Genomic DNA, 230,686 nt, shown 5'->3' with positions numbered 1-230,686 from the left:
AAAAAGACTTGGTGGTGGTGGGCGTGGTGCATGACCTCAATTTAGCAGCCCAGTTTGGGGATGTTATTCATTTAATTCAGGATGGAAAACTCATTGCCAGCGGCACCAAACACGAAGTACTGAACGCAAAAAACATTAAAAGAGCATTTCACCTAGAGCCCGTTATCTACAATAACAAGGAAAAGGGATCGCTTCATCTGTTTTTTGAGTAGAACCAAAACATGAACGTTCACGAACGTTTGACTGAACTATTTCGAGCACTAACTAAAGGACATGATTCGTAACTAATTGATTTTAAAAAACTTAACTTCTTGGCACTACCCTTGTTAAAATATAAGCGGATAGAAAACATTTGTTCATTAACGTACATAGATTATGGGAGCTATAGCCATTAACATTCCTCAAATCACTGGGGAACAAGACATTGAAGTAGAAGTAAGAATCAACGGTGAGAAAAAATCCTACAATTACAGAGTCGAAGTATTCCACTGGGCCGACTGCGAAAACCCTAGTGAAGATCGAGTAGACTGCATTCGTCAAATATTAGGCAAATACGACCCCGACTGGGAGCTTTACCAAATTGGAATGCCGACTGACGAAGTTGTTCCGATTACCTTTAGGAAGAAGAGAAAATAAATTACCAAGCCTTTATAATTCATTACCTTTGCGCATTAATACAATAAGGAATGAAAACGAAGGGACTGAAGAAGGACAAGGTGAACATTGTAACACTAGGTTGCTCAAAAAACTTAGTGGACTCAGAAGTAATGCTTACTCAATTGAGAGGCAACGGAATCAAAACAACTCACGAGTCTAAAAAAGACAATGCTAATATTGTTATCGTAAACACTTGCGGCTTTATCGATAATGCCAAGCAAGAGTCCATCGATACCATTTTACGTTATGCTGACGCCAAAGACGATGGCGAAATTGATAAGCTTTACGTAACAGGCTGCCTTTCTCAACGCTACAAAGATGATCTAGAAACTGAAATTCCTCAAGTAGACGCCTTCTTCGGCACCATGGAGCTTCCTGCGCTTCTTAAGAAGTTCAAAGCAGATTATAAGCACGAATTGATAGGCGAGCGTATTATCACCACCTCTAACCATTACGCTTATTTAAAAATATCAGAAGGCTGCGACAGACCCTGCTCCTTTTGCGCCATTCCTTTGATGCGTGGTGGTCATAAGTCACGACCTATCGAAGAACTGGTTTTAGAAGCAAAAAACTTGGCCAGAAATGGCACCAAGGAATTGCTCCTCATTGCTCAAGACTCTACTTACTACGGATTAGATATTTACAAAAAACGAAACCTTGCAGAATTGCTTGAACGTCTTTCTGATGTGGAAGGCATTGAATGGATTCGTTTACACTACGCCTTCCCTACTGGCTTTCCAATAGATGCTTTAAAAGTAATGGCAGAGCGTGACAACATTTGCAGTTACATAGATATTCCTCTTCAGCACGGTTCTACCAAAATGCTGAAATTGATGCGAAGAGGCACTACCCGTGAAAAAACTGAAGCGCTGATCGAAGAAATCAGGGCTAAAGTTCCAGGCATTGCCATTCGAACTACTTTGATTGCGGGTCACCCGGGCGAAACGGAAGAAGATTTCAATGACATGGTCGATTTCGTGAAGAAAATGCGTTTCGATAGATTGGGAATTTTCAACTATTCGCATGAAGAAAACACGCACGCCTATTCTTATGTTGACGATGTGCCAGATGAGGTGAAACAAGAAAGGGCGAATATCGTAATGGGCATACAGGAAGAAATTTCGAACGAAATTAACCAAGAGAAAATTGGCAAGACTTTCAAAACGCTAATTGATAGAAAGGAAAGCGGAAACTACTACGGAAGAACAGAACACGATTCGCCAGAAGTAGATAACGAAGTAATCATCGATGCTAAAAAACATCACTTAAGAATTGGCGATTTCGCAAATATTAAAATCACAGATGCTACAGAATTCGATCTTTATGGTGAACCAGTTTAAGCACTTTTCATGTTTATGCTGCATTAGATTGAATTGCTGTCGAGGCTGATCTAACAATCAAAACCCTTTGTAACAAACGACTATGGCTGTTTCGGAACTATCGCAAGTACTATTGAGCAAAATACCTTTCAATAAAACGAACAGCTTTTCAAGGTCTTTTTTGGATTACATTGAAGGAAAGGATGCCCTAACCGGCTTCTACAATCGTTTACCCAGCATTGAAAACTTCAAGCTTCAGGTTGAAGAAAAACACTTCAACAAAGAAAACCGAGCGGTTCTATCGGAAGTGCTGCAAAAGCAGTATGATGGTTTTGAGTTAAGCGAAGCTACAGCACAGAACATTAAATTTCTAAAAGCAGGAACCACTTTTACTGTCACTACTGGTCATCAGCTGAATATTTTCACCGGCCCACTTTATTTCATTTATAAAATAGTGACCGTAATCAACGCCTGTAAAGCCCTAAAGAAGCAATATCCAGCTTACGATTTTGTACCTGTCTATTGGATGGCTTCTGAAGATCATGACTTTGAAGAAATTAGCTACTTCCGTTTTAATGGCAACAAATTCAGTTGGAAAACTGATCAAGCAGGAGCCGTTGGACGCTTTGACCCAAAATCGCTCAAGCCAATTTTTGACGAGATCATTAGTCTCCCTGATATTTTCAAGGAAGCTTATTTGAAGAGAAACACCCTAGCCGAAGCTGGAAGACATTATGTAAATGCACTTTTTGGTAGTGAGGGTTTGGTTGTGGTAGACGCAGACAATGCTGAGCTTAAAACTATACTCAAGCCTGTAATGTTTGATGATATCTTCAAGCATTCTGCCAATGACTGCGTTACCGAAACTTCAGCCCAACTGGATAAAGCAGGTTATAAAACGCAGGTATTCCCGAGAGAGATCAACTTCTTCTATTTAAAAGAAAACATACGCTCGCGCATAGTAAAAGAAGGTGGAGAATTTCATGTACTTGATACAGAGATTCGGTTTACAGAAAATGAATTAAGAGCAGAGATAGAAAAGCACCCAGATCGTTTCAGTCCAAATGTGGTTTTAAGGCCGCTATATCAGGAAATGATTTTGCCGAATTTAGCTTATGTCGGTGGCCCTTCTGAATTAGTCTATTGGCTTCAATTGAAAGAGGTTTTCACGCATTTCAAAACACCTCTCCCGATGCTAATGCCGCGGAATTTTGTTGGAGTTGTCACTCCTAACATTCAGCGCAAAATTGAGAAATCGAAACTGAGTTTTGAAGATATTTTCAAACCAGAAGAAGTCTTGATTCAAGAAAAAGTAAAGGAGAATACCACGAATCAACTGAGTCTAAATCAAGAGTTGGAGCAACTGAAATCTATTTTTGCAGAGGTTTTAAGTGTTGCCAAACCCATTGACGTCACGCTCGAAAAGTTAGTAGCCGCTGAGCAGAAAAGGGCAGAGAATTCCATTGAAAAGATTGAGAAGAAATTACTGAAAGCCGAAAAACGAAATCAGGAAGTTTTGGTGAACCGTATTTCGGCCATCAAGGAAAGCTTATTCCCTGGCGGAAGCCCACAAGAACGAAAAGACAACTTCTTAAACTTCTACCTTAGCGACCCTGCATTTATTCAGAACTGTTTAGACAGCCTAGATGCCTTCGATTACCAGTTTCACTTGATGGCTGCTCATGACTAAACAAGTGCTCAGAGAAATGTTCTTAGCCAAGCGTAAAACACTTACGCAAGAAGAACACGTACTCCGATCGGCATTGGTTTGTGAACAAGCATTGAAACTCATTTCAGAACACCAGCTCAAAAACATCCACCTTTTCCTTCCGCTTATAAAACAGCGTGAAGTCAACACCTTTCCACTTTTTGAGAAACTCATTGACCAGCCTGAGTTTCAAGTTGTACTACCAAGGGTAAATGCAAAAACCAAGCAATTAGAGCACCTTGCATTCACCACCTCCACCACACTGCTTAAAGGGAGTTTTGGGGTTACTGAACCTGATGGCGAAAATTACTTCGATATAACTGACCTTGATGTAGTATTCGTACCCTTAATTAGCTTTGACCGAAAGGGCTTTAGAATTGGCTATGGCGGTGGTTTTTATGATAAGTTCTTTGCGCAAGCGAGTGATAATATGATCAAAGTCGGCTTGGCAATCAGCCCTCCTTTGGATCATATTCCTTATTCAGAACTGCATGACATTCCACTAGATTATTGCATTTCACATCACAGGGTTTATTCGTTCTAAATCAAACAAAAAACGGCTGCAATTTTTAAATCACAGCCGTTTCAGTATTCTCTTTAGATTTCCTTAATTCGTTTGTTTCAATAGTTTAATTACATCTCTGCGTTTGTCATTATTCACATTTAAGATGTACAAACCATCAGGCATTGAGCTCAAGTTTACTTGGAACCTCTCTTCTGTATTATAGAATTCCTTCTTGCCTGTCACTACTTGATTGCCATTACTGTTCACTATAGAGTAGTCAAAACCAATAGCGTAAGCTGCATCTAAATTCACGTTAAACATACCGTTTGATGGGTTTGGACTTACCTGAGCACTCGCTTTAATTGGATCATCATCAATACCAGCTACTACGTCAAAGTCAAAAGACACTTCATTTGTAAAGGCAACTGGTCCTAATTGATCTGTGACTTGACATTTGTATGTTCCAGAAGTGGTAACAATAAGGTCACTACCTATTTGTCCAGTTATCTCTGCATTATCTTTAAACCATTTAAATGCAAAGCTTTGACCTGTATTATACGATTGATTAGCTCGTATAACTGCTCTACTCTCTCCCATTATAGAATAATTAATTTCTGGATTAAAGTCAGTATCATAATAGCCCACGAACACTCCATTACCATGAGTTGCCGCTACTACCTTACCATCAACTGGTCTAACTTTCACCATATTCACTACGCTGTTACCTATGATATTCGGAGCCTGTTGTGTCCAAACAGTGTTCGTCCCGTTTAAACTATTGGTCATGTATAAACCAGTAGAAGTACCCACAAATACCTTTTCTCCAGAAGCTCCATTTGGCAAGATTTCAATTGACCGAACAGATGGTCCATTTCCACTTCCATTGGCATTCTCTTCCAGATTACCAGCTATGGAAGACCAAGTTTCACCTCCGTTTTCTGACATCCAAATGCTTACAATTCCATAGTTTCCATATGTTAGAAATACTCTATCTGCATTTCTTGGATCAACCGCTAAGCTGGTAACTGAAGCGCCCTGAGGTAGGTTGTTCCTCAATATGTTAGACACAGAGGTTATCTTCTTTGTATTCGATATCTTCTGAAGTCCTCCATCTGTTGTCCCAAAATAAAGTACTCCTTCAGGTTGAATTGAAGTAGCTAATGCTGAAACATAGTGGCCTGAAATACCTATACCATTAATCTCTTCCCACTCTCCATTCCCTGGGTTCTCTCTAACATCATAGGTATAGTATATTTTTCCTCTTGCAGCTACATACATACGATCTTGATTAACCCTATCTACAATAAAAGGATTGATAAAAAGGAATTCCTCATTATCATCACTTGGGGCAATGTCCTTTGGTGCCTGATAACTATTATTTAGCAGTTCGAACCTCCCCATCCGCCCCTCGTGAGCAGAAGCGTACAGCGCATTATAGGTAATTGCAGCAAAAGCTCCGTCACCACTGTAAGCTTGAACCCAAGCAGCTGTTGGATCGTTCGGAAAAAGCACCCATGTGCCATTGTCTTGCATGCCACCTATAATTTGATCGTCTCCTCTGTCGGTGCGAAAAAGATCAACGGTATAAAACTGGGAAGTAACGTACCCGTTGTTTAGAGAACTCCAAACCACAGTACCAGCTGTATTGTCATTGGTTAAGTGAACTCCACCATCAGAACCTGAAAACATTTTTTTAGAGTCGGAAGGTAAAAAAGCAAGCGTATGAATGTCTGGGTGATGATTTGTATAAACCTTAGCCGTTCCGTCACCTAGATACCCTCCAATTTGCACTCTATTGGTTTCAGTAGTAAACCCATTGGGTGATCTTAAAAGGTTTGTTCCACCAATAAATACAGCTGATTGATTTTCAGGGTGAACCTCAATTGCTAAATTATAACCTCCTTGACCATCAAAACCTTCTACAGACTCGCTATTTACATTAATGTTACTTGTAAGGGCAGTCCAAGTGGAAGTACTTCTGTTGTATTTATAAAAGAAGGTTTCGCCAAGTGCATAAAAGAAGTTATTGTCATGTGGATCGAATGCCAATTCTACTCTTCTGAAAGTGGATGGCCATCCAGCGGGCAAGGCTATTGATGTCCAACTAATACCGTCAGGAGAAATAAAAATACCTTCTTCAGGACTTGTTCCATTACTAGACCTGTTTGGGATGCTAGCGATGATAGTTCCATCACTTGCTATAGCAATATCTGATGAATTACCAGCTCCAGTATTAGGAAGCCCCAAAACTGTTGTTACACTCTGAAAATCGTTAACTGTCCTATAAATTTTACTCAGGCCAGCTACATAAATTTCGGTATTATTCTGATTTGAATAATCTATGGCAATTTTATTTACTAAGCTAAACTTTCCTAAATTTGAGACTGAGTTGATCGCTGTTCCTTCAAGCAAATCCCATGAAATCCCACCGTTGGTAGACTTATAGATACCATCGCCCAAGTAGAAAGTTCCTGTTGCCACGTTAACAGAATTCCCTATATTCTCCCCTGTAGCATAATACCAATTTGAGGTCTTTCCTACTCTTTTATCTTGAACAATAGTTGTTACCGATGGTATTTGATCAAAGTTTGTGGTACGAGTCCAAGAGGTGCCTTGATCTGTGCTTCTCCAAACTCCTCCAGAAACTCCTCCAGCCAAAAGAATATTTTCATCGGTTATATCGATTGCCAGCGCCCTAGTTCTTCCTCCAATATTAAATGGCCCAAAATTCACAAATGGCAATGCTGCACTAGTTTGAGAAACACCAGCAGCGGACGACCTAATATTATTTCTATCTATTCGGTTTATTTCACGAACAAATGAAAGCTCTTTATGACGAATGTCGAAAGGGATTCTACCCGTACTTGGGTCTTTCAACATATTCATTTCGTAGTCAATTCTTTTTTGAGGATTCTCTGATTCTGCCTCCTCCTTTTCATTTAAACCTTCACCTTGAGCAATCATAAACTGCGGTTCAGATTTCACCTTGAACTTCCTTAATGATTGATACTCGAAGTACATTAAAAACAGCACTACAAATGCTCCAATAACTCCCAAGTTTCGCAATCTAATCTTATTCATATAAGTGTAGTTTAAGGTATTTCTGTTTTGATCTACGTTTTTATACCTACTAGTGGATTATCACCTTTTCAAATAGTAAGAATTACTAAAAACGGTTTTTCTGACGAATATTAAAGATATATTTTATTGCTGTTGTTTCAACAGTTTTGTTTGAATAAAACCATACTGAGTCTCCACTCTTAACACGTATATGCCGTTTGACACAGTGCTCAAGTCGATAGTTATCGCCTCATCCATAAAGTAACTCGTCTCGGTTCCACCCTTAATCTGAGTTCCTTGACTATTAGTAACTATATAATTTAAGCCCAATGGTATATCCGCATTCAACTTAATTCTAAAGACACCTGAAGAGGGATTTCCCTCTACCGTGATCTTTAAATTACCGACCTGAGGATCATCTATTCCAGTAATGATATTCTCGATAGTGTATGTTTCATCTAGTGTAACTGTACCATTGAAGCGATTACCTTCTATATTCTCAATGTCATGAGTCGGCTTAATGTCCAAATCAATCAAGCCGTCAGATTCAATTTGTTCAATTGTTACTAGATAATTTGTATTAGATGAACTTGAGAAAGCTCCTTGAATTACAGCATTTACTGAGCTTGAAGAAAGTTCGAAGTCGCTTAAATCAACATTGGTCACTCCCTCGGAGAAAATCACTTCAAAAGTTACTTCGGTGAGGTTAGTAGTTTCTAGTAAAGGGGATTGCCTAGTAATACTGACACTTGGCCCAACAGAAAAATCAACTGTATACGTTTCTTCTTCCGAAAGACCTCCAACAAAAACATTACCTTCATTACTCTCAATTCCGGTGGTATTACTAAAATCAAGGTCAATCAAACCTTCCGTTGAAAATCCATTTACCTTAATCAAGTATTCTCTTGGTGAATCCTCCGTAATTTCTGCTATTGTGCCTTGAATACTTTCTGAACTCAAAGTAAAATCAGAAATATCAACATTGGTTACATCTTCAGAAAATTGAACCACAAACACTACATCTGGACGATTGATTGTTTCAACCGTTGGAGCACTACGTTTAATAGTGGCAGTTGGAGCCAAAGCTGAATTGATCGTATAGCTTTCTTCAGAAATGAGATTCACATCAAATGCATTTCCCGACTCATCTTGAATATCAGTATTCGTCTTAAAGTCTAAGTTCACCAATCCATCATCTGAATAACCAGTAACAAATACTAAATAGTTAGTAGATGAACTTGCGGTAATACGATCAACATTGGCAGAAATAGATGCTGAAGATAATTCAAAGTCTTCAACTCCAACGTTCACAACAGGTTCATTGAAAACGACTGCAAACACCACTTCAGTTCGGTTTGTCTCTTCTGCAGTTGGCTGCGATCTTGATATACTGGCTTTCGGCTCTGTTAAGTCTACAATATTGTATGTTTCTTCACTCAATATTGAGCCTGCAAAAGCATTCTGAAATAAGTCGGTAATTCCAGATTGAGATTTAACGTTTAAGTCTAGCAAGCCTATTCCGTTAATACTTCCTACCTGGATATTAAACACAGTTGTTGAAATTGACGTTACCGAAGCCACCGTTCCTGATGCTGCTCCTACCACTTCAAAAGAAGAAGTAGTTAATCCTTGAACAGGCTCATCAAACGTAACTTGAAAGTTCACCTCTGTTGCTTCCACCTGCTCTTCTGTTGGATTCAGCCTTACAATAGAGTTAATAACAGGAGCTGTTTTATCTAAACTTATATTGATTGTATTGGAAATTGCCACAGGCCCTAATTGATCTGTAACTCTTAGCTTATAAGCCCCCGGCTCAGTAACAAGCAACTCTGAACTAGTTGCTCCAGAAATGTTCTGGTCATCTTTAACCCATTGATAAGTAAAAGCTTCGCCAGTAGTATAAGAAACTGGCCCTCTTAAAGTAACTTCTTGCAAAGTGTAGTTAATTGAGTAGTTAATGTTTGGCGCAAAAGCGACATCGTAACTTGTTTGAAAAACGCCATTACCATGTGTAGCAGCTACTACTTGCCCTTCCACTGGTCTCACCTTAATCATACTTACAATTGAGTTTCCGATAACATCAGGTGCTTCTTGTGTCCATACAGTGTTATCGCCATCCAAAACAGATGTTTTATAAAGCCCTAGCGAGGTGCCCACAAAATAAATTGGAGAGTTACCATTTGGTAACATTTCAATATAGCGCACGGAAGGCCCACTACCAGATCCATTAGCGTTTTCTTCTAAATTTCCAGAAATAGAGTTCCAATTTTGGCCACCATCTTCACTCATCCAAACACTAATAACTCCGTAGTTTCCAAAAGTTGCGAATACTCGACTGGCATTAGACGGATCTACAGAAAGACTGGTGATGGTTCCGTTTGGCATGTTACTGCCCGTAATCTCCACAGCTGTAAAATCAACATTTACGTCAGCAACTTTTAACACTTTTCCATTACGTGTTCCAAGGTAAAGTACGCCTTCAGGCTCAATTGAAGCTGCTAAGGCTGAAACAAAATCATTTGCTCTGGCAGCTCCCAAAGAGACTTCAAACCAATCTCCTGCGCCAGGATTTTTGCGAATATCATTGGTATAATAAACTTTACCCCTTGCCCCCACATACATTCTATCTTGATTTACTGGATCATAAATAAATGGATTGATGAACAAAAATTCGGCATCATCTGCACTTGGCGAGACATCCCCTTTAAATTCATAGATACTATTTTCGGTATTGAACTCAAATCTCCGCATCTGTCCTTCTTGTGCCGAAACGTATAGTGAATTATAAGTGATAGCACTAAAAGAACCATCCCCTCCAAAAAGCTCAACCCATGTAGTATTAGATGTGCTTTCATTAGCTCCCCAAGTTCCGTTGTCTTGCATTCCTGCTATGAGTAAAGGATCTCCCCTATCAAACCTGTAATAGTCAATACTATACATCTGTGTAGTGAGATAACCATTATTCAACGATTGCCAAACTACAGGACTGCTTGTTCCTGTTGCTCTGTTGTTTAAGGTCAAATGAACTCCGCCATCAGAACCAGAAAGCATTTTATTAGGGTCTGAAGGGTAGAAAGCCAAAGCATGAATATCTGGGTGATGATTGTTGTATTTCGGGAAACTGTTTGAATTGTTATCCTCCCGATATCCTCCAATGTTCACTCTGCTAGAGCTAGTAGTGAAGCCTGAAGCACTTCGTAAAAGGTTTGTGCCTCCTATAAAAACAGTATCAGAACTTGAAGGGTGAACCTTCATTACCAAATTGTAGCCTCCTTGGGTATTGTGCCCTTGCCCTGAGTCAGAAGACACTCCAAGGTTACCTGTTAGGCTTACCCATTCGCCCGTGCTGAGTGTGTGCCTCAATAAAAAGTTTGAGCCAACGGCATAAAAAACATCTTCATTCTGAGGGTCAAACGCTACTTCAATCCTTTCATAAGAACTTGGCAAGCCCGAAGGTGGGTTAATATTAATCCACGTCAAACCATCATCAGACTTATAAATCCCCTCTTGGGCATTCTGCCCATTGTTTACATTGTTAGCAATTGTAGCTATCAGAACTCCAGTACTAGAAATAGTGATATCACTATATGAAAAGCCAGTATTATTAGCCCCCAACACGATGGAATAGGTAGTAAAATCATCTGTGGTTCTTATAATATTACCCAGTCGCGCGGCATACATTTCACGAACTGTGGTATTAGAGTTATCTATTATTATTTCTCCTACCAAACCGAAATCACCGAGGTCAGTGTTGTCGTTTTGAGTGGTGGAAGGAATTACCGCCCAAGACAATCCTCCGTCTGTAGATTTAAAAATACCATCGCCTAGATAAAAAGCCCCTGTGGCCGAAGCTGAATTACCAAAAAACTCACCCGCTGAATAAAACCAAGTGTTGGTATTACCTGTTCGCTGATCTTGCACCAAAGCAGAAACGGCAGGTAGTTGCATCACGGACGAAGTTCTAGTCCAAGTTTGCCCTGCATCTGCCGATCGCCAAACACCTCCAGAAACACCTCCTGCTAAAATCACATCTTCATTCGAGATATCTATACCAAGTGCACGGGTTCTTCCTCCAATATTAAAAGGGCCTCTACTCACAAAAGAAGAAGCATTGCTTTGACTCGTACTGCTTGCTTGCATTCGAATATTTAAATCAGAAGCACGATTCTGTGATTTAGCAAAACCGAGTTCTTTCTCCCTGATTCCGACAGGAATTCTCCCCGTGGTTGGGTTCGCCAACATCTCATATTCATACTGAAGTCGCTTGATTGGGTTTTCAAATTCAGCCCCCTCCTCATCTTCAACTTTTAACGAATCCGGAAGCGATTGAAATGCGATGGAACGATCATACTTTTCTGTTTTCCATTCATCAGTATGACGATTAAAAGCAAAGATGATTAACGCGAAAAAGACGACCGAAAAAAGTCCTGCTTTCCAGAATGTTTTCATGGTTTTTAGTTTTGAACCATTGTAACACTAAGCATGTCGTTTGTTTTGCTAATAGGCGTCAGCACATCAATTAGCACTTTATCTCCTTTAGCAAACTGCACATCGGCTGGGGTTTCGAGACTTATTTTTTCACCTACTTTGGGAGCTATAGTAGCGAAAGTTGCTCCATACTTTACAATTTCCTCTACAATGAAAACATAAGTATTTCCACGATCGGAAGTACCTTTAACTGACTCAATCTCACCTTTTAGCCTTATAGCATCTTTGATCATATTAGAAGGTGCTACTTCTTTCACCCCTTCGGTATTTAGAGAAAATTCACGAGCGTTTTTCACAGTAAACTCGGGTGTATTTTTCTTTTCGGCTGATTTGCAACTTGCTAAGAAAAATAGAATAACAAAAAGATTATAACTGAGTAGTTTGTATTGGTTTGCTTTCATCATCAAGAATTAAAAACTGCTTCAATATACGATTTATCAAAATGCAATAGGAACTTGGCTGCAAATTTAAAGCCACTTCAGCCTTAGCACTTTACTCCTCTTACCATTTCCTTTTTACCCGGAGGGCCAGGAAGGGTTTCAACGGTTAGCCCTACTGCCTTTAAATCTCTTTTCAGCTGACCCTTTGCACAATAGGTAACAAAAACACCATTTGAGTCGAGCAATGAAGCCGTTTTTTCGATCACCTCTAAATCCCACATTTCGGATTGTTTGCTTGGCGCGAAGGCATCGAAAAAGACGATATCGAAAAGTGAATCGCTTTTAAAGTCTTGTAGTTTGGCTTCCGTTTTAAGTAGGGTGAAAAATTTATTTTGCAGAAATTCCTGTTCCCAAGCGGCCTTATGAAGCTCTAAAAACCGCTCCTTCACGGTTTTATCCTCAAAAAATTCGTGGTAGTTCAGTGCTTCAAACACGTCACTTTTTAAGGGGAAAGGCTCTAAAGTAGTATACTCAATCTTCACCTGATTAGCCACCGCCCATTCTGAAGTAAGTATGGCATTTAAGCCTGTACCGAAGCCAACTTCAAGCACCCAGATTTTATCCAAATCAAAACTAGAAAGAAGAAAATCGAGTCCTTCTTTCAGAAACACATAACGCGACTCTTGCACCGCTCCGTGAAAAGAATGATAAGTTTCGTTCAGTTCGGCATGGTACAGCGAATGAGAACCATCTTCGGTGACTATAATTTTAACTTCAGCCATTTACTTTTGAATCAGCACTGTAGCATAAGCGGCCACACCTTCAGCCTTACCTACAAAACCAAGTTTTTCAGTGGTGGTGGCTTTGATGGAAATATCTTCTTCGTCCATTCCCATAACGCCTGCAAGGCATTTTTTCATTTCAGGAATATGCGGATTCACTTTTGGTAACTCTAAACAAATGGTGCTATCAATATTTCCAATGGAAAAGCCTTTGGCCTCCACAAGCGCTACCACTTCCTTCAATAAAATTTTGCTATCGATTCCTTTAAACTTTGGATCTTTATCCGAAAAATGAAAGCCGATATCACGCAGGTTTGCCGCCCCTAAAAGCGCATCGCAAATCACATGAATAAGTACATCAGCATCTGAATGACCAACTGCTCCATGAGTATGAGGCACCTTAATTCCACCCAACCAAAAGTCTTTCCCTTCTTCTAAACGATGTACATCGTATCCAAAACCTACTCTGATTTTCATATTTCGTTTTTTGCTATATACCTTAATACCGAAGCGTTTGTTTTTACTAATATTTTTTTGGCCTGCTCCTTAATACCTTCTACCGTAACCGCCTGAATTTTCTCGCCCTCATGATTTACCATGTCGGGATCGCCCAAAGTCCAAGCATGCGCCAAATTCATCGCGCGGTTCAGTAACTCCACTTCGCCAAAAACTATGGTCGACTCCGCTTTGTTTTTCACCTTCTGCAAAGTAGTGGCTTCAATCGTTGCAGTTTTAAAATCTTCAATCAAATCCCACACTGCTTTTTCTGCCTCAGCCAGCAAAACACCAGCACTCAATTGCCCATTAATAACGAGTAAGCCAGGGTCACTAGAACCCATTACATAAGCTCCAATCGAACTGAACAGTCTTTGTTTTTCTACCAATTGATCGTGCAATAATGACGACTTACCGCGCCCTAAAATATCGCTCAACAAATCGGTAGCGTAATATTTTTCATCCGCTCTACCTTCCATATGAAAAGCCATATACAGTGAGTCTGCTGGCACAGGCGCTTCTACTTCTAACTCTCTATATTCAGTTTGAACAGGCTCTTGAGGTAGATTTCGCACATTGGTTTCTCCTTTAGGAATTTCCCCAAACCACTTTTCGCTCAGTCGTTTTACTTCATCCAAAGTAGTATTTCCAGCGACCACTAAAACTGCATTATTGGGTTTGTAAAAGCGATGGAAAAAATCCTTCACATCTTCCATTGTCGCCTTTTCAATGTGCTCAATCTCCTTCCCAATAGTGGCCCATTTGTAAGGATGTTCTTTATACACCAACGGTCTCAATTTCAACCAAGCATCACCATAAGGTTGATTCAAGTACCGTTGCTTAAATTCTTCGATCACCACTGAGCGCTGTACTTCCAATACTTTTGGGTCGAAAGAAAGGCTAAGCATTCTGTCCGATTCCAACCAAAATGCGGTCTCCATATTTTCGGCCGGAAGCGTGATATAATAGTTTGTAATGTCTGGACTTGTAAACGCATTGTTCTCTCCCCCAACCTTCTGCAAAGGCTCGTCATAATTGGGCACATTGAGCGAGCCGCCAAACATTAAATGCTCAAAAAGATGAGCAAATCCGGTGCGCTGCTCTTCTTCATCTCGCGACCCTACATTGTAAAGCACATTTACCACCACCATAGGCGAAGTAAGGTCTTGGTGAAAAATGACCTGAAGGCCGTTTTTTAGTTCAAATTGTTCAAATTGGATCATATACAATTGGGTAGGCTGGCAAAAATAAAAATAATGCACATTAATTTCGGCAATTGAGGGTTTACTTTAATTTTGCTTCGCACTGCACGCAAGACAACTATGATTTTTAAACGAGAAGGTTACTCCAAACAAGAACTTTTAAACCTCTACGAGCAAATTCTTAGACCACGAATGATCGAAGAAAAAATGCTCATTCTCCTCCGTCAGGGAAGAATCACCAAGTGGTTCTCTGGAATTGGACAAGAAGCGGTTTCTGTTGGAGCAGTGAATGCCATCGACCAAGAAGAATACATCTTGCCTATGCACCGAAATTTAGGTGTTTTTACAGGCAGAAACATTCCCTACAGTCGCCTTTTCGCGCAGTTTCAAGGTAAATTAAGTGGCTTTACAAAAGGTAGAGATCGCTCCTTCCATTTCGGAACGAAGGAATTTAACATTGTGGGAATGATCTCACATTTAGGTCCGCAAATGGCCTTGGCTGATGGAATTGCCTTGGCTGACAAACTTAAAGAAAGCAAAAAAGCTACTTTAGTCTTTACAGGAGACGGTGCAAGTTCGGAAGGTGATTTCCACGAAGCACTTAACGTAGCAGCAGTTTGGGACTTGCCAGTAATTTTCGTTATTGAAAACAACGGTTATGGCCTTTCAACCCCTAGCGAACAGCAGTTCAGGTTCAAAAATTTTATAGACAAAGGCCCAGGCTACGGCATTAAAGCAGTAAAAGTAGATGGCAATAATTTGCTTGAAGTACATTCTACCATAAAGCAATTAGCAGAGGAGGTTAGAAAAGAACCTAAGCCAGTGATTGTAGAATGCATGACATTCAGGATGCGCGGCCACGAAGAAGCCAGCGGTACTAAATACGTTCCGAAAGCTTTGATGGAAGAATGGGCGAAGAAAGACCCAGTTGAAAATTATGAGTCCTTTTTAAAGAAGGAAAAAATACTAACCGCTAAAGCAGAAAAAGAAATTAGAGCCAAAATCAAAGCCGACATTGAAGAAGGTTTAGAGTTGGCTTATGCAGAAGAACTACCTCCTGCCACTCAAATGGAAATTGACGACATGCATGCGCCATTTGTTCAGGAAGTGATTGAACCAAAAAGCGATACAACCTCAGAAAAACGTTTTGTTGATGCGATTTCGGATGGCTTAAAGCAAAGCATGGAACGTTTCGACAACCTCGTATTGATGGGGCAAGACATTGCTGAGTATGGTGGGGTTTTCAAAATTACTGACGGCTTTTTAGAGAAATTCGGAAGCGGAAGGGTGCGTAACACGCCTTTGTGCGAATCGGCCATTATTGGTACGGGACTTGGCCTTTGTATCAATGGTTATAAGGCTATGGTCGAAATGCAGTTTGCTGATTTTGTTACCTGCGGTTTCAACCAAATTGTAAACAACTTGGCAAAAAGTCACTACCGTTGGGGGCAAAATGCGGATGTTGTAGTGCGGATGCCAACAGGCGCTGGCGTGGGTGCTGGGCCATTTCACTCACAATCAAATGAGGCTTGGTTCTTCCACACGCCTGGTTTAAAAATCGTTTACCCTTCTAACCCAAGAGACGCGAAAGGACTTTTGGCAGCTGCCATTGAGGATCCAAATCCTTATTTATTCTTCGAACATAAAGCCATGTACCGATCAGTTGTAGAGAATATTCCGGACGATTATTACACGGTTGAAGTAGGGAAAGCAAGCATTGCCAAAGAAGGTGATGATATCTCCATAATTACTTACGGCATGGGGGTACACTGGGCGAAAGAATTGGCTGCTACTTCGGAGGCTTCAATTGAAATTCTAGACTTAAGAACTTTACTACCATGGGATAAGGAAGCCGTTGAGGCCACAGTAAAGAAAACCAATAAGGTAATTGTATTGCACGAAGACACGCTTACTGGCGGTATTGGTGCCGAAATAGCGGCCTGGATTGGCGAGAACTGTTTCCAATACTTAGACGCTCCTGTAGCAAGAGTCGGTAGCTTGGATACCGCTGTTCCTTTCGGAAAACACTTAGAAGAGAACTTTTTACCAAAACAAAGACTTGTAGAGAAGTTGAATGACTTGCTAAATTACTAAGTTTTATGTTTTGGAATAAAAAGAAGGAAGACACTGTTGAAGTGCCATGGAATAGATTGGAGCGTTTAGATCAGCTTTCTGAAATCATTGAAGAGAGCAAAAACCAAACGGTTGTGATTTATAAACATAGTACCCGATGCAGCATCAGCAGCATGGCGCTGAACCGTTTGGAACGTAACTGGACAGCAGAAGGTAACCAATTGAAAATCTATTATTTAAATCTAATTCAGTTTAGAGAAGTTTCTAATGCTGTGGCCGAACAATTTGGTGTGCAACATGAATCCCCACAAGCCATTGTAATTAAAAACGGTAAGGCTGTTCACCATAGTTCGCATATGTCGATTGACTATGATGCGATGTTGAAGTTGATTTAGGATCATACTATCCGTTTGAAATTTAATCATAGCATTTGAAAACCAAAATAGCTAGATTTAGATTGATACGATAACTTAATTGTTACCTGAACACCTTAAACAACCTCTACCCCCTAACTTATTTAGATGTCTAGAAGTATTTCATATAGCCAAAATCAACTTCGGGATTATTCGACCTTATTTTCGCCAACTGAAGCCAAGTCATGGTTAGCAAATGACTTCTCTAATATTAACTATAAGATTGATAGATATGACAAGAGTTGGAGGGGTATTAATAAAAATACGTATCTGGGTTACCTCAAGTACATCTACAATATCTTAGAGGCTAATTACCAAAACGAATATGTTTTTAAAAATAACCTATTGACCGAATGGTTATTTTCCGAAATAGATCAAAAAGATGTTAAAGTCTTCAATGAGTTTAGAGTAGGTAATGCCATAGCAGATCTTGTAGTGTTTAATGGGATTTCCAAGGCATATGAAGTAAAGACTGAATACGACTCCGATAATCGCTTAACTGGGCAACTTCATAATTACAAAAAAGCCTTTAATCAAATCTTTTTAATCATACCTGAGTCGAAACTATCTATATATGAAAAGTATGGTGAGGAAATCGGTTTGATAACCTTCAATGCTAATGGGAGTCAGAAGTTTACTCTATATCGCGATGCAACAACAAACTATGAAGTAGATTCAACAACCATCATGAATATTCTTCACACAAAAGAGTACAAAAAAATTACCGAATTGCACTATGGTAAATTACCAGAAATCACTAGCTTTAATCAATTTGATAGATGTAAGGAGCTTATCGATAAAATTCAAAACGATCAATTAAATAAATACTTCATCGATCAAATGAAAAAAAGAGGCCTAGAAAACGCAATTTCAAGCCGCTATTATAGGGAGTTCAATCAACTAAGCCTAGCTCTCAAATTGAATAATACAGAACGAAAGAACATGATAGAAAAGCTCAAATCACAACTAAATTAACTCTTTATGTACTACCCATTTTTAAGGGCTAGACAGTTTGAATTGATTGCCCTGAGAGAACTGGCCAACGAGGGAATCACCCAAGGCTATACAACTCCAATATTAGAACCTATAAAAGAAGGGTTCAACAACCTAAACCTAGCTTATAGGGTATTTCAAGAGCATGATCAACAGGCTTACCTAATTGTTAACCCCTTAAATGGAGAACAGAAAGGTGACACCCAATACTATTCAGAATACCTCTTTAAATTAAACCGTAAAACATTCAAACCGGCTTTTCATTTCCGCAATAATACACAATATATCCTTGACATTATAACAGAGTTCAATCAGAATGACTGCATGATAATTTGTCAAAACGACATAGATTCAGATGATCCAAGTTTTAAAAAGTTAGTAACCTCACCTAATATATCCATAATAACTATTGAAGATCCAGGGAAAAATCGAACGCTTGATAGATACATTAAAGGTCTCAATAAGACATATGTTCGATTTGATGATTTATTTGAGAAACAAGTTAGAAATAGTGACTTCTTAGGAATTCAAGAACACAGGTTTTCAGAAGAGCATCTATATTTCAAAGATGATGGCTATAGTGGTTTTTCAGACTACACTGTACTCCCTAGCGAATATAGTGATGGCGGAAGTACCCCGAGGGCGGTTGTTATTCATTTAACATATATAAATGAACAACATCAGGTTTGGATTAGGCACTTTACTTCTGACAGCAATGATTCCATAGCCAATGTTCAAGGTAAATTTGCTGAAGCAGCAGAAAAGGCTGTGAATTATTGCAGGGCAAATAAATTAACCAACTCCGCAATAAAAGAACTCGAGGATTATTATGATCTGCAACATTACCCTGGCTTAGGCACTGTAAAGAAGTTATCTTTAAAAAATCACCTTATAATTATCAGTGAATATTTAAAGACTAAATAGAAATATGTACGTCTGCTCAAACTGCTTCGCTGACAATGAGGTGAAAGGCCTTATTTTATCATCTCAAACTATAGGCGAATGTCATATTTGTAACTCAAAAAAAGTCCCATTGTTAGACATCGCTGAATTGCAGGACTTTTTTCAAGAGTTAATTGACAACTTTAAACCAAGTAATGACGGTAGACTCCTTAAATCAATTATCCAAGCTGACTGGCATTTTTTTTCGTCTTATGATGTAGCAACCAAGATTCTAAACGAAATGCTCCCCATTATCTCTACGGATATACCGAGTTCTACAAGTTTGGTTAATTATACTGATGAAATTCTTGAAAACATCAATTACTGGGAAGAGTTGAAGGAAGAATTAAAGTTATCGAGAAGATTTCTTTCTAATATTGAAAAATTAGAAGAGTTAGGGTGGGACGGTTTTTTCAATGCTCAATTTGAATTAGAAATGGAATATAAGCTCTACAGAGCAAGAGTACATCATGAAAGCGGCCTCCCTGCTTATACCTTTGATAAAATGAAATGCCCCAAACCATCAATTGCTCGAGGAGGAAGAGCAAATCCAATTGGAATACCATACCTATATCTTAGTGATAACCCTAATACAGTAATATATGAAGTAAGAGCATCTTATTTAGATGAAATTAGTATTGCGACCTTTCAATTGAAAAGTAATAACACGTCTGTTAAAATTGTTGACTTCACAGGGCATTCTTCTCTTTTTCGACCCACATTAGTTAACAATACAATTAAAGCAAAGCTGCTAAGAGAAAAAATAAGTCGTGACCTTTCGAAACCAATGAGAAGGTATGATACTGAGGTGGAGTATATACCAACTCAATTCATATGTGAGTATGTTAAGGTGATAACGGGAGCAAATGGCATCAGATTTAATAGTTCTTTACATCCCGAAGGAAAGAACATAGTAATATTTGATCAAGAGTTGGTTGAGTGTAAAGAGGTTGTTTTGAAAAAAATAGATAGCCTTAAAATGACAACCATAGATATTTAACATACTAATCAACCAATGACTACCTCATTGTAACTACAGTAATCCCTGCGCCTCCACGGTCTACATGTTCGTCTTTCATTTGAGCAATTTCTTTGTAAGACGAGAGGTGAGTTCGTACGATTTGCCTTAAAACACCATTACCTTTTCCATGTAAAATATGAAGTTCGTTAAAGCCGAGCAGAATGGCTTCGTCCATATATTGTTCAAGCTTGGGAATCACTTCTTCGGCACGATAACCACGGATATCTAGCTTCTGAGAGAAATTGGCCATTTTATCGTTGAGGGAAACACCACCTTTAACTGAAAGTGAATTGGCTTTTTCACGGGTTTCTTTGCGGGTAATTTTCTCTAAACGATTCAGTTTTACCATGGAAGTTAATGCCCCAATGCTCAATTCTACATCCTTGCCTTTGATCGAAATTACTTTCCCTGTAGTTTCTTGCCCCTTAATACGGACATAACTACCGACTTCAATGGCACCAGACTCGATTTGAACTACTTCTTTTTCTTGCGAAGTGATTTTAGTTTTCTTCTTGGCTGCCTCTAAACTTTCGCGGGCTTGCTTTACCCTTTCTTTATCTGCTTGGGCTTCTTTGATTTCGCGAATCACACGCTCCACTTCCTTATTAGCGCTATCTAATAGCACTTTGGCTTCGCGCTTCGCATTGTTTAGAATTTTCTTCTCTTGGTTCTCAAGGTGAGATTTTAGTTCGGCATATTGGTTGGTCAATTCATCCAATTCTTTCTCCTTGGCCTTTACTCTTTTCTCAGCCTTTTCAACTTCGTATTGTTGACTTTCTAGCTGGCCTAGAAGCTGATCTACAGAAACCTGCTTCACCCCTACTTTTGATTTCGCGTATTCTATGGTCTGATTTGAAAGACCAATTTTTCGAGCAATCTCTAAGGCGAAAGAACTCCCAGGCTTCCCAATTTCTAGTTGATAAATAGGTTGAAGGTTCTTTAAATCATACTTCATCGCTCCGTTTACCAAGCCCTGTTGCTTGTCGGCATATTCCTTTAGGTTGCCATAGTGAGTAGTAATTACGCCCATGCCTTTTGAGCTGCGGAGTTCATCTAAAATGGCTTCGGCAATAGCACCACCAAACTGTGGTTCGGTACCTGTTCCAAATTCATCAATCAAAAACAAGCTGCCTTTATTTACATGCCCCAAAAGGTTCTTCATGTTCACCAAGTGCGAACTGTATGTACTCAAGTCGTTTTCAATAGACTGTTCATCACCAATATCAATAAAGAGGTCTTTGTAAATGGTAAAGCGTGAGGTTTCATTTACCGAAACTAGTAAACCACATTGGAACATATACTGCAATAAACCAACGGTTTTCAGGCAAACACTCTTCCCTCCTGCATTTGGGCCAGAAATGACCAAAATTCGTTTTTCAGCATCGAGCGAAATATTGAGCGGCACTACTTTCTTTCCCAGTTTTTTAAAAGAAAGATAAAGCGAAGGATGCCGAGCTTCATTCCATTCAAAGCCTTTGTTCTCGTTCCAAATAGGCTTTATGGCATCAATATCAATCCCAAAACGAGCTTTAGCTCGAATAAAATCGATGATACCCAAGAACTTCATGATTCCTGAAAGGTTCTCTAACTCAGGACGCACCTCATCGGTGAGTGCTGTTAAAATTCGAATGACTTCGCGCTTTTCTGCGTATTGCAATTCCCGTACTTCATTGTTGATTTCGAGCACTTCGCTAGGCTCTAAATAAACCGTTTGTCCCGTGGCAGATTCGCCATGCACAAAACCACGCACTCTTCTTTTGTATTCCGCCAAAACTGGAATTACCATTCGGCCTTCTCGTATGGTAATGGACACATCATCTGGTGTGAAACCATCTTTTTGCGCTCGTCTTAAAATGCCATCAAGTACTTTTCTAAGCCTTTGCTGTTCGGTATAAATTCCTTTTCTAATCTCTCCCAATAAAGCAGAAGCATTATCCTTTAGCTTTCCGCGTTCGTCAAATTTTCTATCGATGGACCAAAGCAATTCATCATTCCAAAGCAGGGGGTGTGTAAGCTGAGTCAGTTCAGGGTAATCATCTCGTTTTTGGCTAAAAAAGTCTAAGCATTGGTCGGCAGTTTTAAAAACCAGCAACAAATCGAAAAACTCTTCTTCAGAAAGGAATGAGTTTTCTATATGTACCTTTTTTAGGTGCGAAGAAACATCGATATAGTTTGCGTTAGGGAAAAGCTCGCCACTTTGGATAATTCTAGTAAACTCATGAGTTTGTTCTAACCACTTATCTATAGAATTGCGATCTGTTGAATATTTTATTTTTGAAACGAACTGGGCACCTAAGTTGCTCTCACATTTTTCAAGCAACATTGTCCTGATCTTATCAAAACCTAGTTTTTCTTCTAAATTCGGGGGGTAAAGCATTCAGTAATGGGGTATTGTTCTTATCTGTCGTTGGTAACTCTTTCTTTCATAATATTGAGGCTATCAAGAACGGTAGAGAATACTTCACCCCCTAATTCTGGATTAAGCAAATAGTATTGATAGCTACTTTTATAAGCAACAGTATCTATTGAATGTTTCTCGAAAATCCTCTTTTCCAGCACCTTAAATACTTTCTCAGCAGAATCTTGAGGAAGCAACAAGTGGGTGACTTGTCCTTCTGCAACTCTGATATCAATCATCACTTTGACCATCTCTTCTTTGGTCAATAATCCTTCGGGTACCTCTTCGTTACTACCGCAGGTAAAAAACAAGCAGCTAACCGCCAACAAAAAAAGCTTTTTCACACTCAATCCTCAATTTTATTTTCAACTTCGGTTTTCAAACGATTTTAACAAAGGTAACGTATTCTGAACTGTACCAGAGTACCCGTTAACCAAATTTAAGATTGTTGACGCTGAATAAAACCGATTTAATTCTATTTTTGGCCTTTTAGATATGGAGCACATAATTTCCAAGCTTAGGAAGTACGAAATACAAATTAGAAAAGCCATCAACTCTCGGATGCAAGGGGATTTCCATTCCATTTTCAAGGGTTCGGGAATGGAGTTTGACGGAGTGCGCGAATACCACTATGGCGATGATGTAAGGAATATAGACTGGAACAGTTCGGCCAAAGGGCATGGCACTTTTGTAAAAACCTTTAAAGAAGAGAAAGAACAAACCGTTTTCTTCTTGCTCGATGTTAGTGGTTCTCAGGAAATAGGAAACCCAGGTGCTCAAAAAGTAGACATTGGGAAAGAGATTGCAGCGGTCTTGACACTTTCGGCTGTGAAAGAGCAAAACCGCGTAGGCTTAATTTGTTTTTCAGATCAAAAAGAAAAGTTTGTTAAGTCTGGAAAAGGCGCAAAACATGGTTATGCCATTATACATGAGCTCTATTCTTTAAAGCCGAAATCTGGCAAGACTAACCTGAGCAAGGCAATTGCTTTGGCGCTTGAGGCCATTACCAAAAAAAGTGTAGTGGTTATGATTTCAGACTTTATTGATAACGACTACGAAAAGAACCTTCGGACTATCGCTAATAAGCACGACCTTGTGGTGATTCATTTGAAAGACGATAGAGAAACGAATTTGCCAAACTTGGGCATTGTTCCCGTTTATGACAAAGAGAGCAGACAGACGGTTTGGGTAAACACGTCATCGAAGGATTTCAGAAAAAAACTTGAAAAACGATACTCCACCAACAAAGATGACTTAGAGAAATTTTGCAGAAAACATCAGATCAACTATGTTGAAATCAATACCAAGGATTATTACATTCCTCAGCTCATCAAACTTTTCAAACTGCGAAATAAATCAATGAAACGTGATTAAGATCGTTAAACTTACCATTCTAGCCGCCTTAATTTTTACTGGAAGCCAGGCATTACACGCTCAGGAAACAAAACCCGTTGGTTTTTTTCTTAAAGACAGTGTAAAAATTGGTGAGTCGGTTCCATTCATATTTAGTTACAAAGACAAAAAGAACAGGTCAGTCATTTTCCCTGATTCGCTTTATAATTTTGCTCCGTTTGAACTAGTAAGTAAAGAGTATTTCAATACTCAATCGGACGACACAAACAGTATTGACAGTGCTGTATATTACCTTACTACATTTGAAATTGATACGGTTCAAAGACTTTCCCTACCTGTATTCTTAATTACAGAAAGTGATAGTATCCCAAATTTCAGTTTGATGGATTCCATTATTCTAGATCAGGTAGTTACCCAAATGCCTGATAGTGTAAACATGGAAGAGAACTCTTATTACAGGCCTGTATCTCTTGAGTTCAACTATCCATATTTCATTATCGCGCTAATCGTATTGGGCATTCTAGCCATCATTGTGTTGGTAGTTTGGGGTAAGGACATCAGGAAAAAAATTAGACTGTACAGATTGAAAAAAGGCCTTGAGAAATTCAAAACTGGTTTCGATCAGCAAATTGATGCTTTGGGCAATGACACTACAAAAGCGAATATTGAAAAGACATTAAAGTATTGGAAGAGCTATATGGAAGGTTTAGAGAATCTGCCATTTACTAAGCTAACCACTAAGGAAATTGTGTTGCTAATGCAAAGTTCTAGCTTGGAAGAAACGCTCAAATCCATAGATAAAAACATATACAGTAGGGCCACTGTTTCTGCCTTACAAAACGATTTTGAGTTTTTGAAAGACTATACTCAAGACCGCTATAATCACATTTCAGAAGTAATTAAAAATGCTTGACGAATCGAAATACAGTTGGCTTTCAATAGAGTGGTTTACCCCTGAGGGTTTCAAATCCTTTGATTGGGCGTTTGAGATTTTTCTCTATGCACTGCCGTTAATTCTGATATTATTTCTTTTAAAGTGGCTTATTGGCACTAAAGTAAAGCAAAAGCTAGCCGTAGCCCTTCCTAAACAAGACATTGAAAAAAGTTGGACAAGCTATTTAAGAATCATTCCTAACTTATTAATAGCACTGGCATTGGCCATGTTTATTATTGCTTTAGCAAGGCCGCAGCGCACTAACGAACAAGTAGAGCAATGGACAGAAGGTATTGACATCATGTTAATCATTGATATTTCTGAATCCATGCAGATTGAGGACTTTAAGCCCAACCGACTTGAAGCGGCAAAACAGACTGCTCGTGATTTCATCAATGGTCGCTTTCAAGATAGAATTGGCCTCGTGATTTTTTCTGGCGATGCCTATTCGCTTTCTCCTTTAACTACGGATTACGAACTTCTAGGCAATTTTATTGATACCGAAATAGACTTTGATAAAATTGAAAATAGAGGCACTGCTATTGGTAGTGCAATAGCTACTGGAACCAACAGAATGACTGAATCATCGACAGCTTCTAAGGTGATGATTTTATTGAGTGATGGAGACAACACTGCTGGAAATATAGACCCAATTACGGCTGCTGAATTGGCTGCTGCCTACGGTATAAAAATCTATACTATTGGAATTGGTAAGGATGGAAAAGTACCTTACGGAAAAGACTTCTTTGGAAGACCAAACTATATTGAAAACACACTAGACGAAACTACGCTAAGGAAGATTGCCGAAATTGGCGATGGCCAGTTTTATCGTGCTTCTGATAACGCAGCACTTCAAAATGTTTTTGGCTTAATCGATCAATATGAGAAAGCTGAAATAAAAGAAACCCGCTATAAAAACACTACAGACTTCTATCCTATTTATGCCAAATGGGGTTTGGTTTTCTTTATACTCTTTATGCTTTCAAAAAGCACTTTTGTGAGTAACGTGTTGGAGGATTAATATCCTAAACTTCTTTAGAAAGGAACACTGATCGTTTCTCTATTTAAACTTACAATCCACTGATACAATACTTAACTAGTATTGTATAGTTTATCTGAATGCCTTAGATTATGATGAATATGAAGTGCATTTCACATAAGTATATAATGTTCGTATTGATAGCCATTTTCTTTGTTGCAGAAAAAACTCTTGATGCTCAATCTAGTATTTCAGGAAATTACAGAAGTTATTTCGGAGAAAAATTAGAATTAAGATCTGACTCGACTTTTATATATAATTGGACGTTCGACTTAGCTTCAAGTTGGTCAATAGGTGAATGGTATAAAAGCGATAACTTCATATTCCTAAAAGTCACTCCAGTTTATGACACATTAAGGGTGTCAGATGGAAGATTAAACAGGGAGTTGGATAGTTTTGTACTGTCAGCTGACCAAAGTTCGGGTGTAATTACAATTGAAGATTTTGTTTCAAGTCAATTATCTTCTGGAGGTCAATTGACCGATATCAGGTTTGATAAATTATTCAGGAGAAACAATAAGCTTTTTAAAGTACAAGAAAATGGCCGTTTATCAAGAAAGAGAGTAAGACCTATCTTCGGCCGAAAAAAACGCCCTACATATTTCTTTAGAGTTAAAGACTAAAACCTAAAAGCAAGACTAACCCCGTCAGCATTTACGCTTACTGTTTCCAGTATTTTATTCAAGCTTTCGCTCTTGGATTGTAGCAAGCCATACATTACTACATCAAAAGCTAAGAGAAATCCTCCTTGCAGGATTAAAGACTTACCGTAGCCATTCAACAGGTCTTGTTTGTTCTGTCGTGTTTTGGCCATTTCTTTCATTAAGAAACCACCCGTAATATAGGCTACATCTAGCCCAGCATTGATCAAAAGCACTTTACCCATTTGGTGATAATCGCCAATGGATTCCGCTAAACTGATTGAGCTTGGGTCGGTAATTAGGGAGTTGCGTAAACTAGGAACGGCCAGCGCTAAATTGACTACATTCCAATAGATGTTCATCCTATAAAAATGGCCTTGCTCTTTAGAACTTGGGTTTCTTAGTAAAGCCGCATTCGTGGCAAAATTCCCAACAGCCCAACTTCCCAAAACAATCATCCCCACTTTATTCAATTCCAGCCGGTTGGCATTGAATGCTGTCAGGTCAGATGACTGACCAAGCGCCTGAAAGGTGATGAAAACTAAAAACAAGGTAAGAATGAGTGATTTTTTCATGGCTACGCAAAGAGGTCTATTCCAAAACCTTCGAGCAAGAAATTAAGCAAACGAAGGGCAAAAAAGATCAAAGCTACTCCTACAGTACGGTTCATGATTCTCATAAAACGAGCCGTTACAATTTCTCTAAGCTTAGTAGCGAAATGCGATTTTAGTACATCTACGATAAACACGGTGCCTACTAAAGCAATAAAGAAACCCAGTGCCTGATTTGATGTGTATTCAAAATCAAGGGATACTTTGCTCACTATCCCAATCCAAAAAAACAAGACGAATGGATTTACTCCATTCAGAAAAAAACCTTTTAGCACCTGTTTAAAGCAATCTTTACCTCCATTCACTTTGGTTGGAGCCAACTTTTTTGGTACTGATTTGAATAAATAGAATATTCCAAAAGTGAGCATAATCACTCCGCCTACACCACCCAACCACATTTTAAAGGACTCATTCTCTACGAGTTTTGATACTCCAAAATATGTGATTACAATATAGAATACATCGCTTAAGGCTACTCCAATCGCCATAAAAAAGCCAGACCAAAAACCCTTCTCAATGCTATTTTGGATGAGTGCAAAAAAGACAGGCCCTATAAGCACACAGAGTAAAAGCCCGAATAAAATACCATTTAAAATATGATGCATCAGGACTTTCGGGGTTGATTCGCAATAAATTCAACCCAGCTATGAAGGTGATCTCCTTTAAGCACTCGCGGAAACTTAGACTGACCTCCTTCTTTTCCTTCTGAGCGCATCCAATCATAAAAAACAGATGTTGGAATAACTTCTAAAGTGACATTTTTCAGGGCATGCTTTCGCTCTACCGCATAATCATCATTCACCACTTTAAGGTGCGTATCAATTAGCTTACATAGCTCCTCACTATCCACCTGATCATCCGTACCTACATACCATTTGTGAGAAAACAATGTGCCGTCAGGAGCGCCCGTTACAGTAAACTCTTTTACGCTAATATTCAATTCTTCGGCAGCCAGCTCAATGGCATGATTCATATTATCAACAGAAAGATGTTCGCCACAAAGACTCAAGAAGTGTTTTGTACGACCTGTAATTATAATCTCTGAATTTCTCTTATCAATAAACTTAACGGTATCTCCAATTTGATAGCGCCAAGCACCAGCGCATGTCGAAATTAGCAATGCATACTCCTTCCCTTCCTCTACATCATCAATCATTACCGTTTCTGGGTGATCAACAAGGACACCATCAGGGCTGAAATTCCTATCATTAAAAGGTACAAACTCATAGAAAATACCATTATTGAGCACAAGTCTCATCGATTTTTTCTTTGGCTCAGACTGGAAGGCCAAGAATCCTTCAGAGGCCAAATAAGTTTCTATATAATGAACTGGCTTTCCTAACAATTTTTCGAAACCCTTCTTATAAGGTTCAAAAGACACTCCTCCATGCACAAAAGCCTGAAGGTTTGGCCATATCTCGTGAATATCCTTTACATGGTACCTTTCAATAATTCTTTCTAAAAGAATTTGCATCCATGCTGGAACACCTACAATCATCCCGATATTCCATTTTGGAGCCGACTCCACAATTTCGTCCAGCTTAGCTGCCCAGTCTTTGTTCTTTTTAATCTTCGGGGTTGGGCGCGAAAATCCTTGAACCCAAAGCGGAAGTTGTCCCGTGGTTATCCCACTCAAATCACCATAATAGTAGTTACCAGAGAAATTGAGAGAAGTACTCCCTCCCAACATGAGCATACCAGACTGAAAGAATTTATCGGGCAAATCGTATTTAGAAAGCGTATAAATGTGTCGAGTTCCAGTTCTTCTGATTTGGCGGATCATATCCTTTGTTACTGGAATATATTTTGAGGCTGCGCCCGAAGTACCGGAGCTCAAAGCAAAAAACTTGGTTTTTCCCGGCCAGCAAACATCCTCTTCTCCTTCTCTTATTTTATGCCACCAATCCGCATTTATTTTTTCATAATCGCATACTGGTACATTGGCCTTAAACTTATCCAGAAAATCGTGTCCACCATGATTTCTGAAAGACTCAAGTACACTTACAAAATCATATTCTCTACCAAATTGCGTGTTTCTTGCGCTAATAAGCAGTTTCGACAATTCCTTTTTTTGAAGCTCATAGGGCGATGTATAATCCTGTTCAAGTGTTTCCCTAAGCTTTATTCCTTTTTTAAGTATAGTCCCTAATATGGCCATTCAATTCATTTTCATATGGTCAGTAAGCCTTCTTCCAAGCGAATTTATTCTAACTTTGGCGTCTACTGAGAGTTTCAAATATAAACAAAAGTACTACTGAAAATAAGGCGACTCAAATGAGTGTAGAAAACAACATAAAAAAATACCTCGAGATTTTAAAACCATTCGGTGCTCAATTGATTGCCGTAAGTAAGACTAAGCCCAAGGAAGATTTGTTACAAGCTTATGAAACTGGGCAGCGTGCTTTTGGCGAAAACAAAGTTCAAGAACTTACAGAAAAAGCCGAAGTACTACCGAAAGATATTGAGTGGCACATGATTGGCCACCTCCAAAGAAACAAAGTAAAGTATATTGCTCCTTTTGTTCACCTTATTCATGCAGTGGATAGTGATCGACTTTTAAAAGAAATAGATAAGCAAGCAGAGAAAAATGAGCGCATTATCCCTTGTTTACTGCAAGTGTTTATTGCTAAGGAAGAAAGTAAATTTGGTTTTTCAGAAGAAGAATTACTTGACTTCTTAAACTCTGAAGACTTTAAAGATTTAAAGCACATCAAAGCTGTTGGGCTGATGGGCATGGCCACCAATACAGAGGATATGCAAAGGGTGAAGAATGAATTTACTGGTCTGAAAGCACTTTTCGATCAAATCAAAAACGAAATTCATTCCAGAAATTTAGAAATGAAGGAAGTATCAATGGGTATGACTAATGATTATCAAGTGGCTTGCGAAGCAGGGAGCACCATGGTGAGAATTGGTTCTGCTATTTTTGGAGGAAGAAACTATAATCAATAATGAGCGCAAAAACTGTTTTAATTTTAGCCGGAATATTTGGAATGTTATCCGTAGCCATTGGCGCATTTGGTGCGCATGGCTTGGAAAGCACATTAACCGCCAACAACCGAATGGACACTTTTGAAACTGGAGTGAAATACCAGTTCTACCATACTTTAGCGCTCTTTCTTTTGGGCATGCTCATGATCAACTACCAAAGCAATTTCTTTGGTTATGCTGCCATTTGCTTTGTTGCTGGAATATTCATTTTTAGCGGTTCGCTCTATACCTTATCATTGACCAATGTTACATGGTTGGGCGCCATCACTCCAATTGGAGGTTTGGGCTTTATTATGGGTTGGTTGTTTTTGGTTTTAGGGGTGAAGAATAGCTTATGAGCACATTAAAGTATAGGTCTGCATTTACTAAGGCAATTAAACGAATCAAGAAAGCGAACCCTGACTATCCTATTATTGCCTGGATGGATAAAATGATAAAAAGTGGTAAGTTTTTAGACTACTATGATGCTCAAGACAAGATTGGGTTTGAATTGGGTATTCGATTTGGAGTTGAGCCTTATGATGTTAGAGAAACGGTTGTTTGGAAAGCCTACCTTCTAGATAGTTCTGCGAATCCTTCGGGTGAAATGAAAGAAATTCATTACCATAGAGAGTATAAATCCGAAGCCAAGGCATATGAATATGTCGCTAAGCAGCACCTATATGAACTCAACAATGTTGACAATATTGTTGAGAAATTTAATTCAAGATCAATGCGATAAAAAAGGCCTAAAATTATCCCTGCTCAACCTAGAGATACTACTGTTATAAGTCTCTGTGAATTTTGGAATTGAGCTTATTTTAGCCTTTGGGTTCCACTTTATTTCATAGCCATTAACATCACCGTTAAGCTCTTCAACATAATCTACTTCTTGCTTTTGTTTTGTTCGCCAGAAGTACGAATGCGCTGTAGGCTGAAAGTACCTGTTTAGTTTTATTCTTTCTGTAATTAGAAAATTCTCCCACAAAGCACCAACGTCATTTCGATTATCAAGATTTTTAAAATCACCGATGATCATATTCCGAATTCCATTATCGTAGAAGTACACCTTGCGGTTCATCTTAATCTCATTGCGAAGGTTCTTACTAAAAGAAGGTAAACGATAAATAACAAATCCTTTTTCAAGGACATCCATGTATGAATTCACCGTATTCTTATCAATACCCAAAAGGTTTGCTAATTCATTGTAGCTAAATTCATTGCCAATTTGAAAAGCCAAAGCACGTAATAGGCGTTCCAAAACCTCAGGCTTCTTTATACCGCCAAAAGCAAGAAGATCTCTGTACAAATAACTATTAACAAGCTCTTTAAGCACTTCAACCTCCTCTCCTGAGTTATTAATAACATCAGGATACATGCCATAAATCAGTCTCAATGGTAATTGTTGTTCAGATTTAAGGTAGCCAATATGCCCTTCTAGTTCGCTCCACGAAATTGGGAACAATTCATATTCCCACTTCCTTCCCGTAAGAGGTTCGTGCAGTTCGTTGTTAAGTTCAAATGCGGAAGACCCACTCACAAATAATTGATGTGGTTTAATTTGATCAATTATAATCTTAAGCTTCAAGCCTATTTCTTGAACTCGCTGTGCCTCATCAATGAAAATGAATTTATGCGTGCCAATTAAGCTTTTGAGCTCTTCAGTACCCGCAGTAGAAATAATATTTCTCACAGTTGGATCGTCACAATCCAAGAAAAGAAAGTCTTCACCATTTAAAACCTGGTTAATTAGTGTAGTCTTCCCTACTTGCCTTGGACCAATTAAAACAATGGCTTTTCCTCGTCCTATTTTACCTCTAATTTTCTCCTCTAGTGCACGCTTAATCATAGTAATATCACTGAAGCCAAGTCAAATATAATGACTTTTGGTGAATCAATTCACCAAAAGTCATAACTATCGGTGAATTGATTCACCAAAAAGACTAATAAAGCGTTAAGATTAGGAAAATAATCAGAAGAATTTCTGATGAAAATTAACGAGGAAAAGTTCTTTTGAGGCACGGGTAACGGCTGTATATAGCCAACGCAAATAATCCTGATCGATCATTTCTTCATTTAGATAACCCTGGTCTACGAAAACCGCCTCCCATTGTCCACCTTGTGATTTATGACAAGTAAGCGCATAAGCGAATTTCACTTGTAGGGCATTCAGATAAGGATCTTTTTTAATCAATTTTATCCGCTCCCCTTTCGATTCTACATCCGCATAATCTTCTACCACTTGCTCATAAAGCTTCTTTTGATCTGCACTTGGCAATGAAGCTTCTGGCGTATAGAGGGTGTCTAAAATTACTTTGGCTTCGAAAGGTTCGTGGTCAGGGTAATCGAGTAATCGGAGGTTCAGGGTTGCAAAACGCAATCCGTAAACATCTTCAAACCGAACGATTTTCATCACCTCCACAAAATCTCCATTCGCTAAAAAACCACCAGGCGTATTCTCTGGTAAATAGTGATAGTTGTTCCGAACAATCATCAATATATCGCCCGCCTCCAATTCGTCTTCTCTATATTGAATCGCCCTGCGGATGTATTGATTGTACTGCACCGCATTTTTATTCGACCGACAAACAATTACTGTATTCTCAGTTCCATACTTATCATAGGCATAGCGAAGGCCATCTTCTAGCCTTTCTCCAGTCATTTTAAAAATATCTTTAAACTGACCTGTGGTAAATTTAATATCGAACTTCTCTTTACTGAGTTCCTTTCGAAGTTGCGTAGCATTATAAAGTATACCAGAAGATTCCTCCTGCCGCATGACTTCGGTTAGCTCAATGGAAAAGTTATCCGTTTTGAAATTGTGTTTCAGATAAGAGGCTTCCAACGCTAGGCTTTCAGTACTGCCTACTGGTGGAAGCTGGGCCACATCACCAATCAGCAAAAGCCTATTCCCCTCCTTTTCAAACACGTAGTCCATCAACTCGGTCAATAAACCCTTTGTGCCGTAATCCGATTGATCGGAAAGCATTGAAGCTTCATCGACTATAAAAAGCGTATTGGTGTGGTAATTCTTCTGACGCGAAAAACGGAGACTTCCCCCAGGCTCTTCTGTTTGCTGGAAGATTTTTTTGTGAATCGTAAAAGCCGTGCGTTTGGAATAAGAAGACATCACTTTGGCCGCACGGCCTGTGGGCGCCATCAAAACATACTTCATATTGAAGAAGGGAAGCATATTCACCACCGCTCCAATCACAGTGGTTTTTCCTGTTCCGGCATAACCTCGAATAGTCAGTGTTGGCTTTACTAAATCTTTGTCCAGAAGAAATTCATCGAACATACGGAAAAGCTCCTTTTGACCAGAAGTGGGCTCAAAAGGGAATTTGCTCAATAATATTTCAGAAGGTTTTGCCAATGGTTATTGCTTAGCGCGTGAAATGTCTTCAGGAAAAATAGTGGCCATTGTCGTGGTGGCTTTTGCAATCAATGTTCTTTTCTCTCCATCTAAGCACCAGACTTCCGCCTCGCAAAAGTTCAGTTTTCTACCTTGTTTAATCACTTTGCCAATGGCATGAAGTCTATCTCCCTTTCCTTTAGAGAAATAAGAGATTTTGATCTCCCCTGTCACCACATGATGATCTTCTGGTACAACCGTATATGCAGCAAAGCCCGCAACAATATCTGCCACTGTAGCCGTAACGCCTCCATGTACCAAACCAGTTTGTTGCTGATGCTCTTGCGTCAAAGTCAGCCACCCCTCAGTAGTTCCTGCTTCAATCACATTCAAATCAAAGCCCACAAGCTTCATGAAATATTGCCTTTCGAGGAATTTCTCGATTCTTGATTTAAAGTTGGGATTCAATACCTTTATCATCTTTTCAATTTTGGACAAATATATCGTATCTCCTACTTATGGACTCACTGGAATCCAAAATCAAATCTAATTATGGCGAAAAACTTCGGGTTCGGGTTTGCGGAATATGCATTACCGAAGAAGGCCTGCTGATGGTTCACCATACCGCCTTGGGAAAAGATGGTTCCTTGTGGGCTCCACCGGGCGGAGGTATGGAATATGGTGAAAGTGCCCACGCAGCACTAAAGCGGGAGTTTATGGAAGAAACCCATTTGGAAATTGAAGTGGAGAGATTCCTTTTTGTGCATGAATACCTCGATCCGCCACTACACGGCATTGAATTATTTTTTGAAGTAAAAATAACGGGCGGAAATCTCAAAAAAGGCGCTGATCCGGAAATGGAGGCTGATTTTCAGATTATCACTCAAACCGATTTTAAACCCTTTGAAGAAATAAAACAAATCCCTAACGATCGGTTGCACTATGTTATTCAAAATATTACTAGTTTCGAAAGCCTTTTAAATCAGACTGGCTATTTCAAATTTCATTAGAATTGCATAAAATAGCAGTTCGATTTATTTCAGTTACCTAATAAAATAGTTATTTTCGCAAAAAGATCAACCTTAAAAATGAGCCTAACTAAAATCCTTACTGTAGTCATATTCATTGGAGCCATCGCATTTGGCTATTTCCTTTATGACAGTATTAACTCAACCATTCAGAAAGCAAAAGAAATTGAAAGAGTAGAAAACACGGTGAAAACCAAACTTGAACTCATTCGTGATGCCCAAATTGCTTATCAAGTTACTTACGGTGACTATGCCGATACTTGGGAAAAACTAATTGCCTATGTAGACAGCGGTAAAATCTGGTTGATTCAAAGAACTGAAACGATCACTCCACAAGCCTATGGGGAAGAAATTTCAACCTTTACGTATGATACGCTAGGTTTTAGAACAGTGAGAGATTCACTGTTTAAATCGCCTAATTTCAACCCAATGAATTTACCAAGATTACCTCATGCACAAGACAAATTCTTTTCGCTTTATGCTAAAGATTCAGTTCGTTCTGGTGTTAATGTAGATTATATTGAGGTAGTTGATACTTATCCTTTTGACAGAACCAGAACAGAGGATAACGAAATTAAAAATAGAAGACCTTTACGTTTCGGTTCTAGAACCGAGATTACCACTTCAGGTAACTGGTAGTAAATCATTATAGTGAGTACTGTTAAAAACCAACAACTCATAAAAATTAAAGACGAAAGAATGGACATTGATCATATAGATCAATGTCGTCTTTCGTTTTTTATTGGTGAACACGATTGTCAAATCACGATATTTGACGAACAGAAGCAGAAATTGCTACTATTCGAAAACTACCTGATAGAATCCTCCCCAATTGATTTCTTAAACAAAATTCATGATCAGCATGAGCTAGTACCTGCTGGTTTTTGGCCTACCATACATATTCATATCAGGAACAACCAATTTTGTTTGGTACCAAGCTTTTTGTTTGACGAAGATTCGGCCTACAATTACATCAAGCTAAATACAGATAGTAATCCTGATTTGGATAACTATGCAATACGGCAACATAAATCATTAGCAGCTACTTACGTTTTTGGTTACCCCGCTGCTATTCAAGATTGGTTTTTCTCAAAATATAAAAAGGCCAGCATTCATGTTTTCCATGAAGGCTCTACTTTCTTAAATAGCATTGAGAGTAAGCTGCTTAAAGTTGCAAAGCCTGCCTTGTATCTCAACTGTAATTCTGACACCTTAATGCTAGCTGGCTTTAATGGACAAAAGTTGATGATTTACAACCAGTTCAAAATTGGTGACATAAAACAGTTGCCAAAATTAATTCTGATGTCTATTCAGCAATTTAGCCAAGAAGGTCAGGACACTCCCATTGTACTTTGGGCGGTTCAAGACAAACTAAAAAGCTTGGAACCATTACTGAAAAAGTACTTTAAAAACCTTAGCTTAGGTAAAAGGTCAACTCAATTTAAAATGAGTCATCAGTTTGATGAAATAGAACTTTACGAACATGTAGAAATATTCGGAAGTTTCTTAACCTCTAATTCATAACAAACACCTCATTGCTATGAAGCGCATTGCTATTTTCCCAGGTTCTTTTGATCCTTTCACAAAAGGGCATCAAGACATTGTACTTAGATCTCTTGGCCTTTTTGATGAGGTAGTGATTGCTATTGGTTATAATACCGCCAAACAAAACCGATACTTTGACATCGATTTTATGGTAAAAAAAATCAATGAGACTTTTAAAGATATTCCACGAGTTTCAGTGGTGGTTTACAATGAGCTCACAGCTACTTTGGCAGACAAAATGGGGGCTAAGTACCTTATTCGAGGCTTAAGGAATACAACGGATTTTGAGTATGAAAACAGTATTTCTCAAGTAAATAGACATCTAAACGCTGAATTAGAAACTGTATTTCTAATTACTTCTCCTGCTTTGTCATCTGTTAACTCTACTATTATTAGAGAAGTACATCGATATGGGGGTGATGTGCAAGAATTCTTACCCTACGAGCTTTAAACAGCCTTCTTCCCTCTTTTTTTCTTATACTTTTTGTAAACATGTTGGATTGAACGATAGGTATTGTAAAGCGCTACGTTTACCTCGTTAGAGTTCATCCATTTTACCTCATCAATATCCTCGTCAAGCTGAGGCTTCATCTTAGAATCATCAAGGCTGTCCATCAAAAACCAACTCGTTTTCTTCAGAATATCCTTCCCTCCTCTTACATAAGTGTGCCAAGTAACACAAACCTGATCTTTTACTCGCACCTTAACATTACACTCTTCTTCCACCTCTCTTTTGGCACCTTCCTGAACGCTTTCTTTCCCTTCGATTTTGCCCTTAGGAAAATCCCACATGCCTAAGCGATGAATCATCAGCACTTTATTATCCTTCTCTACTACTCCACCAGCTGCTTTAATAATTTTAAACTTGCCCTTAATCAAATTGACTGTCTCCTCATATTCGGGAGTAATAAGGGTAACCGATTTAAAGCCTTTCAATTTGCTATGGTGTAAAATAAAGAGCAGTGACTTTATCATTCCTTGCGAAGCATTCGTAATCAGCATATTACCTCTGAATGCCTTTTCATTCAGAATAATATCATCAACGTTTATAACAAGGTCGAATTTAGAGTGATCTTTAACTTCCTCCGGGCGCTTGATCCGAAGTGGCTTATCTTTGATGTATATTCTCATCTAATGTGAGCGCTATTTTTTGCTAATATGAAATATTTTTTAAGAACAATACCTGTGTTCGGTTTATAAATTTCAGAAAAAAAATCCCTTAAATTCGTGCCATGGAAAAAACAGGCACCCCTAAAGACACAGCACTAAGAGTTGCTTCCGACTTATTAGAAATAAAAGCAATTCAACTTAATAAATCTCAACCTTTTACATGGAGTTCAGGGTGGAAATCACCAATTTATTGCGACAACCGCATGTCGCTTTCATTTCCTGCTACCAGAACTTACATAAAAAAGGCACTTGCCGAAGCTTGTAAATCACTATATCCAGAAGCCCAATCGATTGCTGGAGTAGCTACTGCTGGTATTCCGCAAGGTGCTTTGCTTGCCGATGAAGTCGACCTTCCATTTATCTATGTGCGTTCTTCGCCAAAAGGACACGGCATGGAAAACCTAATTGAAGGAAAAGTTGCGCCTGGTCAAAAAGTAGTAATTGTTGAAGATTTGATTTCTACTGGAGGAAGTTCGTTAAAAGCCGCAGAAGCACTAAAAGCTGCTGGGTACGAAGTGCTGGGTATGTTGGCCATTTTTACATATGGTTTCCCTTTAGCTGACGATAATTTTGAGAAGGCTGGAATAAAGCTTCACTGCTTAAGTAACTATTCAGTAATGCTTGAAAAAGCCAAGGAACTCGGATACGTTAATCAAGACGATTTAGCTTCCTTAGAAAAGTGGAGACAAGACCCAGCAAACTGGAAAGGCTAATAAGCACAGTGCAATTCTAAAATATGCCGAAAGACAAACTCAGGCTTCTTTTTATTACCTACCAAGGTGGTTTGGCAGGTTCTACTAACTCTATTGCCTATTTAGCAAAAGGGCTGGCAGAAAAGGGGCACGAGGTTTTTGTGGGTTGCAGACAAGACATGCTCATTTGGGATTTGCTGGAAGGCAGCAAAGCGCAGCGAATCCCAATGACCTTCAAAGGAAAGTTCGATATCGAGAACTGGCGGCAGATTCGGGATGCAGTGAAAAGACATCGTATTCAAGTGATTAATGCCCAATCGAGTTACGATCGCTATACTGCCATTTTCTCTAAACTGAGGTATAATCTTAAAGTAGAGATTGTACATACCCGAAGACAAAATCCATTGAGTGCTGGCGGTTGGCTACAGAAATGGTTTTATGTGAGAAACACTGCTGGAATTGTGGTAATCAGTGAGGGCTTGAAAACCATTTTCACAGAAAAGGGCTATCCCAAAAATCATTTAAAAGTAATTCATAACGGTATTCCTGCAGAACGCCTGACACAATGGAATAAGGAAACCGTAGAGAAATTCAGACAACAGCTTAAGATCAAAGCAACAGAAAAAGTAATCGGTTGTGTTTCTCGCTTTAAAGAGCAGCCTCAAATTATTGAAGCCGTTGCCCAACTCAACGACCCAAGTATTAAACTCGTTTTTGCAGGAATTGAACAAAGTCAACTACAGCCTTATATAGACCAATTTGGCATAAAGAATGAAGTGATTTGCTTGGGCGATGTTTCTGGAAAAGAAGTACTCAACCTCTACCGTTTGTTCGATATTAACACTCTTGCTTCCACCATGGACGGCTTCGGTTTGGTGTTGATTGAAGCCATGGCCATGAAATGCCCCGTAATCGCCACCAACTTTGGAGGTATAGCCGATGTAGTTCAAAACGATTACAACGGTTTTCTCTTCGAAAACGGAAACATTACAGAGCTTTCTTCTAAAATAAAGGAGTTACTCACAAATCAAGCTACCAGAGACAAGTTCATAGAAAACGGATTAACCACTGCCTTCGAGACTTTCAGCATGGAGAATACAATTCTAAATTATGAGCAATACTTCTATAGTTTAATAGCCAAAAACTAGAATCAAAGCTTAAATTGCAGGTTGAAAACTGTGCAGAATGGATTACCTCTCTTCCCTTAATGAACCCCAATACGAAGGAGTAGTGAACACGGAAGGCCCTACTATGATTATTGCTGGTGCGGGTTCCGGAAAAACAAGGGTACTTACCTATAGAATCGCTTACCTAATGCAGGACAAAGGTGTTGACCCCTTCAATATTCTTTCCCTCACCTTTACCAATAAGGCAGCAAAAGAAATGCGTGAAAGGATTGAGAGTGTAGTAGGCTCCAATGCCAGAAATCTATGGATGGGGACTTTTCACTCTGTATTTGCCAGAATTTTAAGGGCTGAAGCAGGTAAACTAGGTTACCCAAGTAACTTCACCATTTACGATACTGACGATTCTAAATCGCTCATTAAAAATATTGTTAAAGAATACGGATTAGACGATAAGATATATAAGCCAAATACGGTACTCAGCAGAATTTCTAGTGCCAAAAATAGGCTAATCTCTTGGCAAGAATACACTACCAATCCCATTTACAAGGCTGACGATGATTCGGCTATGAAACCTGAAATGGGAATGCTGTACAAAGCCTATAGTTTGCGCTGTAAAAAGGCAGATGCTATGGACTTCGATGACCTACTTTTCAACACAAATGTGTTGTTTAGAGATCATTTGGACGTATTGAATAAATACCAACATAGATTCAGGTATGTACTTGTAGATGAGTTTCAAGACACTAACGTTTCTCAATATTTGATTACCAAGAAGCTTTCTGCGGTAAATAGAAATATTGCTGTAGTGGGAGACGATGCTCAAAGTATATATGCTTTTCGCGGAGCCGACATTGAAAATATTCTGAATTTCGAAAAGGATTTTCCAGACCTGAAAGTCATCAAATTGGAGCAGAATTACCGTTCTACTCAAAATATTGTAAACGCGGCAAATTCAGTAATTGGAAGAAATAAGAGCCAGCTAAAAAAGACCGTTTGGACAGCCAATAATGATGGTAATCAAATTGAACTAATCAAATCCGTTTCAGACAATGAGGAAGGACGATTTGTAGCCTCAGAAATTTTTGAACAAAAGGCCAATCGCAACTACAAAAACGAGGATTTCGCTATTCTGTACCGAACAAATAGCCAATCGCGCTCCATTGAAGAAGCTTTAAGAAAATCAGGTATTGCCTATCGTATTTATGGTGGGCTCTCTTTCTATCAAAGAAAGGAAATTAAGGATTTGATGGGTTACCTGCGATTTGCCATCAATTCTAATGATGAGCAATCTTTCAGAAGAATCATCAACTTGCCAAAACGAGGCATTGGGCCAACTTCTGTAGAAAAAATTGTGGTGGCGGCCTTCGAGCATGATATTCCACTTTGGGAAGTGCTCACCAATATAAATTCCTTTTTACCCGGCCGAGCTGCCAATGCTATCAACGACTTTGTAACGCTCATTAAGAGCTTCAAAATTTATGTTGAAACAAAAGACGCCTTTGAAACCGCCAGCCATATCGCTAAAAACTCTGGCCTGTTAAAAGAGCTTTATGAAGACAAGACCATAGAGGGCTTGAACCGTTATGAGAACGTTCAAGAGTTATTAAACGCCATTAAAGAATTTGTAGATACACCAGAAGTTGAGGATAAATCACTGAACAACTTTATGCAAGACATTGCCTTGCTAACCGACAGTGACAAAGACAACCAAGAAACAGATGTGGTTACTTTGATGACAATTCACTCAGCCAAAGGGCTTGAATTCAATAATGTGTTCATTGTGGGAATGGAAGAAGACCTTTTCCCTTCTCAAATGATGATGAGCAGTAGAGCAGATTTAGAAGAAGAGAGGCGTCTGTTCTATGTGGCTATCACTAGGGCAAAAGAAAACCTCTATTTTTCCTATGCCTTATCGCGCTACCGTTATGGTCGTTTGCTCAATTGCGAACCCAGCCGATTTATTGAAGAAGTAGATCCAAGCTATATTAAAGTAAATACAAAATACGGAAGCAGAGAACAAAAGCCTTCAAGCTTTAGCCCAAGCAGAAATGCGCCAGAGGTGGGTTCAAACTATGCGCGAAATTTAATCGCAAATAGAAATACAGCGCCTAAAAAGCCTTTGTCGTATCATAAGCCATCTGATAATTTCACCCCTAGTGATATTTCAAACCTTAAGGAGGGAATGAAAGTAGAGCACCCTAAATTTGGTTTTGGCAAGGTGCATAAAATGGATGTGGAAGGCTCGAACAAAAAAGCGAGAGTGATTTTTGAAAGTTTTGGTGAGAAAACCCTGCTATTGAGTTTTGCGAAGCTTAGGATAGTAGAGTAAAAAAGAATTAACTTACTGCCATAACAAGCTAGCGCCATAAGCGTTGAAGTTTTATTAGTCCGAAGGAAGGATCAATTTTATAATTCGGTACTCAAACCGATTCATATCTAGCAGTAAATAGACCTTCTTCTTCCAGAATAATTGTTAATTTCGTAGTGAAAACTGAAAACATGAGTTTAGAATATAATACCCAAAGAGAAGATGTAATCCAGAAGGAGTACGGCAGAAACGTACAGAAACTGGTTGAATATATCAAAACCGTTGAAGACAAAGAAAAGCGTAACCAATATGCGCAAACGCTTACTGACCTAATGCGTCAGATCAACCCCAATTTGCTTCGCGAAAATGTTGAATACGATCAAAAAGTATGGGATGATTTGTACATCATGTCACGCTTTGATTTAGACGTAGAGTCTCCTTTTCCTATGCCTGAAAAAGAGTCGATCGGCAAGAAACCACAGCGCATGGCTTACAAAACCGATGAAATCAAGTTCCGTCATTACGGTAGAAATCTTGAAATGATGGTGAAATTAGCTGTAGAAATGGAAGATGAAGAATCGCGTGAAACCGCCATTATTCACATCGGCCGTCTAATGAAAAGCTTCTTTTCTAACTGGAACAAAGACAATATTGAAGATGAAGTAATTGCTCAGCACATTCACAGAATGTCTAAGGGTCAATTGAAAGTAAATATTGAGAAAATCAAGGAAGAAGGTCTGTTTAACACAAACGTTAGAGAAAGAAGACAGTCTTCTGGGTCGTCTAACCAAAACAGAAAAAAGAATTACACAAAACGTAGACGCGCATAATCAATGGCATCTTTTGTAATTGAAGGCGGTACCAAGCTGAATGGTGAAATCACTCCTCAGGGTGCCAAAAATGAAGCATTACAAATTCTGTGTGCCGTTTTAATCACCCCCGAACCAGTTACACTTCACAAAGTTCCCGACATTCGTGATGTAAACAAACTGATTGAATTACTTGGCGCCATGGGTGTCGAAGTACAATTCTTGGGTGGTGAGAGTTACCGCTTTTGTGCAAAAAATGTAGATATTGATTACCTAGAAACAGAAGAATTCCGAACCAAAGCCTCATCGCTCCGTGGTTCGGTAATGATTTTAGGGCCGCTCTTGGCGCGTTTTGGAAAGGCCAAAATTTCTAAACCAGGAGGAGACAAAATTGGCCGTAGAAGGCTCGACACTCACTTTATTGGTTTTCAAAAGCTAGGCGCTCGTTTTCTTTACGAAGCCGAAACTGGTATGTACCATATTGATGCTTCCCAGCTAAAGGGCACTTACATGCTTTTAGAAGAAGCTTCTGTTACAGGTACAGCCAATATTCTTTTGGCCGCAGCAATGGCGAAAGGAAAAACCACCATTTATAATGCTGCTTGCGAGCCGTATTTACAGCAGCTTTGTGCTATGCTCAATCGAATGGGCGCAAAAATCACTGGCGTTGGCTCCAATCTATTACATGTCGAAGGTGTTGATTCCCTAGGGGGAACGGAACATACTATGCTGCCTGACATGATTGAAATAGGCAGTTTTATTGGTATGGCCGCCATGACACAGTCTGAAATCACCATTAAGGATTGCCGAATCGATCAGCTTGGTTTAATTCCTGAAACTTTCAGAAAAATGGGAGTTCAAATGGAGTTTAGAGGTGACGACATCTTTATACCGGGTCAAGATCATTATGAAATAGAAACTTTTATTGATGGTTCTATCATGACCATTGCCGATGCCATTTGGCCAGGCTTAACGCCCGACCTTCTAAGCATTATTTTGGTAATGGCTACTCAGGCCAAAGGTACCGTATTGGTTCATCAAAAAATGTTTGAAAGCCGCCTCTTCTTTGTCGATAAACTTATTGACATGGGCGCTCAAATCATTCTTTGCGATCCGCATAGGGCTACTGTGATTGGCTTAAACCGCCAACAAAAGCTTAAGGGCATTAGAATGACTTCTCCTGATATTCGTGCAGGGCAGGCTTTATTAATTGCGGCACTTTCTGCCGAAGGTACTAGCGTAATCGACAATGTTGAGCAAATCGACAGAGGGTATCAGCACATCGACAAACGATTGAATGCTTTAGGGGCTAAGATTCAAAGACAATAGGGCTTAGAAAAACCAATCATGTTATATTGAGTGAATTTTCAGGTTCAACCCAATTACTCAAACCAACATGAGCAAGAAACATCACGAAGCCCATTTACACGGTAAAACATCCTTCTTCTCAAAATTTCAAGAGTACATAGGTGAATTTATTTATGGCGGTATTGACGGAAGCGTAACCACCTTTGCTGTAGTGGCAGGGGCTGCTGGTGCTAACCTCGATAGTGCTGTGGTAATTATTCTTGGTTTTGCCAACCTCTTTGCCGATGGTTTTGCCATGTCGGTTGGTAGCTATCTTTCTACCAAATCAGAAAAACAGAATTACGAAAAACATAAAGCAATTGAATACTGGGAGGTGGATCATTTGCCAGAAAAAGAGCGTGAAGAAATTCGTGAAATTTATCAAGCCAAAGGTTTTGAGGGTGAGCTGTTAGAGCAAGTGGTAGATAAAATCACGGAAGACAAAGATCGCTGGGTAGACGTAATGATGAAAGAGGAGCTTGAAATGATGGAAGAAACAAAGTCACCTTTTCAAATGGGCTTAGTCACTTTCATTTCATTTCTACTAATGGGTTTTATCCCACTCATTGTTTATGTGATTGATTACACGCGAGGGTTCGATGCCGACCTATTTCTTTACTCCTCTGTTCTCACCTTTGTGGCTTTTGGCGCTATTGGTTACGCTAAGAGTTATGTAACTTCTACCAGTCGTGTGCGAGGCGTTTTGGAAACCCTTTTCTTGGGCGGATCGGCTGCTGTTTTAGCTTATTACGTAGGAGTAATTCTTGAAAGCATGATTTCATAAGCATCCCAAGACAATTTTCTTTGTCAATTATTAATCAATTGCTTTATATTCAATGTAAAACCACGGAACAGAATGAAATTTGGAACTTCTCGCAGGCTTGCCAAAATCAAAAAAGCCGATGTAATCACTTATACCATAGAAATTTTCATTGTGATTTTTGGAATTACCGTGGCCTATCAGCTCAATGTATTGTATGAAGATTCAAAGGACCTCAAGCTAGAAAAGGGCGCTATTGAAAAGGTACATACAGAGCTTGAATTGAATATGAAAGATTTTGAGTCGTTACTAGACGAGCGTAAAGAACTGCTTGAGAATGAAAACCAATTGGCTCAAATTCTTTATTCTGATGGCTACCTATATACTGAGGGAGATTTAGAAAATGAAGAAATATCTAAGTACCTCTTCGCAATTAATAAAACATATAAGCCAAACATCCAGTTTGAAGGACTGAACTTTTACCTCAACACCAATTATACTTCTGGTAATTCAAGCATCAAGAATGACCTAATCACTCTAAAAAACAAATACATTGCCCTGAAGGAGGTGGCTCTATATCATGCCAGCATGAAGGAGAAGTATTACAACGACTTCCTTATTAAAGATGTGGACTTTGGTTTACAGAAAGTGGTGAGCTACGACCGAATAAAAAGTGTAGAATTCAAAAACCTCATCCTCAACCTGATTGAAAACGAAATCGAATTGAACAGGCTTTTAGAGGAAGTGCACGAGGTTGCCTTAGATATTGACTTTATACTTGAAGCCAAAATGCGCTAGCAACCCCATTACACCTATCTGTGGAAATTTATTTTAGATGAAGCCTAAGCTACAAAGCCGACTCCTACAGTATTATTGGTAAACTCATCAATTAAAATAAAGGCACCATTTCTTCTATTCTGCTTATACGAGTCTGCTAAAACAGGCTTGGAAGATTTAAGGACTACTTCTCCAATATCATTCAATTGAAAACCCGAGATATTTGTTTCCACTAACAAACTCTCCGTATTCACCTTATGATTTAAACCGAGAACTTTCACCCTAGATTCGCTTACACCGTGTTGTAACTTATAAGTCCTTCCTGCCACCAATGGAGCATTGTCCATCCAACAAACATCAGAGGTAATTTCATTACCAAAGTTTAGACTACCTTCTTTCACCAACATATCACCTCTGCTAGCACCTACATCATCTTTCAATAAAATACTCACTGACTCTCCAGCAATGGCCTCTTTCAGCTCTGTTTTATACTTTTGAATAGATTTAATTTCTGACACTGCCCCAGATGGCAAAACCGTTACCTTATCCCCTACTTTTAATGTGCCACTCGCTACTTTGCCTGCATAGCCTCTATAATCATGATGTTCATTTGTTTTGGGTCGAATTACATGCTGAATAGGAAATCTAGTTGGTAAATCCGTTTGATGAGATTTTACTTCAACTGATTCTAGCGCCTCAATCAATGAATCGCCTAAATACCAAGACATGTGCTCACTATCTGTAATAATGTTTTCACCGTAAAGTGAACTGATTGGAAGAAACGAAATATCAAAACCAGTTAATGATGCTTTATCTACCAAGGCTTTCACTTCATTCACTATACTTTCAAAACGTGCTTGGCTGTAATCAACTAAATCCATTTTATTGACACAGACCACTACTTTAGGCACTCGCAAAAGATGAGCAATGTAAAGATGCCTTTTGGTCTGTTCTACTAACCCGTTTCTGGCATCGATAAGAATCAATGATACATCTGCATTACTCGCTCCCGTTACCATGTTGCGTGTGTACTCAATATGCCCTGGGGTATCGGCAATAATGTACTTTCTTGATTTGGTGGCGAAATAAATGTGCGCCACGTCAATCGTAATTCCCTGCTCTCTTTCCGCCACCAAACCATCTGTCAGCAATGAAAGGTCCGTATAATCAAGCCCCTTTCTACGGCTGCTTTCTTCAATTGCCAATAACTTATCAGAAGTAATGGATTTGGTATCGAAAAGCAACCTTCCAATCAGTGTACTTTTGCCATCATCTACACTTCCAGCTGTGGCTATGCGTAAAACTTTTTTGTTAGAAATATCCATACTGCTTTCTCTTTTCCATGGCTGCTTCCGAACGTTTATCATCAATTCTAGCGCCTCGTTCGGAAATTGTGGCACTCAAAATCTCTTCTATCACTCTTTCTATTCGATCTGCATCAGATTCTACTGCGGCAGTACAGGTCATGTCGCCAACAGTTCTAAATCGTACTGTGCGGGTTTCAATTTTTTCGTTTTCATCTTTATTGATAAAAGTAGAGTTTGGCCAAATCATGCCATCTCGCTGAAAAACCTCTCGCTCATGAGCATAATAAATGGAGGGTATTTCAAGTTTTTCTTCTCTGATATAATTCCAGACATCAATCTCTGTCCAATTAGAGATAGGAAATACTCGAACGTTTTCGCCTACATTTATTCTTCCATTGAGCATATCAAAAAGTTCAGGACGTTGTTTCTTGGCATCCCATTGACCGAAATCATCTCGTACCGAAAAAACACGTTCTTTGGCCCTTGCCTTTTCTTCATCTCTTCTGGCCCCACCTATACAGGCATCAAACTTAAACTCTTCAATAGCTGCCAGTAATGTCACTGTTTGAAGTGCATTTCGGCTAGCATATTTTCCTGACTCCTCCACTGCTATTTTCTTGTCAATGGAGTCTTGTACATAGCGCACATGCAATTCGAGCCCAAGCTCTTCTACCAATGCATCGCGAAAAGCAATGGTTTCTGGAAAATTATGCCCTGTATCTACATGCAAAAGTGGAAATGGAATTTTACCAGGGTAAAAAGCCTTTTCGGCCAAACGCACCAAAGTAATAGAGTCCTTTCCTCCTGAAAACAATAACACAGGTTTTTCAAACTGGGCTGCTACTTCCCTCATTATGTAAATGGACTCATCTTCCAACTCACGTGGAAATTGTCCGTCAAAAACATTCATATCTCTATTTATTTCTTGATTGTAACTGCGTGTAAACCACATTCTTTTTGCGAACTCTCCCACCACCAACGGCCTGCTCTTGGAGACTCTTCGGGCGTAATGGCCCTTGTGCAAGGTTGGCAACCAATGCTGACAAAACCTTTATTGTGTAGGGTGTTATAGGGCACTTTATATTCATCCAGATAGGTCAACATGGCCTCATAACTCCAATTTAAAATGGGGTTATATTTTATCACCTGATTGCCTTCATCCCATTCAAACAGTTCTAAATTTTGGCGATTATCCGATTGAGCAGCTCTCAAGCCTGTAATCCAAACTTTGGTATTTCTCAATGCCCGTTTTAAGGGTGCTACCTTTCTTATGTAACAGCATTCTTTTCTATTCTCAACCGATTCGTAAAAGCTGAAAAAACCTTTCTCACTCACTAGTGGCTCAACATCTTCTGACTTTGGGAAGTAGGTTGTTATTTCCTGCTTATAGCGCACCCTTGTCTTTTCCATTAAGTCATAAGTCTCTGGAAACAAACGACCAGTATCCAAAGTAAAAACCTCTACCGCCAACTGCTTACGAAATATGATATCGGTAATGACCTGGTCTTCTTGCCCAAAAGCACTTGAAAATTTAACCTGAGCGGGAAATTCTTGTGTGAGTGAATCAATTACCTCTCCTATTGAAAGGCCAGAAAATCGGCTATTATATTCTTCTATCTTGTCTTTCATCTCGCTACTTTTTCAGTTTAACAGAAGACCAAATACGCTCATGGAAATAGTAAAGCACTATTTTGCTAAATACTTCAACCGATCCAATTGAAAGGGCCAAGCCCACTTCTCCAGTAATGAAATAGGAGATCATTATGGTATCCACCGTACCAACGATTCGCCAGCTGATCGTTTTTAAAATGCTTTTGAGATTGCTATCACGTTGCTCCTCTTTCTCGATTCTTCCTTTTACGACTGAGTCTAAAAACATAGTGGTTCCTTTTTATTGAAACATTGAGGATACAAAAGTATGTATTCCCTACCATTTTAATAGACTAATAAGTAAAATTTTTTTAATGCTCTCGGAGAACGTCTTTTAAAGACTTGTTTTCCAACACTTTAAGCGTATTGTCGCGCACCTCGCTCATCACCACATTCAGCCCACAAATTTCCTCTTGGCAGTTTTCACACTTCTCATAATAGTTTAAACTTACGCATGGGAGCAGTGCAATGGGGCCATCGAGCATACGGATTATCTTTGCCAAACCTATTTCTTCTGGTGGTTTAATAAGGTAGTAACCTCCACCCTTTCCTTTCTTACTGCCTAGAATTCCAGATTTTTTCAACTCCAAAAGAATGTTCTCCAAGAATTTCAATGAAATTTTCCTTTCTTCTGAAATTTCAGAAATAAGCACAGGCCCCTTATCTTGATTTTCGGCCAAGTAGGTTAAAGCATGGAACGCGTATTGGGTTTTTTTAGATAGCACTTTTCAGTTTTAATTGACGAAGTTACCAAAATTTAGGATTGAAAATAAAAAAGGAGCTTAAAGCTCCTTTCATTGTCTTTTGCTCAATGTCAAATTAGTAGTTATTCAACATTACTGGCATTACCAGCATTAGAATATCTTCACTCTCATCTTTGTCACCAGGAATCAAAAGTCCAGCACGATTAGGAGCCGACATTTGAAGTGTAACTTCTTTAGAATGAAGGTTGCTCAACATTTCAACCAAGAATTTAGCGTTGAATCCAATTTCGATATCCTCTCCTTCATGCTCACAAGCTAAAGTTTCTTTTGCTTCATTAGAGAAATCTAAATCTTCAGCAGAAACAGTTAGTTCGCTACCAGTGATTTTCAACCTAATTTGGTGTGTAGTTTTATTGGCGTAAATCGAAATTCTTTTCAACGAACCTAAAAGTTCGCTTTTATTGATTTTCATTTCGATTGGGTTGTCTGAAGGAATTACATTTTCATAATCTGGAAAACGCTCATCGATCAAACGGCATATCATTTTAATTGCGTTGAAGTGGAAGTAGGCATTAGATGCATTGTACTCCACCACCACATTTGAGTTTTCAGAAGGCAAGGTAGACTTGAGCAAGTTTAATGCTTTACGAGGAATAATAATTGACATTCCTGTATCAGAAGCTACATCTACTCTTCTATAACGTACCAAACGATGACCGTCTGTAGCCACAAAAGTGGTATTTGTTTCAGCTAGTTTTACGTACACCCCAGTCATAGCAGGCCTCAACTCATCGTTGCTCGTTGCAAAAATTGTGTTGTTAATAGCACTGCTCAACACCTCTGTAGACATATCTACTTGGTAGGCATCTGTTACCTCTGGTACTTTAGGGAAATCAGTAGCGTTTTCGCCCGCCAACTTATACCTACCATTATCAGAGTTAATTTCAACACTGTAAGTTTCGCTATCAATTGTAAACGTAACAGGCTGCTCTGGCAAGTTCTTAAGGGTATCCATTAGGATACGCGCAGGAACTGCTATACTTCCATTTTCTTTAGCTTCTACATCAATCTCTGTAATCATAGAAGTTTGAAGATCGGAAGCAGTGATGGTCAAAAGCCCATCTTTAATTTCGAATAAAAAGTTTTCAAGGATTGGCACCACCGGATTGGTAGTGATTACTCCATTGATATTGGAAAGGCGTTTTAGCAATTCTGCTGAAGAAACGATAAACTTCATAAAAACCGGGTTTATTACTGTGGGTACTTTAAGCGCATAAAGTTAAAAATAAAATCAATACTCGGTATCAAAACCTAGCTTTTTGGCGCGAAGGATAAATTTACCTCATAGGTTTACTGAAACCAAGTTTTTCAGACATAACTAAGTACTTTTTTTCAAAGATAACTTGAGTTTCTAAGCCTGAATTTCGTTTGGTTTTGGTGGGTGATTTAAGAAGTCTAATATGGTTTGATACACATAGTCCAAATCTCTATCGCTAATTACATAGGGAGGAATCAAGTAAAGCACATTTCCTAATGGGCGTAGCAGAACTCCTTTACTAATAAAATATGGATAGAGATAATGGCGTGCCTCGTTGAAATAGGAAGTATCTTTTTCTGTGTTCATTTCAAAAGCCAAAATTGTACCCAGCACTCTGGCCTTTCTTACCATAGCATGGCCTTCTATTTCCTTCAAAAAGGAAATGTGTTTCTGATTTAGCCGTGCTCTATTCTCTTCACTTTCTTTGGTAAGCAATAAATCCAATGACGCGTTTGCAGCTGCGCAGGTCATTGGGTTTGCGGTAAATGAATGACCATGAAAAAAGGTCTTCATTAAATCATTTGAACGATAGGCTGCTTGAATTTTTTCTGTGCAAGTAGTAACCCCCATGGCCATAGCCCCACCAGTGAGCCCTTTTGATAAACAGAATACATCTGGCTTGTTTGTAAGCCAATAGGAAGCAAAGAGCTTTCCTGTACGTCCAAAGCCAGTCATTACTTCATCTGCAATACACACTACTTCATGATATTGCGCTAAAGCAATCATCCTATCGAGTAAGGTTTTGCTATACACTCTCATGCCTGATGCTCCTTGTATAATTGGCTCGAAGATAAAAGCGGCAACATCACCTTTTTCTACCAAAGTTTTGAATTGCTGATAAACTGCTTCCTCTTTGCCTTCTTCAGGAAAATCTACAAAGCTTACATCGAATAAATAAGGATCGAAAGGCTCGGTAAACGGCCCTCTTTCTCCTACCGACATGGCGCCAAATGTATCACCATGATAAGCTCCATCAATGGCTATAATTTTTCTTTTATTAATTCCTTGGTTATAGAAGTATTGAAAAGCCATTTTTATAGCTACTTCCGTAGCAGTACTTCCATTGTCGGAGTAAAATACTTTGGTTTGATTTTCAGGTAGAATTTTCAATAACCTCTCTGCCAGGGTTATCGCTGGTTCGTGGGTAAATCCAGCGAAAATTACGTGCTCTAAACTTGAAGCTTGGGCAGCAATGGCTTTGGCAATGTAAGGGTGACTATGCCCATGCAAGTTTACCCACCAAGAAGATATAGCATCAATAATTTTTGCACCATCACTCGTATATAAGTATACTCCTTCTGCCCTTTCTACCATCAGTGGGTTTTCCATTCCCCTTAATGGCGTAAACGGATGCCAAATTGCTTCGCTGTCTCTTTTTATCCAATCACTCATACCAATTCAACATCAACTCGTCTGCCCAATACTTCACTATATTTTTGTTGATCATGCTTAGTTTTGGTAGTCTTAGCAAAACTTTGTAACCAGATTTTTGCTCAATAATACTTTCGGATTCGAAGTTTGATTCTCCGTTAAAAACAATTCCCAAGACTGGAATTTCATTTCGCTTTAAGTAATCTATGGTGAGTAAAGTATGGTTAATGCACCCTAAATAAAGGTTCACTACTAGAACTACTGGAGCAGATAACTCTCTAGCAATATCAATCACATAATCATCTTGATTAATTGGCACTAAAACCCCTCCAGCACCTTCGATTACTATATCATTAGTGGTTTCTGGAAGCACAAAGTCATCTAGCTGTATAGCCAAATGTTCGAATTTTGCTGCTGCATGTGGTGAAGCTGGAAGTTTAAAGATGTGAGTTTCAGGATGGAACTTCGTGATTTCATTGCTCACCAACTCTTTAACTGTAGTGGTATCTAATGGTTTTCCTGCTTGTACAGGCTTCCAATAATCCGCTTTCAGTGCCTCTACCAAAATTGCGGAAACCAAAGTTTTTCCACTATCAGTACCAATGGCTGTTACAAAATAATTCATGCCGTAAAGCTATGAACGAAACTCAAGACACAAAAGGAAAGCGCATTTGCCCTACTTCAATAAGTTTACTTCTTAGGGCTTCAAATTTTAGTGGTTTAATCAAGTAATCATCCATGCCACTTTGCTTTGCATTTTCAATGTCTTCATCGAAAGCACTGGCTGAAATACCAATAATATAAGGTGAAGGGTTGAGGTTCAGTGTTCTAATTCTTTTGGTGGCTTCAATGCCATCCATTACAGGCATTTGCACATCCATTAGAATTACATCATACGATTGATCGAGCATTTGAGAAAGGGCCTCTTGACCTGTTTTGGCCAAGGTTGGCACATAGCCCATACGCTCAAGAATAAGGCATATTAGCTTACTATTAATTCCATTATCTTCAGCCAAAAGAATTTTCAAAGGATATTTACCTGAAAGAACATCTCCTAATTTATCTACTTCATAACGACTTAATCCACCAGCCGTTTTCCTTTCTTCTTCGGTCATTTCCCCTACCGGGGTTTTAAGGTAAACATTAAAAGTAAACAGAGAGCCTTTGCCTAATTCACTTTGAACTGAAACCTTACCGTTAAATAGCTTCAATAAATTCTTTACAATTGCTAAACCCAGACCGCTACCACCAAACCTTCTGGAGTTAGACGACTCTACTTGGGTAAACTCCTTAAAGAGATTTTTAATATCCTCTTTAGCTACGCCTATACCTGTATCTTGAATTTTGAATTCTACATTGACTGTGTCTTCTTTAAACTCTATTAAAGAAACTTTAACGGACACAAACCCTCTTTCTGTAAACTTAACAGCATTGGAAAGTAGATTAACCAATATTTGCCCGAGTCTATTCCTGTCGGAATAGAAAAACTCTGGTACATTTTCGTCAATGTACAAGTTCAATCCAACCTTTTTACCCTTGGCTTCATAAGCCACTAGGTTCAGTGATTCTTCCACTACTCTTTTAAGACCAAATACTGAGTCTTCTAAAGTAACCTTACCAGACTCAATTCTGGAATAATCGAGAATGTCGTTGATAATTCGAAGTAATGTTTCTCCACTTACTTTTATGGTTTCTACGTAATCTCGCTGCTCAGCATTTAGCAATGTTTCGTTCAGTAAATTGGTCATGCCAATTACGCCATTCATAGGGGTTCTAATTTTATGACTCATCGTAGCCAAGAAGGTGCTCTTTGCCTGATTTGCATTCTCTGCTGCTTCTTTTGCAAGCTTCAACCCTTCTTCCAATTGCTTTTGAGCAGTAATGTCTCGCATCATCAAAAGGATTCTATCATCAGTGAGTTTAATAAACCTTCCTTCGCAAAAAAGCTCCTTTTTACCTATTTCTAGTTTAAACTCAACAGTCTGTAGCTCATCTGTAACATGCGCACGTTCTAGGCCCGTGGTCATTACTGGTATAATTTCTTCGGGAAAAACGTCTACTATGTTCTCTCCCAATTTCTTTTCAGCAGAAAGCGGATCTGACACCTCGTTTTTAGCATGGTAATTCAGCAGAAAACCTTGTTTATCAAAAGTAAACATGGTATCGGGAATGGCATCTAAAATCAAGATTTGCTCTTTTTCAAACTTCTTGATTTCTAACTCGGCATTATAGATTCCGGTAATATTTTTAGCTATTCCAGTGACCGCTGTTAATTCACCTTTATCGCTATAAATGGGCTTGTGAAATACCTCAAGCATATGTGGAAAGCCCCTGGCATCATTAACCTCAACAAAGTATGGAGGAACCGTGTCATACTTTCCAGCGAGGAATCCGTCAATTCTTTCGCGTGCCTTTAAATTGATGGGGTTGTCTGAATAACTATTGCTATAATGGGCAAGTCTTATGTTTGGATTTCGTCCCATTATTCTCACCACATTCATGGACGAGTAGGTAACTATTCCCTCTGGATTGAATTTGAATAGAAAGTCAGAAGTGTGTTCTAAGAAAAAATCCAAGTGGAATTGATTCTCGTCATACCTCTCTTTTATTTGGTTAAGCTCTGCTTCTAAAAGGGTCTTTTTCTTATGGGTTTGGAATAGAAAGTAAGCTAAAACAAATGCTAGAATTACGGCTAATGAGAATAGAAAATAGATCATGTTACGTTTAGCTAAAGCAATTGCTTGACAACAACAATAGCAAAAATACAGAACTACTTATGCATTTCTACTCAAAAAATTAATCGCCTCCAACCTAAGGCATGGCCTTGCGAAGCGATTTTGCCATGTCGTCAAATCGCTCAATAGCTTCTGTAATAAAAGTTTCGTTTAGTATTTCGTCTAGCTCTTGCTCTAGAACATCGAGCTCACTCACCTTAAAGGTTTGTTCAAAACCACCGTTTTCTAATTTTATGAGAAACTTCCCATTCCATGAAAAAACAGTGATTTTACAATTACTGTTGGGTATTTCCTTAACAACTCTCACTGGTGATACTTAAGCTCGATTAACTATGAATTTATGATCGACTTCAGCATTTAAAGTACCTGCCACAGAACAGTATTTTGTAGCTGCCAAATGACCCATTTTTTCAAACTCTGCCTCTGTAACATCGGGAGAGTTTACTGTAAATGTTAAGACGATATGAGTGAATGCTCTTGGGTGTTCATCTCTGCGGGTTCCATCGGCTACTACTGTAAGACCATTAACTGTTTTCTTACGTTTTTTTAACATTTGAACTAGGTCGACAGAAGCGCAAGCGGCCAAACCAGAAAGTAGCAGTTGAGTGGGCGACATGTGTTTTTTCTCATCTCCAGAATACATATCGATATCCAAAACATTTCCCTGCTCATTCACAGATTGGAATTCATAATCATCCTTGAACGTAGTAGTAACTCTCATATTGCATGGTTTTGTTAAAGTTCAAAATTAAATCAATTATGCTGTTAACCACACAATATTGATATAAGTTTCTTGGTTGAGTGTGAAGTACCAACCTAGAGAAACAATGACGCGAATTCGTATTATAGCAAGCCTAATGGTTGCTTTTTTATTTATGCTCATACAAAGTTGCGGGGGAAACAGTGACACCACTCCTGGACTACAAGTAACGATCGAAAACCAATTCACTAACCTTCCTTCCAATGTATCTGTGTTTTTTAAAGTACAAGATGGCGGGGGAAAAGGAAAGTCTGGTTTGAAAGAAGCTGATTTTAATATTTACGAAAATGGAAGCCTGATTTCAGAGTTTGAAGCTGCGAGAAAGATACAGCCCAATGAACAGGTTTTAGATTACAACATCATGCTGTTGCTCGACTTGAGCGGAAGTATTTTAAGTAGTCAGAATTTAGGCCCACTAAAGTCGGCAGCCAAAAGTTTTATTGATGAAGTAGTACCTTCTGAAGGTGAAGTTTCTGCAGGAGCCGTAAAAGTAGAAATCTGGTGGTTTGATGGCTCTCAAAACATTAAGCAGTTGCAGCCTATTACGTCCAACACTACCACATTAAAAACGGCCATAGACAACATTAACGCCTCTATGAGTTCTGATAATTCTACCAACCTTTATGGCGCGGTTATTCAAAGTGTAGGAATTGCAACTCAAAGACTGGGGCAATCGCAAGAGTTAGATAAGTTTGGGTCGAATTCGGTAGTGATTTTTACTGACGGAACCGACCAAGCCAACCGTTCTACAAAAGGACAGGCTTTAGAAGCAGTTAGAAAAGCTGATCCTTCCATTTCGTTCTACACCATTGGCCTTGGCGGAGAAATTGATGAGCCAGTATTGAAAGAGATAGGGAAAACAAGCTTTGTGTCTGCAGTAAATATTGGTGAGCTACTAGATAAATTCAAAGAGATCGGAGATTTGATTAATAGTAAGGCCAACAGCTACTACCTATTAGAATACTGTTCACCCAAACGTTCTGGCAGTAATCAACTTACCATCGAGGTGGTACAGGGTAATTTAAAAGGCAGCGCCAAAACTATTTTTGACGCCTCAGATTTTAACGGCAGTTGTAATTTACAGTAACCCGTTTTACAATAATCACATCAAGCGTTCTTCGATTTTAGGATTGAGGAACGCTTTTTTATTCTCTCGATTCAGCTAAACAAAATAGTTGAGGCTATAAAGTGTATTTATTTAGAATAGTTGGGAAGCGCTAAATCCAATTCAAAATTTGGCGAGTAAAACTTAAGCCACGAACTTAGCACAAGTTTATATCAGGCACCACCAGTGAAACTAAAGAGAAAACGAAAGCTTGTTACTTATCTAAATATACTGGATCAACCTATTCGGTTTAACCCTTTTGTGTTTAGCCGTACTTTCTTGCTCTGGGCTTTTCTTGGGCTTATTGGAGGTTTGATTGCGGGGCTATATTGGATCACTCTTGAATTTCTTACCCATGAAATCTCGCTTTTTGAAGGTTGGTTGGTAATTCCTGTAATGGCCACTTGTGGCTTATTGGCTGGTTTAGTCATTCATTTTATTGGCGACCCTGGCGAAATTCACCTGATAGTTAACAATATTCGGTTTAATAAAGGAAAGCTAGACCCCAAGAATAACCCTTCCATGATATTGTCTTCACTTTTGTGTGTCGCTTCTGGCGGAAGCCTTGGGCCTGAAGCACCATTAGTGCAAGTAACAGGCTCTACTGGCAGTTGGCTTGGAAAGATATTTCGTTTAAAGGGAGAAGAACTTAGGTCACTCAGTATTGCTGGAATGGCCTCTGGTTTTACAGCCCTTTTTGGTGCACCCTTGGGTGGTAGTTTGTTTTCCTTGGAAATCCTTCATCACAAACATGCTGTTGAATACTACAAAGCCATTATACCTGCCTTGGTCGCCAGCTGTTTTAGTTATGTAGTTTTTGCCTTGGTAATTCAATTAGGACTCGGTAGCACTTGGAATTTATCGGCTTATGAATACTCAGGTGTTTTTGATTTCGCCTATGCGGTACTCTTTGCTGTAGTGGCTACAGCGGTAGGTTGGGGCTTTATCTATTGCACAAAATTCTTTAAATCACTTTTTGAAAAAAGGCGGTTACCTATTTACATCAAAACTTTAATCGGAGGACTTTTACTTGGGGTTATCTCCTTCTATTTACCTCTGACCCGGTATTTTGGGCATCATGAAATCAATTTACTTTTGACGGAAAACCTTTCGCTCAAATTATTAGTAGCCATTTTAGTGTTTAAAATAATAGCTATAGCAGTTACTGTGACTTCAGGTTGGAGAGGCGGATTCATTATTCCTTTATTCTTTGTAGGAGCCACATTGGGTCTCATTATACACCAGTTGTTTCCAGGCCTTAGTCTTACTTTGACGATTATTAGTTGTATGGCTGCCATTAACGCATGCGTTACCCGTACACCAATGAGTACCACCATTCTTTTGGCTACCCTCACGGGTTTTGGCTATTTCATCCCTATTCTTTTTGCCAGCTTAACGGGCTATTTTCTTTCACCCAGAATCCCTTTCATCAGTTCGCAAATGGAAAAAGAACCCGTGCAGACATCTAGTGAAATCTAATTCGAACAAAATTCACCTAAAAGAACTTACAACAGTATGAAAAAGATAGTAGCATTTGCAGGCAGTAATAGTAGCACATCAATCAACAAGCAGTTGGTAGAGTTTGCACTTAAATATTTCGAAGGTTTTGAAATCCAGTTATTGGACCTCAATGATTTCGAAATGCCAATGTTCTCTGTTGATAAAGAAAAAGAAAACGGATACCCAGAAACTGCTTATAAGTTTAGAGAAGAAATAGAAAAGGCCGATGCCATTATTTGTTCTTTAGCGGAACACAACAGAAACTATACAGCAGTATTCAAAAACACCATTGACTGGTGTAGCAGAATTGACATCAATATTTTCGGAGACAAACCTATGTTACTGATGAGTACTTCTCCAGGAGGCTATGGTGCCGGAAATGCTATGAACTCGGGAAAAATCCTTTTACCCCGTTGTGGTGCCGAAATCATCGAAACCTTTTCACTCCCCTCCTTCGATAAAAATTTTTCGGAAGGAAAAATTACAGATGAGGCCTTGAAAACCGAATTAGAAGAGAAGATTCCCACTTTTAAAAATAAACTGTAAACTCTTAACCTCAGAAGCGCTTCAAAGCATTGGTGTAGAATAAATATTAACAATGATTTAATTAGTTAGGATTCCTTACTATATTTGAACCGACAATATTGTCATCCATAAAAATTTATCAAACCATGTCAAAATCAATTTTCTATCACGCTGGCTGTCCTGTATGTATTAGCGCAGAACAAGACATTGTCGATCTTATTGGAAAATCGCAAGTAGAGATTGTCCATTTGGGAGAGTCTAAAAATCGAATCGATGAAGCTGAGAAAGCCGGGGTAAAATCAGTTCCAGCTTTACTTACTCCAAATGGTAATGTTTTGCACCTCAATTTTGGAGCATCTATGGCCGATGTTAAAGGCTAAAATTTGACTTATAAAGTTAGGAGTCCTTATTTTAAAGCACTCCTAGCTTTGTTTAACTCATCAAAAAAATACACAAATGAAAATAGCAGTGTGGGACACCTATGTAAAACGTGCCGATGGAATCATTATGCACTTTGATATTCTTGTAGACAGTACTCTAAAAGACACTGAAAGAGTATTTCAATATGGACAAGCTTATTTAGACACCAAGTCTTTTGACACAGAAAAATTGACTTCTAAGGAGTGTATTTTTTGCCATATAGAGTACCCAACAGATGCGTTAAAACATGAAATAGAAACTGTAGGCTTTTCAATTATAGAAATGGAAAATTGTGATGAGTAGCTTTCTCGACTAATTAGGATGACTAACTTTGTTGGTGTCACGTAAATTACCTTGCCAGTCTTTCTATGAGTAAAGAGTTGAACCACAACATTGTTATTGCCCTTGAAAGGATTTCAGAAGCCTTTAAGACTTTACTTTGGGACAAAGCCAAATTACATGGATTAAGCCCTATCCAAATTCAGGTATTACTTTTTATTGCTCACCACAAACAAGAGCTCTGTAATGTAAGTAATCTGGCCAAAGAGTTTAACCTTACCAAACCGACAATCAGCGATGCCGTAAAAGCCTTAAACAGCAAAGGATACATTGAAAAAGAGGCTTCATCCGTTGATAGCCGAAGCTATACCTTACTTCTTTCGTCTGATGGGCAGGCACTTATTCAAGCCTTGGACAGTTATTCTCAACCGCTAGAAAGAATTCTAAGTGAGCAAGAAGAGCAGAGTCTCAACACGCTTTACACTACGCTGACCAAACTGATATTTCAACTTAATAAAAATGGTATTCTGAGTGTTCAGAGAACCTGTTTTGGCTGCAAATTTTATAGCAAAACGGATGACAGCCATTTTTGCACTTTTCTCCAAAAAGAGCTGATTGACACGGAAATTAGGCTTGATTGCCCTGAATTCGAGTCAGTAAAGAACTAAAACCCTTTTACCCCAGCCTCTACAGCAATGGGTAAATGATTAGGCTCGGGCACCATCGGACATTCATATCTATCGCTGTAGGCACAATAGGGGTTATAAAGTTTATTAAAGTCTATAATCCAGTCCGTTCCTTCAGGAATTCCTTCATAGTGTAAATAACGCCCAGCACCATAAGTACTCTCGCCCGTAGTTGCATCTACTAAAGGCAGAAACACATATACCTTTTGACCAGGAATAGTGAAACGCTGGATCTGCAAATATGCTTCTAGCGTATAAGGTTCTCCTTTTATTTCGAAATGAAGTATACCAATACGCTTATACAAACGGCTTGTTCCCTTGCTGGTATTGAGCGGAAATGGTTTAGAGTCTGGAGTAGGTTCAAACCTAGCTTTTACCCTATAGACCTCATCAATTGCAAAGAAATCATGTCCTTTAAATTCCTTTCTCTCCTTTGCTGTTAGGGGGGATTTATCCGGATTCAAGAATTCCTCATTTTGTTCTTTTCTATATTCTTGAATTTCTTTGAGGTAATCTTGATTTTGGGCGTTTGCTAAATGAAATGAAAGCAAGCCTACCAATAAAAAAGACAGCAATGAAAAGCGCATATTGTTGATATTATATAACCTTGCTGCACACCCAAAATTTGTACCGAAAGCAGCCATGCTAAGGTAATCAAACAATCATAATTGAGCTTAAATTGCAGCCACTTGTTTTCTCTGAAGCATTAAAGCGGAAATTACGCTTATAATAAAACCGATTAAAAATACGGTAACAAACATAAGTATCGTGCCTCCCAATACACTAAACATAAAACCGTTGCTTTCCATCATGGCTGCAAACTTGGTTTCGAATTCTGGGGTTCCAATTTCTAAACCTTCGGCATATGCAAAATACTGTTCATTGAAGTCGGGCATAATGATAGTTACGAAAACCACATTGTAAAGCGCAAAAGCGATTCCCGCCAAAACAGAAATTAATGATCCTATTTTTAGGCCCGTACCAAAGGTGATTATTCCGTTGTTCATCTGATCTCGATACTGACGCATTCCAAAATAAACGGTGGTCATGGCCACTATCATGGAAGTATAACCTACAATTTCGCCCATGGCAAAACTATCTATTCCAAAACCGATGATCAGCCCTGAAAGCAAAGGAACACCTACTACAATTAAACTGGCGATAACTCCGTAACGAACTACAATATTTTTCATGTTCATAATTTTTAGTACGTTCAAATCAAGTTCAAAACAGCAGAAACCTATTCATACTTTAGTACCAAATACACGTTCCGACTTTAGTACTAGGCTATAATGCACCATTCTTTCGCCCGAATAACGGCTTGTGTTCTACGTTTCACATCGAGCTTTACAAAAAGGTTTGATATATGAGTTTTTATAGTGCTCTCAGACACAAAGAGGGTTTCAGCAATTTCGTTATTCGACAGACCTTGAGAGATCAGTTGTAAAACTTCCAGTTCGCGAGGGCTAATTCCTAAAGCTTGAATTCTATTTTCGTCTATATGTGAGGGTGCTTTTTTCTCTGCCCCCTTCTCTTTATTAATTCCTCTGCCCAAGTAAATACCCAGGGCCAGTAGAATAAAAGCCGCGATACCGATTACTGCGTCTGCCGAAATGGACGGAACAAAAAGTGAAGCGTTTGTGAGATGAAACAGTATGAGCAAAGCCAAAATAATCAACCCAAATCGTAACACTGTTTTTAATAGTGGTGACATAGCCTAAACAGATTTAGGGGTTTTCCAATTGAGCAACTTCGCTTCTAAAAACCTCTTTTCAGTTATATTTTGTGCTTGCAAAATGGCGTTTTTCAAATGAATTGTAGCGCTTTCATAATCACCCATTTCGGCATATAGCTCAGCTTTCAAAGCCTGAAAAGATTGTAATTCAGCTGTTTCGTTTTCTATTTCAAGCATAGCCTCTAATGCCTTTTGAGCACCAAGTACTTTGCTCATTACTAATACTCTACTCATTTTCACCACTGGCGAGGGCTTCAGTTTCACCAAACCATCATACAGCTTAAAAATCACTTTCCAATTGGTCTTTTCATAACTGGCCGCCACGGTATAATAACTAGCAATTGCAGCTTCTAATTGATATACAGAAGTGTTTTCTTCCTTACTGGATTCATGCATAAACTTCCAGCCCCATTGAATATAATCATCTCTATATAGGCTTCGGTCTTGATGTTCTAAAGTTACCAAACTACCGTCTTTTCTAATTCTGGCAGGGAAGCGAGCTGCCTTAAAAAGCATCATAGCAATTAATGCGTTTAACTCGCCAGTATGGCAATTTTGCGCATTTGTTAAAATAAAAGCCAATCGAATGGCCTCTTCGCAAAGGTCATGACGAATCAGTTCATCGCCCTCTGTAGCTTTATAGCCTTCATTAAACAAAAGATAAATTACTTGAAGGACTGCCTCAAGTCTCTCATTAATGGCTTCACCTTCTGGAACGGAAAGTTCTCCTACCTCCGTTTTGAACTTTTGTTTGGCTCTGGTTATAGCTTTTTTAGCAGCATCTTCCTTCTTTAAAAGTGCTCTGGCAATTTCTTTAACACTTAATCCGCAAAGCAATTTTAAGCTCAGCATCAATTGTTCTTGAAGTTTCATGGAGGGATGACAACATGCAAAAATCATTCTCAGCTGGTCATCTATTAATCGCCCCTCTTCTACCTCAATTTGTATTGAATCGGAATCTATCTCTTGCTTTTGAGGTTCATAAGCCACCGACTTATTCTGTCTTCTGAGTTGGTCGATCAACTGATTGTTTGCTACTCGATACAACCAAGCTGACGGGTTCTCTGGCATGGGTTGAAAGCTCCATAATTTGGCCGCTTTAAGTAAGGATTCCTGCACGGCATCTTCAATCTGATCAATCAAAGCCGATGAATATCGATTAGTGAAAAGCGACACCATTTTAGCATATTCTTGCCTAAAAAGGTGATCAAGCGTTTGGTTGATTTCGGGCTTTGACATTGATGCAAAATAACGAAAAAAGCCATCCGTCAGGCGACAGATGGCTTCTTGTTCAATTCTATTTGGTATATATGAATTACTTAATCGCGAATTCAGAGTCTTGGATTCCTGAATTCACTTCTACTTTCATATCGGCTTCAATTGTTCCAAGACCTGGAATGGCCAGTTTAATTTTCTTAGGAAATTTAATACCGCCTACTTCCTGATATTCCATTACCTCTTGAGCACCAGCAATAGACTCTTCTTTTACTACCAAGCCTGTTTCCTTGCTAAAGTACTTTTTGCTGGTTGAGCCAGAAGGTGATTTGATAGTCATCACATAGGTTTCTTTACCGTTTACGGTTTCTAACCCAGTCATTTCTAAATTATAGCCCGCCTTGAAATAAAATAATTCAGGGAACATAATTGCGCCTTCCTTCATTCCGTCTAATTGCGGACCAGCAGGTATTTCTTGAGTTTGTCCTTGAACAGTAACCTTTACTTCTCCATTATTCACAATAGATTCCTGAAGGGTCATTCCACTAATTCCGGTAGATTGCTTGCTCATTGTATTACCTTTCTGCATTGTGGTAATGGTTAACGTTTGCCCCTGAACGGTGGTGGTAATTACGGCCTTTACATCTTTAACTGACTCAAGTTTTTCAGCTCCTCCAATGGCTTCTACATACTTATCAATGATAGCCTTCGCATTTACAGATCCAACTGCGGCCTTCTGAGCCTCAGGGTCGACTACATTACCATCAACATCGTAATAGGTAATTGCGCCAAATTGCTTCAATTTTGGAGCAATTTCTTCCGCTTTACCTACTACAACAATATTGGCTTTATCAGGCCTGATGTACTTCATTGCTACTTCTTGAATATCCTTGGCCGTAATGGCATCTAAGCGTTTCAAGTAAGTTGCGTAATAATCTTCTGGTAAATTATTTAGCTCCGTATTCAAAGCAAACTGAGCAACTGTGCTTCTGCTTTCTAAAGACCTAGCAAACGAACCTCTCAATGAGTTTTTAGCTAAATCCAATTCTTCTTGACTTACCAGTTCGGTACGAATACGGTTCATTTCACTAAAGAACTCAACCATTGCACTATCAGTTACTTCATTTCTAACACTTGCATTAGCAGAAAAAGTAGCACTGTATCGGCTTGAGCCAATGCTTGAATAGGCACCGTAAGTATAGCCTTTGTCTTCTCTCAAATTGGTAAACAGACGAGCCGAACCGCCTCCACCAAGAATTTGATTAAGCACGCTCAACTTTGTTACATCTGCAGATCCTGGCTTGTTATCGATTGGGTAGGTAATGTTAATTACCGACTGTACCGCTGAAGTTTTATCGACAATGTTAACATTGGTTTTCTCTACAGGAGCAGGCTGTTCAAAGCGCTCCGGTGTAAAGTCTCCTTTTTCCCAATCAGAAAAATAATTCTTCACAAGCTTCTGAGCGTCCTTTTTAGAGATGTCGCCCACTACTACCAAATAAGCAATATTTGGTTTGAAGAACTTTTTATAATGATTGCGAACATCTTCAATGGTAATGTTTGAAACGGTTTCTTCCGTAGTCATTTCACCATAAGTGTGTTCTTTTCCATAATTTACAATAGAGCTAATTGTACCTGAAATCGAATTAGGATCATCTTTAGAAGAGGCTAAACCTGTAATGGTTTGCTTCTTTACCTTCTCTAGTTCAGACTCAGGAAATGCAGGATTGTAGAGCACATCTGTCATTAACTTAAGCACATCTTCTTTATATTTAGAAAGTGAAAAAGCCGACATTGATGTAGCTCCTGCATTTATGCTTGCTCCCATAAAGTCAATTTCTTCATCTAACACTTCTTTACTTTTTGTGGTAGTTCCAGCCCTCATAATTTGACCATACATTCCAGCCAAACCTGATTTATCTCCTTCGGTAATTGGACCTACATTTAAAGAAAGAGTCCAGGCTACTGTAGGTAGTTTATCATTTTCAACCACAATTACTCTAAGTCCATTCTTAAGCGTAAAGCTTTCGTAGTCTCCTATTTTTATTTCTCTTGCGGCCGCAGGCTCCGGTCTTTTAGACCTATCTACTTGGGCGAATGTGTTGACAGAAACCAACGCAAGCGCCATTATTAATAGCTTCTTCATTCTCTATTCCCTCCTTCCTTTTTGATTTTTGATTCGTCAGGTTTTTCCTGCTCCGACTTTGGTCGGTATGTCAACACTACTTTGTTTTCAGGTACAAAGTATTTCTTTGCTACGCGTTGCAAGTCTTCTCTTGTTACCTTTTTGTAGCGTTCAATTTCAGTGTTAATCAATTCGGTATTTCCGAAGTATACATGGTAATTGGCTAAGCTTTCTGCGATAGATTGTACGGAGCCATAACCAGAAATGAAGTTATTTTCAACTTGGTTTTTCACTTTCTGAAATTCTCTTTCAGGTATCAGCTCATTCTTAGTCTGCTCAATCATGGCATCTACTTCAGCTGCTAAATCTTCAATGGCAACTCCTTGGTTTGGAATGGCAAAATTGATGAATAAGCCTCCGCTTTCAAGCCCTAAAGGAATAGATTGAACAGCCAAAGCCATCCCTTTATTATCTACAATTTCCTTTTGAAACCTTGAACTCTGCCCACCAGAAAGTAAGGTAGTAAGCATTTGAAGCGCATAATAATCTTCTGTTCCTTGTGCTGGCATTCTATAACCCTGCACCAAAGCGGGTACTTGAATATTATCGAACACAGTCTCCTCTACTGTGCCGTCTAATTTTGGAGCTGTAATTTTAGGACGAGGAATTTCTCTTGTTCCCCTCTTAATTTCTCCAAAGTATTTATCGATCAGTTTCTTTGCCTCAGCTTTATCTATATCACCAGCAATTGAAAGTGTAGCGTTATTTGGCACATAGAATGTTTCATAGAAATCTACAAAATCTTGATCGGTAGCGGCATCAATATCTTCAAATGAGCCAATTGGCGCCCATTCATAATTAGTGCCTCCGTAAGCGTTTTTAAGCATTACAGAAATCACCGAACCATAAGGCTGATTATCTACTCGGAGTCTTTTCTCTTCTTTTACTACTTCCTTTTGAGTAGCAATACCTGCTGAATCGATTTTTGCATGGAGCATTCTTTCCGATTCCATATACAGACCAAGGGCGAGTTGGTTTGAGGGTAAGGTTTCGAAGTAATACGTTCTGTCATTTGACGTATTTGCATTCAAACTTCCACCTGCTGCATTAATAATTTTAAAGTATTCTCCTCTTTTTAGGTTTGGCGAGCCTTCAAACATTAAGTGTTCAAAGAAGTGCGCAAAGCCTGTTCTTCCTTCGGGTTCATTTTTAGAACCTACATGATAAAGCACCGACACAGTAACGATGGGGGTAGAATTATCTTGATGAAGAATAACATGGAGTCCATTGTCCATATCATATTCCTCATATTCAATGTTTTGCGCCTGAGCCACAAAAGCGGACATAGCACAGAACACCAAAATAAGACTGATTTTTCTAAGCATAAGTATATAGGGTTTGTTTTGACTTCAAATTAAGCCAAAAATATTTGGCTTTTCTAGGCCAAATGGTCAGCGGAAAGTTATTCCGCTGGATGGGTAGTAAATAGGATGGGCTACTTTAAGTGGCGCAAGATTTCGTGTACCTCTGGTGTTTTTAACCTTGGCCCATATTGGCTCACAATTTTAGAACTGGCCAAACTAGCCAACTTACCCGCAGCTGCATAGGACATTCCATTGGTAATACCGTATAGGAATGCTCCTGCATACATATCTCCTGCACCATTGGTATCAATTGCCTTTACATCGTATGCTTCAATATCAATAAAAGTATCACCATCGAAAATCATAGCTCCGTTCTTACCTTGGGTAATTACAAAACGCTTTGCGTCTTTCTTCATGGCTTCACGCGCTTCTTCTAAATTATCTTTGCCCGTGTAAGTTTTTGCTTCTTCTTCATTACAGAAAATCAGATCTACCGAAGCGCCAATCACTTCTGTAAACTGCGCTTTAAAAAAGTTGGCAATGGCAGGATCTGAAAGTGTAATTGAAGTTTTCACACCATAATCTTCGGCTATCTTCTTGCCTTTCATCATGGCCTCTACCCCATTTGGAGAAGTAGTTAAATAGCCTTCTAAGTATATGTATTGAGAGTCTTTAATTGCATTTTCATCCAACTCCTTCACAGAGAAGTTTGCAGTTGCTCCCAAAAAGGTATTCATGGTTCGATCGGCATCTGGCGTAATCATTACCAAGCATTTGCCTGTAACTCCGTCTTCTCTTTCTTGCTTATCAAGGTTGGTGTCTACACCTGCTTCGCGCATATCTTTCATATAGAAATCGCCAAACTCATCATTGGCAACCTTGCATGAGTAAAAAGATTTTCCACCAAACTGACTGATAGCAATCATAGAATTAGCTGCTGAACCACCTGATTTACGAATAGTATCGGTTTGCATCATAGCGTTAATGAGCCTGAATTGAGTTTCTTCGTCTACCAAGGTCATTAAGCCTTTTTCTACCTTATGTTCTGTTAAAAATTGTTCGTCAATTTTAAACTCAAGGTCAACCAAGGCATTACCAATGCCATATACATCGTATTTCTTTTTCATATGCTAATCTATATAAAGGAAGCTCTTTTGAACTCCTTCGTTTCATCAAATAATTTTCTGTAAGTAATATGGGTTTTGGCAATCTTGCTACCAATTTGCTCGGCCACTCGCATCATTTTAGGGTTGAAGTCTCCGATCCAATTCATTTCAATGTTTTCGTATTGAAAGCCTTTTTTCCATGCTAGTTCCTTTACAAAAGAAACTACCAATCCGCCCTCCACACCTTTTCTTTGATGTGTAGGCACCACACCAAATACAATTCCTAAAGCCTTTTTACATACACCTGTTTTAAGCATATACATAAACTTAATCTTCGACCACAAATTCCATTGGCCATTTAAGTGTTTATAAAGCTGGTTCAATTCAGGGATGGAAATAAAAAAAGCAACTGGCTCTCCTTTGTAAAAAGCAAACCAAACGATTTTAACATCGGCTATTGGCTTAAGTTGTTTGAAGATATTATGCGCTTGGGCTTCAGTCATCGGCTTTACTCCGTTATGACCTGTCCAAGCTTCATTATAAACCTTCAAAAAGTATTTGTGGGCAATTTTAAACTCGTCTTTTCTTATGTGTCTAAATTCGTAATCGGGGTTATCTAAACTACTTTGTGCTTTTACATAAAACCTATCGTCAAGATCTACTTGGCTACCCACCGGACGTTTATAAGTGAATTGCTTGAAATATTCCTTAAATCCGTAGGCTTCAAAAAGGTCTTTATAATAAAGAAAATTATAAGGCATTTGATAATTAGGCTCCGAAAAGCCATCTACTAAAAGCCCCCACCAGTTATTGCGGTCGCCAAAGTTGATTGGGCCGTCCATGGCTTCCATACCGCGTTCTTCAAGCCATTTTTTGCCTGCATCAAAAAGCATAAATGCTGCTGCTTGATCATTAATGCATTCAAAAAAACCAATTCCACCAGTAGGCTGCTCCTGGGCTTCGGCCACTTTCTTGATAATGAAGGCCGCCAATCGTCCGATCACCTCGTCTTTATCATTCTTTAGAATCCAACGAATGGCCTCTCCGTTTCTATAGTTCTTGTTCTTCTGAGGATCGAAAATGGCCTTAATATCCTTATCAAGGGGTCTAATCCAATTTTCTTCATTTCTATAAAGCCTTACGGGCAATTGAATGAATTCTTTTTCGGAATGGCTATCGGTAACTTCAAATATCTGCATGTACGAATTGGGCAGCCCAAAAATAATTAGATATACCCAACATCAAAATGTTATGTGCAGGCTTTTGAAAAGAATGTGATTGAAGGTAAATCTTTTCAACAATGTACTATGTCAGTACTACTTTTTTAAACCTTTTGCCCGATCTGGGTAATCGGTAATAATTCCGTCAACACCATCAACCACCAAACGCTCCATATCTTTGCGATCATTCACTGTCCATGGAATTACCTTCATGCCTTTTTCATGAATCAAATCAATGTCTTCTTTCTTCAGGAGAATGTAATATGGACTGTAAACTTCTGGAACAAACCCCAGTGCTTCCAGATTGGCATCCACTCCTTTTGCGTTTTCGACTAAAGCCACCAAACGCACTTCTGGATTAGATTTATGTAAATGCTTTAGCACATTAAAATCAAATGACTGAATGGTAAATCGGTCATTGGTAAGTCTTCTTTTGATTACTTCTAATACCAATTTTGAGAACTCATCTACCTGCGGTTGGCTATAGTCATATTCATTTTTAACACTCTTGATTTCTATATTGTAACCCACCTTTAGAAGATTGTACTTCTTTAAATGATCTTCAACCATTGAAATCACATCCGCTAGCAATGGTTTGGCTATTGCCGCTTTTTCTTGCTCAGGAAAGCGCACATTGCCTCTTGATCCACAGTCATAACCAACAACCTCGGCATAATCCATCTGATAAATATTTAGCTGCTTCTCCTCTTCCTTAGTCACTGGCTCTCCATTGGGTTTACTACAAATACCTGAGAGCATATATGGGTCATGAGATACTATAACTTGTTTATCATTTGTAATCACCACATCTAGTTCCAAAGTGGTAACTCCTTCTTCTAATGCTTTCATAAATGCTGGAATGGAGTTTTCAGGCATTAAACCTCTGGCACCTCTGTGGCCTTGAATATCCAATGGCTCCTGAGCTTTGGAGCAGCTTAGGGAAAGACAGAAAAGAAGTAGTAAGTGCGTTTTCATAAGTAGAATTTAAAATCAAATTACGCAAAGGAAATTTAAAAAGGGGTTATGCCACTGTTAAGTCTGTATAAATCAACAAATAGAGGCACTTACTTGGATTGCTAAAACTCTATGTTGATTCTGGGTAGGGATTTCTAACAAGGAAACGTCTATCAAAGGTCTCGTTTTGTAAGCTCACAAAATGTATTACCATTCAAATTACAGCTACTTCGCTCCTAATTTACGAGCACAGCATTGCTCAGAGCAGAGCCAAAACGAAAACTAGTTTAAGTGTCTGCTTTTTAGTTAAAAAGGTATTTCAACCAAAAAACAAGCAAATTTTCCATTCGTAAAAGGGCTATAACCTTTTGTTCTCTTAGTGAGTAAAGGAAAGCGGTTACTTTTTAATTGCATTTTGGAAGAGAAAACATTTGAAGTGAAAGCGCAGCCTGCTCATAAAATGGCTGTCCCCTTATTTTTACTCACAGCTCTGTGTTACTTCGTGCCTATTGGATACTTTTATTTTAGCTGTTGCGAAGCAGACAGTACCTTTATTTGGTTTGGTGGGTTCTACTTGGTACTTGGCCTTATATACTTAGCCAGAAAACACTTCCAGAATTATTCCCATTAAAATTCCCATTTCAATAGAATTCAAAACCGCATAAATTATTATTATTGCAGCCAAATCGGGGTGTGGCGCAGCTCGGTAGCGTGCTCGTCTGGGGGGCGAGAGGTCGCAGGTTCAAATCCTGTCACCCCGACATTAAAAGGCCTATGCACAAAGCATAAGCCTTTCTATTTCGAAAAGTTGGTTATTCAAACCTTGATTAAAACGACCTGTTTTCTCAGCGCTAGAATAACATTCTACCTAACTCTTAACAATGGGTACATCCACTAAAATAGATTCTGATTCTTTAGCAGTTTCGGCTTTCTTTTTAGCAAATACCATTTTATTAATGAAGTACATAAGCGCAATGGTTATAAGAATACTTGCTGTAACCACCAACCCTAATAACGGATAACGTAAAAGCTTTCCGTCTTCGCCTTGCACCACAATTACTCCGGCTAAGGCTGCTGCAAAACCTCCAGAGATTTGCATTACTGAAGAGTTGATTCCCATGAAAGCACCTCTGTCTTTAGGTTCTGGAATTGCAGTAAGTAAAGCTTGGGATGAAATCATTCTTAGTGTTATACCCAAAAACAAAACCACATTGATTGCTATCACCATCCAAAGTGGTGTAACATCGAGGTTAGTGTATAATAGGATTAAACCTGCTGCTAGCAAAGAGCCGATGGTAAACATTCTGAACTTACCGTATTTGTCGCTCAATTTGCCTGACAGCGGCCCAGAAACCATTGTAAAAATACCTGTCACTAAATACACCATAGGCAGCATATCTATAGAAATACCGAGGTTATTCACCGCGAAAGCCGCACCAAAAGGCATTAACATAAAACCTCCTGTAGCTAACAAGGTGGTTGCTGAAAAGCCTCTTAAATAGCTCTTGTTACTCAATGTTTTTGCCATGTGCACAAAAGCATTTTGTTTAGTTTGTAGCTTTAAGTGCTCATTTACTGGCTTCATGTAAATCATAATGATAATCCCCACCACTAAACTCAGGCCTACAATTAATAGGAATGGAGAGTGCCATCCCAAATGATTTGCCAAGTATAAGCCAATAGGTATTCCCAGAATTTGACTGGCGGCAAAAGCCATTTGAACAAAGCCCATTACTCTGCCTCTCTTTTCCAGCACAAAAAGATCGGTAATAATGGCGTAGACAATAGACCCTATCACTCCACCGAAAATTCCAGTTATAATTCTTGCAATGAGTAAGAAATGGTAGTTGGGCGCTAAACCGCAAAACAAGGTTCCTAGAATAAACCCAGAGTAAAAGAACAATAGTAATTTCTTTCTATCGAAGCGGTCGGCAAAACCTGCAGCCAATAAACCCGCAGCTCCTGCGCTAAAAGCATAAGCCGAAACCACCATACCAAATTGTTGAGTTGTAATGGAGAGTTCATCCAATAGAATGGCACTTAATGGCGACAACACCATAAAGTCAAGTATTACCGTAAACTGCGAAAAGGCCAGAATGGCAATGATCAGTTTTTGGTAGGAGGTAAATGTTTGAGTTTTCAAGTGCTAAAATAGTTTGATGTTGTTGTTTATTGAATTGTAGGTTTTAAGCCTTTAAGTACAATGGTAAGCGCTAAATCAATACTCTGATCTTCGAGCACAAAAGGACTTCCGCTTATTCCTTTTTTGTTAATATGAAATTTAACCAGCTGATATAATGGAGCGAAAGAGATAGCCCAAAAGACCTCAATGGGAAGTTGAATTAATTCCTTGTTGTCAATCGCTCTATGCACAAATTGTGACATTATATTTGAGAAATTCGACTTGATTCTAACACCAATTTGATGGTGATACGGAGAGTGTTTTAGTTGCTCCATAAAGTGCATTTGATTTGGATTTTCTAAGAAGTAGTGCGCTCTGTTCATCCATTGCACACGCATTCCTTCTTCAAAAGGCATATTGGGATCAAAGCCTTTTAGCGTTGCATCAAACATTTTCAGTTCTTCCTCCATCCCCACTTGTATAATCAAATCATCTCTGTCCTTAAAATAGATATAGATAGTAGCTGGTGACACCCCAGCAGCCTTGGCCAGTTTATGCATGCTTAAGCCATCAAAACCATCCTTTACTATCAGTTCGATTGCTTTCGTCTTAATTATCCTTTCCTTGTCTGCGTCTCTTGGTCTCATCTCGATTAAGTATCAAGTCGCAAATTTAAATGAATGAACATTCACTTACTAATGATGTATCGATTTTTTTATTGAGGCCTAAGCCAACCATTTTACTGTTTATCATTGAGGTTGATTCATTTATAAACAATAATATCCTATCTTTTACCTCATAAAATCAATTAATATGATACTCAAAATAGGAAGCCAAGGACAATCTGTGACCGACTGGCAAAATTTTCTTAACCAAAACAAGTATAACTCGGGTGTGGCAGATGGTATTTTCGGTAATGGAACCGCCAACGCCACAAAGGCATTTCAAACCGATCAGAAACTTACTGTCGATGGCATTGTTGGGGACAACTGTATTGCAGCAGCACAGAAATTAGGTTTTCAGTTTACTGAATCCTCTTTCCCTCCTACTGGCAATCTCAATGTTGTGGTAGATGTATCTCATTTTCAAAGTAACATCGATTTTCCTCTGGTAAAGCAAGCTGGTATTTTGGCTATGATCCATAAAGCTACACAAGGCACAACTTATACGGATCCCAATTACACAAGCAGTAGAGCTGCTGCTAATGGAATTGGATTGCTTTGGGGAGCTTATCACTTTGGTACTGCACAAGATGTTCCTACGCAAGTCAATAACTTTTTACAAGTAGCTGCACCTGACGCCAACACTTTGTTAGTATTGGATTGGGAAGAAAACACCATCGCTTCTCAAGGCACCATGTCTCTAGATCAGGCAAAGCAGTTTGTTCAGTTGGTGAAAACCAAAACTGGGAGGTTTCCTGTGCTCTATGGTGGAAGTTTAATAAAACAGTCTGTCGGCACTAATGGGGATGCTATCTTGATCCAATGTCCTCTGTGGTTAGCACAATACACCTCTACTCCTAGCTTGCCTGGTGGGTGGCCAAAATATACTATGTGGCAATATACTGATGGTATCAATGGCCCTGAACCACATAATCTAAACGGTATCGGCAATTGTGACCGCGATGTGTTTGCAGGAAGTGAAGCCGAACTCCGTAACTTTTGGAAGAGTGGGTTATAAATCAATTCTTATCTGAATTTGATCCAAACATGCTCTTCGTACGCAGAGCATTTATGCTTAACCCATATTCCTTACATTTATATATTTAATTGGCGCAGAGAATTTATTTTCCTTACATTCATATAAATAATATCTCATAACCATGAAAGGTACTTTTTTAGGTGAGTTTGAAGAAGTAGTATTATTGGCTACCTGTGTATTGGACAAGAATGCTTACGCTAATTTGGTAAAGGACGAGGTTGAAAAACACACTGACCGTAACATTAACCTCAGCGCAATTCATTCCTCATTATACAGACTGGAAAAGAAAGGATTTCTATCGTCCGAATTGGGCGAAGCAAGTCAAAAAAGGGGCGGAAAACGCAAACGTATATTCAAACCAACTCCTTATGGACTTCAGGCAGTACAGCAAATCAAGGAAATACGTGAGTCGCTTTGGAACAATATGCCTCAAACTCTTTTTCAAAATTCTTGAGTCATGCAGCAGCCACCAAAATTACCCTTAAAAATCCTTCGTTTCTTTTGTGCCGAACATAGGCTAGAAGAAATTGAAGGTGATTTATTTGAGGAATTCCAAGACCAAGTTCAATCGTATGGCTACAGTAAAGCTCGAAGACTATACTATTGGACTGTCATCCGTTCATTTCGAAGTTACCTTTTCGATTACCAAAATAACTCCACTCACCCTTTAAGCTTTATTACCATGACTCAACATTATTTAAAAACAGCGTTTAGGGGTATGTATAAGCATAAGAGCTTTACTGCCATTAATATTTTGGGCTTGAGTCTTGGTCTCTCCTGCTTTATCCTACTCTCACTATTTCTCACAGATGTAATTCTGAAAGACAATTTCATTCCGAACCGAGCCGAAATTTACAGGTTAGAAGTATTAAACCCACTTGATTTCACGGATAAATATGAAGCCAGAACCCACCCTGATTTTGTAGTCATTTTAAATAGAAACTATCCTCAAGTAGAAAATTACCTTAGAATTAACGCGCTCAATGAAAACATGACTATCACCGTGAAAAACGGTGATAAAAAGGAGTTTTACAAACAACGAGGAATAGAAGCTGACACATCGTTTTTCAGTTTCTTTCCTTTCGAGCTAATTACCGGAAACCAGAAAACAGCTCTCTTAGAAAAACATAGTATCATAGTTAGCGAAAGTATGGCCACCATGTTATTTGGAGATGAGGATCCAATCGGCAAGATGGTTTATTTACCCATTCGGGAAGGAGCCGCTTATACTGTAAGCGGAATATTAAAGGATATAAAACAAAATTCCAGCCTTCAATTTGACTACATAGTCCCTAATTACATTCCATATGATATCGCATCTGGTGCTTACTCGCTTTTCGCTAACTATTTAATGTTTTCACCAGAAACAGACATCAAGCAAATAACAACAGGTTTTAACAACACTATTAAGGACGCTGGAGCAGCAAAACGTTTACAAAACTTAAAATACAGGCTCACTAAATTTGAAGAAGTGAAATTCGACATACAGTCTACTGACAACGTTGTTCAGACGATAAACAAAGGTACTGTAGCGCTCATTGCCATAGTGGCTTTACTTATTCTAATTTTAGCAGTATTTAATTACATCAATCTTACTGCTGCTCGTGCTCTTCAAAAAGGACAGGAAGCTGGAATACGAAAAATAATTGGAGCAGGCAGAGGTAGTTTCGTTTTTCAGTTTTTGACGGAGTCACTCATCTTCTGCGTAATATCAATGTTGATTTCTCTCTTAGTATTAGAAATTTCACTACCGTATTTCGAATCTATCCTTGGCACCTCTCTCCATTACGACTATAAATCCAGCTTCCTATTCTTTCTTATTTACTTTGGATTAATTGTTCTATTGGCTTTGCTTTCAGCACTCTATCCTGCTTTGCTGGTATCGAGATTTAGGTTTAGCGAATTCCTTAAAGGAAAGGCCATGTCATCAACAAAAGGCAACATGCTGAGAAAAGGGCTTGTGGTTTTCCAGTTCAGTATCTCGATAATTTTGACACTAGGGGCGGTTATGGTTCAAAAGCAGCTGAGATATATTCAAAACGAAACCTTAAGCTACAACCCTGAACAAATTCTTATTGTAGAGCGCGCGGTTTCTTCCAATCTAGATGACTTTAAAAAATCATTAAAAGATATACCAGAAGTTTCTATATCGAGCCTAACATCTAGCCCCCCAGGAGGTGAAAATCTCTACGCTTCTGGCTCAATAGCTGAACTGGATATTCGAGGCTATTACCATCAGGTTGATGGAGATTATATTAACATGCTGAAACTTAAAATCACAGAAGGCGCAAACTTCGACAGTAAACTAACATCGGATATTGATCAAGGTGTGATCATCAATGAGACAATGGCCAATATCATTAGATCGAAAAACCCTATGAATCTTGATGACCCACTTTCTGGGAAATATTCATTCCTAGGTATCCCGACTAAAATCCGAGGAGTAGTAAAAGATTTTCATATAGGCTCGTTCCATAATGAAATACAACCTATAGCGCTAATGTATCATAACTTTACAGGCTATTCTGGAGCAAGGGTTATGATTAAAGTGAGTTCAACCAATATATCTGAAACGCTCGCCAAAATCGAAACCAAATGGAATGAGTTTATACCGAACTCTAAGTTTGGAGTTGAGTTTATGGATGCGAAGTTCGATCAGCTTTATACGGCTGAAACCCGATTGGCCAATATTTTCAAGCTCTTCACTGTAATAGCTCTGTTTATTTCCTCCCTAGGTCTCTTAGGACTAATTGGCTTTATTACAGAGTCGAAAATCAAAGAAGTGGGCATTAGAAAGGTAATGGGCGCTTCAGTAGGTCAAATTCTATTTTTGTTCACAGGGCAAGTATACAAACTGATACTAGCGGCTTGTCTTGTGGGCGTTCCAGTGGCATATTGGCTCATCAATCGCTGGCTTGATAATTTCGCTTACAAAACTAGCTTCTCATTCGATATTGTGTTCATAGTAGTATTATTTATGTTTATTTTAACTAGCCTCACGATTATTTTTAAATCAGCAAAAGCTGCTACGCATAATCCAGTGGATGCATTACGGAGTGAATAGGGACTTGCTATACTTTAAAACAAAAAACCAGTCGCTCTTTTAAATGACTGGTTTCATTAGTGGGACATACTGGATTCGAACCAGTGACCTCTGCCCTGTCAAGGCAGCGCTCTAAACCAACTGAGCTAATACCCCAAGAGTTCGCAATATTAACAAATTCTATTTTCTGATAGACTAAATAGCGAACTGAATTCAATAAATAATGACACAAATAGCGAAATCGAACATTTATTACTTTGTACAAAAAAGAGCAAACATTTTGAAATTTCAGGACGATAAAAACATTAGTTATTGATCTGTGTTAAAGGTGAAGATATTAAACTCAAAAGCCTTAAATTCAACACGACAGATTATGAAAAAGATTCTACTAGTTGAAGATAATGCTATAATTCTTGACAACGTCAGTGAGATTTTAGAGTTCGAAGGTTATCAAACAGTTGTTGCCAAAAATGGAGTTGAAGGTCTTGCTCTCGCAAAATCCGAAAAGCCGGATTTAATTCTCAGTGACATCGATATGCCCTTGATGAATGGGTATGAGATGCTTCATGAAATACGAAGCGATTCTGAATTACAAAAAACCCCTGTTGTGTTTCTATCGGTAAAAAATCATGGTCAAGAGCTGGTTCATGGCCTACAGTTTGGAGCAGATGCTTATATATGTAAGCCATTTGATCTTACCGAATTACTTGATACCGTAGAAAAGCACTTGAACAAATAAGTCTAAAGTATTACATACATAGCTTAAAAAAGCAGAAGGCTCATCAAATTGATGAGCCTTCTTAATTCTATATAGGCAACAAGAATTAACCTATAGTAACTCTTTTGAAAGAAGATACAGTTAAACCTTTGTTTACTGAATCAAGGTACTGCTGAACATTCACTTTTGGATCTTTAACAAAAGCTTGGCTCAACAAAGTGTTTTCTTTGAAGAACTTGTTCAATTTACCTTCAGCAATTTTATCAAGCATAGCCTCTGGCTTGCCTTCTTGTCTTGCTACGTCTTTTCCAATCTCAATTTCTTTCTCGATAACAGATGAATCAACACCATCCTTATCAACAGCAACTGGATTCATGGCTGCAATTTGCATCCCAACATCTTTACCAGCTTCAGATACATCGGCACTACCAACTCCAGTTAGAGCAACTAAAACACCTAATTTACCTGTAGAGTGGATGTATGATACCACTTGGTCAGCAGAAAGTTTTTCATAAACAGAAACTTGTAGCTTCTCGCCTATTTTACCCAAAAGCTCAGTTACTTTATCCTGAACAGTTAAGTTACCCAAACTAAGTGCATTCAATGCGGCTAGATCAGCTGGTTTATTAGCCATAGCAGCATCAGCAATCTCATTTCCTAATGCTTGGAAATCAGCATTTTTTGCTACGAAGTCAGTCTCACATGTAAAAGCAATAAGAATAGCCTCAGAGCCATCTTCACTAGATCTTACATAAACAGAACCTTCAGAAGTTTCTCTGTCTGCTCTTTTTTCAGATAATTTTTGACCTTTCTTACGAAGAATCTCAATTGCTTTATCGAAATCTCCTTCAGATTCAACTAATGCCTTTTTACAATCCATCATGCCGGCACCGGTCATTTGTCTTAATTGGTTAACCTCTTTTGCTGTGATAGCCATTTGTATATATTTTAAATATTATTTCTAAAATCAGTTCGAACCTTAAGTCTTGAAGAGTATATTCAGCTCAAGCTTATCGGTTTAAAACAAAAATTGAACACCGAAAAAGCTTCAATGTTCAATTTTTTATATGAGTTAATCTTAATCGATTTAAGCTTCTTCTTTTTTAGACTCTGCTTTATCAGCAGCTTTAGTTTCCGCTTTGTCAGCAGCTATTTTTTCTTGCTCCGCTTTTTCTCTATCTCTCTCCTCTTTCTCAGTTTTGCGCTCTTGCAATCCTTCTTCAATAGCTCTACCAATAGCCTTTGTGATAGTTTCTACAGACTTGTAGGCGTCATCATTACCAGGGATTGGGAAATCTACTTTGTTAGGATCAGAGTTTGTATCTACCAAAGCAAACACAGGAATGTTCAGCTTTTTAGCTTCATTTACTGCAATGTGCTCTCTTTTGATATCAACGATGAACAAGGCAGCAGGAAGTCTAGTAAGGTCGGTAATACCACCCAATACTCTTTCTAACTTTTCCTTTTCACGAGTCTTCATTAACCTTTCTCTTTTTGCAAGGTTTTTATAAGACTCTTCTTTCATCATTTTGTCGATACCCTGAAGTTTCTTCAACGACTTTCTGATCGTTGCGAAGTTGGTCAACATACCACCTAACCATCTTTCAGTTACGTAAGGCATATTCAATCTTGCAGCTTCTTCAGCAACAATCCCTTGGGCTTGTTTCTTAGTAGCTACAAACATTACCTTTCTTCCTGAGCGGACAATGTTCTTAATTGCAGATGATGCTTCTTCGAGGCAATTAAGAGTTTTATTAAGATCGATAATATGGATACCATTCCTCTCCATGAAGATGTATGGCGCCATACGCGGATCCCACTTTCTCGTTAAGTGACCAAAGTGGACACCAGCATCAAGTAAGTCTTTGTACTCTAATTTGTTAGACATATATAAGTTTGTAAAATAATTCTTATTAACGCTTGCTGAACTGGAATGCTCTTCTCGCTTTTCTTCTCCCTGGCTTCTTACGTTCAACCATTCTTGGGTCTCTTGTAAGGAAACCTTCTTTCTTCAAAGGAGGTCTGTTTTCAGCATCAATTTCGCAAAGTGCTCTAGAAATGGCAAGTCTAATGGCTTCAGCCTGACCTTTTGGTCCGCCACCATTAACGTTTACTTTGAAATCGAAATTCCCATTTTGCTCCACGAGCATCAAAGGCTGTTTTACAATAATCTGAAGAACATCAGAAGGGAAATAACTCTCTAATGATTTTCCGTTGATATTGAACTCACCTTTTCCAGACTCCATGTACAATCTTGCAACAGAGGTCTTTCTTCTTCCAATTTTGTTAACTATTTCCATTAACTAGCTTATTGATAATTTAACTTCCTGTGGCTTTTGAGCCTCATGTAAATGCTCAGCACCTTCATACACATAAAGGTTATTAAAAAGTGCTCTTCCTAATCTTGTTTTTGGCAACATACCGCGAACCGCTCTTTCAACCAACAATCTTGAAGACTTGGCTTTGAGTTGTCTTGGAGTAGTTTCTCTCTGACCACCTGGGTAACCAGTATATCGTAGATACACTCTGTCATCCCATTTCTTACCTGTCAACTTTACATTGTCGGCATTGATTACGATTACGTTATCACCGCAATCTACATTAGGGGTATAACCAGGCTTGTGTTTTCCCCTGATCATTTTTGCAACTTCACTTGATAATCTACCCAACGACTTTTGGCTCGCATCCACGATTATCCAATTCTTATCTACAGTAGCTTTATTAGCCGAAACTGTCTTATAACTTAGTGTATCCACTTCGATATATTTAATTGACTTTTAATACTTTACCTCTTCCATAGCTTGAAAAGGGACACAAAGATAGAAGTTTGCTTTTTTAATTCCAACGTTGCCCAGTAAATAAATTACCAGTTTTCAGCCCTAGCTCGTGTTCATCAGCATAGGCAACCTCAATTAGCTGCATTGAATGAACTATTACATAGGTTTCTGTTGAAAGAAAAAAGACCTTATAACACCTCTGATCTAACGGGGTGCAAATTTAATGGAAAAGTCGAGAAATCTTTGAAGTCATTTTTTGAAACATCTTAGCGAAGATTTATATCTTGCAGCGATGGAAAATTTTGTTGTCTCCGCACGTAAGTATAGACCTGTTGGCTTTGAAGAAGTAGTTGGCCAAGGGCACATTACTACTACACTTAAAAATGCGATCGATAATAATCAATTAGCACAAGCTTTACTTTTTTGCGGACCAAGAGGAGTCGGCAAAACTACTTGTGCTAGAATTGTTGCCCGAATGATCAATGATCAAAACATTGACAATCCTTTAGAAGGCAACGATACCTTTAATATATATGAACTTGATGCGGCATCGAATAACTCAGTAGATGATATTCGAAACCTGATCGACCAAGTACGTTACCCTCCTCAACAAGGAAAGTTTAAAGTATATATTATTGATGAGGTTCACATGCTTTCCAATCAAGCGTTTAATGCTTTTTTGAAAACTTTAGAGGAACCACCATCCTATGCTATTTTCATTTTAGCGACTACTGAAAAACATAAGGTAATTCCTACCATCCTTTCTCGTTGTCAAATCTTTGATTTTAATAGAATTGAGGTCAGTGACATTTCTACACAGCTAAAAATGATCGCTGATAAGGAGAAAATTGACACGGAAGATGAAGCTCTGCACCTGATTGCCCAAAAGGCGGATGGCGCTATGCGTGACGCACTTTCTTTGTTCGATCTTATTGTCACCTTTTCGCACGGGCAGAAAGTAACATATCAAAACACAATTTCTAACCTACACATTCTGGATTATGACTATTATTTCAGAATGACAGAATCTCTTTTTAAAGAAGACACATCTAATGTTCTATTAACTTTTGATGAAATTCTGAAAAATGGATTTGACGGCCATCACTTTATTGTAGGATTAGCCAGTCACTTAAGAGATTTAATGGTGTGTAAAGACAATGCCACCATTCAGTTATTACAAGTTTCTGACAATATTAAACAGCGCTATAAAGCACAGGCCGATGCTACACCGCTTTCATTCTTACTCACGGCACTCAACATTGCAAACCAATGTGACTTGAGTTATAAAGGAAGCAAAAACCAGAGGCTTCATGTTGAATTAGCTTTAGTAAAAATGGCGCATTTAACTTCTGCTATTCGCTTGGCACATGTTACTCCGGAAGACACTTCAAAAAAAAAATCCTAACTGAAGAGGTCGCTGAGAAAAAAGAGTCGCAGCCAACAAAAGAGGAAGCTCCCAAAGTAGAACCTATTACAAAAGAAGTACTGGTAGAAAAAGAGGCGGGCAATGCTGCACCTTCAATTGAAACACCAGTTCCTCAAGCAAGCTCAGAACCTAGCCCTGTAACCAAATTACCGCCAAGGGCACCTTCTAAAACGATTAGTATTCCTTCTCTTTCCGATTTAAAGAATCAACTCAATAAAAAGGAAGAAACTACGACAGGTGAAGTAACGGAAGAAGCGGTTTCAAACCGAAATAAAGCTTTTACACTTACGGACTTGGATAAAGTTTGGAATGCTTTTAAGGCAAAAAGAGAAGAAGAAGGCAACCAACTAGAGCTACTTATTCTAAAAGAGCCTTATGAATTAGAGGGCAATACCGTAACCATAAAAATATCTAATGGTGCATCAGAATCTAGTTTTGAGCGGTTCAGAGGAGATTTATTAATGACATTGCGAGATGGCCTTGAGAATGACAGCTTAATTCTAAAATCAGAGGTAGTAGATATTGCCAGAGAGAAGATGCTTTATACTGACAAGGAGAAGTTTGAACACCTGAAAAAGAAGTATCCTGCTTTAAAAGATTTGCAAGAACGATTAGGCTTGGATCCAGAGTTCTAATCAAAAACCTAACGTAATTCCAACGTTTATAACATTCTTAATTTGAACATCGCGCCCCTTGGTGCCATCATTTCGCGTAAGTGTAATGTCGTCATCATAAATTAGCTGAGAGCTAATATTGGAGGAAAGGTAATTGTTTACTTTTAGTTTAAACGAAGCCTCTAAATTGACTACTGTATTTGGGAATTTCTCATAGTTAGAAAAGAGGTTGAAGTTTCCTAGAAACGACACATTTTCAACTACATCTTTTTTATATGTACCCGTTAAACTTATTCCTGCTTCAGGTCTGATTTTATCGCCTGGGTTTATACCAAAAGCGCCCGCATTGGAAAGGGAGTCATTCAATACAAAAGTAAATCGTCCCGTGAAGGGAGCCAAGGTAGCGGTAACAGTTTTTTCATCTCTATATGAAAGTCCTAGAGAAGCCTGAAGATAACCAGGTGCCATAAAATTGGAGATTAGAATTCGTTCAATCTGATCTGTCCCTGCTATCTTTTTATTCTTGTACCCCTCGTCCATTTGGGTTTGAAAGTTAATGGAAGTGGTTAGAAGTACCCTTTCGGTAAATTTTTGGCTATACTTTGAGTTCAATAAAATCTGATCGTCCGTTTTAACAAAACGGTTTTTAGAATCTCCGTTTCGGATTAAACCATAGCTAATTTTAAAACGATTCTGCCAAACTGCCCCCTCTTTCTCATAATTAGCAAAGGTTTCAAACTTGGTTCCTATTGCTATTGAAGACTCCCCCCCTGCTGCCCAGTTGGTGAGTGCTACTTGTTGAAGGTTGAAGTTAAAAGTACCTCCGTTTTTCCAGTATTTAATGGTGTCGGCAGGTGGTGGCTCAGAATCGGGTGGCAATAAAAAGTCAATATCATTTTTCTCGTCTTGCCCATGAACAATCGAAACAGAGGTAAGTAAGATAAATATAACTAGTAGGTAACGATTCATTCTTCTCTTCTTCTCCAAAATCCGCCCAAAACTATTCAATGATTTTGAGTAGTCCTTAGTTGTCTTGCAGAATTTTAAGGCGTTCGCCCAAATCAAGGTTATTGTTTGTTTTATTGTTCCACTTCAAAATATCTTCAATGGTAACGTTGTATTTTCTAGAAATTCCCCAAAGGGTTTCTCCTTTCTGAACTTCATGATAAACCTCTCTTCTACTTGATGTCTTTGTTGCATCTGCTTGTTTAGAAAAATAGGCTTTAGGCACCACTAATCTAAGTTCTTGATTTATCTGAAGGCCATCCATTACATTCAAGCCATTCCAGTCGATGATGTCGTCCAATTCAATGCCATACTTTTGAGAAAGGGCAAAAAACGACTCTTTCGGCTGAACAACATGTGTAATGATAGTATCAGAAGCGGTAGCAATCAAAGCTTTTAACGTTGTGCTTACTTCAACTTCTTCAATTGGATCTTCATCAAAACTCGTTTTGTTTTCAGAAATAATTTGAGTTTGCTTTTTTATTGGTTGCTCAGGCGGACTCACTTCTTTGATCATTTTATCTTCAGGAGTGGGGTTATCCTTTGGTAAAATCACATCTGTATATTCAATAGGTACATTGGCTGGTCTAATAAATCGCAACCACAACACACGCCCAACCTTTAACTGCTGAGTTTCCCTCATTCTATTCTTCTGAAGTAGTTTTTTATACTTTATGCCATAGTCTTGCGAAATGCTCCAAAGGGTTTCTCCGGGCTGAACTATATGGTAATGTACCTTACCTCTATTCTTCTTGTTCTTAGCGTAATAGTATTCTCCACTCCTTATTTTGCCATTATCACCAAGATCGTTGTACTTCCTTATTTTCGACTCGCTTTTACCGACTCTATTGGCCAGCGTTTTTATATTATCACTTGCCCTTGCTCGAATAGCATCAATTCCGTTCATCTCAATTTGGTCAGGCTCATAGGCATTTCTGATATTTCCTGTTACACGCGGAAACACGCCTATATTCCCCTCAACCGGTCTAACACCCGCATAGCTCGTGCGACTATTACTTGATTTCTCGGGCTGTTTTGTTGTTGCTTTTGTATTGCTTGAAGCTTTAGAGTCTTCCTTTTTTGGTGTATCTGTATTTTGAGCAATTGGCTTACTTCCTGACTTCACAGGGTAAATTACTTTATACGATTTTTCATCTGGAATTCTTGAGGCTACTAGCCATTTGTTCAAGTTTTTGAGCTCTTCTGTATCTACATTTACTTCTCTACTTACGTCACGCAAAGTTTTACCTCGACCCTCGTAAGTAGCCAGTTGTAGTTCTGGGTTTCGTTTCCCACTCCCCACATAATCTTGAAAGGCCAATTTATGAGCAATGTATTTTTTCAGGTACCAATGTGTCTTAGCATTAATTTCAACCTTTTTTGCTCCGTAATCCTTCTCTGGAATAGTTCTTTGCGCCCCACCCAAACCTTGTAAATACGACTGCATAGACCACAGCCAGTTATCGAAAACGAAATTGCTTCTTTTAAAATATTTTGTAGCGCCCACGGTTGAAGCAATAATATGCTTTCGCTCATCTACCACTCCATCTACCCTAAGCCCAAGTTCTTGTGCCGAAGCTTTTTTAAACTGCCAAAAGCCTACTGCATTTGATGTAGAAACTGCATCGGAAATAAACTGACCTTCCTGAATGGCCAAAAATTTAAAATCATCTGGAATACCTTCTTTTTTCAGTACTTCTTCCACCATTCCCATATAGAGGTTAGAGCGGTCTACCAATAATTGAAAGTGGTATTGACTTCGCGTTAGCAAATCGAGCGTTTCTTCAATTTCCTTTTTTGCGCTGTTGGTAATTTTGAGTTTGACACCTGCAAACTCCATTTCTGAGGGGACAACCATTGGGGCTTGCGCTAAAGAGCTCAACGAAGCCATCAAAAAGATGATGATTGACACTATGTATTTTACCACGTTTATTTTTTCCTTAAAACCATTAACCCATCTCTGATCGGCAAAAGTACGTTTTCAACACGATCATCTTCATGGGTCAAACGGTTAAAATCTAAGATTGCTTGCGTGTCCTTGTCGATTTTCTTTTCCGTTTGAACAACTTTTCCGCTCCAAAGCACATTATCGGCAATTATGAAGCCTCCAGAGCGAACTTTTTCAAACACTAATTTAAAGTAATTGTAGTAATTAGCTTTATCGGCATCAATAAAAACTAAATCGAATGGCCCATCTATTTCAGGAATCAACTCAATGGCATTTCCTACCCTGAAATCGATAGCATTGGTATATCCAGCTTTTTCGAAATAGCCACGTACCATTTCTTCCAACTCTTCATTTTTATCGAGCGTAATAATCACTCCATCATCAGCCAAACCTTCAGCCATACACAATGCTGAATAGCCGGTATAAGTGCCAATTTCTAAAACCCTAGAGGGCTTAATCATATGGCTGATCATAGACAACGCTCTACCTTGCAAATGCCCCGAAAGCATACGTGGCATCATTATTTTAGCGTGAGTTTCTCGATTTAGCTCCAATAGTAATTCCGACTCTGGGTCGGTGTGGGCTTCTACATAACGCTGAATATCTTCGGGAATAAACTCCATTAGTTCTCTGGTAAAAAGGTTAAATGGCTCAATTGATTTTCATTCAGTTGCTCGTTGGCTACTTCAATTAGATCGGATGAAGATACTGCTCTGATTTTTTCAAAGATAGACTCCAGGCTGTCAATTCTGTTTTTATCCAGAATACTTTTACCCATCATAAGCATTAAACTTGTATTGTTTTCTTCACCCATTGCCAATTGACCAAGCATCTGCTCTTTGGCCATGTGCAATTGCATGGTACCTAAAGGCGTCTCCCTTAGTTTTTGTAATTCCTTTAACACCAACTTCCTTCCCCTTTCCACTTGCCCCATTTCGGTACCGAAAAAAATGGAGAACAAGCCTGTATCTGAAAAAGGATGATAACCAGCATCTATACTATAAACAAAACCATACTTTTCGCGCAGCGCCAAATTAAGTCTCGAATTCATTCCTGGGCCACCCAAAACATTCATTAACATATAAAAAGGAAGTCGCTTGGAATGACCAATCGGGTAAGCAGTACAGCCAATAGCGCACTGAGCTTGAGTAATATTTCTGGTAATAACTTCGCTGCTAGCTACGTAATTATCAAACAATACGCGCTCGCGCTGACCAACATGATGAGGGATTGGTTCAAAATATTTGTTGGCTAATTTCTGAATTTTCTTCAGCGGAATATTCCCTACACAAGAAAAAACGATTCGTTCTGTATTGAGATTAGTTTTCAAGAAAGCCTTGAAATCTTCTCGCTGAAAAGACTTTACGCTGTCGGAAGTCCCTAGAATATTTTTTCCCAGCGGATGATCTCCAAAAACGACACGATCAAATTCATCTTGAATGGCGTCTTCTGGGCTATCGTGGTACAAGGACATTTCTTCCAAAATCACACCGCGTTCCTTTTCAATTTGTTTTTCAGGGAAAATAGAATCAAAAGTAATGTCCTGTAATAGCTCAAAAGCCGATTCCATGTGCTTGTCCAATACAGAGGCATAGAAGCAGATTTTCTCTTTGGTGGTATAGGCATTTAACTCTCCGCCAACAGCATCGAGCTTATTCAGAATGTGATAGGCCTTCCGTTTTTTGGTGCCTTTAAAGGCCATATGTTCCCAAAAATGGGCAATCCCCAATTGGTCTTCGCGCTCATCGCGGCTACCAATATCCAACACAAATCCGCAGTGGACAATCTTGGTATTGCTCACCTCTTTGTGCACTACACGAATGCCATTGGGTAAAGTAAAAACATTATAATCGACCATCGCAGCATCTCCTTAAAACGACAAAGGTATAAGTTTTAAGAGAAAAGAATACCCCAAATTTCATTCTAGGTTTATGGAAGAGACCATCCATACCATTTATTAGTTAGCATCGCTTGAACAGTTAAATAAAATGTAATTAACACCTATGTTTAACTTATGTACATGTACTTAGAAGTACTCTCTTTCATTCTCTTCTCTGTGTAACGATATTTCAGGGCGTGACAATAATTTTGGCATAATCTATTCAACAGTTTATCCAAAATTGGGAGGTAAATAAACTCTCCTTAGAATATAAAAAATGATTCAGTCATACAATGAACAACATATACTGGCACTACAAATTGGCTCAAAACGAGAGTTGGCCTAACTTCACACTTTTTAGTATAGCTTTGCCCCTAGTTGCTTTTTTTTTACAAAAGCGCACGACTATAACCTAGAAATAAATCAGTTGTTTCTTGACAGGGTGATCGATACTGCTGGAGTTGGGGCATTGGTTTTTTTTATTACGGTGAACTTATCTTTGTTCTGAATGAAAGGATAGATTGACTTTCCTGATTTATTATCTGAATATATAGCAATTGTTGCTCCGTATTTTGTGCCATGCGCTGTTTTATACAAAAACTCTTCCCCATAGTCCAAAGGAGTAAACATACAGTATAAGCCCGATTCAGGTACTTTTATATTTAATGTAGAAAGGTCTGCCTCAAACCAACCGCTTTTCTTAGCCTTTAGAATAACCAACTCAGGAAGAATATCCTTGAACTTGGAACGTGGCTGACTTCTGAAAAATTCGAACTCTCCTTCAAATTCAAATATTCTTAATGACAGCGGGGCTTTCGGGAACCCTGTATTACCTATGTATACATGAATTGACTTCAATGTACCCTCTACATCCTTTTTGCCAACTTTGATATAAGCACCCCAGGAAAATCCCGCACTGGCCTCATACCCTTTAGTTAGATTATTCTGTTTAACAATATCAGCTGTTGAATCTCCAATCTCTATTTCTTCAACCGTCTCTGTAGTCACTGTGACATCAGCCAATTCATAAATAACAGGTATTAAAAACAGTTTTTGAGACTCCTTCAATTGACTTATCGTCAAAGTTGTATCCCTATAGCCGAGAGAGCTAATATATATATTGTTATTGCTTGATCCTTTGGGTAAAAGGAGCTTAAATGAACCGTCTTTTTGTGAAGTTGTACCATATTTATTTGAAGTGATATCAATGATGGTTGCATAAGGAATTGGGTTAGACGAATTTTGCTCGTATAGGAAAGCCGAAACAACTATATCCTGGGCAAAGACATGGGTAGAGAAAGCAAAGAGTAAGAATGTTAAGAACCTTTTCATAAGCCTTTTTGTGTTTGTTGAAATGCACTTAAGAAAAACTCAAAATTTTTATTAGTGCTTTTTAGAGCATGGTATGAGGCACGGATAATAAAATTATGATCAATTACCAATAAGCACGGTGTGCCAGAAAGATTACTATTCAGAATGGTAGGAGCATCATCACTTTGATACAATCTATCCCTCCATTCTTTAAACTCCTCTGAGTTATAAAGATATCTAAATGTGTAACCGTTTGCCAAAAGCACTATTTTTTCCCTGCCAACAACCTTAACAAGCTGATTCAAGTTCAAGAGTTCTTTTTTGATGCACGCTTCACACATCCCGTTTTCTAGGTAAAGAATGACCGTTCTTCCACTAAGAAGGTTAAAAAGTTTGTTTTCAACCTTATTCTGATCTGTTACTGTTACGTTATTTAGTGAATCTAAGCCAACCATCCAGTCATATAACTGAATTACCTGATAATCTGACAGTAAATTAGCCTGTCTTTGCATAGACCTATTTGTTTCGGCCAACTGATCAACCTTCTTTTGAAGAGCTATATAAAAGTAGATTGCAATTGCACTGAAACAGACAAGGGCTAATATTAGATGGAGGGATGATTTCTTTGATCCATTCATTTTAAATAAAGAAGAATAGGTAGTTCTGAATTTAAACTGTTTTGGAAAATAGTTCTCATATTTTCAGGAATGTTTTCCGTATCAATGTTTTCAGGCCAAACAAGTGAAACATATTGATCATTGTCAGTACCCAATGGCATAGGTACTTTGAAGGAACTATCTTCAAAAAGAATTTCAGAATATGATTGATATTTTGAAGAGTTTAAATCATAAACAAGCAGGTGATACGTATCAATATCCGAGCCATACATATACCAAAACGTGAGCTTATTATTGAATTTTAGAGGGAATCGTGTCCAAAGCACATATTTATTTCTAGTCAAAGCCTCCTCAAAACGAGTTGCCTCATCCATTTCATAGAGATCTTCAGGGACTTCCCATTCTTCAAAGTCTAAATCAAATTCCTGTTTTAATCCCGATGGGTTCACCGTGCTTATTACCCCCGTAAATGGATGGGCATAGAGTATATTATTATCACTCTGGCCGATCGTACTATGATAGGAAAGCTCGATGACAGCATTTCTCATATCCGAAATCTGATCTTTTTTCACTTCGTATTCCCTACTCCATATTTCTAGCCCATAGAGTAAACTCTTGTTTTTAGAATCATCTCTTGTGACAAGAAAATGATCCTTATCGAGCAACTCAAAGTTCATAAGCAACGCATTTACTTTTTTACTCTTAACAAATTCCAATGATGGTAATTTGTAAGTGAGGAACTCCAGTTTACCACGATCATAGATTATTAGTTCATCTGCAACTTCATCAACAGCAAAAGCATAAGGGGAGGAATATTCGCCAGGGCCTTTCCCAACCCGTTTCAATTGATTGATGAATTTGCCTTCCTTATCTAAAATGGTAAGTGTTTTTGTCTGAAACGGATCCAATAAATACACTCTTTTATTGTCAGATTTTATCTGTTCAATATTACCAAAAAATACACTATCGGGCATTTCAATGTTCAGGGCCCTATAATCTGGAAATACATCTTTTATTAGTATTATATCTGCGGATGCTGGGCTCACAGATATTTTGATGATATTCTCATCAACTTCGGACTTTGGTTGACAACCATTTATCATCAATGAAAAAATCAATAATGAAACCTTAATAATATTTTTATTCTGTATCATAAAAGAGCCAACAATCTTTATATAACTATAAGGGGGGACTGAATACTCATCAGTCCCCGTTATTATGGGTAATTGGTAGAATTTAAATAATTGGTATATCAGGAAGGCCTGGCCCCCCAACAACACAATCGAAGTCAGGTTTGGTTTTACAACCCCTCGCTAGAAAACGATTTTTAGCCTCGTCAACAACACAAACAGTATCTCCGCAGACGATCCCGTCATCAGTTTGAGACTTTGCTTGTGTTTGTTTAGTAACAATAAAAGCGGTTGCTGCAAAAGTCATCAGGCTTAATGCGGCAATGGTTCTTTTGAACTTCTCCATTTCAGAAAATTTAAAATTAAAAATAAGATTATGTACCTATAAGCTTTTGTTAACCGATAGAAGGTAAGCCTGGACCTCCTACAACGCAGTCAAAATCAGGTTTTGTTTTACATCCTCTGGCGAGAAACCTGTTCTTAGCCTCGTCAACTACGCAAACATCCGTTCCACAAACTATACCATCGTCAGTTTGTGACTTTGCATTTGCTTTCTTGTTAATCAAGAAAGCAGTGAATAAAAATAACATCATACTCATGATGGCCACAGATTTTTTCATTTTTCTCATTTCAATGTGGTTTTTAGTTGAAAATTTAATAAAACAGACCATAAATAAACAGCAGTATTAGGTGGAAATATTTTAATTTGACTACAAAAGTTCATTCACATTCGCGACACTGTGAATTAAAATTTGATTCTTTTTGCGATCAAATTAACCTAACAAAAAATATATTTTAATATTTATCTGTTATAAATCTAGATCTATGATGTTTTAATCTTAATTATTTTTTTTTCTTTTAACAAGACGCTTTGATATTATATTAAATAATTAATCTATAAAGCATTTAATTATATTTGAATAACTTATTCTTTTTCACTTATCTACGTAATTTTCCAATTGGAATAACTGGAAAGTTGAACTAACCTCTCGAACAACCTTTAACATAAGAACCTATTCTTAAGCTTATTACCAAACTAATTGAATTAGCCTCTAGTCCAACTCTCCAAGCCACCCGAGGATGAGTGTTTTTGATCGAAAATTTCCAAGAGTATTAAATCAACTTTTAACAAAAAAGAGATTATCTCTATATTCACATTATGTACATGTACCTCGTTTTACTTCCCCTTATGGCTTACGTCTTCAATAAGAGGTATAAGTACTTGATGATAGCTTTCCGCAATAAAAACAAAGAGCAGATAACTATAGAGTCTATTGTTTCACTATTAACAGTGATCATCAGCATTGTTCTTATCTATTTGATAGAAGTTAAGTTGCGCTGATTTTTATTCCAAGCTGGCAGAAACTCTCCACGAGTTTTGAACCCTTGGAGCGTTAAAGCACTATATTTGCCAGCAGTATGACTTACGGAAAGATCCTTATCATTCAAACGGCCTTTATTGGCGATGTAATTCTGGCCACTTCGCTGATCGAAAAGCTGCATCAGTATTACCCAGAAGCCAAAATAGACTTTCTGTTACGCAAGGGCAACGAAGCCTTGTTGAACAACCACCCAAAACTTAGAGAAGTACTGGTTTGGGATAAAAAAGGAGGAAAATACCGTAACCTCTTCAAGCTTCTAGGCAAAATTAGAAAGCAAAAATACGACTTGGTAGTGAACGTTCAGCGTTTTGCCAATTCAGGAATGCTTACCGCTTTTAGTGGCGCGAAGGAAAAAATTGGCTTCGATAAAAACCCTTTTGCTTGGGCTTTCACCAAAAAGGTGACTCATAAAATTGAAGAAGGAACCCATGAAGTGGAACGCAATAATGAGCTGATCAAAGCCATTACCGATGACAAGCTTCAGCGCCCAGTACTTTACCCATCACCTTCCGACTTTGAGAAAGTAGCCACCTATAAAACCCAACCTTTTATCTGCATGGCCCCTGCTTCGGTTTGGTTTACCAAGCAATTCCCAAAAGAGAAATGGATAGAGCTTATTCAATCACTTGAGTTTTCTGGCAATATCTACTTAATTGGTGCACCTAATGATGAGGCGCTTTGCGATGAAATCATTGCGCAAGGCGATAATTCAAAAGCACAGAACCTTTGCGGGAAAATGAATTTACTTCAGTCTGCTGCATTAATGAAAGATGCGGTAATGAATTATGTAAACGACTCTGCCCCCATGCATTTGGCTTCTGCCATGAATGCTAAAACCACCGCCATTTACTGCTCTACTGTTCCTGAATTTGGTTTTGGGCCTTTAGCGGAAAACGCTAGAATTGCTGAAGTTTCAGAAAAGCTAGACTGCCGCCCTTGCGGACTACATGGCTTTAAAGAATGTCCGAAAGGCCATTTTAAATGTGGAAGGGATATTCGGGTAAGCACTCTTCTTTTAGATGCTAAGCCGTAAGGCAGAGCGAAATCTCAAACAATTAAACAGCAGGATTTTAGCCTAGAAAAAAGAAAATGTTTATTCTTGCTGACTATTACGCCTACTAACCAGTGCCTTTTCACAAAGGATCGACCGTATGAAAACTACTGCCTTAATTACCGGAGCTGCCGGTGGAATTGGTTTCGAATTTGCTAAAATAGCCTCCCAAGCTGAATATTCATTGTTTCTTATCGATGTAAATGAAGTAGCATTGGCTGAGAAAAAAGCAGAGCTATCTATAATGTTTCCGCAAACGGACATTCACATAATGGTTTGCAACTTGGCTGAGCAAGGCATTGCTGAAAAAATTCATGCATACATACTTGAGCAACAATTGCTTGTTGAAATTCTTTTCAACAATGCAGGCTTTGGCAATTTCGGGCATTTTATGGAAACCGATTGGGCGAAAGACCAAGCCATGCTCAATGTACACATGGTAACAACCACCCACCTTACCAAACTATTGCTTCCGGGTATGACCCATAGAAAAAGGGGTTATATATTAAACAATGCCTCAGTTGCTGCTTTTGTACCTGGCCCATTGATGTCTACATATCACGCCTCAAAAGCTTATTTACTTTCTTTCACTCAAGCTTTGGCAAATGAGCTAAAGGGCACAGGCGTTTCTGCCACGGTTTTATGCCCCGGCATGACCAAAACTGGTTTTGCAAAGGCAAACGGAAACGATGACCCCAATATAAAATTCAACATAGCATCAGCCGAAGATGTAGCCTACTTTGCTTTTTCTAGCATGATCAAGGGGCAATCTGTGGCAGTTCCTGGAGTATGGAATAAATTAAGTGCTTTTCTGCCAAGACTATTGAGTCGCAATAGAGTGACCAATATGGTAGGTAATATTCAGCGAAAAAATCACGCAAAAAGAGTTGACAATAGGCAATTAGCACCAGAGTTAAAGCTCAAAATTTAGTCGCCAGAGAACTCAGTTGGTTCATAACACAATAGCATATTAGGCTTAATATTTTTTGTTCAATTAATTTCTATCGTTATTTGAACAAAATTGGTTAACCCAATGTTGGCTACCCGTGAATAAAAAGTAGTAAGCACACTTCTTACTCGTTTTTAAATTACCACAAATGAAAATAGCTGTTTATCGTAAAGAGCATTTTAATGCTGCTCATCGGCTTCATAACCCTAAATGGACTGAAGAAAAAAACGATGAGGTTTTCGGAAAGTGCAACAACCCCTCTTTCCATGGGCATAATTATGAGCTAATAGTAAAGGTTGTGGGCGAGCAGGATCCAGAAACGGGTTATGTCTGTGACATGAAAATCCTAAAAGACATTATTAAAGCCAACGTAACAGATAAGTTTGACCACAAAAATTTAAATCTGGATGTAACCGAATTTGAAAATTTGAATCCAACGGCTGAAAATATAGCAGTAGTCATCTACAACCTGCTGCGCCCAAAAATTGACAATAAATTAGAATTGAAAATAAGACTCTATGAAACAGAACGGAACTTTGTCGAGTACCCCGCTTAACGTATATAGTAGTATTGAAGAAATTGGTGATGAGCACGTGGGTACTTCTTATGAAACACCTATGGTTTCAGGTGCTTTTGAAATGGACGATGAGCTAAAGCAAGAGTTGATTGAAAAGAAGTTCAGAGAAATCATGGAAATCATGGGGCTTGACCTTTCTGACGATAGTCTTTCTGGTACACCAAAGCGTGTGGCCAAAATGTATATCAAAGAAATATTCAGTGGCTTAAGCCCAGCCAATAAGCCTAAAGTGACTTTATTCGAAAATAAATACCAGTACAACGAAATGCTGGTAGAAAAAAACATCACATTCTATTCTAATTGCGAACACCATTTTGTTCCGATTATTGGGAAGGCGCATGTAGCTTATATCTCAAGCGGAAAAGTGATAGGACTTTCTAAGATCAACCGTATTGTAGAGTATTATGCAAAACGCCCGCAAGTTCAAGAAAGGCTAACCGTTCAAATTGCAAACGAACTCAAATCTCTACTAGAAACAGAAGATGTAGCCGTAATCATCGATGCAGATCACCTTTGTGTTCAATCAAGGGGTGTTAAAGATGTAAACAGTAGTACTGTAACAGCTCAGTTTCATGGTAAGTTTAAGGAAGAAGCCACTAGAAGAGAGTTTTTGAAATACATAAAGTAGCATATACGACCTGAGCAGAATCGATTAGTTTAATAAGCAGGAGGCCGTCTGACTAGACGGTCTCTTGCTTTAAGCGCAATCTTACAAACCTAATTTTATTCCTTATCATAAAACCTTGGTGCTCAAACACGAGCAATTTTTAAAAGCTTTTTTATAAAAGGCCACTAAGCTTTCAAAAATCACAACCCAGTTCTCTCAGAGTACGTTTATGGCTTCTTTTCTTTAATTGATATAGTTTTTCTTTTTGTAAAGGCATCTACTATCTTTGCACGTCTTTTATAAAACTGATAATTAAAAATGTCAAATCTGATTTATTTAGTCCCAATTCTCGGGCTAGTGGGCTTGTTAGTAATGATCGTTAAATCGAACTGGGTAAACAAGCAAGATGCAGGGGATCAAAAAATGCAAAACCTTGCCAAATACATCCGTGAAGGAGCTTTGGCTTTCCTCAGCGCTGAGTACAGAGTACTCGCTATATTTGTAGTGGTTGCAGGTATTCTTTTAGGAGTTATCTCTACCTTAGTTGAAACCACTCACTATTTTATAATTTTTGCTTTTATCATCGGTGCATTTTTCTCTGCATTAGCCGGAAACATCGGTATGAGAATAGCAACAGCTGCCAACGTAAGAACCACCCAAGCTGCAAGAACTAGCTTAGGTAAAGCCTTAAAAGTTGCCTTTACTGGCGGAACTGTAATGGGGCTTGGAGTTGCTGGTCTAGCTGTATTCGGATTAAGCATGCTATTCATTCTTTTGTTCGCCTTCTTTATGGATAGCGACATGGCGAATGGTGGTGTATATCAGATGACAATCGTATTAGAAGCCCTTGCTGGTTTCTCTTTAGGTGCAGAATCTATCGCCCTTTTTGCTCGTGTAGGTGGTGGTATTTATACTAAAGCTGCTGATGTTGGCGCTGACCTTGTAGGTAAAGTTGAAGCTGGTATTCCTGAGGATGATCCAAGAAACCCTGCTACTATTGCCGATAACGTAGGTGATAACGTAGGTGATGTAGCTGGTATGGGAGCTGACCTTTTCGGTTCTTATGTAGCTACAGTATTGGCCTCTATGGTATTGGGTAACTACATCATTAGAGATATGGGCGGATCGGTTGAAGACCAATTCAGTGGCATTGGCCCAATCTTGCTTCCTTTAGTAATTGCAGGTGCTGGAATCATCTTCTCTTTGATCGGTACTATGTTTATTAAAATTAAAAACGACAACGCTAAGGAAGCTGAAGTTCAAGCTGCGTTAAACCGTGGTAACTGGATTTCTATTGTATTGACAGCAATTGGCTGCTATTTCCTTATCGACCTTCTTTTGCCTCAAACCATGCAAATGAAGTTCTTTGGCGAAGGTATTTTAGAAGTTACTTCTATTCGCGTATTCGGAGCTGTATTGGTAGGCTTAGTAGTAGGCGGTTTAATTTCTTACTTAACTGAATTCTATACTGCCATTGGTAAAAAACCGGTTATGAGCATTATTCAAAACTCTTCAACTGGTGCTGCTACAAACATAATTGCAGGCTTATCTGTAGGCATGAAGTCTACTTTCGGTCCAATTATTCTTTTTGCTGGTGCCATTTGGGGTGCTTACGAATTAGCAGGTTTCTACGGTGTAGGTATTGCCGCTTCTGCAATGATGGCAACTACGGCAATGCAATTGGCCATTGACGCTTTCGGTCCTATTGCGGATAATGCAGGCGGTATTGCCGAAATGAGCGAACTTCCTTCAGAAGTACGTGAAAAAACAGATATTTTAGATTCAGTAGGAAATACAACTGCTGCTATCGGAAAAGGATTTGCAATTGCTTCTGCTGCATTAACAGCTCTAGCACTTTTTGCTGCCTATGTTACTTTTACTGGTATTGATGGTATTAACATCTTTAAAGCCGATGTATTGGCTGCTTTGTTTATTGGAGGTATGATTCCAGTAATTTTCTCTGCTTTAGCCATGGAATCTGTAGGTAAAGCTGCCATGGAAATGGTAAAAGAAGTAAGAAGACAATTCAGAGAAATTCCAGGAATTATGGAAGGAACAGCCACACCAGAATATGGTAAGTGTGTTGAGATTTCTACGAAAGCAGCCATTAGAGAAATGATGTTGCCGGGTGCCATTACAATCATCTTCCCTATTCTTGTAGGATTTATTATGGGACCAGAAGCACTTGGTGCTTATATGGCAGGTGTGGCTGTATCAGGTGTGCTTTGGGCAATCTTCCAAAACAACGCTGGTGGTGCATGGGACAACGCTAAGAAATCTTTCGAAGCGGGTGTAATGATTGATGGAGAAATGACTTACAAAGGTTCTGACGCTCACAAAGCTGCTGTAACTGGAGATACTGTTGGTGATCCATTCAAAGATACTTCTGGTCCATCAATGAACATTTTGATTAAGCTTACTTGTTTGGTTGGTTTGGTAATCGCCCCTCTATTAGGCGCTGGTCATTCAGAGTCTACTGACGACAGCAAAGCTGAAGTAAAAGAAATTATTATTGAAGCCCCTGCTGTAGAAATTTCTGAAGTGGTGACTGAGTTGAACTAAAACTCAACAAAATATAGAATTGAAAGGCTACCCGAAACGGTAGCCTTTTTTATGCCTATTGCTTCTTATGATTACTCATACCTCAACGAGGTAATAGGGTCTTGCTCTGCGGCTCTTTTGGCTGGTGCAATTCCAAAAATAATCCCTACAGTTACGGCCACTCCAAATGAGAGTAAAATAGAAAATGGGCTAACAATGGTAGGTATTTCGGCCAACTCAGCAATACCAAAAGCAGCTACTAAACCCAAAAGCACTCCTATGGCTCCACCTGAAAAGCTAATCATTACAGCTTCTAAAAGAAACTGATAGATAATATCCAGCCTAGTTGCTCCAAGAGACATCCGTAAACCAATCTCTTTAATTCTTTCCATTACAGAGGCCAGCATAATATTCATAATACCAATACCTCCTACGAGCAACGAAATTCCTGCAATCCCACCCAAAACAAAATTGAAAATGTTCTTTGTGCGCTGCTGTTGTTTTAAGAGCAGTTCTGGAATACTGATTTCATAGTCTATCACTTGACTATGCTTTCGCTTAAGCATTTTAGATACTACCTGCGCAATCGAATTCATTTGATCCGTATTCGACACCTTAAGAACTAATCTGTCCAACTGATGATAGTTCACACTCGATTTATCTTGATTACCACTCATTCTCGCTTGTTGAATTAGCGAATTAGTTACCATGGCTCTATTCTCATACCTAATTAGGGCAGTACTCAGAGGTGTATAGATATCCATATTATAATCTCGGATACCAAGATTGGATATGCTTTTATCAGATATTATTCGCTCTTCTAATACACCAATCACCTTAAGCCAGTGCCTTCCTACCTTAATATATTTCCCAATGGGTTCTTCTCTGCTAAAAAATTTCGATTTGATAGACTTACCAATAATACAAACAGGAACTCCTTTTTTTAGGTGCTCAGGATTAAAATATTCACCCTCATCAAGTTGAAAGCCTGAGATTTCAAAATAAGTATTCTCAACCCCTACTAACTTTGCTGAACGTCTAAAGCCCTGTCTGGAAACTTCAGTTTCCAAAACAATCTCTGGGCTTACCATATCAATATCAGGAATTACGTTCTTAATACTTTCGACATCTAGAAAATTAAGTCCTAAGGAGAGATTCTTTTTCCCTTTCTGAGTCCCCACTGCACCAGCAGTTTCATCTACCTCTCCCTCACTCTGCTCTACAATTGGAGTGATAACAATGTTATTGACACCTACTAGCTCAATCTGTTCAAGGATTTCTTGTTGAGCACCAGAGCCAATGGCCATCATGGCAATTACTGCTGCCACACCAAATATAATTCCTAGGGCAGTAAGGACGCTACGGATTTTATTTGACAATACTGCTTCTGAAGCAATTGCCAAATTTGAAATGATTTTCTGAAACATATCAGTCCTTTTTAGCAATGGCCTTCACTTCTTCTGAAAGAAGTTTAATTGGCTTATCATCCATGCCACTCGGATCTGAAAGATAGATGGTCAATCCTTCCGTAATTCCCCCTATCACCACTACTTGATCTGAATTAGATTTACCAAGTTTTACTTCTTGCTTAACCGAGCCCAAGCCATCTTTAGCAATTACATAAGTGATTGAATCACCTTGACTATGTACTGCTTCCACAGGAATAAAAAGCACATCATCCAGTACTTCCGCTATTACTTTATTGCTAGTAGTCATACCTGGCCTTAACGTGGTGTCAGATTCATTAACTACTACCATAATCTCAAATACCTTAGAATCTGAGTTAGGCCTCTGTTGCCCCATATTGGCCACTTCTAAAATTTGCCCTGTAAGCTTCTTATCCGGAAAAGCATCTAATCCTATTTCAACCCGCTGTCCTTTCTTTATATTATTAATATCTACCTCATTTACGTAGGTCTTTGATACCATATGAGTTAAATCAGGTAGTGTTGCAACAACAGGTTCCCAAGCATTTATTTGTGCACCTACTCCCATCTTATTGCCCCTCCAGTCACGCTTATAAATAAGCATTCCCGGTTCTGGCGCCATAATGGTGAACTGTTTTTGTAAATCCAGAAGAGCATCGAGTTTGGCTTTGTCATCCAGCATTTTTGCTTCAGCCCCAGCCATTCTTGCTACCGACTTCTGTCTCTGAAGCTCGTAATTTTCCTTTTCTACCAAGTATTGTTTTTCAGCCCTATCAAGCTCCATTTGCTTCTCTGTTACAACAGCTGGAGGCTCGTACTGAGAATTTCTTAATACTAACTTCTTCCTTTCTATTTCATAAAGCTGATTGTCCATTACATCCCTTGCTTTACGAAGTTCCATGGCAGTGTCTAGCTTGGCTTGAGTAAATTCAGATGAGCTAACTGTAAAATCGCTCCTCCTTTGTTGCAGTCTGGTACCTAATTCCGTTTGATCCAAACGGGCTACATAGTCGCCTGCGTTTACTACCGTACCCTCAGGAATAATATGTTCTAAGGTGGTTTGATAAATGCCTGCGCCCTGCATGCCACCTGGTCCCATAATCTCTACAGAGCTCTTAGCAAACAATTCTCCCGATGCCGTAATTTCAGACCTGAATTGTCCTCGCTGAACCTTAGCAAAAACCTCTGCTGAATCAGTTGACCCTTTATTTACTTTGGTGATAAAAAAAATAAGTACTGCGACAAAAATGCCGATAACGATTATCAGATTACGCTTTTTCATTTTGTTGTTATTTTGACTGACCTTTTGAACTATAAATATAGTCTTAAATATTACTATTCAAATGTTAATTTTCCTTAATACATACTGAAACTATAACCACCAAGTTTCCTTTCTCCTTTTAAAACCCAAGAAGCGCTCTTTCAAAACGCAAATAACCAATGTTCTACCCTAGTTGTTACGATGAATTGATTGGTCAAATTGTTTTGAATGGCATTATGTTTCTCAATTATTACAGAGCGTTTCGATTCCAATGAAAGTTAAAATAGAGAGTTGTTCTACTTTTTATTCTTGATGACGAATTCAAAAGGGTATCGTTACCCATTTCTTTGGTTACTTTTGCGCCACTAAGAATTCCTTTCAAGAATGAACTACCTTTCGTTAGAAAATATTACCAAGACATTTGGTGACAGAAAAATTCTCGATGCCATTTCAATTGGTGTCGACCAAGGCCAAAAAATTGCCCTCGTAGGCGTTAACGGCTCAGGGAAATCTACCCTGCTTAAAATCATCACTGGGGTTGAAAAACAAGATGCCGGAGATGTGGTATTCCGAAACGACATTGTGGTGCGCTCATTGGTACAAAACCCAAAGTTCGAAACCAACCAAACCGTATTGGATGCGGTATTTGATAGCGATGACGAAGCACTTAGGCTTTTAAGTCGTTACCAGAAAGTGATGCTGCAAGCCGAGCGTGGCGATTACGATGACAACGAAATGCAAACCGTGATCGAACGCATTGATGCCTTAAACGCTTGGGATCAAGAAAGTCAGGTAAAGCAGATTTTAGGAAAACTTGGCTTGAAAGACTTAGAGGCCGATGTAAGCAAACTTTCGGGTGGCCAGCAAAAAAGGGTAGCCATGGCCCAAGTACTTATTCAAAAACCAGATTTATTAATTCTGGATGAACCTACCAACCACTTAGACATTGACAGTATTGAATGGCTAGAAGGCTATTTGAGTCAAGCCAATATGGCTTTAATTCTTGTAACTCACGATAGGTATTTCTTAGAAAAAGTAACCAACGAAATTGTAGAATTAGACCACGGAAAGTTATACAGGTATAAAGGTGATTATGGCCATTTCTTAGAAAAGAAAGCCGAACGTCATGAATCTGAAGCCTCCTCAATAGAAAAAGCGCAGAATCTTTACAGAAAAGAACTGGACTGGATTAGAAGGCAACCAAAGGCCCGAGGCACAAAAGCCAAATACAGGGTAGATGCCTTTGAAGAAACCAAGTCAAAAGCATTCTCAGGAGCCAAAACTAGCGGAATGGAGCTGGGAGCCACAGCTTCTCGTCAGGGTAAAAAAGTATTAGAAATTGAAAAAATAAGTCATGGTTTTGGTGACAAGGAATTGATCAAGAATTTCTCTTACGTTTTTCCAAGAAAAGATCGTGTCGGAATTGTTGGAGCAAACGGAAGTGGCAAAACAACTTTCCTTCGTTTACTTGTAGGCGATTTAGAAGCCAACCAAGGCGCTATCGATTTAGGCCAAACCACTAAAATTGGGTATTACCGTCAGCAAGAATTAAGATTTAACGATGCTCAAACAGTAATTGAGTTCGCAAAAGAAATTGCCGAATTTGTAGAATACGGAAAAGGACAAAGCATTCCTGTTTCCCAATTCTTAACCCGATTCTTATTCCCACCAGAAGTACAATACAAACCCATTGGTAAATTAAGTGGTGGTGAAAAACGTAGGCTTCAATTACTCAAAATCTTGATCAAGAGCCCTAATTTCTTGATTCTAGATGAGCCTACCAACGACCTTGATTTGATCACATTAAATACCTTGGAAAATTTTCTTGAAAATTTCGAAGGCTGCTTAGTGCTCGTATCTCACGATAGGTATTTTGTTGACAAGTTGGTAGATCACCTTTTTGTTTTTGATGGCAAAGGCGATATCCGAGATTACAACGGAAACTATACCGATTGGCGCTTAGAAGAGGTAGCGGCTATAAAAGAAGCCCCTAAACATAAACCAACAGAGAAGCCTGTTACTCCACCCCCAATAAAAGAGCAACGCAAAATGTCGTATAAAGAAAAACTTGAGTTTGATACGATAGAGAAAGACATGGCCAAGTTGGAAGCACAAAAAACTGCTCTAAACGACAAAATAACTGGCGGCTCTACTAATCATGAAGAATTAACTGAATGGGCAACGGAACTAGAAAGGATAAATAACGATTTAGAGGAAAAGGAAATGCGCTGGCTTGAGCTTTCCGAACTTATGTAACCTAATTTATGGCTGAACTAATCCTCAATTCAGATAAACTAACAGTAGACTGCGAGCATGGCGAAACAATTTTGGATGCCTCACTCAAAAAAGGCATCAACCATGTACATGCCTGTGGCGGACAAGCCAAATGCTCTACCTGCAGAGTTTATATTGACGAAGGAATAGAAAACGTAAGCCCTAGAAACAAAAAAGAGCAAGAGTTAGCAGACGCACTCCAACTCGGCTCAAAAATAAGGTTGGCATGTCAAACTACAGTATGTGGGCCTGTAAAAGCACGTAGATTAGTGCTCGATGAGATAGACAAAAACATCATTCTAAGCTCAGGCCAATCGAGCACTCCTCGAAGCTTGGGAGAAGTAGTTGATGCCTCAGTACTATTTGTAGACATAGCCGATTATACGGCCTTTAGTGAACGTACTCCCGCTTATGATGTAGTGCATGTACTAAACCGCTACTTCTACATTGCAGGCAATATTATTAAAAAGCATAATGGCCGAATTGTTGACTACTATGGTGACGGTTTCTTGGCCATTTTTGGCCTAGATCACCAGCCTAACCATACTAAAAATGTAATCAGCGCTGGCTTCGAGCTTCAAAAGGCCATAAGTAAATTCGATGAAGAGGTACACGATTTAGTTAACTCCTCATTTAAAATCCGTTTAGGAGCCCACACTGGTAAAGTCATTTGGGGTACAATCGGAATAGAAGGTATGCAAAAAGAAGCTGCCATAGGCGACACCGTAAATTTTGCTTCGCGTATTGAACAAGCCAACAAAACCCTAAACACTGACTTTCTAATTTCAGAGGCACTTTTTAAGAAATTTGAGTCCTGTTGTATAGTAAATGGCGAGTATGAAATCGAAGTAAAAGGCAAGAAAGGAAACCACAAAGTTTACTCGTTAGAGTATGTAAGCCCAGCTATACTGGCATAACTACAATTACCAATAGTTCGTATTTTTGAGTATGAGTACAACTACATGGATTATCGTTTGCACTTTAATATTGGCGGTTTACACCATCAGCTTTCTTCAATTCTTAAAACAGCGATCGGCACGTAAAAGCAACCAATCAAGAGTATTTCAATTGCCCTTGTTTACGGCATTTTTGATTGGCCCACTCCTATTCTTTCTTGTAAACATGAACCAACGCAGAGATAGAAGACGCTTTATGAAGGATATGGATCGATATTCTTAAGACTTTGATTACGCTATACCGCTCCCTTTATTTCTAAGAGCAAAAACTTAGTATCTGGTGTATTATCATTTGTTGATTCTTGAACTAAATTGCACTCCTTTTAACTCTTTTCTTATAAATACGTGAGAAGAAATAGGTTTAATAACATCTCAATTAGCATGAACTCTTTCTAACAGAAATCCATTATTCCATCATGAATCGAGAATTTATCAATAAGCTATATGTTCGCCAACAAGCCTGCCTTAGCTGCCCTTCTCCTGAAACTGTAGCTCATTGGTTCAGCGATCTATTGGCCGTACTATTTCCTGATTTTTCGAAACAAAACTTTAGCTCTCATAGAGAGTTTGAGCTGCACATAGAAAAACTCAAACTTCAATTAGACCAAATACTCTCTAAGAACCCGATAAAATCTGAGGATGATCCAAGTGAACTAACACAATTGATTTTTGATAGTTTACCAGAGGTGCATAATCGATTGGAAGAAGATGTTACCGCCTTGTATGAAGGTGACCCTGCAGCGAAAAGTAGAACTGAAGTAGTAAGAACCTATCCAGGTTTTTTTGCCATTGCGGCACATCGTGTAGCTAACCTACTTTACGAACACAAAGTTAGTTTGATCCCCAGAATCATTTCTGAATATGCCCATAGCAAAACAGGAATTGACATTCATCCTGGTGCCACCATCGGTCATTCATTCTGTATAGATCATGGAACCGGAGTAGTAATTGGTGAGACCACAATCATTGGTGATCGTGTCAAAATCTATCAAGGAGTAACGCTTGGTGCACTTAGTGTAGAAAAGAGAGATGCCAAAACAAAGCGGCATCCTACCATCGGTGATCAAGTAGTGATATATGCTGGAGCTACAATATTAGGAGGAAACACCGAAATAGGGCATAATTCAGTTATAGGAGGCAATGTTTGGTTAACTAGAAGTGTACCAGCATTTTCCAAGATTTACTACAAGGCTCAAATGAGCAATAATGAAGAAAAAGAAACCATTGTTTTCAAAGGTCAAAGCGCATGAAAATTGAAGAACTAATTGGCAATACTCCCCTAGTTGAGTACCAGCATATTCACAATAACCCAAAGGTGAAAATCTATGGAAAACTAGAAGGCAACAACCCTGGAGGAAGTGTGAAAGACAGGGCAGCCTATGGTATGATCAAAGGCGCAATGGACCGTGGAGAGATAAAAACAGGAGATAAACTAATAGAAGCAACTAGCGGAAATACAGGCATAGCCTTGGCCATGATTGCAAGTATTATGGGGGTTGAAATGACACTCATTATGCCCGACAATTCTACTAGGGAACGTGTATTGAGCATGGAAGCCTATGGGGCCAAAGTTATTCTCACTCCTGCTAAAAAAACCATAGAGCACTCTCGTACTTTGGCTGAGGAAATGGCTAAAAATGAAGACTATTTTATGTTGAACCAGTTTGCCAATAGTGACAATTATGGTCAACACTATAAAACCACTGGCCCTGAAATCTGGAGTGATACCGCAGGTCAAATCACACATTTCGTTTCAGCCATGGGCACAACTGGCACAATAATGGGGGTTTCTCGCTATTTAAAAGAGCAAAACCCTAATGTTCAAATTGTAGGCACACAACCTACAGATGGATCAAGTATTCCGGGAATTCGTAGATGGTCTCCAGAATTTCTCCCTAAAATTTTCGAGCCGCATAGAGTAGACCGAGTAATTGATGTAAGTGAAGAAGAGGCGACTATTATGACCCGAAGACTGGCCAAAGAAGAAGGCGTTTTAGCTGGCATGAGCAGTGGTGGCGCTTTACATGCTTCGCTCAAAATTGCTTCAGAGATAGAAGAAGGTATCATTGTTCATATTGTTTGCGATCGCGGTGACAGGTATTTAAGCAGTGATTTGTTTGGGTAAAAACATGACGAGCCTAAGACGAGCCCGACTTACTGACATTCCTGAACTCCAAGCGCTCTATAAAAGCACTATTGAGCACAGTTGTATCAATGATTATTCTCCAGAACAAATCAAAGTTTGGGCAGCTGCTGCTCAAAATAATGAGCGTTGGGAAAAGCGAATTGCTTCGCAGTTTTTTATTGTTGCTGAAAGTAATGGTGTAATTGTAGGCTTTTCTTCTCTAGAAAATGGCAGTTACATCGACATGATGTATGTCCATTTTAAGCACCTTAGGAAAGGTATTGCCAACCAACTTTATAAATGCTTAAACGAAGAAGCCATTCGACTTGGCACCAAAGAGCTTTATTCCAATGTAAGCAAAACCGCTAGACCCTTTTTTGAATTAAATGGCTTTAGTGTAGTTCAAGAAAATTGGATAGAAATTGATGGTGTCCGCATCAATAATTATAAAATGATTAAACAAAGTTTTTAGCAATATGAATCCGCTAGAAAATCTCAGAAACCTTAAGCTTGCACTTCCTGAAGTTTCTACTCCTGGAGGTAATTACACATCAGTAAATATTAGGGCAAATATTGCTTATGTAGCCATTCAGTTTCCTATAGTAGGGAATGAATACCTATATCAAGGAAGGCTAGGAGACAATATGAGCACAGAAGAAGGTTATCGCGCTATGGAACTATGTGCTTTGAATGTGCTGGCTCAAATCAACAGCAAAGTGGGTTTCGATAGGCTAGTAGGCTTAAACCATATAGACATCTACTTTCAGGCTGGTGAAAATTGGGATGAATCGCCTAAAGTTGCCAATGGAGCATCTGATTTATTTGTGAATGTTTTGGAAGAGAAAGGCTTACACAGCAGAGCTATTTTTGGAGTTCAGTCTCTTCCAAGAAACTTTAGTGTAGGCTTAACCGCTAGCTTTACCCTTGCTGGGGCATAAAAAAAGCGGCCATAAGCCGCTTTCACTTCAATATTATCTTCTCATCCTATCTTCTTCTCATCTGCTGATAAGGGAATACCACAGGTGATTCGCTTCCGTTTTTAGCAACAGCCGCTACTCCAAAATAGTAGTTATCAATTACGATTCCCTCAAGGGTAAATTCATTTACCCCAGAAACAAATCTAGAGTTGTCCCAAGTAGGTGAAGTGGTCAATCGCCAATATAGTTTGTAACCAATTACATTAGGGTCATTAGACTCTTTCCACTGCAATGTTGTTGAAGGCTGAACAGCACCACCAATGCGTACATCTTCAGGTGTTTTTGGGCCCCAAGCCAAACCTGCTAAAGAAATAGCGTTTACCGCGGTAAGCTTTGCAGCATACTCAAAATTCACTCCTTCAATCACATCTCCATATTCAATTCCATTTTCGGTTCTTAGATCTTGGTGCTGGCGCACATAGTTTTCGTGTGCTTCCATAATTCGCACTCCTGCAAAACCCAAATCGTTAAAAGGGCGGTGGTGGCCTCCACGACCAAATCTATCCAAACGATAAATCATCATTGGATTCATTTCTGGCATGTAGGTTTGTACTTGTTTATGAATAAAACGAGCCAACTGTCGGGAGTTACCATCTACTTCTCCCCCAACGGTTCTGCGAGCCCGTCTTAGTCCTTCACTTTCATTGGCTGGAGTTGGCTCAGAAAAAATCCTGAAATCGCGATTGCTAATTACGCCATCAACTCCTTCAATATTACCAATCATGTCGTTGTTCAGTATCCCAACAATCTCCCAATTGTTTTCTTGCGCATACTTAGCCAAGCCAGCACCGCCAAATAAACCTTGCTCTTCGCCTGATAGCCCAACAAAAGCAATACTGTGTTTGAATTTATACTTAGAAAGAATACGAGCAGCCTCTATTGTACCCGCCATTCCTGAAGCGTTATCATTTGCACCAGGGGCATCAATCTCAAAATTCATAGTATTAGACGAACGAGAGTCGATATCGCCAGACATCATTGCATAACTATTTGGGTACTCAGTTCCTCTTAAAACCGCAACTACGTTAACAATCCAAGCAGAATGTGGCACACGACTTCCTTCGGTTTTCTCTACAAAATCTTTCTGATAAAAAACTTCTAGGCAACCTCCACATTCTTTTGATATTTTTTCGAACTCTGATTTAATCCATCTTCTAGCAGCTCCAATTCCTCTAGTTTGAGAAACCGTGTCAGAGAAAGTATTTCGTGTACCAAAACTGACGAGCTTTCGAATATCTGCTTCAATTCTTTCAGGAGAAGCCGACTGAACAATATCATAAAATCTAGCATCGGTTTGGGGAGGAGCGGTTTGTTGAGCGGAAAGAGGATTGCAAAAGAAACCAAAACTCAGGAGTGCAAATAAGTAATTTCTAATCTTCATAAGATAACAGGTTGATTATTGAAATATAAAGATCATTTAGCAGGGATAAAAAGCAATACTTGATCAATGGAAAACTAATTTTTAGAGTGTCTCGCGTTAGTCTTAAAAATCTTCGATTAAATTAAAATTTAAATGAATTTGAGGTAAGGGAGAAGACCTTTTTGGGTTGTTAGTAGGTTGTAAACCAAAGGCGATAAAATAATATTCTCCGGGCAGGAACATTATTGGCATAAAGGTTGTCTAAGGATTACAAGTACCCCAAATAAAAGGAAAATGAGAGCTAAAACATTATTATTCACAGCCGCAATTGTTGCCACGGGAATTGGCATCGCGACATTGGCCAGCAAAAAATTTGCTCTGCCAAAGTTGAAGAAAAGCACGAAGTAGAATTCTAAAATGAATTCTAACAGTTCACAAAAACTGTTAAAAGGTATGGCCTCGGTAATTCCGAGGCTTTTTAATGTCTAAACTTTCTTAATTTAGGCGTTTAAATATTCGCTATGAGGCAACTCTTCATTTCTACTATATTTCTTTTCATTGTGGCTCAAAATCTATTTGGGCAAGAAAAAGAAAGCCATCTATTTCAAGATCCAAGAAGGTATATAGATACTGCGGTTACTTATATGAATCAAGAGAAGTATCTGGAAGCCGATAAATACTTTATGGTGGCACTAGATCAAATCAGTGTGCTTTCGGCTGACTTTTGTTACTACTTTGGAAAAAACTCTTTCTACCTCAAATATTATAGTCAAAGTATTGATTGGCTCAGTAAGTACTTAGAACTAAAAGGATCTACTGGTCAATATTCAGATGAAGTAATTGCATTACTGGATAAATCAGAAAATGAGTTTAGGGCAAATAGAAGCACTGGAGAAAATATAGAAACCAACACCAAGTTTTTTTACTTAAACACAATCAGTTGTTCGGAGCATGAAAGTATAGTCTGCCCCGTTTGTAAAGGCGATGACATTATTACTACAAAGGATCGGCTAGGTGAAAACATTTACAGAACTTGCCCCTATTCTACCAATGGAGTATTGTCGTGTGAGCAATTTAACTTGCTACTTCAGGGGAAATTAAAGCCGAAAAAATAACAGAACTGTCAAAGTCTCTCAACCACCCACTGAATTAAGTCGTTAACCGTTTTTTCAGCATTAGGAGAAAATTGTTCGTTTGGTCTATTGGCTATCAGGGCATTAAAGCTGATCATATTATGACCTAACATTTTAGCCATGGCATAATAGCCCGCAGTTTCCATTTCAAAATTGGTAATTCTACCCATTGAAGTGCTCACCTTTGAAAGCCTATCAAGGTAATCAGGGAGAAACGGTTTCAGTCTAATCTCTCTGCCTTGCGGTGCATAAAAACCAGGAGAGGTTACTGTTACTCCACTGTGCATGTTAGGCCCTTGAAACTGGTTCAAAAGCAAATGCGAAGCTTCGGCCAAATAGGGTTTGCTAGGCAGTCCTAATGTTCTTTGTACTTTATTACTTATGACTTGTCCCTCTTCAGATTCTACCCAAGGATAAAACGACATCAGAGAATCCATTCCTAAAGCTGCTTTTGATACCAGAAAAGAGTCTAACGGAATATCTGGCTGCATACAGCCAGATGTGCCTATCCTAATAATACGAAGGGTTTTGAGTTTACTCTTAATCTCACGTTTAGTCAAATCAACATTAACTAGAGCGTCAAGCTCGGTCATGAGAATTTCAACGTTGTCGGTTCCCATTCCAGAACTAATGACTGAAATTCTCTTACCGTTTAACTCTCCTGTATGGGTAACCAATTCTCGGTTACTGACTTGGAAGTCAATTTTATCAAAATGCTTGCTAACCTTAGCAACTCTTGAAGGATCTCCTACAACAATTACCGTATCCGCAACCATTTCAGGGTGAAGCCCTAAATGATAAATTGCACCTTTATCGGTTAGAATCAATTCTGATTCCGGAATTCTCCTTTGCTTCACATTAATTGATTTTGGCTGGCTCTCTTTTTACCCCTTTTAATGGGTTGTAATGGTTGGTATTCTTCTGGTAGTAGCCTGTTCCATCGTAAGGTCTTCTTTCAGGGCTTTGGCGGCACTCATCTGAGCAACATCCATCCATTAGCCAACCAGCTTCTTCCGACATCGGAATGTGCGCATTACAAGTTGGGTTGGCACAATTCACCATTCTATCTGTAAGCGCACCAGTAACATGACATTTTGAAATTATCGAAGGGTTTACGGAGTTAACATCTGCTGTAATTCGATTGTCGAATACGTAGCATTTCCCTTCAAAGTCTTCGCCCCCAGCTTCAATACCATATTTGATAATTCCACCATGAAGTTGATAAACGTTCTCAAAACCCTGTTCTAAAAGATAAGCGCTAGCTTTTTCGCATTTGATTCCTCCTGTGCAATAGGTAATTACTTTCTTGTTTCTCAGCCCTTCTATTTCCTTTACCTTTTCAGGGAAATCTCTAAAGTTTTCAATATCTAAAGTAAGTGCATTTTTGAATCTACCAACGCTATGCTCATAGTCGCTACGAACGTCTAATATCACGGTGTCTTCTGGCTGATTCTTAAGAATTTCTTTGAATTCATTTGGTTCTACATAAGTACCAGTCTTCTGTCGAGGATTAATGTGCCTTAGGCTAGAGTGTACAATTTCAGGCTTAACTCTAACATGTAGTTTGGCAAAGGCCATTTTATCGTGGGCTTCTACCTTAAATTCTGTATCTGCAAAACGGGCGTCTGACTGTACATAGTCCATATACTTTTCGCAGTCTTCTTTCAGTCCAGAAACCGTTCCGTTTAGGCCTTCTGGCGAAATGATAATTCTACCACGTAAGTTATTTTCAACACAAAAGAGGTGGTGTTCTTCTCTGTATGCCTCATAATCTTGGATGTCGGCATAGCAGTAATACAGTAAAATTGAATATTGTTTTTCCATAGCTCGTGCCCTATTTCAAGTAGGGTGAATTATTGTTCTATTGTAGATGTTTGATTTTAGAATTAAGAATCTTACTCAGCTAATTTCGTACATCAAAAATTTAAAAAACTAACTCGTTACACTTCTTTGGCTGGGTTGCCGAATACGGTAGCATTGGCTTTTACTTCTGCTATTACCACAGAGCCTGCTCCAATTCTAGCTCCCTTACCTATTTTAATACCTGAGACAATTGTAACACCTGAACCAATGAATACATTGTCTCCAATTTCAGCCTCGTTTCCAATTACACTTCCTGCTCCTACTTGAACAAGGTCTCCCAAGGTAGCACTGAAGTCAACAGTTGAATTGGTATTGAGTAAGCAGTGATTTCCAATTTTAGCATTAGAGCCTACCACCACTCCATTATTTATAAAGTTGCCATGCCCAATGTGAGCTGAAGTAGCAATTTCAGCATTTCTATGAATTGCGTTTACAGGCATTTTCTTTCTTCGCTCGACCATCAGTTTCACCAAGCCTTTTCTAAGGTCACGGTCGTCTACTGCAATAAAACCTTCGCACTTTTTGCCAATCAACTTCAAAAAGCCATCGTCATCGGTTTTCCCTAAAACAGAAACTCCGCTTAATTCTTGCCCATGCTTCGACTCATCGTCATCCAGAAAGCCGTATACCACAACGCTGTTACTCTCAAATATTTCGAGAGCAGCTTTGCCCATTTCATTCGCACCAAATATGATTACTGGATTTTCCATAGTTTCTCCTTTTTCGGGCGGCAAAGTTAGCTTTTTTTGAGTGAAATTCTAAGCAAGCTAAGCTATAGGGTTACGCACCAGTGATATCCCAATATTGCATTCTATACATTTCTTTGGCATGCAATAGGCATTATGGAGCTGGATCAACCCTTGACTATCGAAGGCAGAAGATACGTTCCAGCCCAAGGTTTTCCATAACTCTGTAATGTGGTTACTTTCCGCTTTCATTGATGAAAGTAAGTTCAACGCTTTATCTAAATAAGCATTGTCGTCTTTGTATTTGGCCAATGCAGCCAAAAAAGGAATAGCGGTATTTACTATAATATTTTCCTTTGATTTCTTTGACAGACCTCCCAAGCGCTTACCCAATTTCTTGTCTATGGCGTAATGCGTACACCAATAATCCGATTGTAGAACGTCCAATTTATCAATCGCCTCCTTTCGGTTTTCGATTCCAGAAAAGAACGCAAAAATGTGTGGGTAGGTAATTACCAGCGCTGCCAATTGAGCAATTCTTATGGTTGGATAGTTGGCTGGCCTTACTTTAGAAAAATGCCATTCGTTATAACCAACTTTTTGTTTTAACTGATATTTCGTTTTCAGAAACCTATATTCCTTTTGAAGCTGGTAGGCGTACTCGTCAGCTACATCAACATCCAAAAAACCAGCCTGGCCAAAAAGCAGTGCTTCAATCTGAAATAGCTGATTTGAATGTTTAGTAAGTACTTTTAAAGGAATACTCTGCGCTAAGCGCAGCATGTTATCAGCATTGGTTTTGAATCCAAAACCTTTGGACAACCAGTGGTAAGCAGATTCTTCCCAGTCTTGCGAATTCTCTTCAAGAATAGTATTAAAGCTTTTTGCTTTCTCTTCTACTCTTTCCACCAAAGCCTTTTCTAACATAGAAAGTCTGGTAATGGATTTAGTGTTATTCAGGTGTCGAGCACAGGGAACAGAATCTCCATTATTGAGTAAAGCTTGATAACGTTCTAAAACCATTGGCTTTACCAAGCCTTTTAGCTCTAGTGTAGGAATAAGGTTACCTTCTCCATTGAGTGTCTGCTTGTCGTTTTCCCAAACTACATGAAGAATCACATTATCATAGTTGAGATCATCTTGATGTTTATGTGCGTACCAATCGGATGACTTGACATGGATTTCGATGGAGCCATGCCATTGAATGCCTTGAATATTTATTTGTGCTTCCTTAAAATCTGGGCCTGCCAAATGATTGAGGTGACCAGTTTTTATTATGTCTAATTGGTCACCAGAAACCAACTTCAGCGCAGAGGTATTGAAGTATTGGAATCGCCAAACGAAATGAAGAAAGGATTCTGGTAACATTAAAAAGCCTTTTAGCTTTTTAAATTACAAAAAATCAGATAAATATTGTTGCATCTCTAACTGTAACTCATGGGCTTTCTCGCCAGCTACTTTAGCAAAATCTTGATTTTGAGAAGCGTAAATTATACCTCTACTCGAATTCACTAAAAGTCCACATTGGCTATTCATGCCATACTGAGCTACATCTTTTAAGCTTCCGCCTTGCGCGCCCACTCCTGGAACAAGAAGAAAGTGATTTGGAACAATCTTACGAATTTTTGTCAATGCTTCTGCGCGAGTTGCACCAACTACATACATAAGTTGATCTTCTGTACCCCATTCTTGACTCTTTCTTAGCACTTCTTCAAAGAGCTCGCCTCCTTGAGTAAGTTCTAAATTCTGAAAGTCTTTACCTCCTGCATTGGAGGTAAGGGCTAACAGAATCACCCATTTATTATCAAACTCTAAGAAAGGCTTTACTGAATCTTCACCCATATAAGGAGCTACAGTAATTGCATCGCAATCCATGTTTTCAAAGAAGGCCTTGGCGTACATTTTAGATGTATTGCCAATGTCTCCTCGCTTGGCATCGGCCAAAATGAAAATATCTTTAGAGATGTAAGCAATTGTCTTTTCTAAGCTTTGCCAGCCTTTAACACCGTAAGCTTCATAAAAAGCAATATTTGGTTTATAAGCCACGGCATACTGAGCCGTAGCGTCTATAATTTGCTTATTGAATTCGAAGATCGGGTCTTCGCTATCTAATAAATGCTTGGGTATTTTATTCAGGTCGGTATCTAAGCCAACACACAAAAAGGATTTCTTTTTCTGAATTTGGCCGAAAAGCTCTGCTCTGGTCATTTAGTTCCTGTAGTCTTCGGTGTGTTGTACCGGGTTTTTCTTTGGGTCGAATTCAAAAAAGCCAGCGGCATAAGTTTGATTTGGCTTAAAATTGGCCACTTCAAAAGAGGTTTTAATTCCATCATAATCAATCAAATCCCAAGCTTTAAGGTAGCTTGTATTTTTATCGATGTACATGATGATATTGGTAAAATCGCTGTCTTCGTCTGTAGAAATCAATTCAATCACATCTACCAAAGTACCTCCCATATTTTCGGAGCGCTTGTAAGTGTATGTAAAACCCTTTTTATAAATATCGTAGATATTGGTGGGGTTAATAAATGTTTCTTCAGGTTCAAAGTTTGTAATGGTCAGCTCTTGTGCTTCAACCAAATACGTCCATAGCACAGGGCCATTGCAGTAAATGTGTTGATCTCTAAACTTGATCATAAACTTCTCTTTTGAAACTGCCGCACTTCCAGAAAACCTATCTAGAACTTCTGACTCATTCATTACTTTCTGTACAAACTCTATTTCAAAGCCAGGCATGGCTTTGTAGGTTGCACTCATTTTGTCTAACACGGCTTTTGGATCTTGCGCCTGCGCCACATTCAGCATACTGCTGATCATCATCACTATCAAAAATCCTAGTATTCTTCTCATTCTATCTTATTCTAAGGAATTAGTTATCGTCCAAACTGTTCAATAACTGTTCCAAACTATATTCGTCTGAAATTAAAACTTCTCTTGCTTTACTGCCTTCAAAAGGGCCAACAATTCCAGCCGCTTCTAATTGGTCAATAATTCGTCCTGCCCTATTGTAGCCCAATTTCAACTTACGCTGAATCAAGGAAGTACTCCCCTGCTGATGCGATACAATTAGTCGAGCCGCTTCATTAAACATCGTATCTCGGTCTGATAAATCGACCGAACTTGTACTACTGTCTCCTTCATCACCAGTAAACTCTGGCAGTACATAAGCAGAAGAGTAACCTTGTTGACCTCCAATGAAGTCACAAATGTCGTCTACTTCTGGCGTATCTACAAATGCACACTGAATTCTGGTAATTTCAGAGCCCATGGAAAGCAGCATATCTCCCTGTCCTATCAACTGATCGGCTCCACCTGTATCGAGAATGGTGCGTGAATCTATTTTTGAGGTTACTCTAAATGAAAGTCGTGCTGGGAAGTTGGCTTTAATTATACCCGTAATTACGTTTACCGATGGCCGTTGTGTAGCTACTACTAAGTGAATTCCGATGGCCCTTGCCAACTGTGCTAAACGCGCAATTGGAGTTTCCACTTCTTTACCAGCCGTCATCATTAAATCGGCCAATTCATCAATAACAAGCACAATATATGGCAAGTAACGATGCCCTTTTTCCGGATTCAGTCTTCTATCTACAAATTTCTGATTGTACTCTTTTATATTTCGGCAAGCAGCATCTTTTAACAAATCATAACGCTGATCCATTTCAATACACAATGAATTCAGTGTATTGATAACCTTCTTGGTGTCGGTAATAATGGCTTCTTCGCCATCTGGCAACATGGCCAAAAAGTGTCTTTCAATTTTATTGTAAATGGTAAGCTCCACCTTCTTAGGGTCTACCAATACAAACTTTAATTGCGAAGGGTGTTTCTTATACAGTAAACTGGTAAGAATGGCATTCAAACCAACAGACTTACCTTGGCCTGTTGCTCCTGCCATAAGCAAGTGAGGCATTTTGGCCAAATCGGTTACGAACACTTCATTCGAAATGGTTTTTCCTAATACAACCGGAAGCGCCTTATCGCTATTCATGAACTTGTCTGTAGCCACTACAGAACGCATAGAAACCATTTCTTTATTCTTATTTGGTACTTCTATACCAATTGTACCCTTGCCTGGAATTGGTGCAATAATACGAATACCCAAGGCGGCCAAACTTAAAGCAATATCGTCTTCAAGGTTTTTGATTTTGGAAATCTTAACCCCTGCTTCTGGAATGATTTCATAAAGCGTAACCGTTGGGCCAATGGTAGCTTTTATACTCGAAATCCCAATTTTAAAATTGGTAAGCGTTTCAACAATCCTATCCTTATTGGCTTGTAGTTCTTCTTTTGTTACCTGAATTTTGGCGGGGCCGTATTCTTTCAATAACTCAATACTCGGGTATTGATATTTAGCCAAGTCTAGGGTTGGATCATAGTTACCTACTTTTTCTACTAAAGCTTCTGAGGACTGATTAATTTCAACTTCAAATGAAGGTTCATCTTTCTTTTCAACTGAAGGAATAGGACGGTTTTCGACAAAAGGCTTTTCAGCAATTGGTTCTTCCTCTTCTTCATCAGCAGAAAGGTCTAACTCAATAGAAGTGTCTTCTTGAGCTTTTTTGCCTTCTTCTTTCAACTCAATCACCCAACTTTCAAGTTCTTCTTCGTTCGACAATCCTGTTTCTTCTTCATCTAAGTCATCTTCCAAACCATCTGCTTTTATGGTTTCTCTGGTTTCAGTAACAGTAGTTTCTTTTTCATCATCAGCTACATTATCCAAATTAGACAAAGTGCTTTTGGTTAAGAAAATCTGTTTGATGTCGAAGAAGAAAATAACAAATACGAGAAAGGTAAACACCAATAACAAGATTGTTCCGAAGCCCATTAAATTGTCGAAAATAACAGCAAGTTCGTAACCTAAACCTCCACTATAGAAACTCCATTCCGACACTCCTGTGCCTCCTTTAATCATAGAGCCCATTAAAAGGCTAATCCATAAAAGAAAGAATACAACGAAAATGAAGGCACGCTGAATATTAACAAGGGCTTTCCCGAATACAATTTTATAACCTCCAACAAATAAGAATGGAGGAATTAAGAAGGCAGCAATACCAAACCATTTGAAAATAAGGTAATGAGAGGCATACGCTCCCCAAAGTTTCATCCAGTTGGCGGCTTCTCTACCAGAGGCAATCATTCCAGTTTCGCCAACTGACTCCACTACGCTCTGGTCGGCCTTGCCTGTAAAAAGGTAGCTTACACAAGCCACAAAAATAAAAATGGAGGTAAGCAATAAAAACAAGCCCACGGTAAGTTGAACCCTTCGGTCCTTTAGGAAGCCCAAGCGCAATTTTCCCTTAAGGCTAAATCCTTTGGATTGCTTCTTTTCTTGTTTGGTGTTTTTAAATGTATTGGACTTGTAGGTGTTTTTGGCCATGAAAAAGTGCTTCCCTTTAATTACGAAAATAAATGAATTTTATGAATCCTTTAGACTGATTGACTAAAACATCTTAAGATCACTTGCCAAACTTCCATTTGAGGATGGCTTTATTGATTTTTTTGATCATTGCAGGGCCTTCATAAATGAATCCCGTATAGACCTGAACCAAAGTTGCTCCAGCTTTTAGTTTCTCAATTGCATCTTCTCCAGTGTTAATTCCTCCAACGCCAATAATAGGAAAAGCGCCATTGGATTTTTGATGAAGGTAACGGATCACTTCAGTAGAACGGTTTCTTACGGACTTTCCGCTTAATCCGCCTGCTCCAATTTTTTCAATCTCGCTCTTTTCTGTCACTAATCCTTCTCTGGAAATGGTAGTGTTTGTAGCGATGATACCATCAATTTTCGTTTCTTCTACTATTTCAACTATATCATCAAGTTGTTCGGGAGTAAGATCTGGAGCAATTTTCAACAAAATAGGTTTTCTTATCTGCTTCAAGCGGTTGGCCGCCTCTAAAGTCATGAGCAGTAATTTGAGTGGCTCCTTTTCTTGTAAGGCTCTTAAATTGGGGGTGTTGGGCGAACTTACATTCACCACAAAATAATCTACATGCGGAAAAAGTGCTTCGAAGCTGAGTATGTAATCATTAACGGCTTCTTCATTGGGGGTTACTTTATTCTTTCCAATGTTACCTCCAATCAACACATTGGTTTTCTTTCTCTTTAAGCGCTCCACTGCCTCCTCAACACCTTGGTTGTTAAAACCCATTCTGTTGATCATACTCTGATCTTGAGGCAACCTAAACAGCCTTGGCTTTGGATTTCCTTCTTGTCCTTTAGGGGTTAATGTACCTATTTCTATAAACCCAAAACCAAAGGCCGAAAGCTCATCGAAGAGTTTGGCATCTTTATCAAAGCCTGCTGCAAGCCCCACTGGGTTTTTGAATTTCAGCCCAAAAGCCTCAACTTCTAATCGCTTGTCTTCAAAGTCGTAAATTGATTTAGCGATTGATGAGACACCAGGCACTTTAAAAAGGCGTTTGATCCAACCAAAAGTAAAATAATGTGCATTTTCTGCTGGTTTAGAAAAAAGGAGGGGACGAATAACTGATTTATACAAGACTGAAAATTTTATCAAAAGTACGGCTTCATTGGGAACGATAAAAAAGAATTAAGATTTTAGACTTATTAAGTTTTCAGAATGACAAAAGACTTGTTTTAGAATCTCCTTTTTAGGAAGATTATGCAAGGTTTAATATTTCGATATTCAAAAATTAAAAACTCATGTACAAGCGAATTCTTGTTCCAATAGATTTTACTGAAAAATCACATAGGGCTTTAGAGGTTGCCTGCCAAATAGCCAAAAAACTCGATAGCGAGGTTTATATGATGCACATTATAAAAGCTGCACTGTCTGTTTATTTAGATGAATTAGGAGAGTACAAGAGCAAAACACCAACAGGTCAGCAGTTTTTAGATGATATTCTCTCTATTAATGAAGACAAGATGAAACGGCTCATCCAAAAATATGAAGACCGCGGAATTACGATTCATTCTAAACTAAAAGTGCATAATACCCCAAATGAAATTGCAAAGCTAGTAGCTGAAGAAGCCTTTGATTTAACTGTGGTTGGTAATTACGAACACGAGCGATTTGATGAAGTGTTTAGAAGAACGCACCCTGAAAAAATTGCTGCTCTGGCCAAAAATCCAGTATTGACAATTAACAATGAGTTGGAAAGTTTCGAAATCAAGAAAATCTTGGTTCCCACCAATTTGACGGATGATTATTCACCCGCTATGCCAGACCTAATGAAGTTTGCTAAATCACTTAATGCGCAGCTCACTTTTGTTTATGTAAATACGCAAGCTCATTTTAAAACTACCCTACAAGCCAACAAACTGAAGGTTGAATTCTTGGAAAAGCATGGATTGGAGAGCCATTCCGTAGAAGTATTTAATGCAAAGTCGATAAATAGAGGTATTTTGTATGCAGCTGATTTCTTTGAATGCGATATGGTTGCCTTCTTTTCTTACCATAGAGGAAATATAAAAACCTTGTTGGTGGGCAACATTACAGAATACCTTATTACGAAATCTGAAATTCCTGTGCTTACTTTAAACCTAAGCAAAACTGAATAAAAGCACATGTGCTTTTGGCTTACTATAGTTGATAAAAATGAGAAAGATTAAATCCAGAAATCCCATAGACCTCTTTAGATTAATTCCTCTAGATATTATTAGAAGGCCGAGGGTATCTAAAGAAAAATCGAACTTAATGCCGGGGTCTTTACTGTACACTGGTAAAAAGCGGGATGAAGAAATTCTTCTTCAGGCTATGATTTACAACGGAGATAGTTTTGAAGAAAAAACAATCAAATCGGTTTCTGAGCTTGATGGGGTTGACCTCAAGGAGAAACACCTTTGGCTTAATGTTACAGGCCTGCATAATGTAGAGTTGATTCGTGAGATCGGTGAACATTTCGACATACTTAACCTAACACTCGAAGATGTTTTAAACCTTGGACAGCGCCCTAAATGGGAAGAGTATGATGGCTATTTCTTTCAGGTGTGTAAAATGGTGATGACCAACAACGACATGATTAAACATGAACAGTTTGCGTTTGTGGTTGGCAAAAACTTCATCATCACTTTCCAAGAAGACATGCAGGACATTTTTGATGGGGTTAGAGATCGGCTAAGAAATTATAAAGGCAAAATTCGGACTCGTAAGCCCGATTATTTAGCTTTTGCTTTAATGGATGTTATCGTTGATCATTACCTTCTCATCATAGAAATGTATGCTGATCGGATTGACGACCTTGAGGATGAATTAAGAAGTAACCCTGCCCCTAGCTTTATTCATAGGCTCAGCACACTGAAAAAAGAGGTAAACTGGCTCAGAAGAACGGTGCGCCCGATCAAAGAAAGTGTCATCAATTTTAGTAAGTCGCAGAGCCCTCTAATTGAAAGAAAAACATCTCCTTTTTTAAAGGATTTACTAGATCACACCACTCACCTGACTGAAAATGTTGAGGTGTATATGGATGAGCTTAAAGACTTGATGGATCATTATAACAATCAAATGAACAACAAGCTGAATGACATCTTGAAGGTGTTGACTATTTTCTCTGTGGTATTTATTCCGCTCACTTTTATGGCAGGTATTTATGGAATGAATTTCGAGTATTTTCCAGAACTATCGTACAGGTATGCTTACCCTGTTTTTTGGGGGGCACTACTGACTGTAGCTGGTGGAATGATCTATTACTTTAAAAGAAAGGGTTGGCTATAGACTTAGCTTCTTGGGTGAAAGTCTTTAATAATCTGTTTGAGGTAGTCTCTATCTAAGTGGGTATAAATTTCGGTAGTGGTAATAGATTCATGGCCAAGCATTTCTTGCACGGCTCGTAAATCAGCTCCGCCCTCAATCAAATGCGTTGCGAAAGAATGCCTAAAAGTATGAGGGCTTACCGTTTTATTTAAACCTGCCTTAGCCACCAAATCTTTAATTACGATAAACACCATTTGCCTAGTAAGTTGTTTTCCTCTTCTGTTTAAAAACAGAAAAGCTTCATGTCCTTTTTCAACCTCTAAATGAACTCTTACCTCTTCTCGATAGATGTTAATGTACTTTAATGCTTCGCGACCAATAGGCACCAAACGCTCTTTGTTTCCTTTTCCTAAAATTCTCAAAAAGCCAATCTCAAAATGAATGTTTGAAATTTTAAGACTAATGAGCTCCGACACTCGAAGCCCAGAGCTATAGAGGGTTTCTAACATCGCTCTGTTCCTCATTCCTTCTGGTTTAGAATGATCAATAGCTTCTAAAATTTTATCAATCTCATGAATCTCTAACGTATCGGGTAATTTCCTACCTAGCTTCGGAGCTTCCAATAAAGCCGTGGGATCACTGCCCATTTCACCCTCATACATCATGAATTTGTAAAAGGATTTAAGGCCTGAAATGATCCGCGCTTGTGAATGAGCGCTCATGCCCAATTCATTGAGGTACTCAATAAATTGCTGTAAGTCGACAGCAGCCACTTGTAATGCAGAAATTTCTCGATTGGATATTTCCAGAAACTGTTTTAGCTTCACCACATCATGAACGTAAGCTTCAACTGAGTTTTCTGAGAGCGATCGTTCAAGTTTTAAGTAGTTTTCGTATTCCTGAATATATATTTCCCAAGCCACCGCTAAAGATAGTTAACCGCTCGATAAAATGAAGATCATCATCATAAATGGCCCCAATTTAAATTTACTAGGCACTAGAGAAAAAACCATTTATGGTGGAGAAAGCTTTGAAACTTACTTTGAAAAGCTCAAGGAAAAATTCGCTGACATAACACTGGAATACTATCAAAGCAATGTAGAGGGTGAGCTCATCAACAAGCTACATGAGGTTGGCTTTAGCTATGATGGCATTGTTTTCAATGGCGGTGGTTATACGCATACTTCTGTGGCTATTTCAGACGCAATTGCTGCCATTAACACTCCTGTAGCCGAAGTTCATATTTCGAATATCCATGCAAGAGAAGAGTTTAGGCATTTGAGCCTAATTACTAAAGAGTGTGCAGGTATGATTACTGGTTTTGGTTTGAGAGGCTATGACATGGCACTGTATTACTTAAGCCACATATAATGGGTGTGCTACAGCCTCATTCTGAGGAAATTTAACTTCGAAAACGGTACCTTTTCCCAGTGTGCTTTTTACCTCGATTGTGCCTTTGTTAATCTCCACAAATTCTTTGCACAATTTAAGTCCAAGGCCAAAACCCTTTTCTCCCATAGTACCAAGTTCACTGCCTTTCTTAAGTTGAAAAAGGTGTTCTAGAGTTTCATTGTCTATGCCATGCCCTTGATCTTGAACCTGAATAATAGTATAGCCCATTCGGCTTTGGGTTGTAATCGCGATTTCGCTGCCTTCTTTCGTAAATTTTACTGCGTTGCTAATTAAGTTTCGTAAAACAGTTGAGGCAGTATTTAAATCGACAAAAATTGGTAAGTCTTCTAGGTCTAACTTAAAGCGTACTCCCTTTACTTCAGCCAAGCTTTGATAAAGAGCTATTGCTTCGTCTATCATTTCTTTACTGTCAATCACCTTTGGGTAATGCGGAATACCTCCCGATTGCGAAGTTGCCCAACTTAATAAGTTATTCAACAGATGGTTCAATTTGTCCATCGAGCCATCTACCTTATCGCCTATTTCCAGAAGTTTTTCTCGCTTCCCTTTTCTAACATAATAATCTAACTTCTGCCCAATTCCCTGCAAGGCTACCATAGGGCTACGCAAATCATGCGCAATAATCGAGAAAAATTTATCCTTAGTAGTATTGAGCTCTTCTAGCTTTAAGTTTTGGTTTTTAATGTGCTTGTTGTTCTTTCTAATTTGATTAAAAAGCAAAATAAACACCGCCAGAAAAGCAGCTGAAATAATTAGCCCTACTAAGTAATAGATTTTTCTTTCTCTTTCCGCAGCTTCTTTTTCTGTTAAGTTGGCAATTTGCAACTCCTTTTGCTGGGTTTGATACTGAGTTTCTAACTCCAACACCTGTCTGTTTTTTTCCACCTCAAACAGTTGTTCTCTATGGTTGATGTATTGGTTATAAAAAGAGGTGGCATTCACAAAGTCGTTCAGCTTTTGATAGCTGTCGGCTATAATTTTTGTGGCATCAACTTTATAGGTTAAGATGTTCACCTTTTCGGCCAAGGCAAGCGCCTCTTTTGCCATTTTAATTGACTCGGTATACTTTTTTAGTTCTGCATCTAGTCTGGCAATATTGTTAAGCGTATTGATTCTGGTATCTACATCAGAGTTTCTCTGTAATACAATTTCATATAGGTCAATACTCTTTTCAAATTCCTTGGTCGCAAAATAAAGCTCACCCAAATCATTCATATTCATTGACACCACATTCTCAAAACCATTACTTCGGCTTTTTTCTAATGAACCCAACAAAAGCTTTTCTGCAATTTCATGCTCACCTTTCTGATAATAGACCACCCCTAGCCTATTCATAGCGGCCGCTAGGCCAATTGAATCGCCCGCAACTTCTGCCTGAACCAAAGCCTTTTGAAGATAATTTAGAGCGGGATCTAGATTATCGGCCGCTCTATACACTTCCCCAATCAGCCGCAAAACCCTGGAATGAAAAAGGTCATTTTTCAATACTGCATCCATTTCTAAATCCAGCAATAACAACGAAATGGAATTGGTGTACTCACCTATGTAGTAATGCGCTACCGACTTGGTGTAATAAAGTTTAGCTACGGCCTCTTTACTTCTCATGTCCTCGATATCGGCTTGAGCAACCGTAAGCACTGCAATGGCCGAATCATACTTACTCTGGTTAATTAATGAATTCCCTAACCATATTAGAGACTCAGAAGCTAAGCTAGTTTGGCCGTTACTTTTAGTGTTTGAATACAAAGCCTTACTCAACTGCTCGCCCATTACTGGGTTAAATGACGACAACTCTTCTGCCTTGTTTATGAGATCAACCAAGTCAGATGCGCTTCGAGTTTTCTGCGCAGCCATTAAAAGTGAATCAGATAATTCTTGAGAACAAACAGGTATACTGCAAAGAGCAATTAAGAACAGGGTAATAATTTTCAAAGATGACCTAAATCTTTTCTTGTACATGATCATCATAATTGGGCTGAGGAGGCTAAACGTTAATCATCAATAATGCGGTTACCACCTTATTGATAAACCCAAAATAATAACTGAAGCACTCCAAGGCAACTCAATTCATACAAACTTCACTATCAGAAAAAAATCACGGGCTCTATTATCAATTAAGTGCTTAAGTCAACGTGAAGAGTTCCACGACTGGTTTTGTTGAGGTGTGAAGAACTAATGATGATAAACCTTTTCTTCCCAATCCTTAAGCTTCGGGTTCATGTATTTAAACCAAAGCGGAGGAAAGGATGCCAAAAGAATCATGGCAGGATAGCCTGAGGGCAATTGAGGAGATTCATCATAATGTTTTAAAACTTGATACCGCTTAATGGCATTTGCATGATGGTCGGAATGGCGTTGTAACTGAAACAAAAAGAAATTACTTAACCTATGGTTGGAATTCCATGAATGCATTGGGTTTACTCTTTCATACCTTCCAGGGGCTATTTCCTTTCTTACAATTCCGTAGTGCTCAATATAATTTACAATCTCCAAAAGACTAAAAGCCAAAATGGCTTGGGTAAAGAAAAACACGGGTACTTCCCACACCCATCGATTTTGCCATATGCTTGCCAATATGGTCAATGTAAGAGCTAGTAAAAATGGAAGAACAGTAAACCAAATCATATCATTCTTGAAGGAGAAAACCTTAAGCCCTTTTCTTTTCAACCTAGCATTTTCAATTTCCCAAGCACTGAAATAGCTTCCCACAACCGACCGGAGCCAAAACCGATAAAAACCTTCTCCCTTTCTACTTGTAGCGGGGTCTTTAGGAGTAGCTACATTTACATGATGTCCGCGATTGTGTTCAATATAAAAGTGCATGTAGCAAACCGTCATTAAAATCAGTTTAGAATAAAACCGTTCCAGTGCAGATTTTTTATGTCCCAGTTCGTGCCCAACAGTAATGCCAATACCTCCCGTTACCAAAGCAAAGCTGAGCACAAAGCCAATCCACTCATTAACATCCAATGCAGTTGACGCTATCATTGCGCAAGCCCAAACCAAAAATACCAATTGAAAAATAGCCCACACGTAAGTAATAAAGCGGTAATAGAATTGCTCAGAAATTACCAGCGCATCGGCACCATCCATATTTTCAGGATCTTTACCAATAAGTATATCGGACATAGGAATGATGAGGAACACAAAAATGACAGTGGTATAATTCCACCAACCTCCTAAGTAATATCCCAAAACAGTAAGTGCTGGAATAATAAAAGCAGTTAAGAAACCTACACGTTTGATCCAACTCATATTGAAAAATACGAAATCAAATCATGGCTTTCAACTCCTGCAGGTTAGGGATTTGGTCAAGGAAATTTACTTTCTCATTTTCAGCATCGAACCAACAGGCGTAGTGTGCCATTCCATTGGTAACAACCAACAATTTGGCCTTGAGTGTTTTATTATACACTGCTATTTGATCAAAAGCATTTTGGGTGATTTTAATGGAAGGAGCTTTGCATTCCACTATTACCAATGGCTTCATATGCTCATCATAAAACAGAATATCAGAGCGCTTTTGAAGCTGGTTATACTTATTCCCTGTTTCAACACTCATTCTATTTAAAGAGTAGCCCAAACTACCAGAAAGGAAATGAATAAAGTGCTGTCGCACCCATTCTTCTGGGGTAAGTACAACAAACTTCTTCCGTATAGGGTCAAAAATAACTAATTTGCCGTCCCTTTTCTCTAGGCGGTACTTATAGGCCGGCAGGTTAAGTGAATCCATCGAACAAATGTAATTGAACCCAAAACTTATACATGAAAACTAAGCAGGAAATTGTTGAAAATTGGCTACCCCGCTATACGGGAGTTCCAAATGAAGAATTCGGAGAGTACATTCTACTTACCAATTTTATCACCTATGTAGAAATGTTTGCCGAGAAGTTTGGGGTTGAAGTAAGAGGCGCAGGCCGCCCAATGCAATCAGCCACGGCAGAAAACATTACCATTATAAACTTTGGAATGGGAAGCGCCATGGCAGCAACAGTTATGGATTTACTCTCATCTATTGCTCCAAAAGCGGTTCTATTTTTAGGTAAATGTGGGGGATTAAAAAAGAAAACAGCTCTTGGTGATTTAATACTCCCTATAGCTGCCATTCGTGGTGAAGGAACCAGTGATGACTACATGCCACCTGAAATCCCTGCGCTCCCCTCTTTCCGCTTGCAACGGGCCGTATCTTCTATGATCAAAAAACATGAGAGAGACTATTGGACAGGAACATGTTATACTACCAACCGTAGGGTTTGGGAACATGACAGAGCTTTCAAAAAATACCTCCGTAAAATTAGAGCAATGGCCGTTGATATGGAAACTGCTACGCTCTTTACCGTAGGTTTTGTAAATCAAATCCCTCATGGTGCTCTCCTTTTGGTTTCTGACAATCCCATGATTGCGGAAGGGGTAAAAACAGAAGAAAGTGACAAGAAAATCACTTCGGCTTTTGTAAACGACCATTTAGAAATTGGGATTGACTCACTTAGAGAACTCAGAGACTCTGGTGATTCTGTTAAACATTTAAGATTCGAATGATGAAGAAATTATTAATACTTACTGCAATTCTAACTTTAGTATGGTCTTGTGGTGGCAAACAGCAGGCTGACCTCATTGTACATAATGCCACAGTTTACACTGTAAATGATGAGTTTTCGGTTTCTACTGCTTTTGCCATAAAAGATGGAAAGTTTGTGGGCGTAGGAACTGATGAAGAGGTTCTAGCCAATTTTGAGTCTGACCAAATCATGAATCTTGATGGAGCTCCGGTTTACCCTGGCCTTATTGATGCTCACGCGCACTTCTATCGATATGGTTTAGGCTTGAAAAATGCTGATTTGGTAGGCACCAAATCGTTTGACGAAATCCTAGAAATTCTTCAAGCACATCGCGAAAAATACCCTGACGATGAATGGATTGTAGGGCGTGGTTGGGATCAGAATGACTGGGAAAACAAAGAGTTTCCGAGCAAGGAAAAGCTAGACAAACTATTCCCTGACGTACCAGTCTTCCTTTCACGAGTAGACGGTCATGCGGCTTTAGCAAACTCTTCTGCCATGAGTCAAAGTGAGATTTTCGGCAATACAAAAGAAGTAACTGGAGGGAAAATCTACTTTGATAAGAATGGAGAACCAACTGGTCTATTGGTTGATAACGCTATGGATTTAATTGGAAAATACATTCCTCAACAAACTAGGGCTGATCAAATAGAAGCCTTAATTATGGCACAAGAAAATTGCTTTAAAGTGGGACTAACCTCCATAGTTGACGCTGGGCTTGAGGTAGATACAATTGAACTCATAGACTCACTAAATAAGGCTGGGAAGCTGAAAATGCGCCTCTACACCATGGTTGCTCCAAGCGAAGAGAGTATTGAGTATTTTAAGAAAAGAGGTAAGATCAAAACGGATTACCTAAACGTAAGGTCATTCAAAGTGTATGGAGATGGCGCCTTAGGCTCACGAGGTGCTAATCTTTTAAGCGACTACTCAGATGATCCAGGGAATTCTGGTTTTCTTTTAGAAACTGAAGCCAATTACGATGAATTGGCTAAAACCATTTACGACATGGGCTTTCAAATGAACACCCATTGTATAGGAGATAGAACCGACCGCGTTATTCTAGACATCTATGCTAAATATCTTCCTGAAGGGAATGACTTGCGATGGAAAATTGAACATGCACAAGTTGTTTCGAATGAAGATGTGCCTAAGTTCGGTAAGTACAATGTAGTACCATCTGTTCAACCCACTCATGCTACTTCAGACATGTACTGGGCAGCCGAAAGGTTAGGAGAAGAAAGAGTAAAAACTGCCTATGCCTTTAAGGATTTGCTTGACCAAAATGGCTATATCGCCTTAGGCAGTGATTTCCCTGTTGAAGATATTAACCCACTGTATGGCTATCATGCAGCCGTAGCAAGGCAAGATTCGGAAAACTGGCCTGAAGGCGGCTGGCAGCCCGAAAACAAGCTTAGCAGAGAAGAAGCTTTAAAAGGCATGACCATCTGGGCAGCGTATTCAAACTTTGAAGAAAATGAAAAGGGCAGTATTGAGGTTGGTAAGTTTGCCGATTTCATAATTACAGAAAAGGACATGATGAAGGCTCCTGAATCTGAGTTGAGAAACTTAAAAGTAAAAGCTACTTACTTAAACGGAAAGAAGGTCTATTGATTAAAGTTATGTCTGACTCAAGAAACCGTTAAAACAGTTCATATCATTACTTTTTACAATATAGCCCACGGCCCAAACCGTGGGCTATTTCATTTAATTTAGTCTAATCATAATTTCAACCATTTGCCCAATACTAATAACAATAAGAATATAAGTAACCACTTACCGATTAAACTCTCAAAACGCAGGATTTACTATTACCTTGACACTCCATATAAAACGGCTGTGAATCTCACTCTATTCTTCAGAGATTGATTATAGAATCAGACAGGCTGATTCTAGGTCAAAAACTCAACAACATGATTAAGAATTATTTCAAGATTGCTCTCCGAAATCTGGTGAAGCACAAGGGTTATTCCTTTATCAATATTTTTGGGCTTACACTGGGACTGACTACCAGTATGCTCATTTTCCTTTACGTGCAAGACGAATTTAGCTTCGATAAAATGCATAAGGACGCCAACCTAATTTATCGTTTGGAAAATTGGCAGCAGTACGATGGTAACGAAAGCCGTTGGGCAGCCACTCAAGGTTTTCTTATTCCTGACGTAGTGGGCAGGTATCCTGAAATTCAGAGTGCAGTGCGAATAATGGCCAATGGGAGTCCTGAGACTTTCAATGCAGACAACAATTTCTACAACGAACAGAATGTGTTTTATGTCGATTCAAGCTTCTTTGATGTATTTAGCTTCAAAATACTCTATGGTGATGCCCGAACTGCCTTGGATGCACCTGAAAAAATCGTACTCACAGAGTCTGCTGCCATAAAATATTTTGGTCGTCCCGATCCTCTAGAAAGTATTATAAAACGTGGAAATACCCCTTTCAGAGTCTCAGCCATTGTCGAAGATGTCCCTAACAATTCTCACTTTAGCTTTTCTATGCTAATCCCCATGTCGGAGATGCATAGAAGATCACCAGGCTTGGTAAACGGACGTGGCTCAGCCGTTTTTTATTCCTATATCAAAACCTTGAATGAAGCAGCTGCCATTACGCTTCAAGCTAAATTGGACAAGGATGTGCTGGAAATAATGAACATCAGAGATGCCAGTGGTGAAATCAGTCCTATAGAAGGCCTTAATGTTAGGCAAATTATGATGCCCTTGACAGACATCCATTTGCAAGGTCATGCAGAAAAAGAATTAAGCTCAAACGGAGATGGCCAATACGTCTATATATTTTCTACAGTAGCCCTGTTTATTCTAATCATTGCGAGCTTCAACTACATGAATCTAGCCACTGCACGTTCCACCAAAAGGGCGAAAGAAGTAGGTATGCGAAAAGTATTGGGTGCTGGAAAACAACAAGTTTTCTGGCAGTTTCTGAGCGAGTCGTTCTTCTTTACAGCCATTGCTATGATATTCTCTATAATCGCTGTCGTACTTTTCATACCCTTATTTAATGATTTCGCAGGAAAAGAGATGTCTACCAACCTACTTCATAATAGTGAGTTGCTAGGAGCCATCGTTAGCGTTTACATACTGGTAAGTATACTTTCCGGTCTCTACCCTTCCTTATTCCTTTCCAACTTTAAGCCACTAAAAGCCCTGAAATCGAACATATTGGCTGGCAAGGGGAATGGAGCTACCATTTATTTGAGAAGAGGTTTGGTGATTATGCAGTTTGCCATTTCCATCCTGTTGATTGTTGGGGCAAGCATTGTCTACAAACAACTCGAGTATATCCAAAACAAAGATATTGGCTTTGACAAGGAACAAGTGATAGTAGTGAAACTACCTGGAAGAGGTCGTATCGCCAACTTACCCACAATTAAGCAGGCACTTATGGCTGAACCTTCCATTGTGGTAGCAGCTCCTTCTTCAGTGATTCCTGGGGAGAGGGTACATATTATGACGGTTCGCGTACCCGATTTAGCAACTGCTGATGCGGGAAACGACAACCAACAAGAAGACAATGGCATCAGAGGTATGAGGATTATGTCGGGCGATGAAGACTTGGCTGAAACCTTTGGTTTGCAAATTGTAGCAGGGCGAGATCTTTCTAAAGAAATGGTTACCGATGCATCAGAAGGCTTTTTGTTGAACGAAGCTGCCATCCGTGAGTTTGGCCTGGAAGAAGAACCCATTGGGCGAAGATTTGAATATATTTACGGACTGCCTACACCCAAAACGGGCAGAATCGTTGGTGTAATCAAAGACTTCAATTATGCCTCACTACATACAGAGGTAGAACCTTTGATGATCCACGTGCTTCCACAGCATGCCGCCTACTTGAACGTACTAATCAACACCGATGACGTAAAACAAACCTTAGGGAAAATGGAACAAATTTGGAGTGAATTTCAACCTTCCCTCCCATTTGAATACTTTTTTCTGGATAGCCATTATGATGACCAGTACAAAACCGAAATGAGCATGGGGCAAATCATTACTTCCTTTACTCTATTGGCTGTTATAATTGCATGTATGGGATTATATGGGTTGGCCTCGTTTATTACTGAACAAAGAACAAAAGAGATAGGAGTTAGGAAAGTACTCGGTGCTTCAATACAATCCATAATGACATCCCTTTCTAAGGAGTTTGTCACTTTGGTTTTATTGGCCAATCTATTGGCTTGTTATCCCGCTTATTACCTACTTAACAGATGGCTTGAAGGTTTTGTCTTCAGAATTGAGATAAGTCCAATAATATTCGTTGTTGCCGCCTTAATGGCTTTAATCATTGCCATTGCCACTATTAGTATTAAAACCTATACGGCAGCCAAAAACAACCCAGTTAAATCGTTGCGATATGAATAAATAATCCATTTCGATTCCTTAGATAGAAAATTGAGATATGGGATTAAATCTGTTTCCATTCACTTCTTATTTTTCATACAGTTAGGAGCGTCTTTTAACAGCCTCGTATATGAAAAAAAATCTATGCAATAAATCCAGAATATCCAACAAAAAAAGGCTACCAAATGGTAGCCTTTTTATATTAACAGTTTTCTCAAAACTAGTTATCATCTGTTTTTTGAGGAGTTGCATAAATGATCTTACGAGCATTAGCTTCTCTCAATTCAGTTTGGATATCAACGATAATCCCCATTTTGGTATCCTTATCTACTTTTAGAGAAATCGTAATTTGATCACGCTCAACTTCACTCAGTTGATCTTTCTCTTGGTTTACCCACTGAACAATACCATCAATTGCGATGAAAGCATCATTCGCTTGAATTAATGATTCAGTACCAAAAATTTCTGGTTCTTTAGGTTCACCTACGTATAGATAAGTTACAAGCTTTTTCTTTTCAAGCTTTACCAATTGTTCAGCTCTAGGGATCTCTTGCTTCACCTTAATCTCTGTTTCTCTCATCACAGTAGTTACCATGAAGAAAAACAAAAGCATAAAGATAATATCAGGCAATGCCGCAGTTGGAATGTCCTGACTGGACTCACTCTTCTTCTTAAACTTTGACATATTAGCCTCCTACTTTACTTGGTTCTGCAATTGAGATCGCTTTAGGAATTCCTGAACGAGCCCTCTCATATAAATCCAAATCTCTTGGATCATTTCTATTCAATTTTCTAAACTCTTCATCTGTTAAACCTACCCTTTCACCATATACACGGTTATAGGCCTCATTCAACTGATCTAGAATTTCAATGAAAATCTCATAACTACTTCCTCTATCCGCTTTAAGCGATACAATAGCAGCATTTGGTCCATCAGATGATTTATCTGATCTGAGCTTGTTGTTAATGTACGCTTTCATCGTAGAAGGTAAAGATTCATAGGTTTCTCTATCACTCACTTTCTCATTTTCGGAGCCTTTCTTAACGTCAGACATTTTCCCGAAATTCAAAATAAAGTCATACACCATACCTCCTATTAATGATGGGTCATCTAGCCTCTCATCTTCCACCAAAAGCTGATTCAGAGAGTTTACCTGAATTTTAAAGATATTTCTCTCTTGTTGCTTTACTTGATCTGGCTCTTGTTCATCCTGTTTAGGAGGAAGTAACAAGGTCAAACCTTTGTTGGTGGCAATTTGAGTAGTTACCAGAAAGAATATCAATAATAGGAAAGCGATATCGGCCATTGAGCCGGCATTCACTTCCTGACTTCCTCTGTTCTTACTTCTTGCCATAATAAATTATCTAACGACTCTTGCGATTGACGAATATACTAGACCTACAACAGCTACTACAAGTAGCACTAAAGTTGTGGTCATTGCTCCACCTATTAGTCTATAGGTAGTTAATGTAGATGCTGCAGAAGGGTCTACTTTATTAGCTTCAAAAGCTCTCTGGCTAACAAGGTCGATTTCAGCAGGGGCCATTGAATATCCAATAAAGAATATCAATCCTAGTACTACTATACCAATGCCGCTTTTAATTAAACTCTTTGGGTTTCCAAGAGAATTAAGCAGATTCATTACAATAGCAGCAACCGTTGCTACACCTAGCAGAATGTAGGATGCATATAATCCTAAATCAATTAATTGGTCCTGATCCATAATAATCTGTTTTCAGGTTAATTACTTAGACAAATTGTGTTTCACTAACAAATCAACCAATGAGATTGATGCGTCTTCCATTGAGTTAACAATTGAGTCAATTTTTGAAACACAGTAGTTATAGAACAATTGAAGAATAATCGCAACGATCAAACCAGCAACTGTTGTTAAAAGGGCTACTTTAATACCACCAGCAACCAAAGAAGGAGAAATATCACCTGCTGCTTGGATCGCATCAAAAGCACCAATCATACCGATTACAGTACCCATGAAACCCAACATTGGAGCCAATGAGATAAATAGTGAAATCCAAACTAGACCTCTTTCTAACCTACCCATTTCTACAGAACCATAAGCAATCACTGATTTTTCAACCATCTCAATTCCTTCTGACATTCTCATAAGGCCTTGAGTAAAGATAGATGCCACTGGGCCTCTAGTGCTTTTAGTTACTTCTTTAGCAGCTTCAACCCCACCAGACTCAAGAGCGTCTTCTACTTTGCTCAAAAGTTTGTTAGTGTTAGTAGTCGCCATATTAAGACTGATAATTCTCTCAATTGCGATTGCAAGACCAAGAATTAAACAGATTAATACTGGAGACATAAAGGTAGGGTCTCCTTCAATAAATTTTTGTTTGATAACCTGATCAAATGAGTCAGCAGGAGTATCTGCAAGTTCATCTGAATAGTCTGGTGTTTCTGGTATTGTGTTTTCTACTTGCTCTGTTGCTGCTTCTTGAGCATCGTCTTGAGCGTAAGCATTGAATCCAATCGACAGAACGCCTAAGATCATCAATAGTGAGAATAACTTTTTCATAGTCTAGTTTTGATTAATAAAGGTTAAAACGGTTTCTAAATTATTAATAATTATTGTTAAAAGAAATTACTACTTAAGTTTTTAGTTGATCATGCGGAGAGAGAGGGATTCGAACCCTCGATACCCTTTCGAGTATACACGCTTTCCAAGCGTGCTCCTTCAGCCACTCGGACACCTCTCCTCAACTTTTATCAACAAATGCGCTTATCGCAAGGTGACAAATAAATCAATAAAATAACCTTTATGCAAATTGATTTTTGTTTTTGTCAGTGATCAAAAATCAGTTCATTTCACCCGAAATTGCAGTGGTAAGGTTTCTTTTAATTTCTTGTGGGTCAGTGCTTCTACCAAATAAGTGCATCATTTTAGTTGTAGCAGCCTCTGTTGTCAAGTCTCTACCGCTTATAATTCCTATTCGATTTAAAGCACTACTGGCTTCGTATTTTCCTTGTATAACGTTACCGCCATTGCACTGAGACACATTCAAGACTACAACATCCTTATTCACAGCATCTTCTAACATGCTTAAAAACCAAGGTTGGTGCGGCACATTACCAGAACCATAGCTTTCCATTATCACACCTTTAACAGAAGGTGTACTTAAAATATGACTGACGGCCTTCTGATTAATGCCTGGAAATAGCTTTAAAATAACAATATCGTCCTTTAATTCTGGGTAAAATATAAGTCTCGCTGTTGGGTCATATGCCTTCAAAGCAGTGTAATTATAGTCGATTACAATGCCCGCTTCTGCTAACGCAGGATAGTTTTCTGACTCGAAAGCATCGAAATGATGACTTTCAACTTTTTTTGAACGGTTGCCACGCAACAATAAGTGGTTAAAAAAGATACAAACTTCTGAAACCACAGGTATTCCTTCTCTCCTGTCGGCAGCAATTTCTAAAGCCGTTACAAAATTTTCTCTTCCATCTGACCGTGGTGAAGCAATTGGTAACTGAGCTCCAGTAAATATCACTGGTTTATTCAGGCCTTGAAGCATAAAGCTCAAAGCTGATGCAGAATAGGCCATAGTATCGGTGCCATGTAAAACAATGAAGCCATCAAATGCAGCGTAATTGTCCTTAATGGTTTGGCCAATCTGCACCCAATGCTCAGTTTTAACATTAGATGAATCAATCGGAGGGTTGAAAGAAATGACCGATAGATTAATATTTAATTCCTTAAGCACTGGAATTCTGGCCACAACCCGTTCAAAATCGCAGGGTACCAATGAGCCATTTTCATCATAATCCATCCCCAATGTTCCACCAGTGTAAACTATAAGAATGGAGGCTTTGGGGTTTGAAGAAAATTCTAAAGTTGAAATCATGACTGTACTTTGAATAATAAATTGGCATTTCTAGTGGTGGTAGCCTCGATTTCTTCAATCGCTACTTGTCTTAAACCCGCTACTTTTTGAGCTACCATTTTTAGATAAGATGGCTCATTTCGTTTTCCTCTATATGGCACAGGTGCTAAATAAGGGCTATCGGTTTCTAAAACTACATGACTCATGTTCAGTTCGGGAATTACTTCACCCATACCACTATTCTTAAAAGTAACAACGCCACCCAAACCTATATAAAACCCAAGTTTATGAATTCGCTCTGCTTGTTCTACAGAACCATTAAAACAATGAAAAACACCCGTTAGATTATCTTCTTTAAGCTGTTCTACCAAATCGATAGTCATGTCTAATGATTCTCTGCAATGAATAATGATGGGCTTTTCATATTGTTTTGCCCAAGCTACTTGAATTTTAAAAGCCTCCACTTGCTGATCTATAAAAGTTTTATCCCAATATAAATCCGTGCCCATTTCTCCAATGGCAGCAAACTCTCGCTTGCTAAGCCATTCTTCAATAATATAGAGTTCCTTCTGAAAATCACCTTTCACTGAGCAAGGGTGAAGCCCCATGGTAGCCACACATAAATCTGGATGCTTTTCTTCCAACTCCATCATTACATCAATTGATGTATGATCAATATTGGGCATATAGATTTTAGAAATCCCCTCTTCCCTTCCTCGTTCTAGCACCTCACCTATGTCCTTTTTAAACTGATCGGCATAGATATGGGCATGTGTTTCAATCATCATTTGAACTTTCTTTTTTTCCAACTCACCTTAGGGTTCAGCACTAAAGCAACAAGGGCAAATGTATCTAAAAGAGAAATAATAAATGGCTCCAATAGGCTAAACTTAACACCAACTTCATTTAGTGATTTTCTGATTTGGTGTTGCTTAATATTTTCAATGATCAATTTTGATAGTATCAAAACTAAGATCAGTCCTTGCGCTGTTGGGTTTGAAAAAAGGAATAAACCCACTATCATCTCGATAAGCAGTAGTCTGTAAATAACAAAGCCAACTCCTGAAAGCATTCTATAATTAAGTATACCACTCAGCCATCTTTTTCTCTGATCAACGTAGCCCAAAACACTCTTGATTGGAGCCGTTTTGGCCTTTCCGTTGCCAATTAATTGAAAAGCCTGAAACCCTTGCTTCTTGGCAGCCAACAACAGCTTTAAGTCTTCTACTTTAGTTGCTCCAAGTGCTTCAAAGCCTCCTATTGATTGGTAGGCTTTTTTAGATATGAGCATATTGTTTCCCAAAGCGGTAAGTGTATTTCCTTTGTCTGAAAATACCTTTAGCGTATGAATACTATTTTGCCAATCCATTTTCTGAACAGCAGAAAAATAGTCTTCATGTTTAACCTCGGTATAGCCACTCACTAAATCATAACCAAGCATTGCTTGAGCTACCATTGTTTTAAGCCAATGCTCAGTTACAGTAACATCTGCATCCAGAATAATAAGAAAGTCGCCATCAGCCTTTGCTGCCAATTGAGCCAAAACATTCGATTTGGCTATAAGGCCATTCATTTTAGGTTGAATAGGGATTGACTTAAGATTGTCGCTTTTGTTGATCCAGCGATTAATTATTATTTGAGTATGATCTGTAGATTGATCATTCCCTAACAATACTTGAAGCTGAGGCTCGGGGTAATCGAGATTGGAAACAGAGTTTAAACAAGCTTCTAAATTTTCTTCTTCGTTTCTGGCAGCAATAAGGATGGATACTCTTGGCCAAGTTTGAATGGAATCAATTTCAATGGGTTTTACAAAGCCAACTTTGAAGCTCCAAATAAAAGCTAGTTCTAACAATAAGAGAATAGAAAAAACGACAAGCACTACTCCACCAATCATAACGGTTTAAAAGTAAAACCTTTCGATTGAAAATGTTCCAAATAACGGGGCAGTGTATATTGAAGGTTCTTAAATGCTTTCAGGCTATCATGAAAAACAATAATACTATCTGCGCTTGAATAGCGAATGCTTTTGCTCAATACTGCTTTGGGTTCTATTTTTTTTGAGAAATCACCAGAAAGGACATCCCACATAATGATTTTGCGAGAAGACAATTGTTTGATTTGCTTGCTTGTAATTTTACCATAAGGCGGTCTGAAAAGCCTGCCTTCTTGACCAAATTTCTGAAGTTCTTCTTCGCATTTCAAGAAGTCCTTAAGGTATTGGGTAGCGTCTGTTTTCCATCCATTTAGGTGATGATAGGTGTGATTACCTACTGAATGACCTCTTTTGACCACCTCTTGAAAAACATCTGAATGTTTATGAACATTTTCGCCTACACAGAAGAAAGTAGCCTTTGCATTAAACTGATCTAAGGTATTCAATACCCATGGGGTGACTTCAGGAATTGGCCCGTCATCAAAAGTCAAGTAAATGGTTTTCTCTTTGTTGGGTTGATTCCAAATCAAGCTGGGATAAAGCCAATGGGCAAATATGGGTGTTTTATGGAGTAGCATTATTTACCCTACAAGATAAGAAAGTAAGGTCATCGGCAAAGGAATTTTCCTTTTTGAAGCCTTCCAATTCTTTCATTAGGGCATTGTGCATTGCCTGAAGGTTCATGCCTTTATTTTTTATGAGAAAGTTCTTTAGTCTTTCATCGCCAAATTCTTCCCCTACACTATTAAATGTTTCGGTGAGTCCATCGGTAAACATAAACAGTGAAAACTCTTCAACATTTTCAATCTCCCCTTTATCTAAAAAAGGAAGTGGATCGAAAGCCCCCAATACTGTACTGCCTTCGCTCAAAATCAAAACTTCGTCTTTGGTGATCAAGATTGGGTGATTGTGGCCACAGTTAAAATAACGCAGGTTCTTTTTATCAAAGTCGTACACGGCCAAAAAGAAGGTAATGAAGTTTTCGCCCTTGGCATTGTGCCATGTTTGGTGGTTTAGCTCATGAATTACTTGTTCTGGGCTTTCTGCGTTTCGGCTTAACGTTCTTAATACGGCCTGAAAATTAGACATCAATATGGCTGCTGGCATTCCTTTTCCAGAAACATCGGCAATACATACTAAAAATTGATTTTCGTTCGGAATAGGAATATAGTCGTAATAATCACCTCCAACGGTTTTGCATGGCTGATAAAAGGCCTTGATTTCAAGCTTTTCGGAACTGGGCAAAACATCAGGAAAAAGGTAATTCTGAACATTTCTGGCAATTTCCATTTCATGCTGAATTGCCTGCTGCTCCATTTGTTTTCTGGCCAGTCGTTTATTTTCAATGGCCACGAGTATCACATTGCTTAGTGCTTGAATAAATGTAGTATCGGCCCGATTTTCATCTTCCGAAGTCTTAATAAACACGAAAGCTAATAATTTCTCTTTATGGGTAACAGGGATGATAATGTCAAACTCATTGAAACATGAAATAGAAAGATCGACCTCATTTACCTCCACAATCTCTTTTAAATCAAGGCAACCAGAATCGAGCGGTATTGCCGAAAAATCCTTCTTGGTACCAAACTGCACTTTACATTCCCAATCTTCATCTTTAACATAAAGCACCATTCTTGAGAGTTGTAGATTGGCCCTAAGTGTAAATTCATAAATCTTATATAAGTCGTCTTCAGGAAGGTTATTGTTCACTGCTTGGGTAATTTCCAAGAGCGCATTTACCTCCATTTCCTTTCTATAAAACTTACGTTGAAGTGTATCTTGCATAATGCCTAACGACCGTTGTGAACTAATAAGCCTTCTTTAGTGGCCAAATAAAAATAAGAAGTGAGGTCATTCCCCAAATCTTTTGGTGCAATTGGCATTTCTGCTTGGCGGTCGCCATAACATTTCACCCAACCCTTGTTCAACAACCCTGAGAGCACTTGTTTAAGCTCTTCTTTTGCTAATCCAGTTTCTTCTAAAATAGCATCGAAAGGCTGAACAAAGTAAAGCTCATCCAAAACATCAAACTCCTTGTCGGTCATAATATTGTACTAGATTTTGAAACTTCTTTCCTTCCACTGGAAACGTCCAAAGTTAGATGCCAAACCGACATAAAGCACGTAAAAAGGATAAAAGGTTTGTAGCAAAATGAAGTGGAGAAATGAGTAAGGCTGTTTTAAATCAATGAAGTAACTTCTAATAAGTTGAAGCTCTAAAGCCATTTTCACCAACCATAGCCCAACAAACAATGAAAAGGATATCTCACCTAAAATAGTAAAGTATAAAAGCCCCACAAAAGCCACTTGCACTAAATAAACAAACAAGGCCGATATTATTGTAGACCATCGCTTACCTACTTTCCATTTACTGGCCCATCGCTTTCGCTGCTGTAAAAAATCAGACCAATTTGTATGAGCAAGAGTATGTACTACTGAATTGGGGTTCTTTACAAAGCCAATACCCTTCGGATACTTTTTGGCTATTTTCATCATCAGCAATTCGTCATCTCCCGAAGGGGTTTGTTCTATTCCTGAAAAGCCCTCCACTTCATCAAACACCGATTTACGATAAGCCAAATTGGCTCCATTGGCCATAGTGGGTTTGTCTAAACCAATTAGTGCTGCGGAAGATGCTAGTATGGCTCCAAATTCTACGCGTTGTAATTTTTGAAAGAAGCTTGCTCCTTCTAGCACAACTGGCCCAGTAATCATTTGCGTTTGAGGGTTACTAAAACCCGAAGTCATTGCTGTAAGCCAATTTTCACTGAACCAACAATCTGCATCAGCTGTGACAATAATTTCACCCGAAGCCTGAGCAATACCAGTTGTAATGGCGGCTTTCTTCCCTAGTGTTCCTTCTAAAGAAATAATACTAAAAGAGAATGGAATATCTTTCTTGACCAGCTGCCTTAACACGTTTAATGAATCATCGGTAGAGTGGTCGTTTACAAAAAGCACCTCGAAAGACGAGTGGGTTTGGGCTTTCAATGATTCTACCAAGCGTGTCAAGTTTGCTTCCTCATTCCTAAAAGGAACAATCACCGATATTTTCCTTCTATACCCTTCCGAAGAAGAAACCTGCATCTTCTTCCAAACAACAATAGGAAGCAACAAAAGCCATAGGTAACAACCAACAATGCCAACGGCAATTAAAACCATATACGAATTACGTGCAAAGCCCTTGGATTTAAAACCCTGTTTTGAATTACAGAAATGGAAGGTTTATTTATCTTGCGCTTATGCCCATTGCTAAAGCCCCAATTAAAGAGAAAATCATTCTTGGTATTGACCCTGGTACCAGTGTAATGGGCTACGGACTTATCTTGATTTCGGGTAAAAAAATCAGTTTGCTTCAGTTCGGTGTTATCCACCTTAGTAAATACACTGGCCATGAATTGAAATTAAAAAAGATCTTTGAAAGGGTTACTTCTGTAATTGAAGAGTTTCAGCCGGATGAAATGGCACTGGAAGCTCCCTTTTTTGGAAAAAACATTCAATCTATGCTAAAACTAGGAAGAGCTCAGGGAGTGGCAATGTCGGCCGCATTGGCCAGAGAAATTCCTATTACTGAATACGCTCCTAAAAAGGTGAAACAGTCGGTAACAGGAAATGGCAATGCTTCTAAAGAACAGGTGGCGGCCATGTTGAAAACGTTATTAAAAATTGAAACCCTCCCAAAACTGCTCGATGCTACGGATGCTTTGGCAGTAGCGCTCTGCCATCATTTTCAAGGTGGAAGCCAGCAAAGTGGAAATAAAAGTTGGAAGTCATTCATCTCAGACAATCCCGGACGAGTGAAATAATATTAACCAATTTCTTTATTATTCTATATTATCATTCAACTATAATACATATAATTACCTAATCAGCATACACTTACAAAATACCTCTTTGTGTATAATTCGCCCGTGATTTTTAGGCATTTGCTGAAAGGATATAGGTTATATGAATAAACTTAGACTTAACTCAGACTATTTCTTTAAGTTATCTCCCGACTTGCTTTGTATTGCTGGCTTCGATGGGTTCTTTAAGAGGATAAATCCAGCAGTTTCAAGGCTTCTCGGCTATACTGATGAAGAGTTATTGTCTCGTCCCATCAATGAGTTTATTCATCCATTAGATCAGCACCTCACTTCGCAATATAGAGAAAGCATAAAAAAGGGAAATCCGCTCCTCAATTTCGAAAATCGCTATATAAAAAAGAATGGAGAAATTGTCTGGTTGGCATGGACATCTATGCCTTTATATGAAGAGGCCCTGGTTTATGCCATAGCCAAAAATATTACACATAAGAAAAAGTTAGAGGAAGAGCGTAATGCCCTATTGGCCAATCTTTCAGTAATGAATGAGGAGTTGAAAAATTTATCTTTCACTACCTCTCATGATTTAAGGGAACCTGTAAATAACATATTTGCTATTCTACATCTTTTAGATACTTCTGAAATTAAAAATCCTGAAACTATACGTTTGATCGAACTGCTGAAAACGACTTCGGAAAGCCTGGAAGTTAAAATGAACAAGCACTTAGATGCGCTTAGTAAAAATGCAAAGATCTCTGTTCTAATCGAAGATGTGTCTTTAACCGAAACACTAGATTCAGTACGAAAATCTATAAACACACTGATAGAAAACTCAGGAGCAGTTTTTAAAATCGATTTTTCAGCATTCAATACCTTAAGTTTTAACAAATCATACCTCGAAAGTATCTTTTTAAACTTAATTACGAATTCGATCAAATATGCCAAACCAAACGTTCTGCCCATTATCTCTATAGAGTCCAGAAAAGTGGATGAGGTCAAACGACTTGTTTTTACGGACAATGGTATCGGGTTCGATAAAGACAAAGTAAAGGATAGAATTTTTGGATTGAGCCAGACTTTCAGCACTCGTCCTGAAGGCAAAGGCATTGGCCTCTACTTAGTACATACGCGCATGACCAGTTTGGGTGGTCACATTTCCGTTGAGAGTAAAATAAATGAAGGCACTGAGTTTACGCTTTCTTTTAAAGGTTTGTAACCACTTCTTTAATACAATTCAAGCACCTAAGTCTTAGGTTAAAACGATGCTATTAAAAAAAGAGAGTGAAAGAAATATAGATCTAAATATATGGCCTAGCCAGATAAAATTGACCTTTCATCTAAGACAAGGTCGATTTTCTGGTGTAATTTCTTTCTTATTCCAACTTGTATTAAGCCAAAAGAGGCTTAACTACTTCTGCCCTACTGTTATTCTTCAATCTTTTTATTCTCTTGACCTTCGTGCAAAAGCTCAATCATGCCACCTACTGAAGTTGTGATCAAGCCTCCTGTTCTAACCAATATTACAATGGCAAAGAAAGGGTGCTTATTTACTGGAGGATAAGAGAGGATTGCTGGCATCTTATATATTACCTGGCCAATATTTCGCGCATTCACATTTGCTTTAGAGTCAGATATCATTTCATAAATGATGTAGCCCGCATGCAACCCATTAATTATAGGCATAGAATAAGTCAATCCTTTAGTGGCCAATACTTTAAACTGGCTTACTCCCCCAGAACCTGCAATACCAAACAAAACAACCAAGGCTCCAACATGGAGCAATATCAGTGGTACTGCTATCCATTTTATAGTCCAATGAGCGTTTTGGTTGTGAATGGTGGAAACTAATGCCATAATAGCGCCTACTCCACCCATTACTGTAGTAGCTGTTGAAATAATACCAGCGTCTGCTTCGGCCATTTTGGCTCCTTCATCTACTGGAAAAAATAGTATGTTTAGGCCTGTCATGCCTAGGTCGGTATATTCAAGAATTTTTGAAAACATGGTGGTTAGTTTAAGTTAAGTTGAAATGCGGTTCTTCCTCGTTTAACAAACTCCTCTTTGGTTTTCGCATTACCAAACGGAGCTTCACCCTCGCCTATTTTATAAAGGACAGTAGTAGGAATGGCGATAAACAGACACATCACATCCAAGAAGGTAAGTTCATCTCCTTTGGTAATTTCTCTGTAAATATCTGAGATGAGCGGAATGTGCCAAGCCTTGTTCAGGCCTACTTGCGCGGCTCCAATTAATGCTTCAAGAGCACTGAGCAAAAGATCTATAATACTCTTTACCAATAGTAATCCAAAGCCTGCAAATTTCTGTAGCAAAAGCTTTAAGAAGTCTGTAAAATCCATATTACCCTGCACTACCTCTTTAAAAGCATCACCAATAATGGAAACCTGACTTAAAAAGCCTTCGCCCAATTGGGCAAAAATTGGTTTAGCCTGATTAACAAAATCCTCTAGCACATCAGAAAGCTCAGAAGGCATACGCTCTTTAAGCGGTTTATCTTCTCCCCCACTTACAAAATCTTTTTTTGAGTTTAGCCAGTTGGCTCGCGGATCGGCAGAATTTTCTTTAGGTGGTTCGCCCATATTAATAGCCGAAACAGCCGATGGCAGTTGATTGAGTTCAGGAGAAAACTTATCTATTTCTTTTTCAAGTGCTTTGTCAATAAATGACCTTATGTTACCAATTTCACTTTTAAGGCTAATAATGGCCTCATTGGTAAAATCTCTAAAGGCATTTTTAGTGGCAAGAATGGCGTCCCAATCAAAAAGGAAGGCAAGGAATTCGAAAAGATCCTTAAAAAAGACAGCGATGGCCTCAAATATCTTTTGGATATAACCTGCTATTTCGCGTACGGTTCTCACTACCCAATCGAAAATTTCCTTTCCAATCTTAATTACCACCCTAATGCCATTCTCTACAGTTTCTATAATAAAACTGACTACATCCTGTGCCGTGTGCCAAACCGAGTTCAGAAAGTCGCCCAAAGTAATACCGGGCTGAATAATTGAAATACCTGTTCCTGAACCTGCCATCAGCACATTGCGCTGCCCCATATTGATTGAAAACTCCGTTCTCATTGGAGCCGTTGCTTTTGGCCTTTTAGCGCCTAGATTTTTGGCCGTGTTCAGCATTTGCTGTACCGCTTCGGCTGCTTTATCCAGTGTTTTAGTATCTGTACCCGCAGCTACTAACGGTTTACCATTGGGCCTTTCCGCTTTCCCTAAATCCTTGCCATTTTTTACTTTTTCACCTAATCGATCTAGTACTTTTTCAGTAAGGTTAATACTGACTTCTTTCTCTAAAAAATCGGCATTAATGTAAATTTGAGATGCAGAAATATCATCAACTGGGCAGATTATCGTAAACTCAGGTGCAAGCCCCAATTCAACAGAAACTTTATGATTGGGACCGATTTGATATCCTTGACTATTGATGTAAATGTATTGGTGTGAGTCGGAAGTTAATTCTACTTTTTGCTGGGCAAAAGTTTTTATGGCTGTAGGCGAAGAAAACCTTACATGAACTGAATAGGATTCAATTTCTTTCAGGCTATCAGCCGTGGTGACGGATAGTTTATGTCTGTTCCAAAGCGTAGTGACCCCATCTTGCCATAGGTGAGTAAGTTCGCTACCGTGTTTTGTACTTACTGAAAACAGCTGATTGCGTACACCATCACCCTTTAAACAACTAAACTGATTGGCATTGGCATCCATTATTAATGGCTGAGTCCATTTCCCTATTAGATAACTGGTAGTTTGAGGGTCGTAAAATTTGTTGGTACGATAATGCAAACCGCTGTCATGCAATGTCCAAACACTACGTTCTTCTCCATTTCCAGCCACTCTTATTTTGTGAATATCTCCGGCATTGGAGGGTAGAGTGGTAAGCTCAAACTCAGATTCATCAGAACTCATTTCAAACTCATGGACGTTTTTTCCAGCAGCATAGACTATATGATTACCATCCTGACCTTCTAAAAGGGCAAAGCAATTAATAGACTCATCGCAATCCATTCGTCTTTGAGTTTTCTTATTGTAGTCCGGGTCGGGAAAAGACTGATACAGCAGGCTTTTTTCTTGCCCCACTTTGTATAAAAGAAATACCCCATTGGTAAAAAGAAAATTACCCAACTCGAAGTGCAATATCGTTTTGGCTTGTTCGGGAAGTGTGTAGGGTATTTGTTCTAAAGTAGCCAGTTCTACAAGGTAATATTGGGCGTCTTTTCCCTTACCAGAAGTAGCATAAATCAAATGGTCTGTACCAATAGAAACTTTATCTATTTGTTCTGAAGGGGAATCAGGTTGTAAAGTATCCCAATGGATGTTCTCATCAAGTTTTTCAAAAATGGTTCTTTTCATCTTAATCTGGCCAGATACCCAAACCTTATTTTCTTCCACTTTGGCTATTTGGAACGACTTCTCTTCTGGATTAAACTCTATTTCGAAAGATTTAACTGCTCCGTTAGATAAAGGCAGTTTAAGCCAGCCAGAGTCTGTACCTTCCGACCTTAGAATGGCCTGTAAGTGGTCATTCATGTCCAGATAGAAAATAAGAGGCCTATCGGTTCCAATCATTAAAGATTGTATGTCTTTTCCCGCTTGTATAGTCGATTCAGGAAAATAGTTATTCATAAGTTCGCTGTAAAAATCAACCTTAACTTGGTCGTTTTTACTAATTCTATGCCTTGGGTCTATATTCATGGTTCGAAGTTTTATTCAATTACTGGTGCGTAGGCAATATCATAAGCTACTATGCCTTTCTCTGGCAAATAGCGAAGGTTCTTATAGGCATAGGTTTTACCAAGCGGAAGAATCACCCTGTTGGTTTGATTTAGTATGTCCAGATTTCTGAGCCTTTCCAGGTTTTTATCTTCTTTGATGGCACTGCTAGTACCAAGGTCTACGGCAATCTGATTAACAATACCCTCTACTACTTTGATAGGCCATGCAAAGATTAGGGATAGAATACCCGCAAGTATCTCCCAGAAATCTCCTTTTATAAGGTTGGTGTCTTTGTCGAAGGCAATCGAGGGTTTGCTCAAACTATACTCTAGGTCGAACCTGCCCTGTATGCCATTTTTGATGATAAAATTTAAGTAGCCTATAGCTCCCTTTTTACTAATGTCTCCCTTAGTGTACTGACCATTCGTTGAAAGGGTAATGCTTTGTCTTATCAACTGTATATCCCCAAGAGGAGTATGAATTACACCATTGACAACCACTTCAATATCTACTTCAAATTTGTAGCTAATATTTAGGCCCGCAGGCTGTGTGTGGTTCTGTACAGCCTGCCTTGTTAATTTGTAAACAGTATTCACCGTGTCGTCAATTCTTTTTTCATGGTGTTTGGCTTTCATTACCCCATCTTTAAAACCACCTTGAATATCTACACCAGCCTGTGCCGCAAATACGCTTTCAACATATTTGTCCATTGAGTCTATGTACTTTTGAAAGCGTTCATTCTGAATTGCAAAAACGCCATCTGTGGTAGCACTAGTGTCTTTTCCCAATTCAATTAAACTGGCCGACATTACACCTGCATTTTGATCATGTGAGGCCTGTCTATTGTTTAGCATCATCAAAAAATTAAAGGCACTAAACTGCCCTCTTATTGGGTTAGTGGTATCTTGCTTTGAACTATACGAGGTGGAAAAATTAACTGAAGTAGGTTGGAACATGGCATTTTCCGATGATCTGATTTTCCTTCGGTTCACCCCATAGCCAAGTACATAGGGATTTTCGCTTTTGGCTACCATAATGTTGAAATAGTTTTGAATGGCTACCTGTAAGGGCAGAGCTATTTCATCGGGGAACTTACTTTTCGTTTTATCAAAAGAGGTGATATCGGCATTTTCGAAATTGAGAAACAAACTTTCAATGCTAAAGTCTTCTTCGCTAAGACCGCTCTCTCTGATTACTTTTTTCATTTCATCCTGCGCATTCAGTACCATTTGGTCTTTGTTGATTTCCAACTTACCAATAGGTACATTAAAAGCATAGGTGCAACCTTTAAGGTCGAATATTCTTACTGCGGCAATCTTGTCGGGCCTGTAATAGAGCTCACCATTCTTAAAGCTTATTTCCAGGCTCAGGTTATTACTGTCCTTATCTTTAATGCGCACGGTAGGAGAAAGAATTTGTGCATTCCAGCCAAAATCAAAGTTTATACCTTCTTCCTTAAGTTTGGCAATTAACCCATAGTCTTCATCCTGTTCAATCTGTCTCTGAATTTCGATCCAACGATCAAGTTTTTTCTCCCAGTCTTTATCGGAATCGGTAACCGAAAATGGCGTTTCTTTGGGTTTGGGATTCAATACGTTACCCACAAGCAAACTCCAATTCTTTCTAATGATATTTCGTTTATGTAATTGACTGAATTGGTAGTTGATGGTAGTTTCTGATAGGGCCAAAACCATATCGTAATCAGCCAGCGTGTTTGTTTTGCTCATAATAGATTTTGTTTTAAACCGTAATCTTTATATCAATTATTATTATAAATAATTGATATTCAATCTATATTTTAACAGGATAAAAATATCGATATCAATACTCAAAAGAAATACGTAGCAATACGTATATTTTGGTAAACTCAAAATCAATTTCGACTAAACCGAAGTATGGAATTCAATCATAAGGATATACTACCAAAGCCCAAGCCCATCATCTTACACTTCTAAATCAAAATGCTCGCTCACGGCAGAAAATACCATTAACCTAAAAAAACTGGATAGATATTTAGATATGAGAATAGAATTAATCGCTGGGTGAAATAAAGAATAGAGCTGCTTTTCTCTGGTATACTTGTTAGCCTTAGAGCCAAGGCCGTATCCATAGAGATTTCTGTCAAACCTCAGTAATTTAGCCAGGACATACCTTTGCTAAATACATCAACAAATCAATGGGAATCAAGATTTTTGATTCTGGCCTAACTAATGGAGTAAGTCAAGTGGTGCTAAGTAATAATTCAATTTTGATATACAATCCTCAATCTATAGTAAGGTTGTAATTTCAGTTTTATATTACTTAAGCTGTTTCTTAATTTTCTCGGCAGTCTCTGCTAATTCTTCTTGACTTAACCTTAGCTTGGGTTTGCTAAAGTCAATATCTGAAATATTCTGAAGGGGAATTAAATGAATGTGTACATGGGGTACTTCAAGGCCAATAACGGCCACGCCAATTCTTTTGCACGGTACAGCGGCTTCAACCGCCTTAGCCACCTTTTTAGTAAAGGTGTGTAAGTTTATGTAAGTATCTTCATCCAAATCAAAAATATAATTCACCTCCTCTTTAGGAACACATAAAACATGACCTACTTTCAATGGATTAACATCCAGAAACGCAATGTTATGATCGTCTTCTGCCACAATGTGGCCGGGAATTTCTCTGTTAATGATTCGAGTGAAGATACTTGGCATAATTACTCTAATGTAATGTCTAATATTTCGAATTGCATAATACCAGCAGGAGCCGTTACTTCTGCAATCTCACCAATTTTCTTATTCAAGAGTCCCTTGCCTATTGGTGATTCATAAGATATTTTTCCAGCCTTTAGATCTGCTTCTTTTTCAGATACTAAAGTGTATTTTACTACCATGCCGTTTTTAACGTTCTTGATCTTAGCTGTTGAAAGGATTGAAACCTTTGAAAGGTCCACGTTCTCATCTTTCATGATTCTTGCGTTACCCACAAAGCCTTCTAACTCAGCAATTCTCATTTCCATGAGCCCCTGAGCATCTTTTGCAGCATCATATTCAGCATTCTCACTCAAATCACCTTTGTCGCGCGCCTCAGCAATCTGCTTCGACATGTCCGCTCTACCTTTGGTCTTAAGGTGTTGAAGTTCATCCTTCAATTTCTGCAAGCCTTCTTCCGTGTAATATGAAATTCCAGCCATAATTTTAATTGTTTAATTTGTTATGCTATAAAAAACAAAGAACGGCTCCTAACAGAAACCGTTGCTTTAAATACAAAATCGCCCGCTAAGGCGATGTGTAGTTCAAATTTAAGCAAAATATAAATAGTCTCCTAGATTGCCCAAAAACGCCTCCTTGAATTACACTTACAGCAACTTGAAAAAGGCAATGCTTAAGTACAGAAGAAAAACAGATTTAGATTTAACCTCAATTTAATCAAGGTTAATATTGAAAATATTAAGAAAAAAATATTTGGAAAACAGAATCATAAAAGGTCGACTAAAAGTAATTCTTAATTAGCCTGATGAGTTTTAACTGCATTAGTCAATTACTACAACCCCAGACTGACCTCTATTAGACCATCCTAGAACTAGCCTTCCTTTTCAATATGATAATATGAAGCAATTTTACCCACCAAAACTTCATTAATTCTTTTATACGAAGCGAAGGTCCAACCACCTACATGTGGGGAAAACACAATATTCTTTCTAGAAAACAAATCCATAAACTGATTTCGCTCTTCTTCGGTCAGCTTGTCAAATTTCTCTTTATCTAAAACATCAAGGGCAGCACCTTTTACCTTACCCGAATCTAACAGATCCAGAAGGTCTTTAGTAGGCAAAATCTCACCTCGGGCTGTATTCAAAAGGTAAATATTTTTTCTGAAGTTCATGATAAACTCTTTGTCTATCCAAGCACGTGTTTCTTCATTCAAGGGGACATGAAGGCTTAGTATATCGGCTTTATCATACAGTTTCGACAAGCTTACCTCTTCTACATTCTTTGTTCCAAAGCCTTTCTTATACTTGTCGTAAACCAACACTCGACAATCAAAAGCCCTGAGCCTTTGCACAAAAGCCTGCCCCATGTAGCCATAGCCAATAATGCCAATTGTTTTATCGCTTAGTTCGTCACCTCGGTTGCCTTCTCTGTCCCAAATCCAGTTTCTTACTTCGGCATCGGCCTTTACTATATTGTTCAACATTGAAAGCAAAAGGCCCATTGCATGCTCTGCTAATGCATCACGATTTCCTTCTGGCGCATTTAGAATTTCAATGCCTTTTGATTCTACATACTGAACATCAATTTTATCTAAGCCAGCCCCTGCCCTTCCAATCACCTCTAAATTAGTCGCAGCATCAATAAGTTCTCGATCTACATCCGTTTTAGAGCGAATAAGAAGACCTTCATAGTTCTTAATGATTTTCAGTAATTCAGGTCTTGAAATATGTGGTTCATAGTGCGCTTCAATTCCTGCTTCGGCAAGTAATACACAGATGCTTTGATGCATGTCATCTACTATCAAAAACCTTTTCTGCATAATGATTAGAGTAATAAATTTGCAATGAGTAGATACACGGTAATTCCCAACATATCGTTGGCCGTGGTAATAAATGGCCCTGAAGCCAAGGCTGGATTAATTCCGAATTTATCTAATATCAATGGGGTTGCTGTTCCCGTAAATGAGGCCAATAAAACAACGGCCTGTAACGCAATAGCTACTACTAAACCTAGTTTTACTTCTCCATATAAATAGACAAAAAAGAAGCTAATTGAACCCAACACCAAGCCTGTAAACATGGCAATGGCCATCATTTTTAATAATCGTTTCCCTAAACTATCAGTAAATACAGATTTATTGGCCAAACTCTGAACTACGAGTGTAGAAGACTGCACTCCCACGTTTCCGCCCGTAGCCATAATCAACGGTATAAAAAGGGCCAAGCCTGTAATGGTCTGAATCTGATCTTCGAAACCTCGAATTACATATGCACCCACAATTCCACCTACCAAACCGATAATCAGCCACGGCAATCGGGCTTTCAAAATCACCCAAATCGTATCGTCTTCCTCGACATCTGAAGATATACCCGACATCAATTGTCTGTCTTCTTCTGCCTGATCGGTAATTACATCTACAATATCATCTATTGTAATTCTACCTACTAACTTTCCTTGAAGGTTTACAACTGGCACCACATCGAGGTCGTATTTTCGCATGATGTCGGCCACCTCCTCTTCATCCATATAGGTTTCAACAGAGATGACATCTTCATCATAAATTTCATTGATCAAAGTATTGTCATTCGCCAGCAAAATGTCCTTTACCGAAACCTTACCCAATAACTTATGCTTATTGTCGATTACATAAACCGAGTAAATTCGATCAACATTTTCGCGTTGCCTCCTAATTTCTTCAATCGTTTGAACGATGTTCCAATTCAGATTAGCAACAATCATCTCTTTGGCCATCAACCCGCCCGCACAATCCTCATCATAGCGCATTAGCTCATGAATATGAGCAGCGGTATCGGGGTCAATAATTTCAGAGATTACTTCTTCTCGCGTTTTGGCCGGAAGTTCATTGATGATGTCCACGGCATCATCAGAATCCATTTCCGTAATGTAATCAGCTACTTCTTTTGGGGTGAAGTTTTCTAAGAATTTAGTCCTAGTATCTTCTTCAAGGTCTTCTATAATTTCGGCACCAACTTCATTGTCCAAAATATCTAAGACATATTTGGCCATTTCGCTACTTACCTCATCTAGTAATGCAGAAATATCAGCAGAATTCACCCCTTCCATCGTGTCGCGGATAAAGGCACTATTTTTTTTCTCAATGGCTATTTCCAGCGCACTGAGGTACTCCTTAGAAAGTTCAAAGTTGATTTTTACTTCTGACACGATGATATAAGATTCGTCAGTTCCACATACTGGTCAACAGAAAGTGTTTCGGCCCTTTGATCGAGCACTTTTTCTCCGCTGAGTTCCTCTGGCAAATTTATTGGTTTTAGTGCGTTGCGCAATGTTTTCCTTCTCATTTGAAAACCTGCTTTTACTACTCTTCTAAAAAGCACCTCATCACAATCTAAAGCTTCTCTTTCGTTTCTTTTTAACCTAATTACCGCGCTATTTACCTTGGGAGGAGGGTTAAAAACATTGGGAGGAACCGTGAATAAATATTCTAACTCATAATAAGCCTGTAAGAACACACTTAAAATTCCATAGGCTTTATTTCCTGGAGGCGAAATAAGGCGATCGGCCACCTCTTTTTGAATCATACAAACTACTTCGGGCACCTGCTGTTTTAAATCCAGCACCTTAAAAAATATTTGTGATGAAATATTATATGGAAAGTTACCCACTACTCCGAACTTCCCCGGAAAACGCTCTTCCATATTCAACTTCAGAAAATCCCCTTCAATAATTCTTCCGTCAAGCTGAGGGTAATGCTGCTTTAGGTAAGCCACAGACTCTCTATCAATTTCAATAACTGAGGTTTCTACATTGTTCTGTAAAAGAAATTGTGTGAGCACACCTGTTCCAGGCCCTATTTCTAGCACCTTATCATAGCCTCCATGACCAGTAAGTCCATCCGCAATACTTTTGGCAATATTCAAATCTTTTAGAAAATGTTGGCCGAGATGTTTCTTGGGTCTGACTGATGACATGGGAGTAACTTATAGAAAAAACATTAATTTGCGCAAAATGAGAATTCTGTTGAAGATTACTCAGAGTAGGGCTTCATTGTTCTTCTCACATTCAAACCTACTTCAACTTTTCTTTAAAGATTACAAAAGCAGGAAATTCTTTGATCATGAATCTACATTCGGAAGACGAAATAACCTACAAGCCAGTAATTGGCATTACCATTGGCGATATTAATGGTATTGGCCCCGAAGTAATTATTAAAACCATTTCGGAGCAAAAGCTTTACGACTACGTGACCATTATACTTTATGGCCATGGAAAAGCCTTTTCGCACTACAAAAAAATATTAGACCTAACTAACTTCTCCTTCTACCAATTTAATACTGGCGATAGGCTTCATGAAAAAAAAGCCAATGTGATTAACTGTTGGGAAGAAGATTTTGAAATTAAACCTGGGGAAGAAAATAATGATGGTGGAAAATACGCCTTAGCTTCTTTACAAAAGGCTGTAGAAGATTTACAAAACGGGGTAATTGACGGAGTTGTCACAGCCCCTATTAGTAAGAACAATATTCAAAGTGGTGATTTTAACTTCCCTGGGCACACTGAGTTTTTCACCACTACTTTTGGTGCGAAAGACAGTTTGATGTTCCTCTGCAACGACCGACTTAGAATAGGTGTAGCCACTGGCCATATTCCTTTAATGAAGATTAAAGAAGAACTAACCACCGAAAGACTGACCAGTAAAATTGATTTGATGTTAAAATCGCTAAAAAAGGATTTTGGCATAAGTAAGCCCAAAGTGGCCATTTTAGGATTGAACCCTCACGCTGGAGAAGATGGCCTATTGGGCTCAGAAGAAAAAGAGCTAATACAGCCATTAATCAACGAATTTAAAGAGAAAGGGCATTTGGTTTTTGGCCCATACCCTGCCGATGGTTTCTTTGGTAACAACACCAACTCAAAGTTTGACGGTATACTGGCCATGTACCACGACCAAGGTTTAATTCCTTTCAAAACCATAGCTTTTGAAGATGGCGTTAACTTTACAGCGGGTCTTCCTATCGTAAGAACATCTCCAGATCATGGAACAGCTTTTGGCATAGCTGGCAAAAATGAAGCTGACCCTAGTAGTATGAGGGCCGCACTTTACATGGCCATGGATATTATTAGAAACAGAAGAGAATAAGTGATTACCTAATAAAACTCGGCCTTTTCTACCCTTTGAAGCGGGCTTGTAATTTTTGTTCGGTATTTATTAATGAAATAAGTAAACACTGTTTTAGGATTCAATTGAATTTTCATACCTTTGCAGTCCTGATTTTGAGAGGGGATAATTGAAACCAATCAGAAAATATGAAATACAGATCTTTAAGCTCAATAATGGGCTGCATGATTTTGAATTTCAGTTAGACGATAAGTTCTTTGAATTATTTGACAATGACCTCGTTAGCAAAGGGAAACTAACCGCTAACATTTCATTGCACAAGTCTGAAACAATGATCCAGACCGTATTTCGCATTAAAGGTTCAGTAGAGCTTGAATGCGATAGAAGTCTCGACTTGTTTGATTTTCCAATTGACTTGGAAAGACCGTTCATCTATAAACTCGGAAATGAGTTTGAAGAATTGTCGGATGAAGTTGTGGTAATACCACGCGACACCCAACAATTGAATGTAGCTTCCATAATGTTTGAATTTATAGGACTTGAAATCCCCATGAAAAAACTTCACCCACGTTTTCAAGATGAAGATGATGACAGTGAAGAAGAAGTACTTATGATTTATTCTTCTGAAGAGGAAGATAATGACAAGAATAAAGAAGATCAGGAAAATGAAGAATCAATAGACCCACGATGGGCTTCTTTGAAGAAATTGAAAAATAAAGAATAGCGAAAGCTATAAAATTGTAGAAAAATGGCGCATCCTAAGAGAAAAACCTCGAAAACCAGAAGAGACAAAGGTAGAACTCACAAAAAATTGCATGGCAAAGCTTTGGCTATTTGCCCAACTACCGGAGAAATGCACTTGCCTCACAGAGCTTTCTGGCATGAAGGAAAACTTTACTTCAAAGGTAAAGTAGTAATGGAAAAAGAAGTTTTAGCCTAAGTTTAACTTTTGGCTTTTTGAATATTTGCTCCTGAATCAACATTCAGGAGCAATATTTATTTATAGACACTTCATTTGACCAATGGTAAGGTTTCCTTCAATCTATTATTTGAATCTGAAACTTGATCCCTTATATTGGCAGATTATTTAGAAATAAGGATGGATCTTTCCGTTCTAAAAATATTGAATGACTAAAATCAGAGCTAAAATCTCAGGCGTCAATGGTTGGGTGCCAGACTACGTTCTAACCAATAAAGAGTTAGAAACAATAGTTGACACCACTGACGAATGGATAACTTCCCGCACTGGCATTAAAGAAAGAAGAATATTAAAAGGAGAAGGTCAAGGCACCTCTGTTTTGGGTATTGAAGCCGTAAAAGGCTTGCTCGAAAAAACCAATACCGATCCTTCTGAAATTGATCTTCTGATCTGCGCCACCACTACCCCCGATATGATGTTCCCTGCCACTGCCAATATTATTGCAGATGCCATTGGAGCAAAAAATGCATTTAGTTACGACTTACAAGCGGCCTGCTCAGGGTTTATTTATGCTGTAACTACGGGTAGCCAGTTTATTGAAACAGGTAAATACAAAAAAGTAGTCGTTGTTGGCGCAGACAAAATGTCTTCGATTATAGACTACAATGAAAGAACTACCTGCATTATTTTTGGTGATGGTGGCGGAGCGGTTCTATTGGAGCCTACGGAAGAAAATGTTGGAATCATGGATTCTATTCTTCGATCTGACGGATCGGGAGCACAGCATTTGCACATGAAAGCCGGAGGAAGCCGAAAACCAGCTTCGCACGAAACAGTTGATAATCGAGAGCACTACGTTTATCAGGAGGGTTCTGCAGTTTTCAAATTTGCTGTAACCAATATGGCAGATGTTTCTGCCGAAATTATGGCAAAAAACAACTTGCAAGGCGAAGATGTTACTTGGTTAGTTCCCCATCAGGCGAACAAAAGAATTATAGACGCTACAGCAAGGCGCATGGAAATTGGTGAAGAGAAGGTAATGTTGAATATTCACAAATATGGCAACACAACCAGCGGAACCATTCCTCTTTGTCTTTGGGACTATGAGAGTCAATTAAAAAAAGGTGACAATCTTATTTTAGCCGCATTTGGTGGCGGATTTACCTGGGGCTCTATTTATTTAAAATGGGCATACGACCCATCATAAAAATCCCAAAGGATCAGAATTGAATATTTGTAACTTAGTTTGAAATAAACGCATGGCAAGTACAGCAGATTTTAAAAACGGTCTTGTAATTGAATACAATCACGACCTTTACGCAATCACCGAATTTCAGCACGTTAAGCCTGGAAAAGGACCTGCATTCGTAAGAACAAAACTAAAAAGCATTAGAACAGGAAAAGTATTGGATAATACTTTCACTTCTGGTGTAAAAGTAGTGACAGCAAGAATTGAAAAAAGACCTCATCAGTTTCTTTTCAAAGATGACTACGGATATAATCTAATGAACTCAGAAACTTTTGAACAAGTAGCTGTACCAAAAGATTTAATCAATGCCCCACAATTGATGAAGGATGGGCAGGAAGTAGATGTTTTATTTCATGCTGAAACAGAATCCGTACTAAGTGTTGAGTTACCAGCATATGTAGAACTTGTTGTAACTTACACCGAACCTGGTATTAAGGGAGATACGGCTACAAATGCAACAAAGGCTGCCACTTTAGAAACTGGTGCTGAAATTCAAGTACCTTTATTCATCAATCAAGACGACAAAATTAAAGTAGACACTAGAACAAATTCATACGGTGAGCGTGTAAAATAGCCCACCATCTCAACGAAATAATCGAATTGTTATGAATGCGAAAGAAATCAAAAACATGATCGACTTTATTGCTAAATCAGGTTTAGCAGAGGTCAACATTGAAACCGAAGAGTTTAAAATCAAGGTAAAAAGAGACAATGAAGGAAAAGTAATTGCTACTGCGCCTTCTATGCCTCAACCTGTTGCAGCTGCACCAGTAGCCGCAGCTCCTGCTCCACAAGAAGCAGCCAAGCCTGCTCCTGCCAATGACGAGTCGAGCAAATACGTTCAAATTAAATCACCAATGATCGGTACTTTTTATCGCTCACCAAAGCCTGAAGATCCATCATTCGTGAATGTTGGAGACTCTATATCAGCTGGCGATAAAGTTTGTATTGTAGAAGCCATGAAGCTTTTCAATGAAATTGAATCTGAAATCTCAGGTACAATTGTAAAAGTATTGGTTGAAAACGCATCACCAGTAGAATACGATCAGCCTTTGTTTTTGGTAGATCCTGCGTAAGATTTTGGTTAAGGGGTCTACATCATTCAAAGACCCTCAATTATTTCTCAACCTAAAATATCTATTGTAGTGTTTAAAAAGATATTAATTGCCAATAGAGGCGAGATTGCCCTTCGAATTATAAGAACATGTAAGGAAATGGGCATCAAAACCGTAGCGGTTTACTCCACGGCTGATAAAGACAGTCTACATGTTAGGTTTGCTGATGAAGCGGTAAACATTGGCCCCGCTCCTTCAAATCAGTCCTACCTAAAAATACCACATATCATTTCTGCAGCAGAAATTACTAATGCAGATGCTATTCACCCTGGTTATGGTTTTCTTTCTGAAAACGCTGAATTTTCTAGGGTTTGTCAAGAATACGGTATAAAGTTCATTGGAGCTAGTCCGGATATGATTGATAAAATGGGCGACAAGTCGACAGCGAAAGACACCATGAAAAAAGCGGGAGTACCTACTATTCCTGGTTCAGATGGTCTGTTGAAATCTGTGGAAGAAGGCCTTAAGATTGCAAACAAGGTCAAGTACCCTGTAATTCTCAAAGCTACCGCTGGTGGCGGAGGAAGAGGAATGAGAATTGTAAAAGACGATTCTCAATTTCAAAAAGCTTGGGACGATGCCAGAATGGAATCTGCTGCAGCTTTCGGAAACGATGGACTCTACCTTGAAAAGTTTGTAGAAGAGCCTCGTCACGTAGAAATTCAAATTGTTGGAGACAGTAGTGGGCGTGCTTGCCACCTTTCAGAAAGAGATTGTTCTATCCAAAGACGTCATCAAAAGCTATTAGAAGAAACCCCTTCTCCTGCGGTTAATCAAGAACTAAGAGAAAGAATGGGTGCTGCAGCCGTAAAAGCTGCTGAATCTATTGGTTACGAAGGCGCTGGAACTGTTGAGTTCTTGTTAGACAAACATGGTGATTTCTACTTTATGGAAATGAATACCCGTATTCAAGTAGAGCACCCTATTACTGAAGAAGTAACCGATTTCGACTTAATCAAAGAACAAATTAAGGTTGCCGCTGGTGAGAAAATTTCTGGCAAAAACTACTTCCCTAAGCTCTATGCTATGGAATGTAGAATCAATGCTGAAGATCCTGCGCATGGCTTTAGACCAAGCCCTGGTAAAATCACAAACCTACACACCCCTGGTGGACACGGAGTAAGAATTGACAGTCACATTTACGCAGGCTACACTATTCCGCCAAACTATGACTCAATGATTGCGAAGTTAATTGTAACAGCTCAATCACGCGAAGAGGTATTGGTAAGGATGAAGAGAGCTTTGGAAGAATATGTAATTGAAGGTATCAAAACCACTATTCCTTTCCATATCAAGCTAATGGACGATCCTAAGTTCAAATCGGGTCAGTTCACAACAAGCTTCTTAGAGGGCTTTGACTTTTCTGGAATGTAGAAGACGATTATACTTAATATTTAGAGAAGGTCACTTTTATTTAGAAGTGACCTTTTTTATGTTGAATAAAATGGGTTACCGAAACACTTGAGTTTATAAGCGCTTGCAGGAGCAGAAAGCACAATAATGGTTGCACATATAGAATATTTTAAAGTATTTCGCTGTATTATTCACAACCCAACCCCCAACCAAGGTTGATTGTCTTCATTGTTACTAAATGAGTTTAAAGATTTGTCCTCTGTTTCAATACTTCATGACACCCTATTTACCTAAATCGATATTACTAATTAAATGAACTTACAATCAAATCTAAAAACCAAAGTTTGGATATATGGAATCATGGTCTTGATTTCATTGATCTTTACTACACAACAAGCCGCTGACTATCGCATTTATGTTGCTGCAGGAAGGGTCATGGTAGACGAAAAAGCCAATCCATTTTTGGATGAGGATATGATTGAAACGGAGCCCGATGGTAAAATCACACCACATGCTCAATACAGGTATGCACCAATTTTCGGGATCGCACTTTACCCCATATCTCTATTGCCAAAACAGGTCTATATATTTCTGTGGCTATTTTTCAATGTATTCCTTCTCTATAAATCAGTTTTATTGTTTAGAGAATTCTTTTCCGAATTAAAATCAGACACCAAGCTTTTCGGAATTACCGCCATAGTCACATTAGTTCTAGGGATACGTTTTTGGGGGCAAAACCTCCAATTGGGTCAAACTACCATTTTACTCGTCTTTCTATCGGTTTACGCATTACACTTGTCTAGAAAAAATAAGCCCGTTTTGGCTGGCCTAATGTTAGCCCTTGCTATTGTTACTAAAATAATGCCCTTGCTACTGATAGGTTATTTTATTTATAGAAAGGATTTCAAAACACCTATTTTCACTATAATCTTTACGGTGCTCTTAGTCTACCTACCAGCTTTAATTGTTGGTTTTGACTATAACAATTTCTTGATCCAAGAATGGTACAACATTATTAATCCTGCTAACAAGGAATATACATTAGAAACCAAAACAGGTATATATAATTTGTCTGCGTTCATTTTTGCCTACTTCACAGAAATGCCCGATGATAAAATTACGGGCAACAGAAATATCCTTTCTCTATCATATGAAGTTGCAGGTATACTTACCAACATTATTAGAGGGGCTCTGATACTTTTTACGCTATACTTTGTAAGGAGCCTTCCTTTTAAAGCAGCCAAATCAAGCGTGCATGTCTTCTGGGAATTTGGTTACATCTGCTTAGCTTTTCCATTGGTGTTTCCAGCGCAGAATAAGTATTCATTTTACTATATACTACCTGCACTGTTCTTCATTGCTTATTATATGGTCAAACGCTATAAAACGGAAGGCGGGCTTAGAGGTATACCGATGAAAATACTCGTCCCTATGGGCCTTTACTTTATCATCACTACCTTAACCTCATCTAACATTATTGGCAAGTATTGGTATGATCAGACTCAGTTTTATAAAGTAATTACATTTGGAATCATTGCTCTAATTGTCGCTTATGCACAGCTAAAGCCCTCAATGCTCAATACTCATCAGCCAGAAAATAATCAGTAACCTATGCTTGCTCCAGCCATCAATATTGTTATCCCACTTTATAATGAAGAGGACGTATTTGAGACACTGATCAGTCGCTTGGTCAATTTAATGGACTCATTTGAAAAGTCTATTGAGGTTATTTTGGTAGATGATGGCAGTAGTGACAAAACTGCCGAGCTAATGACCAATTTAGCAATGAAAGATCAACGCTTTCAGTCTGTTATTCTTTCTAGAAACTTTGGTCACCAAATTGCATTAAGTGCTGGTCTACAACAGATCACTGCTACCGAAGCCGTTTTCATTATTGACGCAGATCTTCAGGACCCTCCAGAGTTACTTGGAGAATTTTACGATTATTACAAACAAGGCTACGATGTTGTATATGCAGTAAGAAAAAACCGAAAAGAGAATTTCTTAAAGAAATTTGCATACAAGTCATTCTATAGGTTGATGGATAAAATTTCTTATATCCACATCCCTTTAGACACGGGGGATTTCTCTCTAATTAGTGCAAGAGTAGCTCATTTAATGAACGAAATGCCTGAACAAAGTAGATTTCTACGAGGTATGCGTAGTTGGTTAGGTTTTAAGCAAATTGGCATAGAATACAACCGAGAAGAGCGTCAATCTGGTGAATCGAAATATACACTCAGAAAACTATTTCAACTCGCTTTTAATGGCGTATTCAACTTTAGTGAACTACCAATTAAATTGATTACCAACCTTGGACTACTTACTATAATCTCTTCGATTTGTTACTTCCTTTATGTAGTAGCCAAAAAGTTAATCTATGGAAACGTTCCTGAAGGTTTTACTGGCCTCTTGTTCGTATTAGTTCTATTTGGGGGTATTCAATTGTTATCGCTAGGCTTAATTGGCGAATATGTATTACGAATTTTCTTTCAGGTAAAGCAAAGGCCATTGTTTATTATCAAGGAGAACATCAAGAACAAAGAAGCTGTTGAACCAAGAAAATCAACTAACTAAAGAATATCCTTTCTTAGTTAGTTCCTTCGATCTCGTTACAGAGATCTTGATACCAAGCTTCTCCATACTTTCTTATAAGAGCATCTTTTAAAAACTTGTAAACAGGCACACCAAGCTTTTCACCTAAAGTACAGGCCGCAGAGCAAATAGACCAACGATCGTAGTTGAGTGCTTCGTAATGATCATATTTGGTAACTCTGATGGGATAGAGTTCGCAGGATATAGGTTTTTTGAAAGTTGTTTTACCGTCACGATAAGCCTGTTCTATTCCACATTTCAGAATACCCTTTTCATCATATATGGAAAAAGCACATTCTCTATTGCCAATTGTGGTTGTAGAGTAATCTCCTTCAAAATCTATGATATAAGGCCCTTCTTTTTCAATTGCCTTTAATCCTTCCTCACTTAAGTAAGGCTTTACAGCTTCAAGTGCATTTTGCAGTTCTTTCAGTTCATGATCTTCCAGTGGCGCGCCTAAATCACCTTCTACACAACAAGCACCCTTGCAAGCTTCAAGATCACAAACAAAAAGTTGTTCTTTTATATCGTCACTGATTACAGCGTTGTCTACTAAGATCATATTAATTTGGAATGGCTATTATTTCAAAATGCTTTTTTATACCCATGGTGTCTTTTGTTAGCTTCACTCTTTTTGCAGTGTCTACAAAGCCATCGGACAAATAATGAGTGTCATTCATGTAAACCGTGTAATTATGTTTTGCCATAGTATCATACAGATCTTCCCTTTCCTCTTTGGTTAATCTTTTATAACATTCCGCCATAATATTTGGTCTGTAGGTCGATATCAGATCACTCAATCCGTTGAGGATGTCCTTATCGTAACCTTCTGCATCCACTTTTAATAGAGACAACTGAGAAAGTCGATCAGCATAATTTTCATTCAAAAATTTCTGAAAATCTCTCCCTTCTACCTTGAGTTCATAATTGTGTTTGTGTTTTCTGTTCTTTATTTGAGAGAGGAAGCCACCGTTACAGAACGATGCATCTGAATAATTAAATACAAACTCTCCATCCTCAGTTGTCGCTGCAAAGGGCAGTGGAACGATGTTGGTAATCTCAGTATTCAATTTAGAATTCTCTTCTAATATCTTATATACATATTGATTTGGTTCTAGACCAAGTACAATTCCTTTTTTACCAACAGCCAAAGCCATTGGAACTGTAGTATCTCCTGTATATGTACCAATGTCAATTATCATGGAGCCTTCAGGAGCCAACGACTTGTAAAAATTCACTTCAGAAGTTCCTAAATGTATGGGTCTATTAAAAGGATGCAACCAATTAGCAAAGTCTATTTCGCCATACCCATCAATATTGAATTTCTGGATTTCAAAACCATATTCCTTAAAAGTTGACTTGATTTCTTTCTTTCGCTTACTTTTTCCAAACAGTCCAAACATAGTCTTAGTTTTAAATGTCGAAAATACGAGAAATAAAAGAATATCTCTTTCATATCTGAATGAATGAGCCTGTTGTTTCGACATCAAATCATTAATTTCGCCTTTCTAATGAAAATGGAGCAGATAAAATTAAGCGGGATTATAATAACATTTAACGAGGAAGAAAACATCGGTAGATGTATAGAATCCATTAAGGATGTCTGCGATGAAATTCTAATTGTCGATTCTTTTTCAACAGACCGTACAAAAGATATTGCACTTAGTCATAATGCTAGGTTTATAGAAAACCCTTGGAAAGGCTTTTTAGATCAGAAGAATTTTGCTCAAGACTCAGCAAGTTTTGACTACGTGTTGCAGTTAGATGCTGATGAAGAATTGTCTGAAGAATTAAAAAAATCAATCCAATCTGTTAAAAACAACTGGAATTATGATGGTTACATTTTCAATCGGTTCACTAATTATTGTGGCAAATGGATAAGGCATTCTGGCTGGTATCCCGATGCAAAGCTTAGGCTCTATGATAGAAGAAAAGGCAAGTGGGACGGGCTTGACCCCCACCCCTCTGTGAGTATTGATTCAGAATCTAATACCCAACATATCAAGGGCGATTTGCTCCATTATTCTTATGTAAACTACGAAGATCATATTAACCGATCGGCCAAATACGCAAAGCAAGCTGCGATTGCAATGCATACTTTGGGTAAAAAACCAAGCAACTTCAAACTCATCTTTAGCCCCGCTTTTCGATTCTTTAATAGTTACATTTTAAGAGGAGGTTTTAAAGATGGCTTTGAAGGTTTAATCATCTGCAAAACAGCAAGTTATTATACCTTTCTCAAATATATGTACCTAAAACTCATCCATAAGGGCGAATCAATTAAATGAAAAAGTTTACTGACCTCATCACTTTACAGGCTAATCACAAACAACAAGTTGTTTTCTTGATGGTGGTCATTTCCATGCTCTATTTCTACAACTTTTATGTAAATGACATATGGACTCCGAATGAAAGCTTTTATGCAGAATCGGTTCGCGAAATGTTCGAAAGTGGTAATTTCCTAGACATCAAATACAATTACGAACCACGTTACAACAAGCCTCCTCTCACTTATTGGCTCATTGCTGTCAGCTCGTACATTTTTGGCTTAAATGAATTCGGTATCCGGTTGCCCATCGTATTACTTACCATTGGTTCGGTATGGCTTACTTATTTGCTCGGAAAGAGGCTCTATGGCGAAAAAGGAGGTATTTACTCTTTAATGATCATGGCAGTAGGTGTTCAGTTAATGGCGGTAAAACAATATGCTTCGCCAGAAATTCCTCTTACCTTCTTCTTCACCTTAACCCTCTATTGGTTTATAAAAGGCTATCAGGAGAGCAGGACGAAGTACTATTACTTGTCATATGTAGCACTCGGCCTTACTGTTTTAACAAAGGGGTACCCCTATATAGTTGTAATTGCTGGCATTATTGGTCTGTTCATTCTTATCGATTCAAATTTCAATATCCGAACTACTCTAAAAAAGGCCAGCCAAATCAAACTCCATTTCGGAATTCCTATTGTACTCATTATTGGGATGAGTTGGGTAGCTTACATGTACCTAACCTATGGTGAGAACTTCTGGGAGATATTTCAACGAGAAACATTTGATCGTGCCTTTACCAGAAACGAAAAAAGCCTTAGACCATTCTTTTATTTAGAAGTAATTTCCTGGACCATTCTCCCTTATTCATTGGCTTTCTTCGTTGTATTGGCCCATTACATCTCCTCACCAAAAAAGATAAAGTCGGAAATAGCCTTTCCCTTCGCTTGGTTTATTGTGATGTTTATGATTTTCACGGCTGCCAAAGGGAAAATACCAACCTACTTTATTCAGGCTCATCCAGCAATGGCATTGATGATTACAGCGGCATTGGTTAATATCGCCCCGAAAAAAACGGTTTTTCCAAAAGCCTTAAAAGTCTCATTCTATTTACCAGCAGTGTTGATTTTAGCTATCTCATTTTTCACCACCTACTTCCTCAGCTTACCCCTTATTTGGTATTTAGTACCAGTGTTCTTTACAATCATTGCTTTCGTTATCACAAAAAACAAAAGCGCGAAAAGTATCGACAATCAAATTTCTATTCCTTTCTATGCAATTTTTGGTGTTTATATTTTAGTCGCGGCCTATCTTAAACCAATTGAGAAATATCGCCCTTATAGTGAGATAGGGGAAGTAATTAATGAGAGAGAAAATATCGACTCCAGCATTCCAATTCTGATTGAAAAGACATTAATTCATAATATTCCGTTTTATGCTGAAAGACATGCCATTCGAGATCAGTCTCCATCCCAAATTAATTCAAATCAAGGAAAAACATTGGCATTAGTAAGAGTTGAGAGTTTAGGTTATCTTTCTGGCTTCGAATCACTTTGGTCAGGTATGATCTATGATTTTCCCAGTGAGTCACAATTTGCTAAATTCGTTAAAGCCTGTATTGATGCTGAAAATGGAGATTATTCGAAATTCGCTGAATATCATTTGGTATTGAAAGAGTAGTATGTTAAAAAAACATGCTGCTAGTTATTAAACTGTTGCTTATAAAGAGATAGTATCATGACATCATTAATACATGAAATAAAAAAAATTGCGAATTCAGCATATTCACCTATTAAGCACCGTTTGAAGCAATTCTACAGACCAAAGCAGTACATAACTAAATACGGCAAAAAGAAGGGTTTAGAGCTCTACCATAAGTTTCATTCACCATTAGTTGATACATTGGTCGAATATGATATTCCCGAATACCATCATAGTTTATTCTTGAGAGCTCATGCCTCTGATGAACCTACCTTTAGGCAAGTTTTTATGAATACCCGTTATGAGATCGACCTCCCGTCCAAGCCAAAAACGATTATTGATGGAGGCTCTAACATTGGTTATGCGTCCGTATTCTATGCTCGCAAATATCCAGAAGCAGAAATTCTTGCTATAGAACCAGACAGTTCAAACTTTGAGCTGGTTAAAAAAAACACCGTGCCTTATAAAAATATTACTCCAATAAAATCTGCCATTTGGGGCAAATCCACGTACTTAAAAATCGCCAATCCTGAAACAGAAAAATGGGCCTTCGAGGTTGAAGAAACTACATCAGACAAGCCTGGTGCTTTTCAGGCATTTTCTATTCTAGACTTAATTGAAAAAATGAATTGGGAATCTGTTGATTTATTGAAGTTAGATATCGAAGGATCTGAGATGAGTGTTTTTGAAAAAGACTATGAGCAATGGTTACCAAAAGTTAAACTCCTAATTATAGAGCTCCATGAACGTATGAAGCCAGGTTGTACAGCAGTTTTTGAAAAAGCAATTGGCAGGTATAGCTTCGAGAAAAGCATTAGCGGGGAAAACCTAGTCTATATTAATAGAGACTTATAAAAAAAGCCGCTTACGCGGCTTTTTTTATAAGTCTAGATTTTAGCTTAATATCTATAATGCTCAGGCTTATAAGGGCCATCAACAGCTACACCAATATATTCTGCTTGCTCTGGAGTAAGCTCTTCTAGTTCTACACCAATTTTTGCAAGGTGAAGTTTAGCCACTTTTTCATCTAAATGCTTTGGCAAAGTGTATACTGCGTTTTCGTAAGCACTAGAGTTAGTCCAAAGCTCCAACTGAGCCAAAGTCTGGTTCGTGAATGAATTAGACATTACAAATGAAGGGTGACCTGTAGCACAACCTAGGTTTACCAAACGACCTTCAGCCAAAACTATAACATCATTTCCTTTAATGTTATAAAGATCCACTTGAGGCTTAATTTCGATCTTGCTTCCACCGTAAGTCTTGTTTAACCAAGCCATATCAATTTCATTATCGAAGTGACCAATGTTACAAACAATGGTTTTATCCTTCATGGCTTCAAAGTGCTTTCCTTGAATAATATTATAGTTACCAGTTGCTGTAACAATGATATTAGCTCTTGGAATAGCGTTTTCCATTTTCTGAACCTCGTAACCATCCATAGCCGCTTGAAGTGCGCAAATCGGATCGATTTCTGTAACAATCACTCTAACACCAGCGCCACTCAAAGAAGCAGCAGAACCCTTTCCTACGTCACCGTAACCAGCAACAACAGCAACCTTACCGGCAAGCATTACATCTGTAGCACGTCTGATTGCATCTACCAATGATTCTTTACAACCATATTTGTTATCAAATTTAGATTTGGTAACTGAGTCGTTTACGTTTATTGCAGGCATTGGTAATGTGCCTTTTTTCATCCTTTCATAAAGCCTATGAACTCCTGTAGTAGTCTCTTCAGAAAGTCCTTTAATATCCTTTACTAACTCAGGGTATTTATCCAAAACCATGTTGGTCAAATCACCACCATCATCCAGAATCATATTCAAAGGCTTACCGCCTTCAAACGCAAATAAAGTTTGTTCGATACACCAGTCAAACTCCTCATCGTTCATGCCTTTCCAAGCATAAACAGGAATTCCAGCCTTAGCAATAGCGGCAGCGGCATGATCTTGAGTAGAGAAAATATTACATGAAGACCAAGTTACTTCTGCTCCTAACTCAATCAACGTTTCAATAAGAACAGCAGTCTGAATGGTCATGTGAAGACAACCAGCAATACGAGCCCCAGCAAGAGGTTTAGCAGCACCAAACTCTTCGCGAAGTGACATTAAACCAGGCATTTCAGCTTCGGCCAATCCTATTTCTTTCCTTCCCCAATCACTTAGGGAAATATCTTTTACCTTATACTCTAAACCTGTTTCTAACATATCATTTTTTTAATTGCGCTGCGAAGATACGACTTGTGTCTATAAATTTCAACACGAGCTATCTGTCAGTAAATGAATTCGATTTCCTTAAAATCAAAGGATTTCTCGCCTTTTGCTGTTTCCAATATCAATCTACCTGTTTGGTCAACATCAATAACTTTCCCATCAAACAGATATTCTGTTCTATACTTTCTAAACTGCTGGTAACCGAAGAGGTGCTGTAAGTACTCACTTTTAAGTTCTTCCTTCTTTCCTGATTTAAGTTTTAAGTAATAGTTCTCAAGTAATACAATTAGCTGCTCAAAAAGTATCGGTAATTCATTTGTATTTCTGGTCTCTTTAAAAAGTGATGTCGCTTTACTCAAATCTAAATTTTGTTGATTCACATTGACCCCCATCCCTATTACTGACCACTGAATTGAACTTCTTTGTAATGTGTTTTCAATCAATATCCCAGCTACTTTTTTTTGGTTCAGAAGGACATCATTAGGCCATTTTACTTTTACATCACTTTCTTCTGTGTAAGCACTTATCATTTTTCTCACTGCCAAGGAAACAATGATGTTCAAAAAAAACTGGTCAGGAGCCTGAAGGAAAGTAGGCTTCAAAACTACACTTAATGTCAAGTTAGATTGAGGGGCAGATACCCAACCGTTTCCTCTTTGCCCCCTACCAGCAGTTTGGTCATCAGTAATGATCACTACTCCTTCTCGAGTGTCAGGTTTCTTTAGGATTTGCAAGGCTATATCATTCGTTGAATGACAACTTGGCATGTAAATCAACTCTTTGCCTAGAAATAAAGTTTTAGCAAGGATTTTGTACAACAGATTTTCGTAGTTTTGACTGCAAATAAATAACAATTTAGAAACAAAAGCTGAATGACTTCAGAAGAACTGAGCCAGATTATTATTAAGGGAATGGAAGAGCGTAAAGCAGAGGACATTAAGGTGCTTGATTTACGTGAAGTGAAAGGTTCGATTAGCGATTTTTTCATTATTTGCTCAGGCAACTCAGATACCCAACTACAAGCCATAGCCGAATCTGTTGAAAAAGAGGTTAAAGAGGCTCAAGGTGAGCGACCATGGCGCAAAGAGGGGTTTACCAACAGAGAGTGGATTCTTCTAGATTATGTGAGCAATGTTGTACACATTTTCAAGCGTGAGAAAAGAGACTTTTACGCACTTGAAGATCTTTGGGGAGATGCCAAAGTCACCTCAATTGCCTAACCTAAAGTTGTTTAACTTTATCAGTTGCCCCTCGTTTAAAGAAAGATTTAAATTTTATAAAACATAGAAATGCCAGATAGTCCAAGAAAGAAGAACATCATTCCAAAAGCAGGAGGCAAGAAGCCAAATAATCAAGTATGGATATTCATCTCCTTGATTATTTTAGTATTCTCAATTTCAATTTTCAGTAACCAGAATACAGGCGTAATCATTACTCAAAAGCGCTTTGAAGACATGGTAAAAAGTAACGATGTACAAAGCATTGTTGTGATTAAAAACCAAAATTCTGTTGAGGTTACACTTAAGAATGAAGCTCTCCAAAATGCTAAGTATAAAACAGAATTAGAAAACCACGATTTCTTCAGTTTCGGAAATCAGGGGCCTCATTATGTAATTAAAAATATTCTTTCAGCAGAAGCCTTTAACGAACGATATGAGGGTTTTGTAGAAAAGGAAAAAATTCCAGAAGACGAAATTGTACGTTTACAGTTCGAAGACAAGACTACCTTCATGGAGATTCTTGGCTCTTATGGCTTTTTAATCATCATTATACTTTTCTTCTGGTTAATGATGAGAAGAATGACTGGAAATTCTGGGCCTGGTGGACAAATATTCAATATTGGTAAATCAAGAGCTGCCTTATTCGATGCTGAGAACAAAGTCAAAATTACTTTTGACAATGTAGCTGGACTAGATGAAGCAAAAGAAGAAGTACAAGAAATTGTAGAATTTCTTCGTAACCCTTCAAAGTTCACAAAACTAGGTGGAAAAATCCCTAAAGGAGCTCTACTAGTAGGCCCTCCTGGAACTGGTAAAACTTTGTTAGCAAAAGCAGTGGCTGGTGAAGCTGCCGTGCCTTTCTTCTCTCTTTCAGGTTCAGATTTTGTTGAAATGTTTGTTGGAGTTGGTGCAGCAAGAGTTAGAGACCTTTTCAAGCAAGCCAAAGAAAAAGCTCCATGTATTGTTTTCATAGATGAGATTGACGCCATTGGTCGTTCAAGAGGCAAAGGCCAAATGCCAGGCTCTAATGACGAAAGAGAAAACACCTTGAACTCACTTTTGGTTGAAATGGATGGATTTGCTACAGATTCCGGAGTAATCATTTTAGCAGCCACCAACCGTCCTGATGTTTTAGATCAGGCATTACTAAGACCAGGTCGTTTTGATAGACAGATTAGTATTGATAAACCAGACTTAGTTGGACGTGAGGCCATCTTTAAGGTTCACTTGGCTCCAATTAAAATGGACAAGAACATTGATGCCAAGAAATTAGCAGCTCAAACTCCTGGTTTTGCTGGTGCAGAGATTGCCAACGTTTGTAACGAAGCGGCCTTAATTGCTGCGCGTAGGGACAAAAAGGCTGTTGATATGGACGATTTCCAACATGCAATTGACCGTGTAATTGGAGGTTTAGAAAAGAAAAACAAACTTATTTCTCCAGAAGAAAAGAAGATTGTCGCGTACCATGAAGCGGGTCATGCAGTGGCTGGCTGGTTCTTAGAACATGCCGACCCATTGGTAAAGGTAAGTATCGTACCAAGAGGCGTAGCAGCTTTGGGTTACGCACAGTATCTACCTAAAGAACAGTTCTTATATCAAACAGAGCAGCTGATGGACGAAATGTGTATGACTTTAGGAGGTAGAGCTGCGGAAGAAATTGTTTTCGGCAAAATATCAACAGGTGCCCTTAGCGATTTAGAAAGAGTAACTAAAGTGGCTTACAGTATAGTTACTGTATATGGCATGAACGATAAGATTGGTCATATTTCATACTATGACTCAAAACAATCAGAGTACAACTTCAACAAGCCATATTCTGATGCTACTGCCAAAACGATTGACGAAGAGGTTAAGAAAATAATTGATGAAGCATATCAACGTGCGATCAAATTGTTAACCGACAAGAAAGATAAGCTTGAAATTATTGCTCAAAAACTTCTCGAAAAGGAAATTATTTTCCAGTCAGATCTTGAGGGGTTAATTGGAAAGAGACCTTTTGAGAAACAAACTACTTATGCTGCTTATACCTCACCAAATGGTCAGGAAAAAGAAAAAGTAGCTCCTGACCCTGAGAAGGTGAGTACCGAGATTGAAACTCAATCAGATGATAATGATGATGTTCAAAACTCAGAAGATAAAAAATAATTTGTATCAGAATATATAATTTGGAATCAGGCCCTCTGGCCTGATTTTTTTATTTGTGAATACTTTGCAATTTTAACATTGCACTACCGTAGCCATGAACATTAACTTAGCCAAAGGCAAAAAAGCTTACTTCGCATCCGATTTCCATTTAGGAGTTCCTTCTTTTGAAAAGAGCCTAGAAAGAGAACGAAAAATTGTGAGATGGCTCGATTCAATTTCTGAAGATGCGCAAGTAGTTTTTCTGGTAGGTGACCTCTTCGATTTTTGGTTTGAATACAACTCAGTTGTTCCAAAAGGATTCACTCGCTTTCTAGGTAAGCTGGCCGAACTTAGTGACAATGGAATTCAACTGGTAATCTTCACTGGTAATCATGACCTGTGGATGTTTGGTTATTTAGAGAAAGAACTAAATGCCATAGTTGTTAAAGACCCAATTGACATTACCATAAACAATTACTCTATTCTTATTGGGCATGGCGATGGGCTTGGTCCTCATGACAAAGGTTATAAGTCACTGAAAAAAATATTTACCAACCCCTTCTTTCAATGGTGCTTTCACAGACTTCACCCTAATTTAGGCATTGGTTTAGCCAATTACTGGTCTAGAAAAAGTAGAGCGCAAGGTCACGAAAAAGAACAGGAGTTTTTGGGCGAAGAAGAATGGCTTTGGGCCTATGCTAAAAAGAAAGAAAGTCAAAAACATAGGGACTTATATTTGTTCGGTCATAGGCACTTACCCCTTGATTTAAAGGTGGGAGAAAGCAGTAGATATGTTAACTTGGGGGAATGGATCAATAACTATACTTATGGAGAATTTGATGGCCAAAACTTCAACTTCAAGACTTTTGAAGCATAGTATAACATTTATCTTACTCATAGCAATTCAGAGCTTCGCACTTGCGCAGGATTGGAAGAAAATAGAATCTGTCAAACTCGAGAATCAGGTAAATCAGGTTTCCATAGATCGACAGGGGAATCTTTACATTTCATCTATCAACAGATCCATAGATAAATACGATTCAAACGGAGTATTTCAATCGCATTATTCTCCTCCTAAAAAATCAACTCCGAGACTAATAGAAGCATGGCAAGGACTCAGAGTTTTCGCGTTCTACAAAGACTTTCAAGAGTATTTGTTTTTAGATCGTTTTCTCAACGCGTCAGAGAGGTATTCCATAAATAATCAAGAAGGTGTTTCTTACACTAACCTTTCTACCATAGCGGCAGACAATAATATTTGGGTACTGGACGCTCAAGGATTTAGTCTAAAGAAGATCGATATTAGTAACAGTGAAGCGATTTCTGAGACCAATCTTAGTCTCGTACTTAGTAATAAGGCTTATGATTTTAGCTTCATAAGAGAGTATCAGAATTTACTCTTTATAAGTGATAACAAAAATGGTGTTCTTATTTTCGATAATCTCGGTAACTACTTAGAGACCCTACCAATCTTCAACCTTAATTTTTTTAGCTTTCTGGACACTTCCTTGATTTACATTCAAAATGGAAACATTGTTTACTTTGACATCTATACCAAACAAAAAAAAGAGGTCAGTTTACCTGACCCCTCTTACACTTTTGTATTAATGGAAAACAAGCGAGTGTTTCTTTTCACAAGGACAACCCTCGATATCTTTGAACTGAATTAGTTCTGGTTATTCAACTCACCAGTATAAATATCTAAAATTAATTGACGGAATAAGATGGTGTATTTAGCTTGCACCAACTGTAATTCGCCCGTATTTTTTCCGTTCAGGCTGGTTAAATAAGTAACGAAATCAATTGTACCGTTTTCGTAACGGCTTTTAGCAAACTCAAAGGCCATCTGTAAATTCACTAAGCTTTCTTTAGCAGCGGCATAAGAAGTTTTAGCATTTACTAAATCTAGATATGCTCTTTGCACCTGATTAGTTAAATTATTCTTCTCTTGTTGTAAACCAATTTCCGAATTCAAAACCTGAATCTTAGTTTGCTGGACTCTTGTACGGTTTTGGAAGTTGGTAAATAAAGGTATACTCAAATTTAAACCTGCTCCCTTATTAATATTGTTTTCCAACTGCGAAGAAATGTCTACAACACTACCATCTTGATTTCTTAGGTTAGACGACCAATTAGACCCATAGCTTGCTGATGCACTAAGTCTAGGCATCCAGGCATACTGAGCTATTTTATATGATTTTTTAGTAGCCTCTAAGTTTAGCACTGAGGCTTTAATCGCTGGAGAATGTGCTAAAGATTTTTCAGACACTTCTGAGAAATCCGCTATTTGAGCCTCTAATTCAGCATCTTCTATAGAAACTCCTTGGAAATTAAAGTCTTCTGTAGGATCTAGGAGAAGGAGTTGTACTAAAACCAACTCGCTTGATTTAAGTTGATTTGTTAATTCAACAATCCTAAGGTTCTGTTGTGCAACTTGTGATCGAAAATTATAAACACGTTCCATATCTCCTACTCCTGCTTTCTCTCTTTTCTCTTCTCTATCCAACTGCTCCTTTAGCAAACCAAAAGTCTGTTCAGCAATCTTAAGGTTCTCCTGAGTAGAAACCACTTGAAGAAAAGCTCCTACCACATTTCCTTCGATAGATTGGATATTGCTCTCTATAGTTTGCTCATTAGCCTCTAACAAAAGTTTACTTCTGCTCAATTCTAAGTTTTTACTAAAACCACTAAAAATTGTGACTGAAGCACCAATTGATGCTCCCCCACCCAAAGTAGTTGTATTAACTCTTGTTCCAGAAGTCTGGTCAAAAGACAAACCCTCACTCCAACGATGACTTGCACCAGCACTTAAGTCGGGCAAAAAATCAAACTTACTTCGTGTGTAACCAGCTCTAGCACTAATAGCTTCGTTTCTAGCTCTTTTAATATCGAGGTTATTATCTAATGCTATCTGAATACATTCATCCAAGGTAAGTACTCGCTGAGCACTGACAGAAGTAATCAGAAACACTGTCGCAAAAAGGGTGTAAATTATTTTTTTCATCGTTCGAGTTTTCTATCCACAAGGCATTATTGACCACTCACGCTGCCTTAAAGCGTGTTTTAATAGGCTCTGGAAAATCCAGAGCCTTTTCAGACACTTTGAGTAATATTTTTAAACCAGAGAGTTTTCTTTCGAATTGATGTTTTCAGAAACAATCTGACCATCAAATAGATTGATTACTCTATGTGAGTATTCCGCATCAGTTGCAGAGTGAGTTACCATAATTACGGTAGTCCCGTTTTCGTTAAGGTTTGTCAAAAGTGTCATAACTTCCTGACCATTAGTTGAGTCCAAGTTACCAGTAGGCTCATCCGCAAGAATCAAGTTTGGTTTTGCCACAACTGCTCTGGCTACCGCAACCCTTTGTTGCTGACCACCCGATAATTGCTGAGGAAAGTGATCTTTTCTGTGCATGATCTGCATTTGCTCAAGTACTTCCTCTACGCGCTTCTTACGATCTGCCGCAGGGTACTTTAAGTAGATCAAAGGAAGTTCTACATTTTCGAATACAGTTAACTCATCAATAAGGTTAAAGCTTTGGAAAACGAAACCGATGTTTCTTTTTCTCAATTCCGCTCTTTGTCTTTCAGAGTATTTAGAAACTTCTTCATCATAGAAGTAAAACTCTCCTTCTGACGGGTTATCTAAAAGACCAATGATGTTCAAAAGTGTGGATTTACCACAACCAGAAGGCCCCATTACGGCAACAAATTCACCTTCTTTGATTTCTAGATTTACATTGCCCAATGCAGTAGTCTCTACTTCATCGGTGTAGTAAAACTTTTTAAGACCTTTAGTGGTAATAAGATTTTTACTGTTTTCCATTTTAATAAAAGTTAAAGGTTGTTGTGAATTAATTTATACTATTTTTTGATTACTAGCTTGTCTTTATCTTCATAACCATCATAAGATGAGGTAATTACTTGTTCGCCTGGCTTCAACCCTTCTAGCACTTCATATTGCCTTGTGTTCTGGTTTCCGATGCTAATTTTTCTTTTCTCTGCAAAATCTCCAGAGGCGTCTACTACGAAAATCCAGTTCCCGCCAGTTGTTTGAAAGAAGGCGCCACGCGGTATCATAACAGCCTGACGTTCCTCGCTTAATTGAAGTTTAATAGGCACAGTCTGCCCTCTTCTAATATTTTCAGGTGCTTCGCCTTCAAACATCATTTCTACAATGAATTGGCCACTGTTAATTTCGGGGAAAATTTTGCGAATAACTAAACCGTAATTAGAACCAGCAAAATCGAAATTGCCCTTTAGCCCCATATAGACTCTGTCTAGGTAATGCTGATCTACACGGGCTACAATTTTAAAACCGTCCAAATCATCAATCTGAGCAATGGTTACTCCAGGACTAACATTTTGACCTACTTCAAAATTTACTGTAGAAAGTAGCCCAGAGATTCTTGCCGTTACCCATAAGTTACTTAAGTTCCCCTTTACAATCTCTAAACTCTCTTTTGTAGACTCAAGGCGCTCTTCATTTTGTTTAGTGCTAGACACCGCGTTGAGTGAATCAAATCGAGCAGACTCAATTTCGTTCACCCTTCTTGCTACTAATCGGTCATAACGCCTTTTAGAGTTTAAGTATTCCTGCTCAGAGATCACCTTGTCTGCCCATAATTGTTGATTCCGTTGGTAGGCATCCCTTGCCTCATCGATATCAAAGTCTAAGTTGATAATGGCAGACTTTGATTGAAACAAACGTTGACGCAAACTAAGGTTAGTATTCTCAATGTCATTTCTAAGCAAGTTAGCTTGAGTTTGCTCTCTAATGTAGTTCATTTCAAGGTTGTCATTCTCCAACTTGAGAATGGTATCTCCTTTTTCTACTTCTACGCCACCGTCTAAAAATTTCTCAGCTACATTACCACCAACTATGGCATCTAAATAAATAGTTGTTTTCGGGTTGACCGTACCCTCTACTGGAATGTATTCTTCAAATGCGCCTTCAGTTACACTAGCTACATTAATTTTGTCTAACTCAACATTGAGTTTCGAGGATTTATCAGCAAAAAAGAATACATAGGCGATTAGGGCGACAACCCCAGTGATACCTAGTATCGTAAAAATTCTTTTTGCGGTCCATACCTTCTTTTTAATCTTTCTGTCCATTGCCATTTTGAGTGATGTTTTCTTATCCGGCCAGCTTTTACCAACAAAGATGCCATAAACACAACATATTGGACTACAGACATTTAACCATTTTTAACTGACAGTGAGGTAATAGGATGTGTACAATATCAGAACAGGGCTTGGTCGGAATCGAACAGTTTTTGAATTCTTGAGCCCAGAGGATTGGGCATAAAAAAAGGCTCGATTTGGTCAGAATCGAGCCCAAAGGTCAAAAACTCAAAATATCTGAATTAACGTTTAAATTAATTCAAAACAACGAGTGCAATATATGATACATAAATCAATTTCACAAAGCGAATGCACCAATAATTTATGTCGCTACATAAATTTAGTTTAAGCGGTATATGAAAGCTCGAACAACAAACCACAGAGTTTGCAAAAAAGTGTTTACCCTATAAGGTTAGTAAAAAGACAAAATGTTACTAGCTTTATACTGTCCGTATTCGGTACATTATTGGAACGATAACGAACACTTCTCTGTACTAATAGTTGGCTCAACTGCCATAATCTTGGTTGGCACTATTATAGGCAGTAAAGAAAACAAGCCCTTAAAATTATAAGCTAGTGGATAACGAACTCGGTAAAATATTAATCATAGATGACGATGAGGATGTACTCATTGCCGCCAAACTTTTATTAAAAAAACATGCCAAGGAGGTAATCATAGAAAAGAACCCTAAGAAGATTCCTTTCTTGATGAATAACGGCACATACGATGTTATTCTACTGGACATGAATTTCAGTAAGGACATTACTAGTGGAAAAGAAGGTTTTTACTGGTTAGAGCAAATACTAGATGCCGACCCTTCTGCTGTAGTAGTACTAATCACTGCTTTTGGTGATGTAGAGATGGCCGTGAAAGCATTAAAAGAGGGTGCAACCGACTTTGTACTTAAGCCATGGCAAAACGAAAAATTGATCGCTACAATTTCAACAGCGGTCAAACTTAAACGATCTTATGCTGAAGTTGATAAACTTAAGAGTGCTAAAAAACAGCTTGAGGACGAAATAAGTAAGCCCTTTAAAGACATTATTGGAGACAGCCCTTCTATGAAGAATGTTTTTTCCATTATTGACAAAGTAGCGGGTACAGACGCCAATGTTTTGATTTTAGGTGAGAATGGAACAGGAAAAGAATTAGTTGCTAGAGCACTTCATCAACGATCACTTCGGAAAGACAACGTGTTTGTAGGCGTTGATATGGGAGCTATTACAGAAACTCTTTTTGAGAGCGAGCTTTTCGGACATAAGAAGGGAGCCTTTACAGATGCTAAAGAAGATAGGACTGGTCGCTTTGAAGTGGCGAATGGTGGCTCTCTGTTTTTAGATGAAATAGGCAATTTAAGCCTACCGCTTCAATCGAAGTTGCTTACAGCAATTCAGCGAAGAGAGGTAACCAAGATTGGCTCAAACAAATCGATGCCAATTGATATTCGTTTGATTTGCGCCACAAACATGCCGCTCTACGAAATGGTACACGATAGTACTTTCAGACAAGATTTACTCTATAGAATCAATACTGTGGAAGTACATTTACCTCCACTTCGAGAAAGACAGGACGACATAATTCTGCTTACGGAACACTTCGTTAAGGTGTATTGCGACAAATACCGTAAAGACAGAAAGAAGGTAGCTTCTTCTACCATGAAGAAGCTCCAAAAATATGCTTGGCCGGGCAATATCCGTGAACTTCAGCATGCCATAGAAAGGGCTATTATTATGGGAGAAGGGAATACTCTAATGCCTGATGACTTCTTCTTCTTGGTTCAGAAACAAGATAACGCAAATGAAGCAGCAGAAAATTTCAATCTCGATGAGGTAGAAAAGAACGTAATTCTAAAAGCGGTCAATAAGCATTCAGGCAATATTTCTAAAGCCGCCAAAGAATTAGGCTTAACAAGGGCCTCGCTTTATCGCAGATTAGAAAAACATGGGCTTTAAAAATCTACGATTTCTTATTGTTGCTCGAGTAATACTTCTTACGGCCAGTGCATTACTACTGGCCAATTTGATCTATGGCTCACAAAATCAAGTCAACATATTCTTTGTTAGCCTAGCAATTATAGTTCAGGTCTATTTGCTTATTCGCGCAATTGAAAAAACGAACCGTGAAATTTCAGGTTTTTTGAATTCAATTAAATACGATGACTTTACAGCAACCTACCCAACAGAAGGACATTCAGCTTCTGTTGATCAGTTGTATAAAGAATTCAATAATGTAATTCGAAAGTTCAGAGAAATTAGAGCAGACAAAGAAGCCAATTACCACTATTTCAGAACGATAGTACAGCATGTAGGCATTGGACTCATTACCTTCAATAAAAAAGGAGATATTCAAATTATTAATAGTGCTGCAAAGAAGCTGATTGGGATTGAGGCTATTCAGAACATTTTTGAATTAAGCAAAGTAAGCCCAAAACTAGTTGAGTCACTCGTAAAACTTAAAACTGGAGGAAGTGACCTAATTGATTTCACTCAAGAAGGCACCCATGTACAGCTTTCCATTTATGTGATTGAGCTCGTACTTAGAGGTGAAGAGTTCAAATTAGTTTCTGTTCAAAACATCCAGTCTGAACTGGAAGAAAAGGAAATGGATGCATGGCAAAACCTTATTCGTGTTTTGACCCATGAGATTATGAACTCAGTAACTCCCCTCTCCTCTTTAGCCGCTACGGTAAAAGACAACTTGGTAGATAACATTGAAGATGATGTTCCAATAGAAAAAGAAGAGTTGGAAGACATTTACCTAGCTGTTCAAACCATTGAAAGAAGGAGTCAAGGCTTAATTCGTTTTGTTTCAGACTTTAGAAACTTAACCAAAATACCTCAACCAAAAGTAGCCACAGAAAGTGTTGCCAAAGTACTGGAGCATATTCAGGTACTGTTCAATCATGAATTGGCTGCGAAAAAAATAAAAATCAGCTTCAGTATTGAGCCCATAAACTTGGCCTTTAGCATAGACAAAGAGTTGATTGACCAAGTGTTGATTAACATTTTACAGAATGCTGTACATGCTTTAGAGGAAAACACTGAAGAAAAACATATAATAGTTAGGGCTTTTGTGAATGAATATAACCGACCAACAATTGTAATAAGAGATAACGGTTGCGGTATTGATGAAGAAGCCTTGAGTAAAATCTTTATCCCTTTCTTTACTACAAAAAAACAAGGATCTGGAATTGGTCTAAGCTTATCAAAACAGATTATGAGAAAGCACGGAGGAGGAATTACCGTTAAGTCTGTAATGAATGAAGGCACCGAATTTACCCTTAGGTTTTAAATTTTTAGCTAAATCGACTATCTTCCGAAAATATTCCCTTAGAGACCAACCAATGAGTGAGATTCAAGATAAAATCACAAAAATTCTAGTCGACAAAATAGGCATAGCATCCACTGAGGCTACAATTGATGCCAATTTCATCAAAGACCTCGGTATAGATTCTTTAGACTATGCAGAAATTGTAATGGAGTTTGAACAGACTTTTGAGATCAGAATACCTGACAACGATGCAGAGCAATTACAAACAGTTGGGCAGGCAGTGGAATACATTCAGAAAAAGGTAAGTCAAAATTAATCTTTAGCTAGATTAAGTCTGTATTACCAAAAAACTTCTCATTCCTCCTTTAAATATTAATTACATAAAACCACGGTGACGATGGAGTTAAACTCAATTTGTTAATTGAGTCATACCCCTTTAACCGTGAAGAATAACTGCAAAACCATTGTTATTTCTGACGTTCACCTTGGCACCAAAGGCTCAAAGTCTAAAGAACTCGTCAGATTCCTAAAACAGTATCATTGTGAAAACCTGATACTAAACGGAGATATTATTGACGGCTGGCAACTCAAAAAGTCAGGCCAATGGAAACGTAAACACACCCGTTTTTTTACCCGAATTTTAAAAATGATTGAACACGAAGGCACTAAAGTGACCTATCTACGTGGTAATCATGACGATTTCTTAGATCAAATTCTTCCTTTCACAATGGGCAATCTTACCATCAAGAGAGAAATGGTTTATGAATCCTTTGGAAAAAAATTCCTGATTGTTCACGGAGATATTTTCGATTCTATTACACGCCAGTTTAAATGGATAGCCAAGCTTGGAGATGTAGGCTACACTTTTCTTTTATGGCTAAATCGACAATACAATTACCGAAGAATTAAAAAAGGGCTTCCTTACTTTTCCCTTTCTCAAGCAGTAAAGGGCAAAGTGAAGCAGGCCATAAAATATATTGACGATTATGAAGAGCAACTTTCTGCCATGGCCAAATACCGTGAATGCGATGGTATTATCTGCGGACATATTCACCAACCAGCCATAAAAGAAATTGATGGCATTACTTATCTCAACTCTGGTGACTGGGTAGAATCACTCACTGCCCTAATAGAAGATTTCAATGGAGAGTGGAGTCTAGTTTATTATTCTGAAACGCAAAAGGCAGAAAAGAAACAGAAAGAGTCGAAGGGATTAAAAAGCAAGCCCATAGAAATAACTGGCCTATTCGGGCCTGTAGAGATTAGTCCAAAAACTGAAATCGGATAAATGAGAGCACTCTTTATAATACAAGGTGAAGGTCGCGGTCACATGACTCAAGCTCTCGCTTTATCACAAATATTGACAGAGGCTGGTCATGAAGTAACTTCAATGATCATTGGTACCAACAAAAGACGCGAAGTACCTGATTATTTCAAGCAAAAATCTGATGCAAAAGTCCATACGGTAGTTAGCCCAAACTTCTTTTATGATAAAGGAAAGAAGTCTATCAACTTATGGAAAACAGGGCTAGTAAATGGCTTAAATATTCCGCAGTTCTTAGGTCAGCTCAGAAAGATCAACAAGATTGTAAAAAGCGAACAGCCCGATGTCATTATTAACTTCTATGATATACTCGCGGGCCTGTATTTTGGAATTTATAAGCCGAAAGTAAAAAGAATCTGTATTGCCCATCAGTATTTGGCCGAAGACAGTTCTTTTCCATTTGCCGAAGGTTCGCCTCTTCAAAAACGGTGTTTTCTGCTTACTAACAAACTGACATCACTTAATGCGCATAAGAAAATCGCCTTATCATTTCGCAATATTAAACCTGATTCTAAAACATTAACCATTGCTCCTCCACTACTTAGGGAAGAAATATTCAACCTAACTCCAAGCAAAGGAGATTTCATTTTGGCCTATGTAGTAAACCCCGGCTATGCTTATGACTTAATGGAATGGCACAAGCAGAATAAGAAAATTCGACTGCACTGCTTTTGGGACAACTTAGATCAAAAAGATGAATGGTCACCATGGAAAAACATCACCTTCCACCATATTAATGACCAAAAGTTTTTGAATTACATGAAGGACTGCATGGGTTACGTTTCTACTGCAGGCTTTGAGTCCATTTGCGAGGCCATGTATTTAGGTAAGCCAGTAATGATGATTCCTGTTGAAAAACAGTATGAGCAAGCCTGTAATGCGCTAGATGCCGTCAAGGCTGGGGCAGGAATCACCAATCATCACTTTGTGCTGGATCCATTCTTAAAATACCTTTCCACACACGAAACCGAAGCGAAAAAATTCAAACATTGGATGGGGCTGAATAAAACAATCATTCTTGAAGCACTCGAAGCACCTGTTGTGTCTCCAACAAAGAAGTTAACGCTCAAAACAAGACCTACCTTTTCTCAATTTTCATCAATACTGAACTCATAAAAGCAGAACTTATGAAGTATATTGAAACCTCGAGGTAGACATTTGTGTTCTACCCTCGAAATCAGAAAGGAATATATGCTTACTTGGATTGACGTAATCAAATTTGCCAATAACGGCAGCCCAGCACCCGACAGAAGGGTGGAAAAAACAGAGGACGAATGGAAGGCCATTTTAACTCCTTCACAATTTCAAATTGCCAGATTAAAAGGCACCGAAAGGGCTGGAACAGGTGAATTCTGCGAACGTCACGAACCCGGATTATACGGCTGCGTTTGCTGCGACACTCCCCTATTCGACTCTAGATTAAAATTTGAATCAGGCTCTGGCTGGCCAAGTTTTACACAACCCGTAAAAGAAAATGCCATTAAGTACGAAAAGGACACGTCCTATGGAATGGTGCGCGTAGAAGTAATGTGTAATACTTGCGATGCACACCAAGGCCATGTTTTTCCTGATGGCCCTGAGCCAAGTGGCTTACGCTACTGCATTAATTCGGCTTCAATGAAATTGATTGAAGAAGACAAAACCGAAGCCACAGCCATTTTAGGTGGCGGCTGTTTTTGGTGCACAGAAGCTGTTTTTCAACGGGTAAAAGGAGTAGAAAAGGTAGAGTCGGGCTATTCAGGCGGAACTGTTAAAAACCCAACGTACAGAGAAATTGGAACAGGAAGAACAGGACATGCGGAAGTAATTAAAATTACTTATAATCCAGAGGTTCTACCTTATGCCGATTTGCTTCGTATTTTCTTTTCTACCCATGACCCTACTACACTAAACCGACAAGGGTATGATCAAGGAACACAATACAGGTCTGTAATTTTTTATCGAGATGAAGATGAAAAACAAACCGCAGAAGCTGTAAAAGTAGAAATGAAAGATTACTTTGACGACCCTATAGTAACAGAAATCAGTCCGCTTGGAGCCTATTACCCAGCTGAAGAAGATCATCAGGACTATTATAATGAAAACAGGGAACAGCCTTATTGTAGGGCAATCATCGACCCGAAAGTTCAGAAATTACGAAGCATGTTTAAAGACAGGCTGAAAGACGAAATATAAACACCGAGGCTTCACTTTAATAAGTGGAGCCTTTTTTACTTCCCTACCTTTTCCAACACTGTAAAATTTCTTAACAACCGATGCCCTTCTTCATCAATCACAGTGATGATGTGTTCACCTGCTGGTGGCGTTAAGGCGAGAACATGATTGGCTTGAGTGGTTCCTAAATAGACATCATCCAAATGCCAGTGCAATTCGCTGTTGGGTTTACGATGGGCCACTTCAAACACCACCTGTTCCCTTTCGCCTTCTAGGTTTATTGGAATATACACCTGTGCATCGGGTTCTGGATATACCATGTCCATCACTTCCATGTCTAAACTTTCACCAAAGCAATCGCTTCGCAAAGGAGGAAGTTCTTGATAGGTTGGGTTACGCTTTTTATAATACAGCGCTTGTTTAGGCGGAAGCACAAACCAATTGGTGCTGATCATATCCACTACTGGTTCGCAATCTGAATTCACACGGTAATTCTTAGTTTTATCAAGGTGTACCCTTTGGTGAAAAGGGCTTGCCATGGTATTCAGCCCGGCCTTTGGAATTAAAACCGTATCCACTTGAATGGAATAGGATGAAGCCAAATAACCACTTTGACGGTCTACTGGGGCATAAACCACTTCAGCCATAGGCGGGTTAAACCAAGTAGTTTCTGGCAACACATCAAAAATATCGAAGAGAATTGGTGCGGCCGCTTGAATGCCCGTGAGTCCAGGACGACCCTCACCATCGGCATTCCCCACCCAAACACCCACCACATATTCTGGGGTCACTCCTATTGCCCAACCGTCTCGATAGCCAAAGCTTGTTCCTGTTTTCCAAGCAATTTTCTTGGCGCTAGAATACAGTTTCCATTGCGCATCATCACCCGGACGATACACTTCCAGCATGGCTTTAAAAGTAAACCAAATAGAAGAAGCGCTTAACTGTTTATTGTTCTTCAGTTCAATGTTTCCGTTGATCTGTTTTTCCGAAACATCTTTTTTATTCAACAATGAACCTTGAACTTTAAACTTTGTGCCATCATAATTCGCAAATTCAAAATCACTTTTCTCATAACGCTTTTCGGGAGTCCGCCCATTAAACCGTGTGAGCGTACGTGCCATTCCTGCATAAATATTCGTCAAGTCCCAAAGAGTGCCTTCTGAACCGCCCAGAATCATTGACAGGCCATAATGACTAGCGGGCTGGGTTAGCGTAGTCATGCCTAAACCTTTCAGTTTTTCATGAAAACGCGGATAGCCATAATCTTGGAGCATGTGAACGGCAGGAATATTCAGCGACCTCGACAAAGCCATATCGGCATGTACTGCGCCATCGTATTCACGTGTAAAATTCTTAGGAACGAAATTCTTAAAATACACCGGAACATCGGGCAAAAGCGACTTTGGCAACATCAAACCTTCATCCAGTAGAGAAGCATAGAGTATGGGTTTGAGCAAACTACCTGTGCTCCTTGGGGCTTGAATCACATCTACTTGTTGACCAGTTGACGATGCACCTTCCTCATACACATTTCCTATATAGGCCTTTACTGTATTGCTCCGAACGTCCAACACAATTGCCGAAGCGTTTTCAATTCCATCGAGCCTCAAGAGCGCATTATGGTTTTTTACCACTCGGTCTACTCGCCTCTGTAAATGTGCATCTAATGTAGTTTGTAATCTTTGGCCTTCTTTTCCATCCTTGACACCTTTGTCCAACAAGTGCAAAGCTTCAATTGGAATATCATTGGGTTTAGAAGGAATGGGTTCCTCTTTGGCCAATTCAAAGCTGGTTTCGTCAAAAAAACCTTCATCATACATTTTATCCAAAAGGCGATCGCGTTTGGCTTTTAAAGGAGCCGTATTTCTGCCTGGATAAAGTAAAGAAGGTTGGTTGGGAAGTACTGCCAATAATGCGGCTTCGGCCCAACTTAAATCGTTGGCTCTTCGGCCAAAGTAGCGCCATGAGGCCGCTTCAATTCCCACAGTATTCCCTCCAAAAGGGGCGTGCGAAGCATACAGTTTCAGAATGCTTTTTTTGGAGTACCGAAGCTCAAGTCGAGTGGCCAGAATCATCTCCACCAACTTTTCATATACGTTGCGCGACTTCCCTTTTCGATACATCCGAATCACCTGCATGGATAGGGTACTGCCTCCACTCACCACGGATCCAGCCTTTAAATTCTGAACTATGGCCCTACCCATTGCAAAAGGATTTACTCCGGGGTGACTGTAGAAATATTGATCTTCGAAAGTAAGTAAAGCCTTCTCGTATTTATCCGAAATGGAATCTACTTCTGGAAACCGCCATTGGCCGTCTCTGGCAATTCTAGCAGAAAGCATTTCTCCATTTTCGGCATTCAGTACGGTAGTGTATGGATCGTTAAAAAGGGTTTTGGGCAAACAGACATAATACGCAGCCGACAACAGCACAAAAAGCACCAGAATTGGATAACGATATTTCTTGATCTGTTTTTTCATTCGGTGAGGTAAGACCTGACAGGTTTTTGAAACCTGACAGGTCTGCTTTTCTTTCTAATTTACACGTTTAACCTCCACCCACTGACCAGGAACACGCGCACTGATGGTATTGTCGTACATGGCCTGAACGCCAACAGCCGGCAGATAGAAACGTCCAGCATAAGTAGCATTCAAAGCTACTTTGAACAGCTTTCTCTCATTCGGTTTTAAATCGAAATATGTATAAACCCTATCGTCCCGAATATCTTGATAAGTATAGTTCTGCGAAGTGGCAGCACCCGGAATTTCATTCAATCGATCATTCAGGATTTCCCAACCAGAAGGGAATACTTGACTCAAAGCGAGGTTCTCATAAATCCCTCTTGTTCCAGTATTGAATATTGAAACTTCAGCAAAGAAATCAGTGCCTTGACTTAAACTGCTTGGCTCTACACTTTGCCCGTTCCGATCTACATAAGTCACTTTTATTGTCAGGCCATTCGAAGCGGCAGTTTCGTTTCCAGCTAGGGGCTGCCCCGTTTTAATGACTCTGACAAAGAGCACTCCTTCGCCCTTATTCTCTACTTTAACCGCTCCAGCTTTTGCTCCATCAACAGGTACATCAATCAATTTCACAGGCTTGGCCGTCTCTATGTTTTGGCTAGCACCTGAGTTCAAAACATAAGAAGCTTCTAAGCCTTTCGAAGTTTTGTCTACACCTGAAAACTTAATGACTGAAAGTAACGAGTAAGCGGTTGTTTGTGTACTCATCCAACGGTCGTCACTTAAGTTATCGGCTACAGTCCTTAACAATGTCATTCCCTCGTTTTGCATTTTAAGCAAGCCCAATGTCTCTAAAATCATGGCATTATCTCGGGTTTGAGAACCGTAATAATAGTAGTTAGATTTTGGCTTAGACACCAAAGGTTCTGAGGCAATTAATTCTTTTGCCACATTTACCTTTCCTGCCACCGCATAAGCTGCCGCTAATCTCCATTTCGCTTCCAGCGAAAGACTATTATCCTCTCTCAATCGGTTCATTGCCCCTAACTCCGGGCTTTGGACTAAAGCCAAAGTATACAATCGGTAAGCCTGCATTAAGTCATCATTGTATCGGCCATGGCGCATCCAATTCTTAGCCTTTCTACTTTGGAATTTCGTCCAGTTTCTCAGTAAGTTGGAAGGAATGTTATAGCCTTTATCTTTGGCCTCCATCAAGAAATGGCCAGCGTAATTTGTACCCCAATCATTATCATCGCTTTGACCCGGCCAATAAGAGAATCCTCCTTCACTCGTTTGAAACTTCGACATTCTGTCAATGGCCGCTTTGATGTTTCTTTCTATTTCAGCTTTTCTATCGGCTGTTAATTCCATAATATCTCCTAAAAAGAGTTGAGGAAAAACTGCGGAAGTGGTTTGCTCGATACAGCCATGCGGATAGCCAATCAAGTAATTCAAACGTTTACCAAGGTTAATTGGAGGAATGACTGAAAGTTCAAGCTGCACCTTATTTGTGCCTGCCATTCCCATTTGTTCAAAAGACTGATTCCAGCTTTCGCCAGCCTGAAGCGCCTTGGCAATTACATCTGTCGCAGGAGGATTAGGGCTACGCACATCAATTTCAACCTTATAAGTCGCGGTTTCATTTCCTGATGTTGCCACAATTTCAACCGTCCCTATACCCAGCGTTTCACTTACCTCTAGTTCGAAATCGATGATCTGATCACCAATTTCATTGAAGGTCAAAGTCTGTTGGGTAGTGCCCATGGTTTTCAATAGCGCATTTCCTTTTACAGAAACTTTCACCTCTTTTACCGATGGCTCCATAGCAAAAACGCTGACTGGCAATTTCACTTTTTCACCTGGCCCAATTACCCTTGGTAGCGTACCCAAAACCATCAATGGTTTACGTACTGGCGTTGCCTTTTCTGCTTTTCCATAAGCACCATCTTTACCCGCTACCACCATAGTACGCACAGAGCCTACATAATTCGGCATTTTAAAAGTATGCGAAGCGGTCTTCCCTGCTCCTAACCTAAAAGGCCCCAAGTGTTTGACCACTGGCTTGAAACGATTGGCTTTTGCACTCTCTGGTTTGGCATTAGAACCATCACCACCGAGGGCCAATAAACGAGTCAGCTCTCCATTGTAGGCATTCGTTACATCATCGAATAAATCCCATGTTTTCACCCCCAAAGCCTGACGCGCATAAAAATTCGACCATGGGTCTGGTGTGCCAAAACGAGTAATATCAAGCAAACCCTCGTCTACCACTGCAATAGTATAAGTCATCGCACGACCATCTTTCTCACTCACCTTTACCGTTACATCCGATTCTGGCTCCAGTACATCTGGCAATAAAATTTCAGGGTTCAGTTTGGTTTTTGGGTTGCTTACATTGATCGGCACCACTCCATAAAGCCTGATCGGCAAATCGTTTCTTGTTTGTGCATGTGGTTGTAAAAGCGTGGTGTTCACGTAAGCGTTTGGCACCATTTCTTCCGTGGTCTCAAATTCAAATGCTGTTTCTCCCTTACCAGTTTCGACCCAATAGGAAGCAACTACCCTACTACCATTCTCTACACTCACTAAAGCTCTTCCTTCAGAATTTGATGGAATATTGATTTTCACTTTTTCGCCAATATTATAATCTTCCTTGTTGGTGGAAAAGGCCAAAAGTGAAGCGCCTCCCGGACGGTTATTATCGTCTGCCCAACCCGGCCAATCGAAGTAGGCGATTGTTCCAGTAGAGTGTTTAGAAACAGGGTCGGTTACACGAATGTAATAGCGCCCCCATTCACGGTCACCAATATTAACATCCACTGTAACTTTGCCATTTGTGGTGCTCACCGTCTTTGTTGTTACAGGGCGGTTATAACTAGCACCTACGTAATTGGCTATATCGTTTTGGCCTCCGTCCCACCACCAGCGCCAGCCTAATTTGTAAACTTCAAAAGTCAATCCTTTTCTGTCAATACTGTTTCCCTTGGAATCCACCGTTACTATACTCATTTGATGAGATTTGCCTGTTACCAACTGACCTCTTCTGTCACCCTCTGGCTTTTTCACGCCCACAAATGAAGTGTATGGATAGAAAGGAATGCTGAATTGATCTATACTGAAATCACCTCCCGGCTCGTACACTTTTCCTTTAAAGGTGGCCATTAATGCCCCTGGTGAATTCAGTTCTGCGCCAATTTTCAAGTTCACTTTTGAGTGGCCAGAGGCGTCTACTTCACCTGAAAAAACCTGAGTAGGTTGTTGATAGAAGTTCTTCGCTTCATCGTCAAATGAATAATTAGGAAAATCTTTGAAGGTAGTCGTGACTGGGTTCAAATAGAGATCGAATTCTGCTTTCAAATTTCTAGCCGAAGCTCCCGTGAGCCACTTCACATTCAAGTCGCCCGAAACGAAAGTAGTTGCGGCAGTGAGTCTGTCTACTCCAAAATCTAAGTCAATTTTGAGGCGGTTGGGCTTGACTGTCTCCACCTTTACGCGTTTGGTAAACTCCGCACCGCCTAAACTTACTTTAGCTGTCCAGTTGCCAGTTGGGTCGGTGTCTGCAGTTTGGGTTTTGAAATCGTAAAAGCCATCTACAGACTGCGTTCTCACAATACGCTGCTTTGTATTTCCAGATGGGTCAATCAGTTCAAAAACGACTGGGTGGTCATCTGGCAGATTGTTTTCTTTATCTTCTAAAATGAAGTTTAAATAAATATCATCGCCCGGACGCCAAACGCCCCTTTCGCCATACATAAAACCTTTCAATCCTCTTTCTACTCGTGCGCCACCTGTATTGAAGTTGCTCATAGAGAGTGAGAGACCATCAGAGAGTTTCAAATAACCACGCTCTGCGCCTCGGTTAGCGACCAATAGAAATGGCTTTCTCAATAAATCGGTTTCTATTTTACCCTGACCATCAGTAGTTACAGTAGTAATCTTCTCTTCCTGAAAATCATAAACATCTACTGAAACACCTGAAATTGGCTTGGTGGTTTTCAAATCAGTAACAAAGGCTGTGAGTTTTCTGTTGTTTCCAATTTTAGCGATCATCCCTAAATCTGAAGCCAAAATATTCTTGCTCACCATTCGGTTAGTGCCCACAAAATAGGAATCCGTACAAGGGTTATCACGGTCCTGCCAGTTGTAATTTCTGCCGTAATTGTAATCGTAATAACTATCGTACTCACCGTCATTATCACCAGAATAGGCATCCCAATTGTCTTCTGGAATTTGCCCAGTTAGTACTGGTGTTTCGTCTGCTGGTGCAGCACAGCCAAAAGTAGAATAGGCCCTTTTGAAGTTAATTCGGACTTGGTAAATGGCTCCGGGTTCGGTTTGAATAAGTTCGTTTAAGTCTAGGGTAAAGCGATTCCATTTCCCTAAATCAAATACTCCCGATTCGTTAAGCGGAATACGTTTCTGTAAAATAGGACGCCCAACCCTACGCAATTGCTCATTTCCTTTCAATTCATTTACCTGAAGGAATTGCAACACATTGCGCTCAAATATTTTGATTACGGTTACGTCTACTGCATTCAAGTTCACCGCTTCGAAAGGAAGAATGAGACCATCGGTACTTGGTAGAATTGTGCCCTTTGCATTGAGCTTCAACAAAGGCTTCAATTGCTCAAAATTGACAACATTCTGATAAAGCTCCTTCATTTTAAAATCCATGAGGTTGCGAACACCAGGATATGCCTTTACCGCCTTGACACCAGAAATATCAGTTGCTACAAATACCTTTACATTATTGCCTTCGATTGTATAGCGAAGATCATTCTGGCCTTCTACCGTAATTAGGCCATTTAGGTCTTGATCTTCTTTTAAAGGATCGGAAAAACTAACCAAAATATAAGGGTCGCCTGTTTTTACCACTTTAACATCTCGCACATTAAAATCGCCAAGAACAGCTACGGGCACCACCATGCGCGAATCACGATCTACTCCTAAACTGCTACCGTCTACCGCCACTTCAACTCCTGAAGCCTGCTCTTTTCTTTCGATGCCCTTTACCTTAAATCTGTGGCTAGTTCCGTTTGCTTTATCAATTTCCCATTGTACCGAAAGGTTGCTGCCCGGCTGTTTGAACGATACTGCTTTCACTACAGCGGCTGAATCAGCAAAATCAGCAGTATTGAATTGCCCTTCAATAACTTGCTTGCGCATTGCATCTTCGGCATCAGAGGCCACTTGCTCTATTTCTAAATCGAAATTTTGACTGACTGTTTCAAATCCAAAATTGAAATTATTGAGTTCTTCTTCTACCTCTTTCAGGTTGCTCAACTTTAGCGTTCCGTTGTACAAAGTGCCTGATTTAAGAGGGGATGAAGGTTGAAATTCCACCACATTATTTCCTACCCAACGGCCTTTACCAGAAATACTTGGAGTAAATTGAAAAAGTGAAGTAGGATCTGTACTTAACTGGGCATCCGTTACCGGTTCTACCAAACGCACCATAATGGTTGAGCGCGTAGATACTTTTCCAGAAGTATAAGATGAAACATAAGCCGAAAAGGCTTGATCGGCTTGTTTATTGAGCTGATCTATTGGTGTTTTCTTATCACCACAAGAGGTGACAAAAAGCAGGCACAGCAGGGCACCCAAAAGAGAGATTTTGGAAAATGACATTTCAATTTAATTAAGACAGTAAGAGATCGGAACGCTGATGGTTCAATATAAAAATTACCGCTCCAAATAGATAACTAAGAAAGCTGTTTTTATTGCGCGCAGAAGAAAAATTAGCATAAATAAATTACTACTGATTACGAATACCTAAATCTAGCCTATATAAAGACTACCTTATTTCTAAACCTTACTTAGCTTTGTAAGCTAAAACTTCTTCAACAAGCAGAAATGAAAAACTACCTCCTATCCATTGGTATATTAACTCAGGGCGAAATTGATGAAGTAATTTCCTATACCAAAAGGAAATCTTTAAAGAAAAATGATTTCCTAATTAAGGAAGGTCAGGTTTGCAATGAAATTGCTTTTGTGGAATCAGGAATACTTCGCTCCTTTTTTTCTTCACCATCGGGCGAAGAAACCACTTACTGCTTCACTTTTCCTCAACGGCTCAGTGCGGCCTACACTTCTTTTATTACTAAGGAGGAAACTCAAGAAAACATTCAGTGTATCACCCCAGTAGAGCTCTTGGTTCTGCCCAGCGATAAGTTTCATGAGTTTGCTGAAAACAACATACGCTGGGTTAAATTGCTCAAGCTGTTTGCAGAAGAAAATTACATAGAATTAGAAAAACGGGTATTTCAATTGCAGAGAGAAACGGCTAAAAAGCGTTACTCCGACCTAATTTTAAACCAACCTGAATATATCCAACAAATACCATTGCAATACTTAGCCTCCTATCTGGGCATTAGTCAAAGGCATTTGAGTAGGTTAAGAAAAGAGCTTTCTTTTTAGACATTTGTCCTATAAGTCATAAATAATCATTCTCACTTTTGCCTGACTTTAAGGCAAAAAAAATGAGTAAGAAAATTCTGATTATTAACGGACATCCAAACAAAGACAGCTTCAATTTTGGCTTAGTGGATGCTTATAAAAAAGGGGCCATTCAAAGCGGGGCCACCATAGATGAGATTACCATAGGCGATCTAGAATTTGATCCAAATTTGCAATATGGTTATCAGAAAAGGGTTGAACATGAGCCCGATTTGGTAAAATCATGGAATAAAATTCAATGGGCAGATCATTTGGTTTGGGTGCATCCTGTCTGGTGGGGTGGATTACCTGCAATTACCAAAGGTTTTATCGATAGGCTATTTGTACCGGGTTTGGCTTATAATTATCGTGAAAACTCAGTTTGGTGGGACAAACTTTTAAAAGGAAAAACTGCCCATATTATTACTACTTTAGATCAGCCCGGCTGGTATTATAGACTGGCCTATGGTAGACCAAGCGTTAATCAGCTTAAGAAGTCTACGTTAAAATTTTGCGGCATAGAACCAGTCAAAGTAACTTATGTTGGCATTATAAAATCATCAACAACTTTGCAAAGAGAAAAATGGCTAAAGAAAGTAGAAGGCCTTGGACTTAGAAATAAATAACCCACTCGGATTACTTTGTTACTTTATTCGGGGATTTAATTTCTGAGGTTTACACAGTTTAACTAACTTAGTTGCTTATGAAAACGATCAGACTATTTTTTCTTCTGCTGTGCTTCTGCTTTTCTCATCAAGCCATTGCGCAGCATGTTTTTCCAGATGTAATTGATAATTGCTATCTGGATCAATTTGTTTATGAAACTGATGAGATACTTGCGAAGCTTGATAATAAAAAAATCATTGAAGTGGTTACAGCCTCTTGGGATGAAAAAACAAAAAAGAATGCTGAGGGAATTCTTGGGTTTCAGGTTTTGGTGGACAATAGAGGTACTAGTTGCTTGATGAGCATTAGAAATGAAACCAACATTAAAACCAAGAAAATGGACCTTACCAACAGCATTAACGACAACCTTAAATGGCCAAGAATGCAACAGAAGGTTTCTGTAATTGTGGTGATGGAATTTAAAGAGGGTGAAGTTACGATGAAAAGAATGGGTACCAAAGACATGAAAACCTTAACTGAGGTTGGTAGTGAGGGCAACTAATCTCTTATCGCAGAAAATTAAAACGGGCTTTGATCTAACATTGATCGAAGCCCGTTTTTGTTTTATCATTCCATTCTTAAGGTTTCAGCAGGGTTCATTTTCTTAACCTTACCTATTTGAGTAGTAACAGTCAGAAAAACCACTGTGGCCAAAATTAACGCGGCAAAGGTTAACGGAATAAGGTTTACTGGATCGTGATAGGCATAAATCTCATCTAGAAACACTCCAATGATAAATACCGCCAAGGTACTTCCAATCACCACGGCTATAGATAACATAATACCGAATTTTAGATAGACAGATTTAGTGAGTTGTATCAAATTAGCCCCTAAAGCTTTCTTAATCCCTATATCCTTCATTTTTGATGTAATACTCAACGAAGCCAAACCAAAAATGCCCATGGCCGCAAGAATGGTTGCTAAAGTAGCGGTAAACAGCATTGTATTCTTTAAACCTCGGCTATCGCCTGAGTCATTATCGAATACAGTTGATTGCAAAAAGCCTATATATGGCTTATTCTGTACTACATCCACCCATGCTTCTTTAATTTTATCTTCCATTTCCAGTTCAGTACCTGCCGAAACTTTTAATGTCAGATAATTCAATTCAGAATCAGGTTTGGCCTTTATAATTATGGGCTCTATTTTGTCACTCAAGCCTTGATAGTTGAAATCCTTTAATACACCCACCACCTTATGGAAAACACTATCAATTTGAATTAGGTCATCAATTCTAACATCGTAGTGTTCAGCAAATTTTTCGTTAATCATTACAGAAGACTGTGAATCACTAATCAGTTCAGGGTCAAAAAACCTTCCCCCGTGTAATTTCAAGCCCATAAATTGAGGATACTTAGTACTACAAGTTAGAAACGAAGCTCGGTTTTTTGTATCACCCAAGTAAAATTCAGTATTGCCATAGGCCTCACCTAATGCTGCATTCGTTGCAACTGCTTCTTCAACTCCAGATAAAGCCATCATTTTATTTAACAAAGAAGGGTAGATTTTTGAATCTGGTATGTTCACCAGAATTCTGTCTTCCTTTTCAAAACCCCACTTTATATCTTTCTGCATATTATTGGTGCGAACAAACATGATTCCTGCCACAATAGTAATGATGGACAGCACCAGCTGAAACGTAATTACAGCTCCTGAAAAGCCCCATTTCTTGCCAAATCTTTCTTTACCCCGAAAAATAACTGAAGGCTTAAATTTAGAAATGTAAACCGCAGGATAAAATCCAGAAAGGAAAGTAACCACCAACAAGAGTAGCCCTAAAAAGTACCATAAATTTCGGTTAGATAATAAATTGAGAGAGATAGTACCTCCAGACATTTCATTAAACCATGGCATAAAAAGGCCTCTGGCCAAAACAATTCCGAGAAAGATTGAAAGCGCACAAAGAATAAGATTTTCTGTTAAAAATTGGGCAATAATTTGAGACCGTTTACTGCCTATCGTTTTACGAATTCCTATCTCCTTTACCCTTCTTGTGGCCATCAGGATGGCAATGTTCACATAGTTAGAAATGGCCAATAACAACATAAAACCCGCAATTGAAATGAGCAGAACAATTGGCCCGGTGGGCGGAGCACCTCCTGGAACTCCGTTTAAATTACGCTTTGCCATAGACTCTAAAGGCACCAAGAAAATTGATTCGTATTGCGCATCAGGCTTCAGGCCGTTCTGAACTGAAACCATGGATTGAAACGATCTTTCAAGCTCGGCTACATCCGTTCCTTTCTCTAATTCTATAAATGTTACTGCATTGGTTTGCTCAGGTTCGCCTCTACTTTCCAACACTTCATAACTCAATAAAAAGCTTGGCCTTATACTCGAGTTATTGGGTGCATTTTCTATCACTCCTCCAACGACAAAAGTCATTTCTTCTTCGCCATAAATTACTTTTATCAGTTTATCGATGGGGTATTCATCTCCGAAAAACCTTACAGCGGCAGATTGATCAATCACAATCTTAGAAGGGTCCTTCAACACATCTTTACTTCCATAAACCATAGGAAAAGAGAATGAAGTCAAGAAGTCGGGGTCTACATAATTAACATAGCTTCTGAAAATGTTATCCTTAATTCGAAAAACATTCTGAGCGCCCTTCATCCTTGTTCTGCGTTTTATTTGAGGGAAGTTATCAGGCAATTCCTTGGCCAGACCCGAATCAAAAACTCCATATTTACCTAGGCCACCTTCTGAAAACGCTTCATGAGCGACCAAGTAGATATTCTTACCGTTTTCATGAAATTGATCTCGAATCACTCGTGGCTCAATGAACATGAAGGCCACTAGGCAACAACCTATGGCACAAGACAGCCCGGTGATATTGATAAACGAGGGCATTTTTTGGCGGAGGATATTTCGCCAACCGATTTTGAAATAGTTTTTGAACATAGCAATGTTGTTAAATTGAGTTGTTTGACTTGACTTCCTTTTGATGTTCTTCCACCTGAATAGGCGAATAATGTCCCATGCAAAAGCACGCTTGGCGCGTTGCACTCCTTTTTCTTCTAACCTCCAGAAAAAGAGTTCGTGTACATCGCCTTGAATTTGCTCTAGTAGCTTGGGGTTGCAATACCACTCTAAAAAGCGGTCGGCCCAACGAGGTGGTTTTGGTTGCTCAAAATTTTTCATGCTGAAAAATTGAGTGCTGGCAACTGATTATAAAGCTTGTCGCGCATGGATTTGACCTGATCCAATACCGCACGGCCAGTTGACGTAAGCGTATAGTAGCGTTTCCTTCTTCCACCTCGAACTTGTGATGCTCCTCCCATATCAGATGTAAGCAGGCCCTTTTCTTCGAGCCGATTTAAAACCGCATGAATGGCACTGATGTTAACTTCACGTCCGGTCTGTTCTTTCATTTCTTTCAAAACAGAAACTCCGTAAGCGTCTTCGTACAATACTCCAACAAGCAAAAGCACAAGCTCTTCTAATTCACCAATGTTGTCGCCTTTCATATTACCCTTATTTAATCTACAAACATAGATCAAATCTATAACATCTATATTTGTAAAACAAATAAATTTAGGTACTAGCCTCAACTTGGAGAGTTTTCTCCACTGGCAGAACCCTCCAAAAGTTCTTATTTCTACATTTAATAAAGGATTTTACAATTGTTGATACATCAACTTTTGGAAGGGTTTCGTAGGCCAAAAATTGAGTCCAGATTAATAAGGCCTAGGCTTGTAAGTGTATTTTCTTTTTCGATCTAAGAAATGTTTGATTCCAAACTGAACTCCGTTGGAATAATAAAGCGACTGGTTAAATAGCTCGAACTGCCCAGTAACAAAAGTGAACTCTTTGATTGGGAATGAAACGTTACCCGTTACTCTTAAAAATCCATCGGTGTAGCTATCAAAGAAATAGCCCGCTTCTATCCTGCTCTTTAACTTTCGCTCGTTTTCTCCATAGGTCCAAGCAAGGCCTCCACCACCGTAAAGTCTGCTCTTGATAATCCAATATGGGTTACCGTTTTCTTGGCTCGTATTGGCAGCCGATACAAATAGTTCTGCAAAAGGTGAGAATCGGGATTTATTCGCTCTTTTTAGGTTGGCAAACAGACGAGAGGTTAATGCACCTTCCATGCCTCCATTGGTATAATAGCTGCCTACTAAGGCAAAACTTGATTGCCAAAACTTGGCAGAACCGCGTTCATAGTAACCAATGATTTCAGACTTATAAATCTCTTTTGAAATACCCACGCCTGTTTGTACTGGAGCAAAGTCTAAACTCAATGATTTGAACACATTCTCTTTTGATTGAGAAATACTGGCGTCTAAATCAACAAACATCTTATTGAAGTTATCCCTTTGCAAACCTGCACCTACACTGAACAATGGTTTTGATGGATTATTGGCTGTTTGATAGCGGTAACGTAAACCATAAAGCTCATGCGCCAAATTTTGCGGGTCAATATCTGTTAGCACCAAATCAGATACACTTGCATGGGTAACAGAAAAACTATGCTGCCTCCCTCTTTCTGTTCTTAGGTTGAAAGTAGCGCTGCTTTCCCAAACGGACTGATTGAAATTATCTTCTACATAAGCTGTATTTACTTCAACAGAGTTATTTTCATTGTAGCGCAATTCTTTCTTTAGGGTATGGAGGGTTTCTGGGCTAAAAAGTTCAGGAGTTCTATCAATCAGGAATTTCTGAACATCGGCATCGAAGTAAATTACATCTGGATTAAAGCGCTTTTCAATTTCAATCTTTTTCTCATGGCCTTCGGGCAGCTGATTGGCTACTAGGGCTGACCTTTCGTATTCACCGATGTCATACCAAGCAGAACTCACAAATGCTTTGGCTTCTTCATCTTTTGGGTGATCTACGATGTATTCATTGAACACAGTTTCCATTTTGTTGAAAGCTTCTAGTTCTATCCACCATTGCAAAATGGTAGTGATAGGGATTTCCGTAGAATAATCTGACCACTGCAAGGCTTCTTGAATCTTACCGCTATCGGAATAGGCATAAGTTATGGTAGTCGCTCTTGGCCAAAGCAACGGCAGGTCTTCTGGGTTCTTTCCATTTAATTCACCAATAAGAAGTTCAGGCTCAAAGTCTATAATGAACTGAATATATTTTGCGTAATTCTCAGGACTTGGGTCTTTGTCGTTCAAATGAACAAGTACTTGCTTGATTTGCGGTATGTACTCTGTTCCGTAAAAGAAAGTGAAGTAGTCCTTAATGGCGGCTTCATCTTTTGCATCGAACATAATTTTTCTAAAAAGCCATTTTTCCGTAAGCTCTTCATTAGGGAAAGCTTCTTTCTTTAAATACAAGTCTAGGTATTCAAGGCCTAAAGACTTGGATTCATTCTGATAGGCGTCTTCTATAAAATTCCATACATCCATTGGTTTTTCTTGATAGCCAGAATAGAGCATAAACTCATTAAAAGTTGCAGAATCTACAGATGTTTGATTCTTCAGTTTACTTTCGAGCATACTTACCGCTTGCTCTAGTTGGCTGTTTTCTACATACCAAGCCACTGAGTCTTCAGCTGTATTTAATGAAGCCAAAACCTCTAAAGGACTTAATTCGGGAACCGTTTCTTCAACATACCCTTGTTCTAATGATTTTCTTTCGGCCAAGTAATCTTTATAGTCTTGCTGTGCCATTGCCTTTGCTTCAGAAAGATCAAAGAGTGGTTGTTCTTTCCATTTTACATCATTAAAAAGCAGTTCTGGCTTTGAGCTTTTTAGTGTAAACAGGGTACCTCCAAAAAAAGCTGTTTTTGTATATGCATCTACTACTTTTGAAAATGCCTTTTCCATGTTATCCGCATTTTCTTTTTTCGCAAACACAAACCAGTAGAACTCTTTGTCGTTCCACTTATTTCTACTGCTCTTTCTTACTGAGTAAAAGTCACCGCTTTGGCTATAATCATAAGTAGAGTTTCTCCAGTTTCTAGTAATTATTCCACTCCGCGTAGTAGTCAAAAATCTGGTTGTAGGGTATATTCTCTTTACTTTTTCTAGATAAGATACCCATTGCGAGTACATGCCTTTTTTTTCGTTAGAAGTTCTATACCAATTTAACCCCTCGCCATTTCGGTATTCAAACTCTCCAGCTGAGTTGTTATTTTCTGAGGGCAGCTGAAATACATCATCGGGGTGAATAAAGTGCGACCAAATTCCTGTGTACAGGTAAAGCGACTGGTGAATGTATTCTTTTCTGTCGTTGAAGGTGTAGCCACTTGTTACTCTAGGGAAATCAAAAAGTCCTGGCTCATACGGGTCGGGGTCAAAATCTCTTCCTCCTCCTTCCACAATATCTCCCTCATAAGTGGTACTCATGAATTCAAGTTCAGGCATAGATCTTTTTAAATGAACCAAACCCATGCTGTCGATATAGTTCGAAGGCGCTACATAGCTGGTGGGGTACTTTCCAAGACGATCTACTGTCCATTTTTTTCTTGCTGCTTTAAAGGCTGCATCAACGCTCTCTGGGTCTAACCATACTTCTTTCAACAGTGATTCATGGTTGTATCCGTGAATTGCCAGTTCGAATTTGTTTCTAGTAACCTCCTTGCTCATCCAAACCGAGGTGCTCCATACCCTTCCGTTCTTTTCAATTTTCTGTAAATCCCACTCATTAAAAAGAAAAGGCGAATCCTTGATTTCATTGTAGTTGAAAATTGGGTAGGCCGAATATTGAATCCCAAATCTCTTGGATAGTTTGAGCATATCGGGCCACCAAACATTGGTCACATAATCTGCTTGGGTAATATCAAATTCCGACTTAATGGGTTCTAACTTAATATCATATGTAGGGCTTGGGAAATCATCAATAAATATAGTGCTCACATTTACAATCGGATATGGAACCCCTTCTAACCCACTTAAAATAGCTGAAAACAAGAGTCCTCTGTCTGCCCTTTCAAGCTCTATGGTTGAATTAAAATTAATTACGCGCCCGTTGCCAATCTGATTCTCCAACATAACAGGAAATTCAGCATCGTTAACAGCGTTAGCCAGTACATTAATGTTTGGTTTGAAGTTTTCTTTTGCCAGAGCTATATGCTTTTTATTGGCATAAATAGATCCGCTATCGAGCCCTGGCAATATATTTTTGGTAAAGTGAAAACCAGTTGCTTTTAAATCGAAAGAGAAAGAGGCATCTTCTCTTAGGCCTGAAAGGTAGCCCATCCGTTGATCTTCATTTACACTTGGAAAGATTAACGTACCCCCTTCTGCTACAAATTGCACTAAGTAATCAAGTGCTTTTTGATTCAACTGATCCGTTCCGTTAACCAAAATTACTTTTGGTGTCGACTTAAAAGTTGGTGAGGCATTAAAGTCTTTAACGGCAATTTTTTTATAGGGTATTTTAGTGTAATCCATGATTTTACCTACATGGCCGGCATAAACATCATTGAGGTCATGATTCTCTATATCGATATAGACAACCAGAGGATCTGCTAGAGTTTTAAACTCAGCGCGTTTTCCATCCAATTCATTATTGGCTTCTTTAGAATCGCCACAGCCCATAAGAGCTGTGATGAAAATCAGAGCCAAAAGCATAATTGGTCGGTATGGTCTCTTGAGGTAATTCAAATCACAATAGTTCTTTAATTCTAGCTTCTCCTGGGTTATTTACTACTTCGTAAACCGTTAGGTCTCCTTTTTGAAAAAACACTCTCACTGTTCTTCCTTTACTTTTAAGTTTTTCTATTCGTACCATTACTTCATCAGTCAAATCTAAATACACCGCAAGCCGACTGAAATTATCTTCTTCTGTTACATTGTAGATAAAAATCAATAGACTATTTGGAATAATATATTGGGTATTGGCCCTCAAAAAATCTTTATCTTCCTTATTGGCAAAATAAACTGAGTCTCGAACTGCGTATTCTCCCAAAAAATCTCGGTATGTAAGGAAGTTATGCGAATCGGTACTAAGCGGGTGAAATGTAACGCTGTTCACTACCGCATATGAATAGGGTAAAAAGCTAGATGAAATCTCTTGATAGGATGCTATTACGTTTTTTGATAAGCGCGAAGTTGGTTCTTCTTTAGCAAAAAGATCTTTCTGACTAAAAAGTGCTCCTCCAGCAAAAAGAACAAAAATAAGCACCACAGCGATTCCTTCTGGCATAAACACTTTCTTAACCTTAGTTACAAAAGAGTACATGACTAAGTAAATGGCAATACCTAAAATAATGGTAATGAACACTGGTAACACTTCATTGAAAAGGTCAATATCAAAGTAGCGGTAGTCTAAAAAGCTGATGCCGATTAAAACATTTACATAGATTACAAAAGCAATCAAGCTCGCCCATTTGTCTTTTTTACTCTTCATCATTAAGAACATTGCTAAAACAGCTACCAACGAAACAATCTGGACAACCCTGATTAGCTCATTATATGGAAGCGTCATATTGCTTGTATAGGTAGAAGATGTTACTGACAAGAGATTTGATATAATGAACTGGAAGAAATCTGCCCCTTCTCTGTTTAAATACAAAGCATAAATACCCAACACTATGGCAGTAGCCAATAGGTATGCTTTAAGCGCGATCCAATAAAAGCGCATGTAATTTTTACTAATAAAAAATGGGGCTACTAACAGAAATGGAGGAATCAGAACCAGTAAAGAGTATATATCGATTAATGCAATGGCTGTAAAAATTGTAAAGATTTTATAACGGTAGTTTCTGGATGACCTAGCATAAAGTAGCCATGGCTTTTTTATATACACTATGGCAGGCAATACGAATGTAAGTGCCATTAGAGTTTCCTTTCCGTGCGTAATTTGAGAAAGGTTAATCGGTACAAGGTTGAAGAAGAAGGCAAAACTCAAAGTAGCCATTAACGGAACCGTTACCTTAGATCCCGTCATAATATTCATAAACCAGAAAATGATAAAGCTCAAAACAAAGGCCTGAAGAATGCCGAATGATTCAAGGGTAATTTCTGGGCTAATCCCAGTCATTTTTTCGTAAAAAGTCATTAAAGCATATTGCCCTGCAACTCCCGTATCATTACTAAGCCATTTTTGCTGAGAAATTCCTTTCAGTATGGCTAGTTCATTAAACCACGATTCCGAAAGTTGATAATCATCATATTTCAATAGATAAAACCTTACGGTCATGGCTATAAAACCAGTAATGGCCATTACTATAAACCCAAAATTGATAGATAGCCTTTTTGTAGGTTTTTCTTCAACCATGTCAATTAACGGTTCCTTGTCTTCTGCTTTCTCAATTACGTCCAGCAAAATCAATTTTCTTTGGCGTTTAAATTGAGCTGAATCTGAAAGCACGTTTTGAATACCAACTAACCTCACTCCAAAAAATATAACCATTATAAAAAGGCAGGTCATTAGGTCATAGCTGTTGATTTGAACCAAAAGAAAGATTCCAATCACAATAATACTGGCAAAGAAAGACCACATTCCTGCCATTGAATTGATTTGATTTTTTGACCCTTTTCCCTTGAAAAAAAGGCGCTTCATTACATATAGGAAAAGAATCCAAAGGAATAGCCTAATAAGGCCTATAAATATGGAGTCGGTATATGGAATGTTCATCTCCTAGATTCTTATTTAAATTTCGGAAAGGTTTGTAAGCCTATGTTACCTATAAAGTAATCCCACTTTAATGGGCTTACTTGCTGTTTTACCTTTTGGTATAGCTTTTCGCTATCTGCATACTCTATCAATATTACAGGCAGTTGATATTGTTTTCTAATTGCCTGCAACTCTTCTACTCTCTTATAGAACTCATGCCATCTGTGCATGCGGTATTCTTCTTTATCGAATGAATAGTTGGTAGCTACCGATTCGATTGCCACTGAATTAATGTACTTGGCCGATTTTGGAATTAGAGAAAGTCCAGCATTCTGCATTAAATGAATATCAGGGTATTTGTCTTTGAACATCCTCAGCAGATTTACCAAGTCATCTCCCATATTGGGGTAAGGGCCCCATTTTGCGAAAGTATCAACGGTATCTAAGAAAAGCCCATCGAAACCTTTTTGCACCATTTTATCGACAAAGCTGATTAATACATTTTGGGTGTTTTCGTCCCTAACATTTAAATAAAAGCTTCCCCAAATCTCGTTTTTACCTAGGGTGCTTTCTTTCAGTTCATTATAGTAAAATCGGCTATCACTTACTTCGCCCACACTTATATAACCTATTACACTCTCATTATTTTCTTTAATAAGCTTTACCTCAAATGCGGTGTAATGCTCCGACTCCAATATCACATATTTATACCCTTGAATTTGATCAGGATTAACCCTTCCATAACAAATAAGTACTGTGCTGGGCTGTATTTTTTGTGCGAATAGACCCGAAAATGAAAACAAAGCCATGATGAAAAATATAGTTTTAATAAGCCGCATAGTAATAGTAGTCCAGATTTTTGAAAAATTCAGTTACCGACTTCAAGGTCAAAAGCATGAAAGTTGTTGACCCAATTAACATTCCTACTACGCTATATTCGTAAGAAATCAATCTACTCATAAAGAGTCCTACCATAAGGTTCACCACAGAGGCGATCATTATGGCCTTTAAGGGCTTTGTGGGTTTGTTTAGGGTGAATAAATAAAGCGAATTGAGCATACCCCAAGCCAACAGAATATAACCCAAACCACCCAAAATGCTGACTTTAATACTTATTGGGCTAAGTGTTTCATCAAATGCCTTTTCATAACCAAACCACACCCAAATTACGGTGTAGAGCAGGGCTATCATTACCACTCCTGTTATTAAAAGTATTTGAACATGCTGCCAATAAGTTTTCAATGATTTACGATTAAATACCTGAGGCTGGTTGTAAGGGATTTGTTTCTGCAGCAAATCACTTAGTGTACTGAAAGAGGCGATGCTAAACTCTAAGACACCAACCAACAGGAAGAAAATTAGAATTGCGATATCCATGCCAACCTCATAGTTTTTTTCATAATACACAGCGTATGGCAACAGGCCATCTGCTGAAGTAGACCATGCTAGAATGCGATCAATGAATATAAAAACGAAGAACAGCAGCCCATAAAAAAAATAGCGGTAGTTACGGTATATCATTACCGCAGTTTTAGAAGTAGCCCTACTAACATTTCGGGTGGCTTTCACTTTTTTATTGAAGAAATAGTTGAGGTAAATCACCATCAGAATGATGGCTACCCAAATGCCTATCCAGTGTGTAAAATAGGTAGCGATATTTGTAAAGAGCTTTAAGCTCAGGGCCAACCCCGTAGCCACAAGAAAAGCTACTGTAATCATCCAGCGCTGTTTTAACGGGTGAAAAACAGCCGAGATCAACAACAAAATACCTATGGAGAAAGAATAGATATATACAATATAAAGAAACCGATAAGGGTAAATGTTAGCGAAAAAATTGACAACAAGAAGCAGCACACTAAGTACCGACATGAATAACAATCCGTCCTTAATTACTTTTATGGTGCTTTTTCTGGCCATCACAAAATCATTGTTATACCAGTAATGGGATATTTGCCTACCAATCACCTGTACGAATCCGCCAGTGCCAACCAAGCCAAAAATAACTCCAAGTACAACCGCAGTTGATTGCAGCTGATTAAAGCCTATGTAAGTCCACAAAGAATACCCAAAAAGGATAATGGTTAGGATTTGAATGAAGACAGGAAGGCCATGGAAAAGCCCTAAAGGGTAGTAGTAAAAAAAGTACTTCGTTTTAATACGAAGGTAATCTGAGGCTGAAGTAACTTCGCTCCTAAACTGATCGCTGACTTTTAATTTGCTAGGGTGGCTAGCAAGAAAATTGGAGTCTGTAATTTGAGCATAAACAATTTTGGCCAGGTCTTGTAAATCAGCCACGCCATAGTCTGTTTGCGCATCAACGGCCCGTATACTCATGGATTCGAGCATAGCTCTCACCACGTTTACATTAACAGGCTTGCCAACTTTGTCATAAACATCTAGGCCTAATTGCTCTATTTTACTTTCAAACTCCTTCATCCAATCACCTCTGTTATTTCTTTAAACGCTTTGCATAAACCGACTCATAAATACTTTCATATGACTCAATGAAAATATCGAGGGTGAAGTTATCTATTACACGTTGGCGGGCTTTCTTCCCCATTTCCATTCTTAAATCATCATTGGTAAGCAGTTCTATCACTTTTGCCCCAATTGCTTCTGGATCTCTGGGTTTGCAAACAAAACCCGAAGCCTCATCAATTGCTTCGCTTACCCCACCAACATCTGTAGCCACAACAGGTATACCACAGCTCATTGACTCTAAAACAGTAAAGGGAAAGCCTTCAGAAATTGAAGTAAGAATTGAAATGTCTCCTTCACTAAAAATCAGATGAGGCTGGCTATGAAATCCTTTTAAAAAGAAGTTATTCCCTAGATTCAATTCCTCAATCAAAGTCTCACACTCTTCTGTATATTCTGGTACTGCATTTTTATCGCCATACACCAAGTACTGAACGTTAGGTATCTTTTTCATTACCACAGCGCAAGACCGAATCATGGTAAGTACATCTTTCAATTCAAATATTCTGGCTACCGCCACAACAGTTGGAATTCCTCTTAAATGTTCTGGCTTTTCTCTGGGTACAAACCTTTCATGATCTACCCCATTATAAGTAATCTCGACTTTCTCTCTATCTGCTCCATACATCAGCTCCCAGGTGATATTGAATTTATTTACTGAAAGTATTTTATCGGCTTTATAATAGGAAAGTCGTGTTATGCACTCAGTCAGTTTTATTAAGAATACTTTTATAAAATAAGAGTAGTCTGAACGATTAATGTATAGCAGGCGCTCCCTTACATAAACTCCATGCTCTGTGATCATTAATGGGGTACCGTATCTATACTTTAAAACCAAGGCTGGTATTAAAGGAAAGCCCGAAAGGGTAATATGCGATACATCAACTTTTTCAATTGAAATAGAAAAGGGAATTAAGAACCTGTATAACCAGCGCAAGCCAACCGTTAAATCAAAAAGCGTGGCCTCTACCCCTCCAGCGTCTGTTTCTTGAATAGCTTCTTCTTGAAAAACGCGCCATACTTCTTCGCTTTTCATGGTTTCCTTGTAATCGTAATCTTTAAAGTATTCCCACATACTCCTAAACACAAAATCAAGTGCTTCCATGTTCTCGGAGTCGCTATACAGTAGGTCTAAAAATTTTTTAAAAATTGGAATAAAGTACTTTTCAATTACTTCTGGAGAGGTGTTCTCTTTCTTACTCACCACCTTGTAGTATTCCTTACTAAAGCTCACATAATCTTGAGGTTCGTCTGGTGCCCATAGTGGTACTTGAATTACCTTTTTTACGTTTTCGCTGAGCTCAAAAATTGGCTCTTTTTCAAAACCTGCATTTATTGAGTACAGAGTAAAATCTACATTTGATACCCTATCGCAAAGCATGTGGCTCCAAGTAGATATACCGCCTCCATAAAAAGGATAAGTACCCTCAGAAATCAATAAAACTTTTATCTTCTTTTTATTATCCAACTCCATGTAGGTTTTAAACTTACGCAATCACGTAAGTTTTCTTCAAAATTTAGGAAAGAATCGGTGATTTAACCGAAACCAAAGACCAAATGCACTTTTCTGAGGACAAAGCGCACTTTTAACTTCACCCTTCTTTAAATCAGGTACGAAAACACACTTTTGTTTTGGACATAATGAGGCCTTAGACTTAAACTACCCCATTCTTCTCTAATATAATTACTCCATTTCTATCACCAAATCTTCTTGGTCGATCATTTCGCCAGCTTGCAAATGAATTCGTTTCACTTTTCCTGCCTTTGGAGCAGAAACCGTTGTTTCCATTTTCATTGCTTCAATCACGAATAATCCAGTATTGGCTTTTACTTCTTGGCCTTCTTTTACTTTAACTTCGGCCAATCTGCCTTGTAATGGAGATCCTATTTCATTGTCTGATGCGGCCTTACGATGAACGGCCTTAGTCACTTTTACATTTTGATCCTTCACCTCAATAACCCTTGTTTGGCCATTCAGATCAAAGTAAACTTTTCTCATAGCGTCTTCATCAGCTTCAGACTTATAGAGCATCTTAACAATGATGTGCTTGCCCTTACCTATTTGAACAAAGACTTCTTCGTTCTCTTTTAAACCATAGAAGAAAGCTTTTGTTGGAAGGTGACGCACTTCTCCGTAAGTCTGCCAGTGCTCATAAAAATCTCTGAACACTTTAGGGTAAAGCTTATAAGATAAAAAGTCCAGCTCATCGCAGTATTCGTCAAAATCAGTTTGAAACTGCACAAACTCCTTTTCAAAGTCTACTGGTTCTAAATGTGCGTTTGGTCTATCTGTATAGGCTGTTTTTCCCTTTAGAATAATTTTGGACAATTCTTGAGGGAAACCGCCTGGCATTTGACCCAAATCTCCTTTAAACAAACTTACTACTGATTCAGGAAACGAAAGGGATTCACCACGACTCATAATATCCTCAACCGTCAAGTTGTTTGAGGTCATATAAATGGCCATGTCGCCTACTACTTTGGATGATGGTGTTACTTTGACCAAGTCGCCAAAGAGTTTATTAACTACTGCGTAATTCTTTTTTACCTCTTCAAATTTGTGTTCTAAACCCAACGCTGAGGCTTGTGGGCGCAAGTTAGAATATTGTCCACCTGGGATTTCATGGTCATATACTTCCGCAGTACCTGCTTTTAAACCACTTTCAAAAGGATAGTAATATTCGCGAACATCTTCCCAATAATTAGAATACTCGTTGAGCTTGGCCAAGTTGGTTTTAGGGTCTCTTTCATGACCTTCTAAACAAGCTACCAGAGAGTTAAAGTTTGGCTGAGAAGTAAGCCCCGACATTGATGCAATGGCTACATCCACAATATCTACCCCAGCTTCAATTGCATGAAAATAGGTAGTGGCTTGCATAGAAGAGGTATCGTGGGTATGTAAATGAATTGGCATATCCACTGATTCCTTTAAGGCGGTGATCAAAGTTGTGGCAGCTCTTGGTTTTAATAAACCCGCCATATCTTTTATACAAAGTATGTGAGCACCTTCATCTTCCAAAGCCTTGGCCATGTCTATATAATATTGAAGGTTGTATTTTGAATTGGCATCCAAAACATCTCCTGTATAACAAATACAGGCTTCAGCAACCGAGTTAGTCCTTTCTCGAACTGTTCGAATGCTCACCTTCATGTTTTCAATCCAGTTTAGCGAATCAAAAATTCTGAAGACATCCATACCATGCTCAGCAGTTTTTTCCACAAATCGCTCGATCAAGTTATCTGGATAAGCCGTGTAGCCTACTCCATTTGAGCCCCTCAATAGCATTTGCGTAAGAATATTGGGTGCTGCTTCGCGAATAAGTTTCAGTCTGTCCCAAGGATTTTCATTTAAGAATCGCATGGAAACATCGAAAGTAGCTCCGCCCCACATTTCTAGTGAGAAAATCTCTGGGTGATTTTTCGCAAAACCATCAGTAACCTTTAGAATATCCAAAGTTCGCATTCGGGTAGCCAAAAGCGATTGATGTGCATCACGAAAAGTAGTGTCGGTAAAAAGAATTTGCTTTTGCTCTTTAATCCATTTGGCAAGTCCATCAGGGCCGCTTTCTGTCAATATCTGCTTGGTTCCTCTTGGGTGAGAAGCGAGTCTGTCGCTTGTGGGTATTTTGGGCTCTCTAAAATGAACGTAAGGATCAATTCGCTTAACATTAGGGTTTCCATTTACAGCTACTTCTCCCAAATAATTCAGCAATCGCGTGGCTCGGTTCATGAACCGTGGCATTTCGAAAAGTTCTGGATAGGACTCAATGAATTTCACTGTTGCTTCTCCATTGTAGAAAGTTGGATGCTTCAATACGTTCTCCAGAAAGCCTTTATTTGTTTTTACTCCTCGTATTCTAAATTCTGAAAGTGCTCTTTGCAATCTTTGAGAAGCTCCTTTAAGCGTTCTTCCCTTTGCTGAAATCTTCACCAACATAGAGTCGAAAAATGGAGATATGGTTACGCCTGCATAGCAGTTTCCTGCGTCTAGCCTAATCCCAAAACCACCTGCACTTCTATAGGCTATAATTGTTCCATAGTCTGGTTTGAAACCGTTTTCAGGGTCTTCAGTTGTTATTCTACATTGAATAGCAAAACCATTACACTGTATATCTGATTGATCTTTGATAAAAATTCGTGGGTCGGAAAGCGGATACCCTTGGGCTATTTCTATTTGAGAGCGAACAATATCGATTCCCGTAATTTCTTCTGTAATGGTATGCTCTACTTGAACCCTAGGGTTTACTTCAATGAAATAAATATTCTCATCGGCATCGACCAAAAACTCAACCGTACCAACATTGTTATAGTTTACCTCTTTGGTAATTCTTAAGGCATATTCATATAGCTTATCACGCGTAGTTTGGCTTAAATTAATGGAAGGCGCTACCTCCACTACCTTCTGATACCTGCGTTGCACCGAGCAATCTCGCTCATATAAATGCACCAAATGGCCATAATTATCACCCATAATTTGCACTTCAATGTGCTTAGGGTTATCGATGAATTTCTCAAGGAACATGGTATCGTCTCCAAAAGCTTTTGAGGCTTCACTTTTGGCTTCATTGAATGCTTTTTCAAGATCGGCTTCTTGACGAACTACACGCATTCCACGACCTCCACCGCCTGCTGCGGCTTTCACCATTACTGGAAAACCAATACGTTGTGCTTCTCTCAACGCTGTTTCATATGAATCAAGCGATTCTTGGCTATCTTCAATCAAAGGTACTTGAGCCTTGCGAGCTACAATTTTAGCTTGCACCTTATCCCCTAGCCTTTCCATTACTTCCGGTTCAGGCCCAATAAAAATAACCCCTGCTTCTTTACAAGCCCTTACAAAATGAACATTCTCTGAAAGAAATCCATATCCCGGATGAATGGCATCTACTCCCTCATTTTTGGCTAGGGTAATAATTTCTTTGATGTCCAGATAGGGCTTTAGGGCCTCTTCATTTTCTCCAATTTGATAAGCTTCGTCTGCCTTGTACCTATGTAAGGAATAGCGATCTTCATAAGTATACATTGCTACTGTTCTGATTTTCAATTCAGAAGCAGCTCGTAACACACGAATAGCAATTTCGCCACGATTAGCGACCAACAGTTTTTTAATTTTATTGATTCTTGGCTCCATAAGATAGTGGGTAAACTAAAAGGGGGAAGTTAATAGAATATGTTTTAAACGGCTAAAACATGCCCACTTAGATTTAACAAAATCTTAAGAGAATTGAACTTAAATGCTCATTTTTTAAGTGCTATCTATTCGGTAAATCCATTTTTCGGAAGATCAAAAAGCCTTTCTACCCACACCTAAACGAATCAAATATTCAGTTAATTTAATTTTAACCAAATTTCCTTTTGTTGATTTTACTAAAGAAAAATATCTATCTGCTAAGTCTAAAAAATTATTACGAACGCATTGGCGATGCTCATAAGCCAATCTTAAATTCAAAGCTTTAAATTCATCTGCGGTTTTACAAAGGTGAAAGGCCTTTTGGCAAACCATAAATACAGAGAGCATTTGTGCATTCTCAGTATGCTTATATCGCAATGCCGACATACTGGTTTTAAGCTTTCGCTTTTGCATTAACACCTTATCGACAAACGTGTATTTAAAATAGCGAGAGGAGCGCACCCACAAATCGAAATCTTCATAAGCCAAGGCTTCGTCATAACCTCCTATTCTATCAAAAACAGACTTACGAATGACCATGGTTGGTGTGCAAATGAAGTAGCGTTTGAGCACCATTTCGAAAATATCACCTTGCGGGATTTCGGAAACTAACTTCTTAGATCGAAGGCTGTCATTATGGTTACCAATTACTTTTGATGCTGAATTGATGTAATCTGCATTACTAAAACACACACCGTATCCTTCACCTAAAGCCTCAAGTTGCTTTATGCTTTCATTTAAAAAGTTGGGGAACATCACATCATCCAAGGCGAAATCCACAATGTACTTTCCTTTCGCAAGGGCCAAGCCTTTATTGAAGGTTCGGGTGTAACCAGTGTTTTCAGTATTAGCGATAAAAGTGACTTCTGGCCTGTTCAGAATTAGCTTTTTAATTTCTTCAACACTAGCATCTGAACTTCCGTCATCTAGCACAATCACCTCAATTTCAGTATATGCTTGATTGAAAACAGAGTTTAGTGCTTCTTTTATATAAGGGGCATGGTTGTAGGAAATACATATTACGGAAACGAGTGGATTCATGTGAATAAGAATTTCCTGTTAAACAGAATGAGTATAAGGAAGAAGCCAATGTAGCGCCATAGATAAGCTAAGGTAAGGGCTTCTAAATTAAACCTACCCATTAATAAATAAACCAACACAACATAAATGAGTGCCGAAAACAACTGAGCTATTATGTATTTTACGGTTTGCACTCTGGCAGAGAGCAAGTAAGCCAAGAGGTAAGAGAGAATACAAAAGAAATCACCAATAGCCTGAAAACGCACTAAATAGGCCGCCTTTTCAAAACCTTTTGCAAAGAACAAGTTCAATACAAACTCACGGTTGAGGTAATAAATAGCCAAGCATATAACGGTAATGAAGGCTACAAAGCTCATCACTTTAAGCACATAACTTCTTAAGGCTTTTTCGTCATTAATCAACGAAGCCATTTTAGGATAGTACACTACACCTACTGTTCCACTAAACACCAATAAGTAGCTGCTCGACATTTTGGCTACTGACTGCCAAAGTCCTGTTCGATCTAAACCATATAGTTCAATCACATAATCACGAACCATGAAATCGAGCAGTTTGCCCAAAACTATTGAACTAATGGCCATCAGAACGAATTGGCTGATTTTCTTTAGTGAAGCTCCATCTGGCTTACCAATTTTCAATGTTACTTCCTTTCTATTCAGAATAAAGTAAACCAGTGAACAGAAAAACATGAGTGCGTAACCCACCACAAAGCTGAGCAATGCTTGATCAAGATTGCCCATGTTTACAGACCACAGCACGACCGCTACCAGAAGTACGATTCCAGAAATACTAACTAATGCATAGCCCTTTACATCACGAAAAGAAAGAATCACGGAATTGAGCAAACTCGTCATGAGCATTAAAAAAATGGCCGGCAGAAAGATGGTTAAGAATTGCCCAATACTATAATGCTCTACAAATCGGCTAAAAAAGTAATCCTTCCACCAAAAATAAAGCATAGCGAAGGTTGCTATAAAAATAACGTTGGTAATCCAGAAACCAGTTTGCCAAAGTCGGTGCTTACTTTCTTCACTGGTTTTTGGGTCTGACCAATGTTTCATCACTGCTCTGTTAATTCCCTCTGAAGGAAGCAGGGTAAATAATGAGGTGAGGTTTTGAAAGTGAGAAAGTAGTGTGATGCCGTTGGTGCCGAAGAAAACCGCAAAGAGTTTATTGATGGTAAGTCCGCCAATGGCGCGAAACACCACTGCAAGAAAGGACCATCGTGAACTTTTAAAGAATTGAGATGCCAACAGCAAAAGATTTAATACTAAGATAGGGCTTTCCTAAAACCCAAACTAAAAAAGCTTTGACCACCTAAATGCGACTTAAACTGTTTCAGTCCTTCATTTATCTTCCCGTTCAGATAAGACGCACCCAAATCAAGGTAATTTAAGTTCTCTGCTCTACAAAAATCATAAAGTCCTTCCGTAAGCAAAACCACAGGGCTTAACTGATCATATTCAGGGTGATGTGCTGGAGAGAAATTATAAAGCACGCTGTCAGAGGCTAAAATCCCAATGGTCGCTGCAATGATTCTCTCACCGTCTTTCACTCCAAAGGGGATATAGGCTTCAGGATTTAGTTTTTGTGCCAATTTCATTTGAGCCCATTCCATTGAAAATTCATAACCCTTTTCCTGACGCTGATTTTTTACGAAATCGAATACATCTGCAAGTTTATGTTTTGGAAGCCTACTGAACTCAAAGCCTGCCTCTTTGCATTTCTTCAATTTACGGACTTCCATTGAAGCTAAGGTCAACTCAAAAGCTTGATCGGTAATCGGAATGGCTTGATACTCTAATTTTTCGGTTATTTCGAAGCCTGCATAGCTTAGGTTTTCCTCCAAAAGATTTAAGTTCTTGAAATAACAGCTAGGGGGTAATTTTAAGTGAAGGGAACCCAGTCGCTGATCTTTCAACTTTCTTAACACCTCGAAAATAAAGAAGGTAACTTCTTCACTGGTCAAATTATCGGCTAAGGCAAAACCACCAAACGGTGCTCGGTAAGGGCTAAAGACTGCCCCTTCTTCTAAAGAAAAACCAATATGGCCTAAGGCTGTTTTTTCAGTATCATCCAATAAATAGAAATGAATTTGTGGCAATTGATTATTGCCTATAAGAAAATTAGGTTGTGTATAAAGCCATTCAGAAAAATCCTTTTTGGTGTTATCCAATAAAGCTTCAATCACTTTTAGGTTTCTCATTTGAACTCAGAGCGTTTTCTTATGTAGTCATTCTCATCAAACTCATCAGAGGCAAGCCCAATCATAATGGCATTTTTGCTGAAAATCATTTTTCCCCACCACATAGGGGGAATGTAAAGTGCTTTATCTGCTTTGTCTAAAGTGCAATTAAATAAGTCACCTTTCTTCGACTCTAATAAAACCTCAATTTTACCTTTAATGGCAATAATGACTTGCTCACCTGTTTTATGAGCGTGATCTCCTCGTGCCTGCTGTTCTGGTAAATCATACAACCAATACACGCGCTTTATTTCAAAAGGAATGCTCTTCAGTTCTTCTAAAAAAGTAAGATTCCCTCTCAAATCAGGTTTCGAATCGAATGTATATACCTCAGGTTTTTTCACGGCTGTTATTTAATCACTAAAGTAACAATTAATCTATTCTGTATCTTCGCGCGCTATGCTTTACCTTCTACTCGCTATACTTGGCAATGTTGCAGTTTTCCTTTCTTTTAGGTCGTTTACACGCTTAAGAATTAACACCTTCCCTGCCATTGTTACCAATTACTTGGTTTGCGTAATTACAGGAAGCATCTATGTTGGCTTTGGAAATATAAAGTCAAACATCGCATTCGACCAATCTTGGTTCTATAGTGCTTCAGCATTGGGTTTGTTATTTATTGGCACATTTTACCTTATGGCCTTAACCACTCAGTTAAGAGGTGTTGCCGTGGCTACTGTAGCCAGTAAGATGTCGCTCGCAATTCCCGTTTTATTTAGCTTGTTCATTCTGAAAATCGGAACTTCTGAACTCGGTTCTTGGAACTATATAGGTATTGTTATTGCCTTTGCTGCTATATTTTTAGTATCGAAGAAGAAGGTCTCTTTGGAAGTAAAAGAACCTTTGACCATAGGCTATATAATGTTGCCCTTTGCTGTTTTCCTACTGGGCGGAGCTTTAGATACTTGGCTAAACTATGCTAGCGAAAACCTTATCGAGCCACATATAGAAGCCATTTACCCTATAATTACCTTTGGCACAGCCTTTCTGATTGGCAGTATGGTGATTTTAGTAAGAAAAATTAAGGTGACTAAAAAAGAGATTTTGGGTGGACTTTACCTCGGTATTCCAAACTACTTTGCCATTTACTTTCAGATCAAAGCCCTTTCTGCTTTCGATAATAATGGTGCTGTGCTTTATCCGGTGCTAAACATTGGAATCATCATTGCCTCCACAATTTTTGCAGCCTTCATTTTTAAAGAATATCCTACCAAGCTTAACATTCTAGGAATACTGTTAGCCATTGCAGCATTAATACTCATAAGCATATAAACAAAAATGGGCCACCCGAAAAGGCAGCCCATATAAAATTCTCTTTTGAAGATTGTTATTTCTTATCCTTATCGTCTGACTTTCTACGAGTAGTCGATTTTTGCTCTGGATTAGCAATAGATTCTCTCATGTCGGTATCGGCCTGAATGTTCTCCATTTTATAATAATCCATCACTCCCAAACGACCACTTCTGAAAGCTTCGGCCAATGCTTTAGGTACTTCTGCTTCTGCTTCAATTACCTTAGCTCTTGCCTCTTGCGACTTGGCTTTCATTTCTTGTTCTTGAGCAACGGCCATCGCACGTCTTTCTTCCGCCTTGGCTTCGGCTACTTTCAAGTCGGCTTGCGCTTGGTCAGTTTGAAGTATCGCACCAATGTTCACCCCTACATCTACATCTGCAATGTCAATAGAAAGAATTTCGAATGCCGTTCCCGCATCTAAACCACGGCTTAGTACTAGTTTCGAAATTTTATCTGGGTTGGCTAATACTTCTTTATGAGAAGCAGCAGAACCAATTGAAGTTACAATACCTTCACCTACCCTAGCAAGAATAGTGTCTTCACCAGCTCCCCCAACTAATTGCTGAATGTTAGCACGAACCGTTACTCTTGCCACAGCAACCAACTGAATACCATCGGCAGCCACAGCAGCTACTTTAGGTGTAGTGATTACTTTTGGGTTTACTGAAATCTGTACTGCTTCAAATACATCTCTACCCGCAAGATCAATTGCTGTAGCTTGTTTAAAGCCTAAAGTGATATTTGCTTTGTCGGCAGAAATAAGTGCTTTAATTACAGAAGGAACATGACCGCCTGCTAGGTAATGCGTTTCAAGTTCAGTAGTAGTAAGCTCCAAACCCGCTTTTGTAGCGGTAATCATAGCGTCTACCACAATTCTTGGCGGTACTTTTCTAATACGCATGAACACAAGTTCAAGCAAGCCTACCTTAACATTCGAAAACCTAGCCGTAATCCATAGATTGACCGGTACGAAATAGAAAAAAGCAAAAAACAGAATTATACCAGCTCCAATGGCAACCAGCGTTATGTATTCATTCATATCTAATTATTTATTCGTTCAACTGTAATTCTATTCCCTAGAACTTTAATGATTTCAATTCGACTACCTGATTCAATGTGGGAACCCATGGAAACTACTTCGTAACTTTTATCTCCAAACTCTCCTTTGCCAACAGGCTTTAAATCAGAAATTGCAATTCCTTCCATCCCAACTTCCAAGCCCAAGGAGTAACCCTCATTGAATTTACCTTTATTAGTATCCTTGAGTGAAAACCGATCCCATGATTTCGATTTAAAACTAAAATAAATGGCCACCACCGAAATGAGAAAAGAGCCCACAAGCATGTAATTACCCGCTGTAGTCCCGTGTTTTTCATAAGTAAGATAAACTCCTGCACAGGTGAGCGCAAAGCCAACCACACCAACTACGGTTGTGCCTGGCACAAAGAGTAATTCTATATAAATTAGAATCAACCCAATGATCACCAATAAAATAATAGCAATCCACTCTCCCATTTGCTCGGTTTTTAAACTTGTCCGAATATACTATTTATTAGTAACATCAATAGGCTTTTGCAAAAAGTACTCTGCCTGCTGATGGTTTTCCAGAATAGATACAAACTCCAGTTTCTTCTTTTCTATCTAAAGGTATACAACGAATAGTGGCTTTGGTCTCTGTTTTAATCTTATCCTCAGTTTCAGCAGTTCCGTCCCAATGAGCAGAAACGAATCCACCTTGGCCTTCCAATACTTTTTTGAAATCATCATAAGTATCAACCTCAGTAGTGTTTTCTGCTCTGAAATTGAATGCCTTTTGATAAATAGAATTCTGAATTTCTTCTAATAAAGCTTCAACTTTATCTGCCAAGTTATTTTCTAAGCTGAAAAGTTCTTTCACACCTGTGTCTCTTCGGGCAATTTCAACAGAGTTGTTCTCTAAATCTTTTGGACCAATAGCGAGTCTAACTGGCACACCTTTTAATTCCCATTCGGCAAATTTGAAACCGGGCTTGTAAGTGTCACGGTTATCAAATTTCACAGAAATACCTTTGGCTTTCAATCCCTTGGTGAGCTCAGCCACTTTATCAGAAATAGTTTGAAGCTGTTCTTCTCCTTTATATATAGGTACAATTACCACCTGAATAGGCGCCAATTTTGGAGGAAGCACCAAGCCTTGATCGTCAGAGTGCGCCATAATTAACGCTCCGATTAATCGAGTACTTACGCCCCATGACGTTCCCCAAACAAAATCTTGTACTCCTTCTTTACTCGTGAATTTTACATCAAATGCTTTCGCGAAGTTTTGTCCTAAAAAGTGAGAGGTTCCTGCTTGAAGTGCCTTTCCATCTTGCATCAAAGCTTCGATACAATAGGTTTCTATAGCTCCTGCAAATCTTTCACTTTCAGACTTTATCCCTTTTACAACAGGCATGGCCATGAACTCCTCTGCAAACTCAGCATAAACATTCATCATTTGCACTGACTCATCTATAGCTTCTTGCTTGGTAGCGTGGGCTGTATGACCTTCTTGCCAAAGGAATTCGGCTGTTCTTAGAAAAAGGCGAGTTCGCATTTCCCAACGAACAACATTGGCCCACTGGTTAATAAGTAAAGGTAAATCTCTATAAGATTGAACCCAGTTTTTATAGGTGTTCCAAATTACTGTTTCAGAAGTAGGCCTAACAATAAGTTCTTCTTCCAATTTAGCATCAGGATCAACTACAACTCCCTTTCCGTCAGGGTCGTTCATCAATCGATAGTGAGTTACTACGGCACACTCCTTCGCAAACCCCTCTACATGGTCGGCTTCCTTACTCAGGTATGATTTGGGAATGAAAAGAGGAAAATATGCATTCACATGCCCAGTCTCTTTAAACATTCGGTCAATTTCTGCCTGCATTTTCTCCCAGATGGAAAAGCCATAGGGTTTGATTACCATGCAACCACGAACCGGTGAATTTTCAGCTAAATCTGCTTTTTTTACCAGTTCATTGTACCACAACGAGTAATCTTCACTTCTTTTTGGTAATCCTTTGCTCATATCAGTTGTTTGGTATGAATGTTGTTTGTTAACGGTTGTTAAAATAGTTGATACAAAGATATATCATTCGATTATTTTATCGACCAATTTTGATAAATACACGTTAACTTAAAAAAGCCAAGGAGGAAACATCATGAAAAAAAGAGACTACATCCGAATATTAATGGCACCACTAAGTATGCTCACTGTGTTTGCATGCTCACCAAACCAATTTCAATCTTCCCAAGAATACGATGATGTTTATTTTACATCATCAGATAGGGTAAGTAAACCAACCATTGTTGAATCAACCGAAGAAATTGAATCGTCAAATCAGAAAGCATTTTCTTTGGGCGACTATTCAAGCGAATCGGTAGACCCTATGTTGGTAACAAAATATAGTAATAGCCAAAATGGAGAAGTAGTTTATTATGAAGAGGGACCTAGGGTTACAAAATCCAGCGAATTGAATTACGATGATTTTGTTTACGATTATGAAAACGAAAACCTGGCATACTATGAACTCCCTTTGGATTGGAATACAGACTGGGATAAACAAAGTTTCAATAGGCTTATGGTAAATGATTTTCAATTTCAATTGGCTTGGTATGAACAATATTATTTGAATCGTGATTTCAGAATGGACAACTACCTCACTGGAAGAAGTGGTAGAATAAGAAACAGCATTGGCACTCCGAGGGTAGGTTTAAATATTGCATTTATTTCGCCTAGTTTTTCTCCCTATTTATATTCTAGTATGACCTTCGTAAGCTTGAACCGATTTGGTTCTTTCGATCCTTTCTGGAGTCCTTATTATGACCCATTTTGGAATGTTGGTGGTTATTATTCACCATACTATACCTCATTTAATTACGGACGTCCGTGGGGATGGAGTAGATGGAACAGAAATCCTTACTACAGTAACTACTACTATACTAATAATTACTACTATAACAACGAAGGCAATTTAGTAAGTCGTGATGGACGAGATGTTACTAGAGGTGCTAGAATAAGCTCAACTTCTGTAAGTAGTGTAAGAACAGACGCTGTAAACGGGTCAACACCTAACACTCGCTCTTCAAGATATGCCAGTGAATTAGGTGCACGAGGATCAAGAGCAGGCGGTTCCATAGATGGTTATCAAGTAGTTGGTGGAAGAAACAGTTCTACAGCCGCAGTTAGTGGAAATACTAGAAGCTCAAGAGTAAACACAAACGCTTATCAATTCTCGAATGACAGTCGTTTGACAAGATCAAACATTGTTAGAAGCAATAACGCTAGAAGTAGCAGGTCTCAAACTTATGCAAGCTCAAGATCAGCTACAAGCTCACGTGTTACCTCTGGCAGAAATAACTCTTCAAGCAGTAACTTATTCAGTAGATCCAGTTCTACAAGATCTGCAACTCCAAGTTATAGCCGATCTACAGGAAGCAGTAGAAGTTCAGGCGTTTCTAGTGGAAGATCTTCTTCTAACTCATCAAGAAGCAGTGGTGTTTCTTCAAGCAGAAGTAGCGGAAATAGCTCTTCATCTAGGTCGTCTGGAACCGTTAGCAGTTCTTCTTCTCGAAGCGGAAGCGCAAGCAGTAGTTCTAGCTCATCTAGAAGCAGCAGCAATAATTCATCAAGAAGCGGAAGAGGTAATTAATTAACTCACAAAAACTCACAAAAATGAAACTTGGAATAAAGCTTATTATGATAAGCCTGGGCGTGGTTTGCCTATTTCAAACCTCTCAGGCGCAAATTCAACAAGGTTCTTTTGGTTATTATAACGATGCCTTAAGGTACAGTCAATTACAAAACCCAGGTACTGCCAGATTCTCAGCATTAGCGGGTTCGGGTTCCGTACTGGGGGGCGACATTAGTTCAGCTATCTATAACCCTGCAGGTTTAGGTGTTTACAACAGATCACAGTTCGTTTTCACCCCTGGTTTTTCTTCTCTTCAAACAGAAGGAAACTCCTTTGGTACTGCCAATAAAGATGAAGCAACAAAACTGTCAATTGCCAATTTAGGTGTAGTAATCAATTTCAATAAAGGAGATTTAATACCGGGTTCATTCAGAGGGGGCTCATTGGCTATAACTTATAATAGAATCAATGATTTCAACAGAAACGTTCTATCAAGTGGATACAACGGAAGCAACTCCATTATAGATAACATGCTTCAACAAGCTGATGGACTTTTCCCAGAAGAGCTTAGTGGAATTGCTCAAACAGGATACGATCATTATTTGATCAACCCTGACCCCAACGATGAAACACTTTATCATTCACCAGTACTTGGTTTTCCAACGCAAACTGAAACCATTAGAACCAAAGGCTATACCGACCAAGTAAACATTGCCTACGGAGCTAACTTTGATGATAAAATATACTTTGGAGCTGGAATGGGCATTACAACATCGAGCTACACTAATAGTAGAATTTATACTGAAAGTTTTAATAATGAACCGCTTTCTAGCTTTACTATAGACGAAAGGCTAGAATTGAATGGAACTGGGGTGAATTTTAATATTGGTGCAATAGTTCGCCCACTAGATGTTTTAAGAGTGGGACTATCCTACACTTCTCCTACTTATTATAGTTTTAATGAAGAAGGTGATAACATCTATAATTCAGAATGGAACAACTACGATGTTTCAAACTTCAGAGACGACATGGGCAATCGCTTGATTTTAGAAGACACTGTTCTTGGTTCTTTACAAACAGCTACAGATATATTTGTTTCATCCTTTAACTTAAAAACACCAGCCAAACTCAATGCTGGACTCGCGTTTTTCTTCAATAAAAATGGATTTATAACCGCGGACATCGAGCATCTGAATTATGCTAACGCAAACGTTTCGTCCAGTGATTTCTTTACTGGAAGCGACAACACAACTATTGAAAACATTTATAACTCGGCTACAAATATTAAACTTGGTGGCGAGTATCGTTATGAAATGTTTAGGCTTAGGGCTGGTTACGCACATTATGGCGACCCGTACAAAAGCAACTTTGATGGTGTGGATTTAGATAGATCAAGAAAAATGATTTCTGGAGGTGTAGGAATCAACTTAGGCAAGTACTTCTTCGATTTGGCCATTGTCAATACCAAATTTGATCAGTCATTCAGAAGCTATAGAATGGCAGTACTTGAAGATTCTCCGCTTACAGTGATCAAGCATAACATGACCAATGCGAAACTAACTTTTGGGCTAAATTTCTAGAAGAAGTCAAGATTCTAAATGCGAGATAATCTTATCCAACGTGATTCGATTATCTCGTATTTTTATTTTGGCTTCATTGTAAAAAGCGAGTCTATTTTCGGCCAAATCACGTACTTCTTGAATCAAATCTTGCTGATCGTAACTTTTAAAAAGTGGTCTTTTTTCAACACCTTGATCCATTATTCTCAGGGCCAAATCTCCTGGGCTAACATCAAAAAATATTGTGGTTCCCATTTCATTCATATAGTCCATATTGAAATGATAACATGGCGCCCCACCTCCGGTAGCCATCACAAACTGCTCCTTTGCAGCTCCAATGTTCCTTAGTGTTTCCTTTTCTTTTATACGAAAATTACCTTCTCCCTGAAAACTGAAGTAATCAGGTATTGATTGCCCCACTACCTTCTCAATTTCAGAATCGAGGTCAATAAATTCTATATCTAAATGTTCAGCAAGCTGTTTCCCAAGAGTAGTTTTTCCTGAGGCAGGTAAACCCACTAAATAAATTCGATGAATTGTATTCATTATCTGAAACTAGACATTAAATCGCTAGCAGAAGGGATATCATTATAATGCCATTTCTTTAAGATCGTTCCGTTTTCAACCAACACTAAACCTGGGTTTGAGCGTACCATTGTTTTAAGCAAAGTAGCATCGGAATATACATAAGGAACGGCCAATTGAACACTATGTCTTAATTCTTCAAACTGGTCACCAGAGGAAGCAGTTACTGCGATTGCCTCCACTTGATTTCCTAATGCACTGATCAATGAATTTAAATCAAGGTATGAATCTGCATCGGTTTTGGCGGCTTCATGAATTACCACCAATAATTTTCTTCCTGTCAGAATATTCTGAGTTTCATCGGCAGTATCGCTCCACATGGCAAAGTTGGTGATTTTGGGCACCTCATTTGGGTCATTCGCTGGTGGTAGCATTTCTGTAGGAATATGGGTTCCTTCCTTGTAAGCTCTGAAATCAATAAAAGGCAGATGGGCAATTGCCAAGAATGAAATCACTAAACAAAAAACAAGGGTTCCTGCCAAAACAATCGACTTAGTTTTAAATCCACTGGTAAGCTCTTCTTTCTTCCGATTAAGGAATAGCACCAGTATCAAGACTAACAGAATAATATCTTTAGTAAAAGATTCCCAAGGGGTAAGTTTAATGGCATCACCAAAACAACCACAGTCGGTTACTTTGTTGAAATATGCTGAATAGAAAGTAAGGAAGGTGAAAAACACAATCATGGCCAAGAGCAACTTGGTTACAATTTGTGGTTTGTACCTCAACAACACCGCCAATCCGAGTACTATTTCTAAAGTAGAAAGAAGTACTGAAAGAAATAATGCCGCTGGTTTTAAAGCATCAAAAAATGGCGCTATATCCACTGAGAAAACAGTAAAATATTCTTCCAATTTAATCTGTGTCCCTACAGGGTCGTTGATCTTAATTAGGCCAGAGAAAATAAAAAGTCCTCCAACCAAATACCTTGAAATCGAGGTTAATAGCTTCATGATTTTGAAAATTTCATTAAGATCAAGCAAAACACTGCGTAGTTGATCATGTCTTGATAATTGGCATCAATTCCTTCAGAAATAATGGTTTGCCCTTGGTTGTCTTCAATTTGCTTCACGCGGAGCAATTTCATGAGAATAATATCCGTCATAGAACTCACCCGCATGTCGCGCCAAGCTTCACCGTAATCGTGATTCTTATCCATTAACAGATTGAAAGTACTTTCCACCTTTTCATCATACAAAGGCTCAAGGGTTTCTACTGCCATTTCGAAAGGATCATCTTCACCCAATTCCATCTGAATCAACGCAATTACGCAGTAATTAATAATGCCAATAAACTCTCCAGCAATATCATCACCCACCTTCTGATTTCCTTTATTCTGAATGGATTGAATGCGCTTGGCCTTGATAAAAATCTGATCCGTAATAGAAGGCAGCCTGAGTATTCTCCATGCCGTTCCGTAATCTTTGGTCTTCTTCAGAAATATGTCTTTACAGGCCTCTATAACTTGCTTATATTCGCCTACCGTTTGCTCCTTCAAGTTGAGTGATTTTAATTGCTAAAGGGAATTTTTGAAAGCGAAAGATAAAATATTTCAGGTTAAAAAGACATTGAACTTACGTGGAAATCTAGTTTCGCTCGATACGCCAGCGGTAATGGGTATTTTAAACATTACCCCCGATAGCTTTTATTCTCTTGGCAGACAAAACACTGAGAAAGAAATTCTATCGGCTGCTGAAAATAGGCTGGTGGAAGGTGCTCTAATTCTAGATATTGGTGGTTACTCTTCTCGCCCAAATGCTGAAGATATAAGTACCGACATTGAAACTGATCGGATCGGCAAAGCTCTAGCACTTATCGTTAAAGAATTTCCAGAAGCCTATATTTCAATCGATACATTTAGAAGTTCAGTAGCCAAGGTTGCAATCGACCAAGGCGCCTGCATTATTAACGATATTTCTGGCGGAACATTAGACACCAATATGTTTGAGACTGTCGCTAAATTAAATGTGCCTTACATAATGATGCACTTGAGAGGTACTCCTCAAGATATGGTTCAACATACCGACTACGAAAACCTGCTAAAGCAAGTGACTCTTTTTTTTAGTGAGAGGGTAGAAAAACTACGAATTTTGGGTGTAAAGGACATTATTCTTGACCCTGGCTTTGGTTTTGCAAAAACTGCCAAACAGAGTTATGAGATTCTCCGAAATTTGGATTATTTTAAAGGAATGAGGTTACCTTTGCTCGCTGGCTTGTCTAGAAAGTCTATGATTTATAGAACTTTGGACATTTCGGCTGAAGAAGCACTTAATGGTACAACGGCTTTAAATATGGCAGCACTAATTAATGGTGCTTCCCTACTTAGAGTACACGATGTTAAGGCCGCAGTAGAAACTGTTCAATTATATAAAGCAATATATCCTTGATTTACGCTTTCAAAATAGGGTTCCTAGAAGTAAGATGGGTGGACATTATAGACATCCTACTTGTGAGTGTATTGCTCTATCAGGTCTATAAACTGCTAAAAGGCAGTGTGGCGGTTCGAGTACTCATAGGGTTTCTTTCGCTTTACCTTATTTATTTGGTGGTGAGGGCCGCTCAAATGGAGTTACTGGCAGGTATTCTTGGCCAGTTTATGGGCGTAGGAGTTTTGGCTGCCATCATTATTTTTTCTCAGGAGATCAGAAAGTTTCTGCTTATTCTGGGTAAGACCTCATTCCGGAAAAATGGGGTACTAGACTCTCTTCTAATTTGGCGAAAGAAAAAACCCAAAATTAACATGAACCTCACAGCCGTTATTGAGGCTTCAAAAAACTTGTCAGGCTCAAATACTGGGGCTTTGATGGTGTTTTCTAGAAATACAGAACTTAAGTTTTATGCAGATTCTGGCGACCTTCTCGATGCCTTTATTTCCAAAAGACTGCTGATTTCAATTTTCAACAAATACAGTCCACTACACGATGGCGCAGTAATTTTATACGAAGGCAAAATCAAAGCGGCTCGCTGCCTTTTACCAGTAAGTGAAAGAGAAAATCTACCAGCCCAATACGGTTTACGACATAGGGCTGCATTGGGAATGTCTGAAGCCACCGACACTCTTATTCTTATTGTTTCGGAAGAAACCGGGCAAATGTCAATTGCTAGAAACGGGAAAATTGATAGTAATCTCTCGGCTCCTGAAATTAGAAAAAGATTAAACCGCTACCTGAGCGAGGAAGAAGAGGAAGCCACAGAACCTGACAAAAAAGAAAGCCTTGAAGTGGCCTCTTAATTTTTGATCATTCAAAGTCTTTGAACTTCACCCACAATAATACTGGGTTTTCTGAAGATTCTATACTTTCTAGCGTACTCCCTTTCTTGAAAACTGCGTTTTCAGGACCAATTTCCTTTATAAGTTCAGCCAAATCGTAAGAATTTAAACTAACAATCAGTACGTCTTCCTCCCATCTAATAGGGACAAAAGCATAATTCTCTTCAACATTCTTTTTATTGTCTATTTGATAATACTTACCTGAATTTTGGTCAATCAACAGTCGAGTCGCCTCCGAGAAACTTGTATTGAAATTCAAATAAATTTTCGAATTGCCCACCTTGGGATTGAAAATCCATACTTTTCCACTCTCCTGAATACTACCCATTGCCTTTTGCCCATCGGCCCTCATTGTTTCATCATTCCATAAATAGTCTGAGCCAAAGTCAAGCTTGAGCAATGGCCTGATGGTTTCATTTTGAATTAGAAAAATAGTGTCGCCAAAAATCTCTTTGTATAAGAGATCATCACCATAAGCCGCCAAACTATTTATACTACTCTCGATAGGAAAAGGCATTACGTCTTTATATAGATTCTCCATACCCCTGATCTTCAACTGATCGTCAAAAAAAACAATATTAAATTTAAGTGAATCATAGATTGGCATTCCATTCATGTCACCTACATAACCTCCTTTATAGGGGTAAAGATGAGCCGACTTAACACTCGGTTTAATCTGCCCCAAGTACTTCCCTTCAAAATCATACTTGTTTATATTTCCTCGGTTTCGATCATGGATGAACAAAGTGTCTTTACTTATCCAAAGATGTTGAAGGCTACCATATTCTTCTGGCCCCTCACCTTTTCTACTGAAAGTGGAAATAAACTTTCCTTCATTAGAATAAACAAAAACATCGCCTTCTGACCCGCTAGGAAAAACCAGTCTTTCATTAGCTTGAGAAAAATTATAAACCCCGCTTAGCAGCCCTTCATCTGTTTCTTCTAAACCCATTACCTCAATGGATTCAATCATTTCGGAGAGCTTTCGTTTCTCCGATTCAATCGTCAGAGGAATAACTTTAAACTCGTCATTCGCTTGTTGCACTATTTCGATAGTGCTTTCCGCTTCACCCCCACAGGCAGCAAACAATACAGCGACTAACAGCGCAGGAAAAATTCGTTTCATATATTCTAATTTCTTATTTCAATTCTTTAAACTTTACCCACATCAGCACTGGGTTTTCTGAAGATTCGATTTCGTCTAAAGTAGTACCCTCACGGAATTTGACTTTTGATTCACCTAAGTCGGTCATGAATTCTTGAACATCTGGAGATTGCAAACTGACCATAAGCCTATCTTCTTCCCATTTAATAGGCGTCATAGTATACTTTGTCGCAGCATTCTTGTTCACTTTAACTGCCTTTTGAACTCCAGAATTACGATCTATCAATACTTTAAAAACATCTTTCATGGAGGTTTTATAACTCAGATAGATCCATTTTTCACCGATATAGGAATCGACCCACCAAACTAAGTCTGTTTCACGAATAAGACCAGTTGTTCTTGGGTTGTTTTTTATGGTTTCTTCTGTCCAAAGCCATTCCTCACCAAAGTCAAACTTAAGTAATGGCCGGGTTCTATTGTCTTCTATAAGGAAAACGGAATCTCTTTTAAATCCATGGTAAATGAGGTCTTTTCCATAAGGTTGAAAACTATTGACATTGCTACCTACATATAGAATCAGTGGTGATAAGTATGGGTTAGCCATTTGCTTCACCTCCATATTTTCATCGAGAAAAAGGACATTGAAGTGTAATGAATCTTGATAGGCTGTATAATCCAAATCGGCAACAAACCCTTTATCATACGTAAAAAAGCTCTTAGCTGAGAATGGGAGTTTCCAGCTTGTCAAATGATTGCCTTCCAGATCATATGAAAGTAATCTTCGTCTATTGATATCGGATACAAAAATGCGATCTCCATCTACCCAAAAACTCCAGATGAACTCATACTCTCCTGGGCCATTTCCTACATGGCTAAATTTACGAATGAACTCTCCTTTTTTGGAATAAGAATAAATACTACCATCATTTCCACTTGGGAAAATTATTTCATCTTCCGTACTATATACCTGATAAATATAGCTTAGCAACGACTCCTCCGTTTCTTCAAAGCGCATGATTTCAACTTCTTCAATCAATTCAAAGATTGAAACAGGTTTGGCTTCCGTATCGATTTTGAAAGTTTTAAACTCATCTTTAGTAATAAGTTGCTCTGTCTCTTGCTGTTCCTGATCCGAAGCGCAAGACACTAGACTCAAAAACAATATTATTAGTGCGTATTTGATATTCATTTGTTCAACTCTTCAAACTTCACCCACATCACCAATGGGTTTTCAGAGGACTCAATTTTTTCTAAAGTAGTGCCCTCACGGTAATTGATTTGACTTTCATCCAACGCAGATAAAATGTCAGGAACATCGGCTGTGGTGACAGAGAACATTAATCTATCCTCCTCCCAGCCCAGATAGTAAAACTCTTCTCTCACGGATTTACCTTTCGGCATCCCCATTCGCTTGACCTTTCCATTCATCCTGTCAATTAAAAAATACTCCCAATGCGAATAGCCGATCAAGGCATTTGCATAAATGTATTTTTGGCCTATCGACATGCCTATTGTCCATACTTTATTCTCTGCTTCTACTTTCTGTAAAAGCTCGTTTGTAGGAACAGGTTTATCTCCCCAAAACCAATTTTCCTTAAAATCTAAGTGCATCAAAGGAGCGAGTTTATCATTTGTGTAGGCGTAAATGGTATCGCTAAAAACCCTGAAAAGCTGCACTCCATCTTGGTAGGGAATAACTGTTGAGTAATCTATAAACCACGGCATTTCATCAGGAGTATTGTCGTATTTCAGAAATGGCTTTTCCACTTTTAAATCTTTATCCAGCTTCGCGAATTTGTAATAAGAGGTGTCATTGATAGAATGAAAATTCATTTCAGCAACGTAGCCATCTTTATAAGGCCGAATACCTCCGACACGAAGTTGATCTGGCAATTTACGAGAGTCTACAAACTCACCTTCAGTGGTGTACCGATAAATCACCGATTTGGGCATTGAATACACTGCAACCAAACCATTCTCTATCCATAAGTCTTCAATTGAGCTATACTCTTCTGGCCCCTGTCCTTGCCTGTTTATTTTCTTTTGGAACTTCCCGTTTTCGTCAAAAAAATAGATAGACAAATGATCATCCGCACCTATCTTTTTATCTGTATGAAAGACAAAGCCATCATCAAGTCTATTGATTTTTCGGATCGTAGATAAAAGTGACTCATCGGTTTCTTCAAATTGCATCAGTTCTACCGATTCAATCATGTCCACAAAACTCTCTTTGGGTAAATTTAAATCGAGATGATATGATTTGAAATCATCTAAACTTGTGGCTTCCTTGTCGTTAACGCTTCTCTTTTCAGCGCAGCTCCACAGAGTTAATAGAAGTAGTAAAACAGAAAGATTTATTCTCATTGTCAATTGTTTAGTAAACAAACTTTTGGAGGGACTTTCAGGGTGAAGAAAACCCTCCAAAAGGCAGTTCTATATTTTTCCATTTATTCAAAATCTAGCTACTCAATACTATGTACTAAATACCCTCTTCTCAATACTCACTCCTTAAACTTCACCCACATCAACACAGGGTTCTCCGAAGATTCAATTCCTTCTATTGTTGTACCATCTCTGAATTTGACTTGATCTTCATTGAGTTGAGAAATAAAAGCGGGCACCGAAGAAGAATGAATGTTGAACAGTAATCGATCTTTATCCCAACGGATGGGCATTAAGCCTAAAACTTCCCCATCGCCCTTCCCATAATGTAGTTTAACCACTTTAGAGGATTTTTGATTGATTAAAAAACGATGTGTTTTACCATTATAATCCGAATAACAAAAGATCAGATTCTTTTCAAGGAAGTATCGATATTGGGTTAATTTATCCCCTCTCATTAAAGCCTCAAACACTTTCTTTTCGTTTGGTTTCTCTCCCATGGTATTCCAAAACCAGAAATCTCCGAAATCAAGAGAGAAGAGAGGTATCGCTTCTCTTTCTCTGATTTCATAAACGGTATCACTAAAAATTGATTGATACAATAAGCTCCCATCATACTCTTGAAAGGTATCGAGACCGAAGCTCGTAGCACCAAGCTCTAATCGAGTAGGCTGAGCCCGCTGTACCTCATTGAATTCATAATCCACAAAGACTAAATTATACTTAGTTGTATGGTTACCCAACTGATTGTACATATCATACACATAGCCCTTATGCGTTGAGCGAATGTGCCAAGGCCTTATGTCAAGCTTGGTGGTTTCATAGTGTTCACCAGTCAATGCGTACTTGTGAACTTTATAAGAATATCTGTCATACACTAATACAGTGTCTTGTACCAACCACATATTCCATATATTACTCATTTCTCCTGGGCCAATACCCTTCTTATCCATCGCACTTTTAAAATTTCCAGAACTGTCAAACAGATAAATTTTGGAGCCATCATACTCAGGAATAATGAAACCACTTTCAAAAACCTCAAGGATAACTATGGACTTCAACAGCGACTCATTGGTCTCTTGAAGCCTTACAAATTCAACTTCTTTTATAAAATCAAATATGGGAGCTTCATTTTGCTCCATATCAATTTTATAAGTCTGGAAATCACCCAAACTAGTCATGTCAATAGTCTTACTATCGTTTTCCGAACAGCTCAAGACAAATACGAGCATCAAAAAACCGAATAATTTATTCCTCATTTCTAAAATCTAGCTACCCAATACTCACTCCTTAAACTTCACCCACATCAACATAGGGTTTTCAGAAGATTCTATTTCTTCTAAGGTGGTACCTTCTCGGAATTTGATTTGGTCTTCATTAAATTCAGAGAGAAAAGAGGCCACGTTTGGAGATTGAATGGTAAATATCATTTGCTCATTATCCCAACCGATAGGAATGGCCACATTATTAGATTTATCTGCTTTTCTCATATCCACGTTGTGAACAATTCCTAAGGCACGATCAATTAGAAAACTTGGAGGCACAATACCTTCTGAAAAACCACTATAAGTAAATACCCAAATTAGATGATCTCCTATATGGGCAGTAGCCGTCCATACTTTTTCTGTTTCTTGTATCACTTGAACGAAGTCAGGTGTAACGTCCTTTCCTTCATTCCAATACCAATCCTGTCCAAACTCCAAATGAACTAGCGGAGCAAACCCTTTATCATTCAAATAATACACCGTGTCACTCATCATTCGATGTAGCGTTACTCCATCCTTGTAAGGAGTTATTGAATTGGTTCCCAAAGTAAGTCCCGCGGGGATATGCTTGTCGACAGGCTGATACATATCTACCAGCTTCAAATCCTTGTCCAATGTGGCATATCTATAATAGGATGTATCGTTAATAGGGCGGTAATTCATCTCCATCGCGTAACCATGGTTATAAGTATAAAGATGACCTGGAGATGCGGGCAATTTTTCCGATCTAATAAAATCGCCTTCCAATGAATAGCGCTTTACTGAAGTTTGGTTTCTTGAATAGATTGCTAGCGTATCTCCTTCCAGCCACAAATCTGTAATGTTTAAATACTCCTCGGGCCCTTCTCCTTTCTTATTAATCTTGCGAACGAAATTCCCTTTCAAGTCAAAAACAAACACATTAGATTCTCTTCCGCTGGTGAACACCAACTGATCTTTCGACTGATGGACGTCATAGATATAAGACAATAATGAGTTATCGGTTTCTTCCATCCGAACCAGCTCTACTGATTCAATTAAATCTGAGAAGCGTTCTAGAGAAAGGTCCCGATCGAGACGGTAAGATTTAAAGTCATCGGTAACCACAACAGCTTCATTTTCTTTTTCAGAAGCATTTTTGGAGCATGAAAATGTAACCAATAGAAGGAGAAAAAATAGACTGAACTGCTTCACAATTTTATTAAGGTTGAAGGAAGTTTGAACTTGATTGATGAGCCAAGCACTCACTAACAAGAATAACTAAAAGAATAGTCGTTTAAAAAGAATAACGGATCAAATTTGATTTTGTGTATTCTCAATATTATAAAAGCATGAACCACAAAAAAAAGACTGCCTTCTCAGACAGTCTCTTTATAAGTTCTATTATGCTGTTGCCTTTAAATAACACCCAATTCCTTACCCACTTCGGTAAAGGCTTGAATCGCTTTGTCCAAATGATGTCTTTCGTGGCCTGCAGAAACTTGAACTCTAATTCTGGCCTGGCCTTTTGCCACTACAGGGAAGAAGAAACCAATTACGTAAATACCTTTCTCTAAAAGTGCATCGGCCATTTTTTGGGCCAACTTGGCATCGTAAAGCATTACAGGCACAATGGCGTGCTCGCCCGGCTTAATATCAAAACCAGCCTCAGTCATTTTACTTCTGAAGTATTTGGTGTTTTCCTCCAATTTATCGCGAAGGGTGGTGGCTTCAGAAAGCATATCGAATACTGCGATGGAAGCTCCTACAATAGAAGGCGCCAAAGTGTTGGAGAATAAATAAGGTCTTGAACGCTGACGAAGGATTTCAATCACTTCTTTTTTAGCTGAGGTAAACCCACCAGAAGCACCGCCTAGGGCTTTACCCAATGTGCCAGTGATAATATCTACACGATCCATGCAGTTTCTGAATTCATGAACGCCTCTACCTGTTTTACCCATAAAACCTGTTGAATGACACTCGTCTGTCATCACCAAAGCTTTGTATTTATCGGCCAAATCACAGATTTTATCTAATTGTGCAATGGTGCCATCCATTGAGAAAACACCATCGGTTACAATAATTTTATTTACAGCTCCCTTGGCATCAGCATCTTTCAATTGCTGCTCAAGGCTGGCCATGTCGTTATGATCGTAACGGAAACGCATGGCTTTACACAAACGCACGCCATCAATAATAGAAGCATGGTTTAAGGCATCTGAAATAATCGCGTCTTCGGCACCCAGCAATGGCTCAAAAACACCACCATTAGCATCGAAGGCTGCCGCATAAAGAATGGTATCTTCCATGCCCAGAAATTCTGAAATCTTTTGCTCTAGCTCTTTGTGAATATCTTGTGTTCCACAAATAAAACGAACCGAAGACATACCGAAACCATGTGTATCGATGGCCTTTTTAGCGGCTTCAACCACCTTAGGGTGTGAAGACAACCCTAAATAGTTATTCGCACAAAAGTTAATTACTTCTCTTCCATCGGCAGTTTTGATGTCGGCCGCTTGGGGAGTGGTAATGATTCTTTCTTTTTTATAAAGTCCGGCTTCTTTGATTTCTGCTAGTTCAGCCTGAAGTTTGGGTTGGAGTGTATCGAACATAATTAATTTGTTTTCGGTTTAGGTCTCATCATCACTTTTGGTCGAGCGGCTTGTACAGTTGATGCCGCCTTTTCAGGCACTTCCTCTTTTAGTGGAAATGCTCTCCTAATGGGATTAATGAGGTATAATTTCTGAGCTGTAAAGCTATTTGGGTGCATTTGATTATACAAATCTTTGAATTTTACCCACTGTTCTGGTTGCCCTTTTTGAAAAGCAGCCGAGTCAATTTTCTTGTCTTTTAAATAAGATTCAAAGTCCTTGATTTCCATCGCAATGCAAATATAAAAAATATGGGTTCCGAACGGCTATTCGTGTTGGCAAAGGTTTTACTTATTCTATTGCATTCACTAATATTGCAGCACAATTGGGCAGCGGGTTTTAAAGGATTCTATCTCTTGAAAGCCTTGCTACCGTTCAGAAACTTTCTGTTCTGAAAGAAGAAAAAGAAGAATAGATTTCTGATTCAACCATTACAACTAAAATCAAGAAGCAAATGACTAGAGTACTTATCATCGGAGCAAGTGGACAATTAGGATCGGAACTGACAATTGCGCTCGGTGAAGTTTTTGGAAACGAAAACATCATTGCTTCTGACATTTCTTCGCCTCACGCCAACATTGCTGGTTTTACTTTCGAAAAACTAGATGTAATGAATGCTGCTCAGTTGAAGGAAGTTGTTGAAAAACATTCGATCACACAGATTTATCATTTGGCGGCCATCCTTTCTGCCAAAGGCGAATCTAATCCTCAGTGGGCTTGGAACTTGAATATGACCAGCTTATTGAATGTGTTGGAATTGGCCAAAGAGAAAAAGCTAGACAAAATTTACTGGCCAAGTTCTATTGCCGTTTTCGGACCAAACACCCCTTTAAACAATACACCTCAGTTCTGCGAAAAAGACCCAAATACGGTGTATGGCATCAGCAAATTAGCTGGCGAAAGATGGTGCGAATACTACTTCGATAAATACGGAGTGGATGTTCGAAGCATCAGGTACCCAGGACTTATCGGTTACAAATCATTGCCAGGTGGTGGCACTACTGATTATGCAGTGGATATTTACCATAAAGCATTGAAAGGTGAGAAATTCACTTGCTTCTTAAAAGAAAATACCGCCTTGCCAATGATGTATATGCCTGATGCGATTAAGGCGACCATCGAGCTGATGCAGGCACCTGCAGAACAAGTGAAAGTACGTTCTAGCTACAACCTTTCGGCCATTAGTTTTACGCCAAAAGAAATGGCAGCTTCTATTCAAAAGCAAATGCCTGAATTCGAAATTGATTATGCACCAGATTTCCGTCAGGCAATAGCCGATAGCTGGCCAAATACCATTGACGATTCTCAAGCCAGAGAAGATTGGGGTTGGAAGCACGACTTCAGCCTTGATGCCATGACAGAAGACATTCTTAAAAACCTTCCTCCACTTTTGGATAAGTTCTAGGGCTAGTTATTAGTGTATTGGTTGATTAGTTATTGGTCATTAGTCACCATTGTAACACTGTCACAGGTGCTCCGATTTATCTGCCCTTAGGCAGGACCTGTGACTAAATATGGACACAAGGACTCTGTCCGCTTAAAAAGACATCTTATCTGTATTACTGAAAAACTCCGAAGTCTCGGAGCCCACAGGATGACTTAACACTAGCTTGGCAGATTAATTAAATGAATAGCAAGTCAAAAGGTAGCCACCTGACCAACCAAACCACGACTACTCGTGTCTAAGCAGGTATGAAAAAACTAATCTCCTTATCGGCACTCATCTTTATTCTTTCTTCTTGCGGAAAAGAAAGCCCATCTCGAGTATATAGAGAATTTCAA

The 230,686-nt window shown here is 38.7% G+C and carries 211 protein-coding genes and 3 tRNA genes (2 of these 214 only partly in view); 94 read left to right on the top strand and 120 right to left on the bottom strand.

Annotated elements, in window-relative coordinates; all coding sequences use genetic code 11:
* The 5 genes from AAC026_RS05895 to AAC026_RS05875 all read left to right on the top strand — a co-directional run.
* Positions 1-212, top strand: the 3' portion of a protein-coding gene (locus tag AAC026_RS05895) for a heme ABC transporter ATP-binding protein (RefSeq protein WP_339695830.1). Its footprint begins 571 nt before the window's first position; 212 of the gene's 783 nt are visible here — the last part of the coding sequence; its start codon lies beyond the left edge, outside the window; the stop codon is at positions 210-212.
* Positions 213-375: 163 nt separating this feature from the next.
* Positions 376-636 (top strand): hypothetical protein, encoded by a 261-nt coding sequence (locus AAC026_RS05890; protein WP_062300302.1) that lies wholly within the window; start codon positions 376-378, stop codon positions 634-636.
* Positions 637-686: 50 nt separating this feature from the next.
* Positions 687-1,997, top strand: coding sequence for a 30S ribosomal protein S12 methylthiotransferase RimO (rimO, locus tag AAC026_RS05885; protein ID WP_339695827.1), 1,311 nt, complete (start codon positions 687-689; stop codon positions 1,995-1,997).
* Positions 1,998-2,079: 82 nt separating this feature from the next.
* The gene (bshC, locus tag AAC026_RS05880) at positions 2,080-3,666 is read left to right on the top strand and encodes a bacillithiol biosynthesis cysteine-adding enzyme BshC (RefSeq protein ID WP_339695825.1); all 1,587 of its coding nucleotides are present in this window, start codon (positions 2,080-2,082) and stop codon (positions 3,664-3,666) included.
* Positions 3,659-4,228 (top strand): 5-formyltetrahydrofolate cyclo-ligase, encoded by a 570-nt coding sequence (locus tag AAC026_RS05875; protein WP_339695823.1) that lies wholly within the window; start codon positions 3,659-3,661, stop codon positions 4,226-4,228. Before bshC ends, AAC026_RS05875 begins: the two co-directional genes overlap by 8 nt.
* Before the next feature lie 63 nt (positions 4,229-4,291).
* On the opposite strand, the gene AAC026_RS05870 is transcribed toward AAC026_RS05875, so the two are convergent.
* From AAC026_RS05870 to AAC026_RS05845, 6 genes are all read right to left on the bottom strand, one after another.
* Positions 4,292-7,270, bottom strand: coding sequence for a T9SS type A sorting domain-containing protein (locus tag AAC026_RS05870; protein WP_339695820.1), 2,979 nt, complete (start codon positions 7,268-7,270; stop codon positions 4,292-4,294).
* 123 nt (positions 7,271-7,393) lie between these two features.
* The gene (locus AAC026_RS05865) at positions 7,394-11,698 is read right to left on the bottom strand and encodes a T9SS type A sorting domain-containing protein (RefSeq protein WP_339695818.1); all 4,305 of its coding nucleotides are present in this window, start codon (positions 11,696-11,698) and stop codon (positions 7,394-7,396) included.
* A 5-nt stretch (positions 11,699-11,703) separates the two neighbouring features.
* Positions 11,704-12,141, bottom strand: coding sequence for a hypothetical protein (locus AAC026_RS05860; protein WP_339695816.1), 438 nt, complete (start codon positions 12,139-12,141; stop codon positions 11,704-11,706).
* An 80-nt stretch (positions 12,142-12,221) separates the two neighbouring features.
* Complete coding sequence (gene mnmD / locus AAC026_RS05855) at positions 12,222-12,899, bottom strand: tRNA (5-methylaminomethyl-2-thiouridine)(34)-methyltransferase MnmD (protein WP_339695813.1); 678 nt, start codon at positions 12,897-12,899, stop codon at positions 12,222-12,224.
* Positions 12,900-13,376 carry a 2-C-methyl-D-erythritol 2,4-cyclodiphosphate synthase gene (gene ispF, locus AAC026_RS05850; protein ID WP_339608051.1) on the bottom strand — a complete coding sequence of 159 codons (477 nt, stop codon included), beginning with the start codon at positions 13,374-13,376 and terminating at the stop codon, positions 12,900-12,902. It lies immediately after the preceding gene.
* Positions 13,373-14,617 carry a pitrilysin family protein gene (locus AAC026_RS05845; RefSeq protein WP_339695810.1) on the bottom strand — a complete coding sequence of 415 codons (1,245 nt, stop codon included), beginning with the start codon at positions 14,615-14,617 and terminating at the stop codon, positions 13,373-13,375. Before AAC026_RS05845 ends, ispF begins: the two co-directional genes overlap by 4 nt.
* Positions 14,618-14,716: 99 nt before the next feature.
* On the opposite strand from AAC026_RS05845, the gene AAC026_RS05840 reads away from it, so the two are divergent.
* From AAC026_RS05840 to AAC026_RS05820, 5 genes are all read left to right on the top strand, one after another.
* Entirely contained in the window at positions 14,717-16,690 is a 1,974-nt protein-coding gene (locus AAC026_RS05840; protein ID WP_339695807.1) for a dehydrogenase E1 component subunit alpha/beta, read from the top strand.
* A 5-nt stretch (positions 16,691-16,695) separates the two neighbouring features.
* Positions 16,696-17,064 carry a bacillithiol system redox-active protein YtxJ gene (ytxJ, locus tag AAC026_RS05835; protein ID WP_339695804.1) on the top strand — a complete coding sequence of 123 codons (369 nt, stop codon included), beginning with the start codon at positions 16,696-16,698 and terminating at the stop codon, positions 17,062-17,064.
* A gap of 126 nt (positions 17,065-17,190) precedes the next feature.
* Positions 17,191-18,057, top strand: a complete 867-nt coding sequence (locus AAC026_RS05830) for a sce7726 family protein (protein WP_339695801.1) — start codon at positions 17,191-17,193, stop codon at positions 18,055-18,057.
* 6 nt (positions 18,058-18,063) lie between these two features.
* Complete coding sequence (locus tag AAC026_RS05825; protein WP_339695798.1) at positions 18,064-18,999, top strand: sce7725 family protein; 936 nt, start codon at positions 18,064-18,066, stop codon at positions 18,997-18,999.
* Positions 19,000-19,108: 109 nt separating this feature from the next.
* Positions 19,109-20,017: an RES family NAD+ phosphorylase gene (locus tag AAC026_RS05820; protein WP_339695795.1), complete on the top strand. Its 909-nt coding sequence runs from the start codon at positions 19,109-19,111 to the stop codon at positions 20,015-20,017.
* Positions 20,018-20,036: 19 nt separating this feature from the next.
* On the opposite strand, the gene AAC026_RS05815 is transcribed toward AAC026_RS05820, so the two are convergent.
* Both AAC026_RS05815 and AAC026_RS05810 read right to left on the bottom strand, forming a co-directional pair.
* The gene (locus AAC026_RS05815) at positions 20,037-22,415 is read right to left on the bottom strand and encodes an endonuclease MutS2 (RefSeq protein ID WP_339608055.1); all 2,379 of its coding nucleotides are present in this window, start codon (positions 22,413-22,415) and stop codon (positions 20,037-20,039) included.
* Positions 22,416-22,435: 20 nt separating this feature from the next.
* A complete protein-coding gene (locus AAC026_RS05810) occupies positions 22,436-22,780 on the bottom strand; it encodes a DUF4296 domain-containing protein (RefSeq protein WP_339695792.1) in 345 nt (114 codons plus the stop codon).
* 151 nt (positions 22,781-22,931) lie between these two features.
* Here AAC026_RS05810 and AAC026_RS05805 point away from each other — a divergent pair, with 151 nt between their 5' ends.
* The 4 genes from AAC026_RS05805 to AAC026_RS05790 all read left to right on the top strand — a co-directional run bounded on the left by AAC026_RS05805 (position 22,932) and on the right by AAC026_RS05790 (position 26,385).
* On the top strand, positions 22,932-23,810 hold the full coding sequence (locus AAC026_RS05805; RefSeq protein ID WP_339608057.1) for a DUF58 domain-containing protein: 879 nt from the start codon (positions 22,932-22,934) through the stop codon (positions 23,808-23,810).
* Positions 23,803-24,702, top strand: coding sequence for a hypothetical protein (locus tag AAC026_RS05800; RefSeq protein ID WP_339608058.1), 900 nt, complete (start codon positions 23,803-23,805; stop codon positions 24,700-24,702). Before AAC026_RS05805 ends, AAC026_RS05800 begins: the two co-directional genes overlap by 8 nt.
* On the top strand, positions 24,695-25,744 hold the full coding sequence (locus AAC026_RS05795) for a VWA domain-containing protein (protein WP_339608059.1): 1,050 nt from the start codon (positions 24,695-24,697) through the stop codon (positions 25,742-25,744). The genes AAC026_RS05800 and AAC026_RS05795 overlap by 8 nt, the downstream gene beginning before the upstream one ends.
* A gap of 146 nt (positions 25,745-25,890) precedes the next feature.
* On the top strand, positions 25,891-26,385 hold the full coding sequence (locus AAC026_RS05790) for a hypothetical protein (protein ID WP_339695789.1): 495 nt from the start codon (positions 25,891-25,893) through the stop codon (positions 26,383-26,385).
* Here the strand turns inward: AAC026_RS05790 and AAC026_RS05785 are convergent.
* Genes AAC026_RS05785 through AAC026_RS05775 form a run of 3 tightly spaced genes read right to left on the bottom strand, consistent with a single transcriptional unit; the run spans position 26,382 to position 29,172 of the window.
* Positions 26,382-26,978, bottom strand: a complete 597-nt coding sequence (locus tag AAC026_RS05785; protein ID WP_339695786.1) for a hypothetical protein — start codon at positions 26,976-26,978, stop codon at positions 26,382-26,384. The two genes, AAC026_RS05790 and AAC026_RS05785, sit on opposite strands and share 4 nt — an antisense overlap.
* Before the next feature lie 2 nt (positions 26,979-26,980).
* On the bottom strand, positions 26,981-27,619 hold the full coding sequence (locus tag AAC026_RS05780) for a LysE family translocator (protein WP_339695783.1): 639 nt from the start codon (positions 27,617-27,619) through the stop codon (positions 26,981-26,983).
* Positions 27,619-29,172 (bottom strand): GH3 auxin-responsive promoter family protein, encoded by a 1,554-nt coding sequence (locus AAC026_RS05775; protein WP_339695780.1) that lies wholly within the window; start codon positions 29,170-29,172, stop codon positions 27,619-27,621. The genes AAC026_RS05780 and AAC026_RS05775 overlap by 1 nt, the downstream gene beginning before the upstream one ends.
* Before the next feature lie 116 nt (positions 29,173-29,288).
* Here AAC026_RS05775 and AAC026_RS05770 point away from each other — a divergent pair, with 116 nt between their 5' ends.
* Genes AAC026_RS05770 through AAC026_RS05760 form a run of 3 tightly spaced genes read left to right on the top strand, consistent with a single transcriptional unit; the run spans position 29,289 to position 30,726 of the window.
* Complete coding sequence (locus tag AAC026_RS05770) at positions 29,289-29,966, top strand: YggS family pyridoxal phosphate-dependent enzyme (RefSeq protein WP_339695777.1); 678 nt, start codon at positions 29,289-29,291, stop codon at positions 29,964-29,966.
* Complete coding sequence (locus AAC026_RS05765) at positions 29,966-30,343, top strand: DUF423 domain-containing protein (protein ID WP_339695774.1); 378 nt, start codon at positions 29,966-29,968, stop codon at positions 30,341-30,343. Before AAC026_RS05770 ends, AAC026_RS05765 begins: the two co-directional genes overlap by 1 nt.
* Positions 30,340-30,726 (top strand): hypothetical protein, encoded by a 387-nt coding sequence (locus AAC026_RS05760; protein ID WP_339695771.1) that lies wholly within the window; start codon positions 30,340-30,342, stop codon positions 30,724-30,726. Before AAC026_RS05765 ends, AAC026_RS05760 begins: the two co-directional genes overlap by 4 nt.
* Here the strand turns inward: AAC026_RS05760 and AAC026_RS05755 are convergent.
* From AAC026_RS05755 to AAC026_RS05745, 3 genes are all read right to left on the bottom strand, one after another.
* Complete coding sequence (locus tag AAC026_RS05755) at positions 30,715-31,833, bottom strand: ATP-binding protein (protein WP_339695768.1); 1,119 nt, start codon at positions 31,831-31,833, stop codon at positions 30,715-30,717. The genes AAC026_RS05760 and AAC026_RS05755 overlap by 12 nt on opposite strands.
* Positions 31,834-31,956: 123 nt before the next feature.
* Complete coding sequence (locus AAC026_RS05750) at positions 31,957-33,357, bottom strand: AAA family ATPase (RefSeq protein ID WP_339695765.1); 1,401 nt, start codon at positions 33,355-33,357, stop codon at positions 31,957-31,959.
* A 3-nt stretch (positions 33,358-33,360) separates the two neighbouring features.
* Positions 33,361-33,816, bottom strand: coding sequence for a PaaI family thioesterase (locus AAC026_RS05745; RefSeq protein WP_339608065.1), 456 nt, complete (start codon positions 33,814-33,816; stop codon positions 33,361-33,363).
* Positions 33,817-33,854: 38 nt separating this feature from the next.
* On the opposite strand from AAC026_RS05745, the gene AAC026_RS05740 reads away from it, so the two are divergent.
* The 4 genes from AAC026_RS05740 to coaD all read left to right on the top strand — a co-directional run bounded on the left by AAC026_RS05740 (position 33,855) and on the right by coaD (position 36,360).
* Complete coding sequence (locus AAC026_RS05740; RefSeq protein ID WP_339695762.1) at positions 33,855-34,346, top strand: NUDIX hydrolase; 492 nt, start codon at positions 33,855-33,857, stop codon at positions 34,344-34,346.
* Between the two features lie 78 nt (positions 34,347-34,424).
* The gene (locus AAC026_RS05735) at positions 34,425-35,003 is read left to right on the top strand and encodes a hypothetical protein (RefSeq protein WP_339609714.1); all 579 of its coding nucleotides are present in this window, start codon (positions 34,425-34,427) and stop codon (positions 35,001-35,003) included.
* A gap of 12 nt (positions 35,004-35,015) precedes the next feature.
* Positions 35,016-35,888 (top strand): DUF3822 family protein, encoded by an 873-nt coding sequence (locus AAC026_RS05730; RefSeq protein ID WP_339695759.1) that lies wholly within the window; start codon positions 35,016-35,018, stop codon positions 35,886-35,888.
* A 16-nt stretch (positions 35,889-35,904) separates the two neighbouring features.
* Positions 35,905-36,360, top strand: coding sequence for a pantetheine-phosphate adenylyltransferase (gene coaD, locus AAC026_RS05725; RefSeq protein ID WP_339609718.1), 456 nt, complete (start codon positions 35,905-35,907; stop codon positions 36,358-36,360).
* On the opposite strand, the gene AAC026_RS05720 is transcribed toward coaD, so the two are convergent.
* Positions 36,357-37,040, bottom strand: coding sequence for an NUDIX domain-containing protein (locus AAC026_RS05720; RefSeq protein ID WP_339609720.1), 684 nt, complete (start codon positions 37,038-37,040; stop codon positions 36,357-36,359). The two genes, coaD and AAC026_RS05720, sit on opposite strands and share 4 nt — an antisense overlap.
* Before the next feature lie 101 nt (positions 37,041-37,141).
* Here AAC026_RS05720 and pyrE point away from each other — a divergent pair, with 101 nt between their 5' ends.
* The 7 genes from pyrE (at position 37,142) to AAC026_RS05685 (ending at position 44,920) form a co-directional block, all read left to right on the top strand.
* Positions 37,142-37,792, top strand: coding sequence for an orotate phosphoribosyltransferase (gene pyrE / locus AAC026_RS05715; protein ID WP_339609722.1), 651 nt, complete (start codon positions 37,142-37,144; stop codon positions 37,790-37,792).
* Positions 37,793-37,815: 23 nt separating this feature from the next.
* Positions 37,816-38,919 (top strand): glycosyltransferase family 4 protein, encoded by a 1,104-nt coding sequence (locus AAC026_RS05710; protein WP_339695756.1) that lies wholly within the window; start codon positions 37,816-37,818, stop codon positions 38,917-38,919.
* A 37-nt stretch (positions 38,920-38,956) separates the two neighbouring features.
* Positions 38,957-41,227 carry a UvrD-helicase domain-containing protein gene (locus tag AAC026_RS05705; RefSeq protein WP_339695754.1) on the top strand — a complete coding sequence of 757 codons (2,271 nt, stop codon included), beginning with the start codon at positions 38,957-38,959 and terminating at the stop codon, positions 41,225-41,227.
* 170 nt (positions 41,228-41,397) lie between these two features.
* Entirely contained in the window at positions 41,398-42,036 is a 639-nt protein-coding gene (locus AAC026_RS05700; protein ID WP_339609322.1) for a DUF4290 domain-containing protein, read from the top strand.
* Between the two features lie 3 nt (positions 42,037-42,039).
* Positions 42,040-43,344: a UDP-N-acetylglucosamine 1-carboxyvinyltransferase gene (murA, locus tag AAC026_RS05695; RefSeq protein WP_339695752.1), complete on the top strand. Its 1,305-nt coding sequence runs from the start codon at positions 42,040-42,042 to the stop codon at positions 43,342-43,344.
* Positions 43,345-43,411: 67 nt separating this feature from the next.
* Complete coding sequence (locus AAC026_RS05690; RefSeq protein ID WP_339609326.1) at positions 43,412-44,146, top strand: VIT1/CCC1 transporter family protein; 735 nt, start codon at positions 43,412-43,414, stop codon at positions 44,144-44,146.
* A 72-nt stretch (positions 44,147-44,218) separates the two neighbouring features.
* The gene (locus AAC026_RS05685; RefSeq protein WP_339609328.1) at positions 44,219-44,920 is read left to right on the top strand and encodes a hypothetical protein; all 702 of its coding nucleotides are present in this window, start codon (positions 44,219-44,221) and stop codon (positions 44,918-44,920) included.
* Positions 44,921-44,964: 44 nt separating this feature from the next.
* Here AAC026_RS05685 and AAC026_RS05680 read toward each other — a convergent pair whose 3' ends face one another.
* From AAC026_RS05680 to AAC026_RS05630, 11 genes are all read right to left on the bottom strand, one after another.
* Positions 44,965-46,266: a GTP-binding protein gene (locus AAC026_RS05680; protein ID WP_339695749.1), complete on the bottom strand. Its 1,302-nt coding sequence runs from the start codon at positions 46,264-46,266 to the stop codon at positions 44,965-44,967.
* Positions 46,211-47,116 carry a sulfate adenylyltransferase subunit CysD gene (gene cysD / locus AAC026_RS05675; RefSeq protein ID WP_339696021.1) on the bottom strand — a complete coding sequence of 302 codons (906 nt, stop codon included), beginning with the start codon at positions 47,114-47,116 and terminating at the stop codon, positions 46,211-46,213. Before cysD ends, AAC026_RS05680 begins: the two co-directional genes overlap by 56 nt.
* Positions 47,117-47,124: 8 nt before the next feature.
* Complete coding sequence (locus AAC026_RS05670) at positions 47,125-47,835, bottom strand: phosphoadenylyl-sulfate reductase (protein WP_339695746.1); 711 nt, start codon at positions 47,833-47,835, stop codon at positions 47,125-47,127.
* 4 nt (positions 47,836-47,839) lie between these two features.
* Positions 47,840-48,085, bottom strand: coding sequence for a DUF2061 domain-containing protein (locus AAC026_RS05665; protein ID WP_339609334.1), 246 nt, complete (start codon positions 48,083-48,085; stop codon positions 47,840-47,842).
* Between the two features lie 82 nt (positions 48,086-48,167).
* Complete coding sequence (locus tag AAC026_RS05660; protein WP_339609335.1) at positions 48,168-48,581, bottom strand: Rrf2 family transcriptional regulator; 414 nt, start codon at positions 48,579-48,581, stop codon at positions 48,168-48,170.
* 94 nt (positions 48,582-48,675) lie between these two features.
* The gene (gene dnaN / locus AAC026_RS05655; protein ID WP_339695743.1) at positions 48,676-49,797 is read right to left on the bottom strand and encodes a DNA polymerase III subunit beta; all 1,122 of its coding nucleotides are present in this window, start codon (positions 49,795-49,797) and stop codon (positions 48,676-48,678) included.
* A gap of 174 nt (positions 49,798-49,971) precedes the next feature.
* The gene (gene bioA / locus AAC026_RS05650; protein ID WP_339695740.1) at positions 49,972-51,270 is read right to left on the bottom strand and encodes an adenosylmethionine--8-amino-7-oxononanoate transaminase; all 1,299 of its coding nucleotides are present in this window, start codon (positions 51,268-51,270) and stop codon (positions 49,972-49,974) included.
* The gene (bioD, locus tag AAC026_RS05645; RefSeq protein ID WP_339609001.1) at positions 51,263-51,874 is read right to left on the bottom strand and encodes a dethiobiotin synthase; all 612 of its coding nucleotides are present in this window, start codon (positions 51,872-51,874) and stop codon (positions 51,263-51,265) included. The genes bioA and bioD overlap by 8 nt, the downstream gene beginning before the upstream one ends.
* 22 nt (positions 51,875-51,896) lie before the next feature.
* On the bottom strand, positions 51,897-53,966 hold the full coding sequence (locus AAC026_RS05640) for an ATP-binding protein (protein ID WP_339695737.1): 2,070 nt from the start codon (positions 53,964-53,966) through the stop codon (positions 51,897-51,899).
* A gap of 94 nt (positions 53,967-54,060) precedes the next feature.
* On the bottom strand, positions 54,061-54,291 hold the full coding sequence (locus AAC026_RS05635) for a hypothetical protein (RefSeq protein WP_339695734.1): 231 nt from the start codon (positions 54,289-54,291) through the stop codon (positions 54,061-54,063).
* Positions 54,292-54,300: 9 nt separating this feature from the next.
* Complete coding sequence (locus AAC026_RS05630) at positions 54,301-54,705, bottom strand: OsmC family protein (RefSeq protein WP_339695731.1); 405 nt, start codon at positions 54,703-54,705, stop codon at positions 54,301-54,303.
* 106 nt (positions 54,706-54,811) lie between these two features.
* Between AAC026_RS05630 and AAC026_RS05625 the strand changes: the two genes are divergently transcribed.
* The 6 genes from AAC026_RS05625 (at position 54,812) to AAC026_RS05600 (ending at position 59,241) form a co-directional block, all read left to right on the top strand.
* Positions 54,812-55,831: a VWA domain-containing protein gene (locus AAC026_RS05625; RefSeq protein WP_339695728.1), complete on the top strand. Its 1,020-nt coding sequence runs from the start codon at positions 54,812-54,814 to the stop codon at positions 55,829-55,831.
* Positions 55,832-56,035: 204 nt separating this feature from the next.
* A complete protein-coding gene (locus AAC026_RS05620; protein WP_339695725.1) occupies positions 56,036-57,328 on the top strand; it encodes a chloride channel protein in 1,293 nt (430 codons plus the stop codon).
* Between the two features lie 36 nt (positions 57,329-57,364).
* Entirely contained in the window at positions 57,365-57,895 is a 531-nt protein-coding gene (locus AAC026_RS05615; protein WP_339695722.1) for an NAD(P)H-dependent oxidoreductase, read from the top strand.
* Between the two features lie 125 nt (positions 57,896-58,020).
* Entirely contained in the window at positions 58,021-58,254 is a 234-nt protein-coding gene (locus AAC026_RS05610) for a thioredoxin family protein (RefSeq protein WP_339605698.1), read from the top strand.
* A gap of 76 nt (positions 58,255-58,330) precedes the next feature.
* Positions 58,331-58,597 carry a DUF2024 family protein gene (locus tag AAC026_RS05605; protein ID WP_339695719.1) on the top strand — a complete coding sequence of 89 codons (267 nt, stop codon included), beginning with the start codon at positions 58,331-58,333 and terminating at the stop codon, positions 58,595-58,597.
* A 65-nt stretch (positions 58,598-58,662) separates the two neighbouring features.
* Positions 58,663-59,241: a MarR family transcriptional regulator gene (locus tag AAC026_RS05600; RefSeq protein ID WP_339695717.1), complete on the top strand. Its 579-nt coding sequence runs from the start codon at positions 58,663-58,665 to the stop codon at positions 59,239-59,241.
* On the opposite strand, the gene AAC026_RS05595 is transcribed toward AAC026_RS05600, so the two are convergent.
* From AAC026_RS05595 to AAC026_RS05555, 9 genes are all read right to left on the bottom strand, one after another.
* Positions 59,238-59,846 carry a DUF1684 domain-containing protein gene (locus AAC026_RS05595; RefSeq protein ID WP_339695714.1) on the bottom strand — a complete coding sequence of 203 codons (609 nt, stop codon included), beginning with the start codon at positions 59,844-59,846 and terminating at the stop codon, positions 59,238-59,240. The two genes, AAC026_RS05600 and AAC026_RS05595, sit on opposite strands and share 4 nt — an antisense overlap.
* Before the next feature lie 87 nt (positions 59,847-59,933).
* On the bottom strand, positions 59,934-60,452 hold the full coding sequence (locus AAC026_RS05590) for a DUF4199 domain-containing protein (protein ID WP_339695711.1): 519 nt from the start codon (positions 60,450-60,452) through the stop codon (positions 59,934-59,936).
* Positions 60,453-60,541: 89 nt separating this feature from the next.
* Positions 60,542-60,973: a response regulator transcription factor gene (locus AAC026_RS05585; RefSeq protein ID WP_339695708.1), complete on the bottom strand. Its 432-nt coding sequence runs from the start codon at positions 60,971-60,973 to the stop codon at positions 60,542-60,544.
* A gap of 3 nt (positions 60,974-60,976) precedes the next feature.
* Positions 60,977-62,233: a sigma-70 family RNA polymerase sigma factor gene (locus AAC026_RS05580; RefSeq protein ID WP_339695706.1), complete on the bottom strand. Its 1,257-nt coding sequence runs from the start codon at positions 62,231-62,233 to the stop codon at positions 60,977-60,979.
* Positions 62,234-62,309: 76 nt separating this feature from the next.
* On the bottom strand, positions 62,310-64,355 hold the full coding sequence (locus AAC026_RS05575) for a pitrilysin family protein (RefSeq protein ID WP_339695703.1): 2,046 nt from the start codon (positions 64,353-64,355) through the stop codon (positions 62,310-62,312).
* Positions 64,352-65,719, bottom strand: coding sequence for a pitrilysin family protein (locus AAC026_RS05570; RefSeq protein WP_339695701.1), 1,368 nt, complete (start codon positions 65,717-65,719; stop codon positions 64,352-64,354). The genes AAC026_RS05575 and AAC026_RS05570 overlap by 4 nt, the downstream gene beginning before the upstream one ends.
* Before the next feature lie 110 nt (positions 65,720-65,829).
* Positions 65,830-66,825, bottom strand: a complete 996-nt coding sequence (locus AAC026_RS05565; RefSeq protein WP_339605707.1) for an adenosine kinase — start codon at positions 66,823-66,825, stop codon at positions 65,830-65,832.
* 8 nt (positions 66,826-66,833) lie between these two features.
* On the bottom strand, positions 66,834-68,003 hold the full coding sequence (locus AAC026_RS05560) for a hypothetical protein (RefSeq protein ID WP_339695698.1): 1,170 nt from the start codon (positions 68,001-68,003) through the stop codon (positions 66,834-66,836).
* Positions 68,004-68,120: 117 nt separating this feature from the next.
* Positions 68,121-68,999 carry a glycerophosphodiester phosphodiesterase family protein gene (locus tag AAC026_RS05555; RefSeq protein ID WP_339695695.1) on the bottom strand — a complete coding sequence of 293 codons (879 nt, stop codon included), beginning with the start codon at positions 68,997-68,999 and terminating at the stop codon, positions 68,121-68,123.
* Positions 69,000-69,665: 666 nt separating this feature from the next.
* Here AAC026_RS05555 and AAC026_RS05550 point away from each other — a divergent pair.
* Positions 69,666-69,739, top strand: a tRNA-Pro gene (locus AAC026_RS05550).
* A gap of 107 nt (positions 69,740-69,846) precedes the next feature.
* Here the strand turns inward: AAC026_RS05550 and AAC026_RS05545 are convergent.
* A complete protein-coding gene (locus AAC026_RS05545) occupies positions 69,847-71,121 on the bottom strand; it encodes an MFS transporter (protein ID WP_339695694.1) in 1,275 nt (424 codons plus the stop codon).
* A 26-nt stretch (positions 71,122-71,147) separates the two neighbouring features.
* Positions 71,148-71,747 (bottom strand): TetR/AcrR family transcriptional regulator, encoded by a 600-nt coding sequence (locus AAC026_RS05540; protein WP_339695691.1) that lies wholly within the window; start codon positions 71,745-71,747, stop codon positions 71,148-71,150.
* Between the two features lie 166 nt (positions 71,748-71,913).
* On the opposite strand from AAC026_RS05540, the gene AAC026_RS05535 reads away from it, so the two are divergent.
* The 3 genes from AAC026_RS05535 to AAC026_RS05525 all read left to right on the top strand — a co-directional run bounded on the left by AAC026_RS05535 (position 71,914) and on the right by AAC026_RS05525 (position 75,865).
* On the top strand, positions 71,914-72,780 hold the full coding sequence (locus tag AAC026_RS05535; RefSeq protein ID WP_339695689.1) for a GH25 family lysozyme: 867 nt from the start codon (positions 71,914-71,916) through the stop codon (positions 72,778-72,780).
* 142 nt (positions 72,781-72,922) lie between these two features.
* Positions 72,923-73,255 carry a PadR family transcriptional regulator gene (locus AAC026_RS05530; RefSeq protein WP_339695687.1) on the top strand — a complete coding sequence of 111 codons (333 nt, stop codon included), beginning with the start codon at positions 72,923-72,925 and terminating at the stop codon, positions 73,253-73,255.
* Between the two features lie 3 nt (positions 73,256-73,258).
* Positions 73,259-75,865: an FtsX-like permease family protein gene (locus tag AAC026_RS05525; RefSeq protein WP_339695684.1), complete on the top strand. Its 2,607-nt coding sequence runs from the start codon at positions 73,259-73,261 to the stop codon at positions 75,863-75,865.
* Between the two features lie 60 nt (positions 75,866-75,925).
* Here the strand turns inward: AAC026_RS05525 and AAC026_RS05520 are convergent.
* A tRNA-Val gene (locus tag AAC026_RS05520) sits at positions 75,926-76,000 on the bottom strand.
* A 217-nt stretch (positions 76,001-76,217) separates the two neighbouring features.
* On the opposite strand from AAC026_RS05520, the gene AAC026_RS05515 reads away from it, so the two are divergent.
* Complete coding sequence (locus AAC026_RS05515) at positions 76,218-76,583, top strand: response regulator (protein ID WP_339695681.1); 366 nt, start codon at positions 76,218-76,220, stop codon at positions 76,581-76,583.
* A gap of 85 nt (positions 76,584-76,668) precedes the next feature.
* On the opposite strand, the gene tsf is transcribed toward AAC026_RS05515, so the two are convergent.
* The 4 genes from tsf to rplM form a co-directional block, all read right to left on the bottom strand.
* Positions 76,669-77,499 (bottom strand): translation elongation factor Ts, encoded by an 831-nt coding sequence (gene tsf / locus AAC026_RS05510; RefSeq protein ID WP_339605714.1) that lies wholly within the window; start codon positions 77,497-77,499, stop codon positions 76,669-76,671.
* A 150-nt stretch (positions 77,500-77,649) separates the two neighbouring features.
* Entirely contained in the window at positions 77,650-78,450 is an 801-nt protein-coding gene (rpsB, locus tag AAC026_RS05505; RefSeq protein WP_339605715.1) for a 30S ribosomal protein S2, read from the bottom strand.
* A 25-nt stretch (positions 78,451-78,475) separates the two neighbouring features.
* Entirely contained in the window at positions 78,476-78,862 is a 387-nt protein-coding gene (gene rpsI, locus AAC026_RS05500) for a 30S ribosomal protein S9 (protein ID WP_053222755.1), read from the bottom strand.
* A 3-nt stretch (positions 78,863-78,865) separates the two neighbouring features.
* Positions 78,866-79,318 (bottom strand): 50S ribosomal protein L13, encoded by a 453-nt coding sequence (gene rplM / locus AAC026_RS05495; RefSeq protein WP_339605716.1) that lies wholly within the window; start codon positions 79,316-79,318, stop codon positions 78,866-78,868.
* Positions 79,319-79,631: 313 nt separating this feature from the next.
* Between rplM and dnaX the strand changes: the two genes are divergently transcribed.
* Positions 79,632-80,744, top strand: a complete 1,113-nt coding sequence (dnaX, locus tag AAC026_RS05490; protein ID WP_339695678.1) for a DNA polymerase III subunit gamma/tau — start codon at positions 79,632-79,634, stop codon at positions 80,742-80,744.
* Between the two features lie 314 nt (positions 80,745-81,058).
* Positions 81,059-81,400 (top strand): hypothetical protein, encoded by a 342-nt coding sequence (locus AAC026_RS05485; RefSeq protein ID WP_339695675.1) that lies wholly within the window; start codon positions 81,059-81,061, stop codon positions 81,398-81,400.
* Here the strand turns inward: AAC026_RS05485 and AAC026_RS05480 are convergent, their stop codons facing one another.
* The 9 genes from AAC026_RS05480 to AAC026_RS05440 form a co-directional block, all read right to left on the bottom strand.
* A complete protein-coding gene (locus AAC026_RS05480; protein WP_339605719.1) occupies positions 81,401-82,348 on the bottom strand; it encodes a DUF3078 domain-containing protein in 948 nt (315 codons plus the stop codon). It abuts the gene before it with no gap.
* Positions 82,349-82,403: 55 nt separating this feature from the next.
* On the bottom strand, positions 82,404-84,296 hold the full coding sequence (locus tag AAC026_RS05475) for a LysM peptidoglycan-binding domain-containing protein (RefSeq protein ID WP_339695672.1): 1,893 nt from the start codon (positions 84,294-84,296) through the stop codon (positions 82,404-82,406).
* Positions 84,297-84,313: 17 nt separating this feature from the next.
* A complete protein-coding gene (locus AAC026_RS05470) occupies positions 84,314-84,955 on the bottom strand; it encodes an O-methyltransferase (protein ID WP_339605721.1) in 642 nt (213 codons plus the stop codon).
* Positions 84,955-86,190 (bottom strand): pitrilysin family protein, encoded by a 1,236-nt coding sequence (locus tag AAC026_RS05465; protein ID WP_339605722.1) that lies wholly within the window; start codon positions 86,188-86,190, stop codon positions 84,955-84,957. The genes AAC026_RS05470 and AAC026_RS05465 overlap by 1 nt, the downstream gene beginning before the upstream one ends.
* 444 nt (positions 86,191-86,634) lie before the next feature.
* Positions 86,635-87,543, bottom strand: a complete 909-nt coding sequence (locus AAC026_RS05460) for a hypothetical protein (RefSeq protein WP_339605723.1) — start codon at positions 87,541-87,543, stop codon at positions 86,635-86,637.
* Entirely contained in the window at positions 87,540-88,034 is a 495-nt protein-coding gene (locus tag AAC026_RS05455; RefSeq protein WP_339605724.1) for a hypothetical protein, read from the bottom strand. Before AAC026_RS05455 ends, AAC026_RS05460 begins: the two co-directional genes overlap by 4 nt.
* 122 nt (positions 88,035-88,156) lie before the next feature.
* Positions 88,157-89,293, bottom strand: coding sequence for a 6-bladed beta-propeller (locus AAC026_RS05450; protein ID WP_339695669.1), 1,137 nt, complete (start codon positions 89,291-89,293; stop codon positions 88,157-88,159).
* Between the two features lie 82 nt (positions 89,294-89,375).
* Positions 89,376-89,615, bottom strand: a complete 240-nt coding sequence (locus AAC026_RS05445) for a hypothetical protein (protein ID WP_339605726.1) — start codon at positions 89,613-89,615, stop codon at positions 89,376-89,378.
* A gap of 49 nt (positions 89,616-89,664) precedes the next feature.
* The gene (locus AAC026_RS05440) at positions 89,665-89,898 is read right to left on the bottom strand and encodes a hypothetical protein (RefSeq protein WP_339605727.1); all 234 of its coding nucleotides are present in this window, start codon (positions 89,896-89,898) and stop codon (positions 89,665-89,667) included.
* Positions 89,899-90,688: 790 nt separating this feature from the next.
* Between AAC026_RS05440 and AAC026_RS05435 the strand changes: the two genes are divergently transcribed.
* The 5 genes from AAC026_RS05435 (at position 90,689) to AAC026_RS05415 (ending at position 96,397) form a co-directional block, all read left to right on the top strand.
* A complete protein-coding gene (locus AAC026_RS05435) occupies positions 90,689-91,684 on the top strand; it encodes a glycosyltransferase family 9 protein (protein WP_339605728.1) in 996 nt (331 codons plus the stop codon).
* Between the two features lie 118 nt (positions 91,685-91,802).
* Positions 91,803-92,633 (top strand): SDR family NAD(P)-dependent oxidoreductase, encoded by an 831-nt coding sequence (locus AAC026_RS05430; protein WP_339605729.1) that lies wholly within the window; start codon positions 91,803-91,805, stop codon positions 92,631-92,633.
* A gap of 166 nt (positions 92,634-92,799) precedes the next feature.
* The gene (locus tag AAC026_RS05425; protein ID WP_339605730.1) at positions 92,800-93,207 is read left to right on the top strand and encodes a 6-carboxytetrahydropterin synthase; all 408 of its coding nucleotides are present in this window, start codon (positions 92,800-92,802) and stop codon (positions 93,205-93,207) included.
* Entirely contained in the window at positions 93,170-93,856 is a 687-nt protein-coding gene (gene folE / locus AAC026_RS05420) for a GTP cyclohydrolase I FolE (RefSeq protein WP_339605731.1), read from the top strand. The genes AAC026_RS05425 and folE overlap by 38 nt, the downstream gene beginning before the upstream one ends.
* 297 nt (positions 93,857-94,153) lie before the next feature.
* On the top strand, positions 94,154-96,397 hold the full coding sequence (locus tag AAC026_RS05415) for a sodium-translocating pyrophosphatase (RefSeq protein WP_339605732.1): 2,244 nt from the start codon (positions 94,154-94,156) through the stop codon (positions 96,395-96,397).
* Between the two features lie 71 nt (positions 96,398-96,468).
* Here the strand turns inward: AAC026_RS05415 and AAC026_RS05410 are convergent, their stop codons facing one another.
* The gene (locus AAC026_RS05410) at positions 96,469-97,803 is read right to left on the bottom strand and encodes an ABC transporter permease (RefSeq protein WP_339605733.1); all 1,335 of its coding nucleotides are present in this window, start codon (positions 97,801-97,803) and stop codon (positions 96,469-96,471) included.
* A gap of 1 nt (position 97,804) precedes the next feature.
* Positions 97,805-99,085, bottom strand: a complete 1,281-nt coding sequence (locus AAC026_RS05405) for an efflux RND transporter periplasmic adaptor subunit (protein WP_339605734.1) — start codon at positions 99,083-99,085, stop codon at positions 97,805-97,807.
* A gap of 363 nt (positions 99,086-99,448) precedes the next feature.
* Here AAC026_RS05405 and AAC026_RS05400 point away from each other — a divergent pair, with 363 nt between their 5' ends.
* The 7 genes from AAC026_RS05400 to AAC026_RS05370 all read left to right on the top strand — a co-directional run bounded on the left by AAC026_RS05400 (position 99,449) and on the right by AAC026_RS05370 (position 105,357).
* Positions 99,449-101,320, top strand: a complete 1,872-nt coding sequence (locus tag AAC026_RS05400) for an ABC-F family ATP-binding cassette domain-containing protein (protein ID WP_339605735.1) — start codon at positions 99,449-99,451, stop codon at positions 101,318-101,320.
* 8 nt (positions 101,321-101,328) lie between these two features.
* Entirely contained in the window at positions 101,329-102,255 is a 927-nt protein-coding gene (locus AAC026_RS05395; protein ID WP_339605736.1) for an adenylate/guanylate cyclase domain-containing protein, read from the top strand.
* Positions 102,256-102,286: 31 nt separating this feature from the next.
* On the top strand, positions 102,287-102,517 hold the full coding sequence (locus AAC026_RS05390) for a hypothetical protein (RefSeq protein ID WP_339605737.1): 231 nt from the start codon (positions 102,287-102,289) through the stop codon (positions 102,515-102,517).
* A gap of 193 nt (positions 102,518-102,710) precedes the next feature.
* Positions 102,711-103,544, top strand: coding sequence for a serine O-acetyltransferase EpsC (epsC, locus tag AAC026_RS05385; RefSeq protein ID WP_339605738.1), 834 nt, complete (start codon positions 102,711-102,713; stop codon positions 103,542-103,544).
* Complete coding sequence (cysM, locus tag AAC026_RS05380) at positions 103,541-104,419, top strand: cysteine synthase CysM (RefSeq protein ID WP_339605739.1); 879 nt, start codon at positions 103,541-103,543, stop codon at positions 104,417-104,419. The genes epsC and cysM overlap by 4 nt, the downstream gene beginning before the upstream one ends.
* Before the next feature lie 4 nt (positions 104,420-104,423).
* Entirely contained in the window at positions 104,424-104,891 is a 468-nt protein-coding gene (locus AAC026_RS05375; protein ID WP_339605740.1) for a GNAT family N-acetyltransferase, read from the top strand.
* A gap of 4 nt (positions 104,892-104,895) precedes the next feature.
* On the top strand, positions 104,896-105,357 hold the full coding sequence (locus AAC026_RS05370) for a RidA family protein (RefSeq protein ID WP_339605741.1): 462 nt from the start codon (positions 104,896-104,898) through the stop codon (positions 105,355-105,357).
* 46 nt (positions 105,358-105,403) lie between these two features.
* Here AAC026_RS05370 and AAC026_RS05365 read toward each other — a convergent pair whose 3' ends face one another.
* A complete protein-coding gene (locus AAC026_RS05365) occupies positions 105,404-106,777 on the bottom strand; it encodes a M28 family peptidase (RefSeq protein ID WP_339605742.1) in 1,374 nt (457 codons plus the stop codon).
* Positions 106,778-107,277: 500 nt separating this feature from the next.
* Between AAC026_RS05365 and AAC026_RS05360 the strand changes: the two genes are divergently transcribed.
* Positions 107,278-107,871: a hypothetical protein gene (locus tag AAC026_RS05360; protein WP_339605743.1), complete on the top strand. Its 594-nt coding sequence runs from the start codon at positions 107,278-107,280 to the stop codon at positions 107,869-107,871.
* 8 nt (positions 107,872-107,879) lie between these two features.
* On the opposite strand, the gene AAC026_RS05355 is transcribed toward AAC026_RS05360, so the two are convergent.
* The 8 genes from AAC026_RS05355 to AAC026_RS05320 form a co-directional block, all read right to left on the bottom strand.
* Positions 107,880-108,746 carry a nucleoside phosphorylase gene (locus tag AAC026_RS05355; RefSeq protein WP_339605744.1) on the bottom strand — a complete coding sequence of 289 codons (867 nt, stop codon included), beginning with the start codon at positions 108,744-108,746 and terminating at the stop codon, positions 107,880-107,882.
* Position 108,747: 1 nt separating this feature from the next.
* On the bottom strand, positions 108,748-109,713 hold the full coding sequence (locus AAC026_RS05350; protein ID WP_339695667.1) for a rhodanese-related sulfurtransferase: 966 nt from the start codon (positions 109,711-109,713) through the stop codon (positions 108,748-108,750).
* 116 nt (positions 109,714-109,829) lie between these two features.
* On the bottom strand, positions 109,830-110,462 hold the full coding sequence (locus AAC026_RS05345) for an acetyltransferase (protein WP_339695664.1): 633 nt from the start codon (positions 110,460-110,462) through the stop codon (positions 109,830-109,832).
* A 57-nt stretch (positions 110,463-110,519) separates the two neighbouring features.
* Complete coding sequence (locus AAC026_RS05340) at positions 110,520-111,806, bottom strand: DUF2851 family protein (RefSeq protein ID WP_339695661.1); 1,287 nt, start codon at positions 111,804-111,806, stop codon at positions 110,520-110,522.
* A 24-nt stretch (positions 111,807-111,830) separates the two neighbouring features.
* Positions 111,831-112,646, bottom strand: coding sequence for an orotidine-5'-phosphate decarboxylase (gene pyrF, locus AAC026_RS05335; RefSeq protein WP_339695659.1), 816 nt, complete (start codon positions 112,644-112,646; stop codon positions 111,831-111,833).
* Positions 112,647-113,288: an outer membrane lipoprotein carrier protein LolA gene (locus tag AAC026_RS05330; RefSeq protein ID WP_339605749.1), complete on the bottom strand. Its 642-nt coding sequence runs from the start codon at positions 113,286-113,288 to the stop codon at positions 112,647-112,649.
* 19 nt (positions 113,289-113,307) lie between these two features.
* Positions 113,308-115,818, bottom strand: a complete 2,511-nt coding sequence (locus AAC026_RS05325; RefSeq protein WP_339695657.1) for a DNA translocase FtsK 4TM domain-containing protein — start codon at positions 115,816-115,818, stop codon at positions 113,308-113,310.
* 79 nt (positions 115,819-115,897) lie between these two features.
* Positions 115,898-116,941, bottom strand: a complete 1,044-nt coding sequence (locus AAC026_RS05320) for a quinone-dependent dihydroorotate dehydrogenase (RefSeq protein WP_339695654.1) — start codon at positions 116,939-116,941, stop codon at positions 115,898-115,900.
* A 164-nt stretch (positions 116,942-117,105) separates the two neighbouring features.
* Here AAC026_RS05320 and AAC026_RS05315 point away from each other — a divergent pair, with 164 nt between their 5' ends.
* Together AAC026_RS05315 and corA are read left to right on the top strand one after the other, a co-directional pair.
* Positions 117,106-117,963: a universal stress protein gene (locus AAC026_RS05315; protein ID WP_339695651.1), complete on the top strand. Its 858-nt coding sequence runs from the start codon at positions 117,106-117,108 to the stop codon at positions 117,961-117,963.
* Positions 117,964-118,000: 37 nt separating this feature from the next.
* On the top strand, positions 118,001-119,116 hold the full coding sequence (gene corA, locus AAC026_RS05310; protein ID WP_339695648.1) for a magnesium/cobalt transporter CorA: 1,116 nt from the start codon (positions 118,001-118,003) through the stop codon (positions 119,114-119,116).
* Between the two features lie 2 nt (positions 119,117-119,118).
* Here the strand turns inward: corA and xerD are convergent, their stop codons facing one another.
* Entirely contained in the window at positions 119,119-120,018 is a 900-nt protein-coding gene (gene xerD / locus AAC026_RS05305) for a site-specific tyrosine recombinase XerD (RefSeq protein WP_339695645.1), read from the bottom strand.
* A 28-nt stretch (positions 120,019-120,046) separates the two neighbouring features.
* Between xerD and aroQ the strand changes: the two genes are divergently transcribed.
* Positions 120,047-120,466 carry a type II 3-dehydroquinate dehydratase gene (gene aroQ / locus AAC026_RS05300; protein ID WP_339605755.1) on the top strand — a complete coding sequence of 140 codons (420 nt, stop codon included), beginning with the start codon at positions 120,047-120,049 and terminating at the stop codon, positions 120,464-120,466.
* Here the strand turns inward: aroQ and AAC026_RS05295 are convergent.
* The 3 genes from AAC026_RS05295 to AAC026_RS05285 form a co-directional block, all read right to left on the bottom strand.
* Positions 120,452-122,467, bottom strand: a complete 2,016-nt coding sequence (locus AAC026_RS05295) for a tetratricopeptide repeat-containing sensor histidine kinase (protein WP_339695642.1) — start codon at positions 122,465-122,467, stop codon at positions 120,452-120,454. The two genes, aroQ and AAC026_RS05295, sit on opposite strands and share 15 nt — an antisense overlap.
* A gap of 213 nt (positions 122,468-122,680) precedes the next feature.
* Positions 122,681-123,763, bottom strand: a complete 1,083-nt coding sequence (locus AAC026_RS05290; RefSeq protein ID WP_339695640.1) for an alkane 1-monooxygenase — start codon at positions 123,761-123,763, stop codon at positions 122,681-122,683.
* Positions 123,764-123,779: 16 nt separating this feature from the next.
* Positions 123,780-124,241 carry a type I restriction enzyme HsdR N-terminal domain-containing protein gene (locus AAC026_RS05285; RefSeq protein ID WP_339605758.1) on the bottom strand — a complete coding sequence of 154 codons (462 nt, stop codon included), beginning with the start codon at positions 124,239-124,241 and terminating at the stop codon, positions 123,780-123,782.
* 32 nt (positions 124,242-124,273) lie between these two features.
* On the opposite strand from AAC026_RS05285, the gene AAC026_RS05280 reads away from it, so the two are divergent.
* The 3 genes from AAC026_RS05280 (at position 124,274) to AAC026_RS05270 (ending at position 129,440) form a co-directional block, all read left to right on the top strand.
* Positions 124,274-125,047, top strand: a complete 774-nt coding sequence (locus AAC026_RS05280; RefSeq protein WP_339605759.1) for an AMP nucleosidase — start codon at positions 124,274-124,276, stop codon at positions 125,045-125,047.
* Positions 125,044-126,681, top strand: coding sequence for an amidohydrolase (locus AAC026_RS05275; protein WP_339695637.1), 1,638 nt, complete (start codon positions 125,044-125,046; stop codon positions 126,679-126,681). The genes AAC026_RS05280 and AAC026_RS05275 overlap by 4 nt, the downstream gene beginning before the upstream one ends.
* A 299-nt stretch (positions 126,682-126,980) precedes the next feature.
* On the top strand, positions 126,981-129,440 hold the full coding sequence (locus tag AAC026_RS05270; RefSeq protein WP_339695634.1) for an FtsX-like permease family protein: 2,460 nt from the start codon (positions 126,981-126,983) through the stop codon (positions 129,438-129,440).
* A gap of 199 nt (positions 129,441-129,639) precedes the next feature.
* Here AAC026_RS05270 and AAC026_RS05265 read toward each other — a convergent pair whose 3' ends face one another.
* The 12 genes from AAC026_RS05265 to AAC026_RS05210 all read right to left on the bottom strand — a co-directional run bounded on the left by AAC026_RS05265 (position 129,640) and on the right by AAC026_RS05210 (position 138,365).
* Positions 129,640-130,104, bottom strand: a complete 465-nt coding sequence (locus tag AAC026_RS05265) for a biopolymer transporter ExbD (RefSeq protein ID WP_339605761.1) — start codon at positions 130,102-130,104, stop codon at positions 129,640-129,642.
* Between the two features lies 1 nt (position 130,105).
* Complete coding sequence (locus AAC026_RS05260; protein WP_339605762.1) at positions 130,106-130,774, bottom strand: biopolymer transporter ExbD; 669 nt, start codon at positions 130,772-130,774, stop codon at positions 130,106-130,108.
* A gap of 6 nt (positions 130,775-130,780) precedes the next feature.
* Positions 130,781-131,143, bottom strand: a complete 363-nt coding sequence (locus AAC026_RS05255; protein ID WP_339605763.1) for a hypothetical protein — start codon at positions 131,141-131,143, stop codon at positions 130,781-130,783.
* A 21-nt stretch (positions 131,144-131,164) separates the two neighbouring features.
* Positions 131,165-131,959 (bottom strand): MotA/TolQ/ExbB proton channel family protein, encoded by a 795-nt coding sequence (locus AAC026_RS05250; RefSeq protein ID WP_339605764.1) that lies wholly within the window; start codon positions 131,957-131,959, stop codon positions 131,165-131,167.
* 94 nt (positions 131,960-132,053) lie between these two features.
* Positions 132,054-132,140, bottom strand: a tRNA-Ser gene (locus AAC026_RS05245).
* 99 nt (positions 132,141-132,239) lie between these two features.
* Positions 132,240-133,289 (bottom strand): asparaginase, encoded by a 1,050-nt coding sequence (locus AAC026_RS05240; RefSeq protein WP_339695631.1) that lies wholly within the window; start codon positions 133,287-133,289, stop codon positions 132,240-132,242.
* Positions 133,286-134,056, bottom strand: a complete 771-nt coding sequence (locus AAC026_RS05235; protein WP_339695628.1) for a TatD family hydrolase — start codon at positions 134,054-134,056, stop codon at positions 133,286-133,288. Before AAC026_RS05235 ends, AAC026_RS05240 begins: the two co-directional genes overlap by 4 nt.
* Complete coding sequence (locus AAC026_RS05230) at positions 134,053-135,165, bottom strand: glycosyltransferase (protein WP_339695625.1); 1,113 nt, start codon at positions 135,163-135,165, stop codon at positions 134,053-134,055. Before AAC026_RS05230 ends, AAC026_RS05235 begins: the two co-directional genes overlap by 4 nt.
* Positions 135,162-135,782 (bottom strand): polysaccharide deacetylase family protein, encoded by a 621-nt coding sequence (locus AAC026_RS05225; protein ID WP_339695622.1) that lies wholly within the window; start codon positions 135,780-135,782, stop codon positions 135,162-135,164. Before AAC026_RS05225 ends, AAC026_RS05230 begins: the two co-directional genes overlap by 4 nt.
* Entirely contained in the window at positions 135,769-136,989 is a 1,221-nt protein-coding gene (locus tag AAC026_RS05220) for a PP2C family protein-serine/threonine phosphatase (protein WP_339605769.1), read from the bottom strand. The genes AAC026_RS05225 and AAC026_RS05220 overlap by 14 nt, the downstream gene beginning before the upstream one ends.
* A gap of 5 nt (positions 136,990-136,994) precedes the next feature.
* Positions 136,995-137,249 (bottom strand): hypothetical protein, encoded by a 255-nt coding sequence (locus AAC026_RS05215; protein WP_339695619.1) that lies wholly within the window; start codon positions 137,247-137,249, stop codon positions 136,995-136,997.
* Between the two features lie 9 nt (positions 137,250-137,258).
* Complete coding sequence (locus tag AAC026_RS05210) at positions 137,259-138,365, bottom strand: glycosyltransferase (protein WP_339695616.1); 1,107 nt, start codon at positions 138,363-138,365, stop codon at positions 137,259-137,261.
* Positions 138,366-138,445: 80 nt separating this feature from the next.
* Here AAC026_RS05210 and ruvC point away from each other — a divergent pair, with 80 nt between their 5' ends.
* Together ruvC and AAC026_RS05200 are read left to right on the top strand one after the other, a co-directional pair.
* Positions 138,446-139,009, top strand: a complete 564-nt coding sequence (gene ruvC / locus AAC026_RS05205) for a crossover junction endodeoxyribonuclease RuvC (protein ID WP_339696018.1) — start codon at positions 138,446-138,448, stop codon at positions 139,007-139,009.
* 142 nt (positions 139,010-139,151) lie between these two features.
* Positions 139,152-140,222, top strand: coding sequence for a PAS domain-containing sensor histidine kinase (locus AAC026_RS05200; protein WP_339695613.1), 1,071 nt, complete (start codon positions 139,152-139,154; stop codon positions 140,220-140,222).
* 209 nt (positions 140,223-140,431) lie between these two features.
* Here the strand turns inward: AAC026_RS05200 and AAC026_RS05195 are convergent, their stop codons facing one another.
* The 8 genes from AAC026_RS05195 to rsmA all read right to left on the bottom strand — a co-directional run bounded on the left by AAC026_RS05195 (position 140,432) and on the right by rsmA (position 150,385).
* On the bottom strand, positions 140,432-141,010 hold the full coding sequence (locus AAC026_RS05195) for a hypothetical protein (RefSeq protein ID WP_339695610.1): 579 nt from the start codon (positions 141,008-141,010) through the stop codon (positions 140,432-140,434).
* Between the two features lie 5 nt (positions 141,011-141,015).
* Complete coding sequence (locus AAC026_RS05190; RefSeq protein ID WP_339695607.1) at positions 141,016-143,721, bottom strand: hypothetical protein; 2,706 nt, start codon at positions 143,719-143,721, stop codon at positions 141,016-141,018.
* Between the two features lie 11 nt (positions 143,722-143,732).
* Positions 143,733-145,469: a hypothetical protein gene (locus tag AAC026_RS05185; RefSeq protein ID WP_339695605.1), complete on the bottom strand. Its 1,737-nt coding sequence runs from the start codon at positions 145,467-145,469 to the stop codon at positions 143,733-143,735.
* A 570-nt stretch (positions 145,470-146,039) separates the two neighbouring features.
* Complete coding sequence (locus AAC026_RS05180) at positions 146,040-146,435, bottom strand: HIT family protein (RefSeq protein ID WP_339695602.1); 396 nt, start codon at positions 146,433-146,435, stop codon at positions 146,040-146,042.
* Between the two features lie 2 nt (positions 146,436-146,437).
* Positions 146,438-146,914, bottom strand: coding sequence for a transcription elongation factor GreA (gene greA / locus AAC026_RS05175; RefSeq protein ID WP_339605777.1), 477 nt, complete (start codon positions 146,912-146,914; stop codon positions 146,438-146,440).
* A gap of 389 nt (positions 146,915-147,303) precedes the next feature.
* Positions 147,304-148,254 (bottom strand): NAD(P)-dependent oxidoreductase, encoded by a 951-nt coding sequence (locus AAC026_RS05170; protein ID WP_339695599.1) that lies wholly within the window; start codon positions 148,252-148,254, stop codon positions 147,304-147,306.
* Between the two features lie 5 nt (positions 148,255-148,259).
* Positions 148,260-149,618 (bottom strand): magnesium transporter, encoded by a 1,359-nt coding sequence (gene mgtE, locus AAC026_RS05165; protein WP_339695596.1) that lies wholly within the window; start codon positions 149,616-149,618, stop codon positions 148,260-148,262.
* Positions 149,606-150,385, bottom strand: a complete 780-nt coding sequence (rsmA, locus tag AAC026_RS05160; RefSeq protein WP_339605780.1) for a 16S rRNA (adenine(1518)-N(6)/adenine(1519)-N(6))-dimethyltransferase RsmA — start codon at positions 150,383-150,385, stop codon at positions 149,606-149,608. Before rsmA ends, mgtE begins: the two co-directional genes overlap by 13 nt.
* A gap of 146 nt (positions 150,386-150,531) precedes the next feature.
* On the opposite strand from rsmA, the gene pdxA reads away from it, so the two are divergent.
* From pdxA to AAC026_RS05115, 9 genes are all read left to right on the top strand, one after another.
* The gene (gene pdxA, locus AAC026_RS05155) at positions 150,532-151,554 is read left to right on the top strand and encodes a 4-hydroxythreonine-4-phosphate dehydrogenase PdxA (protein ID WP_339695594.1); all 1,023 of its coding nucleotides are present in this window, start codon (positions 150,532-150,534) and stop codon (positions 151,552-151,554) included.
* Between the two features lie 148 nt (positions 151,555-151,702).
* Positions 151,703-152,257, top strand: coding sequence for a DUF177 domain-containing protein (locus AAC026_RS05150; protein WP_339695592.1), 555 nt, complete (start codon positions 151,703-151,705; stop codon positions 152,255-152,257).
* 24 nt (positions 152,258-152,281) lie between these two features.
* Positions 152,282-152,473 (top strand): 50S ribosomal protein L32, encoded by a 192-nt coding sequence (gene rpmF, locus AAC026_RS05145; RefSeq protein WP_053222813.1) that lies wholly within the window; start codon positions 152,282-152,284, stop codon positions 152,471-152,473.
* A 187-nt stretch (positions 152,474-152,660) separates the two neighbouring features.
* Positions 152,661-153,659 carry a beta-ketoacyl-ACP synthase III gene (locus AAC026_RS05140; protein WP_339605783.1) on the top strand — a complete coding sequence of 333 codons (999 nt, stop codon included), beginning with the start codon at positions 152,661-152,663 and terminating at the stop codon, positions 153,657-153,659.
* A gap of 52 nt (positions 153,660-153,711) precedes the next feature.
* Positions 153,712-154,275 (top strand): elongation factor P, encoded by a 564-nt coding sequence (gene efp / locus AAC026_RS05135; RefSeq protein ID WP_339605784.1) that lies wholly within the window; start codon positions 153,712-153,714, stop codon positions 154,273-154,275.
* A gap of 31 nt (positions 154,276-154,306) precedes the next feature.
* The gene (gene accB / locus AAC026_RS05130) at positions 154,307-154,777 is read left to right on the top strand and encodes an acetyl-CoA carboxylase biotin carboxyl carrier protein (RefSeq protein WP_339605785.1); all 471 of its coding nucleotides are present in this window, start codon (positions 154,307-154,309) and stop codon (positions 154,775-154,777) included.
* Between the two features lie 69 nt (positions 154,778-154,846).
* Positions 154,847-156,190: an acetyl-CoA carboxylase biotin carboxylase subunit gene (gene accC / locus AAC026_RS05125; RefSeq protein ID WP_339605786.1), complete on the top strand. Its 1,344-nt coding sequence runs from the start codon at positions 154,847-154,849 to the stop codon at positions 156,188-156,190.
* A 291-nt stretch (positions 156,191-156,481) separates the two neighbouring features.
* Entirely contained in the window at positions 156,482-157,777 is a 1,296-nt protein-coding gene (locus tag AAC026_RS05120) for a glycosyltransferase family 87 protein (RefSeq protein ID WP_339695590.1), read from the top strand.
* 3 nt (positions 157,778-157,780) lie between these two features.
* Positions 157,781-158,746 (top strand): glycosyltransferase family 2 protein, encoded by a 966-nt coding sequence (locus AAC026_RS05115; RefSeq protein ID WP_339695587.1) that lies wholly within the window; start codon positions 157,781-157,783, stop codon positions 158,744-158,746.
* Between the two features lie 13 nt (positions 158,747-158,759).
* Here the strand turns inward: AAC026_RS05115 and AAC026_RS05110 are convergent, their stop codons facing one another.
* Both AAC026_RS05110 and AAC026_RS05105 read right to left on the bottom strand, forming a co-directional pair.
* Positions 158,760-159,326 (bottom strand): DUF3109 family protein, encoded by a 567-nt coding sequence (locus AAC026_RS05110; protein WP_339695584.1) that lies wholly within the window; start codon positions 159,324-159,326, stop codon positions 158,760-158,762.
* Position 159,327: 1 nt separating this feature from the next.
* Positions 159,328-160,167: an FkbM family methyltransferase gene (locus AAC026_RS05105; protein ID WP_339695581.1), complete on the bottom strand. Its 840-nt coding sequence runs from the start codon at positions 160,165-160,167 to the stop codon at positions 159,328-159,330.
* 114 nt (positions 160,168-160,281) lie between these two features.
* Here AAC026_RS05105 and AAC026_RS05100 point away from each other — a divergent pair, with 114 nt between their 5' ends.
* The 3 genes from AAC026_RS05100 to AAC026_RS05090 are packed head-to-tail and all read left to right on the top strand — an operon-like array spanning position 160,282 to position 163,586.
* Positions 160,282-161,052, top strand: a complete 771-nt coding sequence (locus AAC026_RS05100; RefSeq protein WP_339695578.1) for a glycosyltransferase family 2 protein — start codon at positions 160,282-160,284, stop codon at positions 161,050-161,052.
* Positions 161,049-162,710 carry a glycosyltransferase family 39 protein gene (locus tag AAC026_RS05095; protein ID WP_339695575.1) on the top strand — a complete coding sequence of 554 codons (1,662 nt, stop codon included), beginning with the start codon at positions 161,049-161,051 and terminating at the stop codon, positions 162,708-162,710. Before AAC026_RS05100 ends, AAC026_RS05095 begins: the two co-directional genes overlap by 4 nt.
* 57 nt (positions 162,711-162,767) lie before the next feature.
* Positions 162,768-163,586, top strand: a complete 819-nt coding sequence (locus AAC026_RS05090; RefSeq protein WP_339695573.1) for an FkbM family methyltransferase — start codon at positions 162,768-162,770, stop codon at positions 163,584-163,586.
* A gap of 44 nt (positions 163,587-163,630) precedes the next feature.
* Here the strand turns inward: AAC026_RS05090 and ahcY are convergent, their stop codons facing one another.
* Both ahcY and AAC026_RS05080 read right to left on the bottom strand, forming a co-directional pair.
* Positions 163,631-164,938 (bottom strand): adenosylhomocysteinase, encoded by a 1,308-nt coding sequence (ahcY, locus tag AAC026_RS05085; RefSeq protein ID WP_339695570.1) that lies wholly within the window; start codon positions 164,936-164,938, stop codon positions 163,631-163,633.
* 65 nt (positions 164,939-165,003) lie between these two features.
* Positions 165,004-165,711, bottom strand: coding sequence for a biotin--[acetyl-CoA-carboxylase] ligase (locus AAC026_RS05080; RefSeq protein WP_339695567.1), 708 nt, complete (start codon positions 165,709-165,711; stop codon positions 165,004-165,006).
* Between the two features lie 105 nt (positions 165,712-165,816).
* Here AAC026_RS05080 and rsfS point away from each other — a divergent pair, with 105 nt between their 5' ends.
* The 4 genes from rsfS (at position 165,817) to AAC026_RS05060 (ending at position 169,958) form a co-directional block, all read left to right on the top strand.
* Positions 165,817-166,164: a ribosome silencing factor gene (rsfS, locus tag AAC026_RS05075; RefSeq protein ID WP_339605796.1), complete on the top strand. Its 348-nt coding sequence runs from the start codon at positions 165,817-165,819 to the stop codon at positions 166,162-166,164.
* A 69-nt stretch (positions 166,165-166,233) separates the two neighbouring features.
* Positions 166,234-168,309, top strand: coding sequence for an ATP-dependent zinc metalloprotease FtsH (gene ftsH, locus AAC026_RS05070; protein ID WP_339695564.1), 2,076 nt, complete (start codon positions 166,234-166,236; stop codon positions 168,307-168,309).
* Positions 168,310-168,403: 94 nt separating this feature from the next.
* Positions 168,404-169,165: a UDP-2,3-diacylglucosamine diphosphatase gene (locus AAC026_RS05065; RefSeq protein ID WP_339695561.1), complete on the top strand. Its 762-nt coding sequence runs from the start codon at positions 168,404-168,406 to the stop codon at positions 169,163-169,165.
* Positions 169,155-169,958 carry a hypothetical protein gene (locus AAC026_RS05060; protein WP_339695558.1) on the top strand — a complete coding sequence of 268 codons (804 nt, stop codon included), beginning with the start codon at positions 169,155-169,157 and terminating at the stop codon, positions 169,956-169,958. The genes AAC026_RS05065 and AAC026_RS05060 overlap by 11 nt, the downstream gene beginning before the upstream one ends.
* On the opposite strand, the gene AAC026_RS05055 is transcribed toward AAC026_RS05060, so the two are convergent.
* The 3 genes from AAC026_RS05055 to AAC026_RS05045 form a co-directional block, all read right to left on the bottom strand.
* The gene (locus AAC026_RS05055; RefSeq protein WP_339695557.1) at positions 169,955-171,292 is read right to left on the bottom strand and encodes a TolC family protein; all 1,338 of its coding nucleotides are present in this window, start codon (positions 171,290-171,292) and stop codon (positions 169,955-169,957) included. The two genes, AAC026_RS05060 and AAC026_RS05055, sit on opposite strands and share 4 nt — an antisense overlap.
* 111 nt (positions 171,293-171,403) lie before the next feature.
* Entirely contained in the window at positions 171,404-172,117 is a 714-nt protein-coding gene (locus AAC026_RS05050; protein ID WP_339606564.1) for an ABC transporter ATP-binding protein, read from the bottom strand.
* 38 nt (positions 172,118-172,155) lie between these two features.
* Positions 172,156-173,409: an efflux RND transporter periplasmic adaptor subunit gene (locus AAC026_RS05045; protein ID WP_339606565.1), complete on the bottom strand. Its 1,254-nt coding sequence runs from the start codon at positions 173,407-173,409 to the stop codon at positions 172,156-172,158.
* A gap of 585 nt (positions 173,410-173,994) precedes the next feature.
* On the opposite strand from AAC026_RS05045, the gene AAC026_RS05040 reads away from it, so the two are divergent.
* The 6 genes from AAC026_RS05040 (at position 173,995) to AAC026_RS05015 (ending at position 180,188) form a co-directional block, all read left to right on the top strand.
* Positions 173,995-175,371 (top strand): sigma-54 dependent transcriptional regulator, encoded by a 1,377-nt coding sequence (locus AAC026_RS05040; RefSeq protein WP_339606566.1) that lies wholly within the window; start codon positions 173,995-173,997, stop codon positions 175,369-175,371.
* Positions 175,361-176,710 (top strand): ATP-binding protein, encoded by a 1,350-nt coding sequence (locus AAC026_RS05035; protein WP_339606567.1) that lies wholly within the window; start codon positions 175,361-175,363, stop codon positions 176,708-176,710. The genes AAC026_RS05040 and AAC026_RS05035 overlap by 11 nt, the downstream gene beginning before the upstream one ends.
* Before the next feature lie 52 nt (positions 176,711-176,762).
* Positions 176,763-177,005: an acyl carrier protein gene (locus tag AAC026_RS05030; protein WP_339606568.1), complete on the top strand. Its 243-nt coding sequence runs from the start codon at positions 176,763-176,765 to the stop codon at positions 177,003-177,005.
* A gap of 126 nt (positions 177,006-177,131) precedes the next feature.
* Complete coding sequence (locus AAC026_RS05025; protein ID WP_339695554.1) at positions 177,132-177,977, top strand: UDP-2,3-diacylglucosamine diphosphatase; 846 nt, start codon at positions 177,132-177,134, stop codon at positions 177,975-177,977.
* Positions 177,978-179,129 (top strand): glycosyltransferase family protein, encoded by a 1,152-nt coding sequence (locus tag AAC026_RS05020; RefSeq protein ID WP_339695551.1) that lies wholly within the window; start codon positions 177,978-177,980, stop codon positions 179,127-179,129.
* Positions 179,130-179,204: 75 nt separating this feature from the next.
* Positions 179,205-180,188, top strand: a complete 984-nt coding sequence (locus AAC026_RS05015) for a bifunctional methionine sulfoxide reductase B/A protein (protein WP_339695549.1) — start codon at positions 179,205-179,207, stop codon at positions 180,186-180,188.
* 35 nt (positions 180,189-180,223) lie between these two features.
* Here AAC026_RS05015 and pbpC read toward each other — a convergent pair whose 3' ends face one another.
* Both pbpC and AAC026_RS05005 read right to left on the bottom strand, forming a co-directional pair.
* A complete protein-coding gene (gene pbpC, locus AAC026_RS05010) occupies positions 180,224-182,650 on the bottom strand; it encodes a penicillin-binding protein 1C (protein ID WP_339695548.1) in 2,427 nt (808 codons plus the stop codon).
* 54 nt (positions 182,651-182,704) lie between these two features.
* Positions 182,705-188,260 (bottom strand): MG2 domain-containing protein, encoded by a 5,556-nt coding sequence (locus AAC026_RS05005; protein ID WP_339695545.1) that lies wholly within the window; start codon positions 188,258-188,260, stop codon positions 182,705-182,707.
* A gap of 225 nt (positions 188,261-188,485) precedes the next feature.
* On the opposite strand from AAC026_RS05005, the gene AAC026_RS05000 reads away from it, so the two are divergent.
* The 3 genes from AAC026_RS05000 to AAC026_RS04990 all read left to right on the top strand — a co-directional run bounded on the left by AAC026_RS05000 (position 188,486) and on the right by AAC026_RS04990 (position 190,235).
* Positions 188,486-189,049 (top strand): Crp/Fnr family transcriptional regulator, encoded by a 564-nt coding sequence (locus AAC026_RS05000; RefSeq protein ID WP_339606575.1) that lies wholly within the window; start codon positions 188,486-188,488, stop codon positions 189,047-189,049.
* 62 nt (positions 189,050-189,111) lie between these two features.
* Entirely contained in the window at positions 189,112-189,693 is a 582-nt protein-coding gene (locus AAC026_RS04995) for an NAD(P)H-dependent oxidoreductase (RefSeq protein ID WP_339695543.1), read from the top strand.
* Positions 189,694-189,770: 77 nt separating this feature from the next.
* Positions 189,771-190,235, top strand: coding sequence for a hypothetical protein (locus AAC026_RS04990; protein WP_339695540.1), 465 nt, complete (start codon positions 189,771-189,773; stop codon positions 190,233-190,235).
* A 65-nt stretch (positions 190,236-190,300) separates the two neighbouring features.
* On the opposite strand, the gene AAC026_RS04985 is transcribed toward AAC026_RS04990, so the two are convergent.
* From AAC026_RS04985 to AAC026_RS04930, 12 genes are all read right to left on the bottom strand, one after another.
* Complete coding sequence (locus AAC026_RS04985) at positions 190,301-192,877, bottom strand: ABC transporter permease (protein ID WP_339695537.1); 2,577 nt, start codon at positions 192,875-192,877, stop codon at positions 190,301-190,303.
* Complete coding sequence (locus tag AAC026_RS04980; RefSeq protein ID WP_339695534.1) at positions 192,874-193,203, bottom strand: helix-turn-helix transcriptional regulator; 330 nt, start codon at positions 193,201-193,203, stop codon at positions 192,874-192,876. The genes AAC026_RS04985 and AAC026_RS04980 overlap by 4 nt, the downstream gene beginning before the upstream one ends.
* Before the next feature lie 210 nt (positions 193,204-193,413).
* Positions 193,414-197,301, bottom strand: a complete 3,888-nt coding sequence (locus tag AAC026_RS04975; protein ID WP_339695531.1) for a DUF2194 domain-containing protein — start codon at positions 197,299-197,301, stop codon at positions 193,414-193,416.
* Between the two features lies 1 nt (position 197,302).
* Positions 197,303-199,276: a hypothetical protein gene (locus AAC026_RS04970; RefSeq protein WP_339695528.1), complete on the bottom strand. Its 1,974-nt coding sequence runs from the start codon at positions 199,274-199,276 to the stop codon at positions 197,303-197,305.
* Positions 199,277-199,287: 11 nt separating this feature from the next.
* Positions 199,288-200,064 carry an endo alpha-1,4 polygalactosaminidase gene (locus AAC026_RS04965; RefSeq protein WP_339606582.1) on the bottom strand — a complete coding sequence of 259 codons (777 nt, stop codon included), beginning with the start codon at positions 200,062-200,064 and terminating at the stop codon, positions 199,288-199,290.
* A 16-nt stretch (positions 200,065-200,080) separates the two neighbouring features.
* Positions 200,081-201,691: a hypothetical protein gene (locus AAC026_RS04960; protein WP_339606583.1), complete on the bottom strand. Its 1,611-nt coding sequence runs from the start codon at positions 201,689-201,691 to the stop codon at positions 200,081-200,083.
* A 13-nt stretch (positions 201,692-201,704) separates the two neighbouring features.
* Positions 201,705-203,228: a GT4 family glycosyltransferase PelF gene (pelF, locus tag AAC026_RS04955; RefSeq protein ID WP_339695525.1), complete on the bottom strand. Its 1,524-nt coding sequence runs from the start codon at positions 203,226-203,228 to the stop codon at positions 201,705-201,707.
* 189 nt (positions 203,229-203,417) lie between these two features.
* Positions 203,418-206,864 (bottom strand): pyruvate carboxylase, encoded by a 3,447-nt coding sequence (locus AAC026_RS04950; protein ID WP_339695522.1) that lies wholly within the window; start codon positions 206,862-206,864, stop codon positions 203,418-203,420.
* Positions 206,865-207,017: 153 nt separating this feature from the next.
* A complete protein-coding gene (locus AAC026_RS04945) occupies positions 207,018-207,944 on the bottom strand; it encodes a glycosyltransferase (protein WP_339695520.1) in 927 nt (308 codons plus the stop codon).
* Entirely contained in the window at positions 207,941-209,197 is a 1,257-nt protein-coding gene (locus AAC026_RS04940; RefSeq protein ID WP_339695518.1) for an oligosaccharide flippase family protein, read from the bottom strand. Before AAC026_RS04940 ends, AAC026_RS04945 begins: the two co-directional genes overlap by 4 nt.
* Before the next feature lie 17 nt (positions 209,198-209,214).
* Positions 209,215-210,150: a GNAT family N-acetyltransferase gene (locus tag AAC026_RS04935; RefSeq protein WP_339695515.1), complete on the bottom strand. Its 936-nt coding sequence runs from the start codon at positions 210,148-210,150 to the stop codon at positions 209,215-209,217.
* Complete coding sequence (locus AAC026_RS04930; protein WP_339607454.1) at positions 210,147-210,533, bottom strand: FdtA/QdtA family cupin domain-containing protein; 387 nt, start codon at positions 210,531-210,533, stop codon at positions 210,147-210,149. Before AAC026_RS04930 ends, AAC026_RS04935 begins: the two co-directional genes overlap by 4 nt.
* 55 nt (positions 210,534-210,588) lie before the next feature.
* Between AAC026_RS04930 and AAC026_RS04925 the strand changes: the two genes are divergently transcribed.
* Positions 210,589-211,461 carry a hypothetical protein gene (locus tag AAC026_RS04925; protein ID WP_339695512.1) on the top strand — a complete coding sequence of 291 codons (873 nt, stop codon included), beginning with the start codon at positions 210,589-210,591 and terminating at the stop codon, positions 211,459-211,461.
* A gap of 55 nt (positions 211,462-211,516) precedes the next feature.
* Here the strand turns inward: AAC026_RS04925 and floA are convergent, their stop codons facing one another.
* From floA to proS, 3 genes are read right to left on the bottom strand one after another with little or no spacing between them, the layout of a single operon-like run.
* Entirely contained in the window at positions 211,517-212,521 is a 1,005-nt protein-coding gene (floA, locus tag AAC026_RS04920) for a flotillin-like protein FloA (protein ID WP_053222856.1), read from the bottom strand.
* Between the two features lie 2 nt (positions 212,522-212,523).
* Positions 212,524-212,997, bottom strand: coding sequence for an NfeD family protein (locus tag AAC026_RS04915; protein WP_339695508.1), 474 nt, complete (start codon positions 212,995-212,997; stop codon positions 212,524-212,526).
* A 46-nt stretch (positions 212,998-213,043) separates the two neighbouring features.
* A complete protein-coding gene (proS, locus tag AAC026_RS04910; protein ID WP_339695505.1) occupies positions 213,044-214,522 on the bottom strand; it encodes a proline--tRNA ligase in 1,479 nt (492 codons plus the stop codon).
* Positions 214,523-214,655: 133 nt separating this feature from the next.
* On the opposite strand from proS, the gene AAC026_RS04905 reads away from it, so the two are divergent.
* Together AAC026_RS04905 and AAC026_RS04900 are read left to right on the top strand one after the other, a co-directional pair.
* Positions 214,656-216,146, top strand: a complete 1,491-nt coding sequence (locus AAC026_RS04905) for a hypothetical protein (RefSeq protein ID WP_339695502.1) — start codon at positions 214,656-214,658, stop codon at positions 216,144-216,146.
* A gap of 23 nt (positions 216,147-216,169) precedes the next feature.
* Entirely contained in the window at positions 216,170-217,708 is a 1,539-nt protein-coding gene (locus tag AAC026_RS04900) for an outer membrane protein transport protein (protein WP_339695499.1), read from the top strand.
* 6 nt (positions 217,709-217,714) lie between these two features.
* Here the strand turns inward: AAC026_RS04900 and AAC026_RS04895 are convergent, their stop codons facing one another.
* Genes AAC026_RS04895 through AAC026_RS04885 form a run of 3 tightly spaced genes read right to left on the bottom strand, consistent with a single transcriptional unit; the run spans position 217,715 to position 219,770 of the window.
* Complete coding sequence (locus AAC026_RS04895; RefSeq protein ID WP_339695497.1) at positions 217,715-218,233, bottom strand: shikimate kinase; 519 nt, start codon at positions 218,231-218,233, stop codon at positions 217,715-217,717.
* Positions 218,233-219,225 carry a MauE/DoxX family redox-associated membrane protein gene (locus AAC026_RS04890; protein ID WP_339695494.1) on the bottom strand — a complete coding sequence of 331 codons (993 nt, stop codon included), beginning with the start codon at positions 219,223-219,225 and terminating at the stop codon, positions 218,233-218,235. Before AAC026_RS04890 ends, AAC026_RS04895 begins: the two co-directional genes overlap by 1 nt.
* Positions 219,222-219,770 (bottom strand): DUF1599 domain-containing protein, encoded by a 549-nt coding sequence (locus AAC026_RS04885; protein WP_339607463.1) that lies wholly within the window; start codon positions 219,768-219,770, stop codon positions 219,222-219,224. Before AAC026_RS04885 ends, AAC026_RS04890 begins: the two co-directional genes overlap by 4 nt.
* 31 nt (positions 219,771-219,801) lie before the next feature.
* Between AAC026_RS04885 and folP the strand changes: the two genes are divergently transcribed.
* Both folP and cdaA read left to right on the top strand, forming a co-directional pair.
* A complete protein-coding gene (gene folP, locus AAC026_RS04880; RefSeq protein ID WP_339695488.1) occupies positions 219,802-220,659 on the top strand; it encodes a dihydropteroate synthase in 858 nt (285 codons plus the stop codon).
* Positions 220,656-221,504 (top strand): diadenylate cyclase CdaA, encoded by an 849-nt coding sequence (gene cdaA / locus AAC026_RS04875; RefSeq protein WP_339695486.1) that lies wholly within the window; start codon positions 220,656-220,658, stop codon positions 221,502-221,504. Before folP ends, cdaA begins: the two co-directional genes overlap by 4 nt.
* A 7-nt stretch (positions 221,505-221,511) precedes the next feature.
* Here cdaA and AAC026_RS04870 read toward each other — a convergent pair whose 3' ends face one another.
* The 7 genes from AAC026_RS04870 to AAC026_RS04840 form a co-directional block, all read right to left on the bottom strand.
* On the bottom strand, positions 221,512-222,669 hold the full coding sequence (locus tag AAC026_RS04870) for a 6-bladed beta-propeller (RefSeq protein WP_339695484.1): 1,158 nt from the start codon (positions 222,667-222,669) through the stop codon (positions 221,512-221,514).
* 13 nt (positions 222,670-222,682) lie between these two features.
* On the bottom strand, positions 222,683-223,837 hold the full coding sequence (locus AAC026_RS04865; RefSeq protein WP_339695481.1) for a 6-bladed beta-propeller: 1,155 nt from the start codon (positions 223,835-223,837) through the stop codon (positions 222,683-222,685).
* On the bottom strand, positions 223,834-225,012 hold the full coding sequence (locus AAC026_RS04860) for a 6-bladed beta-propeller (protein WP_339695479.1): 1,179 nt from the start codon (positions 225,010-225,012) through the stop codon (positions 223,834-223,836). Before AAC026_RS04860 ends, AAC026_RS04865 begins: the two co-directional genes overlap by 4 nt.
* Positions 225,013-225,149: 137 nt before the next feature.
* On the bottom strand, positions 225,150-226,289 hold the full coding sequence (locus AAC026_RS04855) for a 6-bladed beta-propeller (RefSeq protein ID WP_339695476.1): 1,140 nt from the start codon (positions 226,287-226,289) through the stop codon (positions 225,150-225,152).
* A gap of 24 nt (positions 226,290-226,313) precedes the next feature.
* Positions 226,314-227,468 carry a 6-bladed beta-propeller gene (locus AAC026_RS04850; protein WP_339695473.1) on the bottom strand — a complete coding sequence of 385 codons (1,155 nt, stop codon included), beginning with the start codon at positions 227,466-227,468 and terminating at the stop codon, positions 226,314-226,316.
* Positions 227,469-227,671: 203 nt separating this feature from the next.
* A complete protein-coding gene (kbl, locus tag AAC026_RS04845; RefSeq protein WP_339695471.1) occupies positions 227,672-228,865 on the bottom strand; it encodes a glycine C-acetyltransferase in 1,194 nt (397 codons plus the stop codon).
* A gap of 2 nt (positions 228,866-228,867) precedes the next feature.
* Positions 228,868-229,134, bottom strand: a complete 267-nt coding sequence (locus AAC026_RS04840) for a hypothetical protein (protein ID WP_339695468.1) — start codon at positions 229,132-229,134, stop codon at positions 228,868-228,870.
* A 224-nt stretch (positions 229,135-229,358) separates the two neighbouring features.
* On the opposite strand from AAC026_RS04840, the gene AAC026_RS04835 reads away from it, so the two are divergent.
* Together AAC026_RS04835 and AAC026_RS04830 are read left to right on the top strand one after the other, a co-directional pair.
* On the top strand, positions 229,359-230,309 hold the full coding sequence (locus tag AAC026_RS04835; RefSeq protein WP_339695465.1) for an NAD-dependent epimerase/dehydratase family protein: 951 nt from the start codon (positions 229,359-229,361) through the stop codon (positions 230,307-230,309).
* 287 nt (positions 230,310-230,596) lie between these two features.
* Positions 230,597-230,686: the 5' end (the start) of a hypothetical protein gene (locus tag AAC026_RS04830; protein WP_339695463.1), read on the top strand. It continues 414 nt past the right edge of the window; the window shows 90 of its 504 coding nt (coding positions 1-90); the start codon lies at positions 230,597-230,599; its stop codon lies beyond the right edge, outside the window.

The organism is uncultured Roseivirga sp., assembly GCF_963973945.1.
Lineage (GTDB): Bacteria > Bacteroidota > Bacteroidia > Cytophagales > Cyclobacteriaceae > Roseivirga.
Note: the sequence above shows the minus strand (reverse complement) of the source record. Positions and strands in the feature narration are given on the sequence as shown.

What these genes read in the sequence shown, in the direction of transcription:
- AAC026_RS05890 (WP_062300302.1), top strand. Translation starts at nt 376, where the DNA reads ATGGGAGCTATAGCCATTAACATTCCTCAAATCACTGGGGAACAAGAC.
- rimO (WP_339695827.1), top strand. Translation starts at nt 687, where the DNA reads ATGAAAACGAAGGGACTGAAGAAGGACAAGGTGAACATTGTAACACTA.
- bshC (WP_339695825.1), top strand. Translation starts at nt 2,080, where the DNA reads ATGGCTGTTTCGGAACTATCGCAAGTACTATTGAGCAAAATACCTTTC.
- AAC026_RS05875 (WP_339695823.1), top strand. Translation starts at nt 3,659, where the DNA reads ATGACTAAACAAGTGCTCAGAGAAATGTTCTTAGCCAAGCGTAAAACA.
- AAC026_RS05870 (WP_339695820.1), bottom strand. Translation starts at nt 7,270, where the DNA reads ATGAATAAGATTAGATTGCGAAACTTGGGAGTTATTGGAGCATTTGTA.
- AAC026_RS05865 (WP_339695818.1), bottom strand. Translation starts at nt 11,698, where the DNA reads ATGAAAACATTCTGGAAAGCAGGACTTTTTTCGGTCGTCTTTTTCGCG.
- AAC026_RS05860 (WP_339695816.1), bottom strand. Translation starts at nt 12,141, where the DNA reads ATGATGAAAGCAAACCAATACAAACTACTCAGTTATAATCTTTTTGTT.
- mnmD (WP_339695813.1), bottom strand. Translation starts at nt 12,899, where the DNA reads ATGGCTGAAGTTAAAATTATAGTCACCGAAGATGGTTCTCATTCGCTG.
- ispF (WP_339608051.1), bottom strand. Translation starts at nt 13,376, where the DNA reads ATGAAAATCAGAGTAGGTTTTGGATACGATGTACATCGTTTAGAAGAA.
- AAC026_RS05845 (WP_339695810.1), bottom strand. Translation starts at nt 14,617, where the DNA reads ATGATCCAATTTGAACAATTTGAACTAAAAAACGGCCTTCAGGTCATT.
- AAC026_RS05840 (WP_339695807.1), top strand. Translation starts at nt 14,717, where the DNA reads ATGATTTTTAAACGAGAAGGTTACTCCAAACAAGAACTTTTAAACCTC.
- ytxJ (WP_339695804.1), top strand. Translation starts at nt 16,696, where the DNA reads ATGTTTTGGAATAAAAAGAAGGAAGACACTGTTGAAGTGCCATGGAAT.
- AAC026_RS05830 (WP_339695801.1), top strand. Translation starts at nt 17,191, where the DNA reads ATGTCTAGAAGTATTTCATATAGCCAAAATCAACTTCGGGATTATTCG.
- AAC026_RS05825 (WP_339695798.1), top strand. Translation starts at nt 18,064, where the DNA reads ATGTACTACCCATTTTTAAGGGCTAGACAGTTTGAATTGATTGCCCTG.
- AAC026_RS05815 (WP_339608055.1), bottom strand. Translation starts at nt 22,415, where the DNA reads ATGCTTTACCCCCCGAATTTAGAAGAAAAACTAGGTTTTGATAAGATC.
- AAC026_RS05805 (WP_339608057.1), top strand. Translation starts at nt 22,932, where the DNA reads ATGGAGCACATAATTTCCAAGCTTAGGAAGTACGAAATACAAATTAGA.
- AAC026_RS05795 (WP_339608059.1), top strand. Translation starts at nt 24,695, where the DNA reads ATGCTTGACGAATCGAAATACAGTTGGCTTTCAATAGAGTGGTTTACC.
- AAC026_RS05790 (WP_339695789.1), top strand. Translation starts at nt 25,891, where the DNA reads ATGTTCGTATTGATAGCCATTTTCTTTGTTGCAGAAAAAACTCTTGAT.
- AAC026_RS05785 (WP_339695786.1), bottom strand. Translation starts at nt 26,978, where the DNA reads ATGAAAAAATCACTCATTCTTACCTTGTTTTTAGTTTTCATCACCTTT.
- AAC026_RS05780 (WP_339695783.1), bottom strand. Translation starts at nt 27,619, where the DNA reads ATGCATCATATTTTAAATGGTATTTTATTCGGGCTTTTACTCTGTGTG.
- AAC026_RS05775 (WP_339695780.1), bottom strand. Translation starts at nt 29,172, where the DNA reads ATGGCCATATTAGGGACTATACTTAAAAAAGGAATAAAGCTTAGGGAA.
- AAC026_RS05770 (WP_339695777.1), top strand. Translation starts at nt 29,289, where the DNA reads ATGAGTGTAGAAAACAACATAAAAAAATACCTCGAGATTTTAAAACCA.
- AAC026_RS05765 (WP_339695774.1), top strand. Translation starts at nt 29,966, where the DNA reads ATGAGCGCAAAAACTGTTTTAATTTTAGCCGGAATATTTGGAATGTTA.
- AAC026_RS05760 (WP_339695771.1), top strand. Translation starts at nt 30,340, where the DNA reads ATGAGCACATTAAAGTATAGGTCTGCATTTACTAAGGCAATTAAACGA.
- AAC026_RS05755 (WP_339695768.1), bottom strand. Translation starts at nt 31,833, where the DNA reads ATGATTAAGCGTGCACTAGAGGAGAAAATTAGAGGTAAAATAGGACGA.
- AAC026_RS05745 (WP_339608065.1), bottom strand. Translation starts at nt 33,816, where the DNA reads ATGATAAAGGTATTGAATCCCAACTTTAAATCAAGAATCGAGAAATTC.
- AAC026_RS05740 (WP_339695762.1), top strand. Translation starts at nt 33,855, where the DNA reads ATGGACTCACTGGAATCCAAAATCAAATCTAATTATGGCGAAAAACTT.
- AAC026_RS05735 (WP_339609714.1), top strand. Translation starts at nt 34,425, where the DNA reads ATGAGCCTAACTAAAATCCTTACTGTAGTCATATTCATTGGAGCCATC.
- coaD (WP_339609718.1), top strand. Translation starts at nt 35,905, where the DNA reads ATGAAGCGCATTGCTATTTTCCCAGGTTCTTTTGATCCTTTCACAAAA.
- AAC026_RS05720 (WP_339609720.1), bottom strand. Translation starts at nt 37,040, where the DNA reads ATGAGAATATACATCAAAGATAAGCCACTTCGGATCAAGCGCCCGGAG.
- pyrE (WP_339609722.1), top strand. Translation starts at nt 37,142, where the DNA reads ATGGAAAAAACAGGCACCCCTAAAGACACAGCACTAAGAGTTGCTTCC.
- AAC026_RS05710 (WP_339695756.1), top strand. Translation starts at nt 37,816, where the DNA reads ATGCCGAAAGACAAACTCAGGCTTCTTTTTATTACCTACCAAGGTGGT.
- AAC026_RS05705 (WP_339695754.1), top strand. Translation starts at nt 38,957, where the DNA reads ATGGATTACCTCTCTTCCCTTAATGAACCCCAATACGAAGGAGTAGTG.
- AAC026_RS05700 (WP_339609322.1), top strand. Translation starts at nt 41,398, where the DNA reads ATGAGTTTAGAATATAATACCCAAAGAGAAGATGTAATCCAGAAGGAG.
- murA (WP_339695752.1), top strand. Translation starts at nt 42,040, where the DNA reads ATGGCATCTTTTGTAATTGAAGGCGGTACCAAGCTGAATGGTGAAATC.
- AAC026_RS05690 (WP_339609326.1), top strand. Translation starts at nt 43,412, where the DNA reads ATGAGCAAGAAACATCACGAAGCCCATTTACACGGTAAAACATCCTTC.
- AAC026_RS05685 (WP_339609328.1), top strand. Translation starts at nt 44,219, where the DNA reads ATGAAATTTGGAACTTCTCGCAGGCTTGCCAAAATCAAAAAAGCCGAT.
- AAC026_RS05680 (WP_339695749.1), bottom strand. Translation starts at nt 46,266, where the DNA reads ATGATAAACGTTCGGAAGCAGCCATGGAAAAGAGAAAGCAGTATGGAT.
- cysD (WP_339696021.1), bottom strand. Translation starts at nt 47,116, where the DNA reads ATGAATGTTTTTGACGGACAATTTCCACGTGAGTTGGAAGATGAGTCC.
- AAC026_RS05670 (WP_339695746.1), bottom strand. Translation starts at nt 47,835, where the DNA reads ATGAAAGACAAGATAGAAGAATATAATAGCCGATTTTCTGGCCTTTCA.
- AAC026_RS05665 (WP_339609334.1), bottom strand. Translation starts at nt 48,085, where the DNA reads ATGTTTTTAGACTCAGTCGTAAAAGGAAGAATCGAGAAAGAGGAGCAA.
- dnaN (WP_339695743.1), bottom strand. Translation starts at nt 49,797, where the DNA reads ATGAAGTTTATCGTTTCTTCAGCAGAATTGCTAAAACGCCTTTCCAAT.
- bioA (WP_339695740.1), bottom strand. Translation starts at nt 51,270, where the DNA reads ATGAGTGATTGGATAAAAAGAGACAGCGAAGCAATTTGGCATCCGTTT.
- bioD (WP_339609001.1), bottom strand. Translation starts at nt 51,874, where the DNA reads ATGAATTATTTTGTAACAGCCATTGGTACTGATAGTGGAAAAACTTTG.
- AAC026_RS05640 (WP_339695737.1), bottom strand. Translation starts at nt 53,966, where the DNA reads ATGATCTATTTTCTATTCTCATTAGCCGTAATTCTAGCATTTGTTTTA.
- AAC026_RS05630 (WP_339695731.1), bottom strand. Translation starts at nt 54,705, where the DNA reads ATGAGAGTTACTACTACGTTCAAGGATGATTATGAATTCCAATCTGTG.
- AAC026_RS05625 (WP_339695728.1), top strand. Translation starts at nt 54,812, where the DNA reads ATGACGCGAATTCGTATTATAGCAAGCCTAATGGTTGCTTTTTTATTT.
- AAC026_RS05615 (WP_339695722.1), top strand. Translation starts at nt 57,365, where the DNA reads ATGAAAAAGATAGTAGCATTTGCAGGCAGTAATAGTAGCACATCAATC.
- AAC026_RS05610 (WP_339605698.1), top strand. Translation starts at nt 58,021, where the DNA reads ATGTCAAAATCAATTTTCTATCACGCTGGCTGTCCTGTATGTATTAGC.
- AAC026_RS05605 (WP_339695719.1), top strand. Translation starts at nt 58,331, where the DNA reads ATGAAAATAGCAGTGTGGGACACCTATGTAAAACGTGCCGATGGAATC.
- AAC026_RS05600 (WP_339695717.1), top strand. Translation starts at nt 58,663, where the DNA reads ATGAGTAAAGAGTTGAACCACAACATTGTTATTGCCCTTGAAAGGATT.
- AAC026_RS05595 (WP_339695714.1), bottom strand. Translation starts at nt 59,846, where the DNA reads ATGCGCTTTTCATTGCTGTCTTTTTTATTGGTAGGCTTGCTTTCATTT.
- AAC026_RS05590 (WP_339695711.1), bottom strand. Translation starts at nt 60,452, where the DNA reads ATGAAAAATATTGTAGTTCGTTACGGAGTTATCGCCAGTTTAATTGTA.
- AAC026_RS05585 (WP_339695708.1), bottom strand. Translation starts at nt 60,973, where the DNA reads ATGTCACCACTATTAAAAACAGTGTTACGATTTGGGTTGATTATTTTG.
- AAC026_RS05580 (WP_339695706.1), bottom strand. Translation starts at nt 62,233, where the DNA reads ATGTCAAAGCCCGAAATCAACCAAACGCTTGATCACCTTTTTAGGCAA.
- AAC026_RS05575 (WP_339695703.1), bottom strand. Translation starts at nt 64,355, where the DNA reads ATGAAGAAGCTATTAATAATGGCGCTTGCGTTGGTTTCTGTCAACACA.
- AAC026_RS05570 (WP_339695701.1), bottom strand. Translation starts at nt 65,719, where the DNA reads ATGCTTAGAAAAATCAGTCTTATTTTGGTGTTCTGTGCTATGTCCGCT.
- AAC026_RS05565 (WP_339605707.1), bottom strand. Translation starts at nt 66,825, where the DNA reads ATGAAAAAGAAATACGATGTATATGGCATTGGTAATGCCTTGGTTGAC.
- AAC026_RS05560 (WP_339695698.1), bottom strand. Translation starts at nt 68,003, where the DNA reads ATGCAGATATTTGAAGTTACCGATAGCCATTCCGAAAAAGAATTCATT.
- AAC026_RS05555 (WP_339695695.1), bottom strand. Translation starts at nt 68,999, where the DNA reads ATGAAAACGCACTTACTACTTCTTTTCTGTCTTTCCCTAAGCTGCTCC.
- AAC026_RS05540 (WP_339695691.1), bottom strand. Translation starts at nt 71,747, where the DNA reads ATGAGACCAAGAGACGCAGACAAGGAAAGGATAATTAAGACGAAAGCA.
- AAC026_RS05535 (WP_339695689.1), top strand. Translation starts at nt 71,914, where the DNA reads ATGATACTCAAAATAGGAAGCCAAGGACAATCTGTGACCGACTGGCAA.
- AAC026_RS05530 (WP_339695687.1), top strand. Translation starts at nt 72,923, where the DNA reads ATGAAAGGTACTTTTTTAGGTGAGTTTGAAGAAGTAGTATTATTGGCT.
- AAC026_RS05525 (WP_339695684.1), top strand. Translation starts at nt 73,259, where the DNA reads ATGCAGCAGCCACCAAAATTACCCTTAAAAATCCTTCGTTTCTTTTGT.
- AAC026_RS05515 (WP_339695681.1), top strand. Translation starts at nt 76,218, where the DNA reads ATGAAAAAGATTCTACTAGTTGAAGATAATGCTATAATTCTTGACAAC.
- tsf (WP_339605714.1), bottom strand. Translation starts at nt 77,499, where the DNA reads ATGGCTATCACAGCAAAAGAGGTTAACCAATTAAGACAAATGACCGGT.
- rpsB (WP_339605715.1), bottom strand. Translation starts at nt 78,450, where the DNA reads ATGTCTAACAAATTAGAGTACAAAGACTTACTTGATGCTGGTGTCCAC.
- rpsI (WP_053222755.1), bottom strand. Translation starts at nt 78,862, where the DNA reads ATGGAAATAGTTAACAAAATTGGAAGAAGAAAGACCTCTGTTGCAAGA.
- dnaX (WP_339695678.1), top strand. Translation starts at nt 79,632, where the DNA reads ATGGAAAATTTTGTTGTCTCCGCACGTAAGTATAGACCTGTTGGCTTT.
- AAC026_RS05480 (WP_339605719.1), bottom strand. Translation starts at nt 82,348, where the DNA reads ATGAATCGTTACCTACTAGTTATATTTATCTTACTTACCTCTGTTTCG.
- AAC026_RS05470 (WP_339605721.1), bottom strand. Translation starts at nt 84,955, where the DNA reads ATGGAGTTTATTCCCGAAGATATTCAGCGTTATGTAGAAGCCCACACC.
- AAC026_RS05465 (WP_339605722.1), bottom strand. Translation starts at nt 86,190, where the DNA reads ATGGTCGATTATAATGTTTTTACTTTACCCAATGGCATTCGTGTAGTG.
- AAC026_RS05460 (WP_339605723.1), bottom strand. Translation starts at nt 87,543, where the DNA reads ATGAAAAGGTTCTTAACATTCTTACTCTTTGCTTTCTCTACCCATGTC.
- AAC026_RS05455 (WP_339605724.1), bottom strand. Translation starts at nt 88,034, where the DNA reads ATGCAAAGACAGGCTAATTTACTGTCAGATTATCAGGTAATTCAGTTA.
- AAC026_RS05450 (WP_339695669.1), bottom strand. Translation starts at nt 89,293, where the DNA reads ATGATACAGAATAAAAATATTATTAAGGTTTCATTATTGATTTTTTCA.
- AAC026_RS05445 (WP_339605726.1), bottom strand. Translation starts at nt 89,615, where the DNA reads ATGGAGAAGTTCAAAAGAACCATTGCCGCATTAAGCCTGATGACTTTT.
- AAC026_RS05440 (WP_339605727.1), bottom strand. Translation starts at nt 89,898, where the DNA reads ATGAGAAAAATGAAAAAATCTGTGGCCATCATGAGTATGATGTTATTT.
- AAC026_RS05435 (WP_339605728.1), top strand. Translation starts at nt 90,689, where the DNA reads ATGACTTACGGAAAGATCCTTATCATTCAAACGGCCTTTATTGGCGAT.
- AAC026_RS05430 (WP_339605729.1), top strand. Translation starts at nt 91,803, where the DNA reads ATGAAAACTACTGCCTTAATTACCGGAGCTGCCGGTGGAATTGGTTTC.
- AAC026_RS05425 (WP_339605730.1), top strand. Translation starts at nt 92,800, where the DNA reads ATGAAAATAGCTGTTTATCGTAAAGAGCATTTTAATGCTGCTCATCGG.
- folE (WP_339605731.1), top strand. Translation starts at nt 93,170, where the DNA reads ATGAAACAGAACGGAACTTTGTCGAGTACCCCGCTTAACGTATATAGT.
- AAC026_RS05415 (WP_339605732.1), top strand. Translation starts at nt 94,154, where the DNA reads ATGTCAAATCTGATTTATTTAGTCCCAATTCTCGGGCTAGTGGGCTTG.
- AAC026_RS05410 (WP_339605733.1), bottom strand. Translation starts at nt 97,803, where the DNA reads ATGTTTCAGAAAATCATTTCAAATTTGGCAATTGCTTCAGAAGCAGTA.
- AAC026_RS05405 (WP_339605734.1), bottom strand. Translation starts at nt 99,085, where the DNA reads ATGAAAAAGCGTAATCTGATAATCGTTATCGGCATTTTTGTCGCAGTA.
- AAC026_RS05400 (WP_339605735.1), top strand. Translation starts at nt 99,449, where the DNA reads ATGAACTACCTTTCGTTAGAAAATATTACCAAGACATTTGGTGACAGA.
- AAC026_RS05395 (WP_339605736.1), top strand. Translation starts at nt 101,329, where the DNA reads ATGGCTGAACTAATCCTCAATTCAGATAAACTAACAGTAGACTGCGAG.
- AAC026_RS05390 (WP_339605737.1), top strand. Translation starts at nt 102,287, where the DNA reads ATGAGTACAACTACATGGATTATCGTTTGCACTTTAATATTGGCGGTT.
- epsC (WP_339605738.1), top strand. Translation starts at nt 102,711, where the DNA reads ATGAATCGAGAATTTATCAATAAGCTATATGTTCGCCAACAAGCCTGC.
- cysM (WP_339605739.1), top strand. Translation starts at nt 103,541, where the DNA reads ATGAAAATTGAAGAACTAATTGGCAATACTCCCCTAGTTGAGTACCAG.
- AAC026_RS05375 (WP_339605740.1), top strand. Translation starts at nt 104,424, where the DNA reads ATGACGAGCCTAAGACGAGCCCGACTTACTGACATTCCTGAACTCCAA.
- AAC026_RS05370 (WP_339605741.1), top strand. Translation starts at nt 104,896, where the DNA reads ATGAATCCGCTAGAAAATCTCAGAAACCTTAAGCTTGCACTTCCTGAA.
- AAC026_RS05365 (WP_339605742.1), bottom strand. Translation starts at nt 106,777, where the DNA reads ATGAAGATTAGAAATTACTTATTTGCACTCCTGAGTTTTGGTTTCTTT.
- AAC026_RS05360 (WP_339605743.1), top strand. Translation starts at nt 107,278, where the DNA reads ATGAGGCAACTCTTCATTTCTACTATATTTCTTTTCATTGTGGCTCAA.
- AAC026_RS05350 (WP_339695667.1), bottom strand. Translation starts at nt 109,713, where the DNA reads ATGGAAAAACAATATTCAATTTTACTGTATTACTGCTATGCCGACATC.
- AAC026_RS05345 (WP_339695664.1), bottom strand. Translation starts at nt 110,462, where the DNA reads ATGGAAAATCCAGTAATCATATTTGGTGCGAATGAAATGGGCAAAGCT.
- AAC026_RS05340 (WP_339695661.1), bottom strand. Translation starts at nt 111,806, where the DNA reads ATGTTACCAGAATCCTTTCTTCATTTCGTTTGGCGATTCCAATACTTC.
- pyrF (WP_339695659.1), bottom strand. Translation starts at nt 112,646, where the DNA reads ATGACCAGAGCAGAGCTTTTCGGCCAAATTCAGAAAAAGAAATCCTTT.
- AAC026_RS05330 (WP_339605749.1), bottom strand. Translation starts at nt 113,288, where the DNA reads ATGAGAAGAATACTAGGATTTTTGATAGTGATGATGATCAGCAGTATG.
- AAC026_RS05325 (WP_339695657.1), bottom strand. Translation starts at nt 115,818, where the DNA reads ATGGCCAAAAACACCTACAAGTCCAATACATTTAAAAACACCAAACAA.
- AAC026_RS05315 (WP_339695651.1), top strand. Translation starts at nt 117,106, where the DNA reads ATGTACAAGCGAATTCTTGTTCCAATAGATTTTACTGAAAAATCACAT.
- corA (WP_339695648.1), top strand. Translation starts at nt 118,001, where the DNA reads ATGAGAAAGATTAAATCCAGAAATCCCATAGACCTCTTTAGATTAATT.
- aroQ (WP_339605755.1), top strand. Translation starts at nt 120,047, where the DNA reads ATGAAGATCATCATCATAAATGGCCCCAATTTAAATTTACTAGGCACT.
- AAC026_RS05295 (WP_339695642.1), bottom strand. Translation starts at nt 122,467, where the DNA reads ATGTACAAGAAAAGATTTAGGTCATCTTTGAAAATTATTACCCTGTTC.
- AAC026_RS05290 (WP_339695640.1), bottom strand. Translation starts at nt 123,763, where the DNA reads ATGAGTTGGATCAAACGTGTAGGTTTCTTAACTGCTTTTATTATTCCA.
- AAC026_RS05285 (WP_339605758.1), bottom strand. Translation starts at nt 124,241, where the DNA reads ATGGATTCACTTAACCTGCCGGCCTATAAGTACCGCCTAGAGAAAAGG.
- AAC026_RS05280 (WP_339605759.1), top strand. Translation starts at nt 124,274, where the DNA reads ATGAAAACTAAGCAGGAAATTGTTGAAAATTGGCTACCCCGCTATACG.
- AAC026_RS05275 (WP_339695637.1), top strand. Translation starts at nt 125,044, where the DNA reads ATGATGAAGAAATTATTAATACTTACTGCAATTCTAACTTTAGTATGG.
- AAC026_RS05270 (WP_339695634.1), top strand. Translation starts at nt 126,981, where the DNA reads ATGATTAAGAATTATTTCAAGATTGCTCTCCGAAATCTGGTGAAGCAC.
- AAC026_RS05265 (WP_339605761.1), bottom strand. Translation starts at nt 130,104, where the DNA reads ATGTCAAAGTTTAAGAAGAAGAGTGAGTCCAGTCAGGACATTCCAACT.
- AAC026_RS05260 (WP_339605762.1), bottom strand. Translation starts at nt 130,774, where the DNA reads ATGGCAAGAAGTAAGAACAGAGGAAGTCAGGAAGTGAATGCCGGCTCA.
- AAC026_RS05255 (WP_339605763.1), bottom strand. Translation starts at nt 131,143, where the DNA reads ATGGATCAGGACCAATTAATTGATTTAGGATTATATGCATCCTACATT.
- AAC026_RS05250 (WP_339605764.1), bottom strand. Translation starts at nt 131,959, where the DNA reads ATGAAAAAGTTATTCTCACTATTGATGATCTTAGGCGTTCTGTCGATT.
- AAC026_RS05240 (WP_339695631.1), bottom strand. Translation starts at nt 133,289, where the DNA reads ATGATTTCAACTTTAGAATTTTCTTCAAACCCCAAAGCCTCCATTCTT.
- AAC026_RS05235 (WP_339695628.1), bottom strand. Translation starts at nt 134,056, where the DNA reads ATGATGATTGAAACACATGCCCATATCTATGCCGATCAGTTTAAAAAG.
- AAC026_RS05230 (WP_339695625.1), bottom strand. Translation starts at nt 135,165, where the DNA reads ATGATTGGTGGAGTAGTGCTTGTCGTTTTTTCTATTCTCTTATTGTTA.
- AAC026_RS05225 (WP_339695622.1), bottom strand. Translation starts at nt 135,782, where the DNA reads ATGCTACTCCATAAAACACCCATATTTGCCCATTGGCTTTATCCCAGC.
- AAC026_RS05220 (WP_339605769.1), bottom strand. Translation starts at nt 136,989, where the DNA reads ATGCAAGATACACTTCAACGTAAGTTTTATAGAAAGGAAATGGAGGTA.
- AAC026_RS05215 (WP_339695619.1), bottom strand. Translation starts at nt 137,249, where the DNA reads ATGACCGACAAGGAGTTTGATGTTTTGGATGAGCTTTACTTTGTTCAG.
- AAC026_RS05210 (WP_339695616.1), bottom strand. Translation starts at nt 138,365, where the DNA reads ATGGTTTTAATTGCCGTTGGCATTGTTGGTTGTTACCTATGGCTTTTG.
- ruvC (WP_339696018.1), top strand. Translation starts at nt 138,446, where the DNA reads ATGCCCATTGCTAAAGCCCCAATTAAAGAGAAAATCATTCTTGGTATT.
- AAC026_RS05200 (WP_339695613.1), top strand. Translation starts at nt 139,152, where the DNA reads ATGAATAAACTTAGACTTAACTCAGACTATTTCTTTAAGTTATCTCCC.
- AAC026_RS05195 (WP_339695610.1), bottom strand. Translation starts at nt 141,010, where the DNA reads ATGTTTTCAAAAATTCTTGAATATACCGACCTAGGCATGACAGGCCTA.
- AAC026_RS05190 (WP_339695607.1), bottom strand. Translation starts at nt 143,721, where the DNA reads ATGAATATAGACCCAAGGCATAGAATTAGTAAAAACGACCAAGTTAAG.
- AAC026_RS05185 (WP_339695605.1), bottom strand. Translation starts at nt 145,469, where the DNA reads ATGAGCAAAACAAACACGCTGGCTGATTACGATATGGTTTTGGCCCTA.
- AAC026_RS05180 (WP_339695602.1), bottom strand. Translation starts at nt 146,435, where the DNA reads ATGCCAAGTATCTTCACTCGAATCATTAACAGAGAAATTCCCGGCCAC.
- greA (WP_339605777.1), bottom strand. Translation starts at nt 146,914, where the DNA reads ATGGCTGGAATTTCATATTACACGGAAGAAGGCTTGCAGAAATTGAAG.
- AAC026_RS05170 (WP_339695599.1), bottom strand. Translation starts at nt 148,254, where the DNA reads ATGCAGAAAAGGTTTTTGATAGTAGATGACATGCATCAAAGCATCTGT.
- rsmA (WP_339605780.1), bottom strand. Translation starts at nt 150,385, where the DNA reads ATGTCATCAGTCAGACCCAAGAAACATCTCGGCCAACATTTTCTAAAA.
- pdxA (WP_339695594.1), top strand. Translation starts at nt 150,532, where the DNA reads ATGAATCTACATTCGGAAGACGAAATAACCTACAAGCCAGTAATTGGC.
- rpmF (WP_053222813.1), top strand. Translation starts at nt 152,282, where the DNA reads ATGGCGCATCCTAAGAGAAAAACCTCGAAAACCAGAAGAGACAAAGGT.
- AAC026_RS05140 (WP_339605783.1), top strand. Translation starts at nt 152,661, where the DNA reads ATGACTAAAATCAGAGCTAAAATCTCAGGCGTCAATGGTTGGGTGCCA.
- efp (WP_339605784.1), top strand. Translation starts at nt 153,712, where the DNA reads ATGGCAAGTACAGCAGATTTTAAAAACGGTCTTGTAATTGAATACAAT.
- accB (WP_339605785.1), top strand. Translation starts at nt 154,307, where the DNA reads ATGAATGCGAAAGAAATCAAAAACATGATCGACTTTATTGCTAAATCA.
- AAC026_RS05120 (WP_339695590.1), top strand. Translation starts at nt 156,482, where the DNA reads ATGAACTTACAATCAAATCTAAAAACCAAAGTTTGGATATATGGAATC.
- AAC026_RS05115 (WP_339695587.1), top strand. Translation starts at nt 157,781, where the DNA reads ATGCTTGCTCCAGCCATCAATATTGTTATCCCACTTTATAATGAAGAG.
- AAC026_RS05110 (WP_339695584.1), bottom strand. Translation starts at nt 159,326, where the DNA reads ATGATCTTAGTAGACAACGCTGTAATCAGTGACGATATAAAAGAACAA.
- AAC026_RS05105 (WP_339695581.1), bottom strand. Translation starts at nt 160,167, where the DNA reads ATGTTTGGACTGTTTGGAAAAAGTAAGCGAAAGAAAGAAATCAAGTCA.
- AAC026_RS05100 (WP_339695578.1), top strand. Translation starts at nt 160,282, where the DNA reads ATGGAGCAGATAAAATTAAGCGGGATTATAATAACATTTAACGAGGAA.
- AAC026_RS05095 (WP_339695575.1), top strand. Translation starts at nt 161,049, where the DNA reads ATGAAAAAGTTTACTGACCTCATCACTTTACAGGCTAATCACAAACAA.
- AAC026_RS05090 (WP_339695573.1), top strand. Translation starts at nt 162,768, where the DNA reads ATGACATCATTAATACATGAAATAAAAAAAATTGCGAATTCAGCATAT.
- ahcY (WP_339695570.1), bottom strand. Translation starts at nt 164,938, where the DNA reads ATGTTAGAAACAGGTTTAGAGTATAAGGTAAAAGATATTTCCCTAAGT.
- AAC026_RS05080 (WP_339695567.1), bottom strand. Translation starts at nt 165,711, where the DNA reads ATGCCAAGTTGTCATTCAACGAATGATATAGCCTTGCAAATCCTAAAG.
- rsfS (WP_339605796.1), top strand. Translation starts at nt 165,817, where the DNA reads ATGACTTCAGAAGAACTGAGCCAGATTATTATTAAGGGAATGGAAGAG.
- ftsH (WP_339695564.1), top strand. Translation starts at nt 166,234, where the DNA reads ATGCCAGATAGTCCAAGAAAGAAGAACATCATTCCAAAAGCAGGAGGC.
- AAC026_RS05065 (WP_339695561.1), top strand. Translation starts at nt 168,404, where the DNA reads ATGAACATTAACTTAGCCAAAGGCAAAAAAGCTTACTTCGCATCCGAT.
- AAC026_RS05055 (WP_339695557.1), bottom strand. Translation starts at nt 171,292, where the DNA reads ATGAAAAAAATAATTTACACCCTTTTTGCGACAGTGTTTCTGATTACT.
- AAC026_RS05050 (WP_339606564.1), bottom strand. Translation starts at nt 172,117, where the DNA reads ATGGAAAACAGTAAAAATCTTATTACCACTAAAGGTCTTAAAAAGTTT.
- AAC026_RS05045 (WP_339606565.1), bottom strand. Translation starts at nt 173,409, where the DNA reads ATGGACAGAAAGATTAAAAAGAAGGTATGGACCGCAAAAAGAATTTTT.
- AAC026_RS05035 (WP_339606567.1), top strand. Translation starts at nt 175,361, where the DNA reads ATGGGCTTTAAAAATCTACGATTTCTTATTGTTGCTCGAGTAATACTT.
- AAC026_RS05030 (WP_339606568.1), top strand. Translation starts at nt 176,763, where the DNA reads ATGAGTGAGATTCAAGATAAAATCACAAAAATTCTAGTCGACAAAATA.
- AAC026_RS05020 (WP_339695551.1), top strand. Translation starts at nt 177,978, where the DNA reads ATGAGAGCACTCTTTATAATACAAGGTGAAGGTCGCGGTCACATGACT.
- AAC026_RS05015 (WP_339695549.1), top strand. Translation starts at nt 179,205, where the DNA reads ATGCTTACTTGGATTGACGTAATCAAATTTGCCAATAACGGCAGCCCA.
- pbpC (WP_339695548.1), bottom strand. Translation starts at nt 182,650, where the DNA reads ATGAAAAAACAGATCAAGAAATATCGTTATCCAATTCTGGTGCTTTTT.
- AAC026_RS05005 (WP_339695545.1), bottom strand. Translation starts at nt 188,260, where the DNA reads ATGTCATTTTCCAAAATCTCTCTTTTGGGTGCCCTGCTGTGCCTGCTT.
- AAC026_RS05000 (WP_339606575.1), top strand. Translation starts at nt 188,486, where the DNA reads ATGAAAAACTACCTCCTATCCATTGGTATATTAACTCAGGGCGAAATT.
- AAC026_RS04995 (WP_339695543.1), top strand. Translation starts at nt 189,112, where the DNA reads ATGAGTAAGAAAATTCTGATTATTAACGGACATCCAAACAAAGACAGC.
- AAC026_RS04990 (WP_339695540.1), top strand. Translation starts at nt 189,771, where the DNA reads ATGAAAACGATCAGACTATTTTTTCTTCTGCTGTGCTTCTGCTTTTCT.
- AAC026_RS04985 (WP_339695537.1), bottom strand. Translation starts at nt 192,877, where the DNA reads ATGAAAAATTTTGAGCAACCAAAACCACCTCGTTGGGCCGACCGCTTT.
- AAC026_RS04980 (WP_339695534.1), bottom strand. Translation starts at nt 193,203, where the DNA reads ATGAAAGGCGACAACATTGGTGAATTAGAAGAGCTTGTGCTTTTGCTT.
- AAC026_RS04970 (WP_339695528.1), bottom strand. Translation starts at nt 199,276, where the DNA reads ATGAACATTCCATATACCGACTCCATATTTATAGGCCTTATTAGGCTA.
- AAC026_RS04965 (WP_339606582.1), bottom strand. Translation starts at nt 200,064, where the DNA reads ATGGCTTTGTTTTCATTTTCGGGTCTATTCGCACAAAAAATACAGCCC.
- AAC026_RS04960 (WP_339606583.1), bottom strand. Translation starts at nt 201,691, where the DNA reads ATGAAGGAGTTTGAAAGTAAAATAGAGCAATTAGGCCTAGATGTTTAT.
- AAC026_RS04950 (WP_339695522.1), bottom strand. Translation starts at nt 206,864, where the DNA reads ATGGAGCCAAGAATCAATAAAATTAAAAAACTGTTGGTCGCTAATCGT.
- AAC026_RS04945 (WP_339695520.1), bottom strand. Translation starts at nt 207,944, where the DNA reads ATGAATCCACTCGTTTCCGTAATATGTATTTCCTACAACCATGCCCCT.
- AAC026_RS04935 (WP_339695515.1), bottom strand. Translation starts at nt 210,150, where the DNA reads ATGAGAAACCTAAAAGTGATTGAAGCTTTATTGGATAACACCAAAAAG.
- AAC026_RS04925 (WP_339695512.1), top strand. Translation starts at nt 210,589, where the DNA reads ATGCTTTACCTTCTACTCGCTATACTTGGCAATGTTGCAGTTTTCCTT.
- floA (WP_053222856.1), bottom strand. Translation starts at nt 212,521, where the DNA reads ATGAATGAATACATAACGCTGGTTGCCATTGGAGCTGGTATAATTCTG.
- AAC026_RS04915 (WP_339695508.1), bottom strand. Translation starts at nt 212,997, where the DNA reads ATGGGAGAGTGGATTGCTATTATTTTATTGGTGATCATTGGGTTGATT.
- proS (WP_339695505.1), bottom strand. Translation starts at nt 214,522, where the DNA reads ATGAGCAAAGGATTACCAAAAAGAAGTGAAGATTACTCGTTGTGGTAC.
- AAC026_RS04905 (WP_339695502.1), top strand. Translation starts at nt 214,656, where the DNA reads ATGAAAAAAAGAGACTACATCCGAATATTAATGGCACCACTAAGTATG.
- AAC026_RS04900 (WP_339695499.1), top strand. Translation starts at nt 216,170, where the DNA reads ATGAAACTTGGAATAAAGCTTATTATGATAAGCCTGGGCGTGGTTTGC.
- AAC026_RS04895 (WP_339695497.1), bottom strand. Translation starts at nt 218,233, where the DNA reads ATGAATACAATTCATCGAATTTATTTAGTGGGTTTACCTGCCTCAGGA.
- AAC026_RS04890 (WP_339695494.1), bottom strand. Translation starts at nt 219,225, where the DNA reads ATGAAGCTATTAACCTCGATTTCAAGGTATTTGGTTGGAGGACTTTTT.
- AAC026_RS04870 (WP_339695484.1), bottom strand. Translation starts at nt 222,669, where the DNA reads ATGAAACGAATTTTTCCTGCGCTGTTAGTCGCTGTATTGTTTGCTGCC.
- AAC026_RS04865 (WP_339695481.1), bottom strand. Translation starts at nt 223,837, where the DNA reads ATGAATATCAAATACGCACTAATAATATTGTTTTTGAGTCTAGTGTCT.
- AAC026_RS04860 (WP_339695479.1), bottom strand. Translation starts at nt 225,012, where the DNA reads ATGAGAATAAATCTTTCTGTTTTACTACTTCTATTAACTCTGTGGAGC.
- AAC026_RS04855 (WP_339695476.1), bottom strand. Translation starts at nt 226,289, where the DNA reads ATGAGGAATAAATTATTCGGTTTTTTGATGCTCGTATTTGTCTTGAGC.
- kbl (WP_339695471.1), bottom strand. Translation starts at nt 228,865, where the DNA reads ATGTTCGATACACTCCAACCCAAACTTCAGGCTGAACTAGCAGAAATC.
- AAC026_RS04840 (WP_339695468.1), bottom strand. Translation starts at nt 229,134, where the DNA reads ATGGAAATCAAGGACTTTGAATCTTATTTAAAAGACAAGAAAATTGAC.
- AAC026_RS04835 (WP_339695465.1), top strand. Translation starts at nt 229,359, where the DNA reads ATGACTAGAGTACTTATCATCGGAGCAAGTGGACAATTAGGATCGGAA.